The organism is Ketobacter sp. GenoA1 (assembly GCF_003671475.1).
GTDB lineage: Bacteria > Pseudomonadota > Gammaproteobacteria > Pseudomonadales > Ketobacteraceae > Ketobacter.
This window is the reverse complement of record NZ_RCHM01000042.1, coordinates 403,701-634,386: the sequence shown is the minus strand read 5'-3', so window position 1 is coordinate 634,386 and position 230,686 is coordinate 403,701. Positions and strand designations below refer to the sequence as shown.

199 protein-coding genes, 5 tRNA genes and 1 pseudogene (2 of these 205 only partly in view) are annotated in these 230,686 nt (G+C 53.9%); 92 read left to right on the top strand and 113 right to left on the bottom strand.

Translation table 11 applies throughout. From position 1 onward, the window contains the following. Window positions 1-533, top strand: the 3' portion of a protein-coding gene (locus tag D9N13_RS16995; protein WP_290592491.1) for a DUF6962 family protein. Its footprint begins 226 nt before the window's first position; only the last 533 of its 759 coding nucleotides appear in the window; the start codon falls outside the window, past its left edge; the stop codon is at window positions 531-533. On the opposite strand, the gene pdxB is transcribed toward D9N13_RS16995, so the two are convergent. The 4 genes from pdxB to D9N13_RS16975 all read right to left on the bottom strand — a co-directional run bounded on the left by pdxB (window position 493) and on the right by D9N13_RS16975 (window position 3,802). Continuing rightward, window positions 493-1,665 carry a 4-phosphoerythronate dehydrogenase PdxB gene (gene pdxB, locus D9N13_RS16990; protein ID WP_290592489.1) on the bottom strand — a complete coding sequence of 391 codons (1,173 nt, stop codon included), beginning with the start codon at window positions 1,663-1,665 and terminating at the stop codon, window positions 493-495. The two genes, D9N13_RS16995 and pdxB, sit on opposite strands and share 41 nt — an antisense overlap. A gap of 3 nt (window positions 1,666-1,668) precedes the next feature. Then, the gene (locus D9N13_RS16985) at window positions 1,669-2,565 is read right to left on the bottom strand and encodes a fructosamine kinase family protein (RefSeq protein WP_290592487.1); all 897 of its coding nucleotides are present in this window, start codon (window positions 2,563-2,565) and stop codon (window positions 1,669-1,671) included. Next, window positions 2,558-3,448 carry a 5'-3' exonuclease H3TH domain-containing protein gene (locus D9N13_RS16980; protein ID WP_290592485.1) on the bottom strand — a complete coding sequence of 297 codons (891 nt, stop codon included), beginning with the start codon at window positions 3,446-3,448 and terminating at the stop codon, window positions 2,558-2,560. Before D9N13_RS16980 ends, D9N13_RS16985 begins: the two co-directional genes overlap by 8 nt. 66 nt (window positions 3,449-3,514) lie before the next feature. Beyond that, the gene (locus D9N13_RS16975; protein WP_290592483.1) at window positions 3,515-3,802 is read right to left on the bottom strand and encodes a hypothetical protein; all 288 of its coding nucleotides are present in this window, start codon (window positions 3,800-3,802) and stop codon (window positions 3,515-3,517) included. Here D9N13_RS16975 and D9N13_RS16970 point away from each other — a divergent pair. From D9N13_RS16970 to D9N13_RS16925, 10 genes are all read left to right on the top strand, one after another. After that, window positions 3,795-6,668 (top strand): tetratricopeptide repeat protein, encoded by a 2,874-nt coding sequence (locus D9N13_RS16970; protein WP_290592481.1) that lies wholly within the window; start codon window positions 3,795-3,797, stop codon window positions 6,666-6,668. The two genes, D9N13_RS16975 and D9N13_RS16970, sit on opposite strands and share 8 nt — an antisense overlap. Further along, window positions 6,655-7,485, top strand: a complete 831-nt coding sequence (locus D9N13_RS16965) for a tetratricopeptide repeat protein (RefSeq protein WP_290592479.1) — start codon at window positions 6,655-6,657, stop codon at window positions 7,483-7,485. The genes D9N13_RS16970 and D9N13_RS16965 overlap by 14 nt, the downstream gene beginning before the upstream one ends. A 41-nt stretch (window positions 7,486-7,526) precedes the next feature. Next, entirely contained in the window at window positions 7,527-7,781 is a 255-nt protein-coding gene (locus D9N13_RS16960; protein ID WP_290592477.1) for a hypothetical protein, read from the top strand. Between the two features lie 111 nt (window positions 7,782-7,892). Next, window positions 7,893-8,588, top strand: a complete 696-nt coding sequence (locus D9N13_RS16955) for a MotA/TolQ/ExbB proton channel family protein (RefSeq protein WP_290592475.1) — start codon at window positions 7,893-7,895, stop codon at window positions 8,586-8,588. A 49-nt stretch (window positions 8,589-8,637) separates the two neighbouring features. Beyond that, window positions 8,638-9,180 (top strand): ExbD/TolR family protein, encoded by a 543-nt coding sequence (locus D9N13_RS16950; protein ID WP_290592473.1) that lies wholly within the window; start codon window positions 8,638-8,640, stop codon window positions 9,178-9,180. Further along, window positions 9,177-9,686: an ExbD/TolR family protein gene (locus D9N13_RS16945; protein ID WP_290592471.1), complete on the top strand. Its 510-nt coding sequence runs from the start codon at window positions 9,177-9,179 to the stop codon at window positions 9,684-9,686. Before D9N13_RS16950 ends, D9N13_RS16945 begins: the two co-directional genes overlap by 4 nt. Continuing rightward, a complete protein-coding gene (locus D9N13_RS16940) occupies window positions 9,683-10,609 on the top strand; it encodes an AgmX/PglI C-terminal domain-containing protein (RefSeq protein WP_290592469.1) in 927 nt (308 codons plus the stop codon). Before D9N13_RS16945 ends, D9N13_RS16940 begins: the two co-directional genes overlap by 4 nt. A 27-nt stretch (window positions 10,610-10,636) precedes the next feature. Further along, on the top strand, window positions 10,637-11,137 hold the full coding sequence (locus D9N13_RS16935; protein WP_290592467.1) for a peroxiredoxin family protein: 501 nt from the start codon (window positions 10,637-10,639) through the stop codon (window positions 11,135-11,137). Window positions 11,138-11,165: 28 nt separating this feature from the next. Further along, window positions 11,166-11,921: a hypothetical protein gene (locus D9N13_RS16930; protein ID WP_290592466.1), complete on the top strand. Its 756-nt coding sequence runs from the start codon at window positions 11,166-11,168 to the stop codon at window positions 11,919-11,921. Between the two features lie 25 nt (window positions 11,922-11,946). Next, window positions 11,947-14,112 (top strand): tetratricopeptide repeat protein, encoded by a 2,166-nt coding sequence (locus D9N13_RS16925; RefSeq protein WP_290592464.1) that lies wholly within the window; start codon window positions 11,947-11,949, stop codon window positions 14,110-14,112. Between the two features lies 1 nt (window position 14,113). On the opposite strand, the gene D9N13_RS16920 is transcribed toward D9N13_RS16925, so the two are convergent. After that, window positions 14,114-14,794 (bottom strand): SOS response-associated peptidase, encoded by a 681-nt coding sequence (locus D9N13_RS16920; RefSeq protein WP_290592462.1) that lies wholly within the window; start codon window positions 14,792-14,794, stop codon window positions 14,114-14,116. Window positions 14,795-14,868: 74 nt separating this feature from the next. Here D9N13_RS16920 and D9N13_RS16915 point away from each other — a divergent pair, with 74 nt between their 5' ends. Genes D9N13_RS16915 through D9N13_RS16905 form a run of 3 tightly spaced genes read left to right on the top strand, consistent with a single transcriptional unit; the run spans window position 14,869 to window position 17,364 of the window. Next, complete coding sequence (locus D9N13_RS16915; RefSeq protein WP_290592460.1) at window positions 14,869-15,261, top strand: hypothetical protein; 393 nt, start codon at window positions 14,869-14,871, stop codon at window positions 15,259-15,261. Between the two features lie 8 nt (window positions 15,262-15,269). Then, complete coding sequence (locus D9N13_RS16910) at window positions 15,270-15,884, top strand: dUTP diphosphatase (RefSeq protein WP_290592458.1); 615 nt, start codon at window positions 15,270-15,272, stop codon at window positions 15,882-15,884. Window positions 15,885-15,915: 31 nt separating this feature from the next. Continuing rightward, window positions 15,916-17,364 carry a DUF4139 domain-containing protein gene (locus D9N13_RS16905; protein WP_290592456.1) on the top strand — a complete coding sequence of 483 codons (1,449 nt, stop codon included), beginning with the start codon at window positions 15,916-15,918 and terminating at the stop codon, window positions 17,362-17,364. A gap of 26 nt (window positions 17,365-17,390) precedes the next feature. Here D9N13_RS16905 and ftsH read toward each other — a convergent pair whose 3' ends face one another. The 7 genes from ftsH to cobO form a co-directional block, all read right to left on the bottom strand. Next, a complete protein-coding gene (gene ftsH, locus D9N13_RS16900; RefSeq protein ID WP_290592454.1) occupies window positions 17,391-19,271 on the bottom strand; it encodes an ATP-dependent zinc metalloprotease FtsH in 1,881 nt (626 codons plus the stop codon). Window positions 19,272-19,347: 76 nt separating this feature from the next. Beyond that, window positions 19,348-21,780, bottom strand: coding sequence for a putative bifunctional diguanylate cyclase/phosphodiesterase (locus D9N13_RS16895; RefSeq protein WP_290592452.1), 2,433 nt, complete (start codon window positions 21,778-21,780; stop codon window positions 19,348-19,350). Between the two features lie 72 nt (window positions 21,781-21,852). Further along, a complete protein-coding gene (locus D9N13_RS16890; RefSeq protein WP_290592450.1) occupies window positions 21,853-22,827 on the bottom strand; it encodes an FAD:protein FMN transferase in 975 nt (324 codons plus the stop codon). 19 nt (window positions 22,828-22,846) lie between these two features. Then, complete coding sequence (locus D9N13_RS16885) at window positions 22,847-23,539, bottom strand: SDR family oxidoreductase (RefSeq protein ID WP_290592448.1); 693 nt, start codon at window positions 23,537-23,539, stop codon at window positions 22,847-22,849. Between the two features lie 53 nt (window positions 23,540-23,592). Continuing rightward, window positions 23,593-24,099: a transcription elongation factor GreB gene (gene greB / locus D9N13_RS16880; RefSeq protein WP_290592446.1), complete on the bottom strand. Its 507-nt coding sequence runs from the start codon at window positions 24,097-24,099 to the stop codon at window positions 23,593-23,595. Window positions 24,100-24,118: 19 nt separating this feature from the next. After that, window positions 24,119-24,568, bottom strand: coding sequence for a hypothetical protein (locus D9N13_RS16875; protein ID WP_290592444.1), 450 nt, complete (start codon window positions 24,566-24,568; stop codon window positions 24,119-24,121). Between the two features lie 89 nt (window positions 24,569-24,657). Further along, a complete protein-coding gene (gene cobO / locus D9N13_RS16870; protein WP_290592442.1) occupies window positions 24,658-25,248 on the bottom strand; it encodes a cob(I)yrinic acid a,c-diamide adenosyltransferase in 591 nt (196 codons plus the stop codon). Between the two features lie 305 nt (window positions 25,249-25,553). Here cobO and cfa point away from each other — a divergent pair, with 305 nt between their 5' ends. Next, on the top strand, window positions 25,554-26,714 hold the full coding sequence (gene cfa / locus D9N13_RS16865) for a cyclopropane fatty acyl phospholipid synthase (protein WP_290592440.1): 1,161 nt from the start codon (window positions 25,554-25,556) through the stop codon (window positions 26,712-26,714). Window positions 26,715-26,819: 105 nt separating this feature from the next. Next, window positions 26,820-27,170, top strand: coding sequence for a c-type cytochrome (locus D9N13_RS16860; RefSeq protein WP_290592438.1), 351 nt, complete (start codon window positions 26,820-26,822; stop codon window positions 27,168-27,170). Between the two features lie 15 nt (window positions 27,171-27,185). Here the strand turns inward: D9N13_RS16860 and D9N13_RS16855 are convergent, their stop codons facing one another. Beyond that, window positions 27,186-27,722: an elongation factor P hydroxylase gene (locus D9N13_RS16855; protein ID WP_290592436.1), complete on the bottom strand. Its 537-nt coding sequence runs from the start codon at window positions 27,720-27,722 to the stop codon at window positions 27,186-27,188. 123 nt (window positions 27,723-27,845) lie between these two features. Here D9N13_RS16855 and D9N13_RS16850 point away from each other — a divergent pair, with 123 nt between their 5' ends. Together D9N13_RS16850 and D9N13_RS16845 are read left to right on the top strand one after the other, a co-directional pair. Continuing rightward, window positions 27,846-29,213, top strand: a complete 1,368-nt coding sequence (locus tag D9N13_RS16850) for an MATE family efflux transporter (RefSeq protein ID WP_290592435.1) — start codon at window positions 27,846-27,848, stop codon at window positions 29,211-29,213. A 140-nt stretch (window positions 29,214-29,353) separates the two neighbouring features. Next, window positions 29,354-30,043, top strand: a complete 690-nt coding sequence (locus D9N13_RS16845; protein ID WP_290592433.1) for a hypothetical protein — start codon at window positions 29,354-29,356, stop codon at window positions 30,041-30,043. A 31-nt stretch (window positions 30,044-30,074) separates the two neighbouring features. Here D9N13_RS16845 and D9N13_RS16840 read toward each other — a convergent pair whose 3' ends face one another. The 3 genes from D9N13_RS16840 to D9N13_RS16830 all read right to left on the bottom strand — a co-directional run bounded on the left by D9N13_RS16840 (window position 30,075) and on the right by D9N13_RS16830 (window position 35,905). Beyond that, a complete protein-coding gene (locus D9N13_RS16840; RefSeq protein WP_290592432.1) occupies window positions 30,075-34,274 on the bottom strand; it encodes a DUF2341 domain-containing protein in 4,200 nt (1,399 codons plus the stop codon). Between the two features lie 92 nt (window positions 34,275-34,366). Further along, window positions 34,367-34,606, bottom strand: coding sequence for a sulfurtransferase TusA (gene tusA, locus D9N13_RS16835; protein WP_290592431.1), 240 nt, complete (start codon window positions 34,604-34,606; stop codon window positions 34,367-34,369). A gap of 39 nt (window positions 34,607-34,645) precedes the next feature. Continuing rightward, window positions 34,646-35,905 (bottom strand): MFS transporter, encoded by a 1,260-nt coding sequence (locus D9N13_RS16830; RefSeq protein WP_290592429.1) that lies wholly within the window; start codon window positions 35,903-35,905, stop codon window positions 34,646-34,648. A 126-nt stretch (window positions 35,906-36,031) separates the two neighbouring features. On the opposite strand from D9N13_RS16830, the gene D9N13_RS16825 reads away from it, so the two are divergent. Then, a complete protein-coding gene (locus D9N13_RS16825) occupies window positions 36,032-36,352 on the top strand; it encodes an antibiotic biosynthesis monooxygenase family protein (protein WP_290592427.1) in 321 nt (106 codons plus the stop codon). Window positions 36,353-36,369: 17 nt separating this feature from the next. Here the strand turns inward: D9N13_RS16825 and rlmM are convergent, their stop codons facing one another. The 5 genes from rlmM to D9N13_RS16800 all read right to left on the bottom strand — a co-directional run bounded on the left by rlmM (window position 36,370) and on the right by D9N13_RS16800 (window position 40,826). Next, the gene (rlmM, locus tag D9N13_RS16820) at window positions 36,370-37,443 is read right to left on the bottom strand and encodes a 23S rRNA (cytidine(2498)-2'-O)-methyltransferase RlmM (RefSeq protein ID WP_290592425.1); all 1,074 of its coding nucleotides are present in this window, start codon (window positions 37,441-37,443) and stop codon (window positions 36,370-36,372) included. Window positions 37,444-37,544: 101 nt separating this feature from the next. Continuing rightward, window positions 37,545-38,390 carry a MaoC/PaaZ C-terminal domain-containing protein gene (locus D9N13_RS16815; protein WP_290592423.1) on the bottom strand — a complete coding sequence of 282 codons (846 nt, stop codon included), beginning with the start codon at window positions 38,388-38,390 and terminating at the stop codon, window positions 37,545-37,547. Window positions 38,391-38,482: 92 nt separating this feature from the next. Further along, window positions 38,483-38,875 (bottom strand): SCP2 sterol-binding domain-containing protein, encoded by a 393-nt coding sequence (locus D9N13_RS16810; RefSeq protein WP_290592421.1) that lies wholly within the window; start codon window positions 38,873-38,875, stop codon window positions 38,483-38,485. A gap of 226 nt (window positions 38,876-39,101) precedes the next feature. Next, window positions 39,102-40,415 carry an ammonium transporter gene (locus tag D9N13_RS16805; RefSeq protein ID WP_290592419.1) on the bottom strand — a complete coding sequence of 438 codons (1,314 nt, stop codon included), beginning with the start codon at window positions 40,413-40,415 and terminating at the stop codon, window positions 39,102-39,104. Window positions 40,416-40,487: 72 nt separating this feature from the next. Beyond that, complete coding sequence (locus D9N13_RS16800; RefSeq protein ID WP_290592417.1) at window positions 40,488-40,826, bottom strand: P-II family nitrogen regulator; 339 nt, start codon at window positions 40,824-40,826, stop codon at window positions 40,488-40,490. Window positions 40,827-41,228: 402 nt separating this feature from the next. Between D9N13_RS16800 and ccoN the strand changes: the two genes are divergently transcribed. The 12 genes from ccoN (at window position 41,229) to D9N13_RS16740 (ending at window position 53,599) form a co-directional block, all read left to right on the top strand. After that, the gene (ccoN, locus tag D9N13_RS16795; protein WP_290592415.1) at window positions 41,229-42,656 is read left to right on the top strand and encodes a cytochrome-c oxidase, cbb3-type subunit I; all 1,428 of its coding nucleotides are present in this window, start codon (window positions 41,229-41,231) and stop codon (window positions 42,654-42,656) included. Window positions 42,657-42,668: 12 nt separating this feature from the next. Then, complete coding sequence (gene ccoO / locus D9N13_RS16790) at window positions 42,669-43,283, top strand: cytochrome-c oxidase, cbb3-type subunit II (protein WP_290592413.1); 615 nt, start codon at window positions 42,669-42,671, stop codon at window positions 43,281-43,283. Window positions 43,284-43,289: 6 nt separating this feature from the next. Continuing rightward, complete coding sequence (locus tag D9N13_RS16785; RefSeq protein ID WP_290592411.1) at window positions 43,290-43,490, top strand: cbb3-type cytochrome oxidase subunit 3; 201 nt, start codon at window positions 43,290-43,292, stop codon at window positions 43,488-43,490. Next, window positions 43,487-44,386, top strand: coding sequence for a cytochrome-c oxidase, cbb3-type subunit III (gene ccoP / locus D9N13_RS16780; RefSeq protein WP_290592410.1), 900 nt, complete (start codon window positions 43,487-43,489; stop codon window positions 44,384-44,386). Before D9N13_RS16785 ends, ccoP begins: the two co-directional genes overlap by 4 nt. An 80-nt stretch (window positions 44,387-44,466) precedes the next feature. After that, window positions 44,467-45,870, top strand: a complete 1,404-nt coding sequence (gene ccoG, locus D9N13_RS16775) for a cytochrome c oxidase accessory protein CcoG (RefSeq protein WP_290592408.1) — start codon at window positions 44,467-44,469, stop codon at window positions 45,868-45,870. Between the two features lie 14 nt (window positions 45,871-45,884). Beyond that, window positions 45,885-46,391 carry a FixH family protein gene (locus D9N13_RS16770; RefSeq protein ID WP_290592406.1) on the top strand — a complete coding sequence of 169 codons (507 nt, stop codon included), beginning with the start codon at window positions 45,885-45,887 and terminating at the stop codon, window positions 46,389-46,391. Next, a complete protein-coding gene (locus D9N13_RS16765; protein WP_290592404.1) occupies window positions 46,391-48,826 on the top strand; it encodes a heavy metal translocating P-type ATPase in 2,436 nt (811 codons plus the stop codon). The genes D9N13_RS16770 and D9N13_RS16765 overlap by 1 nt, the downstream gene beginning before the upstream one ends. After that, window positions 48,826-49,011, top strand: coding sequence for a cbb3-type cytochrome oxidase assembly protein CcoS (gene ccoS / locus D9N13_RS16760; protein WP_317622518.1), 186 nt, complete (start codon window positions 48,826-48,828; stop codon window positions 49,009-49,011). Before D9N13_RS16765 ends, ccoS begins: the two co-directional genes overlap by 1 nt. Window position 49,012: 1 nt before the next feature. Continuing rightward, a complete protein-coding gene (locus tag D9N13_RS16755) occupies window positions 49,013-49,696 on the top strand; it encodes a sulfite exporter TauE/SafE family protein (protein WP_290592402.1) in 684 nt (227 codons plus the stop codon). A 31-nt stretch (window positions 49,697-49,727) separates the two neighbouring features. Beyond that, window positions 49,728-50,912 carry a phospholipase D-like domain-containing protein gene (locus D9N13_RS16750; protein WP_290592400.1) on the top strand — a complete coding sequence of 395 codons (1,185 nt, stop codon included), beginning with the start codon at window positions 49,728-49,730 and terminating at the stop codon, window positions 50,910-50,912. A gap of 17 nt (window positions 50,913-50,929) precedes the next feature. Continuing rightward, window positions 50,930-52,921 carry a monovalent cation:proton antiporter family protein gene (locus D9N13_RS16745; RefSeq protein WP_290592398.1) on the top strand — a complete coding sequence of 664 codons (1,992 nt, stop codon included), beginning with the start codon at window positions 50,930-50,932 and terminating at the stop codon, window positions 52,919-52,921. A 183-nt stretch (window positions 52,922-53,104) separates the two neighbouring features. Beyond that, complete coding sequence (locus D9N13_RS16740; protein WP_290592396.1) at window positions 53,105-53,599, top strand: hypothetical protein; 495 nt, start codon at window positions 53,105-53,107, stop codon at window positions 53,597-53,599. Between the two features lie 3 nt (window positions 53,600-53,602). Here the strand turns inward: D9N13_RS16740 and D9N13_RS16735 are convergent, their stop codons facing one another. The 7 genes from D9N13_RS16735 to D9N13_RS16705 form a co-directional block, all read right to left on the bottom strand. Continuing rightward, window positions 53,603-54,391, bottom strand: coding sequence for an NAD-dependent protein deacylase (locus D9N13_RS16735; protein ID WP_290592394.1), 789 nt, complete (start codon window positions 54,389-54,391; stop codon window positions 53,603-53,605). Between the two features lie 12 nt (window positions 54,392-54,403). Continuing rightward, on the bottom strand, window positions 54,404-55,621 hold the full coding sequence (locus D9N13_RS16730) for a GGDEF domain-containing protein (RefSeq protein WP_290592392.1): 1,218 nt from the start codon (window positions 55,619-55,621) through the stop codon (window positions 54,404-54,406). Window positions 55,622-55,729: 108 nt separating this feature from the next. Beyond that, window positions 55,730-57,016 carry a diguanylate cyclase gene (locus D9N13_RS16725; RefSeq protein ID WP_290592390.1) on the bottom strand — a complete coding sequence of 429 codons (1,287 nt, stop codon included), beginning with the start codon at window positions 57,014-57,016 and terminating at the stop codon, window positions 55,730-55,732. A 135-nt stretch (window positions 57,017-57,151) separates the two neighbouring features. Beyond that, window positions 57,152-58,027, bottom strand: coding sequence for a tetratricopeptide repeat protein (locus tag D9N13_RS16720; RefSeq protein ID WP_290592388.1), 876 nt, complete (start codon window positions 58,025-58,027; stop codon window positions 57,152-57,154). Between the two features lie 94 nt (window positions 58,028-58,121). After that, window positions 58,122-58,571 carry a tetratricopeptide repeat protein gene (locus D9N13_RS16715; RefSeq protein ID WP_290592386.1) on the bottom strand — a complete coding sequence of 150 codons (450 nt, stop codon included), beginning with the start codon at window positions 58,569-58,571 and terminating at the stop codon, window positions 58,122-58,124. 412 nt (window positions 58,572-58,983) lie between these two features. Next, window positions 58,984-60,336 carry an O-antigen ligase family protein gene (locus tag D9N13_RS16710; RefSeq protein ID WP_290592384.1) on the bottom strand — a complete coding sequence of 451 codons (1,353 nt, stop codon included), beginning with the start codon at window positions 60,334-60,336 and terminating at the stop codon, window positions 58,984-58,986. Window positions 60,337-60,446: 110 nt separating this feature from the next. Next, complete coding sequence (locus D9N13_RS16705; protein ID WP_290592382.1) at window positions 60,447-60,899, bottom strand: phasin family protein; 453 nt, start codon at window positions 60,897-60,899, stop codon at window positions 60,447-60,449. Window positions 60,900-61,134: 235 nt separating this feature from the next. Between D9N13_RS16705 and mfd the strand changes: the two genes are divergently transcribed. After that, a complete protein-coding gene (gene mfd, locus D9N13_RS16700; protein ID WP_290592380.1) occupies window positions 61,135-64,605 on the top strand; it encodes a transcription-repair coupling factor in 3,471 nt (1,156 codons plus the stop codon). 30 nt (window positions 64,606-64,635) lie between these two features. Then, a complete protein-coding gene (locus tag D9N13_RS16695; RefSeq protein WP_290592378.1) occupies window positions 64,636-65,505 on the top strand; it encodes a CsiV family protein in 870 nt (289 codons plus the stop codon). Window positions 65,506-65,514: 9 nt separating this feature from the next. On the opposite strand, the gene D9N13_RS16690 is transcribed toward D9N13_RS16695, so the two are convergent. The 7 genes from D9N13_RS16690 to D9N13_RS16660 all read right to left on the bottom strand — a co-directional run bounded on the left by D9N13_RS16690 (window position 65,515) and on the right by D9N13_RS16660 (window position 71,486). Beyond that, entirely contained in the window at window positions 65,515-66,243 is a 729-nt protein-coding gene (locus D9N13_RS16690) for an S-methyl-5'-thioinosine phosphorylase (protein ID WP_317622517.1), read from the bottom strand. A 28-nt stretch (window positions 66,244-66,271) separates the two neighbouring features. Beyond that, window positions 66,272-66,829, bottom strand: coding sequence for a hypoxanthine-guanine phosphoribosyltransferase (locus D9N13_RS16685; RefSeq protein WP_290592376.1), 558 nt, complete (start codon window positions 66,827-66,829; stop codon window positions 66,272-66,274). Continuing rightward, a complete protein-coding gene (locus D9N13_RS16680) occupies window positions 66,826-67,935 on the bottom strand; it encodes a mechanosensitive ion channel family protein (RefSeq protein ID WP_290592374.1) in 1,110 nt (369 codons plus the stop codon). Before D9N13_RS16680 ends, D9N13_RS16685 begins: the two co-directional genes overlap by 4 nt. A 2-nt stretch (window positions 67,936-67,937) precedes the next feature. Continuing rightward, window positions 67,938-68,948: a beta-N-acetylhexosaminidase gene (gene nagZ / locus D9N13_RS16675; protein WP_290592372.1), complete on the bottom strand. Its 1,011-nt coding sequence runs from the start codon at window positions 68,946-68,948 to the stop codon at window positions 67,938-67,940. A gap of 68 nt (window positions 68,949-69,016) precedes the next feature. After that, window positions 69,017-69,502, bottom strand: a complete 486-nt coding sequence (locus D9N13_RS16670) for a L,D-transpeptidase (RefSeq protein ID WP_317622516.1) — start codon at window positions 69,500-69,502, stop codon at window positions 69,017-69,019. Next, on the bottom strand, window positions 69,489-70,154 hold the full coding sequence (locus D9N13_RS16665; protein ID WP_290592370.1) for a TetR/AcrR family transcriptional regulator: 666 nt from the start codon (window positions 70,152-70,154) through the stop codon (window positions 69,489-69,491). Before D9N13_RS16665 ends, D9N13_RS16670 begins: the two co-directional genes overlap by 14 nt. Before the next feature lie 102 nt (window positions 70,155-70,256). Then, the gene (locus D9N13_RS16660) at window positions 70,257-71,486 is read right to left on the bottom strand and encodes a hypothetical protein (protein WP_290592368.1); all 1,230 of its coding nucleotides are present in this window, start codon (window positions 71,484-71,486) and stop codon (window positions 70,257-70,259) included. Between the two features lie 330 nt (window positions 71,487-71,816). Between D9N13_RS16660 and D9N13_RS16655 the strand changes: the two genes are divergently transcribed. Both D9N13_RS16655 and lexA read left to right on the top strand, forming a co-directional pair. Next, window positions 71,817-72,146: a DUF6763 family protein gene (locus D9N13_RS16655; protein ID WP_290592366.1), complete on the top strand. Its 330-nt coding sequence runs from the start codon at window positions 71,817-71,819 to the stop codon at window positions 72,144-72,146. A 175-nt stretch (window positions 72,147-72,321) separates the two neighbouring features. After that, window positions 72,322-72,933: a transcriptional repressor LexA gene (gene lexA, locus D9N13_RS16650; protein WP_290592364.1), complete on the top strand. Its 612-nt coding sequence runs from the start codon at window positions 72,322-72,324 to the stop codon at window positions 72,931-72,933. A gap of 7 nt (window positions 72,934-72,940) precedes the next feature. Here lexA and D9N13_RS16645 read toward each other — a convergent pair whose 3' ends face one another. Together D9N13_RS16645 and D9N13_RS16640 are read right to left on the bottom strand one after the other, a co-directional pair. Further along, window positions 72,941-73,216 carry a hypothetical protein gene (locus tag D9N13_RS16645; protein ID WP_290592362.1) on the bottom strand — a complete coding sequence of 92 codons (276 nt, stop codon included), beginning with the start codon at window positions 73,214-73,216 and terminating at the stop codon, window positions 72,941-72,943. 166 nt (window positions 73,217-73,382) lie between these two features. Further along, the gene (locus tag D9N13_RS16640; RefSeq protein ID WP_290592360.1) at window positions 73,383-73,898 is read right to left on the bottom strand and encodes a DUF6586 family protein; all 516 of its coding nucleotides are present in this window, start codon (window positions 73,896-73,898) and stop codon (window positions 73,383-73,385) included. A 162-nt stretch (window positions 73,899-74,060) separates the two neighbouring features. Between D9N13_RS16640 and D9N13_RS16635 the strand changes: the two genes are divergently transcribed. After that, the gene (locus tag D9N13_RS16635; RefSeq protein ID WP_290592358.1) at window positions 74,061-76,079 is read left to right on the top strand and encodes a methyl-accepting chemotaxis protein; all 2,019 of its coding nucleotides are present in this window, start codon (window positions 74,061-74,063) and stop codon (window positions 76,077-76,079) included. A gap of 18 nt (window positions 76,080-76,097) precedes the next feature. On the opposite strand, the gene D9N13_RS16630 is transcribed toward D9N13_RS16635, so the two are convergent. From D9N13_RS16630 to topA, 3 genes and pseudogenes are all read right to left on the bottom strand, one after another. Beyond that, window positions 76,098-77,261, bottom strand: coding sequence for a hypothetical protein (locus D9N13_RS16630; protein WP_290592356.1), 1,164 nt, complete (start codon window positions 77,259-77,261; stop codon window positions 76,098-76,100). Window positions 77,262-77,345: 84 nt separating this feature from the next. Continuing rightward, entirely contained in the window at window positions 77,346-78,425 is a 1,080-nt protein-coding gene (locus tag D9N13_RS16625; RefSeq protein ID WP_290592354.1) for a matrixin family metalloprotease, read from the bottom strand. A 444-nt stretch (window positions 78,426-78,869) separates the two neighbouring features. Next, window positions 78,870-81,509, bottom strand: a pseudogene (topA, locus tag D9N13_RS16620) (type I DNA topoisomerase); the annotation flags it as partial. A gap of 314 nt (window positions 81,510-81,823) precedes the next feature. Here topA and D9N13_RS16615 point away from each other — a divergent pair. Further along, window positions 81,824-82,552, top strand: coding sequence for a hypothetical protein (locus D9N13_RS16615; protein ID WP_290592351.1), 729 nt, complete (start codon window positions 81,824-81,826; stop codon window positions 82,550-82,552). Here the strand turns inward: D9N13_RS16615 and D9N13_RS16610 are convergent. After that, on the bottom strand, window positions 82,498-83,535 hold the full coding sequence (locus D9N13_RS16610) for an AraC family transcriptional regulator (protein ID WP_290592349.1): 1,038 nt from the start codon (window positions 83,533-83,535) through the stop codon (window positions 82,498-82,500). The genes D9N13_RS16615 and D9N13_RS16610 overlap by 55 nt on opposite strands. Before the next feature lie 139 nt (window positions 83,536-83,674). Here D9N13_RS16610 and D9N13_RS16605 point away from each other — a divergent pair, with 139 nt between their 5' ends. Beyond that, window positions 83,675-84,574 carry a sterol desaturase family protein gene (locus D9N13_RS16605; protein ID WP_290592347.1) on the top strand — a complete coding sequence of 300 codons (900 nt, stop codon included), beginning with the start codon at window positions 83,675-83,677 and terminating at the stop codon, window positions 84,572-84,574. Here the strand turns inward: D9N13_RS16605 and D9N13_RS16600 are convergent. After that, entirely contained in the window at window positions 84,552-85,049 is a 498-nt protein-coding gene (locus D9N13_RS16600) for a hypothetical protein (protein WP_290592345.1), read from the bottom strand. The genes D9N13_RS16605 and D9N13_RS16600 overlap by 23 nt on opposite strands. A 107-nt stretch (window positions 85,050-85,156) precedes the next feature. On the opposite strand from D9N13_RS16600, the gene D9N13_RS16595 reads away from it, so the two are divergent. Beyond that, entirely contained in the window at window positions 85,157-85,600 is a 444-nt protein-coding gene (locus D9N13_RS16595) for a universal stress protein (protein WP_290592343.1), read from the top strand. On the opposite strand, the gene D9N13_RS16590 is transcribed toward D9N13_RS16595, so the two are convergent. Continuing rightward, window positions 85,592-86,311 (bottom strand): DUF6901 family protein, encoded by a 720-nt coding sequence (locus D9N13_RS16590; protein WP_290592341.1) that lies wholly within the window; start codon window positions 86,309-86,311, stop codon window positions 85,592-85,594. The genes D9N13_RS16595 and D9N13_RS16590 overlap by 9 nt on opposite strands. 213 nt (window positions 86,312-86,524) lie before the next feature. Here D9N13_RS16590 and D9N13_RS16585 point away from each other — a divergent pair, with 213 nt between their 5' ends. Next, window positions 86,525-87,127 (top strand): hypothetical protein, encoded by a 603-nt coding sequence (locus D9N13_RS16585; RefSeq protein WP_290592339.1) that lies wholly within the window; start codon window positions 86,525-86,527, stop codon window positions 87,125-87,127. A 51-nt stretch (window positions 87,128-87,178) separates the two neighbouring features. Here the strand turns inward: D9N13_RS16585 and D9N13_RS16580 are convergent, their stop codons facing one another. Continuing rightward, a complete protein-coding gene (locus D9N13_RS16580) occupies window positions 87,179-87,973 on the bottom strand; it encodes an MOSC domain-containing protein (protein WP_290592337.1) in 795 nt (264 codons plus the stop codon). Between the two features lie 113 nt (window positions 87,974-88,086). Between D9N13_RS16580 and D9N13_RS16575 the strand changes: the two genes are divergently transcribed. Further along, a complete protein-coding gene (locus D9N13_RS16575; protein ID WP_290592335.1) occupies window positions 88,087-88,299 on the top strand; it encodes a hypothetical protein in 213 nt (70 codons plus the stop codon). Window positions 88,300-88,352: 53 nt separating this feature from the next. Here D9N13_RS16575 and D9N13_RS16570 read toward each other — a convergent pair whose 3' ends face one another. From D9N13_RS16570 to D9N13_RS16560, 3 genes are all read right to left on the bottom strand, one after another. After that, complete coding sequence (locus D9N13_RS16570; protein ID WP_290592333.1) at window positions 88,353-90,083, bottom strand: hypothetical protein; 1,731 nt, start codon at window positions 90,081-90,083, stop codon at window positions 88,353-88,355. 23 nt (window positions 90,084-90,106) lie between these two features. Then, window positions 90,107-91,267 (bottom strand): acyltransferase family protein, encoded by a 1,161-nt coding sequence (locus tag D9N13_RS16565; RefSeq protein WP_290592331.1) that lies wholly within the window; start codon window positions 91,265-91,267, stop codon window positions 90,107-90,109. Window positions 91,268-91,464: 197 nt separating this feature from the next. Beyond that, entirely contained in the window at window positions 91,465-92,865 is a 1,401-nt protein-coding gene (locus D9N13_RS16560) for an MBL fold metallo-hydrolase RNA specificity domain-containing protein (RefSeq protein WP_290592329.1), read from the bottom strand. Between the two features lie 137 nt (window positions 92,866-93,002). Here D9N13_RS16560 and imuA point away from each other — a divergent pair, with 137 nt between their 5' ends. From imuA to D9N13_RS16540, 4 genes are all read left to right on the top strand, one after another. Further along, the gene (gene imuA, locus D9N13_RS16555) at window positions 93,003-93,776 is read left to right on the top strand and encodes a translesion DNA synthesis-associated protein ImuA (RefSeq protein ID WP_290592327.1); all 774 of its coding nucleotides are present in this window, start codon (window positions 93,003-93,005) and stop codon (window positions 93,774-93,776) included. A gap of 1 nt (window position 93,777) precedes the next feature. Further along, a complete protein-coding gene (locus D9N13_RS16550) occupies window positions 93,778-95,214 on the top strand; it encodes a Y-family DNA polymerase (protein ID WP_290592326.1) in 1,437 nt (478 codons plus the stop codon). Between the two features lie 107 nt (window positions 95,215-95,321). Beyond that, window positions 95,322-96,662 (top strand): acyltransferase family protein, encoded by a 1,341-nt coding sequence (locus tag D9N13_RS16545; protein WP_290592324.1) that lies wholly within the window; start codon window positions 95,322-95,324, stop codon window positions 96,660-96,662. Window positions 96,663-96,739: 77 nt separating this feature from the next. Beyond that, complete coding sequence (locus D9N13_RS16540) at window positions 96,740-99,832, top strand: error-prone DNA polymerase (RefSeq protein WP_290592322.1); 3,093 nt, start codon at window positions 96,740-96,742, stop codon at window positions 99,830-99,832. 14 nt (window positions 99,833-99,846) lie between these two features. Here the strand turns inward: D9N13_RS16540 and thpR are convergent, their stop codons facing one another. After that, on the bottom strand, window positions 99,847-100,437 hold the full coding sequence (gene thpR, locus D9N13_RS16535; protein ID WP_290592320.1) for an RNA 2',3'-cyclic phosphodiesterase: 591 nt from the start codon (window positions 100,435-100,437) through the stop codon (window positions 99,847-99,849). Window positions 100,438-100,531: 94 nt separating this feature from the next. After that, window positions 100,532-101,212 carry an OmpW/AlkL family protein gene (locus D9N13_RS16530; protein WP_290592318.1) on the bottom strand — a complete coding sequence of 227 codons (681 nt, stop codon included), beginning with the start codon at window positions 101,210-101,212 and terminating at the stop codon, window positions 100,532-100,534. A gap of 134 nt (window positions 101,213-101,346) precedes the next feature. Here D9N13_RS16530 and D9N13_RS16525 point away from each other — a divergent pair, with 134 nt between their 5' ends. Continuing rightward, the gene (locus tag D9N13_RS16525; RefSeq protein WP_290592316.1) at window positions 101,347-101,802 is read left to right on the top strand and encodes a DUF1499 domain-containing protein; all 456 of its coding nucleotides are present in this window, start codon (window positions 101,347-101,349) and stop codon (window positions 101,800-101,802) included. Between the two features lie 29 nt (window positions 101,803-101,831). Here the strand turns inward: D9N13_RS16525 and D9N13_RS16520 are convergent, their stop codons facing one another. Then, window positions 101,832-102,779 (bottom strand): chemotaxis protein CheV, encoded by a 948-nt coding sequence (locus D9N13_RS16520; protein ID WP_290592314.1) that lies wholly within the window; start codon window positions 102,777-102,779, stop codon window positions 101,832-101,834. A gap of 167 nt (window positions 102,780-102,946) precedes the next feature. Between D9N13_RS16520 and D9N13_RS16515 the strand changes: the two genes are divergently transcribed. Beyond that, window positions 102,947-104,164 (top strand): EAL and HDOD domain-containing protein, encoded by a 1,218-nt coding sequence (locus tag D9N13_RS16515; RefSeq protein ID WP_290592312.1) that lies wholly within the window; start codon window positions 102,947-102,949, stop codon window positions 104,162-104,164. Window positions 104,165-104,200: 36 nt separating this feature from the next. Beyond that, window positions 104,201-104,995: a TatD family hydrolase gene (locus tag D9N13_RS16510; protein WP_290592310.1), complete on the top strand. Its 795-nt coding sequence runs from the start codon at window positions 104,201-104,203 to the stop codon at window positions 104,993-104,995. 32 nt (window positions 104,996-105,027) lie between these two features. On the opposite strand, the gene D9N13_RS16505 is transcribed toward D9N13_RS16510, so the two are convergent. The 3 genes from D9N13_RS16505 to D9N13_RS16495 form a co-directional block, all read right to left on the bottom strand. Continuing rightward, window positions 105,028-105,270, bottom strand: a complete 243-nt coding sequence (locus D9N13_RS16505; protein WP_290592308.1) for a glutaredoxin family protein — start codon at window positions 105,268-105,270, stop codon at window positions 105,028-105,030. 4 nt (window positions 105,271-105,274) lie between these two features. Then, window positions 105,275-109,360: a hypothetical protein gene (locus tag D9N13_RS16500; RefSeq protein WP_290592306.1), complete on the bottom strand. Its 4,086-nt coding sequence runs from the start codon at window positions 109,358-109,360 to the stop codon at window positions 105,275-105,277. Window positions 109,361-109,482: 122 nt separating this feature from the next. After that, a complete protein-coding gene (locus tag D9N13_RS16495) occupies window positions 109,483-110,676 on the bottom strand; it encodes a DUF5610 domain-containing protein (protein ID WP_290592304.1) in 1,194 nt (397 codons plus the stop codon). A gap of 213 nt (window positions 110,677-110,889) precedes the next feature. Between D9N13_RS16495 and D9N13_RS16490 the strand changes: the two genes are divergently transcribed. Continuing rightward, window positions 110,890-112,152, top strand: coding sequence for a hypothetical protein (locus tag D9N13_RS16490; RefSeq protein ID WP_290592303.1), 1,263 nt, complete (start codon window positions 110,890-110,892; stop codon window positions 112,150-112,152). Here D9N13_RS16490 and D9N13_RS16485 read toward each other — a convergent pair. Beyond that, window positions 112,147-113,763: a hypothetical protein gene (locus tag D9N13_RS16485; protein ID WP_290592301.1), complete on the bottom strand. Its 1,617-nt coding sequence runs from the start codon at window positions 113,761-113,763 to the stop codon at window positions 112,147-112,149. The genes D9N13_RS16490 and D9N13_RS16485 overlap by 6 nt on opposite strands. 67 nt (window positions 113,764-113,830) lie before the next feature. Then, entirely contained in the window at window positions 113,831-115,993 is a 2,163-nt protein-coding gene (rlmKL, locus tag D9N13_RS16480) for a bifunctional 23S rRNA (guanine(2069)-N(7))-methyltransferase RlmK/23S rRNA (guanine(2445)-N(2))-methyltransferase RlmL (RefSeq protein ID WP_290592299.1), read from the bottom strand. Window positions 115,994-116,271: 278 nt separating this feature from the next. On the opposite strand from rlmKL, the gene rmf reads away from it, so the two are divergent. Then, window positions 116,272-116,475, top strand: a complete 204-nt coding sequence (gene rmf, locus D9N13_RS16475) for a ribosome modulation factor (protein ID WP_290592297.1) — start codon at window positions 116,272-116,274, stop codon at window positions 116,473-116,475. A gap of 174 nt (window positions 116,476-116,649) precedes the next feature. Here the strand turns inward: rmf and D9N13_RS16470 are convergent, their stop codons facing one another. The 3 genes from D9N13_RS16470 to D9N13_RS16460 all read right to left on the bottom strand — a co-directional run bounded on the left by D9N13_RS16470 (window position 116,650) and on the right by D9N13_RS16460 (window position 122,785). After that, window positions 116,650-117,666: a quinone-dependent dihydroorotate dehydrogenase gene (locus D9N13_RS16470; RefSeq protein ID WP_290592295.1), complete on the bottom strand. Its 1,017-nt coding sequence runs from the start codon at window positions 117,664-117,666 to the stop codon at window positions 116,650-116,652. A gap of 63 nt (window positions 117,667-117,729) precedes the next feature. Further along, window positions 117,730-117,948, bottom strand: a complete 219-nt coding sequence (locus D9N13_RS16465) for a DUF2835 domain-containing protein (protein WP_290592293.1) — start codon at window positions 117,946-117,948, stop codon at window positions 117,730-117,732. Then, window positions 117,932-122,785 (bottom strand): NAD-glutamate dehydrogenase, encoded by a 4,854-nt coding sequence (locus D9N13_RS16460; RefSeq protein ID WP_290592291.1) that lies wholly within the window; start codon window positions 122,783-122,785, stop codon window positions 117,932-117,934. The genes D9N13_RS16465 and D9N13_RS16460 overlap by 17 nt, the downstream gene beginning before the upstream one ends. Before the next feature lie 314 nt (window positions 122,786-123,099). Between D9N13_RS16460 and D9N13_RS16455 the strand changes: the two genes are divergently transcribed. The 7 genes from D9N13_RS16455 to D9N13_RS16425 all read left to right on the top strand — a co-directional run bounded on the left by D9N13_RS16455 (window position 123,100) and on the right by D9N13_RS16425 (window position 130,719). Beyond that, entirely contained in the window at window positions 123,100-124,074 is a 975-nt protein-coding gene (locus D9N13_RS16455) for an AAA family ATPase (protein ID WP_290592289.1), read from the top strand. Window positions 124,075-124,082: 8 nt separating this feature from the next. Further along, window positions 124,083-125,066, top strand: a complete 984-nt coding sequence (locus D9N13_RS16450) for a DUF58 domain-containing protein (protein ID WP_290592287.1) — start codon at window positions 124,083-124,085, stop codon at window positions 125,064-125,066. After that, on the top strand, window positions 125,063-125,533 hold the full coding sequence (locus D9N13_RS16445) for a DUF4381 domain-containing protein (protein ID WP_290592285.1): 471 nt from the start codon (window positions 125,063-125,065) through the stop codon (window positions 125,531-125,533). The genes D9N13_RS16450 and D9N13_RS16445 overlap by 4 nt, the downstream gene beginning before the upstream one ends. Continuing rightward, window positions 125,530-126,591, top strand: a complete 1,062-nt coding sequence (locus D9N13_RS16440; protein WP_290592283.1) for a vWA domain-containing protein — start codon at window positions 125,530-125,532, stop codon at window positions 126,589-126,591. Before D9N13_RS16445 ends, D9N13_RS16440 begins: the two co-directional genes overlap by 4 nt. Further along, window positions 126,588-128,441: a VWA domain-containing protein gene (locus D9N13_RS16435; protein ID WP_290592281.1), complete on the top strand. Its 1,854-nt coding sequence runs from the start codon at window positions 126,588-126,590 to the stop codon at window positions 128,439-128,441. Before D9N13_RS16440 ends, D9N13_RS16435 begins: the two co-directional genes overlap by 4 nt. Then, window positions 128,435-130,144 carry a BatD family protein gene (locus D9N13_RS16430; RefSeq protein WP_290592279.1) on the top strand — a complete coding sequence of 570 codons (1,710 nt, stop codon included), beginning with the start codon at window positions 128,435-128,437 and terminating at the stop codon, window positions 130,142-130,144. Before D9N13_RS16435 ends, D9N13_RS16430 begins: the two co-directional genes overlap by 7 nt. Before the next feature lie 131 nt (window positions 130,145-130,275). Then, the gene (locus D9N13_RS16425) at window positions 130,276-130,719 is read left to right on the top strand and encodes a copper resistance protein CopD (protein ID WP_290592277.1); all 444 of its coding nucleotides are present in this window, start codon (window positions 130,276-130,278) and stop codon (window positions 130,717-130,719) included. An 89-nt stretch (window positions 130,720-130,808) separates the two neighbouring features. Here D9N13_RS16425 and D9N13_RS16420 read toward each other — a convergent pair whose 3' ends face one another. From D9N13_RS16420 to pepN, 4 genes are all read right to left on the bottom strand, one after another. Further along, window positions 130,809-133,130 (bottom strand): efflux RND transporter permease subunit, encoded by a 2,322-nt coding sequence (locus tag D9N13_RS16420; RefSeq protein ID WP_290592275.1) that lies wholly within the window; start codon window positions 133,128-133,130, stop codon window positions 130,809-130,811. A 32-nt stretch (window positions 133,131-133,162) separates the two neighbouring features. After that, the gene (locus D9N13_RS16415; RefSeq protein ID WP_290592273.1) at window positions 133,163-134,197 is read right to left on the bottom strand and encodes a WD40/YVTN/BNR-like repeat-containing protein; all 1,035 of its coding nucleotides are present in this window, start codon (window positions 134,195-134,197) and stop codon (window positions 133,163-133,165) included. Window positions 134,198-134,336: 139 nt separating this feature from the next. Continuing rightward, a complete protein-coding gene (locus tag D9N13_RS16410; RefSeq protein WP_290592271.1) occupies window positions 134,337-135,701 on the bottom strand; it encodes a DUF1329 domain-containing protein in 1,365 nt (454 codons plus the stop codon). Between the two features lie 301 nt (window positions 135,702-136,002). Continuing rightward, on the bottom strand, window positions 136,003-138,657 hold the full coding sequence (gene pepN, locus D9N13_RS16405) for an aminopeptidase N (RefSeq protein ID WP_290592269.1): 2,655 nt from the start codon (window positions 138,655-138,657) through the stop codon (window positions 136,003-136,005). Between the two features lie 114 nt (window positions 138,658-138,771). Here pepN and D9N13_RS16400 point away from each other — a divergent pair, with 114 nt between their 5' ends. Beyond that, window positions 138,772-139,218: a DUF6231 family protein gene (locus tag D9N13_RS16400; RefSeq protein ID WP_290592267.1), complete on the top strand. Its 447-nt coding sequence runs from the start codon at window positions 138,772-138,774 to the stop codon at window positions 139,216-139,218. A gap of 50 nt (window positions 139,219-139,268) precedes the next feature. Here the strand turns inward: D9N13_RS16400 and D9N13_RS16395 are convergent, their stop codons facing one another. The 6 genes from D9N13_RS16395 to D9N13_RS16370 all read right to left on the bottom strand — a co-directional run bounded on the left by D9N13_RS16395 (window position 139,269) and on the right by D9N13_RS16370 (window position 145,730). Further along, the gene (locus D9N13_RS16395; protein ID WP_290592265.1) at window positions 139,269-139,532 is read right to left on the bottom strand and encodes a YeaC family protein; all 264 of its coding nucleotides are present in this window, start codon (window positions 139,530-139,532) and stop codon (window positions 139,269-139,271) included. A gap of 73 nt (window positions 139,533-139,605) precedes the next feature. Continuing rightward, window positions 139,606-141,267 carry an EAL domain-containing protein gene (locus tag D9N13_RS16390; RefSeq protein WP_290592263.1) on the bottom strand — a complete coding sequence of 554 codons (1,662 nt, stop codon included), beginning with the start codon at window positions 141,265-141,267 and terminating at the stop codon, window positions 139,606-139,608. A 102-nt stretch (window positions 141,268-141,369) separates the two neighbouring features. Continuing rightward, window positions 141,370-142,332 (bottom strand): metallophosphoesterase, encoded by a 963-nt coding sequence (locus D9N13_RS16385; protein ID WP_317622530.1) that lies wholly within the window; start codon window positions 142,330-142,332, stop codon window positions 141,370-141,372. Then, window positions 142,332-143,219, bottom strand: coding sequence for an NAD(+) kinase (locus D9N13_RS16380; RefSeq protein ID WP_290592259.1), 888 nt, complete (start codon window positions 143,217-143,219; stop codon window positions 142,332-142,334). Before D9N13_RS16380 ends, D9N13_RS16385 begins: the two co-directional genes overlap by 1 nt. A 30-nt stretch (window positions 143,220-143,249) precedes the next feature. Continuing rightward, window positions 143,250-144,197: a 1-aminocyclopropane-1-carboxylate deaminase/D-cysteine desulfhydrase gene (locus tag D9N13_RS16375; RefSeq protein ID WP_290592257.1), complete on the bottom strand. Its 948-nt coding sequence runs from the start codon at window positions 144,195-144,197 to the stop codon at window positions 143,250-143,252. A 90-nt stretch (window positions 144,198-144,287) separates the two neighbouring features. Further along, entirely contained in the window at window positions 144,288-145,730 is a 1,443-nt protein-coding gene (locus D9N13_RS16370) for a hypothetical protein (RefSeq protein WP_290592255.1), read from the bottom strand. A 268-nt stretch (window positions 145,731-145,998) separates the two neighbouring features. Between D9N13_RS16370 and D9N13_RS16365 the strand changes: the two genes are divergently transcribed. Beyond that, window positions 145,999-147,024: an AraC family transcriptional regulator gene (locus D9N13_RS16365; protein ID WP_290592253.1), complete on the top strand. Its 1,026-nt coding sequence runs from the start codon at window positions 145,999-146,001 to the stop codon at window positions 147,022-147,024. 342 nt (window positions 147,025-147,366) lie between these two features. Here the strand turns inward: D9N13_RS16365 and D9N13_RS16360 are convergent. The 5 genes from D9N13_RS16360 to D9N13_RS16340 form a co-directional block, all read right to left on the bottom strand. Continuing rightward, window positions 147,367-147,443 (bottom strand) — tRNA-Asp (locus tag D9N13_RS16360). Between the two features lie 5 nt (window positions 147,444-147,448). Next, window positions 147,449-147,524: transfer RNA gene (locus tag D9N13_RS16355), tRNA-Val, on the bottom strand. A gap of 138 nt (window positions 147,525-147,662) precedes the next feature. Continuing rightward, entirely contained in the window at window positions 147,663-147,857 is a 195-nt protein-coding gene (locus tag D9N13_RS16350; protein ID WP_290592251.1) for a hypothetical protein, read from the bottom strand. 84 nt (window positions 147,858-147,941) lie between these two features. Next, window positions 147,942-148,625 (bottom strand): TetR/AcrR family transcriptional regulator, encoded by a 684-nt coding sequence (locus D9N13_RS16345; protein ID WP_290592249.1) that lies wholly within the window; start codon window positions 148,623-148,625, stop codon window positions 147,942-147,944. A 305-nt stretch (window positions 148,626-148,930) separates the two neighbouring features. Continuing rightward, window positions 148,931-149,533: a TetR/AcrR family transcriptional regulator gene (locus D9N13_RS16340; RefSeq protein WP_290592247.1), complete on the bottom strand. Its 603-nt coding sequence runs from the start codon at window positions 149,531-149,533 to the stop codon at window positions 148,931-148,933. Between the two features lie 181 nt (window positions 149,534-149,714). On the opposite strand from D9N13_RS16340, the gene D9N13_RS16335 reads away from it, so the two are divergent. From D9N13_RS16335 to D9N13_RS16295, 9 genes are all read left to right on the top strand, one after another. Beyond that, window positions 149,715-151,514 carry an acyclic terpene utilization AtuA family protein gene (locus D9N13_RS16335; RefSeq protein WP_290592245.1) on the top strand — a complete coding sequence of 600 codons (1,800 nt, stop codon included), beginning with the start codon at window positions 149,715-149,717 and terminating at the stop codon, window positions 151,512-151,514. A 4-nt stretch (window positions 151,515-151,518) separates the two neighbouring features. After that, complete coding sequence (locus tag D9N13_RS16330; protein WP_290592244.1) at window positions 151,519-152,397, top strand: SDR family oxidoreductase; 879 nt, start codon at window positions 151,519-151,521, stop codon at window positions 152,395-152,397. A 2-nt stretch (window positions 152,398-152,399) separates the two neighbouring features. Beyond that, window positions 152,400-154,016, top strand: a complete 1,617-nt coding sequence (locus D9N13_RS16325; RefSeq protein ID WP_290592242.1) for an acyl-CoA carboxylase subunit beta — start codon at window positions 152,400-152,402, stop codon at window positions 154,014-154,016. A gap of 80 nt (window positions 154,017-154,096) precedes the next feature. Beyond that, a complete protein-coding gene (locus D9N13_RS16320) occupies window positions 154,097-155,263 on the top strand; it encodes an acyl-CoA dehydrogenase family protein (protein ID WP_290592240.1) in 1,167 nt (388 codons plus the stop codon). Continuing rightward, the gene (locus D9N13_RS16315) at window positions 155,260-156,066 is read left to right on the top strand and encodes an enoyl-CoA hydratase/isomerase family protein (protein WP_290592238.1); all 807 of its coding nucleotides are present in this window, start codon (window positions 155,260-155,262) and stop codon (window positions 156,064-156,066) included. The genes D9N13_RS16320 and D9N13_RS16315 overlap by 4 nt, the downstream gene beginning before the upstream one ends. A 20-nt stretch (window positions 156,067-156,086) precedes the next feature. Next, window positions 156,087-158,051 carry an acetyl/propionyl/methylcrotonyl-CoA carboxylase subunit alpha gene (locus D9N13_RS16310; RefSeq protein WP_290592236.1) on the top strand — a complete coding sequence of 655 codons (1,965 nt, stop codon included), beginning with the start codon at window positions 156,087-156,089 and terminating at the stop codon, window positions 158,049-158,051. Window positions 158,052-158,347: 296 nt separating this feature from the next. Next, the gene (locus tag D9N13_RS16305) at window positions 158,348-160,186 is read left to right on the top strand and encodes a long-chain-acyl-CoA synthetase (RefSeq protein WP_290592234.1); all 1,839 of its coding nucleotides are present in this window, start codon (window positions 158,348-158,350) and stop codon (window positions 160,184-160,186) included. A 114-nt stretch (window positions 160,187-160,300) separates the two neighbouring features. Further along, window positions 160,301-160,705, top strand: a complete 405-nt coding sequence (locus D9N13_RS16300; RefSeq protein WP_317622515.1) for an antitoxin Xre-like helix-turn-helix domain-containing protein — start codon at window positions 160,301-160,303, stop codon at window positions 160,703-160,705. A gap of 117 nt (window positions 160,706-160,822) precedes the next feature. Then, window positions 160,823-161,800 (top strand): NAD(P)H-dependent flavin oxidoreductase, encoded by a 978-nt coding sequence (locus D9N13_RS16295; protein ID WP_290592230.1) that lies wholly within the window; start codon window positions 160,823-160,825, stop codon window positions 161,798-161,800. Between the two features lie 68 nt (window positions 161,801-161,868). Here D9N13_RS16295 and D9N13_RS16290 read toward each other — a convergent pair whose 3' ends face one another. Then, window positions 161,869-162,561: a hypothetical protein gene (locus D9N13_RS16290; protein ID WP_290592228.1), complete on the bottom strand. Its 693-nt coding sequence runs from the start codon at window positions 162,559-162,561 to the stop codon at window positions 161,869-161,871. 208 nt (window positions 162,562-162,769) lie between these two features. Between D9N13_RS16290 and D9N13_RS16285 the strand changes: the two genes are divergently transcribed. From D9N13_RS16285 to D9N13_RS16275, 3 genes are all read left to right on the top strand, one after another. Continuing rightward, window positions 162,770-164,104 (top strand): serine hydrolase domain-containing protein, encoded by a 1,335-nt coding sequence (locus D9N13_RS16285; RefSeq protein ID WP_290592226.1) that lies wholly within the window; start codon window positions 162,770-162,772, stop codon window positions 164,102-164,104. A gap of 206 nt (window positions 164,105-164,310) precedes the next feature. Continuing rightward, window positions 164,311-164,736 (top strand): hypothetical protein, encoded by a 426-nt coding sequence (locus D9N13_RS16280; protein ID WP_290592224.1) that lies wholly within the window; start codon window positions 164,311-164,313, stop codon window positions 164,734-164,736. 188 nt (window positions 164,737-164,924) lie between these two features. Next, on the top strand, window positions 164,925-166,112 hold the full coding sequence (locus D9N13_RS16275; protein WP_290592222.1) for a fatty acid desaturase: 1,188 nt from the start codon (window positions 164,925-164,927) through the stop codon (window positions 166,110-166,112). 72 nt (window positions 166,113-166,184) lie between these two features. Here the strand turns inward: D9N13_RS16275 and D9N13_RS16270 are convergent, their stop codons facing one another. Next, window positions 166,185-167,372 (bottom strand): acetyl-CoA C-acyltransferase, encoded by a 1,188-nt coding sequence (locus D9N13_RS16270; protein WP_290592220.1) that lies wholly within the window; start codon window positions 167,370-167,372, stop codon window positions 166,185-166,187. Between the two features lie 178 nt (window positions 167,373-167,550). Here D9N13_RS16270 and D9N13_RS16265 point away from each other — a divergent pair, with 178 nt between their 5' ends. Beyond that, entirely contained in the window at window positions 167,551-168,084 is a 534-nt protein-coding gene (locus tag D9N13_RS16265) for a lipocalin family protein (RefSeq protein ID WP_290592218.1), read from the top strand. 178 nt (window positions 168,085-168,262) lie between these two features. Here D9N13_RS16265 and D9N13_RS16260 read toward each other — a convergent pair. The 13 genes from D9N13_RS16260 to D9N13_RS16200 all read right to left on the bottom strand — a co-directional run bounded on the left by D9N13_RS16260 (window position 168,263) and on the right by D9N13_RS16200 (window position 180,012). Beyond that, window positions 168,263-168,339, bottom strand: a tRNA-Pro gene (locus D9N13_RS16260). Window positions 168,340-168,445: 106 nt separating this feature from the next. Next, window positions 168,446-168,805, bottom strand: coding sequence for a MerR family transcriptional regulator (locus tag D9N13_RS16255; protein WP_290592216.1), 360 nt, complete (start codon window positions 168,803-168,805; stop codon window positions 168,446-168,448). Then, complete coding sequence (gene ihfA / locus D9N13_RS16250) at window positions 168,783-169,088, bottom strand: integration host factor subunit alpha (RefSeq protein ID WP_101892866.1); 306 nt, start codon at window positions 169,086-169,088, stop codon at window positions 168,783-168,785. The genes D9N13_RS16255 and ihfA overlap by 23 nt, the downstream gene beginning before the upstream one ends. A gap of 2 nt (window positions 169,089-169,090) precedes the next feature. Next, window positions 169,091-171,469, bottom strand: coding sequence for a phenylalanine--tRNA ligase subunit beta (gene pheT / locus D9N13_RS16245; protein WP_290592214.1), 2,379 nt, complete (start codon window positions 171,467-171,469; stop codon window positions 169,091-169,093). 51 nt (window positions 171,470-171,520) lie between these two features. Then, the gene (pheS, locus tag D9N13_RS16240; RefSeq protein ID WP_290592212.1) at window positions 171,521-172,537 is read right to left on the bottom strand and encodes a phenylalanine--tRNA ligase subunit alpha; all 1,017 of its coding nucleotides are present in this window, start codon (window positions 172,535-172,537) and stop codon (window positions 171,521-171,523) included. Between the two features lie 107 nt (window positions 172,538-172,644). After that, window positions 172,645-173,004, bottom strand: a complete 360-nt coding sequence (gene rplT, locus D9N13_RS16235; protein ID WP_290592195.1) for a 50S ribosomal protein L20 — start codon at window positions 173,002-173,004, stop codon at window positions 172,645-172,647. Window positions 173,005-173,034: 30 nt separating this feature from the next. Continuing rightward, entirely contained in the window at window positions 173,035-173,229 is a 195-nt protein-coding gene (gene rpmI, locus D9N13_RS16230) for a 50S ribosomal protein L35 (RefSeq protein WP_290592193.1), read from the bottom strand. A 58-nt stretch (window positions 173,230-173,287) separates the two neighbouring features. Then, window positions 173,288-173,833, bottom strand: a complete 546-nt coding sequence (gene infC, locus D9N13_RS16225; RefSeq protein ID WP_290593105.1) for a translation initiation factor IF-3 — start codon at window positions 173,831-173,833, stop codon at window positions 173,288-173,290. Between the two features lie 182 nt (window positions 173,834-174,015). Next, window positions 174,016-174,092, bottom strand: a tRNA-Val gene (locus tag D9N13_RS16220). A 63-nt stretch (window positions 174,093-174,155) separates the two neighbouring features. Beyond that, window positions 174,156-175,163: an NAD-dependent epimerase gene (locus tag D9N13_RS16215; RefSeq protein WP_290592191.1), complete on the bottom strand. Its 1,008-nt coding sequence runs from the start codon at window positions 175,161-175,163 to the stop codon at window positions 174,156-174,158. A gap of 12 nt (window positions 175,164-175,175) precedes the next feature. Continuing rightward, entirely contained in the window at window positions 175,176-177,188 is a 2,013-nt protein-coding gene (gene uvrB, locus D9N13_RS16210; protein WP_290592189.1) for an excinuclease ABC subunit UvrB, read from the bottom strand. Between the two features lie 2 nt (window positions 177,189-177,190). Further along, window positions 177,191-178,606 (bottom strand): mannose-1-phosphate guanylyltransferase/mannose-6-phosphate isomerase, encoded by a 1,416-nt coding sequence (locus D9N13_RS16205; protein ID WP_290592187.1) that lies wholly within the window; start codon window positions 178,604-178,606, stop codon window positions 177,191-177,193. A gap of 128 nt (window positions 178,607-178,734) precedes the next feature. After that, window positions 178,735-180,012: an aminotransferase class I/II-fold pyridoxal phosphate-dependent enzyme gene (locus tag D9N13_RS16200; RefSeq protein WP_290592185.1), complete on the bottom strand. Its 1,278-nt coding sequence runs from the start codon at window positions 180,010-180,012 to the stop codon at window positions 178,735-178,737. 243 nt (window positions 180,013-180,255) lie between these two features. On the opposite strand from D9N13_RS16200, the gene D9N13_RS16195 reads away from it, so the two are divergent. Continuing rightward, window positions 180,256-180,331 (top strand) — tRNA-Asn (locus D9N13_RS16195). Between the two features lie 219 nt (window positions 180,332-180,550). Then, a complete protein-coding gene (locus D9N13_RS16190) occupies window positions 180,551-181,048 on the top strand; it encodes an acyl-CoA thioesterase (protein ID WP_290592183.1) in 498 nt (165 codons plus the stop codon). On the opposite strand, the gene D9N13_RS16185 is transcribed toward D9N13_RS16190, so the two are convergent. The 6 genes from D9N13_RS16185 to ihfB all read right to left on the bottom strand — a co-directional run bounded on the left by D9N13_RS16185 (window position 181,049) and on the right by ihfB (window position 184,757). After that, the gene (locus tag D9N13_RS16185; protein WP_290592181.1) at window positions 181,049-181,705 is read right to left on the bottom strand and encodes a phospholipid-binding protein MlaC; all 657 of its coding nucleotides are present in this window, start codon (window positions 181,703-181,705) and stop codon (window positions 181,049-181,051) included. Between the two features lie 72 nt (window positions 181,706-181,777). After that, a complete protein-coding gene (locus D9N13_RS16180) occupies window positions 181,778-182,071 on the bottom strand; it encodes a ComEA family DNA-binding protein (RefSeq protein WP_290592179.1) in 294 nt (97 codons plus the stop codon). A 59-nt stretch (window positions 182,072-182,130) separates the two neighbouring features. Continuing rightward, window positions 182,131-182,826, bottom strand: coding sequence for an orotidine-5'-phosphate decarboxylase (pyrF, locus tag D9N13_RS16175; protein ID WP_290592177.1), 696 nt, complete (start codon window positions 182,824-182,826; stop codon window positions 182,131-182,133). 40 nt (window positions 182,827-182,866) lie between these two features. Next, on the bottom strand, window positions 182,867-184,039 hold the full coding sequence (lapB, locus tag D9N13_RS16170; RefSeq protein ID WP_290592175.1) for a lipopolysaccharide assembly protein LapB: 1,173 nt from the start codon (window positions 184,037-184,039) through the stop codon (window positions 182,867-182,869). Window position 184,040: 1 nt separating this feature from the next. After that, window positions 184,041-184,352: a hypothetical protein gene (locus D9N13_RS16165; RefSeq protein ID WP_290592173.1), complete on the bottom strand. Its 312-nt coding sequence runs from the start codon at window positions 184,350-184,352 to the stop codon at window positions 184,041-184,043. Window positions 184,353-184,451: 99 nt separating this feature from the next. Continuing rightward, the gene (ihfB, locus tag D9N13_RS16160; protein ID WP_290593103.1) at window positions 184,452-184,757 is read right to left on the bottom strand and encodes an integration host factor subunit beta; all 306 of its coding nucleotides are present in this window, start codon (window positions 184,755-184,757) and stop codon (window positions 184,452-184,454) included. Between the two features lie 369 nt (window positions 184,758-185,126). Between ihfB and D9N13_RS16155 the strand changes: the two genes are divergently transcribed. Together D9N13_RS16155 and D9N13_RS16150 are read left to right on the top strand one after the other, a co-directional pair. Further along, complete coding sequence (locus D9N13_RS16155) at window positions 185,127-186,572, top strand: rhomboid family intramembrane serine protease (RefSeq protein ID WP_290592171.1); 1,446 nt, start codon at window positions 185,127-185,129, stop codon at window positions 186,570-186,572. 164 nt (window positions 186,573-186,736) lie between these two features. Beyond that, on the top strand, window positions 186,737-187,987 hold the full coding sequence (locus D9N13_RS16150) for an acyl-CoA dehydrogenase family protein (protein WP_290592169.1): 1,251 nt from the start codon (window positions 186,737-186,739) through the stop codon (window positions 187,985-187,987). 35 nt (window positions 187,988-188,022) lie between these two features. On the opposite strand, the gene D9N13_RS16145 is transcribed toward D9N13_RS16150, so the two are convergent. Beyond that, entirely contained in the window at window positions 188,023-188,628 is a 606-nt protein-coding gene (locus tag D9N13_RS16145; RefSeq protein WP_290592167.1) for an arylesterase, read from the bottom strand. Window positions 188,629-188,728: 100 nt separating this feature from the next. On the opposite strand from D9N13_RS16145, the gene D9N13_RS16140 reads away from it, so the two are divergent. The 6 genes from D9N13_RS16140 (at window position 188,729) to D9N13_RS16115 (ending at window position 197,088) form a co-directional block, all read left to right on the top strand. Then, the gene (locus D9N13_RS16140; protein ID WP_411268187.1) at window positions 188,729-189,406 is read left to right on the top strand and encodes an ABC transporter ATP-binding protein; all 678 of its coding nucleotides are present in this window, start codon (window positions 188,729-188,731) and stop codon (window positions 189,404-189,406) included. Beyond that, window positions 189,403-191,889: an ABC transporter permease gene (locus D9N13_RS16135; RefSeq protein WP_290592164.1), complete on the top strand. Its 2,487-nt coding sequence runs from the start codon at window positions 189,403-189,405 to the stop codon at window positions 191,887-191,889. Before D9N13_RS16140 ends, D9N13_RS16135 begins: the two co-directional genes overlap by 4 nt. Window positions 191,890-191,895: 6 nt before the next feature. Next, the gene (locus D9N13_RS16130) at window positions 191,896-193,800 is read left to right on the top strand and encodes an ATP-binding cassette domain-containing protein (RefSeq protein ID WP_290592162.1); all 1,905 of its coding nucleotides are present in this window, start codon (window positions 191,896-191,898) and stop codon (window positions 193,798-193,800) included. 139 nt (window positions 193,801-193,939) lie between these two features. Then, window positions 193,940-195,076, top strand: coding sequence for a methyl-accepting chemotaxis protein (locus D9N13_RS16125; RefSeq protein ID WP_290592160.1), 1,137 nt, complete (start codon window positions 193,940-193,942; stop codon window positions 195,074-195,076). A gap of 20 nt (window positions 195,077-195,096) precedes the next feature. Further along, window positions 195,097-195,393 (top strand): STAS domain-containing protein, encoded by a 297-nt coding sequence (locus D9N13_RS16120; RefSeq protein WP_290592158.1) that lies wholly within the window; start codon window positions 195,097-195,099, stop codon window positions 195,391-195,393. A 24-nt stretch (window positions 195,394-195,417) separates the two neighbouring features. Next, a complete protein-coding gene (locus D9N13_RS16115) occupies window positions 195,418-197,088 on the top strand; it encodes a fused response regulator/phosphatase (RefSeq protein WP_290592156.1) in 1,671 nt (556 codons plus the stop codon). Window positions 197,089-197,098: 10 nt separating this feature from the next. On the opposite strand, the gene D9N13_RS16110 is transcribed toward D9N13_RS16115, so the two are convergent. Further along, entirely contained in the window at window positions 197,099-198,103 is a 1,005-nt protein-coding gene (locus D9N13_RS16110) for an AraC family transcriptional regulator (RefSeq protein ID WP_290592154.1), read from the bottom strand. Between the two features lie 334 nt (window positions 198,104-198,437). On the opposite strand from D9N13_RS16110, the gene D9N13_RS16105 reads away from it, so the two are divergent. Continuing rightward, window positions 198,438-199,574, top strand: a complete 1,137-nt coding sequence (locus D9N13_RS16105; protein WP_290592152.1) for an acyl-CoA dehydrogenase family protein — start codon at window positions 198,438-198,440, stop codon at window positions 199,572-199,574. Between the two features lie 199 nt (window positions 199,575-199,773). Continuing rightward, on the top strand, window positions 199,774-200,676 hold the full coding sequence (locus D9N13_RS16100; protein ID WP_290592150.1) for an SDR family oxidoreductase: 903 nt from the start codon (window positions 199,774-199,776) through the stop codon (window positions 200,674-200,676). Between the two features lie 58 nt (window positions 200,677-200,734). Here D9N13_RS16100 and D9N13_RS16095 read toward each other — a convergent pair whose 3' ends face one another. Further along, the gene (locus D9N13_RS16095; protein ID WP_290592148.1) at window positions 200,735-201,520 is read right to left on the bottom strand and encodes a thioesterase family protein; all 786 of its coding nucleotides are present in this window, start codon (window positions 201,518-201,520) and stop codon (window positions 200,735-200,737) included. 15 nt (window positions 201,521-201,535) lie between these two features. Continuing rightward, window positions 201,536-201,922: a SirB2 family protein gene (locus D9N13_RS16090; protein WP_290592146.1), complete on the bottom strand. Its 387-nt coding sequence runs from the start codon at window positions 201,920-201,922 to the stop codon at window positions 201,536-201,538. A 39-nt stretch (window positions 201,923-201,961) separates the two neighbouring features. On the opposite strand from D9N13_RS16090, the gene D9N13_RS16085 reads away from it, so the two are divergent. Beyond that, on the top strand, window positions 201,962-202,993 hold the full coding sequence (locus D9N13_RS16085) for a DUF2804 domain-containing protein (RefSeq protein WP_290592143.1): 1,032 nt from the start codon (window positions 201,962-201,964) through the stop codon (window positions 202,991-202,993). 75 nt (window positions 202,994-203,068) lie between these two features. Here D9N13_RS16085 and D9N13_RS16080 read toward each other — a convergent pair whose 3' ends face one another. From D9N13_RS16080 to D9N13_RS16060, 5 genes are all read right to left on the bottom strand, one after another. Beyond that, window positions 203,069-203,494 (bottom strand): phosphate ABC transporter substrate-binding protein, encoded by a 426-nt coding sequence (locus D9N13_RS16080; protein ID WP_290592141.1) that lies wholly within the window; start codon window positions 203,492-203,494, stop codon window positions 203,069-203,071. A gap of 20 nt (window positions 203,495-203,514) precedes the next feature. Beyond that, window positions 203,515-205,005: a hypothetical protein gene (locus D9N13_RS16075; protein ID WP_290592139.1), complete on the bottom strand. Its 1,491-nt coding sequence runs from the start codon at window positions 205,003-205,005 to the stop codon at window positions 203,515-203,517. A 493-nt stretch (window positions 205,006-205,498) separates the two neighbouring features. Further along, window positions 205,499-205,789 carry a DUF503 domain-containing protein gene (locus tag D9N13_RS16070; protein ID WP_290592137.1) on the bottom strand — a complete coding sequence of 97 codons (291 nt, stop codon included), beginning with the start codon at window positions 205,787-205,789 and terminating at the stop codon, window positions 205,499-205,501. 13 nt (window positions 205,790-205,802) lie between these two features. Continuing rightward, window positions 205,803-206,354, bottom strand: coding sequence for a histidine phosphatase family protein (locus D9N13_RS16065; RefSeq protein ID WP_290592135.1), 552 nt, complete (start codon window positions 206,352-206,354; stop codon window positions 205,803-205,805). Window positions 206,355-206,407: 53 nt separating this feature from the next. Continuing rightward, the gene (locus D9N13_RS16060) at window positions 206,408-208,030 is read right to left on the bottom strand and encodes an OmpP1/FadL family transporter (protein ID WP_290592133.1); all 1,623 of its coding nucleotides are present in this window, start codon (window positions 208,028-208,030) and stop codon (window positions 206,408-206,410) included. Between the two features lie 419 nt (window positions 208,031-208,449). Here D9N13_RS16060 and D9N13_RS16055 point away from each other — a divergent pair, with 419 nt between their 5' ends. The 3 genes from D9N13_RS16055 to D9N13_RS16045 are packed head-to-tail and all read left to right on the top strand — an operon-like array spanning window position 208,450 to window position 213,437. Then, the gene (locus tag D9N13_RS16055; RefSeq protein WP_290592131.1) at window positions 208,450-210,576 is read left to right on the top strand and encodes a carboxy terminal-processing peptidase; all 2,127 of its coding nucleotides are present in this window, start codon (window positions 208,450-208,452) and stop codon (window positions 210,574-210,576) included. Then, on the top strand, window positions 210,576-210,986 hold the full coding sequence (locus D9N13_RS16050; protein WP_290592129.1) for an HIT domain-containing protein: 411 nt from the start codon (window positions 210,576-210,578) through the stop codon (window positions 210,984-210,986). Before D9N13_RS16055 ends, D9N13_RS16050 begins: the two co-directional genes overlap by 1 nt. 42 nt (window positions 210,987-211,028) lie before the next feature. Continuing rightward, window positions 211,029-213,437 (top strand): hybrid sensor histidine kinase/response regulator, encoded by a 2,409-nt coding sequence (locus D9N13_RS16045; RefSeq protein ID WP_290592127.1) that lies wholly within the window; start codon window positions 211,029-211,031, stop codon window positions 213,435-213,437. 34 nt (window positions 213,438-213,471) lie between these two features. Here D9N13_RS16045 and D9N13_RS16040 read toward each other — a convergent pair whose 3' ends face one another. Further along, on the bottom strand, window positions 213,472-213,786 hold the full coding sequence (locus D9N13_RS16040; RefSeq protein WP_290592125.1) for a YqcC family protein: 315 nt from the start codon (window positions 213,784-213,786) through the stop codon (window positions 213,472-213,474). A gap of 86 nt (window positions 213,787-213,872) precedes the next feature. On the opposite strand from D9N13_RS16040, the gene D9N13_RS16035 reads away from it, so the two are divergent. Further along, on the top strand, window positions 213,873-215,204 hold the full coding sequence (locus D9N13_RS16035; protein WP_290592123.1) for a TolC family outer membrane protein: 1,332 nt from the start codon (window positions 213,873-213,875) through the stop codon (window positions 215,202-215,204). A 78-nt stretch (window positions 215,205-215,282) separates the two neighbouring features. Here the strand turns inward: D9N13_RS16035 and D9N13_RS16030 are convergent, their stop codons facing one another. From D9N13_RS16030 to mtnA, 9 genes are all read right to left on the bottom strand, one after another. Continuing rightward, the gene (locus D9N13_RS16030) at window positions 215,283-216,128 is read right to left on the bottom strand and encodes an SDR family NAD(P)-dependent oxidoreductase (RefSeq protein WP_290592121.1); all 846 of its coding nucleotides are present in this window, start codon (window positions 216,126-216,128) and stop codon (window positions 215,283-215,285) included. A 177-nt stretch (window positions 216,129-216,305) separates the two neighbouring features. Next, window positions 216,306-217,988 (bottom strand): 30S ribosomal protein S1, encoded by a 1,683-nt coding sequence (gene rpsA / locus D9N13_RS16025; protein ID WP_290592119.1) that lies wholly within the window; start codon window positions 217,986-217,988, stop codon window positions 216,306-216,308. A 248-nt stretch (window positions 217,989-218,236) separates the two neighbouring features. Then, a complete protein-coding gene (cmk, locus tag D9N13_RS16020) occupies window positions 218,237-218,935 on the bottom strand; it encodes a (d)CMP kinase (protein WP_290592117.1) in 699 nt (232 codons plus the stop codon). Beyond that, window positions 218,928-221,174: a bifunctional prephenate dehydrogenase/3-phosphoshikimate 1-carboxyvinyltransferase gene (locus tag D9N13_RS16015; RefSeq protein ID WP_290592115.1), complete on the bottom strand. Its 2,247-nt coding sequence runs from the start codon at window positions 221,172-221,174 to the stop codon at window positions 218,928-218,930. Before D9N13_RS16015 ends, cmk begins: the two co-directional genes overlap by 8 nt. Next, entirely contained in the window at window positions 221,171-222,277 is a 1,107-nt protein-coding gene (gene hisC, locus D9N13_RS16010) for a histidinol-phosphate transaminase (protein WP_290592113.1), read from the bottom strand. Before hisC ends, D9N13_RS16015 begins: the two co-directional genes overlap by 4 nt. Window position 222,278: 1 nt before the next feature. Further along, window positions 222,279-223,379: a prephenate dehydratase gene (gene pheA, locus D9N13_RS16005; protein WP_290592111.1), complete on the bottom strand. Its 1,101-nt coding sequence runs from the start codon at window positions 223,377-223,379 to the stop codon at window positions 222,279-222,281. Window positions 223,380-223,388: 9 nt separating this feature from the next. Continuing rightward, the gene (gene serC / locus D9N13_RS16000) at window positions 223,389-224,477 is read right to left on the bottom strand and encodes a 3-phosphoserine/phosphohydroxythreonine transaminase (protein WP_411268177.1); all 1,089 of its coding nucleotides are present in this window, start codon (window positions 224,475-224,477) and stop codon (window positions 223,389-223,391) included. Next, on the bottom strand, window positions 224,477-227,119 hold the full coding sequence (gyrA, locus tag D9N13_RS15995; protein WP_290592109.1) for a DNA gyrase subunit A: 2,643 nt from the start codon (window positions 227,117-227,119) through the stop codon (window positions 224,477-224,479). Before gyrA ends, serC begins: the two co-directional genes overlap by 1 nt. 215 nt (window positions 227,120-227,334) lie before the next feature. Then, complete coding sequence (gene mtnA, locus D9N13_RS15990; RefSeq protein WP_290592107.1) at window positions 227,335-228,411, bottom strand: S-methyl-5-thioribose-1-phosphate isomerase; 1,077 nt, start codon at window positions 228,409-228,411, stop codon at window positions 227,335-227,337. Between the two features lie 194 nt (window positions 228,412-228,605). On the opposite strand from mtnA, the gene D9N13_RS15985 reads away from it, so the two are divergent. The 3 genes in view from D9N13_RS15985 to D9N13_RS15975 are tightly spaced (at most 10 nt apart) and all read left to right on the top strand, a layout consistent with a single transcriptional unit that may run on beyond the window. Next, the gene (locus D9N13_RS15985; RefSeq protein ID WP_290592105.1) at window positions 228,606-229,943 is read left to right on the top strand and encodes a TRZ/ATZ family hydrolase; all 1,338 of its coding nucleotides are present in this window, start codon (window positions 228,606-228,608) and stop codon (window positions 229,941-229,943) included. Beyond that, complete coding sequence (ubiG, locus tag D9N13_RS15980; protein WP_290592103.1) at window positions 229,936-230,634, top strand: bifunctional 2-polyprenyl-6-hydroxyphenol methylase/3-demethylubiquinol 3-O-methyltransferase UbiG; 699 nt, start codon at window positions 229,936-229,938, stop codon at window positions 230,632-230,634. Before D9N13_RS15985 ends, ubiG begins: the two co-directional genes overlap by 8 nt. A 10-nt stretch (window positions 230,635-230,644) precedes the next feature. Continuing rightward, on the top strand, window positions 230,645-230,686 hold the 5' end (the start) of the coding sequence (locus D9N13_RS15975; protein WP_290592101.1) for an HAD family hydrolase. The gene runs 633 nt beyond the window's last position; only the first 42 of its 675 coding nucleotides appear in the window; it begins with the start codon at window positions 230,645-230,647; its stop codon lies off the right edge, out of view.

Genomic DNA, 230,686 nt, shown 5'->3' with positions numbered 1-230,686 from the left:
CGTTCCATAACGTCTACCTGCGGGTCTGGCTGGCAACGTTTTTCGCCATTGGCCTTACCGAATACTATTTCATGCGTATCTTTCTGCACCCGCTGGCAGACCGCTATGGTTTTCAGTGGCTGAAAGGGTGTCTGGTGGTTTCGTTGATATTATTCAGTGCCGCGTCACTGCTGATCAGTCAATACTCCCTGGTGGTGATGTTTCACCTGCTCACCCATTTACTGGTGATCGGGTTTTCACTGTATCTCATTTTGGTGCAGGGGCTGCGGTTGTTCTGGCTTCTGATCGGCCTGGTGACGCTGAACCTGGCAGCGGGGGCAATCTGGTCTTTGATGGCGCTGGGCAGCATTTCCACGGGGCCGTTGCACTACAACGACTGGTATCATCTGATTATTCTGCTGTTCCTGGTGCTGCTGCATCAGGTGCTCACCCGGGGGCGGCTGGTTGACACCCTGCATGCGCTATCCCCACCACGGCAACAACCGCATGCGCTCAAGGCACAATCTTCAGGCCCAGTGCCCGCAGGCGATTAATCTCCTGCTCTGCCAATACGGATTCCAGATGCGCCCGCCCCCTCAGCGTGACCGTATTGAACTCGCGCCGCACCCGATACTGCCTGCGCAAGGCGTCAAAACCCTGGGCCCGACGTTCTCTGGGTAAGCGCAGGCTGGTGCGGAGCCCCACATCATCTTCATGAATATTGTATATACGGGTAATCAACTCCCGGGCCGTGGCGGGATTGTACGTTTGCTCCCCTTGCAGGTCCAATAGCAGATTCAACTTGGGATCGATCAGATCAGCCTCCTGTATCGAGACCTCACACCCCAGATGCCGGCACAGTGCCTGGTAAATCATCCAGGTTCCCCGCACCTTGCCATCAAAGCTGTAACCGGCAATGTGGGGTGTTGCGATATCCACTTTACTGGCCAGCTCAATGTTGACAAAGGGCTCGCCTTCCCACACATCCAGTACGGCCGCCAGGTCATAGCGCTCATCCAGCACCCGTGCCAACGCCATATTATCCAGCACCGGGCCACGGGAGGTGTTGATCAGCACCGCACCCGGCACCATGCTGCGCAGGCGGTGCTCATCCGCCAGGTGATGGGTGGCGTGCCTGCCTTCCTGCGTATAGGGTACGTGCAACGACACAATATCCGCCTGCCAGGCTTCATCGGCACTGACAAACTGCGCGCTGGCAGGATGCTGCCCGGATTCCTGTTGCGGGGGGTCGCACAACAACACCCTGAGACCCAACTGTTCAGACACCGCCTGCAGGCGGGAACCCACATTACCGGCACCAATAATACCGATGGAGCGGTTGGCCAGGGTGAAGTCGCGGGCGGACTCCAACTCCAACAAAGCCGCCATCACATAGTCCACCACCGACTGGGCGTTGCATCCCGGTGCACTGCTGAACGCAATCTTCTCCTGCTGCAGATATCCCTGATCGATATGGTCAACACCAATGGTGGCGGTACCAACAAACCGCACCCGGGAACCCGCCAGGAGCGCTTCCGTCACTTTGGTAATGGAGCGCACAATCAACGCATCGGCGTGCTTTACCAGATCAGCATCCGGATCGCGCCCCGGCACCTTGATCACGGTTCCCAGGCTGCCGAAGCAGGCTTCGGCCATGGGAATATTTTCATCCACCAGAATTTTCATGCTTCAACTTAACTCACGCAGCAGTGCTGCCAGTGTATGCTCAACCTGCCCCAAATAACCAACGCCAAATAGGTTAAAGTGATTCAGCCAATGGTAGAGGTCATACAGATTGCGGCGTAAAGAATGCCCATCGCGCAGAGGTAAAACAGTATGGTATGCCTCATAAAACGCCGCTCCGGGCGCGCCAAACATGCGGCTCATGGCCAGGTCCGTTTCCGCATCACCATAATAGACCGCCGGATCAAACAAAGTGGGGGTGCCGGATGGGTCCACCGCCATATTGCCACTCCATAGATCCCCGTGCAGTAAAACAGCTGGCGGCTGATACCAACCCAGTGTGTGAGGAAGCAAGCCCAGCAGGCGATCCAGATCCTGCAGCAGTGCCCGCCGCATGCCTTTGGCCTGTGCCAGCTTGCGCTGGGGTAACAAGCGCCGCTCTGCATAAAACACCCACCAGTCCGTGTGCCAGCCGTTGATCTGGTGACTGCGCCCAATGTAATTATTATGCTCCAGGCCGTACGCCTTACCCTGCATGCTGTGCAACTGCGCCAACGCCTCGCCAAAGCGAGCCTCATGCCGGGCTTTGATGGCCGCCAGCGCTATAAACTCCATGGCCAACACCGAGCAGTGCTGCAAGCGCGCCGCCCCCAATACCGCCGGTACGCGTATGGCGGGGCATTGATCCAGCAACTGCAAACCCAGGGCTTCTTTCTCATACATGTCCAGTTGGCCAACGGGCCCCACTTTGACAAACACAGAATCCAATTGCTGACTGTAAATTTCGTAGGTTTCGTTGATGCAACCGGCGCCGGAGGGGCGCGCCTGCGCAGTACGGTAATCGGTGCCGAGCAGGTCGCTCAGCCAGTCAAGCAATTCATTCAGAATCCGCGTATCAAGCATAATGTCGCTTCACCAGGTTGTGGAATGCCGCCCCCAGCCCCTGGGCATCCAGATACGCCAGTAGGGTATCCGGACTGGCAGCATTGAATCTCAGATTATTCAGCGGCAGCGCGTGAGGTGGCGGATGCAGCCGAATCAACTCCCTGAACAGGAAGGCATCTTCCTCGGTATCAAGTAAGGCTGTGTACAACCGATTTGCGCCGCGCACATTCATTTCCCTGACGGCTTCCAGGTTGGCATACAGGTTTTCCAGATCATGAAAGTGCTGCACCAGAGCTCTGGCTGATTTATCACCCACCCCGGGCACGCCGGGGATATTGTCCGCACTGTCCCCCGTCAGCGCCAGCAGGTCCGCAATCTGCTCAGGGCGAACCTGCCAATGGGCCTGCAGCCCCGGGTGGTCTCGCTGGATATCCGCAGACCAATCCCACCACAGATCGCCCGGGGTGATCAACTGCGCAAGATCCTTATCCCGGGTCAATACAATAGACCTGAGCCCCGACAATCTGGCGGTTTGCGCCCCCAATGCCAGCCAATCATCGGCCTCATAGACCTCATCGCCCACACAATGAACACCGATTAATTGTGTCAGGGCCCGGCACAAATGCAGTTGCCGGGCCAGATCATCATCCGGCAGTGCACGATTGGCCTTATAGGGTTGATAAAGGGTATGACGAAAGCCACTGAACAAGCTTTCATCAAAGGCAGCCAGCATATACACGGGGTTTAACGCCTGCAGCTGAGCCAACAGAGTCTTCAGATACCCATAGACCGCATTCACCGGCCGCCCATGGGCATCCTGAAATCGATCCGGAATGCCAAACCACGCCTGGAAGATATAGATGCTTGAATCCAGCAGATAAACCGTGTCAGATTGTCTCAAAGTTGCTATATTCCCATCTATAACTATCTGAAAAGCGTACGATTGCACTATACAGCAGATCACACATCAGATCACCGACAAGCCAAATGGGCTAAACCCCGCCAGTGCTTTGAGGTTTTTGGATAACGGGCGCACAAAATTTACAATCCACGCCTGGGCTTTTTTGCCAGTTGATCTAAAACCGGCGACAATCAAAGCTATTAATCCTTTGGCCCACCGGAATTTACGCTTCGTTGAGACAAGAATAAGAAGTGCCAGGTTGTTACGAGTGAGTAAATCTATCAGACAGTCAAAACCAAGTTGGGTGACCTCTACTCTTGCCGCCTGTTCCATCGCCGGTGCGCTGATGCTCACGGCCTGTGCGCCTTCCAGCCAACGCTCAGCCTCTGCGGAAGGCCGTGACCTGACTCTGGCAGACCTCAAACACCGCGACATCAGCGTCCTGCCCCAAGAGCTTGAACCCATCCAGGCGGAACGGGTACTGCAGACCTACGAACAAGCCGTTGCCCTGTTCTCCACCCAGCAAGAGCGGGCCCTGGCCATGCGGCGCATGGCCGATCTCACCATGGTGGCCACAGAAGATCAGATGATCGAGTCTTTGGAAGAATCACCCCTGGTGGACTCCGCTGAGTTGGCGGCAGAGGGCGATGTCCTGCAGTACGGAAAAGCAGTGGCGATCTACGAGGCACTGATCCTGGGGGCGCCCGATGGCACCGACCTGTCAGAGGAATACTATCTGCTGGCCAAGGCCTATGACCTGAGCGGGGAACAGGAAAAAGCACTGACTACGCTCAACACCCTGGTGGCCAAATACCCCGATGGCGAGTTTACCTACGAAGCTCAGTTCCGCCGCGGCGAGCACCTGTTCCTGCTGGGGGAATATCAGCCCGCTGCCGCCGCCTACGCCTATGTGCTGAAGGCCGGACCGCAGCGGGAATTTTATGAGCACTCCCTCTACAAGCACGGCTGGAGCTTGTACAAGCTGGGTGATTACGATTTGGCGGTACAGGATTTTGTGACGCTGTTGGACGGGTACATGCCCACTCCGCCCCCGAAAACAGAAGAGGAACGGAAAGCAGAACGACGTGAGCGCACCATCACCAAAATTGAGGCCATCCCCCTGCCGGAAGTGTCCAAGACCCAGCAGAAAACCCTCGACGACACACTGCGTGTACTCAGCATGTCCTTCTCCAACCTCGAGGGCGCACAGAGCGTCTCGGAGTACTTCCGTAACAATGGTTCCCGGGTCTACGAATTCAAGGTTTACGCCGCGCTGGCGGAACTCTACCTGTATCAGGAGCGCTATAAGGATGCGGCGGATACCTACGCCATGTTCTCACAGAAAAATCCGCTGCACCCAATGGCGCCTTCCATGTCCTCCAAGGTCATCGACACTTACCAGAAAGGCGGTTTTCCCAGCCTGGTGTTGCCCTATAAAGAAAAGTTTGTCGATCAATACGGGGTTTACAGTGCATTCTGGGCGCGGGCAACACCGGAAGCCAGAGCCCAATACAGCAACGAGTTGAAGCAACACCTGATCGAGCTGGCCCAGCACTACCATGCCGCTGCACAAAAAACCAAATTGCCCAAGGATTATGGCGTCGCGGCCCGATGGTATCGGGAATTCCTGGCCACCTTCCCCAATGACGAAAGCGCCCCCACCATGAACATGCTGTTGGGTGAAACCCTGTTTGCCGCCAAGGATTTCCGTCCGGCCATCGAGGAATTCGAGCGCACCGCATACGACTACCCACCCCATCCGGATGCCGAAAAAGCCGCCTACTTTGGCTTGCTGGCCCATCAGGAATATCTCAACACATTAGCCAAGGATGACCCTACCCGCCGAGGCTGGGTGGCCAAGCGCGCCAGCAGCTCCCTGCGTTTCGCAAAAACGTACCCGGCCAATGAGCACACCCCACGGATTTTGGATAACGTCATCGAAGATCAACTGCTGTTGGGTGACGTGGAGGGTGCCATTGTCACCGCGCAGCTGATCATTGAGCTGGTGCCACCGGCACCCCAGGCATTACGGGAAAAAGCCTGGATCACCTATGCCAACGGCATGTTCGACAAACAGGCCTGGGTCAAGGCCGAAGAAGCCATTACCAAGGTCTTGGAGTTCGAATCCCTGCAAGCGCAGCAGCGCGCCAAATTCAGGGAAAACCTCGCCACCAGTATCTACAAGCAGGGTGAAATCCTGGAACAGAATGGCCGCCTGGCAGAAGCCGCCGGTGAATACCTGCGGGTGGCTGCTGTGGTACCCAATGCCTCGGTGCGTGCCAACGCGGATTACGATGCGGCCAACCTCCTGTTGAAACTGGAGGAATACGATAAGGCCATCGCGGTACTGGAATCTTTCCGCCAGCGTTTCCCCAGCCACAGCCTCACCGCCTCCATTCCGGCCAAGCTCAGTTTTGCCTACGAAAAAACCGGCAACCTTGCCATGGCCGCAGGCGAGCTGCTCACCATCGCCCTGCTCAACCAGGACAGCAACCCGGAATTGGCACGGGAAGCCCTGCTGCAAGCTGCAGAGATGCGCGAGAAAACCGGCGATACCGACGGAGCCATCGAACTGTACAAAAAGTTTGTCTGGGATTACGAGCGCCCGGTTGGCCCCCGCATGGAAGCCCAGTACAAACTGGTGAATCTGTATGAACAAGCCGGAGACAGCAATAAACGTTATTTCTGGCTGAATAAACTGGTGGAAACCCACTCCGCTGCAGGCTCGGAGCAAACAGACCGTACCCTGTATCTTGCCGCCTATGGATCATACCACAGTGCCGATGCCCTGTTCGCCGATTTTCGCAGTATTCGGTTGACACAGCCGCTGAAAAGCAGCCTGCGCAAGAAGAAGGCCGCCATGCAAAAAGCCAGCGCAGCCTATACCCGCACCGTCCAATTCGGGGTCATTGATTTCACCACGGCCGCCAATTATAAGCTGGGGGAAGTCTATCGCCTGTTTGCCCGCAGCATCATGGACAGCGAACGCCCCCGCGGCTTGGACGAACTGGCCCTGGAAGAATATGAAATCCTGCTGGAAGACCAGGCCATTCCCCTTGAAGATAAGGCCATTGCCATTTTCCAGACCAACACCGAACGTACCCTTAACGGCGTGTGGGATGAATGGGTGCAGAAGAGCTACCAATCCCTGAGTAAACTGTCCCCCGGGCGCTACAACAAAACCGAACTCACTGAGGAGTATGTTGATGACATCTATTAAATCATCCATCTGCTCTATGATGCTGATTCCACTGCTGGCGCTTGCCACGGGATGCTCCATGCTCTCTTCCGGTGATGACAGCCAGCTGGAAGCCGGCGATTTTGAGATGCCGGATTCGGTAACCATTGACCTGACCGGAGAAGTTCCGGCCGAAAAGTCCGATGCGGCAACCGTACCCGAGCAAGCCAGTGCACAAACCAGCGACGAGGAGACACAACCGGATCAACCCGAATCCGCCGCACCCGTCATTCAGGATGCCGACTCCGCCGCTGTGTTGGCACGGCTCAATCAACCCGGCCAGGAGCCTTTGACCCGTGATCCGGAACAGGTACAGCAGGCGGAACTGGCCCGTTCGGATTTCAACCGGGCGGTGGCTGAGCTGCGCAAAGGCAATCTGGATACCGCGCAGGCTCGATTCCGGGATCTGGCAACGCAGTATCCGGCCCTATCAGGCCCGATTGTGAACCAGGCCATTGTTTTGAGAAAAAAGGGCAATATCCAGGAAGCCTATGATCTGCTTCAGAAATCAATCCTGCAGCATGGCAAAAACCCTCGCCTTCTCAATGAGTTGGGCGTACTTAGCCGGCAGCTTGGCAAGTTCAGGCAAGCCCAGGTGAGTTATGAATCTGCGATTCGAATCGACGAAAATTATGCACCAGCCCACTATAATTTAGCGGTACTGGCGGATTTGTATTTGCATGATCCCGTATTGGCCCTAAAAGAATTCGAAACCTATCAGACGTTGCTTCCCGAACCGGATAAAAAAGTCAACGGCTGGATCATTGAATTACAACGACGAGCTGCAAGGACACAATGAACATTAGGCCGACGCTTTTTTTCATTTTAATACTGGGTACTGTGTTGTTAAGCAGAGCCACATGGGCATTGGATGAAGGCACCACCATCATTGGCACCAAAGAAGCACCCAACGTGCTCAACGTGGTGCCCTGGCAAAACCGCGAATTGTCGGTTGACCCCTGGCAATCCAAGCCCAGCCTCGATTCTCAGTTGCTGAACGATTCATTGAAACCGGTGGACCAGGACGAGTTGCGCAGACAGGTGGATTATTTTAACCTGCTTCAGCATTCTGATCCCCAAGCGGTTGATCAATAAGGATTTATGGTACCAAACCAATAACAATACGAAAGCCTGACCCTTAGACTCGTAGCAACGATTCAAATCAACGAACAGATAAACCAATATTTGGTAACGCAGGAGACCAAAATGTCTGACACAATGAATGCGGCTGAACAAAGCGCAGGACTGATCACCACCACCGCACAGTTCTTTCAGGAAGGCGGCCCCTTTATGTACATCATACTGGCGGTGTTCCTGGTGGGATTGGCCATCACGCTTGAGCGCTTCATTTATTTGAATCTGACTCAAACCCGCAACCAGATGGTGTGGAAAAAGCTGTTCCCGCTGCTGACCCAGGGCAAGTTCAAGTCCGCCATGGAAGAGGCCAAAAACTCCGGCAGTGCAGTGGCCAAAATCCTGGTATACGGCTTGTCCAGAAGCGCCTATGCCACCCGCCACGACGAAGTGGAGATGGCCATGGAAGAAGGCCTGATGGAAGCCATTCCACATCTGGAGCGCCGCACCAACTACATTGCCACCTTTGCCAATATCGCTACCCTACTGGGTCTGTTGGGTACCATCATGGGTCTGATTAACGCTTTTACCGCAGTTGCCAGCGCGGATCCCTCGCAAAAGGCAGACCTTTTATCGGCCAGTATTTCGGTAGCCATGAACACCACCGCATTTGGTTTGATGGCAGCCATCCCGTTACTGTTGGCGTTCACTTATCTGCAGAATAAAACCAACCAGCTCATCGACAGCATGGAAATGGCTTCCGTAAAATTCCTCAACGTATTCCGTCAGGCCCAAAGCCAAAAGGCACAGAGCAACGGACAGGGTTAATGTCAGTTACCGACATTGATCAAACGAATACGATTGAGCAGGAGCCGATATGAGTAGACGCTCGCGTCGAAGACACACAGCAGACGCTGAAATCAACATAACCGCCTTCATGAATTTGATGGTGGTGTTGGTGCCGTTTCTTCTGATTACCGCTGTGTTTTCGCAGATCTCTATCCTGGAGCTGAATTTGCCTGCCACCACCCCGGCCGCGCAACAGCAGCAGGAAGACAAAAAGCCGATCGTGCTGGAAGTGCTGATATACAACAATCGATTGGAAGTGGTCGACCGTCAGACAGGGCCGCTGAAAATCATCCCCAATACAGCCGGCAAGCACGATTTCAACACCCTGGTGAAAACCCTGAAGGCGGTGAAAACCCGCTTTCCGGACATCACTGAAATAACCCTGTTGCTGGAACCCAGTACTCCCTACGAAGTACTGGTCACCACCATGGACAAAGTGCGGGTAACCAAGCAAGTGGTTGGCACCGATGTACAAAACGCTGAATTGTTCCCTGACATCGCCATCGGTGATGCACCACCGGATCAACAGAAATCCTCCTCCACCGGTGTGACCAAAGGAGGTGCTGCGTGAAATTATCCCATCGTGCAAAACGCATGGACCGGCGCCATAAGCGCCAGTTTCTGCCCAGCGTCAACTTGGTGTCACTGATGGATATTTTCACCATTCTGGTGTTCTTCCTGCTGGTGAATTCATCCAACACCACCCAGCTGCCGAATCAGAAATCCATTAAGCTGCCGGAGTCCATCGCCGAGCAGTTACCCCGTGAAACATTGACCATTATGGTGAATGACCGCACGATTCTGGTGAACGGCCGGATTGTGGAAGAGGTTCCAACCATCATGTCATTGCCCAGCGACAACATACCTGCCCTGCAGAAAGAGTTGCGCTACCAGGCCAGCAAGGCCCCGGCACTGATGGTGAACGAGCTGGGCGTGGCAGAACGGAACGTCACCATCATGGGTGACAAGGAAATTCCCTACGCCCTGCTGCGCAAAATCATGATGACCTGCAGCAGTAACGAGTATTCAAGGATTTCACTGGCTGTCCTCAAGAAAACGGAGGACAAGAAATCATGAAACCGCTGTATTACTCAACGCCGAGCCTGCCATGGGATCGAGCCGCGGAAGAGGAGAAACTCTTTCGCAAGCTGTTCGTGGTTTTTGCGGTGGTGTTTGTCATTCTGCTGTTGGTTTTGCCCAGCATTCCCGTGCCGGAAAAACAACGGGATCAGGTGGAAAAAATCCCGCCTCGTCTGGCGAAGCTGGTGATGGAAAAGCAAAAGCCGCCACCGCCTCCGCCACCTCCCAAAGAGGAAAAGAAAGAGGAAGAGAAAAAAGAGGAACCCAAGGAAGAGCCCAAGAAAGAAGAGCCTAAAAAAGAGGAAAAACCCAAACCTACCGCCAAAGAGCAGGCTAAGGCCGCCATTGCGGTATTCGACGATCTGAGTGATCTGCGGGACAGCAACGATCTGGCGGACCTGAAGACAGAACAAAAAGCGGTGTCTTCAGTGGGGGCTCAGGAGCAAAAAACCCAACGCAATCTGGTGGGTTCCATGGCCCTGGGCAGCAGTGGCGGTGTCAGCACATCGAAAGCCTCTTCCGGCGGGGGTGGCTCCGGCTCACTGGCGGGAGTACAAAGCACGCAGGTGGAAAGCCAGATCGCTGACCCTGCCGCCGAAAAAGAAACACGCCGCGGTGCCGATGGCAAGGCGCGCCGATCCACCGAAGACATCCAGTTGGTATTCGATAAATACAAAGGCTCGATCTACTCGCTGTATCGCCGCGCCTTGCGTAAGAACCCGGCTCTGGAAGGCACCGTGGTACTGAGTATGGTTATCCAGCCTGATGGCACCGTAACCAAATGTGAAGTGGTCAGCAGTGAATTGAACGATGCCGACCTGGAACGCAAGATCGTATTGAAAGTGAAGCGCATCAACTTCGGTGCGATGGATGTGGGCGTTTGGCAGGACACCTACCCAATCTCCTTTATTCCATCGTAACCAACCGTGAGAAACAAGATGCAGAGCATGTGGCGAAGGGTACAGTATGGAGTGATCGGGCTGGCGTTGCTGGCAAGTCCGGCGGTGTTTGCCAAAAAGCCGCCGGTGGGTGACGATGCGCCGGACTTCACGCTACACAGCGACGGCCCATTCAATCTGCGCCTGTCGGAACAAAGGGGCTACATTGTCGCTGTGGTGTTCTGGGCAAGTTGGTGCCGTTCCTGCCCGGTGCAATTACAGGCACTGGAGCAACTGCAACAGAAATACCGGGATTTCGGTGTAAAAGTCTGGGCCGTTACCCTGGATAAAAAACGCAGCGACGCTGAACATTATCGGGAGCACAAAGGCCTGGATCTGACCATGCTTTTTGATGACCGGTTTGTGGTCAGTGAGCGCTACGACATTAACGATCTGCCCTCCTCTTTTATTGTGGACCGGGATGGCGTAATTCGGCATCTGCAGGATGGCTTTGAGCCTGGTGATGTCAACAAATTCGATACCATCCTGCAAACACTGGTATCTGAATAGGCGAATCCAAACGAGTGAAGTGAAGCAAATGAACGCGATCAATCACAAACTGGCCCGATTCTTTACCGCCCTCATGCTCATATCGCTGTGCGGTATGGCCTGGGCGGCTGAAACCGACGAAACCATCGACCTGGATTTAGGGGAAGATCTGGAGTTCATCGAGATCGATGAAATTCTGGATGAAGATGAAAATGCCCCTGCCGAAACGGTGAGCGCCAAACCAAAAGCGGAAATGACCGCACCGGAAGAAGAGAGCGAGTTCGTTGATCTGAACCAGATCCTCTATGGATCGGAAAGCCCGGATGCCGCAGCCGAAGGTACTGTTGCCAAAAAAGATCCGGCAACCATGCAGCAGGAAATGCAACAGCTGAAAGAGAAAATTCTGCAGGTAAACCGGGATCTTTTCATTCTGGAAGAAGACCTGCTGTTTCCCAGCAGTACCCAGGTCAATGTCTTTGTATCGTTCGACGCATTGGAATACTTCCAATTGGACGGGGTAACGCTGAAGTTAAACGACCGCCCCATCAGCAATCACCTTTATACCGAACGGGAACTGAAAGCCATGAACCGTGGCGCGGTACAACGCCTGTTTACCGGTAACCTTCCCGTGGGCGAACACGAGCTGGTGGCAGTGGTCACCGGCGTGGGCCCGGAAGGCCGCGATTACAAGCGTGCAGTCAGCATGGCATTTGAGAAGAGCAGTGGCACAAAGTACATTGAGCTGAAAATTGAAGGTGATGATCTTCGTAAACAACCCGGCTTCCGCTTGAAGCAGTGGGAGTGATGGCAACGGCCACCAGGATTTGATTTTGAAACCGAAACGTCATCACGACAACATCTCATTAACACCCAATGCGGTTATTCGCTTTTGCAAAGTGGGTATGCTGGCGGCTGCCATCGGCGTACTGGCGCCCAGCCCTGCCCTTGCCCTGGATCTCGATCCCTTTGACTGGTTTGGATCTGAAGAAACCACTGACCCAGCCGTCCCCGAACAACCCAGGGAGCCGCTGCCCATTGATCAGCCCCACGCCATTGAAGACCTGGCCTACGGTGATTTGTTGTTTGAGTTCTATCAGGAGCATTACTTTTCGGCCATCACCAAGATACTGGTAGCGAAGGAACGGGGCCAGTTTGCAGGCAACAGCGAGCATGCGGAACTGGTATTGGGTGCGCTCTACGTTTCCTATGGCCTGCTGGATCAAGGGGAAGCCATATTCCGCTCTCTGCTGGATACTTATACCTCGGTTGAAGGTGCCGACGAATCCTGGTACCAACTGGCTCGCATCTACTACAAACGGGGTGATCCACAGCACGCATTAGACATCCTCACCTCCAGCATTAACGAGCCACTGGAAAGCCGTGCCACCGAACATGTGTTACTGCAGATCCTATGTCATATCCGCCTGGGGCAAGTGGATCAAGCCCAGTCCCTGAGTCAATACCTGCGAGAAGACCAGGCACAAAGCCTCTTTGTCCGCTTCAATATGGCATCGGCTCTGGCGCAGTTGGGGGATATGGAACAAGCGGCAACCTATTATTCCGATGTACTCAACAGGAGCCGCCCGCAAACAGAGCTGGATAAAACCCTCACCGATCAGGCAGCGCTTGCATTGGGCATTCACTATCTGCGTGCCAACCAGTTACAACAGGCACAACAGGTGCTGCACCGGGTGCGGCTCTACGGGCCGGTGGCAAATCGAGCCTTGCTGGCCTTGGGCTGGACCCATTTTCATTCCGATCGAAAACTGGATGCACTGACCCCCTGGATGGAATTGAACGAGCGCCCCCTGACTGATCCATCCGTACAGGAAAGTATTCTCAATGTGCCCTTTGTATTTGAAGAGTTGGGAGCGTTGCAGGATGCACTGGACGGCTATAAATCCGCCTATAAGATTTTCAGGAATCAACGCCGCCGCCTCGACACCATCAAGCAGGAGATTCAGCAGCCAGACTGGATCGAGCGCATCAGCCCTGTGGACATTTCCGGTCACGATGCAATGGGTAAGCTGCCTGAGTTCAAATTGCCGGTGGAAGATAAGGTAACACAGCACCTGTACCGCTACTTTGCCAGTAATGAGTTCCACCGCCTGTATCGGGATTATCGCGAGTTACAGCGACTGTACATGGTGCTTCGTCACTGGGAAAAGCAGTTCCCCAGTTTTAACGAGATGATCAATACACACGTGGAGCGGCTCAATGAGTTGGCCCCAAAAGCTGAAAAAGCCATTGATAACTCGAAGAATTTTTACGCGTATTCCCGGGTAAAGCTGGACGAATTCGAAACCAGGCTCAACCAGATCATTGCCAACAATGACCTGACGGGCCTGGCCAATGTATCGCAACTGATCCAAAAAGAACGGCTTGATGCCATCGAAGCGGCACTGGTGGACCTGAATGATCCCGATCTGTATTTCGAAGAGTGGGAAAAACTCAAACTGTTAAAGGGCCTGCTACTCTGGGATCTTAACGCCACCGCGATTGAAAAGCGCTGGGAGGCAACCAAAGAGCAGGTGGCAATGAACAATATGCTGCTGGAGCTTGAGCGACGTATCAGAGCACTGATGGCGGCACGGGACACCCGTTTAAATCGTTTCTACGGTTTCGAATCCCGCATCATCGCGCTGCGGCAGACAGTCACCGAGCTGGAACAGGAAACCGCCAGACAACTGCGTCAGCAGCGGCGGCAGATGCAAACAGTGGCTATCGGTATCATCGAACAACAACAAAAACAGTTGGATACCATGCGCGCAAAATCATTGCTTGCCATTGCCCGATTACAGGATCTTGGCTACATGCAAGAGCGTGACCGCAAACGTGAGCGCGAACAGAGCATTATGCTGGAGCTGGGCAAGGAACCTGCCGCAGATGCGTCTGAACAAAGTGCTACTGATGGTGATGGCGTAATACCGCTTGAAGAAAAAGCCCCGGCGCAGAACCTCAGTGACGTCATCAAACGCATATTCTCAGACGACTAGATCAACACCCGGGAATGACTACCGGATCCCCCTCTTCCTCCAGAACAGCGGCGGTTTTATCCCGGCCACTGTTCACCCGTGGTGAAATAGGCACGGCTTGCAAATCCGCTGACAACCCCTGCGCCATAATCTGCTGTAAGCGCGCTTTAGACGTCTCAGGATTCATCCACTCCCGGGCTTCATCCAGAGACAACATTACCGGCATCCGGTGATGTAACCAATCCATGGCGGGAGCGGCCGCAGTGGTAACCATGGCGCAACTTTCAATGTAGTGCTCAGACTTCTCCCATTGATCCCAGATGGCCGCAAACATAAGCACCCCGTGTTGAGGCCGAATCAGATAAGGCTGTTTACCCTGCCCCAGCTTTCGCCATTCAATAAAGGAGGACGCCGGCATAATGCCACGCTTGTGACGAAACGGGCCGCGAAACGCCTTACTGGTATCCAGGGTTTCACTGCGGGCGTTAAACATGGAAAACCGCGACGTGATTTCCGGTGCCCATGCGGGGGTCAACCACCAGCGCATCTCATGGATGGCCAGCCCTTGATCAGTCTTCATGATCACCGGTACAGCCTCGGTAGGTGCGATATTAATTCGCGTGGGAAAATTGAAATCGAAACCAAGGGTACGAAGCAAATCCCGCATAGCTTGATCGTCGATAATATTAAAACGGCCACACATATATTTGGCCTCACGCGTTGTGAGTTAAATAGAGACAGGCTAGCATAGGGCAGAACACTCTGACGATACCGATTATGTCCGATCATAAATCCAAACACCCGCTGTTCCTGATCATCGCCTATCTGGCCATTGCCGGAGGTCTGAGCGTTCTCCTGATGAGTCTCTATCTGTTGACCTCTACCATCGAAAAACAGCGCTGGCCGGTTACGGACATCACCCCGGCACAGTCCGGGCTTTTCTATCAGGTTGGTGAAAAACGTTATGTCATCCAAAAGGCCGACTTGCGCCGGAACCATGCCATCAACAAGGTTTACTATAACCCTGATCGCCCTGAACAATACCTGACTGCGTTACCCAGTTACTGGTGGCATCTCTATCTGTGCATGGCGGGGCTGATCGTACTTTACGCTGGATTACACCTGCTACGGGAGCGCGAACGCAACGTACAGTCATTGGGTTTTGAATAGGAGTTTTTATGAAACACGCTTTTATCAGTATGCTTGAACTGCAAAACAGGATGAACAGCAAAGTACACCCTCAGTGGCAACAACAGGGATACGAATGGTATCGCGCCATCTGGACTGAATGCGCCGAGTTGATGGATCACCACGGTTGGAAGTGGTGGAAAAAGCAAACACCGGATACCCATCAAATTCAGTTGGAAATCGTTGATATCTGGCATTTCGGTATGAGCATTTTACTGACCTCCGGTGATAGCGTAGAGAGCATTGCGGAGACTATGGAAGCCCAGTGGCAAAGCGCAAACAGCACCCAGGACTTCTTGGTGGCGGTTGAAGAACTGGCCCGGAACACATTGACCACCCAACACTTTTCCATTCCCCTGTTCTGTCAACTAATGGAACTGAGTGATTTTAGCCTGGTCCAACTCTACCATCAGTATGTGGGCAAGAATGTGTTGAACTTCTTTCGCCAGGATCACGGCTATAAAGAAGGCACCTATCACAAACAGTGGCATGGCAAAGAAGACAACGAACATCTGGCAGAAATCCTGAACACTGTAAGCGATCAAACTACCGATCTGCAGGATACGGTATATAAGGAACTGCAGGCCCGCTATCCAAAAGCGTAAAACCAACAAAAAAGCCTGAGTGGGAGCAACCATGGATATAAAACTGACACCCATTAGCGCAGCGTCCATTGTGTGTGCCATTGCAGTACAAGCTGCGCACAGCGCACCGCCCCACACTTCGGCACCCTCTTTGACCCTCTATAACGACAACTTTGCCGTGGTGAGAGACACTCTGCAGTTGACCCTGAAACCCGGCATCAATCAGGTCCGCTATCAGGAAATCACCACACAGTTGGAGCCGGATTCCGTAATCTTTCGCCCACTGGAGAAAAAAGATCAGCTGTTCGTACTGGAGCAGAACTATCACTCGCTGCCGGTGAATGAAAGTTTGCTGTTGCAGCATTATGAGGGTGAAGTCATCGATTTCGAAGTCACTCGCAACAACCAGACTGAAATCCTATCGGGAAAAATAATCCGCAGTGGCACCTCCAGCGGTGTACCTGTTATTGAAATAGATGGTAAAACACGTTTTGGGCTCCCCGGCACGCCCCTGTTTCCGGCCCTGAAAGACGATACCCTGCTGAAACCGGCACTGAATCTGCAATTGGATTCCGCCACGTCCGGCAAGATATCAGCAGAACTGGCCTATCTTACCGGCGGACTGAGCTGGAAAGCAGACTACAATCTGGTGGCCCGGGAGAGCAGCGATCAACTGGATTTAAGCGCCTGGGTTACTATCAACAATGATTCCGGCAAGAACTTCGATAATGCCAAAGTTAAACTGATGGCAGGTGATTTCAACAAGATAGCACCGCAGGAAGCACAACTGGCTCAGGTCAGAATGATGGCTGCCGCCAGAGTCAAAACCCAAATCACTGAAAAGGACTTTGATGACTACCATCTCTACAGCATCGACCGCCCCGTAAACCTGGATAACGGTGAAAGCAAACAGGTCGAATTTATTCGCGCAAGCGGAATCAAATCTGAAACCCGCTACCTGTATAACGGGGCTCAGATTGATGCCCGTTACCCTGCCAATATGGAACACATTCGGAATGATCCGAATTACGGGGTAAAGAGCAACACCAAAGTCTGGATTTATCGCCAATTCAGCAACAGCAAAGACAACGGCTTGGGGGTTTCCCTACCCAAAGGCAGGGTTCGCTTTTATCAACAGGATCAAGACAAACAACTGGAATTCCTTGGTGAAAATAACATTGACCACACAGCACAGGGCGCGCTGGTGTCACTCTATACCGGCAACGCATTTGATATCAGCGGTGAGCGGACCCGGTTGAACTACGAGCTTCACACACGGGAAAACAGGGCTCAGGAATCCTTCGAAATCACAGTCAAGAACCGCAAAAAACAAGCCGTTACCGTAACCGTGATTGAACCGCTGTACCGCTGGACCAACTGGGAAATCGTGGATCACTCAGAGCCATTCACGAAAACCGACAGCCAAACCATAGAATTCAACCTGAAACTCAAACCCGAGCAGGAAGACACCCTCACCTATACCGTTAACTACAGCTGGTAAGTAGAACCTGGCAAGTGGAAGCTGCACTAATCCACTTTGATCAACTGCCGAATCTCTTCCGCAGAAACGGTTTCATTAGCCATTAGAGCCTCGGCCAGGGCATCCAGATCACGGCGCTTGTCCCGCAGAATTTGTAGCGTGCGTTCTTCACTTTTCTTAATCAATGACTCTACCTCCAGATCGATGGTATGGGCGGTGACATCGCTGAAATCTTTGGAAGTGGCCATCTCCATGCCCAAAAAGGGATGCTCTTCGTGCTGTGGGAAATGTACCGGGCCGAGTTTTTCACTCATACCCCACTGCGTCACCATCCGGCGTGCCAGTAAAGTACATTGTTTGAGGTCATCGGCTGCACCGGAGCTCACGTTTCCGAATACGACACGCTCCGAACAACGCCCCCCCAGTAACACACACAAACGGTCTTCAAGCACTTCCTGCGTGTAGTTAACCCTATCTTCAACCGGCATCGTTTCGGTGACACCCAAGGCGCGCCCCCTGGGTATGATCGTCACTTTACTGACCGGATCCGCGTAAGTCAGAAACATGGATAACAGGGCATGCCCCGACTCATGGTAAGCGATACGTTTTTTATCATCGCCATTCAAAATATCCTGACGCTCGGTGCCCAGCAGGATTTTATCGTGGGCATGCTCGAAATCACTTTGCTCAATGAGCGATTTGTTTTCCCGCGCCGCATGCAGTGCCGCTTCATTAACCAGGTTTTCAATATCCGCTCCGGAGAAGCCAATGGTACGTGCAGAGAGCTGCTCCAGATCCACATCATCACTCAGCGGCTTACGCCGCGTGCGTACCTGCAATATCTGCAAGCGGGCTTTTTTCTGTGGCAACTCCAGGGTGATTTTTCTATCAAACCGACCCGGGCGCATGAGCGCCGGATCCAGTACATCGGGCCGGTTTGTGGCTGCGAGCACCACTACAGGCTCATCACTGGCAAAACCATCCATTTCCGCCAGTATCTGATTGAGCGTCTGCTCACGCTCGTCATTGCCGCCCCCCACTCCGCTTCCGCGCACCCGCCCTACTGAGTCGATTTCATCAACAAAAATAAGTGCCGGTGCTTTCTCCCGTGCCTGCTGGAACATGCTGCGTACCCGACCGGCACCCACCCCCACAAACATCTCAACAAACTCAGAGCCGCTGATGCTGAAAAACGGCACACCCGCTTCGGCGGCCGTTGCCTTCGCCAGCAATGTCTTACCCGTGCCGGGAGGCCCCATCATCAATATGCCTTTGGGCAATTTAGCGTCCAGTTTTCGAAATTTGTCCGGGTTACGCAGAAACTCGATAACTTCCCGCAAATCCTGTTTAGCCCCCTCTAAACCAGCCACTTCATCAAAATTGATTTCACTGGTCTCCGGCGTTTCATACAGCCTGGCATGAGAGCGGGAAAAACCGAACAGGCCGGCACCGCCCCCCATGCGATTTTGCAGGGCACGATTACTGTAGGCAAAAAATCCAAAAATCAGAATCCACGGCAGCAGGCTGATCAACACCGTGGCCCAGGTTGGCAGCTCTTCGCTCTTGGCCTTCAGTTCTACGTTTCTGCTTTCAATCAGTTCCAGCAGCGACTCATCCCGTATATCCGGCATATAGGTTTTAAAATCAAAACCATTGACCTTGTCACTATTCCGATAACGGCCATTGATCTGCTGCCCGCGCATGGTAATTGAGGCGAGTTCATCGTTCATCAGCTGTTGCTTGAACTGGGTGTAGGGAATTTCTTTGGGGCCGGTTTCACTCTGTGCCGAGAAGGTGTAATACAGTGCAAACAATAAGAGTGTAAAAAAAAGCGGCCGCCAGTCAAAGAGCGGATGGCCTTGTTGTACCTGCGGTGAATCGCTTTGATCTTGAGTCTGATCAGATTCCGGTTTGGTTGGCTTCTTCATGCGCGACTGCCCCTGCCATAGACCACAAAAACGCCATAATATCACAGCTGCAGCCCCCGGGCGGAAGGCAAATCATCTATTCAGAGACACAGGCTACCAGGTCAAGCAACGCCGTTTCCGACAGCGCCCGGCTCATGTAGTAACCCTGCACCTCATCACAACCGTTCTCACTGAGTATCTGGTATTGTTCCCAGGTTTCCACCCCTTCTGCTATCACCCCAAGATTCAGGCTTTTGGCGATGGCGATCACGGTTTGGGCCAATTGCAGCGTATCCTCGTTGTCGACGATATCTTCTATGAAAACCCGGTCGATCTTAAGCGTACTGATGGGGAACTTGCGCAGATAGTTCAAAGAGGAGTATCCGGTACCGAAATCGTCCACAGCGATTCTTATATTGGCACGCTGCAACTGTTCCAGCATCTGCAAACTGTGCTCAACGTCTTCCATGATCGCGCTTTCGGTGATTTCCAGTTCCAGATGGGCCGGGTTCACCCCATAGCGCTGCACCTGAAACAGAGCCCATTCGGCAAAATCATCCCGTTTAAACTGATTGGCGGACACGTTCACGCCCACTCGGCCAAACTGCACGCCCTGCTTCTGCCACTGACTGATCTTTTCGCAGGTTTGCTGAAAGACCCATTCGCCCAGGGGGATAATCAGGTCCGTTTGCTCAGCCAAATCAATAAATTCCAGGGGGCGTACGGTCCCAAACACCGGATGGTCCCAGCGCAATAACACCTCTATCCCGGTCATTACACCATTGAGAACGGAATACTGGGGCTGAAAGAACAGGTCGAACTCTTCCCGCACCAGGGCCTTGCGCATGGCGTTTTCCATAATCAGCCGGTCCATGGCCCGTTTGTTCATGTCATCATCGTAGAACTGATAGTTGTTTTTACCCGCTCGCTTGGCCGCGTACATAGCGGTATCAGCGCTGCGCAGCAGTATCTCGGCACTCTGACCGTGATGAGGAAAAAGGCTGATACCAATACTGCACGAGGAATACACTTCACGACCATCTATCAAAAACGGTGCAAAAAACTGTGCCAACACCCGCGACGCCATCTTGATAGCACATTGTTCCGCTTCCTCCTGCGGCAGGTTGCGTAATACCAGGGCAAACTCATCCCCTCCCATGCGGGCTACGGTATCCCCCTCTCCCAGGCAATACATCAGGCGCCGGGCCACCGATTTGAGGAGTTGATCTCCGGCACTGTGACCCAATGAGTCGTTTACCGGCTTAAAGCGGTCCATATCAAGAAACAACACTGCCAGTTTGGTACCGTTTTCTTCTGAGTCCGCCACCGCATCCTGCAGGCGCTCATTGAACAAGCGCCGGTTCGCCACGCCGGTAAGGGAATCATAGTGCGCCAACCGGTAAATCCGCATTTCATCGCGTTTTTTATCGGCAATATCCATCAGCATGCCCACGTAATTCTGAACTTCATGCCGAAAGTTATGGGTTTGACTGAAACTGAGAATAGCCGGCCGAACTTCACCGCTTTGACGTACAAAGTCGCACTCTCCCCGCCATTTGTTATTACGCTGCAAGCTATGACGAATACTGCGAAAGAACGCCGGGCCGTAGCGGCCACGCCAGATATGACTGCAATGCAGCCCCAGCAGTTCTCTTGGTGAGAAGCCCGTTAACTCATACAGAGCCGGGTTGGCCCGCAGGATAAAGCCGCTGCGATCCGTAATAAAAAAGCCTTCTGAAACCGCATCAAAGGTTGCCGCAAACAATTGGCGTTCACTTTCCAGCAGTTCCCGACTGGGAAAGAACTCAGCAATACCCAATGTTCCGATGACGCAACCGAACTCATCAAACAGCAGCGAAAATTGAATGGTGGCCGAGACGGCATTGCCATCCAGGCTGCGCAAGGTCTGGCGCACCACCCGGGTTTCAGGTTTCGGGCTGACAAACAGATCCTGGCATATGGAATCCAGAAAACCACCGGTTTCTTCGGTCAGAAAACTCAATTGCCCGGTTGCCAGCAATGTCGCAATATCAAAACCCAGGGTGCGACAATCACCACTGACTTTGGTCAACCTGAGATCCTGATCGGTCATCCACACCAGGCGGGAAGACAGGGATGAGTCACTGGCGACAAAGGCGGCGGGATTTTGCACCCGTGTTATCATTCCGCACAGAAATTCCTGATTGGCGGCCTCGCCGCCGTAAAGCAATGTATTTTCCAGGAAACCAAAGCGCCAGTATCCGTTTTCATCCCGAAACCGAAACAGGTGCCCCTCGGCGGACTCGTTGGCTTTAACCATCGCATCGACAAGATCTTCCTTGATATTTTTTAGCTGGAGAATGGAGGTGGATGGGCTGTTGAGGTAGGCCTGGTAAAGATCCGCTTCACTGGATTCCTGGGTCAACACAAAGTGCGGCGAGGCCATGTTGGAACAGAGAACACGCTGTTGCAGTTGATCAGCAACAAAAACGTAATTGGGTGTATGTATGCCCGCATCAGCAGGATCGTGCAGCATCAGTGACGAATTCATAGCAAGCCACGGGTCCGCTCTTATTGTTATTTTTTATAAGCTAATGCAATCCGTTATACCATGTCCTCATCATCAATGCATCGTTGGATCCACTAAATCGGTTGAGTAACGGACCTTTCCTGTCCTATCTATCAGTATCGCAGAGACGCCTGCCAAAGAATTGACTAATTTCAGGCCTTTCTGTGGGCCAAGTACGAACAATGTGGTTGACAATGCGTCCGCGTCCACCGAATGTTCGGCCAACACCGTCACGCTGAGTAACTCACGGGCCGAATCCCCTTTGGCGGGATCAATGATGTGATGGAAACGAACGCCACCTTCTTCAAAAAAGCGTTCATAATCCCCGGACGTTGATATAGCCGAATCCGACAACGGCAGCGTAATGACGTGCTCCTCCCCCCTGGGGTGCTTGATGCCCAGCATCCAGGGGCGGCCGCGGTGGTCGCCAATCAAACGACTGTCGCCCCCGGCAGTGACGATGGCGTGCTCCACACCGGCTGCCAGTAATCCGGACACCGCCTGATCCACCGCATACCCCTTGGCAATTCCCCCCAAATCGATGCGCATTCCGGGCTTACCGAATTCGAGCGTGCGTGTCATGGGATCCAGTTTCAGACTGCGGTAACCGATGAGTGCCGCTGCTGTTGCCTGCTCCTGCTGGCCCGGCCGCCGGCGATTACGATAATCAAACTGATGGCCGACCGAGGCAAAGGTGATATCGAACGCACCTCCGCTGAGGTCACTGTAGTGGTTGGCTTTCTGCACCAGGTCAAACAGCTCCTGACTGACTTGCACCGGTGCCGTGGCGGCATCACGGTTCACCCGGGCCAGCTCGGAGCTTGTCTTGTAGGGGCTCATCAATTGATTGATGCGCTCCATCTCGTCCATTACACCCTGCATCAGCAACGCCGCCTTTGCCGGGTCATCGTGCCATAACTCAACAAAAACCCGTGTGCCCATAATGGGCTCATCGCGCTTATACCATTCACTGAACCCACACTGGGGCCAGATCCAAATCAGCGATACAATGAAAAAGCTGACCCACATCCCCCTTCCCGGGGCACGCTTACCAAGGAACAAGGGTTCCGTCATAGGCAATAAAATCACCACTTTGCTTGGTTTGCAGACCTTCGATCACTTTGCGCATGCCGTTCACCGAGATGGTTACATCAATCAGGGCATTGGGGCCGCCCATATCGGTCAGCACCCAACCAGGATGTAACGCCACTACTTTGATCTGCTCTTCGGCCAAATCGATGGCCAGGGACTTGGTGGCGGCATTTAACGCTGCTTTGGAGCTGCGATACACGTAGCTGCCACCGGATGTGTTATCCCCCATCGATCCCATTTTACTGCTGAGCATGGCGACGGTGGCGCTGCCGGCATTCCCCAGATTGGAACGCAGCAGGGCCACCATCTTGACAGGGCCAATGCAATTGACATGAAACACCTTGCTCCAGTCCGCTTCGTCGAGCTTACCCAGGGGATTATTGGCACCGTAGTAGCCGGCATTATTGATCAGCAGGTGAATTACACGATCACCCACCGCGTCCGACACAGCCGCCCGTGAATTTGCATCGGTCACATCAAGGGGATACAGACTGAGGTGTTCCCCGTATTCTTTTTTCAGTGCCTGCAAGCCTTCTGAATCCTCAGGATTCCGTGCTGTTGCGATTACCCGGTTGCCCGCGGCCAGATATTGTCGGCTGAACTCCAGGCCTAATCCCCGATTGGCGCCCGTAATAAATACCGTTTTCATGGCCCTGCTCCTTGTAGAAAGCCGTTAATGGAAGTCTTTAAATTAGCACGCTATCAAAACGGATCATAGCTCACCCGAGACACTTCAAAACAGGTTTCGCCTTTGGGTCTGGACACAATGACCTCGTCACCTTCCTGCTTCTTTAACAACGCTTTTGCCATGGGTGAATCCACACTGATCCAACCGCGATCAATATCGATTTCATCGGCGCCCACCAGCCGATACACCTCGATACCCCCGGCATCCAGATCCTCCAACTCTACCCAGGCGCCAAAAAAGATCCGCGATTGATCCGCCGGCTTTTTGTCGACGGCTTTCACCACTTCCAGGCGTTTCACAAGATACCGAATGCGGCGATCGATTTCACGGAGTTGCTTTTTGCGATAGATATACTCTGCGTTCTCGGAACGATCCCCTTCTGCGGCGGCCTCCGCCAGCGCCTTGGTCACTTCCGGTCGCTGCGTGTCACTGAGATGACGCAACTCATTCATCAGCCGATCGCGGCCTTGTGGCGTAATGTAGGGAGCGGCAGGTTGGCTGGGGGGGCGGTATCGGCTCATCAGTATCTTATATCCCCGCTCAGGAGCGACTGATCAAATCAGGGTTATCAGACAGTTGTTTCACCATTTTGTATTCCGCGCTCAGCACCTGCATGGCAGCGCTGTCAGCCCGGGGCTCCACCCCCACAACATGGTTGAGTAAAAAATCGAATGACAGATACCCCCCCTCTTCCGGACGGCAATGGGGGAACAACTGGATCAGGCCATTAAAATAGTCCCTGGGTGCCAGCACCTGTATTTGCAGGCAACCATCCTTGGGATGGATGCTGCCCAGAGATCGGGTTGCCAGCCGTGATACCTCGCGAATACTCACCACCGCCTGGGTTTCAGAAAATGAAGATGACCTGGCACCCCCGTTACACTTCAGCTGGTAGCGCATGCTTGCCTTACCGGTTTCGGGGTCGACATCAAGGGTCTGTGACAGCTTGAAGGTACTCACAATCATCTGGATCTGAGCGTCATAATGCATGGAATTGACTCACTGCGTTTCATTCTTATTGTTGTAGACAGTCAACTTTACCATGTTTTTATCCGCTGATTCGAGGCCTGATCAGGCTCTTAAAATTCGATGCCCAGCTGCGCTTTTACCCCCAGCCGGAAAGCGTGCCGCTCATCCTGCACGGAACTGATGGTATCGGCGATATCCTGCAAAGGCGTTGCCATGGTGCGTCCGGTTATGATCACGTTCTGATGTGGGGGGCGCTGTTGTAACGCGGCAACCACCGGCTCAACATCCAGATACTGGTATTTGAACATGTAACTCATCTCATCGAAGATCAGCAGATCGTAATCCGGGTTGCTCAGGTAGGGTTTTGCCGTTTCCCAGGCGCGCTCAGCGGCAGCGATATCCTGTTCCTTGTTCTGCGTTTCCCAGGTAAACCCATCACCCATCACATGCCAATCCACCATGGGATGATCCCGAAAAAACTTGTACTCACCGGTCTCGTTACGACCTTTCAGAAACTGGACCACGGCACAACGCTTACCGTGCCCCAGGGAACGGGCCAGGGTACCAAAGGCGGAACTGCTTTTGCCCTTGCCGTTACCCTTCATCAAAATCAGTATGCCGCGCTCTTCGGTTGCCTTAGCAATTTTGGCATCCATCACCGCTTTCTTCGCCGCCATTTTTTGTTGGTGTTTATCTGTCATGTTACGTCGTGTCCCGGTCATTGATCAGCGAGCAACGTTACCACAAGCTGGACCAAAATGCCTGATGGCAATGCCTGATAATAATGCATACAACTGCAATCACGCACATTCACCGTGCACGGGCTATTCCATTGCAACCTATAGCTTTGAGCAATCAACTTCATAAATATTATTTACTTAGAAACTGCATGTTTTTTTCATAGGATTCAATCTGGCTTGAATTCTGCTTGTCTTTAACAACTGTTTCAGGAGCACCTGCTCAAACTGGAATTCGAATTGAACCCTCAACATTCAAGGAGAATCCTATGACTGCTGCTGCAAGTGGCTATGAATCACTGAAAGCTGACCCAACCAAGCATCAACAATGGCTGAGCCAACTGCTGGCCGACGCCGGCATTACCATCAATGGTTCCAAGCCATGGGACCCCCAAATACATCACCCCCACACCTACCAACGTATTCTCGCGGGAGGCAGTGTTGCCATTGGGGAAAGCTACATGGACGGCTGGTGGGATTGCGAAAGACTGGATGAACTGATCAGCCGGATCATCAGTGCGGAGGTGGACACAACACTGGTGGGCAAGTGGCAACTGCTCAAGCACTGGTTACTGGCACGGCTGGTCAACCTGCAGACGCGGAAACGAGCCTATGTGGTCGGCGAACAACATTATGATGTGGGCAATGACCTGTACCAAGCCATGCTCGACCCCACCATGAGTTATTCCTGCGGCTACTGGCAAAATGCCCACGACCTTAACAGCGCACAGGCAGCTAAACTGGAGCTGGTCTGCCGCAAACTGGATCTGCAGCCCGGCGAAACCGTATTGGACATCGGCTGCGGTTGGGGCGGTTTCAGCCAGTGGGCCGCCCGCCACCATCATGTCAGGGTCACCGGAATCACCATCTCAAAAGAACAGCAGGCGCTGGCTCAGCAGCGCTGCCGTTCCCTGCCCGTTGACATTGCACTGATGGACTATCGTGACCTGTCCGGCTGTTACCAGAAACTGGTTTCCATCGGCATGTTCGAGCACGTTGGCCATAAAAATTACGCTGCCTACATGCAGCACGCCCATCGCCTGATGCAAGATGACGGCATTTTCGTGCTGCACACCATCGGCAATGACCTGTCCCACCTGGGTACTGACCCCTGGATTCACAAATACATCTTCCCCAACGGCGAACTGCCCTCGCTGGCGCAAATCAGCGCTGCTGCCGAGCGGTATTTCGTGATCGAAGACGTACACAATTTCGGGCCCGATTACGATAAAACCCTGATGGCCTGGCAACACAATTTTGAATCTGCCTGGCCACAATTGAAGGCACACTACGATGAACGATTCTTTCGCATGTGGAACTACTATCTGAAGAGTTGTGCCGGCGGGTTTCGCAGCCGATCACTGCAACTGTATCAACTGGTGCTGCGCAAACGCCTGAAGCCACTGGCCAGGTACTGCCCGGTGCGGTGACCGATCAATTCCCGCCTGTAGCCATTCATATGCCCAAGGAGTTTATCAGGTACAAATGGAACAGTGTTTGCTTGAATATGTCATCATTCCAACGTGAGCCTATCCATGAACTACCTGACACCAGCGCGCGCATTCCTGATTGTACTCGGCCTGTCACTGGCGGGTTGCTCAGAACCAGAGGAACCCACCCCCACCCTTGCTCCGGAGCTGGCGGCGGGCAAAGCGGTTGTCGACAAAACCTGCATTGCCTGTCACGGGCAGGGCCTGAATGGCGCGCCTATCCTGGGTAACAAAAAGTTGTGGGGAAAGCGATTACCGCAGGGTGAAGACGTTCTGGTAAGCCATGCCATTAACGGCTTTGCCATGGAGATGATGCCACCGAAAGGGGGCAATCCGGATTTGACCGACACCGAGGTACGCAACGCCGTGCGTTACATGATGAGCCTTGTGCAATAAACAGAACACAAGGGCTCAGAGTTGCTGTGGATCGTAATGCTCAGCGGACAGGGTTTCCTCCCGCTGGTAGAACCGGCACAGTGCAAGCCGCAAGCGCTCGGCCCGTGGCCACAGGCCATGTTGGACATAGCTCAATACCTGGCTGTAAACAGCCTGCTTAAAAGCCGAGCTATCGCTGGGCTCACCATCGAGATTGTCAACACTGACCCTGAACTGCACACCGGCGGCCTGGGATAAGATCCACTCCAGCGCCTGGGGCTTGACTTCCACTTGCTCAAACAGACTCTGCTGCTGTACCGTGCGGCCATCCGGTTCGTACCAATAACCAAAATCCACCTGCTGACGACGGGCCTCTCCCGCAATCAACCAGTGGGCGCTTTCATGCAATGCACTGCGATAGAAGCCATGGGCAAAATGCAGTTCATGATGTGTTCGTCCGTCCCCGGCCGGCAAGTACACCGGTTCTTCCCCGCCCCGCACCAGCCGGGTGTTGTACTGTTCCAGAAAACACTGGTTGAACAGCAGAATAATGTCATCAATTCTATGTTCCAAGTTGTCGGCCCTACTTCATGTTCCTGACAATATTTTGCTCGAAAACAAGCCATTACCGCAGCGTCCAACATGATAAACTAGCCGCCCATCAAATACACTCCAGTGGATTTTTCTGATTGGATCATGACCGTCTGTGCTAAACCGTTCCGGCAGGAATGCCGCCGCATTCTGTTGTTGGCCATGCCCATTGTCGTCGCTCAGTTTGCCCAAACCGCCAATGGCTTTGTGGATACCGTGATGGCCGGACGGGTCAGCCCTGATGACCTGGCCGCCGTTGCAGTGGGCTCGGCCATCTGGGTACCGGTGTTCCTGTTCCTGGTGGGTGTGATGCAGGGGCTGACCCCCTTTGTATCCCAGTACCGCGGGCAACGCAGCCACCAGGCCATTGGCGGCCTGGTGCAACAGGGCCTGTGGCTGGCGCTGCCGCTGGGTGGGCTGGGCTTTCTGCTGCTGCGCAATATGGAACCGGTATTGTCTCTGATGGAAGTGGACAATGCCATCCGCCCCATGATTATCGCCTATTTGCAGGGACTGTCCTGGGGGTTTCCGGCCATCACCCTGTTCCTTGCTCTGCGCTCCCTCACCGAAGGCATGTCCTTCACTACGCCGGTGATGGTGGTCAGCCTCATCGGTCTGGCCGTCAACGTGCCGGTTAACTACGTATTGATCTATGGCAAACTGGGCTTTCCGGCCATGGGGGGTGTGGGATGCGGCTGGGCCACCAGTATCGTGATGTGGCTGATGCTGGTGTTGATGGTGCAATACTGCGTTATCTTCGACCGTAAACAGGAAACCGGGCTGTTCCGGCGTTTTGCCTGGCCGGATAGTGTCGTACTTAAATCCATACTGAAACTAGGTCTACCCATTGGCCTGTCAATTTTCATTGAGGTAAGCCTGTTCTGTGTCATCGCACTGTTCATTGCGGCCATCGGCGCCCAGGTGGTCGCCAGCCACCAGATTGCCCTGAACGTGGCGTCCATGCTGTTTATGATCCCCCTTAGCCTGTCACTGGCGCTTACCGTGCGGGTGGGAACCAACCTGGGCATGTCCAACGCTGAGGGCGTGCAACGCTCCATCCTCTCCGGTTTGGCGATCATTCTGGTGATCGCCGTGGTCAACAGCAGCGTGATGATTCTGTTCCGCACCCAGGTTGCCGGTATTTACACCGATGATGCGGTGGTCATCGAGATGGCAGCAGGGCTACTGCTGTTTGCTGCCCTGTTTCAGATCTCCGACTGCCTCCAGGTCAGCGCCAATGGGGTATTAAGGGGCATGAAAGACACCGCCTGGCCCATGCTGATGACCATACTGGCCTATTGGTGCCTGGGCCTGCCGGTGGGGTATATCCTGGGGCTCACCGACTGGGTGGTGCCGGCCATGGGTGCCAGGGGCTTCTGGATTGGCCTGGTGGCCGGCCTCACCGCGGCGGCCATCATGCTGAGCCTGAGGGTGATCTGGCGCTTCAGGCGCGCCCTGCCCATGCCCGCCTAATCGCCTAAGACACATAGCAAAAACTGGCATTTTGCATGCAAGTGTACTTAGATATAGAGTAGAAGTGAGTCTATTACGACCCGGGCTGCGCATAACCATGATTCACGGTATACCCGGCTCAGGTCCGCGAGGGTAGTCGTATGAAGCCACAGGCATCGGATAATCGTTCCAATGTGATCGATCTTTTCTCCGGGCGCCCCGTTGATGAAGTGGTTGACCGCATCGTGCGCATTGCGCCGGAGCTGGACGGATTGGAGATGCTCTACACCAATGACACCTCCCCCAACCGCCTGTACTCATTGAAAGTGGTATGCTGGGCCCTACGGGAATCCGGCGAGGTGGTGGGCCTGGTACCCTGGCTCAATCAGGTTGTGCCCTGCACCGAAATCAACGACCCCCTTAACGGCCGCTGGGAAGGTTACCGCGACCCCGGCACCAACGACATCTTCTACACCCCCCCAAAACACAAAGTCAAAGAGCTGGAACTGGCGGAAGCGTTCTATCACGTTGAGCAGATCCGGGATGGGGAAATTCTGCAGGAAATCCCCGACGGTATCGGTACCCATGCCGTGCTGACGGACAACGGCTTCCGCTCTTTTGTGCTGATCGAGGTGCTGAGTTGGCGATTGATGGCCGACGGTGCGGTACACGCCATGCTGGTGGACGAGGACAAAGTGAAATCCACACCGGTTCTGCCCGGTGACCCTTGCCTCTATTCCGCCCAGGAGCAAGCGGAGTTCAAGTACTTCTTTCAGCATCGCATTGCCAACAAGATCAAGGAGCAGGATCCGGAGGCACTGGCCGCGATTTCAATGCTGATCGAAAACTGAGTATTACTCTGGTACTGGTATTACTGGGGTATTACTGGGGTACCACCAGTGAACTGTCCCCCAGTTGATTCTGGTAGGTCAGACGAATTCGATCGGCACTCCAGTAACGACGGGCGATCCTGGATTCGTCCAGGGTCAGCGTATAATTGGTCCCATGCCCGCCCAGTATCAGATCGCCATCGGAAGTAAGGCTGTAGCGGCTGCTGTCGGTGTCCCGCAGTGAGCCATTGATATAAATACTGGAACCCACCAGTGGATCGTAGGTTGCCACCACGTGCTCCATACAGTCCCCCAGATAGAGTCCGATCAGGGATCCCCCAGACGCAACCCCATCGGAACCGTTTCGGCCAACGGTGAACGAGGCCCGATCCACTCGACTGCCCACAATCACAATAATACTGGCCACATAATGGGCGCTGTTGAGTTCCCAGTAACCTGTTGCATCATCCCCGCGCCCCAGCATGCTGAGAGCAAAACGGCCCAGTAAGGAGGTGTTGCAGGTATTGCTGGTGTACCAGGCTTCCACACTGAAGGCACCCCCATCTATGGCCAGTGAATCAGCGTAAGGAACCCGGTAGGCTTCGTCGCCGAGGAATCTGGCCCCGCGCCCCACAAAGGATTCAGTGCGGCCCACGCCGCCTTCATCAATGCCGTCATTTCCAAAGGGTGAGGAATCCCGGGCCAACCCCGATTCAGCGAAGTGCCAGACCCCGGCGTAATCATTCCACAGGCTGGCTGGATCCTGCCCATCCACCACACTGCCGTCCACTGCATCGTCATAAAGCAGGGTAATGAAGTTCTGGTTGCTGTTGCCCTTCACCAGCGGCACCAGCACCCATACCAATGCCTGCTTGTTAACCTGGTCCCAGCGTTCAATCTCGTAAGGCAAACGGGTGGTACCATCGCTGTCCACAAAGCGGATGTCCGCTGCGCCGGGCTGCACGGCATCGATAATCGCCGCATCGCTGATGCGCAACAGCAACGGGAAGTTCACCACATCACCGGGCACATCGGCTCCGCTCCCGGTGGTATCTAGATAGAATCGTTGGCTGGAAAGCAGGCGCTCTACCCCCGGCTGACTGATGCTGGACTGCACCCACAGCTCGGCCTCCCCATCGGCGTACCGGGTATATTCAATGCCCTCCCGTGTGGCGCTTTCCAGCACTGTCCAATTGTCCTCGGCACTGCTTTCAAAGCGATCAGAAGACCCGCCCACCACACGCAACGTATTGGTATCCGGGGACAACCCCAGGACCCTGGAACGATCGACGCGCAGCAGGTTATTGCTGTCGCCGAGATCCACCACCTCAATACTGTGCAGGCGCTCCGGCGGCAAACCGGTTAAATCCAGCGTCATGGAGGAACCGGTTAACGCCAGTGTGTCTTCGCCGCCGCCGCCACGGACACGGAAAAAGTCAGTATCATTGATTTCGATGCGGTCATCCCCGGCCCCCGCCGAATAGGCGTCCGCGCCCCCCATTCCATTCAACGTTTCACTGACCGAGCTGCCTACGATATTGTCCGCACCACCCTGGCCGATGCGGAACACCACATCCCCCAACCAATCATTGCCCCACCATACCGCGCCGAGCCCGGCAGCGGCGGCCGTTCCCGGTGCCCCCAAAATAACATCACTGAAGCCATCACCGTTGTGATCGGCGGACGCCACCGATTGCCCCAAACGATCACCATCGTCTGAGCCGCGCAAGGCAATGCCGTCGGATGCCAGAAAATCCGTCAGGCTCCAATCCGCAATCACATCGTCATCGCTGCCCAATATCACCCAGGCACGACCCGGGCGCTGCCCGGCGTAGACGCCGTTGAACGCCCCCACCACAATATCATCCAGGCCGTCGGCATTGACATCACCGGCGCCGGACAGCGCATGGCCCACATAACCATCCAGATCCATACCACCGACCGAGAACCCCAAGGTAGCCGGCAACAGGGCAATATCGTTGCTGGCGGCCCAGGTTTTACCACCGAACAGCACGTGCACAGCCCCGGCATTGAATGCCCCTGCCTGGGTCAGTCCTGGCTGGCCGATGTACAGATCCGCAATACCGTCGCCATTGAATTCCCCGCTGCCCAGCGCGGCGCCAAACCAGGACAGGGCAGCACTGGAGAACCAGGTGCTGCCGATATTCGCGGCCATGGCTGCAAGGTTGATATCGGCAGGGTTCGCCTGCGCCCGCCCATAGATGACGAACACGGCACCCCCCTCGGGAGCCCCCGCATCCGCTGCGATTGCCGACACCGCCAGATCGCCCAGGCCATCCGCGTTCAGATCCCCGGCCATCAGCACCGCCTGCCCTAAGCGCCAACCCGGCTGATTGGTGGTGACAGCAAAACCGTCCGCCCCCAGCAATCCGGTATCCACATCACTGCGGTTGGCTCCGGTTCGGCCCAACACCACATACACCCGACCACTGTTGCCGCCCGCCATGTCACTGGACGGATGCCCCAGCACCAGATCGTCAACCCCATCACCGTTGTAGTCGCCATGTCCACTGAGCAAGGCATTATTAGCCGGTAACGCCGAGCTGGGGGGGGCATGGTCACCCAGGCGCTGACCCACTTCGCGACCCAGAATCCGGAATCCCAACGCGGGGCTCCATTCGGCAAGGTCAAGATCCTCCAACGCGGCACCCCCCCAGATGACGTACACCACTCCAGCGTCTGACGCCCCGCCATCGGCGCCCGGAGCGGCCAGCATCATATCGGCGTAACCATCGCCGTTCATATCACCGGCGGCCGCTAAAGTGGTGCCAAGGCCGTCCGCCAATGCGGCGCCATCAATAATGATGCCATCCGCGGCATTCCAGTTGGCAACAGAAAGGCTGGATCGATCCAGACCCGGCCTTCCCCACACCACGTAAACCCTGCCCCGGGCGCCATCCAGATCGGGAACCCCCACGCCAAAGTCGTCCAACCCATCTCCGTTCACGTCCCCCAGGCCGGATACCGCCGCCCCAAGCCGGCTTTGCTCGCCCCTGAACAGGAAACCCAGGTTGGGCTGGAGAGTAGCAACGTCCACCGGCGGGAACAAGGGCGGCTCTGTGGTAAAGGCCCACTGCTGAGCCCCACTAATGGCCAGCGACGGATTACCCGCCAGATCCTGGAATGCGCCAGCCGTGACCTCAACGGTATAGCGGGTGGCAAAATCCAGCTCAGCCGTGAGCGGAACCGTTACCTGTAACTGCCCACCCGGATCCAGCTCGAGGGTATCCACCCCGACGCTCTCCACCACCAGGCCCTCACTCTCGCTGCGCACCAGAATCTGGCCTGCCCCGGCAAAAACCGGCTCACTGTAGAGTATCCGCAAAACCGGATTAAGCGCTACACCGCTGCTGTCAGGGCCCGGCAAAAGCTGGGTCTGAGCCGGGGCAGTGGTATCCACCAGCAGATTAAAAGGCTCCGACAGCGCACTGCTCAAACCCGCCTCCATACTGACCGCAGCAAGCGCAAACAGGCCGTCGCTCAATGTCACCGGGGCAGAGGCGAGGTCAAACTGCCAGTTCCCCGACGCATCAGACTGGGTTTCCCCCAGCAGAGCGCCATCGAGATACACCTGAATACTCACGCCGGCCTCCGCTGTGCCGGTCACCATCTGCTCTGTGATGGCGGTGACCCCGTCACCGTCCACTCCAGTGTCGTTGCTGATGGCACTGATCAGCGGCCGGTCCGGCGGCGTAGGGTCGTAGGTAAAGTAAAACGGCGCCGCCGATTCAAGGGTTTCACCAGCGGTGGTGGTAGCCCGAACATCCAGCCGGTATGACCCGGGAATCAGAGTAATCGGACGAAAATCCAGATTCCACTGGCCCGCGGCATTGGCCAGCACCGAACCGGATGCGGCACCATTGATGTACAACAAAATGGAATCATAGGGATTTGACTGGCCGAGAAAACGCACAGTGCCATCGATGATGCGGCCCGGGCCGACACGGCCAGCGTCCGTCTCGATATAAAGAACCTCTGGCAGGACAACGGCAACGGTTTCGTCTTCCGGCTGCTGGGGGCCATCTCCGGTTTCAGGGTCCGGTTCAGGTTCCTCACTGGGCTGGTTTTCTTCATCCGGCTCCTGCTCGGGAACTTCGTTGCTGTCCTGGGACGCACGCTCGGATTCATCGCTGTCGGATTTTGATGAACCCGAGCCACCACAACCACCGACCACCAACAATGTCGCCAGCACGGATGCCAGCAGAAATTTGAAAAACCCTGGCTTTTGCATAGAACGTGGGCTTCCAGCCACTTTATAATGTTGTTGTTTTGTATCCCACTGAGCTTACCAAAGAAGCGCTTAATACATTTATAAAATTTACTTCAATCCGGCTTCTTGCGGATTCGAAACACAAAGTTACCTTCACGCTCTTCCGCCAGCATCAATTCGTGGCCAAGAAACTGGCAGAATTTGGGAATATCACGCTGGGTAGACGGATCCGTAGCGATGACTTCCAATACTTCACCGGCGTTCATATCACGCACTTTACTGTGCAGCATCATCACCGGCTCCGGGCACATCAGCCCGCACGCATCAAAGTGGTGATCCACGGAATCGGTCATCGCTTACCCTCTTTATGTCTTACTGTGCTGCAGGATGTCTTACTGTGCTGCAGGCACCTGGTGCCAGCTCATGCGCTGAATTCCGGGCACCCGTTGCAGCCAGACCAGAACCGGTATCAATGCCAACACACCCAGAACAAACGCGGTGATAAAGTGTACCTCATATCCCAGCGCGGATGCACTGAAGCCACTGGCGCTGTGCAGAAGCCCGGCTACCACCACCTGCACACTGGCCTGCAGGGTGTAATCGGTGCCCGCCAGGGGGCGCCGACAGGCATCCATCATCAAAGTGAACAGCGCTGCGGCAGACATGCCGCCAAACCAATGCTCCAATGCCATTACCCAGGTTACCGCCGCAACCTCGCCGCCATAACGGGCCAACCACCAGAAACCCAGCAAGGTGGTGGCATGCAAGCCGCCGAACAGCAGCAAAGATCGAATACGCCCCATGCGCGGCACCAGCCAGCCCCCCAGTAACGCCCCGGCAATTCCGGCGGCCATGCCCACTGCACCGCTGATCCAGCCCACCTGCCCCAGAGTGTACCCCAGGTCAATCAGCAACGGCTTGGACATGGCCGAACCAAAGGAATCCCCCGCCTTGTAGAAAACCAGCACCAGCACCCAGGCCCACATATTGGGTTGACGAACAAACTGCAGGGCCAGCACAAACACATTACGCGGCCTTTCATGCTCCCCCGTGCGATCTGATTGTGCTGATTCAGTAAAGAACCACACCGGGATGCTGACCAGCAAGATCATCGACGCCAGAGCGACAAACGTCGCCAGCCACCCCAATCGCTCCAACAGGATCAATATGACGGCACCACCAAACAACATGCCCACGCGATACCCGGCCACCTGTACCCCATTGGCGGGGCCACGCTCCTTGGGAGTCAGACTCGACACCGCCAGACCGTCGGTGGCAATATCCTGGGTGGCAGCCACAAGATTGGACAAAAACAGGATGGCCAGCAGGGCGTAGAAACCATTGCCCGCCAGTGTTTGCGGATCCAAAAAACCCAGCAGCAGCAAACAGGCCATAAACCCGAACTGCATGGGGATGATCCAGCTTTTGCGCCGGCCGAAACGCTCGCTTCCATAATGATCCACCAGCGGCGCCCAGAGAAACTTCAGCGCCCAGGGCACGGCCACCAACGACACCAGGCCGATTTTCTCCAGGCTCACGTCATAACTGCGCAGCAGGGCCGGAAGCGCCTGGCTCAAAAAACCCAAAGGCAACCCCTGGGAAAAATACAGGCAACTCAATAATCCCAGACGATAGGTAAGCGAAGCTCCCATCAATAATCTCTCTTGCCATTCAACAGTGGCACCATAATACCTGACATAATGGCTTGGTCATTGAAAATTCGGGGGAAGGGATTACCATTGGACTCCGATATGAAGTGGCATTAACCGAGGAACAGAATGATAAAGGTACTGATTGAGCGGACCATCGCAGAAGGTCTGGAAGGCAACTATGAGCAGACGATCGTTGAGCTACTGACCCATGCAGAGCGATCACCGGGGTACCTGGGCGGAGAATCCTATCTGGACGCCAAACGCCCCAACCATTATGTGGTGATCTCCATGTGGGAAAGCGTCAATGCCTGGCAATTGTGGTTCGGTTCCTCGGCCCGCATGGAAATGCAGAACAAAATTGGTGTCTTTCTTAAAGAACCGGAGCGCTTCACCATTCTGGAGCCCTGTATCTATCAGTCCGCCAAAGGATTACAGAATTCAGCCTGATCCGAATCCGACACCCATCAATCACCACCGCTATGCGGAGCAGCAAACACTGTGATTTCTTCGCGATCATGGTACAGCTGCTTCGCCTGCAACCTGTAGGAACTGCCCGCCTCGTCCAGCACCACCTGCATTTTTTCCAGGATCTGCTGCACTTCCAACCAGCGTCGCTTCATGGGTAATTTCAGATTGAAGATGGCATAGCGAGTCCAGCCCCTGGCCAGCCAGCGCTCCATTAACTGCGCCACTCTGGCGGGCTTTTCCACCATATCGCACACCAGCCAGTCAACCGGCCGTTGCGGCTTATAGGCAAAGGCATCCTCGCGCAAATGAGTTACCTGGCCACTCTCCATCAAAGCCTGATCCATCGGCCCGTTATCGATGGCCACCACCTGCATGCCACGTTGCACCAGTTGCCAGGTCCAACCACCCGGCGCTGCGCCCAGATCCACCGCTTTCTGGAACGGCTTTAACAGGGTGGCGCGCCGGAATTCCGGAATCAGTTGCAACCAGGCTTCTTCCAGCTTGAGGGTGGACCGGCTCGGCGCAGCAGCGGGTTGCCGCAAGCGGGGAAAACCCAACGGCCAGGGCGAACCATTAGCAACAGGTGTGTAACCCACCCAGGCTTCACGGCCGGAAAGAAAAAACACATGCCCGAACCAAGCGGCGTCGGGCTGCAGCATCGCCGCCACTGAACGGGCAAGCGGACGCTCCAGTTTCCGGGTCAGTTTTGACAGGCCCTTGCCCGCATTGGTGTCCGGAAAGGTCATCCAGACATGACGAAAAGGCAGCCCTGATAAACTCTGCCCCCCCGATAGACTCTGGACAAGAGGCCCCACACGATCATCAACCGGCAGCGCCGGGAAATGCTCAATGACCAGCAACCATTGCCGGGCAAACACCACATCCGCAAACGACAACTTGTTCAGCAACGCCCTGCCCGCAGCCGGCTCATGGCCTTCGAACACCACAAACCCGTCACCGGCCCTGGCACGTACAAACCCGAATACACCACAGGCACTGGCCTTATCCTGGATCTCTGCCGCCAGATCAGACTCAAATCCGGGGCGGCACATTAAAAGCACCTGCTGCATGGGCCTCTCTACTTTACGGCTTTGCTCAACCGACCTGGTTTTCGCTGCCGCATTCTACCTGACCGGGTACACCGATCCCAGCCCCGAACCCCAACCTCTGTTCAGTTGGGGTTATAGGTGACCAGACCCTGGTTCAGCACCACATTACCGCGTCCGGTTTCCACCTGCAGCAGGGCCCGCCCCGGCTCAAGCTCCCACAACCTGGTAATAATGGCATCCCCCATGTACACCTGATCGGAGAAGCGCGCACTCAGGCTGAGCAAACGCGCCGGGTCGCCGCCACACAACGCCGACAATGCCGCTCTGCCGGCAAATCCGTAGGTGCACAGGCCGTGCAGAAACGGACTTTCAAAACCACCAAACCTGGCGAAATTGGGATCAATGTGAATGGGGTTGCGATCCCCCGTGAGCCGGTACAATGCCGCCTGCTCTTCGCGGGTCACATCCTGCACCACGTGATCCGGTTCACGGTGGGGCGGGGTCAGGGGATCCCTGCTGGGGCCACGCTCTCCCCCGAAGCCACCGGCTCCCCGGATAAACAGAGTCGCATGAGTCGTAAACAACGGCCCTTCGTGATCCGATACCGAGCACTCCACGCCAACCACAGCAGCCTTGCCTTTGTCCCAGACTTCCACAACTTTACCCACCGCGGTGGCCTTTCCGGACGCCGGTATCGTGCGGTGCAATTCGATTTTCTGCTCACCGTGCAACAACATGGCCAGATTGAACTGCAGGTTACTCATTACCGCACCCATTACCTTCAAACCTGGTATGACAGCGAAAGTAGGCAACACCTTCGGGCCACGGGCTTCATATATAAAATCCAGCTCTGTTTCGGGTTTACAACCCACCGCCAGGGCATACAGCATCACATCCTGCTCTGACCAGCCGAGGCTGATGGGGTCCGTGGTCAGCCCCACAATCTGGGGTGTGATTGGTTGTGCCATGACTTGTCCCTCTGGTTATTATTGTTCACATAAAAAAACCCGCTCTGGGCTGGCCAGAGCGGGTTTTTTCAAATACTGATGTGCAACACACCTTAAGGTGCGGTCACTTCCAGGATTTGCTTTTGCAGGTTTTTCTGATCTTCTGAAGGCTGCACAGTCTGCATTGCCATCAGCTTGCTCATGTCACCTTCGATCTTGATCTGGCCAGACATGAAGCCCTGCATACCCGCAGACTGATCATTGTCGATGAACAGGCGGTGCGCCAGGTCAACGGGCAATGTCATTTTGGTGGGCGCGCTTTCGTGGTGACCTTTCTCGAGCATGCCGGCGTTCAGGCTGATGTCGACATCACCAAAATCAGTACCGGAAACCGTAATATTGATTACCAGATCATGCATTGCTGCCGGTACTTCCAGGTCGCCAGCGGCTTCTTTCAATTCAGCAACTTTTGCGAACCACTCTTCAGACAGGAACTTGAGACTCATTCAATCTTCTCCTATGAATTTTTATTCTTGCTATCAGGGTGCCCCCGAAAGCTTTTATACGCTGATCAATCAAACGACTGTTCGAGACGTTGTCCGCTAACTTATAAAATCCCCACCCCAAAGACAATAGCCTTTTACACCAGGGGCCGGACTTTTTTGGTCAATAACAAACGGACGCCCCGTTTCAGGTCGCCCGTTTATTGATCTATGTAATCATTTCAAGCACTTAGCGAATGTCGTAACCGCGCTCTTCATGCAACACGATATCCAGACCTTCTGTCTCTTCATCCGCCGTGACACGCAGCCCCAGCAGAGCATCCACCAACTTGAGGATAATCCAGCTCACCACGGCCGTGTAGCCCAGGGTGGCCACAATACCGATAACCTGAACCTTCAACTGCTCTGCAATAGAGCCGTTGTCGCCGCCAAAGCCCAGGCCGCTGAAGACACCCAGGTCCGTGGCACAGAACACCCCAACCAACAGAGTACCCAGCATTCCCCCCACCCCGTGCACCGGAAACACATCCAGGGAATCATCGATCTTCAGCCGCTGCTTGATAAACAAGGTGGCAAAAAAGCAGATCACCCCGGCACAAGTACCGATCACCAGGGCAGCAGCGGGCCCTACGGAGCCGGAAGCCGGGGTGATGGTACCAAGGCCCGCCACCATACCGGTCACAATACCCAGCACCGAAGGCTTGCCATGTTTTACCCATTCACAGGTCATCCAGGCCAGGGACCCGGCCGCCGCGGATATATGGGTCACCAGCAACGCCATGGCGGCACTGCCGTCCGCAGCCAGCGCACTGCCGGCATTAAAGCCAAACCAGCCCACCCACAGCATACCGGCTCCGGTAACCGTCATGGTCATGTTGTTTGGCATCATCACGGTGGTGGGAAACCCGTTTCGATTACCGATCACCAGTGCGGCCACCAGGGCCGCAACCGCGGCTGTGATATGCACCACGGCACCACCGGCAAAATCCAGGAACCCCATTTCGGCCAACCAGCCACCGCCCCACACCCAGTGGCATACGGGGGCATAGACCAGTAACAGCCAGGCAGAACTGAACAGCAACATGGAGGAGAATTTCATACGTTCAGCAAATGCACCCACAATCAACGCCGGCGTGATCACCGCAAACGTCATTTGGAATGCCGCAAACAGCACCGCTGGTATATCCCCGTTCATGCTGTCCACACTCATATCGGCAAACAGCACGTTACCAAAATCGCCGATAAAGCTGCCCTGCTCTTCCAATGAGCCAAAAGCAATGGTGTAACCCACCACGAACCAGAGAATCGACATCAGACAGGTGAGCGTGAAACATTGCATCAGCACGGACAACACGTTCTTGGACCGCACCAACCCTGCATAAAACAAGGAAAGCCCGGGGATGGTCATAAACAGGACCAGTGCAGTGGCAGTCAGAATCCACGCAGTATTGGCGCCATTGAGATCAGCGGCGAATGACAAAGACGGAACAACAAGAAACGGCAAAGCGAGCAAAACCCGCTGCAGGTTGCTTTTACCTGACATTGAATGATACCCCTTGAAGGTAGAATTACGAATTGGCCTTTTAATATGTTGCGCTTGGGAGCGCGCAGTACTCTACAGGGCGGATTCCCCCTGCTCTCCGGTACGGATACGAATAACCTGCTCCAGTTCAGATACGAAGATCTTGCCATCCCCGATCTTGGTGGTATTCGCCGCTTTGGTGATGGCCTCGGTGACCACCTCCACCAGATTATCGTTCACTGCCAACTGCAGCTTGAATTTGGGCACAAAATCGATCACGTATTCTGCGCCCCGGTATAACTCCGTATGGCCCTTCTGTCGGCCAAATCCTTTCACTTCTTCCAGCGTCATCCCGCTGATTCCGAGATCAGTTAACGCTTCACGTACATCATCGAGCTTAAAAGGCTTGATGATTGCCGTAATCATTTTCATAATTGCCGCCCCAAATTTCTGTGGCTTAAGGAACATAGATTGGTTTTTTTAAACTGGTTTTTGTTCTATTCTGGTGCCAGCGCACCACAAAAGAGCATGCAGATTTTGGGCCATTTGATCTTATCTAACGATTTCAATAGCTTAGGTAAAATCAAGAACAAGCTCTCACGAAAATCGCACTCATTGCGCGCATCAATAAAAAGCAATGCACCTTTTTGGTTCATTTGGATGTAGTACGAAAGGGGTATGGCCGGTATCTACCTTAGTTGACTTGTATCAACAACATACAGGTGATCGCTCCTATAATGCAGGCTGCCATTTTAATAATGGTTGTTCTGCCTCTCGTGAGAGAAACCGTAGTAACCGTGTGTGTTCAATCACTCAACACAGGAATGACACTCAATGAGTAATAGTCAAGCTGCAACGCCGCAATACGATTATGGTGTCGTTAAGCAATTTTCGGTCATGACCGTTGTCTGGGGCATCGTGGGGATGGCTGTCGGCGTATTTATCGCTGCCCAGCTGGCCTTTCCGGCTCTGAACTTTGATCTACCCTGGCTGACGTACAGCCGTCTGCGCCCACTGCATACCAATGCGGTTATTTTCGCATTCGGTGGCTGCGCCCTGATGGCCACGTCTTTCTATGTAGTTCAACGTACCTGCCAAACCGCACTGTTCGCACCGGCACTGGCCAAGTTTGTCTTCTGGGGATGGCAACTTGTGATCTTGCTGGCAGCCGTTACCCTGCCGCTGGGTATTTCCTCTGCGAAGGAATATGCGGAGCTGGAATGGCCCATCGATATCCTGATCGCAGTGGTTTGGGTCGCATACGCGGTGGTGTTCTTCGGCACGGTTGCCAAACGGACCACCTCCCACATCTATGTGGCAAACTGGTTCTACGGTGCATTCATTATCACGGTTGCCCTCCTGCACATTGTCAACAGCCTGGCCATTCCGGTAACTCTAACCAAGTCTTACTCAGTTTATGCCGGTGCCATGGATGCCATGGTGCAATGGTGGTATGGCCATAATGCAGTGGGCTTTTTCCTCACTGCGGGCTTTCTGGGCATGATGTATTACTTTGTGCCCAAGCAGGCGGGGCGTCCGGTTTACTCCTACCGGCTGTCCATCGTGCATTTCTGGGCTCTGATTTCTATCTACATGTGGGCCGGCCCCCACCATCTGCATTACACCGCGCTGCCGGACTGGGCCCAATCCATCGGCATGGTGTTCTCTCTGGTTCTGCTTGCACCATCCTGGGGCGGCATGATCAATGGCATCATGACCCTTTCTGGTGCATGGGAGAAGCTGCGGGATGACCCGGTGATTCGTTTTCTGATCGTGGCACTGTCCTTTTACGGTATGTCCACGTTCGAAGGCCCCATGATGTCCATCAAGACTGTGAACGCGTTGTCCCACTATACGGACTGGACCATCGGTCACGTTCACTCTGGGGCGCTGGGCTGGGTTGCCATGATCTCCATTGGTTCCATTTACGCGCTGATCCCCTGGCTGTATGGCAAAAAAGAAATGCACAGCGTTGGGCTGGTCAACACACATTTCTGGTTGGCGACCATCGGCACAGTGCTGTATATCGCCTCCATGTGGGTAGCGGGTATCTCCCAGGGCCTGATGTGGCGCGCAGTGAACGACGACGGCACATTAACCTATACCTTCGTTGAATCACTGAAAGCCACCTACCCCTACTATGTGGTTCGAATGATCGGCGGCCTGGTGTTCCTGTCAGGGATGTTCCTGATGGCCTACAACGTCTTCAAGACCATGAGTTCCCCTGCCGCTTCTGGCAACACTGCTGCACAGCCGGCTTAAGGAGTAAAGAAGATGGCTAAGACACACGAAATAGTAGAAAAGAATGTAGGCCTGATGATTATCCTGACCCTGGTGGCGGTGAGTTTCGGTGGTCTGGTGGAAATCGTGCCCCTGTTCTTTCAAAAGCAGACCACGCAACCCATCGAGGGCTTGAAACCCTGGACGGCACTGCAACTGGAAGGCCGTGATATTTATATTCGCGAAGGCTGCAACACCTGCCACTCCCAGATGGTGCGTCCGTTCCGTGCTGAAACCGAGCGCTACGGCCATTACAGTGTGGCCGGTGAGCACGTCTACGAGCACCCGTTCTTGTGGGGCTCCAAGCGTACCGGCCCTGACCTGGCCAGGGTTGGTGAACGCTACAGCGATCAGTGGCACTACGATCACCTGATGAACCCCCGTGATGTGGTGCCCGAATCCAACATGCCCGGTTTCCCCTGGCTGGATGAGAACATCATCAGCGGTGAAACCACTGCCGCCAAAATGGAAGCATTGCGCACGGTTGGTGTTCCTTACACCGATGCCGACATTGCCGGTGCAAAGGCCGCAGTGGAAGGCAAGAAGGAAATAGATGCGCTGATCGCGTACTTACAGGGATTGGGAACCTTCCTCAAAGTGAAGAGGTAACCCAGTATGGATATCAATACTTGGCGTGGCATCGCAACGGTATTGGCTTTTGTCGCTTTCATTGGTGTGTGCTGGTGGACATTCAGCGCACGCCGCAAGAAAGGTTTTGACGACGCAGCCAATTTGCCGTTCGCAGACGAAGCCAATCACGAGAATACCCTGAAGTACAACCCTAAGCACGAAAAAGGGCATGGAGATAAAGAATGACTGGTACTGACTTTACGCAAGGCTGGGTGAATGGTTGGATCATAACCATCGTCCTGATCAATCTGCTGGGCTGCCTTTGGTTACTCTGGTGGACGCGCAAGCGCCCCGAAGACACCATCAAAGAAGGCGAATCCCTGGGCCACTCTTTTGATGGCATCGAAGAACTGAACAACCCCCTGCCCCACTGGTGGTTGAACCTGTTCTATTTCACCATCGCATTCGCGTTCATTTACCTGACGTTATACCCCGGTTGGGGTGACGCCAAGGGCATTCTGGGCTGGACCTCGGTGGGTCAATGGGAAACGGAAGTGGAAAAAGCCGAAAACCGCTATGACCGCCTGTTCGAGGAGTATGCCCAGGTTCCCGTGGAACAACTGGCCGGCAACGAGGAAGTGGTTAAAACCGGGCAGCGCCTGTTTGGCAACAACTGCGCGATTTGTCATGGCTCTGATGCCCGCGGCAACGTCGGCTATCCCAACCTTGCCGATGACGACTGGCTGTACGGTGGCAGTGCCGCCAAAATCGTGGAAACGTTGACCAACGGCCGCAGCGGCATGATGCCACCACTGGGCGCTGCCTTGGGCGAAGACGGCACCAAGAATGTGGCAGCCTATGTGTTGAGCCTGAGTGGTCGCAGTGGTGCCGGTGACGCCGCTGCCGGTAAGGAAAAGTTTGCAATGATGTGCGCTGCCTGCCACGGCCCGGACGGTAAAGGCAATCAGATGCTGGGTGCCCCTAACCTGACGGACGATGTCTGGCTGTACGGCGGCAATGAAGCCACCATCATTGAGACCATCAACGCTGGGCGCCAGGGCAAGATGCCTTCCTTCAAGGATCAACTGAGCCCGGAGAAAATTCACGTTCTTGCCGCTTATGTGTATAGCTTAAGCAACTGATTTTACCTACAATCCGGAGCGCGTAAGCCAAGGCTGCGCGCTCCACTCTCATCCGCATGATGTAGCCAGCAGGTGATACGATGTCGAATCCCGCAAAGATCGCTGTAAAACAGGCCGACCAGGAAGGTATGGACCTTTACAAGAAACGGGAAAAGATTTATCAACGCCACCCTTCAGGCTTCTTTCAAAACCTTCGCATTATTACCATCTGGATCACACTGGGCGTATATTTTCTTGGCCCCTGGCTCACCTGGGATGGCCGCCAGGCGGTGTTGTTCGACCTGCCTGAGCGCAAGTTTTATATTTTCTGGTTTACGTTCTGGCCGCAGGATTTTCTCTACCTGTCATGGCTCTTGATTATTGCCGCCTTTGCCCTGTTCTTCTTTACGGTGCTGGCTGGCCGGGTATGGTGCGGTTATACCTGCCCGCAGACCGTCTGGACCACCTTTTTCATGTGGATTGAATTCATCACCGAAGGTGATCGCAACAAGCGCATGAAACAGGATGCGCAACCCATGTCCATGAACAAGTTCAGCAAGAAATTCCTCAAGCACGGCCTGTGGCTTACTTTATCGTTCTGGACAGCGGTTACCTTCGTGGGTTATTTCGCCCCCATACGGGAACTGTTCATCGACCTGTACCACATGAATGTCTCCGGCTGGGCCGCCTGGTGGATGCTGTTCTTTACCCTGGCCACCTATTTGAATGCCGGCTGGATGCGGGAGCAAGTGTGCATGTACATGTGCCCCTATGCCCGCTTCCAAAGCGTTATGTTTGATCGTGACACCCTGGTGGTTACCTATGATGTCGGCCGTGGCGAGCCCCGCGGCTCACGTAAAAAATCCGTTGCCCGTGATCAGACAGAATTGGGGGACTGCATCAATTGCCAGCTCTGCGTTCAGGTTTGCCCCACCGGGATCGATATTCGCAACGGCCTGCAATACGAATGTATCAGCTGTGCCGCCTGCATTGATGCCTGTGATTCAGTGATGGAGCAGATGAACTATCCTAAAGGCCTGATACGCTACTCCACTGAAAATGCAGTGGAAGGCAAACCCAGTAAAATTCTGCGTCCACGACTGATCGGCTACGCCACTGTACTGGGTATGATGGTGTTGCTGTTCCTTACGGCGGTGTTCTCGCGGGTGCCGCTGGAACTGGATATCATCCGCGATCGCAATGCTCTCTATCGCGAGACCTGGGAAGGTACCATTGAAAACACCTACACACTCAAGATCATGAACAAAACGCAGCAATTCCAGGAGTACGACATTGTGGTGAGCGGGCTGGATAACGTTATCCCCCATATCCCGGAAACCGTAAAGACCCTGCCCGGAGAATTACTGACTCTGGCCGTCACCCTGGAAATGAAACCGGAAGACATCAAGGAACGAAACTCCACGGTCTATTTCAAAGTAATATCAGTAGACGACCCATCCCAGCAGGTGGTTGAGGAAAGTCGTTTCCTGAGCCCCCGTCAATAACCGTGGTAACCGCAATGACACAGACAGACTCCAAACCCTGGCATCGACAATTCTGGCCCTGGTTTCTGATCGCAATTCCAGCCAGTTCAGTGGTGATGGGCGTGGTCATGATTAACCTGGCCATCAGTGGCCGGGACAGCTTGGTACGTGAAGACTGGTACAAGGATGGCATGGCCATAAACCAGCGCCTGGACAAACAGCTGAAGGCGAGAGAACTGGGAATCAAAGCGCAACTGACCCTGGACAAACACTCCGGTGACCTGTTTCTCGATACGGAGAATCTGGATATCAGCCAGGAAAATGAACTGTCACTGCAATTGATTCACCCCACACTGGAAGCCAAGGACCGCACGCTGAAGCTGTATCTAGCACCCAACAACCGTTTCTACAGCAAACTGGATTTCACCCCAGAGGGCCTGTACTACATTGTGCTGACTACACCTTCAAGATTGTGGGAAATTGAAAGCAGCATCAACTTCAATAACGAGGTCAGTGGGCAGGCATTGACGCCCAACAGCTGATGACGGACGCAGCAACCTGTTATCACTGTGGCCTGCCCATTGCCCAGGGTGACCACTACTCTGTCACCATTTTACAGCAGCCCCGTGCCATGTGTTGCCCGGGCTGTCAGTCGGTGGCCCAAACCATTGTCGACATCGGCATGGAATCCTACTATCAGCACCGACAGCAATGCGACCCGGGCAACTCCCCCGCCACAGAACTGGTACCGGGTTTTCTGGAGGGTCTGAACAGCTGGGACGATCAGGTGCTGCAGCAAAGCTTCGTCCATGAGCTGCCGCAAGGCAGTAAAGAAATCACCCTGCTGATCTCTGGTATCACCTGCGCCGCCTGCGTCTGGCTGATCGAAAAGCAGGTCAACCACCTGGCCGGTGTGGTGCGCTGCAATGTGAACATGGGCAGCCACCTCGCCGTTGTGCAGTGGAACCCGGAACAGACTACTCTGAGTGCCATTATCAAAGCCATTGCACGGGTCGGTTACAAAGCCGAACCCTATACGCCACTGCAACAGGAACAAAACATAAAGCAGGAGAACAAACAGGCCCTGATGCGCATCGGCGTTGCGGGCTTGGGGGCCATGCAGGTCATGACCTATGCCGTCAGCCTGTATATGGGAGCATTTGAAGGCATCGAGCCGGCCCACGAACAGTTCCTGCGCTGGGTCAGCGCCCTGGTCACCACACCGGTCTTCTTCTACTCCGGCATGCCCTTCCTGAGTGGCGCACTGAGAAGCCTGCGCAATGCGCACCTGTCCATGGATGTGCCGGTGGCGGTGGCGCTGTGCTTTGCCTATTTTTCCAGTGTCTGGGCCACACTGAGTCAGGGGCCGGAAGTCTATTTTGACTCGGTCTGCATGTTCGTGTTCTTCCTTCTGGTGGGCCGTTATCTGGAAATGCGCGCCCGGCACCGCTCCCAAAGCACGTCCATCCGCCTCTCCCACTCCCAAATGCAAACGGCACGATTACTGGATCAGGAACAACACACCAGGCTGATTCCTGCCGACCAACTGAAACCGGGCGATATTGTGCTGGTAAAAGCCGGTGAAGTTATTCCCGGTGACGGTCGCATCCTTGCCGGGGATTCGGCCGTCAACGAAGCCATGCTCACCGGGGAGCAGTTGCCCCTGAGCAAGACCCGCGACGATGGGGTGACCGGTGGCACGCTCAATGTGGAACAGCCGCTCACCATCGAGATCAGCACTCACCCCAAAGACAGCACCCTGTCCACGCTCAGGCGCCTGCTGGAACGGGCGGAAGCGGAAAAACCCCCCACCTTTGTACTGGCGGATACCATCGCCTCCCGCTTCGTATTCGCGGTATTGCTCACCTCCGTTTGCGTCTATACCTACTGGTGGTTCAACGCACCGCAGGATGCCTTCTGGATCATGCTCTCGGTATTGGTGGTGACCTGCCCCTGTGCATTGTCACTGGCCACCCCCACCGCCATCACTGCCGCCACCGCTCGCCTGTCACAAATGGGCTTTCTTGCCACCCGCGCCCACACCATCGAAGGCATGCGCCGGGTAACCGATGTGGTGTTCGATAAAACCGGCACCCTGACCATGGGAGAGTTCGTGCTGGCACAAACCATTCCATTGGCGAACCTGAACGCTGAACAGGTCTGCGCCATGGCATCGGCGCTGGAATCGGTCTCGGAACACCCCATCGCGCGGGCCTTTCATGGCCTGCCTGCCGCTGCCGGCATTGCGCATCAGCGCATCGTCGCCAACCAGGGCCTGGAGGGTAAACAGGGCAATCACACCATGCGCATTGGTAAACCGCAATTTGCGGTACCGGATCAAATACCCCCGCCCTGCCCCGGCCAGTCCGGGCAATGGATTCTGCTGAGCCGTGATGGGGAAGCACTGGCCTGGTTTCGTATTGAAGACCAACTGCGGCCGGATGCCGAGCGCCTGCTGCAGCGCCTGCAAAACAACGGTTTGCGCTGCCATATTCTGAGTGGTGACAGCAGCGGCCACGCGGAGGCGGTTGCCCGCCAGTTACAGGTAAGCTCGGTGGTGAGTAATGCTGCCCCACAGGCCAAGCTCGATTTTATCCGCCGCCTGCAGCAATCCGGTGCCTGCGTGCTGATGCTGGGCGATGGCCTCAACGATGCGCCGGTACTGGCCGGGGCCGATGTCTCCATTGCCGTGGCCGGCTCCACAGATCTGGCCAAGCTGGCTGCAGATGGTATTCTGTTGGGCAACAGCCTGTGGCCACTCACCGACGTTCTTCAGTTGGTGAACAAAACCTACCGTATCATTCGCCAGAACCTGGGGTGGGCCATACTGTATAATCTGACCGCCCTGCCCCTGGCAGCTGCGGGGTACATCCCGCCCTGGGCCAGCGCGTTGGGCATGTCCGCAAGCTCATTGCTGGTAGTGGTCAACGCATTGCGGTTGAATTCAAACACACGGCAACAGGGAGGGCCCCATTAATGGACATCATCTATCTGTTGATCCCATTGGCACTGGTGTTGTTGGTGGTGGCAGTCTTTGCCTTCTTCTGGGCCGTGCGCAACGATCAGTTCGACGATCTGGACCGGGAAGCCAGCCGCATCCTGTTCGAGGAAGACACCCGAATACCAACCACCAAGAAACCTTCCGACGGAGAACAAAACTGAAGTGGCATTCAGTCATGATCTGATTGCTGCCTTCGCCGTAGGGTTTATGGGCAGCTTACACTGTATCGGAATGTGCGGCGGCATCAGCAGCGCGCTCACCACCGCGATTGTCCCCGGACAATCCCGTACCTTCAAACAGCAGTTCGGCTATCAATTGCTGTTCAGCGTGGGCAGAATCAGCGCGTACTCCACCGCCGGCGCCGCCATTGGACTGGCTGGCGCCACGCTTTATGACCAGATCCCCAGCCATGGCCCTTCTTACCTGAGAATGCTCGCCGGCATCATGATGATTCTGCTGGGACTCTACATCAGCGGCTGGTGGAAAATCCTCAATCAACTGGAACGTATCGGCGTCCGCGTGTGGAAGCACATCGCCCCCATCACCCGCACCTTCATTCCGGTGGACCGCCCCCATAAGGCCGTGGCACTGGGCTTTCTCTGGGGTTGGCTGCCCTGTGGGCTGGTCTATAGCGCCCTCACCTGGTCCCTGGGCTCCGGTGGTGCCGAGCGCGGCGCGCTGTTGATGCTCTATTTTGGCCTGGGCACCTTACCCGCCATGCTGAGCGTTGGCACCTTCAGCCAGATACTGACCGATTTTGCCCGCAATGCGGGCACTCGAATGTTCGCTGCCCTGATGTTAATGGGGTTCGGTGTCTGGACCATCGTTTCCCAGATGAGTCATTGATTTGTCTGCCGTTTACCGCTAGTTTCGGGCTATGAATCTGGCCTCTACCGATAGCTTTACATCCATACTGCCCTGGCGCACCGATAACCATTACCAGCTGTTGGTGGATGGAGATCAATTCTATCCCCGCATTATTGATGCATTGAGCAATGCCCGCAGCGCCATTGACATCGAAATGTACCTGTTTGAGTCCGGGGCCATGGCGGATCGTTTTATCGATGCCCTGATTGCCGCAAAAGAGCGTGGCGTTTATGTTCGCGTGCTGTTGGACCACATAGGCTCCCATAACCTGCGCCACAATGACCGGGAAAGATTAAGGTCAGCGGGCGCGGACCTGCGCTTCTTCAATCGGGTCAAACGCAGTAAGCGCCTGCGCAATTTCTCCCGGGATCATCGCAAGATCGTGCTGGTGGATTGCCAGGTGGCCTTCACCGGGGGCGCCGGTGTAACAGATGACTTTTCCGCTGAGCATCGCGGTCACCGGGCCTGGCATGATGCCATGGTGGAAATCCGGGGCCAGTTGGTGCATGACTGGCAACTGCTGTTTGAACGCAGCTGGCAACACTATGATTCCATCCACGATGAAGAATTGCGCGCCAAGTTGCGCCTCACCTTTCATAGCGACAACAGTGCACCACTTATGAATCGGACGCTGCCCCAGGGCCGGGTGGTGGCGAGCCGGGGGCTGGGTAACAAGCCCATCATCGGCTCCCTGATCAGCGAAGTGAACAAATCCAGTAGCCGTGCCTGGCTGTGTACCGCGTATTTCTATCCCTCACGTAAACTGGTCAAAGCCCTGCGCAAGGCCGCACAACGGGGCGTGGACGTGCGCATCATTCTACCTGGCGACAACACCGACCACCCCAGCGTACGTTACGCCGGGCGTACCTGGTACCGGATACTTCTGGAATACGGAGTACGCATATTCGAGTACCAGCCGCGCTTTCTGCACTTGAAAGCGGCAGTGGTGGATGACTGGCTCACGGTGGGCTCCTGTAATTTCGACCGCTGGAATCTACACTGGAACCTGGAGGCCAATCTGGAAGCACTGGATCCGGGCCTCAATGAAACCATTCAGCAATTGCTGGAAAAGGATCTGGAATCCTGCACGGAAATTGCTTTATCCCGCTGGAAAGCCCGCAGCTGGCATGAAAAAATCAGGGAACGATTCTGGAAGTGGGTTGCCATGTTTCTGGCCCGCCTGCCCAATGACTGAAGGCCTGAGGAAAACGCGTGGAACACACTAGCATCATCAATCAACTGATTATTATCCTGGCCGCATCCGTGGCCGCCGCTGCGCTGTTTAATCGCCTTAAGGTTCCCACCATCATTTGTTATTTGCTGGTGGGCGTCATCCTGGGCCCCAAAGAGCTGGGGCTGGTGAGCGACGTCAGTCAATTTCAGATCATTGCGGAATTTGGCGTGGCGTTCCTGCTGTTTACACTGGGCCTGGAATTTTCGCTGCCCCACCTGATTGCACTGCGCAGAGTGGTTTTTGGCATGGGCACGCTGCAGGTGCTCATTTGCATTGCCCTGTTCGGCGGTCTTATCTATCTGTCACGGGTAATCTATGAAATCACCGTAACCGGCACCCTCATTGCCGCCTCCGCTATTGCGCTTTCCTCCACTGCCATCGTCAGCAAAGAGCTTTCCATGCGCAATGAAATCGCCACCGCCCACGGCCACATTGCAATCGGTATCCTGCTGTTTCAGGATATTGCGGCCATTATTATTCTGGTGTTGATCTCCGTTGGTGGCGATGCCGGTGGTGAAGAGATGCTGCAATCACTGGCCTTTGCCGGTGCCAAAGCAGTGGGCTTTTTCATTGCGGTAGTCGCCATCGGCAAGTGGATCTTGCCCCCCCTGTTCACAGAAATCAGTAAAACACGCTCCGAGGAACTCTTTGTCTTAACGGTACTGGTGGTGGCGTTGCTGGCGGCAGCGGCCGCCCACGCCTTGGGCCTGGCCATGGCGCTGGGAGCCTTTATGGCAGGTATGATGCTGGGGGAAAGTCACTTCAGACATCAAATTGAGGCTGAGATTCGGCCCTTTCGGGACGTATTACTGGGGATATTCTTTGTCAGCATCGGACTGATCATAGACGTGGACCTCATCACCAGTTACTGGCCCAGAATACTCTTCTTCAGTATTTGCCTGATCGTATTCAAAACCGGATTGATCGCCCTGCTATGCCGGGTATTTGGTCATTCCGGCAATGTATCCATTCGCACCGGCCTGGTACTGAGCCAGGGTGGGGAATTTGGTTTTGCCCTGTTGGCGCTCGCGGTAAAAGGCAGCCTGGTTCCGCACGATGTCGCCTCATTCTTTTTATCGATTATTGTGATCAGCATGGCGGCGACCCCGTTTCTGGTTTCCAACAGTGAAAAAATTGCCAATCGCCTGCTGGTTCGAAAACAGCTGAAAACCCAGGCCCGCGAAAATGAACCGGAACCCACTGAGCCACCGGAGATGAATCACCACGTCATACTCTGTGGTTACGGTCGGGTGGGCCAAACCATATCGCGCTTTCTGCAACAGGAAAATATTCCCTACATCGCCGTGGACGACGACCCGGTTCGCGTGCAACGTGCACGTGCCGCCGGCGACCACGTACACTATGGGAGTGCCAAAAAGATTAAAGTATTGCAGCACCTTGGGCTGATGAAAGCCAATCTGGTGGTGATCAGTTTTGACGACCACAGCTCAGCAAAACAAATGATTCATGACATCCGACAATTACGGGATTCAGTTCCCATACTGGTGCGCACTAGAGACGATGCCCACCTTGTGGAATTGCAGGATGCAGGCGCAACGGAAGTCATTCCGGAAACACTGGAAGCCAGCCTCATGCTGGTCAGTCACGTTATGGTGGCCCTGGGCCTGTCAGGACGCAAGGTATTTCAATCCATCGAAAACGTACGTAAAGAGCGTTACAAAATGCTGCATGGATTTGTCGTCGGTCAACATGGTGCCTATGGCATGTCCTCTTATCAGGGGCACCTGCAACCCATTTATATTCCGTCCACCTGTTATGCGGCAAATAAAACCGTGGGCGAGCTGAATCTGGAATCAAAGGGTGCCAGCCTGCACACCATTCGCCGCGGCAACGACACCGTGATGAATCCCAGTGATGACACTCAACTGCTGGCGGAAGACGTAGTGGTGGTAACCGGGGAGCGGGCTGCCATCGAAGCGGCGGAAGCCTACCTGCTGAGTGGTAATTAGTTTGGCATACAACTTCAAACGCTAAAAACACATAACGTTAGACGAAAATATTTTTTGCTTTCCTGTTAAATAGTTAGGATATTGAACTAACCTGAAGTTTAGGGATTACCTGTTAAGCGAATGAATTTTTTGCTGCAGGATACCCAACCAAAAGCAGTGATGAGTGAACACCGGGTATAGTGAATGGGAATTAACCCTCAGGATTTTCGTCTGTACGTCGTTCGGCCCACCCTTAAAAAGCTGGGCAAATGGTCTCCCTCCCTTGAAAACCTCCTCTTAGGATCCGCAGCACTGGCCTCTCAACTGGGCATGGAGCTGAAATGTGATATTGGTGTCGGGGTTTATAAAATTCGCGCCGAACTCCATCATCGGGTTTGGGATGAGTTCTTGGCCTTTGACGCCGACCTGGCAAGCAAGGTCAGGGGGTTTGCATCGCAAAGAGAATTTCTGGCAAACCCTGACATGGAACTCGCCATTAATCTTGCCTATGCCACCGCAATTGCCTGGGGGGTTTATGCACTTAATCATGCCGACATCCCTGAAGACGCAAACAATACCGAAGCGCTGGCAAAATGCTGGCATCAGCATTTCCGAACCCAGGACCATCTGAAGCCCGAGCATTTCGTTGCCGGATTCCGATCCCTGCAGCCGGATAAAAAGGTCATCGTTGCCGCCTGAAGCCTAACGGCTCGCATCATCCTGCGGCAATGGGTAACCCAAGGCTTGCCATATGCCCTGCATGGCGTCTAAAGCCCGCATGGGCAACTGGTAATGCACGAAACCCGAAACCTCAGTGAAGCCCGGATTAATCTCCACAACCTTGGCATTCCACTGCCTGGCTTCAAACACCGGCTGGGCGATGTAGGGAAACACACTGCTGGTGCCGATACTGAACACCAGATCGAACCCACGCACCATTTCCCGATGCAATTCCGCCACCGCCTGTTCCGGTAACATTTCACCAAACAAAACCACGTTGGGTCGCATCACGTTGTGACAACGGGGGCAAATCGGCACCGACTCAATATGCCGGTAATCGGGTACTGCCATTTCAAAGTGGCACTTGGCACACAACAGCTCACCCACCTTGCCATGAATTTCAATCAACTGCCGGCTACCGGCTGCACGATGAAAACCATCGATATTCTGGGTCAGCACCCAGCTCTGCGGCTTGATCTGTTCCAGTAGAGCAATCAGGCGGTGCGCCAGATTGTAACCGGCACCACGGCAAGCCCGCTCCACCTGTAGCAGGTACTTCCAGGTTAACTCCGGCTGCTGCCTGAGCATGTCTCCGGACAGGGCAACCTCAATTGGAATGCCTTCTTCAGTGTGGACGTCGTCATACAATCCGCCGATTCCACGATAGGTCGGCAAGCCGGAGTCCGCAGAGATACCCGCTCCGGTGATAAACAGGATGCGCTCTGCGTCGTGGATCAAGGTTGCAATTTCAGAAAAGATTTGGGGGGTCATGCCGCTGACACTCTAGAATCCACCTGCCCGGTTTTGTTGATTGCGTGCCTCACAGCTCAAGGCGTTATTGTCCAGCGGTACCAGGTGCCTGAACATACGATCCAACAAGCCACGGGGATCTCGATCACTATCAGGTTCTATCGTGACCCGGCCCCAAGACAAATAAACGTTTTCCCGAGTGGTGGGGAAGCGGTCCAATACCGTCAGTTGTGACAGGTTTTCGCGCATGCTCTCCAACTGCTTGTTGACCATCTGTTCCGTACCCGTAAGCATAATGACAAAGCGGCCACCGCTGATTCTGCAAGCCGCATCGTGCTTGTCCAACAGCAGCACACGTATTTTTCTGGCCACTTCCCGCAACAGGTCGTCGCCGCACTCTGTACCACGTTGCTCGTTGAAATAGGCAAAACGTTCAACGTGAATGGCCACCAAAATAAACCACTGGGCGTTCTGCGTGGACAGGCTCCAATAGGATAACAGCCTGTCTTCAAACGCCATGCGATTGCACAACCGGGTGACGCGATCCAGACTGGCCTCCACATTAATGCGGTCGTTCAGAGCCCGTAGTTGTGACTTCTCATATTCGATCAATTCTGACTTCAAAAAGCTTTCCCGGGACAGCTTTTCGGTTTTGATGGATACCAGCACCGAGATTAGGGTTCCGCTAAGCATGAAAAACAGTATGTGGGCCGATTCTTCCAGACTCATGGTGTCCAGGTAGACTGCCCCCCCCACCATCAGCAGTAACAGCAACCCCAATGTATTGGTGAAATTCAGGGGCAAGCGGACGAAGGTGAAAACCACCACTTCAACAAAGAAAACATTGCAGTAATACATCATCTTGATCGGTTGGCTGATTTCCTGGGCAATCAACAGCAACGTCCCCGACACCATCACGGTGTTCACCGCTACCACCCAGTACTTCCAGGTTAAGCGTCGCGACTTGCGGGCATAAAGATAAGTACCAAGCAGCAGGGCAATGGCAAGGCCACGTACGATCAGAGTGCCCACCCCGAGATGAATCCCGGTACTCCACTCCACAACATAGCTGGTTGCCAGCAGCAACACTGCCAGCAACGACGAAATCCGAATGGCGTCGCAGTACCAGTCCTTCTGCACTTCCTGATAGCGCTGCTCAAGCTCTCGGGGAAATCCCATTTCCAGAAACGAGCCGGATTTTAAACTCGTCAGTTGTTCAGTTGCATCTGTGTATCGTTTATTGTTATCCACGTCCCTGACCGCGCAATAATAAATCCATAAAATTGGAGTCTACCGCGTCGATCATAGGCATGCCAGAAAAGTTCCAACCCGGCCACAAAGTGCACAAAATGAGTTTGATTAGGCCCCTATTCGGTCACTGGCACTGCCATCGGAAAGCTCAGGGCGATACACCTGGATGCGGTTTCGGCCGGCTTTCTTCGCCAGATACAGGGCTTCGTCGGCACGCCCCACCAAATCACCGGCAACGTGCCCCCCAGTGGGCACCATGGCGGCCACGCCCACACTGATGGTAACGTATTCATTGGCGGGCGACATGGGGTGGGGTAAACGCAAATCCCGGACACTCTGGCACACCACCCGTGCGATATTGGCCGCCTCCTCCACATCAAGTGCCGGTAACACCACCGCAAACTCCTCACCACCATAACGAGCCACCAGATCCCCGGGGCGCCGCACCACCTGCTGCATGCATTGCGCCACCTGCTTGATGCATAAATCACCTTGCTGATGGCCAAAGCTGTCGTTGTAGGATTTGAAGAAATCAATGTCGCACATTAGCATCGCCAGGTTGTAACCACGCCGACGGGCTCGACGCCACTCTTCATCCAGCACCTGGTCGAACGAGCGACGATTGGAAATGCTGGTCAGCGCATCCACTTCCGCCAGATCCCTGAGCCTGGAGTTGAGTTTTTTCAATTGTTGGTTCTTACGATGGATGAGCAGCTTTTGTAGAAACTCCCGCCGACTGGAACGGTCAGTTGAATACTGCGCCAACAGACACAAACCCAGGGCTCCGCAACTGAGAAACAGATAATAAAGCAGGAATGAGTTGCTGCGGCCGAACGGCATCAGGATGAGCACATAGCTGATCACAAACAGCAGCGCACTGCCCAGGGCCGGCCAGAAACGCATTTTACCAATGGTGATCCCTGCCATAATGATGGCCAACTCGCTGATCAGGTACAGTCCCTTATGTTCATCAGGAACCACCCGGGCCATGGTCAGGGTGGTGACCGACAGCCAAAACAACCCCAACACAACCAGCTTATCCAGATGGGCATCCAGCTTACGGGAGTGCACCAGAATCCAGATGGCGATCAGGCCGGGCATGCCCATGGCATAGCGGATCTTATAGACGGGCTCCACCAGAACACCCAGCATCACCCAGTCGAAAATACCGTACAGGCAGTACAGCGCGATCAGTATATTAACCAGTTGGCGAATATAGCGGCGATCACGTAAGCCGCAGTAACGGCGATAGCGGCCTTCCAATGCACCGGCAAATCGCAGACGCATACGATTAAGATAGAAATGCCCATCCAGCTCAGAACGAATCAATGCAACCTTCGAGTCTTGAGTTTCCCCGGCCGAACGATTGGGCAACTGCGGTGGTGCTTTATTCACAAACTAACCTGCACTTTGCGAGCTTCATCCCTACATTCTAACAGCAATGCAAAAGGGTTGAGGTAAATGCAAAAACAAAAGTGCCCTCACGCAGGAGGGCACCGGTAATTCAGAACGGGAAAGCAGGCTACTGACCTAATGCAAGCAGGCAAAAAGGCGGCGACGATAGCGCGCCACGGCAGGGTCCCCTGCCATCAGCTCAATCAGTTTCAGGATTGCCAGGCGGGCACCGTCCTCTTTGAAGGATCGATCTTTCTGTACAATCTCCAGCAGTAGCTCCATGGCAGCGTCCGTTTCCCCGGCCAGCACACAGGTTGCCGCCATATAGTAGCGGGCCTCCAAATCATTGCTGTCCTGAGCCACCCGGTACTGCAGGGATTCTGCGCTCTCGAAACCGGCCAGCTCCTGCAGAAAGAACAACCTCGCCAATGCCGGCCCCTTGAGTGTTTCATCGCTGATGTTGTCCAGTACGGCCTGGGCATCATCCAAACGATCCACATCCATCAGCACTTCCGCCATCAACGTCTGGTATTTAATCTCCTGAGGTTGCTCCTGCATGGCAGCCTGCAGTGCGTCAATGGCCTGGTCATGGGCGCCCATGGCGCGAGCCCGCTGAATCTGTGCAAACAGATCGGTTGCCTCGTCCGCTGGGGTCTCGTCTACATCCTGCGGTTCACCCAGAAACGGTTCCAGCAGCTTTCGAATTTCCGATTCCGGCTGGGCACCATTCAGCTCACCCGCCAATTGGCCCTGAACAATCAACTTGAGGGCAGGAATACTGCGCACGCCGAGTTGCTGGGCCAGCATCTGATTACTCTCAGTATCCACCCTGGCCAGTATGAATTGACCGGCGTATTCATCGGCAATCTTCTCAAGCAGCGGGGCCAGGGTCTTACAGGGCTCACACCATTCTGCCCAGAAGTCCAGAAGCACCGGAATACGTGCAGACATCTGCACAACATCGTTAATGTTCTGTGGATTTACGTCGACGATATAATTTGCTTCAGACATGCTGATCCCAATTCACATAATGCTGATGTTCTATTGGGATAGGAGAGTAACCGCACAACTTATGAGAGTCAAAGAATCTATGGGCTACCGGTTACTAGGCCAGGGTGGGATGTTCTTCGGTTTCATCGTTCAATGCAGTCTGGCACTGTTGCAGAACTTCTGCTGCCTGCTCATGGCCCCGGTCAACCGCCAAAGCCAACCAATGAGTGGCGGCCTTGTTATCCTGATGGGTCAAACCACCATCGTAGTAGGCTTTGCCCAATTGATATTGGGCTTCCGCGTCCCCGGCTTTTGCCGCCATGCGGATGTATTCCAAACCGCTGCGCTTTACCGCTCGCCCCACGCCGCAGTTATACAGCAGGCTGCCAAGCTGAGACATGGCGGAACGATGCCCGTGGTCAGCAGAATACTGCAACATTTTCAGAGAAAACCGGGATGGGTAGGCGCGCCCCCGCTGGCACTGTATGTCGATAATTCGATTCGCTGCACGAAAAGAAAAACGGGCCATGACGCCACATTCATTGTTAATACTATCTGCAATCATTTCCCCAACCACTGATCAATTCAAACACAGAAACCAACAGTAACTATGAGAGTCGAGCCCCAAGCCCGGATTAACAATGGGCGCATAGGCTACTCCCATTATCCGCTTTTGCCAACACAGAATTCGATTTTCGAAACATTCATTTAATAGCATTAAAAACTATCCACAAAATCTGTGGACAACTCTGTGGATGTTTTGGTGACAACAGCCCAAGAATGCCATGGATGCTGCGCTTAAGACATATTGGTTACTTTTTAATCAAGTTATTTCTATATAGATATCAATAACTTAAGATCGAGACGGCTTAATATCAAAGATTTAGACCGGTTTCCTAAAAAGAGCCTGAGCTATATAAAACCTGTTAACAACGTGCCAGTCTGATGTCAATATCCACAGCGAAAAAGCGGGGGATTTAGCGATTTTCCTGGGCTGATTGCGGTGTCTGTGCCGTGGCAACCAACGGATCATTCGCCCCATAGCGCCCCCGCACCACGTACACGTTATAGGCGCAACACGCAAACAACACCATCCAGTAAAACACCTCTGCCCGGGACCGGTTCAAAAAGGTCATTGCCACCAGGAACGCGATAAACGCCCCCTCCATGGCAATTAACTTGAAATACAGGTCAATATTCCCGGTTGACAACACCTGCTTACGGCATTGTTTCAATACACCGAAGACACTGATTACCATCATGATCATGAAGAACAGCCCCGGGTACCCCACCTCAGTCAAAGCCTCAAACCAGCTGGAGTGCACTGCCCGGTTGCGGCTGCCTCCGGAATTCACCTCCAGAGGAATGTAGTCCGGTGCATGTAATGTAAATCCATTGGCCCCTGCGCCAAACGGATAATCCTTTGCCATCTCCATCGCTGCCAGCCAGAAAAACACCCGGGTGGCGCCGGTCTCTTCCTCTTCCGTTACCTCTTGGGTTTTGATGGTCATAAAACGTTGAATCGTGCTTTCATCCACCAGAAAAGGCAACGCCAGCAAGCCCATAAAGATCAGGCCGATGGCAGACGCCCGCTGATTCTTCTGTCGGTGTTTGGAAAAAATTGCGTGCATAAAGAAATAGGCTGCACCGCAGATGACCGCCAAAAAGCTGCCACGGCTGTTGATCAATACAATGGCATTGGCAACAAACGCCGCCCCCACCAGCACGAAAAAACGGACACTCTTTTTCGTGTGTTGCCAAAAATAATACACAGCCAGGATCAGGGTGGGCGCCAACGCCGCGGCCACATCATTGGTATCAGGGGAATCCACGGTACCGACCCCCTCCACACGATCACCGGAGTTTCGACCCACCTGGTAAACCATAAAGCTAAGGTAGGTGGCTCCCGCCATGTAAGCATACAGGATGCGATCCAGTTTCTTGTCGCTATCAACCACCTTATAGGCTATCGAGATGATAATGATGAGCTTGAAAAGGTTGGTGAAGGCAAAATCGTGGGCATCCGGCAGATCGGCGTAGTACTTAGCCAAGAAAAAACTGAACAGGAACAGCAAAGCCCATTTGTAGGGGGGTGCTGCAAACAGGCGATTTAGATTGTGATCCTTGAACTTTTTGATATAGACAAAAAGCAATAAAACAACCGTAAAGAACGAGTAACTCAGGTTGGGGACCAAATAGCTCCACCAGCGCTCCAGAGGGTTCATGAAGTAAACCATCTGATAGAGCATAAACGCCCACACCGGTTGACTTAACAGCGCTAGCGCAAACCCCCCAATGTAGCAGAATACAAAGACAAGAAAATTTAACATCTATTTAACATCTGTTCGTCCAGTGCAGGCTCTACCGAACTATAAGCCAATACCGGCGCACTGCAACCACGCCCCCTGCATCAGCTTTGTGATTATTCTTTTATTCAGACTCAACTTTTGGTGGATTTCGCCGCGCTGGAACGACGTTTTGAGGCTGCCTGTTCAATTTTCTGTAACTGCGCCTCAAGCTCTCCAATGCGTTGGGTAAGGCTGTCAACATCGGCCCGGGTCGGAATATTCAACCGATGCAGCGCTTTGGAGACCCGAATATCAAACGCTTTCTCTACCTTTTCCCAGGATCCCGTCGCCCGGGCCCGAACCGTTTCCACTTTCTCTTTGGCCGCAGTCAGCGGCTTGTCGACGATGGAACGGGTCTTGGCCTCCAGCTTTTCTCCATCCTGCACCAGTGCCTCAAACAGCTTGCCGCCCTCTTCTTCGGCCTTTGAGTACGCCCCTAATCCGGCTAGCCAGATTTGATTTGCCGATTCTTTCACCCGATCCGCCATCTGTTCGGCTATTTGACCTACCTGTTTTTCCTGACCTGATGCTTTCTTATCACCCATGATGTTCTCTCTTGCTGTGTTTCTGACATGGACAGTCAACTGCCCATGTGGAGCGGGCCTGCGGTTCCGAGTTTTGCAGACCGGTAACCTTACAACACTACCAGACCTCATTAGAATATTCATTCTAGGAATGCGGGCCGGCCCATATCCCCCTGTTAAGCCCCTGCTTCACCCACCGGCAAAAGCATGTACAATGCGTCCTTGTTTTTGCCACCCATCATTTTGTACAAAATCCATGGCGATTGATTTTCTTGATAATTTTCCTTCCAAACCCGGTGATCAGCGGGTCTGGGCCAACCTGACGGGCAGCGGCCAGGCGTGGGCTCTGGCACAGGCTGCCAAGCAACATCAGGGTCTGCTCCTGGTGATCACCGCAGGCACCCAAAGCGCACTGCAGCTGGAGCTTGAGATCCCGTTCTACGCCCATGCGGACACTGAAATTCTGACCTTCCCGGATTGGGAAACCCTGCCTTACGACAGCTTTTCCCCCCACCAGGACATCATTTCCCAGCGCCTTGCCACGCTCAACAAGTTGCCCACCGTGGACCGGGGTGTGCTGGTGGTTCCCGTATCAACCCTCATGCACCGGCTTGCGCCGCCGTCCTTTTTGGCCGGCCAAACCTTGCTATTGGATGTGGGCCAGACATTCAAACTGGATCAGGTACGCAAGCAGCTGGAACAGGCCGGTTACCGTGCTGTGGACACCGTGCTGGAGCATGGTGAATACGCTGTTCGGGGTGCCATCATGGATCTGTTTCCAATGGGCAGCCAGGTTCCCTATCGCATTGAGCTGTTCGATGATGAAATTGATACCCTGCGCTCATTTGATCCTGAAACGCAACGCTCCATCGAAAAGGTACAACAGGTCCGCCTGTTGCCGGCGAAAGAATTCCCGCTCTCCGATACGGCTATCCGGCAGTTTAAAGACCGTTTCAAGCAACGTTTCGACGCTGACCCCCGCAGTTGCGCCGTGTACCAGGATATCAGTGACGGCATCGCCAGCGCCGGCATAGAATACTATCTGCCGTTGTTTTTTGACGAAACCGCCACTCTGTTTGACTTTCTGCCGGACAATACGCTGCTGGTGACCGCAGAGCATCTGCAGGAAAGCGCCGATCACTTCTGGGCCGACTGCAATAACCGATACGAAGAGCTGCGCTACGACCGCCAGCGTCCGTTGCTGCCACCCCCCAGCCTGTTCCTGGCCAGCGACGAACTGAACCGATCACTGAAACAGTTTCCCCGCATCAACCTGCGCGGCGGTGGGTCAGACGGCAAAGATCACCACAGCGAACTGCCGTTGCAAACACCGCCCCCCTTACCCATCAACGCCAAGGCCGGTAACCCGCTGCTGCAGGTGGAGACTTACTGCAGCAACGCAGCCCACGAGCAGAGACGAGTGTTATTCGTTGCAGAGTCCGCCGGCCGCCGGGATACGTTGCTGGATCTGTTAAAACGGATTCACATAATCCCGCAAGCGGTTGATGGCTGGACCTCATTCCTCAGTGCTGCCGATGCTGACGTGATGATCACCGTGGCGCCGCTGAGCGAAGGCCTGGTACTCGACACGCCCAATGTCAGCGTCATCACCGAATCCCAACTGTTCGGCAGTCGCGTTATGCAGCGGCGGCGGCGCAAACGGGGCGATGACAATGCCGAAAACGTCATTCGCAACCTGACAGAACTCAACACCAACGATCCTGTGGTGCATATCGACCACGGAGTGGGCCGCTACAAAGGCCTGCAAACCCTGGAATTCGATGGCCAAAATCAGGAATTTCTCACCCTGGAGTACGCTAACGAAGCCAAGCTGTACGTGCCGGTTTCCTCGCTGCATCTGATCAGCCGTTACTCCGGTGCCAGCGATGCCCTGGCGCCGTTACACCGGCTGGGCACGGATCAGTGGAACAAGGAAAAACGCAAAGCCGCCGAGCAAATTCACGATACGGCAGCGGAACTACTCAATATCTATGCCCGACGCGCCGCCAAGCCCGGCCACGCCTTTACCGTTAATCGCCACGATTACGAGGCCTTCTGCGAAGGCTTTCCGTTTGAGGAAACTCCGGATCAGCAGGCCGCCATCGACGCGGTGATTGCCGATATGACCTCTGACCGACCTACCGATCGCCTGGTGTGCGGCGATGTGGGATTCGGTAAAACGGAAGTGGCCATGCGGGCGGCGTTCGTCGCGGTACAGGCCGGCAAGCAGGTTGCGATTCTGGTGCCCACCACGCTGCTGGCCCAACAGCACTTTGAGACCTTCAAGGACCGCTTTTCCGATTGGCCGGTGGAATTGGAGGTCCTGTCGCGCTTTCGTAGCGGCAAAGAGCAAACCAAGGCCTTAAAGCAAATCGCCGATGGCAAGATTGATGTGGTGGTGGGCACCCATAAATTGCTCCAGGAAAGCGTGGTCTTCAACAACCTGGGGCTGATCATCGTGGATGAAGAACACCGCTTCGGTGTGCGCCATAAAGAGCGGCTGAAGGAAATGCGCGCTGATGTGGACATGCTCACCCTGACCGCCACCCCCATTCCACGAACACTGAATATGGCGATGTCCGGTGTACGGGATATGTCGATCATCGCCACGCCACCGGCCAAGCGTCTTTCCATCAAAACCTTTGTGCGGGAAGACAACAAGCCGGTGATCAAGGAGGCCATCCTGCGGGAATTGCTGCGCGGCGGGCAGGTGTATTTCCTTCACAACGAAGTCAAATCCATTGAGCGCCGCGCCGAAGAAATCCAGCAGCTGGTGCCGGAAGCCCGTATCATCGTGGCCCACGGTCAAATGCGTGAGCGGGAACTTGAACAGGTCATGACGGACTTCTACCATAAGCGCTACAACGTGCTGATGTGTACCACCATCATTGAAACCGGGATCGACATTCCCTCCGCCAATACCATCATCATTGATCGTGCTGACAAGTTCGGCCTGGCCCAACTGCATCAATTGCGGGGCCGCGTGGGGCGCTCCCACCACCAGGCATACGCCTACCTGCTTACCCCCAACCCGAAAGCCATTACCAGCGATGCCCGCAAACGCCTGGATGCCATTGCCCAAGCCCATGACCTGGGCGCCGGCTTTACCCTGGCCAGCCATGATCTGGAGATCCGCGGTGCAGGCGAACTACTGGGTGAAGAGCAAAGCGGTAACATGAACAGCATCGGCTTTTCCCTGTACATGGAGCTTCTGGAAGAGGCCGTCCAGTCCATCAAGGAAGGTAAAACACCGAACCTGGATAAACCATTCAAACAGGGTTCTGAAATCAATCTGCGGATCCCCGCATTGATTACCGAAGATTACCTCAGGGATGTGCACCTGCGCCTGATCACCTACAAGCGCATTGCCAATGCCAAAGACGACGATCAGCTGGATGAATTACGGGTAGAACTGGTGGACCGCTTCGGTTCCCTGCCGGAGTCCACCAAAAACCTGTTCCGGCTCACCAAAATCAAATTGCAGGCCCAGGCCATGGGTTTGAGTAAAATCGACGCAGGTCCCAATGGCGGCAGGGTGGAATTTGGAGTCGACACCAAGGTGCACCCTCTCACCATTGTGAAAATGGTTCAAATTCAGCCCCAGTTCTATAAACTGGATGGCGCCGATAAGCTAAAATTCGCTATTGAAACCGACACTGCCGAGCAGCGCCTGGATATGATCGAGGAGCTGCTGGACAAACTCAGAGTCAATCCGGAACGCAAGTAACCGCTCAAAGACTGTCTGGCCTGAAACCCTATGACCGTAAAAACTGAACATTCGCTCTACCACATCCATACCAGATTGCTGCTGCCGGCCCTGCTCATTACCGTGCTGGCCGGCGTGGTACAGCCTGCCACTGCGCAAACCCCGGCCCAACAGGACACCACACCCTGGTATCAGGTGGCCCTGGTTATTTTCAAACACAAGAACAGCCCCATGGGGAATGAAACCTGGCCCACACCCAGCAGCCTGGCGCTTTCCTTTCCAAAGGGCATCCTGTCCCTGGAGCCCCCATCCGAAACCGGAGGCGACTGGGTCGCCTTCCGCGCAGGGGCACCCGAGGATGAAGAATTTAAGCAAGCCCTGCGCAGCATCACGTTAAGCTCGAACTATGAGATCATGGTAAAAGCCAGCTGGAATCAACCGGCGCTGGACAACGAGCAGGCGCTTCCCGTGCTGATTCAGGCAGGCAACGAATTCGGTGGTTACCACGAGCTGGAAGGCAGCATCACGCTGGTGGTATCGCGCTATCTGCATTTCAAGGCGGATTTATGGCTTTCCGAATACATCCAGAAAGTGGAAATGATTGCCCCGTGGTGGGAAAGCTCCAATGCCATAAGCCACCACCTCGACGGCTCGGATTCACTGTCTGACACAGGAGAGGAACTGGCCTACCAGGAAATTGACTTCGGCGCTCAAACCTACTCTGAAACCGTTACCCGCTATGAGCCGGTGCGCACCGTGATTCTGAACGAATCACGGCGTATGCGCAGCGGGGAAATGCACTACCTGGACAATCCGATGTTTGGCGTTCTGGTAAAAGTGACCCCCTACAAACCGGTCACTGAAGAGGAAGGATTGCCGGACAGCCCGCTGCAGGATGCCAGCCCGGTCAGCCTGCGCTGATCCCCTGGCTCAGCTTAGAAGCTGAGCCAGAATGGCGCGCACATTTCCCATGCCATTCTTGATGGCCAACTCAATATCGTCCATGGTGATGATACCCTCACTGCGGCCAGCGGCCATGTTCACCACCAGCGACAGGCACGCATACTCCAATTCCGCCTCGCGGGCCAGGGATGCCTCCGGCATGCCGGTCATGCCCACGATATCGCAGCCATCCCGCTCCAGGCGATCCACCTCCGCCGCCGTCTCCAAACGGGGCCCCTGGGTGGCGCCATAAACACCACCATCGTGCACCGCAAGCCCTAGCTCTGCGGCCGCCGTCAGTAACGACTGGCGCAGCGGTTCACTGTAAGGATAAGAGAAGTCCACATGCAGTACGTTTCCCTGGTCGGCAAAAGTAAATTCCCTGCCCCAGGTGTAATCAATAATCTGATCCGGAATTACGAGGCTTTCAGCACCCATTTGCGGATTGATACCACCGACTGCGTTCACCGCAATAATTTTCTCCACACCGACCTGTTTTAACGCCTGAATATTGGCACGGTAGTTTACCTGATGGGGCGGCACCGTGTGACCCTTGCCATGGCGCGCCAGAAACACCACCGGCTGCTGACCGAAACGCCCAAACTCAAGCGCAGCCGAAGGCACACCATATTCTGTTTCAAGCGTGCGGGTATCCGTTAGCTCCAGGCCTTGCAATTCAGTGAGCCCGGTGCCCCCCACTATTGCGATCAGCCCCATACTGCATTCCTTCTGAAATAAGTGCCCATTACAACCCCTTCACCGCGTATATGCCATCTGCATTGCGCAAATAACCCTTGTAATCCATACCATAACCAAACACAAAACGATCCGGCACGTCCAGGCAGGTATAGTGGGCTTTGAAGTCTGGATCGTATTTTCGATCGTGTTTCTTGTCCACCAATACTGCGCATTGTACCGTGGCCGCTTTCTGACTGCGGCAGCTTTCCATGATCTTGTACAGGGTTTGCCCTTCATCAAGAATGTCATCCACCACCAGCACATGCCGTCCTTCCAGCGGATGCTGAGGCAACACCTTCCAAAGCAGCTCATTGCCGGAGGTTTCCATGCCGTAGCGGGTGACATGGATATAATCCATTTCCAGAGCAAAGCGCAATCGCATCAGCAGGCGCGCGCCAAACATCAGACCACCCTTCATCACCACCAACACCAGTGGGTTCTTATGCGCCAGGTCCGCTTCTATTTGCTGACTGACTGTCTCAATGGCCCGCTCTATCTGATGCTCTGTCCAGATACAATCGGCTTCCCGCCAGATCTTATCGACTTCCTCTACCGTAACGCTCATGCAGGTTCCTCGCTGGTGCTATGGCTGTCCTGGGCAACCCCTTCAATAATGTGCAATGTCTGGGTGGGGAACGCAAATTCGGCACCGTGCTGCCGCACGATCTCTGCGACTTTAAACAACACATCCTGTTTCACTTCATGGTACTTCACCCAATTTGTGGTATTGGTCATGCAATAGATAAAGAAGTCCAATGAGGATGCACCATATTGGTTAAAGTTAACGATCAGGGTTTGATTATGATCGATCTCCGGGTGTTCGGCGAGCATGCTCTTCACCGAGGCAACGATGGCCGGCAGCTGTGCCACATCATCATAACGTACCCCCATGGTTTCATAGATGCGACGATGAGTCATACGCGACGGATTTTCCAAGGCAATGCTGGTGAAGGTGGCATTCGGCACATACAGGGGCCGCTTGTCGAAAGTACGAATAACGGTTAGGCGCCAACCAATGTGTTCTATCGTGCCTTCGATATTACGGTCAGGCGAGCGTACCCAATCCCCCACCGAAAATGGCCGATCCAGGTACACCATCAACCCACCGAAGAAGTTGGCCAGCAGGTCCTTGGCGGCAAAGCCCACCGCGATGCCACCGATGCCGCCAAACGCCAACACCCCGGAAATGGAAATGCCCATGGACTGGGCGATGACCAGGCCACCGGTAATAAACACCGACAAACGCAGAAGCTTGGCCAACGCCGTCACCGTGGTTTCGTCCATGGGCTCCTGGGTATAGCCCGGTGTTTTCAGCAGTTCTTCACCCCGGGTAATCATACGAATCAAAAACCACAACACCACGCTGATGATCAGCACCAGAAACACCGGGCGCACCACGGTGACGACGGATGGCTCCATCATGGGTTCCATGATCTCGGCCACCACGCGGGCGCCAAGCACCAGGATAAAAGCCCGCGAGGGCTTGCGAACCGCCCACAGCAAAGCGTCATCCCACAGGTTGCGGGTTTTCTCAAACTGCTTTTCCAATCGATCGTAAAACTTTTTCGCCAAATAATTGGCCAATAGGGTGACAAACACCACAAAGAACACTTGCATGATCCAGTCCTGATTTCCATTCAGCTGCTGCCACCACTGCCGTACTGTTTCCACTACTATTCTCCTGACTGTTCTGAAAAGTGTTGGATGGACCGTCTTACCGACAGGTATCGAGGCTCCTCCACAAGTGAATCCCACTCCACTGCCTTGCGGGCACGCATGGCTGCCAAACGTTGCTGATCGGCCCGGTAGCCTGCATGGGCAAGCCAGTCCAGCACTTCATCCGCCGCGTCCGGTTGATTGCAGACCAGCACCATGTCGCAGCCTGCCTGCAACGCGGCCTGTGCACGCTGCGCAAAACCACCGGCCACCGCAGCCCCTTCCATCGTGAGATCATCACTGAAAATAACACCGTCAAACTGCAGTTGTTGCCGTAAGACGGACTGTAACCAAAATGCCGAGAACCCGGCCGGGTGCGCATCAACATTGGTATAGACCACATGGGCCGGCATCACCGCATCCAGCACAGAGGCCAAGGCTTTGAAGGGTTGCATATCAGAATTGCCGATGTCATCCAGCGCCCGCTCATCCACAGGCATCGCCACATGGGAATCCGCCTCCGCCCAGCCGTGGCCGGGGAAGTGTTTCCCCGTAGCGGCCATACCAGCCTCGTGCATGCCCTCGATATACGCGCCTGCCAATTGCGTTACCACCTGTGGCTCATGATGCAGGGAACGATCACCAATAACGTTGCTGCGCCCCACTTCCACATCCAGCACCGGCGCAAAGGAAATATCCAGCCCCAGGGCCAACATCTCCGATGCCATCAACCAGCCCCAATCCCGGGCCTGGTGCAGCGCGGCCTCGACATCCCGTTCAAAACGCTGCCCCAGTTCAGCCAAAGGCGGCAACCGGGTAACCCCCTGCCGGATTCGCTGCACCCGACCGCCTTCCTGGTCTATCGCCAGAATCAATTCCGGCCGCTGCTCACGCACCGCCGCCAGTAACGCTCGCACCTGCGCCACCGATTCAATATTACGGGAAAAAAGAATCACCCCACCGGTGGCAGGATGTTGCAGTCGACGGATGTCCGCTCTGGAAAGTTCCGTGCCTTCCAGGTCCAACATGAGTGGCCCCATCACCATAGCGCTTGTTCACTCCTGAGATTGTGTTTCCCGGCCTTTTTATCGTGATATTAAGGCAGAATGGTTACTCGGGTACCGGAACCGACACAATCAAACAATGCCATCACATCCTGATTGCGCATTCGAATGCAGCCGTGAGAGAGGGGCACACCCATGGGCTCGGTATCCGGCGTGCCATGAATATAAATGTATCTGCGCTGGGAATCCACGTCACCCCCGCGATTAATGCCCTTTTCCTCGCCGCAAAGCCACAGGATGCGGGTCAGAATCCAGTCTCGATCGGGATGGCGCGCCGCCAGCTCCGCTGAATGAATTTCCCCGGTCTGGCGGCGACCGACAAACACGGCCCCCATGGGTGCACCGGCGCCGATGCAGGCGCGAATCCGGTGCTTGCCCAAAGGCGTCTGGTTGGAACCGGACTGATTTCCAGCGCCGTTTTTGGCGGTGGAAACCGGCCATTGCCTGATACAGGCGCCCCCCTGCCACACCGCCAGCGTTTGCTCGCTGATGGAGATCCGGATCTCAGGTGCCATCATGACCGACTGCAGCAGCGACATCGTGGGATGCGTTGCGCAGCCCGGCCGCCATAAAGCTGGTGAGATTGCTGACAATAAAATCCACCGAACCACGATGACCGGTGTCATTCACCGCCATGGCCCGCAGGGCATCAAAGTTGGACATGGTGAAAATAGCCGTACCGAGGGCAAAGTGTGTATGCCAGAACAACTCCTGATCGGTCGCACCCGGCAAGGCGGGTTTCAGCAAACGCGCATAGCGCTGGAACGCCTCACCATAACGATCGGCGATGAAGTTACGCACATGGGCCTGGGACTGGGTATACGCCAGACCCAGCAGGCGCATGAATGCCGTGGCCCGATTGGTATTGCGCCCATGCACATCGTAAATGGAGCTGGACAGCACCTTGAGTAAGGATTCCACGTTAATCGACTCCGGATTCTGCTCCAACACGCCAAGGCGCTGATCGATTTCTGCCACCAGGGGTTCCAGAAAGCGCTCGAATACCGCCTGTATCAGGGCTTTTTTTGAGCCGAAGTGATAATTCACCGCTGCCAGATTAACGCCGGCGGTACTGGTGATGGTACGCAGGGAGGTTTCAGCGAATCCACGTTCTGCAAACAACGCCTCCGCTGCATCCAGAATTCGCTCTACCGTTTCTTTTTGTGCCATAAATGAGGGTTCCTGACAGGGAGCCGATCACTGCATCGGTTCACCGTAAACAATCGTTTGAAACTTACGTTTGCCAGCGCCCCCTGTCAAGAATCGGATACATCAAAAATAGCGGATCAGCTCTATCTGAATAAGATCGTTACGGCTGGTTTGTGCCAGTTTATACAGTGGATCAAACGATCCGGTGGCCAGATCCGCCAAGGTGGGTGGTGGATCACTGTGGAAAAACAGGGCATCCACATTGATGGTCCAAACGTCACCCAGACGGCGGCTGGCCTCGATACTGAGTACCCGTTCGCTGGTTTTGTGATCATAAATGACGCCACCCAACACTTCCGTTGAGGCCACGTCGTTCCTTGCCCAGCGCAACCCCAAAGCAATGTCATTTTCCAGATAATAGGAATCAGGACTGTCCTCCCCCCGCTCGTCGTAATTGTATTCAGAGACAATACCCAGATCCGATACCCCGCCAAACAGGCCTTCCAGGGTGTACTCAAACCCAAACACGCTGGCGAAATACCGGCCCCCGGCCATCCCGCTGCGGCTCAATGCCTCCATTTTCAGCAACCAGGCATCGTAGTTGTACTGCACCTCCAGCCCAAACTGGTCAATCACCCGATAATAAGGCACCAGCTCCCCGGCGGCATCCACCCGCCTGAACTCTGGATCCCGTGCAGTACCACCGAAATAGGAAAAAGCCAGTTCCCAGGCTTCGATGGACATGGCCCAACGGGCGGCAAAATCCAGGCGCTTGTGCTCTGCCCCGGATTCATAATCCGCCTCCTCATTGGAGATCACCAACGGCCCCCGCGGCCAACCATTCTCCCCGGGGAAGGTGCGCTCACGGAATCCGGCCAGGGCGTAGAGATCCAGAATCCCCCAATCAGACACCAATGACAGGTTGATCATGGGCTGACCCAGTTTGGCTTCACCGTCGGTACGCTCCACCAGATCAGACTGGTTAACGATGTCCACCAGATGCTGAAATTCCGTCACGCCCCAGAATACCGTACGTACGCCACTGCGCAGCTCCCAGCCATCGCCCACATGAATCCAGGCAAAATCCTGAATATCGCCGTGAGTACGCTCATCATCGGCTTCCGACCAGCGATAGAAGACGTCCAATTCAAACAGATCATTGCCGTCGTTCCAGTCGTGAAAATATTCCGCGCGGACGCTAGCGGATACTGCATCATCACCCACGCCATAGGGTGGATCCTGGGGCAGGTAGCGGTATTCACCCCCTACTTCAACATCCCACTCTCCTCCCACGGCAGGCGCCCCCGACATCACGCTGATCAGCAATACCGAAAGTTTGCATGCGAACCTCATCTACTCACTCCCAACTCAACAAAAAGTCATTTTGTGACGAAGCGTCACGATATCGTTTTTTCATCGGCTACGTCAACCGGCCAGGCTAGCCCCAGGCGGGTTAGATTTTTATGCACCTTCAACCATAGCCGTTATTGCAGCCGTCTATAAAAATAGCAGCAGATTCCCATTGGTGATTGCTAAGGCGCTGTTTTTGATTGGTATCTGCAACGCTGCCCTCGATGCCCCGGGCAACCTGACCGGCATCCGCCCTAAGCATTTTCGTGTCGAACCGGCAGTGTGCGCCATACTAGCCACAAAGAGTGCAAGCTGGCTGAACAGGAGGCCATTATGTTGTTGCGAATTCAACCTGAAGTGGGCACATGGTATGAAAATACCGAACAGGAAACCCTGTTTGAGGTGGTGACTCTGGATGAAGAAGAAGGCACGCTGGCGATTCAGTACTTTGATGGTGAACTGGAAGAAATGGACATTGAAACCTTCTGGCAGCTGAGACTGCGCACCGTGGATCAGCCGGAAGACTGGGGTGGCCCCTATGAAGTGGACCAGGAAGATCGTGACGATCATGACTACAGTCAGCTGGCTGCCGCCGAGTCCGACCAGTACTTGCCCTTCGACGATTTTGAGAGCAAAGGCGTTCGCATCTACGACGATTACTAGGACGGCTGACAGCAAGCATCCTTCACCTTCACTCCACCTCGCCGACCGGAGCCGCAAGGCTCCCTCTTCTCAATCTGCTTGTTTTAACGGGTTTTTCTGTTTCAATTTTCAACTATGCTGTATATAATCACAGCACCTGTATAAAATAACAGTACGCAACCTGACGAGCAACACCATGGAAAAGCTGACCAAGCGCCAATCTGAAATTCTCGCCCTGATCAAAACCTATATCGAAGAAAGCGGCATGCCCCCTACCCGCATGGAAATTGCCGGCACATTTGGTTTTCGTTCCCCCAATGCCGCTGAAGAGCACCTGCGCACACTGGCCCGTAAGGGGTACATAGAAATGCTTCCCGGTGCATCCCGCGGTATTCGTTTGATCGGCCAGGATGACGACGCAGAACCCGGCTTACCGATCATCGGTCAGGTGGCCGCAGGGCAACCGGTTCTAGCCCAGGAAAATGTGCTGGGGCGCTGCGACGTGAACCCGGATTTTTTCAAACCGCGGGCAGATTATTTCCTTCGGGTTAAAGGCCTGAGCATGATGGATGCCGGTATTCTGGAAGGTGATTTACTGGCGGTTCACAAAACGGCGGATGCGCAGCGCGGCCAGGTGGTGGTTGCCCGCATCGGGGATGAAGTCACTGTTAAACGATTCGATCGAAAGCGCAATAAAATCATTCTGTTACCTGAGAATCAGGATTTCGAACCCATTGAGGTGGACAGTCGTAGTGATGATTTTGCGATTGAGGGCTTAGCAGTGGGTGTGATTAGAGACGGGATCTGATCCGGGTTTAATGTAAAACACCGGATACATCTTCGAATTCATCGGCGGCTGAAGAGGAATCCGTATGTTCTTCATGAGCTTCCAACACATGTCCATATACTTCACCCACGGCCTGCACACCCGCACTCACCATTGCCTTGCCGATATCCAGGGAATATTCAGACAGCAACACGCGAACCTCATCGGAAAACTTGATTTCCACCAAGGGTGAACCCACGCCGTCGGCACGACGTAAAACAATTTCACCTGAATCAAGTTCAACAATTTCTAAAAGAGAGGACATTCATTAAACCTTTAGCGTGGAAGTGTTTGAAGCAAATGAAAAAAACACTGCTTTTAGCAAATTACTCGGTAAAAAACAGCGAAAAATGCTATCCAATGGCGAGTGATACTAACATGTGTGACATTACCGCCACAAATAAATCACCCCGGCACTTGATATATAATTACTACCATTCAGACAGCAATTGCCTGATTTCTTCTATCAGGCTGGAAAGATTCTCATACCAATCATGCAGTTGCGTGAAGTCATCCGTTTCACTCACTACACGAACTTCTATGGCATTTAAATTCATCGTTTCCTTGGCCTGAGTGGTGGCATCGGGATCCACGGCATTGATGCGCTCCCACATCTTCATCATGGCCTGCAACCAGCTTCCGGATGTGGACTCAAGTTCATATACCCGCTCCAGCTCTGTAACGACTTTACCATTGGCACGGGCCTGCAGCAGCAGTTCCTGCAGCGATTGTGTCGCCACGTAGGACTCATCGTAGGTATTGGCCACTTCCCAGATAAACGCGCGGTAGGCTCCCACCAGATGGAACAAGCAGGACTGTCGATGCGCCATCAACAACGCTTTGCGATTCAATATGGACTCATCATTTTCTGTATTTTCAATGGCTTCCAGATAAAAGCGCGCAAAATACCGTTTTTGATTTGATTGACTAAGCTTATGTTTGGCCATGGAAACTGCTGACTCCTGTTAACTGGGCATATTTTACTAAGGAGCGAGGTAAACCACTAGCGGGATAAACCCCATTCTTTAACTATACTTGCTATAAAACGGGCACATCTTCTTAGTGTGCTGATTTAATAGCAGTTTTGAAGTTTTGTGGATAACAAGATAATGAAAATACTGTGGCTGGCCACCTTCATCATGAACCGGTTGACCTACAACTATAAGTTCATGTTAATCAGCATTCTCTTTATTTGTCCCATATTGTTACTCAGTACCCAGCTGTGGAATCAGATGGAAAGGGATCTGCAGATCACCGCCACTGAAGTCAAAGGGGTCAATGCGATCAATGAGTTGAACACACTCTCCGCAAAAGCAGCGGAACTGCGCGATGTCATGATGGCTTACAATTATGACCGCTCGGAACAAACCGCAAGCAAGATCTATCGATTGCGCAATGAGACCACTCAACTGTTGGATGTTTTCACCCAGCGTTATCAGGGCTCAAACCTGATCAAGCCCACCTTCCTGGAACGTCTGGCACAGGCAAAAAAACAAGCATTCAATGAGGATCTCGGTGCCCAGATTATGCTACGGGAGTACATGACCTCCTACGGCAGCCTGGTGAATGAAATTGACGCCATCGTATTTGAAATTGCAAAAGCCAGCGGCCTGGCCAACGACACCGATCCGAAGCTGGCAACCGAAATGGGAATCTATTTTGAAACGGTTCGCCCCCTGCTGACCCAGCTGGGCAAATTGCGTGGTTATGGCAACAACACGCTCAACACCCCTTATCTGGACAGCGCCACCTTCACCGAGGTGGACGCCAGCTTTTTCAATACTCAAACCCTGTTTGGCGAATTTAAAGAAACCATAGAGAAAATCCGTTCACAGAATAGCGAAAGTCCACTTCTGTCTGAAGCGCCCTTATTTATCGATGCCGTCGACAAATTACTGTTCCAGTTCAACGATCAAGTGGTGGAAGCCATTTCTGAACGGCAAACCTGGCAACAATACAATGCTATTGCCAGCAAGCTTATTGCTTCCAGTCAAGAATTCGAGAATGGCATCTTAAAGCGCGCGCTTGATGTGGTTCAATCCCGACTGGATGACAAGGAATTCAATCGCGTCATCATGCTCAGCAGCTTGCTGGCCTTACTGTGTGTCATAACCTATTTATACCTGGGGCTGTACGTCACACTGAGTAGCAGCATAAAAAACATGGTAAGCAATACCCGCAAAGTTGCGGATGGCGACATGACTGTCGAGGTGGAGAATAATACCCGGGATGAATTTGCAACCCTGATCGGCAACTTCAACGGCATGGTGAAGCAAATGAATCAGCTCATCAAAGCCTCCAGGGAAAGCAGCGACACGGTCACCAGCCATGCCCAACACGTGAAAGCACTGGCCGACACCAACACCGATATCGTGCGCCTGCAGACAGAAGAAACCAGCAAAATAAGTCATGCCATGGAAGAAATGTCCGCTGCGGCTGAAGAAGTGGCACGGGAAACGGAATTTACCGCCGGCGCAGCTCAGGATGCTGATGAAAGTGCCAGAGAAGGCCAGCAACTGGTGGTCGATGCCGTTAAAAGCTTTCAATCTCTGACGGGGAATATTCATGGTTCCATGCAGGTGGTAGAGCGCTTGGCCGAGCAAAGTAGAGGGGTAACGGATATCCTGTCGGTTATCAAAAGCATTGCCGAACAAACCAATCTACTGGCCCTCAATGCCGCCATCGAAGCAGCCCGAGCCGGTGAGCAAGGGCGCGGTTTCGCTGTGGTAGCCGACGAAGTGCGCTCTCTGGCACAACGCAGCCATGAAGCCACCGTGGAAATCGATGATGTGCTAGGCAAAATCCAGTCCGGTGTTCAGGAGGCGGTCACATCCATGCAGGTTAGTGTGGATGTCACCGAACATTCCGTCAGTACCGCCAATAACCTCACTGAAAAACTGGAAGAGATACTGCATGGCGTAAGCGCCATCAACTCCAGAACACAATCCATCTCAGCAACGACACTGCAGCAGACTGAATCGGTGAATCACGTGCTGTCGAGCATCCAGGCCATCAACGCCAGAGCCAAGGAAGCCGCCTCCGCCACCGAGAATTCCCAGCACTCCTCGGAAGAAATGCTGGTTTCACTGCATGAGTTGGTGGAAAAGTTGTCCCGTTTCAAGGTTTAGGATTAATCCATCCTGGGATCAGCGCAGGCGTTTGCGGTACCAGAAAACACCACCACCCAAGAGTAACAGGATGACCATCACTACACCCCAGGTATAACCGGATCCACTGGCCTGCACACCGTTGTTTTGCAATGATGCCGATGCCGGCTGCCCCGTACCTTCTGCATGAGCGGCCGCAATAAGACCAGAGTCCATCTCACCGGCAAAGAAGTCGGGATGCAACTGCTGCATTTTCTTATTCAACGCCTGCAGCTCTTCCTGGCGCGCCGGATCCATTGCTTCCCTATCCATCTCGGCCAACATGGCCGCTTCCATTTCTCGCTCAAGGCGCTCATCCTCAGGCATAGATTCCAACTCTTCGCCCCCCTGCTCCGGTGGTTGCCCGGCCGCAACACCCTCCCGTTCATAGGTTTCATCTACAAATGGCTGATCCGGATCGGAGCTTTCAAACGGAGCCAGATTGGCAAGCTGGTCCGGGGTATGATTCATTTGAATTTTTTCATCCACTGTCTGGGCAAAACCGGCTGGATCAGTGCTGGTGGCGTCAGGAAAAGTGTCTGTAACATTGGATATTTCCCCGATGCCCACCTCGCTCACTTCGCGGGTTTCAATGGTGACATTTTCAGATAATTGATTGGTGGTCAGTGCTTCATCTTCTATCTTTTCACCGGTAATGATCTGGCCATTGGCATCCAGGTAGATGCGCTGCCCTACCTCATTCACCACCATACCACCCAGGTATCGATAACGGCCCTGGGCGCACTGAACCAGAGGGCATGGATAGCGATTGTTGCCGGTGACCATTAACAGATCATGATCACCCACATCGAACAGCGGTTGACCCGGAATCAGCAGCACTTGACCGTTCTCGCTCTCTCCACCCATAAAGCGCAGGGTAACGGTATCGCTCTGATAGTTGCCTTTCAGAATTCGATTAATGTTATAGGTAACAAAGCGATAAGGTACTGCGGGATCAGACTCGTTCTCACGCTCGGCAAAACGGGTTTGCACATCCACCACCACCCCTTCAAACACCAATTGCGCCGCCACCACTTTTTCATCAACCGTACTGGCGTTTACAGTAGTGGAAAGCAATACGACGGCTGCGCTCGTCAACAAAAACTTAAACGTGGAAAACGGTAAAATACTGCGCACTAAATTCAATACGATATTCGGTTTCATGGTACGTTCCTGTCCTATAGCAATAACAACAAATCCATTAAAAAGAGAGTGCCGGCAATGGGCTGACACTCTCTTCAACGTCACTTAGTTCACACGAATGGAGATGTAAGTTCGGTTATTGGTTTCTGTTACTTCAGATAACGTACTGTCTTCATCGATGATAACCCCTAACCAATAGGTCTGGCCGGACACCAGATCAGCAGGTATGGTCACCGGTGCCTGGAAGGTAAAGACGGTATTGCGACCCAGGCCCATGCCGTTACGTCCACCAATACGGCGATCTCCGGTAGAGATATAATCATTGGTGGAAATAAAGTAGCCTACTTCCGTAGTCTGGTAGCTCTCACCGTTATTCTCATAACTGAACTCCACCAGATATTGCTGGCCTTTATTCACGTTATAACGGGGCTCACCATTCACGGTGGAGCTGCTGACCCAGCCGCCGCCACTGGTGCGGATGCGGGTACGGTCATGAGTACTGTACTCACCGCTGGCACCGGTTCGTCGCCATTGACTGACACCCAGATCCTGTACATTACCCGGATTGCCTCCATACAGGGCCACTGCACCGCTGGAAGCATCCTCACCAAAGTAGGCGCGAGCCGTGCTGCCATTGGCATGAATGTGATCCCAATCCTGCCCCATGACACTGTAAGTATTGGCAGTATGGCTAAGGCCAACACCATGCCCCAGTTCATGGATAGCGGTGGTACGGAAAGGTCGGCTGCCACCGCCATATGGCCACAGCACAGATTTGCTGTTGGAAGTGGTGTAGGCAACGGTATTGTCAAAGCGGATGTCCACTTCGGTGAAGCGACCGGTATTACAGTTCATCCACCAGTTGGCAATGGCCGGAGCACCAAACCCGTTAGACCACCAAATTTCGTTCTGGCCGTTATTGAAGCCAACACTGGTATCACCGTACACAATGCCGTAGTCGAAAGCAGAGGGGTTCTGATTTACCAGGCTGATACTGTTGCCCAATGCGGAGCGCCAGCTGCTACCGGATGGAAATCCGATGTCACTTGCACGCATGGTGGCACTGGTTCCAGACCAACGAATGTTATTTCCGTTACAGGTAATCAGAGTGTAAGCCTCTGCCGCACCGCTTACTGCAAAAGCCAAAGCGGCAGCACCACCGCAGATTGTTTTATTGAATTTCACTTTACAGTCTCCCTGTTGTGTAAAGGTTCCGGAACTGAATCCATTTCAGATTACCGGAGTCAAACAATTGAAATGCACAGCATCAGCAGCAAAAAACCCCAATTGCACCGGGCTGCTTATTTGCTGTAGTGAGCGTTGGGCTCATAAAAACGAGAGTCTTACTCTCGATGCAGGGACATAGTAACGGCAGGTTCCGAAAAAGACGGTGTACTTTGGCAGGGTCGTTAAGTTGATTATGGGGTGTTAAAAATGTGACGGGATAAACATTTCAAATACCAATGGAAGGCGCGGTAAAGCCCGGCACAGTGCCGGGCTTACTATGGTTCACTTGCTGTGGTTCGCTTACTTCTTCTTGGCTGACGATTTTTTAGCTGTTGCTTTTTTGGCCGTGGTCTTTTTGGCCGTACTCTTCTTTTTGGCTCCGCTTGTTTTAGCCGCTGTTTTCTTGGCAGCAGACGGTTTCTTCTCCACCCATTTGCTGCCGTCGTAGGTAGCGGACCATCCGGTGGCCTTGCCCTCGGCGTTTTCCGTCATCACGTACTGCGATTTGGTTTTGCGGCTGTAACGGATAATGGCTTTATTGCCCGCACCGTCTGTTTCCGGTGCCTGCAACAGGAAGTGGTATTTCGGATCCAGTTTATCCGCCACCGATTTGACTTCCTCCACCAGTGGCGCCCGGGTCTCCCGGTGTTTGGGGAACTGGCTGGCCGCCAGGAACAGTCCGGAGGCGCCGTCGCGCAACAGGAAATGATCATCGGATTTTTCACAGGCCAGGTGCGGCATGGGAATCGGGTCGGCCTTGGGCGGCGCCACTTCACCGTTGCGCAGCAGTTTGCGGGTGTTCTTGCAGTCTGCGTTGGTACAACCGAAGTATTTACCGAAGCGTCCGGTTTTCAACTGCATGTCGGAACCGCATTTGTCGCACTCCACGATGGGGCCGTCATAGCCTTTGATTTTGAAATTACCCTGCTCGATTTCGTAACCCTCGCAATCCGGGCTGTTACCGCAGATGTGCAGTTTACGTTTCTCATCGATCAGGTAATTTTCCATGGCGGTGCCGCATTTGGGACAACGGCGTTTTTCACGCAGGGCTTTGGCTTCGCTTTCGTCATCATCGGCATTGATGGTTTCCGAACCATGGATCAGGTTCAGGGTTTCCTTGCAACGCTCCTTGGGCGGCAGCGCATAACCGGTGCAGCCCAGGAAAACACCGGTACTGCCGGTGCGGATGGCCATGGGACGGGAACAGGCCGGGCACTCAATATCGGTCTCCACCGGTGGATTGGTGCGCATTCCACCGTCTTCGCTTTCGGCTTTTTCCAGCTTCTTGCTGAAGTCGGCGTAGAACCCGTCCAGAACCTGCTTCCATTCCAGCTTGCCCTCGGCAATCTCATCCAGCTGCTCCTCCATTTTGGCGGTGAAGCTGTAGTCCATCAGATTGTCAAAGTTTTCATTGAGGCGGTCGGTAACAATATCGCCCATCTTCTCGGCGTAGAAGCGTCGATTCTCCAGCTTCACATACCCGCGATCCTGAATCGTGGAAATAATGGAAGCGTAAGTGGAGGGGCGGCCAATGCCCTGCTTTTCCAGCTCTTTCACCAGGCTGGCTTCTGAATAACGGGCCGGCGGCTTGGTGAAATGCTGGCTGGGATCCAGTTTTTTCAGATTCAGGATTTCACCAATGGCCACATCCGGCAATTCAATGTCCTCTTCGGATTTTTTGGTGCCGGGCATTTTCACCGCCAAATGGCCATCAAATTTCAGAATCCGGCCTTTGGTGCGTAATTCAAAATTTTCGGCTTTCACCGTCAGATTGGTGCTCAGGTATTCGGCCGGCGGCATCTGGCAGGCCACGAAACGCTTCCAAATCAGGTCATAGAGGCGCTGTGCGTCCGTCTCCAGGCCGGACACATCATTAGCCAGCACACTTACGTCTGTAGGGCGAATGGCCTCGTGGGCCTCCTGTGCGCCTTCCTTGCTGGCGTATGAGAGAGGTTTTTCCGGTACGTAGCGGGTGCCGAAGTTGCCCTCTATGTAATCCCGCACATTGGCCACCGCCTCTGTACTGAGGTTGGTGGAATCGGTACGCATATAAGTGATGTAACCCGCTTCGTATAAACGTTGGGCCATCATCATGGTCTTTTTAACACTGAAACCCAGGCGGGTACTGGCTCCCTGCTGCAGGGTTGAGGTAGTGAACGGCGCCGCCGGACGGGACTTGGTGGGTTTGTCCTCTCGGCCGGCCACGGTGTAGGCCGCATTCTGCAATACCGCCAGGGCCTGATCGGTCTGCTCTTTATTAACCGGGCGGAAATTCTGGCCATTCTGCCTGGCCACCTGCAGCCGCAGTGCATCCTGTTTGGCGGTGGTGGTATCCGCATACACTTCCCAGTATTCCTCTGGAATGAAGGCACGGATTTCACGCTCACGCTCCACCACCAGTTTCACCGCAACCGACTGCACCCGGCCGGCAGACAAGCCGCGGGCGATTTTGGCCCACAACAATGGCGACACCATATAGCCGACAACACGATCGAGGAAACGCCGGGCCTGCTGTGCGTTCACCCGATTACCGTTTACGGTTCCCGGTTCCCGGAACGCCTCCTGAATGGCACTTTTGGTAATTTCATTAAACACCACGCGCTTGTAGCGATCCTCGTCGCCCCCGATCACTTCACGCAAGTGCCAGGCAATGGCTTCCCCTTCCCTGTCCAAATCCGTCGCGAGGTAAATGGTGTCGGCCTGTTCCGCCAGTTTCTGTAATTCGTTCACCACCTTCTGTTTGTCCGGCAGCACCTGATAGTTGGCTTCCCAGCCATGCTCCGGATCCACCCCCATGCGCCCGATCAAGGCACTGCGGGCTTTTTCCTTTTTATAGCGGGCCTTCTCTTCCGGTGCCATTTTACGGGTTAACGCTGCCTGCTTGGCACGCTCAGCCGGGTCTACCGTGGATTTTCCACTGCCGCTGGTGGGTAAGTCACGCACATGGCCCACGCTGGATTTCACCACGAAATCCTTGCCCAGGTACTTATTGATGGTTTTCGCCTTGGCCGGCGACTCCACGATTACCAGTGACTTTCCCATAGACTAGATTCCAACCTTACTGGCTAAAAAGAATTCAATTAGTATTTCAATCTTCAACGAAAGGGCGACATATATAAGAGGTGTCAGCCCTTGGGTCAAGGGAGCGTATCGCCACCTTGACTAATTTGTTTTTAGGATGGATTGTTGCTTTTTTCCAAATCTGGACCAAAACTTTTCCAACAGCAAGGTAGCAACCTCCTATTTTTCAATAACTTAGAAAACTGTCACAATTCAGTAATCTGCGCATTTAAGATACTGATGCGGCCTGTGGCCCGCCAAAAAATATTCAATCAAGTTGATCTGGAAACCATGCAATGGGACTGACCCGACCACAATTCAAGATCATCACGCTGTTTGCCCTGTTGACCCTGGGCGGTGTTTTCCCCGTTCAAGCGGATGAGAACGCCCTGCACAGAGCCCAGTTCGGGAGCCAATCCACCCTGCTGGCGGTGATCATCGATTTTGAGCGCTATCGCAATGGACTGGGTGATCGCCATCTCCACCAGCAGCTCGACACCCACCTGACCCGGTTCAGACAGCACTTTGAAACACTGAGTTCACTCCAGCCCAACCTTGCAGAGGCCCGGCGGGCAGCATTGAAACAACAATGGCAACGGGTGGCACGGCGCCTGGGTGCCTGGCTGGTGACCATTGAACAAGGGGGGTTCATAGACCAGGAAATCACTTACCAGTACCAGGAAGAGATGACCGCATTCTGGGATCAGCTCAGCACTCAAACCAGCTCCAGTGATCTGATCACGCCCTCTGAAGAGACCATTCTGCTATTGCAGCACAGCAATTTACGCTACCTCAATGCCCACTGGAAACTGGCACCCTATGCCCACCACCACCTTACAGAACTGGTTGCGCTGCTGGACCGGCAGGTTCAGATCCTGCAGCCGCGCACCACCGATTTACAACGCAAGTGGGCGCTGCTCAAACGGGCTCTGCTGCAGGAAGATCGCAGCATGGGCTTCATCGTCAACCGTTACAGCGGGGATTTGATTGAGCTGCTTGAGCCACCGCTGACCACTGATTTTTGATACTGCAGCGGCGTCGTGCCACTCCAATGACGAAAAGCACGGCTAAAGGCACTTTGCTCGGAATAGCCCAGTAACAGTGCTATCTCCGCCAGGGTTAAGTGCCGTTCTGCCAGATATTGCCGAGCCAATTGATAGCGAATGGCCTTCAGCAGCTCTTTGAACACCAGCCCCCGTTCCTGTAAGCGACGATGCAAGGTGCGCCGTGACATGGCCAGGGACCTGGCCACGGTTTCCAGCGTGGGCTCACCGCCCTGCACCGATTTCACCATGGCCTGTTGCAGGCGATCAAAGAAATCCACCTGCTGCGGCAATACCGATAGCAGCGTTTGCGCCTGTTGCTCCAGCAGCTGTTTGAGGGCCGGATCGCTGTTGGTCACCGACAATCGCAGATAATCCACCGGAAAATGCAATTCCAACTGCGGCTGGTCAAAGGCAATGGGGCACTGAACAAACTGCTGATACTCTTGCGTGGACAGCGGTGCTGCGCAGACAAAGTTAATCCGCGTAGGCTGCAGATCCGGCTGCCCGGTCATGGCTCTGAGATTGGCGATCATGCCCATCACCAACACTTCATCCGACAATTGGGTCGACGGCCCATACTGATTACTCCAGCACAGGCAGGCCTGATCGTGGCGTATTTCAAGGCGCGCGGTGTCACCATCATGCAGCAGGCGCTGATAACGCTGGAACCGCTGCAGGGCCTCAGCCACCGTATCGCAGGACAGGGTCAGATAACCCAGCACCCCCACATAGGCCGGTTTGATGGACTGCCCCAGCTCCATCCCCACCAGATGGCCGGGCAGGTGCTGCTGCAACTGCTCCAGTAAACGCCACCATTGCTGAAAACGCATGCGGCTGGCGGGCTGAAACTGCTTCAGCTCCCGTTCCAGCTCCGCTATTTGTAACTGATTGGCCGCCAGGTAATCCAACAACAGCGCGGCAAGATCGCCGCTTACATTCATATCCGCCAGTAAGGTAGGCACAACTCAGGTGTTCCTCGCACATTCGTAGTCATCACAACAGGCTGGCGGGAATTGTCAAAAATTAGGCCTGTCGGGTCAATCCCCAATGGATGAACGGCACTATAGTGAGCAGCATAACGACCACCCACTGGAAGCTTTTATGTCTGACGTTTTACACGCTGTTTTCTTTGTCTTGGCCTTTGGCGCTGTCTTCATTGCTGTCATTCTGCTGGAGGCAGGCTACATTCGCTGGCGAGGTCGCAGCGGGGTATATCACCTGCGGGAAACCCTGGCCAACCTGGGCACCGGGTTCTCGTACAAAATCGTCGATGGCATTGCCATTGCCCTGTTCATTCAGGCCTTTTACAGCTGGGTGTATCAGTTTGGGCTGCAGTGGAACCCTGCTCTCTCGGTTGGGAGCGTGCTGGTGCTGATTGTGCTGGTGGATTTTTGCTTTTATGTGCAGCATTACCTGATGCACAAAACACGCTGGTTCTGGGCCAGTCACGTTACTCACCATTCATCCGAACACATGAATTTTTCCACCGCGCTGCGGCAGAATTTCACCCATGCGTTCAACGGCGCCTGGATTTTGTGGTGGATTCCGGCCGCCTTGGTGGGTTTTGACAAGGATTGGGTATTGCTGGCCATTGAAGGCAATCTGGTCTATCAGTTTTTCCTGCATACCGAGCAGGTAAAACGGCTGGGCTGGCTGGAGACGTTTCTCAACACCCCATCCCATCACCGGGTTCATCATGGCCGCAATCCGGCGCAGATCGATACCAATTTCGGTGGCATTTTGATTATCTGGGACAAACTGCTGGGTACCTTCCGTGATGAGCGGGATGCGGGGCCCATTGTCTATGGCGTTACCCGGATGCCCGAGAAGCCCTACAACCCGGTGTACCTGCAATTGCATGAATGGGCCAGCCTATGGCGGGACCTGCGCACCTACCGGGACTGGCGCATACTGGTGAAACCACCGGAATGGGTGCGCCAACAATACCCGGATACCACATTCGAGCCGCAACAGCCCCCTAAACCGCCAGTAAGCGCTTGAGATCGTCCAGCAACTGCGTCACCTCGGCCTCATCGCCCCGCTCGTTCCAGACAATGGCGGCGCTGCGGGGCCCCAGCTCCAGCGCCAGAAAATCTTCCGTCTGCTGCTGCTGCCATTGTTCAATCAGTGCCTGCACCGCCGGTGGCGCGGTCAGGGTCACATCCGATGATTCCCACACCAGGGTGCCGTCCCGGGTTTTACGTTGCAGCCATTCTCCTTTCACCGATGGCCCGGTCTGGTCTTCCCTGGCCACCAACTGATAGCGGTACCAGCGATGGCCATCAATATGGGGATTGCGCTGCAGCTGAGCGTTGAACTTGGTATCCCGGGTCAGTGAAATGGGGCTGATGACCACATGCTCCGCCAACGCGCGCTGACGGATGCGGGCCAAACGCCGCTCCCGGGCCGAGGGCCGCAACATGAATACGGGCCCCAGAATAAATAACATCGCCAGCCCAATTATCAGGTAAACCATAAAACTGTATCCAACCTTTGACCAAAAACAACGCTTGAAATAAAAGTGCCGTGCATTATCTAATACATTCAGTGATTCACAAACCCCAACCGCACAAGGATCATCCCATGGGCCAATACAACCACATACTGCTGGCAGCCGATTTTAATGAAGAATCGGCAATCGTTGAGCAGCGCGCCGCAGCACTGCAGGCCACCTTTGCCGCCACCCTGAGCATTGTTCACGTACTGGAACCCATATCCATTGCCTACGGTGGAGAGTTTCCGGTGGACCTGGGGGATCTGCACAAGGAGCTGGAAAAACAGGCCATGAGCCAGCTGCGTGATTTGGGGCAACGCCTCAACGTGCCGGAAGAGCGTCAATACATGGAAGTGGGCATCACTGAGAAAGAGATTCTGCGGGTCGCTGAAGACCGGGCGGTAGACCTGATCGTAATGGGCAGCCACGGCCGTCATGGCCTGGCGCTGTTGTTGGGCTCAACCGCCAACGCCGTGCTGCATCATGCCAATATTGATGTGCTGGCGGTGCGGGTGAACAAGGATTCAAAATAAGCGGGCTTCACCGGTTGTTACTTCGATGGCGGGCGATTCTTCTGCGTCCGTCATCAGCGGTTTCACTTTCTGCAATTGCGACTCCAGGGAATAACTCACACTGGAGGACATATCCAGGAAACTGAGCAAGGCTTTCAGGTTCGAATCCCCTTCACAGGCCTCTTTCACCCGCCCCCAAAAGGCCTCATTCAAGGTCTGCAGCTCCTGGTTCAGGCTGATCAGGCCCTGCAATTCCCAATCCGGGCGTTGACCTGCCCGGTAGTTGAAATACTGTTTCAACAGATAAAGCGCGGTTGAGCGGATGATAAAGTCATCCTGGGACGCAAATGGCAGGTGATTGCGGGCGTTGGGCTTCAATTGCGTCAGGATCGGACAGGCGCTGGTGGCCATGATCAGCCCCATCAGAGAACGCAGGCCTTCCTCCAGCGCCGTTTCTTTTGCGTACTCACGCTCCGGAGTAACAACCCTGATCTTGGCCGTTTTTTGAGCAGGAAGGCGCTGAAAATCCGTGACCACCGCCGCCAGATCTACCGCTGCCGGGCAATATTGGCAGTCCTTTACCGTCAACGGGCAGTTGGGGCATTGGTTATGCTTGAGTTTTGCCCACTCCGGTACCTCCTGCCGCTGGGCGCTGAAATCAAATGAACGATCCACATCCACTTCATAGTGCAGCGAATTGCCTTCGATATCAAAACGATACTGAATTTTCATGGTCGGTTTCCCCTGGCCTGCATTCTAACAGTGTAGACGCGCCCACCCAGTATTCCAAAATACACTAGGTCAGCCTAACCACTTGATTGTAAACCTGGTGCCAAAATTCATGGGCGGCCGTTTTCCACTGCCAGATTTTCTGGGCTATGCTGACTACTTAGATAGAAATCATTCAGAAGCGATGTTTTTCACGCCACTGCAGGAGCGATCAGCGTGTCATTCGGATCTCAGTTGTCTAACCCTGGTTCCAGCTCAGTGAACCCTGACCTGGATTGGAGCCAAATCAAAGAAACCATTTCCATGCTGTGCCTGGCCATGGCTCAGATTGAGACGACCCTCACCGACAGCTCAAAATCGGTGGATGAGCTGTCGTCCACCTTTACCGGCATGGCACAGGATGCCAAAAAGGTGATGTCCCTGTGCGAACACGCAGACAGTTCCGAAAAATGGGAAACCCAGCGCAATGACATCATGAGCGCATCCCAGCAAATGCACCAGCAGATGCAGAGAGCCATTGTCGCCTTCCAATTTTATGACCGGCTCACCCAGAAGCTGCATCACGTGAACGAGAGCCTGACTCACCTGGGTGACCTCATCAGTGACACCACCCGCCTCTACAATCCGTCCGAATGGAGCCGCATTCAGCAGGAGATCCGCTCCAATTACACCATGGAATGCGAGCGCCTGATGTTCGACCATATTATGCAAGGCGCCACCATCCGTGAAGCACTGGAATTGTACCGTCACCAGTTTGAACAGACTGAATCCCTCACTGGCCCGGATGATGATTCCGAAGACGATATTGAGCTGTTCTGATTAATTAGCCGGCTTGATTGATTCATTTTGACGGTTTATTCCTGAATCACGTCACGCCAACACCTCTACCGGATCATCCACCCGAATCGTCCCCGCCGATCGTGGCACCATATTCTGGCCGAAGAACACCTCGCCATCCCTGGCACGGTACTGCTTCAGGGTGCGGAATACCTCCGGTTGCCGACTGGCATCGGCAGGGTTGATGGTGGGGATGGCGCAACGGGAACAGGGCTTCACCACGTCAAACACCATAGAACCCACCCGCAGCACCCGCCACTGATCCTCTGCCCAGGGGGCCCCACCGGTGACCACCACATTGGGGCGAAACCGTTCCATACCAATGTTCAGGCTCATGTGACTGTTCAGTTCATCCAGGGAGGATTGTTGTGTCAGTAACAGAGGATAGCCATCGGCAAAACTGACCGTATGACCAGGCCCGGCGTAATGCTCGTCCACCGGACGCCGGCAGTGGTCATCCATAAAAACCAGGCGGCAATCCCGGCCCAGCACCCGGCTCAACCAAACATTAATGGCCTCACTGCCCAACCGCGCCTCACACTGATCGCGCCAGACCTGCACCCTGATAAGCGGGCTTTCAACAAAATCCACCACCTCAAAAACCATCGGCTCACCCTGGGCTGCGGTTAAGGTCACACGGCCCTGATCCAGGCTGACCCGAATCAACGCCATGGCCGGCAACTGCCGCTGAGTGAGAAACTTTCCCGCCTCATCCACCACCATCCAGCGCCGATCCCAACGCAAACCAAATCGGTCAATGGCGCTTACCGCCACCGGCAACCCGCCCAACGACTTTACCGGGTGAATGTACAAACTGGCCACGTGCATGTTGAATGTTCCATCCCATCATCAGGTTGAGATCGAAAAAGACTAACCTATACTGTGCTAATAACCCATGGATTATATCTGATTTTCATAGTGTTTTTAGCTGGGGGGAAACCATGCGAATACTAACCGGACTGATATGCATTGCCGCTCTGAGTGCCTGCGGCGATTCCAAATTTGCGGATATGCCGCAGTCTGAATTACAGGAGCGTTATTCCCAATGTGAGAACGCGTCCAGCCTTTCCCCCGGCGGGGCCATTACCTGCGACAATATTCGTCGGGAGTGTGAACGCCGTGCCGAGGACAAAGGCCGCAAAGTCTGCTATTAACCACAGGCCCCTGTTCTCGGGCTGCTGTCTGACTGCGCCTCACCGCCGCTTCTTTACCGGGCAGCAGATTCATACAGTACCAACGCTTCGCCTTCCCCCGGCAACGCTGTGCGCTCAAAGCCGTCCGGGGTCCAATAGATGATTACAACATCGTCCATATGCTGACTATCCAGCGTTAACTCAAGGTGCAGAGGGTGGCCGTCTTCATCCAGTTGCTTGATCTCCAGGCGCATCCCGTCCGTCGTCACCACCTGCCCTACCGTTAACGGATCCCGGGACAGATCGCGCACCGACTGTTCAAATTCATTGATCATGCCCTTCTCAGACAGAATCTGTAATCGGTTCTGACCAACACGCTGAACAGTAAATTGCATGGCATCAGAGGACATCAACCACAATCGCTCCGGTAGTGTTGCTTGGTGGGCAAACCGCATGGGGGATGTGGCCAGCGCAATGGGCATATTCAGACCAAATAACAACACACGATCCTGCTCACTCTCGATGGGCATGCGCTGCGTCACGTGTAACGCCATCAGTCTGGTCCAGATCCAGGGACTGTAACTGAAAATCGGCATCAACAGCGGTGAAATCACCAGGTGGATCGCAAACAGGATATAGGCACCCACGCGAACAAAGCGCGACGTCACCAGATTCGATAACACCGCTTCAAACAACAGGCCCAACAAGCCGGAGGCACCGATCCCCACCATCAGTAAATTGCGGTCCGCCGGAATGGAGGCACTGATGGGGGCCGCCGCGAACAGGCAACCCAGAGCCCAGAAACGTGCCATGGGCGATTGCATGAGAATGGGCAACACAATGAGAGATACCAGCGCCAGGCACAACAGGGCCACAATGGAAAACACCAGCATGCCATCGGGATTGAAGCCAAACACATCCGCCGGCACCAGGCCGAATTGAGCGAACAACAATACCGGAATGCGCTCCCCCAGCTTGCTGGCGAAAATCAGCGGCGATTCCAGGGGATCGATGTAATTGGTATCGGAATGATTGGCTCCGAAATGACCCACCTTATACAAGACCCACCAGCTTACGCTGACCAGCACATAGGGCCATAACGCCAATAAGGCTCGCCTGGGACCGGCTTTATCCACCATCAGGGCATAGGCACCCAGGTACCCGCAGGTGCTGATGCCGATCTCACCACTGAACAAACTGCACAGCAACCAAAACAGGCTCAATACCAGGGCCTTGCCGCCGCCGGATTGCCGCCAATCCAGATAGGCCAGCAAACACAGCACACCAAACAACGCGGCCATAATGGCATTACGATTGGCGATCCAGCTCAGTGTCAGGCCGTGGCTGCTATCCCACATGAACAACGCCAATCCGGCAATGGCCGCCAGCGGCTGCATGCCGGTTCGGCAATACAATCGGTACAGTCCGGCTCCCAACCCCAGATACCAAACCAGACTGTGTACGTGCATCAATAACGCTACATCACGCCACAAGGCATGATCCAGCCAATGGCTCAACTCTGCCAGTGGCCGCCAGAACTGGTAACGGAAACCTTCATAGGTCCACCAGGGAATCACCCCCAGATCCATCAACACCTGCGTGCGGTGAGGGGTCGCATCCACCCAGGAGAACAAACCGAATAATGACCAATCCCGCGCTTTGGGAATATCAATATCAGGGTGCAGCAAGGCATAGTGAATGTAATCGTCACCCAACCAACCGGAAAATAATGCAGGCAGTGTGAGCACCACGGTGAGAACCAATACCCAATGTGGTTTTTCTCTCAGTTTATTTAAATACTGCATGACAGAGCTCACTTACGCGGACACTACCCGGCTTGTTCTGACTCTCTATATTTGACTGCGCGATGGATAAATGGAAAGTAAAAACGGCGTTTTTTTCCATTCAATAACCAGCCAATCCCCGTGGAACGCACAAAAACCTGATACGTGATCAAACTAATCGCAAAGGTTATCAACAATACCAACCCAAACTTGAGGCTGTGATGAACGGACCAGTGATCGATCCACATCGGCACTGCCACCGTAATGGGTAAGTGCACTAAATACACCCAATAGGAGGCCTCCGACAAATACCGGGCCCTCGCACTGAAATGATCACACAGGCGTTTGTAGACAGCCAGGATAAACCAACACACCAGCGCATAATACAGGCCGAGAAACAAGGCGCCATACCAAACAAATGCCTGAGGATCTTCCGGATTCCGTGCTGCGGTAATACTCACAATGATCACAAACACGATCAGCGAGAGAATAGTGAATAACAGTAAACGCCCCCAATGGGCAATGCTGTTAAAAAACGCCTCGCGCATGTGATAGGCAACCATCCCCGTGCCGAAAAACAACGCATACTGGACAAAAGCCGGATTCAGAATATCCAAACCCACCGGTGCTTCCAGCATATAGCTGCCGTTGATCACATGCACCAGTGCCAGCACCAAACCCAGCGCCCACGGCAACATTTTGGCGTTTTTTGCATATTGCTCTGCAGTAAAAAACCGGTTTAACAGCCATTGCAGGGGAATGGCCGCCAACACATAAAAATACAAATAGTATAAAAACCACAGATGGTAGAGCCGTATGCTGTGGTCAAACTCGACGTCAATTCCCCGCAGCGCCATCAGCTCGGCACCATGGCTATACAGGTGGTTACAGTAAATAATTATGGGGCCGGCAAACACCAGCAAAGGCAACAGAACCCGTTGGGTTCGGTTCTTCAAGAAGCCCGTATTGCCCCGCTTGCTGATCAACATCGCCGCAAACAACCCGGCCACCAGAAAGAACACCTGCATACGAAAACTGTGAATCACATTAATGATCACCGAATACAGTACATGAACGTCGACGGACTTATAGGGCCATAACTCCCCGGCAGGAAAATTGTTGTAGCTCCCTGCTGCGTGTAACACGATTCCCAAAAGCATCATATGGGAACGCACTTGGTCAAGGAAGTGTATTCTCCGATCCATGGTAAAAACCTACATCCACATCTTTATGTGCGTTAACTGGTTGATATTATTGTAATAACAAACAGACGATCTGAATTAATTGTACGGCCAGTTGCTGTAGCAGCATACTGGCCGCGTATTATGACGTTTACTCCAGCTCTAATACAACTACTGCACCAACCCCATATCTGACGCCTGATTTCACTGCAGACAGAACCTCAAAAAACAATACTGGTGCCCTCGGCCGGCACTTCGGCCGAAATACCCAACTTATCGAGTAATTTCTGCTGCAATACCTGCAATGCCTCGGCCTCGCCATGCACCAGATAAAAACGGGTAGGCTGCTTGAAGTTGGCGGCCCACTCCAACAGCTGCGACTGTCCGGCATGGGCTGAAAAACCACCCAGGGTATGCACTTTCGCGCGCACATAAAAATCGGAGCCAAACATTTTTACGTGTTTTTCCCCTTCCACAATTTGCCGCCCCAATGTGCCCCGGGCCTGAAAACCGGGAAACACAATATGACATTCATTACGCCAGATATTGTGTTTCAGGTGATGACGAATTCGACCACCATTACACATCCCACTGCCGGCAATAATGATGACGCCATCCTTGATGCGGTTGATGGCCATGGAATCCTCGGTACTTTCCGTCAGTGTCAGCATGGGCAGGTAGGACTTGGGATCATCCCCCAGCTTGACGGATATCTTCTTCAGATCCTCCGGGTCCAGCAGGTCCATATATTCTGTATACAAACGGGTTACTTCGATACCCATGGGGCTATCCAGAAAGATGCGCTGTTGGGGGACTTTACCCTGCTTGTATAACACCCCAAGATGAAACAGCATCTCCTGGGTGCGGCCCACGGCAAATGAAGGAATCAACACATTGCCCTTGTCCTGGCTGGCCTGCTGCAACGCCTCGCCCAATTCCTCCAGTGTATTGTCCATGGTACGGTGATCCCGATCGCCATAGGTGCCTTCCATCAGCACCACGTCGGCGTCCGTCACGATTTCCGGATCTTTCATTAACACCGCATCGGGATTACCCAGATCCCCGGAAAACACCAGTTTCTTGTGGCGGCCTTTTTCTTCCAGCTGCAGCTCCACAATGGCAGAACCGATAATGTGGGCGGCATCCCGAAAGTAAAGTTTGACATGGCCGTTGACGCTGCGGGTTTCGTGGTAGGGAACCCCTTTGCAATGCTCCAGCACATGCAGCACATCGTCCATATCATACCAGGGCTCGATTTCGGGCTTGCCGGCCCGCTTGCGACGCCGGTTCTCCCATTCCACATCCCGCAAATGCAAACCGGCGGCGTCTTCCAGCATAATGGCCAACAGATTGCGGGTGGCTTCGGTACAATATACCGGCCCCTTGTAGCCTTCCTTGAACAGCCTCGGCAACAGGCCACTGTGATCCAGGTGACCGTGGGACAAAATCACCGCATCCAGCTGTCGCGGGTTAAAGGGAAACGGCTCCCCATTACGACGCTCTGCCTGTCTGCCGCCCTGATGCATGCCGCAATCCAGCAGGATGCGCAGCCCCTCGGTTTCGATCAGGTGGCAGGAGCCAGTGACTTCCTGGGCAGCGCCCCAAAAGGTAAGTTTTGCCATGATTCATTCCTTCTGTTTTCGCCCAAGATAGCACAACCTGCTCATTTACATCGTGTTTTACATCATGGTTTAAAAGCCCTTGCCGCCCCCGAAATACTGTATATAATTACAGTATCGCAACCTGTATGAGAGCCGCAATGTCCGCTGCCAAGCCACAGCTAAACACCATCCTGCATCATCCGGCCATCTGGCGGGCGGCGGATGGCATGCGCAGCAAACAGTGCCGACAACAGGATTTTGCAACCGTTGCCACAGGCTACCATGCACTGGATCAGGTACTGCCGGAAGGCGGTTTGCCCGTTACCGGCGTTACCGAAATCCTGTGCCCCCACTGGGGTTGTGGCGAAGTAGAACTGGTCTCCTCAGCACTGGCCTCACTCAGCCAGCAAGCACGCTGGCTGGTGTGGGTCAACCCTCCCTGGATGCCCTATGCACCGGCACTCATGCAACAGGGAATAGCACTGGAAAACACGCTGGTTGTACACAGCCAGCAAGACAAAGACACGCTCTGGGCCATGGAACAGTGTCTGTCTTCGGGTGCCTGCAGCGCCGTACAGGGCTGGCCCCGCAACCCCACGCCACAACACATTCGGCGCCTGCAACTGGCCGCCCAGAAAGGCAACAGCCTGTGCCTGTTGATGCGGCCCCAGGCACAGATGCAGCAACCCTCCCCGGCACCACTGCGCCTGGAGATGGGCCCTCTGCAGCAAGAGCTCCAGGTACGGGTGGTAAAATGCCGTGGCCACTGGGGATCACCCTGGTTGCGCCTGGCCCGCCCCGGCCTTCATTCATCCACCACACTGCATGGCAACGCCCCGGCCGCTGCACACAAGCCGGCCGCCACACTGCCCACCCGTCCGGTCGGGGCCTGCACAACGGGTTTCTATTCCGCACCCCATTCCGGAGGCTGAGATGCTCTGGGCCTGTCTGCATTTTCCCGCACTGGCGCTGAACCTGGTGGAACAAGGAGCCCCTGCCGCACAACCACTGGTGGTGGAAATTACCCGCAAACAGCGCCGACTGGTGCTGTACGCCAATCAGCCTGCGCTACAATCAGGCATTGTGCCCGGCATGACCATTCCCACAGCACAAGGCCTGGTGCGGGATCTGCAATGCCAGCCCTATTCTCCCGACGGCGAACAACAGGCACTGCAACAACTGGGGCACTGGGCCTATGAATTCACCCCCCACATCCGCCCCCATGGGCAGAACAATTTACTGCTGGAGGTCAGTCACAGCCTGAAACTGTTCAATGGGCAACAGGCTCTGGCACAACAGCTTCTGCAACAGTTGCCTGCGGGATTCACGCCCTTCAGTCTGGCCTTTGCCGACACGGATATGGCAGCACTGCTGTTTGCCCAGGCTCACGAAAGCAGTAATCGGGCGCTTTTTTTTTCACTGCAGGATGTGCATGACTACGATGTACAGTGGCTGGATATCGCCACCGCGCAAAAGGAATTGCTGTACAGTATGGGGATCAGAACCGTAGGCCAGCTGCTGGCCTTGCCCCGCGATACCCTGGGCAAACGTTTTGGTGACGCTTTCACCCATTACCTTAATCTGCTCACCGGTGAACGCAAAAGCCCCCTGCCCCACTGGAACCTGCCGCCACAGTTCCAGACTGAGCTGGACTTTGTGCAGGAACTGGATAATGCCCAGCATCTGCTATTCCCCATCCGCCACCTCTTGAGCCGCCTGGAACATTATCTGTATGCCCGGCAGTCTGCCGTCAGCCGTTTTCTGTTTTCCCTACTGTTACGTAGCCGCCAGACACAATCATGGCCCATTGAACTGGCCACCCCCATGCACCGTTTGGCCGATATTCTGCCTCTGGTTCAACTTAAACTGGAAACATTACAACTGGCAGCACCCGTGCTGACGCTGCGGCTCAGGGCAGATCAATTCCATGGGCTGCATGTTCAGCAGCGAGATCTGTTTCGCCCCCAGCAGCCGGATCACATTAGCCGCTACCAATTGGTGGATCGACTGCAGACACGGCTGGGAAAACAACAGGTACACAGCCTGGGCATGGTGTCGGATCACCGCCCGGAGCACTGTTGGTACTCGGCGACACCGGGGCAGGGCCAGGCACTTCAGCATCCCTCGGAGCAGCGTCCATTCTGGCTTTTGCAGCATCCACAAAAACTGCGCAGCAAAAAGGGATTACCGGTTTACCACGTTCCGTTGCAACTGCTGAAGGGGCCGGAGCGCATTGACACCGGCTGGTGGGATAATACTCCGGTAAACCGGGATTATTACATTGCGCAACAGGGTAATGGCCAACACCTGTGGGTATACCGGGATCGGGATAACCAGGACTGGTTTCTGCACGGACTCTTCTCGTTATAACCATGGAATGGCCGTAAGCCGGATTGCAATTTGCAACAGTACTTCACTTGGCCTGATTTTGCTGATGCAGTAATCTGCCGGAAGCACGCGACAAAAAGAACAAAAAGATGAACAAAAAAACAACCGATGCAGCCATGACCATTCCCGGTTTATGGTCAGTAAAACGCAATTTCAAGGCCCTGACCGACGACAGCTCTGACACCTTTTATCTGATTAATGGCCTGCGATTTTTCGGCATGGTCTGGATACTGCTGGCTCACACCATCTTTGTGTACAGCCTGTACAACGGCAAAGAGGTTTTCTTTCAGTCGCTGGAGGATGCCCCCTTCTATCTGTGGTGGATCTGGAATGCCGACAAGGGCGTTGACCTGTTCTTTGTGGTCAGTGGTTTTCTGATCAGCCTGATGCTGCTGAAGGAGCAAAACAAAACCGGTGATATTCAGTTAAAACGGTTTTATTTGCGCCGCTACCTGAGGCTTACACCACTGTATGCCGTGATTGCCATTATCTTTTGGGTAAGCGGTGCCCGTAATCACGAATGGATCTGGGCCAACCTGCTTTACGTCAACAATTTTCTGCATCCGGACAACATGGCCCTGCAGTGGACCTGGACGCTGGCGGTGGAAGAACAGTTCTACCTTTTATTGCCTTTGATTCTGATTTTCATTGCCAAATCGCCCCAGCGGTCGTTTATGAAAACCATGCTGGGCCTGCTGGTGTTGTCACTGCTGATCCGGGCGGGTGTGCTGTATTACTACCAGGAACTGTGGAACGGTCATTACCGGGATATGCTATCCGATAAAACCGTCTCCATGATTTTCTATGGCAAGCTGTACGACAACCTGGCCACCCGCTTTGGTCCGCTGATCGTGGGAGTGATCGCCGGTTATGGTTACTGCTTCCATCAACAGGCCATTCGCCACTGGGCCTGCGCCACACCTTATCGTCCGCTACTGCTGAACCTTCTGAGTATGGGCACCATTGTGTTTTTTATGCACTTTCCCATCATGGAATCCCGCTTCAGCGAACCCGGTAACGGGTTACGCCTCTACCTGATCTGCAATCGCACGTTATTCAGCATCGCTTTTGCCTGGTTTTTGATGTCTGCCTTTCTGCAATTGAGCCACGCACGGCTCTTTTCCTGGTTTTATTCCCTCAGAATCTGGCACCCGTTGGGGCAGCTGACCTATTCCATTTATCTGTTGCACCTGATCGTCATTCTGCTGGTGGTACACCCGCTCAACCAATATGTCCACACCCTGGAATTATCGCCAGCCCAAGCCATGCTCACCACCGTCAGCCTGGGGGCCTTTCTGTCTCTGATTGTGACCATCATTCTCGGCGTGCTGTGCTGGCTGCTCATTGAAAAACCGTTCCTCAATATGCGGGAACTGATGGCTGTCAATCGCGGTGCCACCAAACCCACCCCCATGGAATCCAGGGCCTGATGCGGGCAACATAAAGCCAAAGACATAGACCCACTCCATGCATGGCACTATACTGTATATTTTTACAGTATAGTGCCATGTTGTATTCCGAACTCCACTGTTTTACCAATTTCAGTTTTCTTAAAGGCGCCTCTCACCCGGAAGAGATGGTGCAGCAGGCCGCCGCGCTGGGGTACCAGGCACTGGCCATTACCGACGAGTGTTCCGTGGCCGGGGTGGTCCGCGCCCATGTGGAAGCCCGCCGGCACAATATCAAACTGATCATCGGCACAGATGTCATCACAGAAGAGCAACTGCACCTGGTTATTCTGGCCCCCACCCGCCGCGCCTATGGTCAGCTTTGCACCCTGATCAGCCGGGCCCGCAACCGCAGAGAGAAAGGCCAATACCAGCTGCGGGTCAACGACCTGCATCCTGCCACCAGTGAATGCCTGTTTATCTGGCTGCCCAGCCTCGGACAATGCCGGCAGCCGGATGACCACTGCCAGCAGCTGCTGACCCATTGCGGCCAACGCCTGTGGATCGGGCTGGAGAATAACCTGAGACAATCCGATCCCGAACTGAGCCGGCAACGGCAATGGCTGGCACAACAACTGGCATGCCCGGTGGTGGCCTGTGGCAACGTTCACTGCCACCTGCCGGAACGGCAGCCACTACAGGATGTACTTACCGCCATTCGCCTCAACACCCACGTCCACAGCGCCGGCTTTCAACTGCATGCCAACCGGGAAACCAGCCTGCGCCCCCTGCCTGTCATTGAGCGCCTGTATCCGGCCGCAGCCATCCATGAAACCCAGAACATTGCAGGGCAATGTCATTTCTCACTGGATGAACTGCGCTACGAATACCCCCGGGAGGTCGTACCGCCGGGACACAGTGCTCAATCCTGGCTGCGTCAACTGGTGGAAACCGGTATCAAGGAACGCTGGCACGATGGGGTTCAGCCCTCCGTTCGGGCTCAGATCGAACAGGAACTGGAGCTGATTCACGAGTTGAATTACGAATACTATTTTCTCACGGTATACGACATCGTCCAGTTTGCCCGCAGCCAGAAAATACTGTGCCAGGGGCGCGGCTCAGCGGCCAATTCCGCCGTGTGCTTCTGCCTGTTCATTACCGAAGTGGATCCCGCCAAAAGCAATCTGCTGTTCGAACGCTTTATTTCCAGGGAACGCCATGAGCCGCCGGATATTGATGTGGATTTCGAGCACGAAAGGCGCGAGGAAGTGATCCAGTTCATCTATCGCAAATACGGCCGGCAACGGGCTGCACTGACCGCCACCGTCATCAGCTACCGTATCAAAAGTGCTATTCGTGACGTGGGCAAGGCCATCGGTTTCGATCAGACACTGCTGGATCAACTGGCCAAGTCCATTGCCTGGTGGGATAAACAGGATCAGCTGCCCCAGCGCCTACAGGAACTGGGTATCGACATCCACAATCCCCGTATCCAGCGTTTCAAAGAGTTAGTGGACACCCTGTTGGGCTTCCCCCGCCACCTGTCCCAGCATGTGGGGGGCTTTATTATTTCCGCCGGGCCTTTGGATCAACTGGTGCCCATTGAAAATGCCGCCATGGCAGAGCGCACGGTGGTGCAATGGGATAAGGACGACATCGAGGCCCTGGGCCTGATGAAAGTGGATGTGCTGGCCCTGGGCATGTTGACGGCCATCCGCAAAAGCTTTGACCTGATCCAACAGCTGCGTGGCCAGCAGTGGACCCTGGCCACCCTGCCGGCGGAAGACCCTGCAACCTATGATCTGCTGCAGCAGGGGGACAGCGTGGGGGTTTTTCAGGTGGAATCCCGTGCCCAGATGGCCATGCTGCCACGGCTGAAACCGGCCTGCTTTTATGATCTGGTGATCGAGGTGGCCATCGTTCGCCCCGGCCCCATTCAGGGGGATATGGTGCATCCTTACCTGCGCCGCCGGCAGGGCCTGGAAACCGTGAGCTATGTCAGCCCGGACGTAAAACAGGTGCTGGAACGCACCTTGGGAGTGCCTATTTTTCAGGAACAGGTGATTGAGCTGGCGATGGTGGCGGCCGGTTTCAGCGCCGGAGAAGCCGACCAATTACGCCGTGCCATGGCGGCCTGGAAGCGCAAAGGGCAACTGCAGCAATACGAGGAAAAACTGGCGCAGGGTTTGTTGCACCGGGGATATTCCATCAACTTCGCCCAACGCATCATTTCCCAGATCCGGGGCTTTGGTGAATACGGGTTTCCCGAATCCCATGCCGCCAGCTTCGCTTTGCTGGTGTACGCCTCAGCCTGGCTGAAATGCCATGAGCCCGCGGCCTTCTGCTGCGCCCTGCTCAACAGTCAGCCCATGGGATTTTATTCACCATCACAGCTGGTGCAGGATGTAAAACGCCATCAGGTGGAAGTACGCCCGGTGGATGTCCAATGCAGTCTGTGGGAGCATCATCTCGAAACCGATTCACTGCACCGGCATCCCACACGGCAACCGGCTATCCGCCTGGGATTGCGGCTGGTAAAAAACCTGTCCCGCAATGCCGCAGACACACTGCTGACGCAACGGCAGGACAGGCCGTTCCAGTCCATGGCCGACCTGCAACAACGCTGCCACCTGAGCAAACGGGATATGGATGCGCTGGCCCATGCCAATGCCTTTATTGCCCTGACCCCACACCGTTTTCAGGCACGTTGGGAAGCCCAGGGCCTGCAACAGGAAACCCCCTTGCTGCAACAACAGCACCAGCAGGAAACAGCGGTGACGTTACCTGCCCCCAGCGAAGCCGAAAACCTGAACCAGGATTATCACAGCCTGGGGTTGACCCTGGGCCGCCATCCCATGGCGTTACTGCGCAATCACCCTGCGCTGAAAGGCTACAAACGCCATCAGGATCTGTATGCGTTGGGCCACAAACGGTTTGTACGCATCGCCGGGCTGGTGACCGGACGCCAACGGCCGGGCACCGCCACCGGCGTGGTATTTATCACCCTAGAAGACGAAACCGGCAACAGCAACATTGTGGTGTGGCGTGATCTGGTGGAACGCAATCGGTCCGCGGTCGTGCACTCCCGCATGCTGAAGATCAAGGGCGTGGTTGAGCGGGAAGGCAGTGTCATACATGTGATTGCCGGCCAGATTGAGGATTGCAGTCATTTGCTGGGAGAGCTGGAAACCCGCTCCCGGGATTTTCACTGATCGCCCTCCCCCATTCAGATCAGCGCTACCTCCCACACAGGCTCATACTCAGATCCGGAAGGCAGAAGGCGACTTCGATACAAAACCAACGACGACACCGGCATGTTTATCGCCACAGGCTGGAACAAGGGCCGCCTGCTCCCTCCCCGGCCCAGTCGGCCGTCCAGTCGGCCGTCCAGTCGGCCTAAGGTAACATGCGGCCGATAAGGGCGTTTTTCCACCGCCAAGCCTTGCCTAGCCAGCACTGCATGCACACTCGACAGCAGACCCTTTAACGCCGCAGTACACTCCAACTCCAATGCAACAATTCGGGATTTGGCATCCGGGAATCCACTTACCGCCACACTTTCCAGAACAAACGCCGGCACGGCCGCAAGCGCAGATTGCAGGGGGGCCTGCAGGCACAATACGGTTTCCGGTGATTGATCACCAAGGAACGCCAACGTCATATGCCGGTTCGACGCCGCCACCCAACGCACCGAGCCTTCTGCATAAAAAGGCTTGAGCCGGGTAACCGCTGAATCCAGCAGGGCACTACTCTGTGCCGCCAGAGGCACCGCCAAAAAACAGCGGATGAGATCATCACCTGTGATGTCTGTTTTCATGCTTCCATTGTGAACAACGAATCAGAAAACACAACGAAAAAAGCCCCCCGTCACGAGGGGCTAAACCTAGAGAGTAAAGAGATCAAGAATCGGCTTAGAATTTGTAACCCACACCCACCATGTAAACCAGCGGGTCAATATCGACATCGGTGGTAACCTTGGCACCGGAATCCAGCTTGATAGTGGCTTCGGTATCGATATCAATGGTCCAGATGGCGGCGTTCAGCACCAGGTTATCCGACAACTCATAGTCACACCCCAACTCAAACGCCAAACCGAACGAGTCATCCAGCTTGACACTGCCGTCGTCCACATTGGCCTTGAATTCAGATGTCAGTTCTTCATCGAAAAAGATGGTGTAATTGAGGCCCACACCCACATAGGGCTGGAACTTGGCCGCGCTGTCCATGGGAAAATACTGCACACTCACCGTTGGTGGCAGGTGCTTCAGGTCAATGGCATCAAACTCATCACCCAACCCTTTGGCGCTGACCGTGTGAGAAAACGGCGTTGCCGCCAACACTTCCACACCCACATCATCGCTCAGCATGTAGGTAAAGGTGATGCCCAGCTGGGTGTTATCATCCACATCAACCGACGTGCCCGCCACTTCGCTACCGTTAATAGCAAGAGGCGAACTGCTGGCATCAGGATCCACCATGGCAATGCCGCCGCGTAAAACCATATCGCCCTGTTCATACGCCAGCGCAGAACCCGACACCAAGGCCACACCCAAGGCCAAAACAGATACTGAAGCTTGTAATTTAGCAGCCATACTATTCCTCAACTTTTCTATGTTAAAACAAGAATCTAGAAATTTAGGTTGGGTGTAGTCTAGGGTCTGCAAAAGATGCAATAATGATCTGAATCAACATACGTGGACGCACAAAACAATAAGGACTGCACAAAATGACACAGATCAATTTTTCACGGATAACTGCCGGCTTTGTTTTAACTGCCGGCCTTTTTATGGGTGGTTGCGGATCCAATCCTGTAGCGAAAGGGGTTAACGGGAACCAGCTTGCCGACTGCCCCAGCAGCCCGAACTGCATTTCGTCAACAGCACAAAGTGAAGATAAGTTTTACCCCCACCTGACCTATCAGGGCACAACCGAGCAGGCCAAACACAAGCTTATGGAAGTACTGAATGCCTATCCCGGAGCCGAGATAGCCAACAACGGCGATCACTACATCCATGCGCAATTCACAACGGCCATCATGCGTTTTACTGACGATGCGGAGTTTTTGATATTGGAAGATGGGATTCAGGTGCGCTCCGCGTCCAGGGTGGGCTACAGCGATCTGGGCAAAAACCGCAAGCGCATGGATGAAATCAGGGAATCATTCGAGCCCTGCTGCGAATAACCGCAGGTGGCTTGCCAGCATGGCCGTATCTACGCGCCCCGTGGGTACTGCTTGAGGTACGCCTTGAGGCGATCCTGCACCGTTAGTGCTAACTTGTCGGGTTCAAACTTGGAGAGAAAGCCATTGCAGCCCACTTTCTCCACCATGGCCTGATTGAAGTTACCGCTAAGTGAAGTGTGGAGAACCACAAACATATCCTTCAAACGGGGATCATCGCGAATTTCCCGGGTCAAGCGATAGCCGTCCATCTCCGGCATTTCCGCATCGGTAATGACCATGGCCAGCTTCTGGTTGACATCAATCCCCTGATCAGCCCATTTCTTCAGCATTCTCAACGCCATGGCACCATCACTGGCGGAAATCAGAGTAAGCCCCAGTTGCTGTACTGTCTCCCGCACCTGCGCCAACCCAACCGGTGAATCATCCACCGCCAGAATCTCAACCCCCTGCACCTGGCTCACCAGATCCTGATCCAGCACCTCCTGGTTCACCCGTGTGTTATAGGGGGAGACTTCCTGCAATACCTTTTCAACATCAATAATTTCCACCAGTTTGCCATTCAACTTGGTGATGGCTGTAAGGTAATGGGCCCGCCCGGCTCCCTTAGGCGGTGGCATGATGTCTTCCCAGTTCATATTGACGATGCGGTCCACTGATTTCACCAGAAAGGCCTGCACCGTCATGTTGTATTCAGAAATAATTATATTGCAGTGCTGGCGATCCTCGATCGGACCCAAACCAATGGCGGCACCCAGATCAATCACGGGAATGGTTCTGCCCCGGGTATGGGTTACCCCCACAATATGCGGATGACTCTGTGGCAGACTGGTTAATTTGGGCAAGGTCTGCACTTCCTGAATCTTGAAAACATTCAGCGCAAACAAACTGCCGCGTTGCAAACGGAATAACAGCAACTCCAGGCGGTTCTCCCCCACTAACTGCGTCCGCTGATCCACTGAATCCAGTATTCCGGCCATGTTCAACCCACATCTCGACGATAAGTACTTGTTTCAGTGTAGACCAGCCCGGAACAGGGCTCTTATGACCATTTGCTATAAACAGAGAAATCCCGCCTCGCCTCAAACACCTCGTCTAAACTCAATGGGAACGCTTCATCACCCGCTGTTTACCCGTTGGAGTTTGAATGGAATCACACCACATTCTGCTGGCTCGCCAACCCATTTTTGACCGGGATCTAAACCTTTTCGCCTACGAACTTCTGTTCCGCCCTCCCCACCCCTCTGAATGGGTCTGGGATGGAGACCTGGCGACATCACAGCTGGTCATCAATGCCTTTACCGAAATCGGCATCGACAAGGTATGCGATAACAAAACTGCGTTCATCAACTTCACCCAAAAATGGTTACTGTCACCACCCCCATTTGATGCCCGTCACGTCACCGTTGAAATACTGGAAGACGTGGAGCCGGATCAGGATGTGATTGACGGGGTTAGAGCACTGCTAAAAGCCGGCTTTAGCATCGCTCTGGACGACTTTGAATTTGACGAAAAATGGCAGCCCCTGCTGCAGATGGCCCAGATTGTGAAAATCGATGTGCTGGCCCATACCAGCAGCGCACTGGCACAACTGGTGCAACAACTTAAGCCCTACCAAGTTAAGCTGCTGGCAGAAAAAGTGGAAAGCCACGAGGTACTGGAGCACTGCAAGGCACTGGGCTTTGAATACTTCCAGGGCTATTTTCTCTCCCGTCCCCAAAACGTGCACGGGGAACCCATGCCCGCCAACAAAATTGTCGTTATGCGGTTGTTGGCGGAACTGCAGAATCCGGATGCCTCGGTGACCAATCTGGAAGACATCATCACCAGTGATATCAGCCTCAGCACCAAAATCCTGCGTATCTGCAATACCGCCCAGTACGCCACTCAAAGTAAAATCGACAGCATACGGCGGGCTGTTGTATTGCTGGGTATGCAGACCTTGAAACAATGGTCCAGCCTGATTGCCTTGTCGCGCATGTCGGACAAACCCAGTGAATTGATCTGCCTGACCCTGAGCCGGGCCAAGATGATGGAACTGCTGGCCAAGGCCAGCGGTAAAAACAACCCGGAAACCTATTTTACCGTAGGGATGTTTTCATTTATCGACGCGTTCTTTGATCAACCCAAAGAGCAGCTCCTCAAGTCATTGCCTTTTGAAGAGGCGATCAATGCCGCCCTGTTACATTTTGCCGGTGATATCGGTACACTACTGCGCAACATCATTGCTCACGAGCGTGGCGATTGGAACGCAATTCAGTGGCCTGAGCTGGCGGCCTTAGGTATCGAAGAAAGTCTGTTTGAACAGGCCTATCTGGAAGCCCTACTGTGGACCACTGAGATCATGAAATCCCTGCTCGAATAGGCTTTGCCCAACCAACCAAGAACACGAAGATACCCCATGCCAGAACACCTGGTTGATATCGGCGTCAACCTCACTGACCGCGCCTTCCACAACGACCTGGATCAAGTTATTGCCCGCGCCCACGAGTCGGGGGTTGGAACCATGATTGTGACCGGCACCAATCTGAGCGAATCCCAACAGGCCATTGCATTATGCCAACGTCATGGTCCCGGCCTGTGGTGTACCGCCGGTGTGCATCCCCACCATGCCAAAGAGTGGACGGACCAGCACCGGCAAGCCATCACATCACTGGCCAGCGATCCTCACGTGGTCGCCATCGGGGAAACCGGCCTGGACTTCAATCGCAACTTTTCAGCTCCGGAACAACAGCGATTTGCTTTCGAGCAGCAACTGATCCTGGCCGGAGAAACCGGGTTACCTGTTTTTCTTCATGAACGGGATGCCCACCGGGAGCAATTACAGCTGTTAAAGCGTTATCGATCAACACTCAAGGGCGGGGTGATTCATTGCTTTACCGGCACTCGTGAGGAACTGGAAAACTATTTGGAGCTGGATCTGTATGTGGGCATCACCGGCTGGATCTGTGATGAGCGCCGGGGTTTACATTTACAGGAACTGATTCATCTTATTCCGGAAGATCGCTTGCTGCTGGAAACAGACTGCCCCTACCTGTTACCGCGCACCCTGCGCCCCAAACCCAAATCCCGCCGCAATGAACCGGCTTTTCTGGCGCATATCCATGAACAGATTGCCAACCTGCTGCAGGCCGACCCGACAAGCCTGGCCCGGAAAACCACGAGCAATGCCAAACGGCTGTTTGCACTGAGCTGATTTTCCGCCCGACACCCGTCACTGCGCTAGCTTTACTCCGGAAGAAAATCCACCAAGGCCTGCTGATCAAAGGGCCAATTCAGCTCAGTGTCATCCCGCATCCGGCGTATCACCGGAATGCGCGTGCCATAACGCTCTACCAGGGTATCGGAGTGGGCAATATCCACTTCCCTGACCTCGAAGTACTCCGGCGCCAGGGTAGCCTGGTAGATTTGGCGTGCCACATCGCACAGATGACAGCCTGCGGTGGTGTAGAACACCAGTTCTTCTTTCATCACTTCACTTGCCCTTCATACCCGGTTCCTGATCCGCGTTATCCAGCACCACACCGGAGCGCCAATAGCCACCGTCGGTAAACGCCATCCAGCCCCATTGCAGCCAACGCAGGATATGCACCACCAGCCACAAGGACCAGACCAGCATAAGCAACCGGTAAATCCAGATTGGTACGGACACAAACCAGGCGGATCGCAGCGCCCCGGTTCCACGATCCACAAACCAGTTCAGCGCATACTGACTGGATGCGTTCCCGGTAACACCCATGTCGGGGCTGCCGATCAGGCCCTTGGGCACCGCCGCCAGCAATGCTGCCAGCGTGGTCAGACTCAACAGCACGATCACCGCCTGCAGAGCATTGAACTGCACCCGGTTCAACTTTTTCACCCAGGGCTGCCGGCGCTGGTGCAGCAGGAAGAACCACGCCACCACCGGCACAATGGTTTCCACCCAGCCGGCACAGAGGCCCACCATCAACACAATCCAATGCCAGCTGCGCAAAGGCAGCCCCTGAAAGCGACCCAGTACAAACCCCACCAGCACCAAGACCAGCAGCACGCCCCAAAAGAGAATCGCCGGCCCCATGTCGGGCCCGCCCACAAACAACACCCAGCGATTACGCGGCACATTTACCCGCAATTGGTGGTTCACATAATCATCATTAATGTCCACCACCGGGGATGGATTCTGCCACAGAATACCTTGTGGCTGACGCCACTCAACGTCAATCCAATGCTGCCCTGGATTAAGCGGCACGATCAACAGCGGATTCTGTTCATCCACCGCGCGCAACTCTTCATTAACCTTAACCGACTTAACCCGCGCATCCTGAGGCAGCTCGATACGTTGCTCGCTGCCTTTGCTGGTCAATACATGCAGTCGCAGATTACCTCTGGATTCGCGCACCCCCGGTTCCCATACCTGCTTGACCTGATCAATGGTCTTGGTGGCGCCGGCCATCGCTTCCGGCCGGGTTATTTTCAACGTTAAGCCTTCCCCCGGATAGGGGTACCAGCGGGGCTGCCAACCAGCGCCGGACGTGCCCTCCTTGGCCGGTGCCAACCCTTCGTATTCCAGATGCCAGAGTGGTGACACCTCGACCTGCCATTGCTCTGCCCAGTGTGCCGTAGCTTCTGCCGACAGGGTCAGCATCGAGGTCTTTTCCAGGGATGAAAACCAGGTCAGCTGTTTCTCGCCGGGGCGCAATACAACCCTGGCACGGCCGGATTCCACTTCCACATCACGGCTGGTAACCGATTCACCGGCAATCAGGGGGATATCCAGATTGATGCCACCATCCAACGGAGCAACACGCTGTACCCGGGTTTCCATATACCAGTTGCGCCCCAGCCGCAGAGTACGCTGCACCGTCACAAAGGCAGCCATGGGATCGGGTGTAATCTGGGACGGTTCACTGGACACCGCCTGACGGGCGCTGTCCACCGGGTGCAAATACAGTGTATTGGACAGCAATCTTCCGTTATCGAGGCCCTGTACAATAAAATCCTGACTGTTCACTTCAATATTGTGGGGCTGAACCCCAAAGGTCAGCTGAAAGGCCTTCAGTGACTCCAGATTACCGCTGACGGACACCCGGTGATCACCGGCAGGCACGAACACCAGCATGCGCCCGCTTTGATCCCCGGACCAGGTGGCGCTGTGGGGTTCACCATTCAACAACACACTGTCCACACGCCATTGTTTTTGGCTGTCCGGTAGCGTCCAGTACACCGCTTGCTGGGCATTAAGAGTGAAATGAGCGGTCACCCGGGTAGCCTCCGACACCAGCACCGTGCGCACAATGGACAAGCAGGCGGGCGTACAATCCTGCCGCTGCAGTTGATATTGGGCCAGCTCCCGCAGCAGATTCTGATCCGGAAATTCAGCATGGGCCTGGCGTGTTGTGGGCAGCAACAGCACCATCACCACCAGCGCCAGGGCACTGGATGATAGGGGAGCCCGCCACAGGGACCATTGCCACTGACCGGCCCGCCGGGAAAGCCCGAACAACGCCGCAATCACCAACACCGACAGCAGCACCCGCAGCCAGCACAATATGCGGTTTTCCATTGGAGCCAACAGCCACAAGGTAATGGTTTCCCCCGCTGTTACCGGGCCCGCCCAATGCAGAATGGTTCGCTCCCATTGCCAATTCGGCTGCCCCGGCCCGGTCTGTGCCGCCAGATTGGGATCCCGTTGTTCCAGGCGTTCACGCGGCGCAACCGCTGGCAGGACGGCAGCGGGTTCCGCTACGCTGCGTGCCAGGTTCTCCATTTTGTCCATGCCACTGGCCATGTCATCCTGTTGGGAAAACGGCAGACTGTGCTCGGCAACGGGCCCGGATCCCATTTGATTCCAGGGTTGCGCCAATTGAGGATACAGCCCCAAACGGGCTTGCTGCACCATAAAGCTCAACAGCCACAGCACCAGTAACAAGGCGCTGGCGGTGCCATACAGGGTAAACAGTTTTTTCAGGCGCCCCGTTGGCAACACAAACAACAACGCCATCACAGCAATAACGTTCAACAACAGATAAAGAAACAACGTGGCTTCAGGGTAGATCAACAACAACGAAGCCCCGGTAATCACGCCCGACCAGAGGCCACGCAGTTTGAGCATCGCCGCTACCGTGATCAGAACGATGAACACATCCCATACGTTCCAGCTGTCCACCCAGGTATTGGTGGAGCGCTCCATTCCCGCTGCCATCAACACCCGCCAACCGGGTGGAATATGCAAGGTGGCACTGACCCGGTCCATATCGTGCAGCCAACCCACCGCCGGTAGCCGCTGTTTATGAGTACCCGGCTTTAACATAAGCCGGCTTAACGCCTGGGCCTGAAGATGATTCTGCCTCACCTCCACCCCCTGCACACCATCACTCACGGTGATCACCTGGGGATCACCGTTCAGGGTGAGGCTACCCAGTTGCTGGCCGGGGTCCACCTGCAAACGCCAACCACGATTCATACTGCCCTGAATATGATCCCGCGCCGTCAACCCTGTGCCATTGAAATCCAGCCACAGATCCCGGTTGATATTCAACTGATTGGGTGCAGGTTGGGGATCACCCCGCCTCAGCTCCATCAACGATATCACCTGGCCCTGACGCACATGATAGGCCGGCCACTGCTGCCAGCGCTGCGGCAAGGCGGTTTGTGACGGGTCCAGACCTTCAGCGCCTTCCACTCTCACCTGACGCAACGCCGGCCGGGCCTCAAATACCCAGATTTCCTCCTCCGGCCAGAAGCCCTCTTCACTGGTTTCAAAAAATACTTTCTCAACAGGACCATTGTGATGCGCCAGCAACTGAACCTGCCACTGTCCCGCACGCAATTGCATGCGCAGGCGTCCATCGCCGTCCACACGGGCGGGCAGCGGGCTGTGTATTGCACGCGGGGTGAAGGCATCAAACAGAATCTTACCCAGCACCACTTCCCGTGCTTTGCCCGCCACTTCAAGATCAACCCGGGTTTCCATAACAAAGGGGATCTCATCCACCAGGCGCCGATAAACACGCACCGTTAATTTATCCTCGGACGCCTGTTCGGCTTGCTCCGGCCGCGAAACCCGTGCGCTGAACCATAGCCTGCCTTCGGCGTCGATATTCGGAGGGATGAGGCGGTCGTCTATTTTCAGGCTGACCAGGGCAGCAGAAGGCGGCAGCAGGATGGATTCGGGAATCCGTTGCCAGGGGATAAAGCCGGCAATATTGTGCTTACCGGGCTCTAATTGAATGGCAGGCCTGCCGCCCTGGTCCAGCACCAGCCCACTGATGGCATTCACCAACACCGATTCCGGCCAATAGCCTTCGCCCCCCGGCAAGGGCACCTGCCCCCGCCGAAACAGCTGCCATTGCTGCTCAAAATGCAATCCGGTTGCCGTTACATTGAGATAAAGGGTAGCGGGCCAACGGCACTGGCGCTGATCAAAAGCGGCCGGGGAAAACGGGCAATCAATATCCGGATGATCTTTTAAGGCCCAATTCTGCCAGGGTTGCAATGGCTCCGGTAACGACGGTTGCGCCGGCGCGATCCCGGGACCCAATAGACAGAGACAGCCAAACCACAGCAGGCAACGCCACAGCATTTCATTACTCCCCGACAGTCCAATCACCAATAACAAGAGGGCCCTCACGGGCCCTTTGTTTCAGAATAAACAGCTTATACGAGTTGAGACAGGCAATGTTAAGGATTTTTTTGAACCGGTTCTCAGGCCAGCGCTTCGATAAACCGTTTGAAATCCGTGTCGTTGCCCTGCCCGGTATCGGATTCGGAATACAATCGGGAAACCAGTTCACGCAACAGATCGGGGGCTGCGAGGCGACCGGCGTCCAACCCGTCTGCCACCTTGCCGGCGGCCTCGACGCTGCGGGCAAATTGCCCCAGGCGTGGCAGTACATCCTCAAAGCCGTTGCCAGGCTGCGGCCGCGACAGGTTGTCGATGGCCACATAGGTTTCACGTACCGCCACCGTTTGGGATTGTTGCATGTCTACGCTGAATGCAGCCAGCTCTTCGCTGTCCATGCCCACGCTCATGGCCTGATCGAAGGCCTGCTGCACATCACCGCCATAGAAGGTCTCGGCAACGGCGTTCACCTGGCTGAACAGATCTTTAAGCGCGGTGATCTCACCTTCATCCAGCTCGCCCTGCACGGAAAATGAAAGGTTATCGTAACTGGCAAAGCCCGCTTGCAAACTCTGGGCATTCACCCCGTCTGCCTGCAATGTACTCTGATTGGCGTAACCGCTTTGCCCGGAGCTGACCAACAGTTTGATGGTATCGCCATCCTGGGTCACGACTTCCATCTCGAAACTGCGATCCCGTTGGAACGCCAGCTCTGAGCGCTGTACGCTGAGGCCTTCCACCGCTGCCACAGGCGTATCCAGTGCTTGCCCGAACAGCGATTCACCCAATGCCTCCAGGCCGTCGGCCAGACGGGTGACCGTGTCGTAGAAATTGTCTTTGACCTCACCCTGAAACAGCCCCTGGGCCTGAATAATGTCTTTGGCTTCACGCAAGCCCCGCTCGACACCACTCACTGCTTGTTGATACAGATCCTTGATTTTCGCCTCTGAGGCACCGTTGGCCCGCTCTGTTTCCAGACGATCACGCACAAAGCCCAATATGCGATCGGTCACCGCCTGGGGAGAAAAATCAGTCTCTGCCGGTGCCGCCGTGCCGGATTCCGCAGCCGCTGAGCCCCGCGTTGCCGTCACCTGAAGTTTTTCATAGGCCAGGGCCAACGTGCGCTCAATCTGCGCCACACTGCTGGGAGCTGAAGTGGAATTCGGCGATTTTACCTGCCCCGGGGCATGATACTGCCCCAAACCATGGCCCCGCCCGGGGAAACCCGTGTCAGAACCAAAGAAACTGTTTTTAAACAGGGGGTTAAAAGAATACATGGCTTCGACTCCCGAGCCAGCCAGGCTCAGTTCAACATACGTTCACGGGCACTGACAGCCAAAACAGCCCCTTCAATGGGTTATCGGCCGGGGATTACAAACCTTTAGCAGGAATTATCAGCACGATTTCAATACCTTAAGCTGCACCTCATTATGCAAGCTGTGAATTCATGGGCCATACTGAGTAGCAGAAAAATTGATATAGGTTAGGTAATGTCGACAGAATTATTGATTGGCCTGCAAGCGCTACTGGCCCTGATCACCGCCATTGTGATCCTGCTGCTGATAATCAAGCGCCAAAAGAAAACCATAAACCAGTTAAAAAATATTCTGACCGATGTTAAGGATGACATCAGCGGTGAGAATCTGACTGGGTATTTCCAGCGGGAAATAGACAACACAACCGCCCACTGTGCCCAGGAAACGGTGGCCTTACGGCCGGATCTGGCGCCAGAGGACATGGCCATTTCATTGCGTTATCTGGTGTTACAGGCGGAACTGGCATTAATACAGGATCACGTGGGTTCCACCAACACGCCGTGGCGGGAACAAATCAAAAACTACGTGCATCTGGCAGAAAAAATTACTGACCTGATTAAAGCAAGAGTGGACCACGCCACCAAATTGCTGAATGAATCGCACAATGATGAGCTCACCACCAAAGACGAAACCATACAGGCACTGGAAACAGAAAAACAACAGCACCTGCAGCAACTGAATAACCTGAAACCCTTCATAAGCTGCCTGGAAACAGCGGCAACCAGCGAACTACACCGCAGCGAACTCGAATTACAATTACACAAAGCTCTCTTGGGGGTCTGTGAAAACTTCCCCAACAGTGAAAACCTGCGGGAACTGGTGTATCTGATTCATGAGGCTTTCCATGAAACCTCCGGTAACACCGCCGGTCCGGATACCGAAGCAGCGGCAAACCCTTCTGCTAAAGGCAAACCTGCCTTTGCCCAGTCACAGAATATCGAAATTCTGAATAATATTATCGACCAGCAGTCCACGACCATAAAATCCCTGAAACAGCAAATCGCGGCTCTGGAGAATCAGCAGGAACGTGACACATTAAATGCAACGGTGGAAACCCTGGATTCTGTAATCCAACAAGGCAGTGACTGCATTGACTCTATAAAGCAGGAACTTCAGTTTGAGCCAAACAGCGCCGTTAGCGATGAAAAAGCCAACGCAGTCATCGAAAAATTCATCGAAGAAAGCGCGGAAATGGTGGAAAAAATTCATATGCTCAGCAACCAGAACAAACAGTTGATGCTGGAGAACGATGAAATGAGAAAGGCGCTGGAAGCCAGCACCGATACTGATCAACCATTGGTAGCAGGCTTGAAACTGAAACTGGAAAGCCAGAAAGAAGAACTGATTGCACTGCAGAAGAGTTTTCACGACCTGGAACAACGCTATCTCAGCCTTTATGAAGAGAAAAGCGGCAGCAACGCACCGCCCCTGCTATAGCTCCGGCTTGTTCTTTTTCAACAGGTTTTCGGCCACCCGGGATATATTCTTTTTAAAGGCCGGGTCCACCAGCTCATTCTGAACAAAAAGCTTACCCAGTGAATCCTCCAGCTTCTTAAGATCCATATTCAAACGAATACTCTTTTGATCGCCAGGGGGGATGCCGAGGTTCTTGCGCATCTCCTGCCCCAGCATATTAATAACCCGGCTCATCTTGTCTTTCTGCTTGTCCAGGTTGCTCTCAAAGGTGCGAAACACCTCATTACTGCGCACGATCAAAGCGTCCACCTGACTTTTCTGTTTTTGCACTGAAGTCTCCGCCAGGATCGAGCCGTATCTGGCCTGCACCCCACGCATCAAGGTCCCCAGATTGTCTTTCAAGCGGGCATAACGCTCCTCATCCGCTAACGGTGGGCTTTCAATCAAAATACAGCAACTTTCCTCAAACAACATCAGATGAGGGGCATCGACGGTTTTTCCGCTTGAAATCTTACTCTGCAACAGGGATTTCAGCGTCCCACTACCGGCCTCGGGGATGAAGGTATAAGCGTTGCCTTTCTGCATACCGACAATCGCTTTCAGCCCAAAGGTACTGACGGACTTAACCACTTCCGCAGCCAGCTGCTCGTGGGTTCGGCATTTAAAGCTGGTTAACATAAACAGAATGATGATGCCCAGATCCGAGTTCGCCATAAAGGCGTTGTAGGCCGCATCCGAAGTGGAGGCCAACTCCCGCTCCATGGACTCAATTTTAAGCAGAAGGTTTTCCTGATCCGCATCCAGTACCAGATCCCCCAACGGCTCCGCTTGCGCCATCGCCTCCAGACTCTGCACCGGTTGATATTCACGCTCACGGGCATCCAATGCCAGGCGTAATTGCTGATTCTGTTCTTCCAACGTTGAAATTTGTTTCTTGTAGGCAGTCACCCTGGCTTCTTTGTCGGCCAGCGCAGACTCCATCTCCGCCACTTGTTGCTGCGTTTTGTGCAGCTCTTTTTCTTGAACGTTATACTTTTTTTCCAAATCCTGAAGCTGCTTTTCCAGACCGGCAAGGATGTTTTTTTCAATTACCGCCTTGCTATCCTGCAGCGAGTGCTTGGGCCGGCCTTTAGCCAACGGTGGCGCCAGCTGGGCGCCGTTACCCCCATCGCCGTCATCCGCTGCCAACATGGACAATGCTTCCTGTTTGAGCCTTTTGTCCAAATCAAAAAAGAATGAGCGGAATCGGTCGGAATTACCCAGCCGATCCTTATAGACCTGCATCAACGTATCCGGTCGTAATTCACGGGCTTCAATATCCAGCGTCTGAACAAATTTTTCGTGAGTAAGATAGGCCAGAACAACCGGTTGCAGACGGGCTCTCATCACCCGCCAAAATCGATCATTGGCGGCATCAAAGGGCAGGCAGGATTGTTCTGCCTCAAGAAACAACACACGTAACACCGCCACCTGTTGATCAATGCTGGCTTCCGGGTCCAACAACGCATTGTCCTCCAGGCCTAACATGTTCAGGCGGGCACGGCTGGATTGCAGCGCAATGGCAATGAATTCAGCGATGGTCTTCAATTCACCGGATGCGGACGTATCGAAACTATTCTTGTGCTTGGCCATTCACTCACCTGAACGCGCTACTTAACTTCAGATTAGCAAAGAATTCAGAGGATTATGGTAACGATAACTATTTGTGCCGGAATTCCCAACAATGGTGGATTGGCTTACCTCGGGCGAAATCCGGCGGCAGGCTTGCCTTGGTTATTTCACTCACACTGTAGCGCTCAATCAATTCAGGCTCCAACTCAAACCGATTGAAATTATTAGAGAAAATTAACAAACCGCCGGGCTCCAACCGCTTCATGGCCAGGTCCAGCAATTCCACCTGAGACTTTTGCACATCAAAGAAGCCCTGCATACGCTTGGAATTGGAAAAGGTGGGTGGGTCCACAAAAATCAGATCATACTGCTCCCGGCATTGTTTCAGCCACGCCATACAATCACTGCGCACCAACTGATGAAGACTTTCGCTGCATCCATTCAGATACAGATTGTTGCGGGCCCAGCCCAGGTAGGTTGCTGACATGTCCACGGAGGTAGTGCGCTTCGCCCCGCCAATGGCTGCGTGCACTGTGGCCGCAGCGGTATAGCAGAACAGATTCAAAAATCGCGCACCTTTCGATAGCTGCTGCAACCGCACCCGGGTGGGCCGGTGATCCAAGAACAGCCCAGTGTCCAGGTAATCATCCAAGTTCACCAGCAACAGCGCACCGGCTTCAGCAATGGGCAGCATACGTCGGGTTTCATTCAGTTTCTGATATTGCTGATTGCCTTTTTGTCGTTGCCGGCTTTTTACATGCAGTCGTGACTGGGAAACGCCAAACAACAACTTGAGACTGTCCAACGCATCCTGCAAACGCTGGGCTGCTTTCTCCGGGCTTACACTCTTGGGCGGCGCATACTCCTGCACATGCAAATGACCGTTGTACCAGTCGATGGCCAGATTGTATTCGGGAATATCCGCATCATACAGCCTGTAAGCCAGCACCTGCTCGCGCTCGATCCATTTTTGCAATCCTTTAACGTTCTTTTTTATGCGGTTGAGCAGGTCTTTCGCTGGCGCCTGATCAATCTGATCATGCTGCAGTTCAATGCGGGTCGGTACACACTGAAACGCGGCACGCCTCACCACATCGCCACTGCGAATTACACAGCGAATGGGCCCGTTGTAGACCCGTGCCGTTTGCGGGTTATCCAACTGCAAGGCATCGGCAAATTCGACATTGTTGGTGATGATGGCCGCACGCCAATGCTCGCAATTTTCCTGTATCCGCCGGGCAATTGCCCGGTATAAAAAAATCAGATCGGCATCCTTATCCAAGCGTTCGCCGTAGGGTGGATTACTGACAATCATGCCCGCTTGGTTATCTGGGTTTTGATGCAACGCAAACTGAGCCAGCTCTCTACGTTCCACGTGTATGGCCCCTTCCAAGCCGGCCGCCGCAATATTTTTCAGCGCGGATTGAATCGATTCATTGTCGGAATCATAGCCCTTGATCTGAAATGGAAAATCCTCGGAAGCATCCTGCTCCACCGCCTCGTTCACCGTTTCACGCCATAAAGATTCATCATGATACGCCCATTTTTCAAAGCCAAAACCTTTACGTATCAATCCCGGCGCCATGCCCGACTGCATCATTGCCGCCTCAATCAACAGCGTACCAGAGCCGCACATGGGATCCACCAAACGCGGATACGCCGCATCGGGCCAACCGGCACTCATCAACAAAGCAGCAGCCAGGGTTTCTTTCAACGGCGCCTCATTCTGGGCGACACGATAACCTCGTTTATGCAACGGATCACCGGAAAGATCCAACGCCACCTGCACCTGCTCACGACCAAAATGCACATGAATGCGTATATCGGGATTGCGGGTATCGACATTCGGCCGATCCCCCACGAACTGACGAAAATAATCCATGATGGCGTCTTTGGTGCGATAAGTGAGGAACTGTGTGTTGACATTAACCGAACCTTCTTTCGAAGTGGAAATGGCAATACTGTCGTGCAATGCAAAGTGTGTCTGCCAGTGAATCTGGCGCAGACGGTGGTACAGATCATCTTCGTTTTTGTAAGGGAATTCAGCGATGGGCAGGAGTACCCGGGAAGCAATTCTTGACCAGAGACAAATTTTATACACATTTTTCAGATCCGCAGGCCCTTCCACCGCCCCCCGAACCAATTGGTAGTCACTGCCTGCAATTGCTTGAATTTCTTGCAATAAAAACGGTTCCAGACCGCCTGCACAACTGATCACCAAGCGCGACAACTTCCAGTCAAATGTATCCATTAGGTTTAAACACCACCTGTAAGCCTATGAAATCTATCGGTTACCGCGTTCGCGGCCTAATTTATCAATTACTCATTTAAATCGTTCGTGTCTTTTTTATGACAATTTTTTTGTCGACATCATTCCTAAAGTTCGGTACTAATGTAAGTCCGGGCCGGAAAAAAAGCGCCCGCGCAGACTCTCACAATAACGTTCTAACAAGGAGCCTTTCTCTACGCTTAATCAACTACCATCTTAATCTCTCAACATCGCAAACAGGATAACGAGGTCGATTATTTATGAAGAGACAAAAACGCGATAGAGCCAGCAGAGCCTACATCAAAGGATATAATGCAGGTGTCGGCGGACGATCAAAAGATTCCTGCCCTTTTACAGAAGTTGTTGCACGACAGACATGGCTCACCGGCTGGCGCGAAGGGCGCACTGACCAATGGGAAGGCTATACCGGCGTATCCGGCATTCATAAAATTGCGAACCTCTGACCAATCTGCTCAACCTTCTACTTTAGATTGGAATAACAACCTGCGGGGTTAATCAGACAACCATTAATACCGATTTTTTAATAGAGTGTCTCCCGCACTCTGGCAGCAAAAGCTGCCGCCCTGAGGCCCCGTGCACGGGGCCTCGTTCATTTCAAACCCCGTTGTAATGAAAGGTCAACCACGCTGCCAGGCGTTTACACAATCGGCGATCAGCCGCGGGCCCTGATATATAAATCCACTGTAGATCTGCACCAGAGTGGCCCCGGCCTGTTGTTTGGCCAGTGCATGCTCAGCCTCAAGAATTCCACCGACGCCGATCACCGGCATCGCGCCACCCAACGCATCGCACAGCTGGCGCAACACCTCTGTCGATTTCTCAAACACCGGCGCGCCACTGAGCCCTCCCTGCTCATCACCGTGGGGCAAATGTTCAACCCCCACACGTGATAAGGTGGTGTTGGTGGCAATCACTCCATCAATCTGATGCTTCTTGAACTGTTCAGCGATTTGGGTAATTTCTTCCGGCTCCAGATCAGGGGCAATCTTCACCAGCAGTGGTACGGATTTGGCGTGTTGTTGCGCTAACCGCTGCTGGGCCTGTTTCATGCCACCCAGTAGCCCATCCAGGCTCTCGCCATATTGTAATGAACGCAGCCCCTGCGTATTGGGCGACGAAATATTAATGACCACATAATCGGCGTGTGGGTAAACCTTTTCCAGGCAAACAAGGTAATCACCGAGCGCATTTTCCACCGGGGTATCAAAGTTTTTACCAATATTGATGCCCAGCACACCATCGTAGCGGGCCCGCTTCACCCGGGCCACCAGGTGATCCACCCCTTTATTGTTGAATCCCATACGGTTGATGATCGCCCGCTGCTGCGGCAATCGAAACAACCGCGGTTTGGGGTTTCCCGGCTGCGGGCGCGGCGTTACCGTTCCCACTTCAATAAAGCCGAATCCCAGTGCCCCCAAGGCATCAATGTAATCGCCGTTCTTGTCCAGCCCCGCCGCCAGCCCAACCGGATTGCGGAAAGTGAGGCCAAATAATTTGACGGGAACTTCCGGCCTGGGTAACAGGCAACGGGTTATTCCCAACCGGTACCCCCAATCGATCGCGCTGAGGGATAAATGGTGGGACGTTTCCGTCGGCAGGGAAAACAGGATTTGTCTGGCTACTTTATAGAACATGGCGCGCACCGCTGAAAAAACCGGGGCGATTATACCAGCATGAGCATTGTTACTGGAGCTTTGTTAGCGGAGTTTTTCCACTCTCTGTAACTTGTTGTTGTCATCAAAATAGATGGCAAAACTGCCGCGAATACCATTGTGGGTAACATAGGGCTGCAGGCTTTGGGCCGGAAAGCTGACTTTGCGTCCATCCCGGCTGGTGGCCAAGATGGCTTTCGCTGTACCCTGATACCAACGCAGGTATTCATCGCGGGTAATCACAATATCAACAATTAGATGCACGATCCCCCTCACTGTGCAGTGTGGTTTGTGCCAGATCCATCAGTTCCCGCAAGGCAACGCCGTACATGGAGAACTCCTTCACATCCATACTGTGGAATTCACTGATCAACGCTTTCCAGCGGGAGATCATGGTCTCGTGGTGCTCCGCCCAGGCGGACACCCGCTCCTCCACAGTATGAGCCTCACTGGCCATTTGCAGCACGCCCACCGTGAGTGTGCGCTGTTGCCAGTCCAGATCGTCACGGTAGGCCTCACGAGCCAGCGCCTGCCAGTGGTTTTCGATATTCAGGGCGTTGATCTCCTCGTTGAACCAGTACAGGTCCAGGTGGGAACCCAGGGCAAAATACACTTCCGCCACTTCCGCCACCGGCTTGCGGGTGACCTCGGCGGCCTGAATGATACCCAACACCGGCAGCATGCTGTCAGCACCGGCAATAAAGGTCGCCAGAGTCGACGGCACCCCTTTTTCCACATAACGGTTGTGACGGCTTTCCCAAACTTCTCGGCGGGGCCCGCTGAGCACCGCGGGCAAGCTGTTCGCCACTGCCTGCACCCCATCACGGAAACGCTCGATGGCCTCACTGACATTCACACCGCAACGGTTATTACGCAAAAACCAGCGGGTGGCACGCCGCATCAAGCGGATCAGCATGCGCATCATTTCCAGTTGCTCACTGGCTTCTATCTTGTAATCCAACGCCTCGATCTGACGCCACCAGTTTTCCAGATCAAACACATCGCGGGAGGCGATAAACGCCCGGGCTATGTCTGGTACGCTGGCACCCGCGGCATCTTTCATTCGGTGCACGAAGGTGATACCCATAAAATCCACCATGCCGCTGGCCACCTGAGTGGCCACGATCTCGCGCCGCAGTTTGTGGGCATACAGGGGCTCGCTGTACTTTTCCACCAACACCCGGGGAAAGGCCCTTTCAATCTCGTGACAGATGTAGTCATCGTCAGGCAAAGTGGAGTGGGTCAACTCGTCTTTCAGTATGGCTTTGGTGTAGGACAATAGCGTGGACAGTTCCGGTCGCATCAAGCCCCTGCCATTGACAATGCGATCGTGCAGTTCCTCTTCCGAGGGAATGTACTCCAGTTCCCGATCCAGCTTGCCTTCAGCCACCAATGCCTGGATATAACGCTTGTATTCACCCATACGATAGATGGTTTCGCTGCGCGCCACACTCAAGGCCTGGGTCTGGCGGTAATTATTGTCCAAAACCAGCTGCGCCACCTCATCGGTCATCTGGGCCAACAGCTCATTGCGCTGCTTCAGGGTCATATCCCCGTTGTGCACAATGTCATTCAGCAAAATCTTGATGTTCACTTCATGGTCGGAGCAATCCACACCGCCGGCGTTGTCAATGAAATCCGTGTTGGACAAGCCGCCATTGAGGCCGTACTCAATACGCCCCAGCTGGGTTATACCCAGATTACCACCCTCTCCCAACACTTTGGCCCGCACATCACACCCGTTTACCCGCAGGGCATCGTTGGCTTTATCCCCCACATCCGAGTTTTGCTCCTGGGAGGATTTGATGTAGGTGCCGATGCCGCCGTTCCAGATCAGATCCACCGGTGCTTTCAGCAGGGCAGAAATCAAATCCGTAGGGGTCAGGGCATCTTCCTGAATATCAAAGCGGTCTTTCATCTGCTGGGTGATACGAATGGATTTGGCGGAGCGCGAGAACACTCCACCGCCGGCCGAAATCAGATCGCTGTTGTAGTCACTCCAGTTCGAGCGCGGCAGATCAAATAGCCGCTGACGCTCGGCAAAACTGCTCTCGGGATCGGGGTTGGGGTCAATGAAAATATGCAGATGATTAAAGGCGGCTACCATCTGCAACGCTTTGGAAAGCAGCAGTCCATTGCCGAACACATCACCGGACATATCGCCGATGCCAATCAGAGTCACCGGATTGGTTTGCACGTCCACACCCAGTTCACGGAAATGGCGCTGCACCGATACCCAGGCACCGCGGGCCGTGATGCCCATTTTTTTGTGGTCATAGCCTACCGAGCCACCGGAAGCGAAGGCATCCCCCAACCAGAATCCATATTCATCCGACAGGCCGTTGGCAATATCGGAAAAAGTGGCGGTGCCCTTATCCGCCGCCACCACCAGATAGGGATCATCTTCATCCTTGCGGATCACGCCCTCCGGAGCGACCACCTCACCATCCTGCAAATTATCGGTGATATCCAGTAAACCGCGAACAAAGGTTTTATAGCACTCGATCCCCTCCGCCATATAGGCGTCACGGTTACCGGATTTAGGCAGGCGCTTGGGATAAAAACCGCCTTTGGCACCTACCGGTACGATCACCGCATTTTTCACCTGCTGTGCCTTCACCAGCCCCAGCACCTCGGTGCGAAAATCCTCACGCCGGTCCGACCAACGCAACCCGCCACGGGCCACCTTGCCACCGCGCAGATGGACACCTTCCACCCGCGGTGAATAGACAAAAATCTCGAACATGGGCAGCGGCCGCGGAATGTCCGGTATGGTGTGGGGGGATAATTTAAGGGAAATATAGGGTTTGTAGCCACCCTGGGCGTTTTGCTGATAGAAGTTGGTGCGCAGGGTACCTGACATCATATCCAGGTAGCGGCGCAAAATACGATCCTCATCCAGGCTCGCCACCTGATCCAACTGTTCGATAATCTTGTCACGCAACTCGGTTTCAGCTGCATCGCTGGCCGGTTGGTTCAAGGCAAACCGCAGTTCAAAGAAGTCCACCAGCAGGCGGGTTACATGTGAGTGATTTACCAGGGCATCCTTGATATAGGTTTGACTGAAAGCAAATCCTGTCTGTTTAAAATAGCGGGCATAGGCGCGCAACATGGCCACCTCCCGCCAACTCAAGCCCACCGACAACACCAACCGATTGAAACTGTCGTCCTCTGCCAGCCCCTGCCAGGTGCTGAGAAACGCATCTTGAAACTTACCTTTTATTTTATCGATCTCAATGATGGCTTCGCCAAAATAACGTACGCTGAAATCGTATACCCAAATCGTGGCATCGTCTTTTTTCTGAATCCGGTAGGGGCGCCCGCCAAGAACGCGCAGACCTAGGTGCTCCAGCATCGGCAATACATCCGACAGCGGAATATTGCGATTGCGTCGAAACAGTTTAAAGCGCAGTGCTTTCGGATCATCTTCCAACGATCGGTAAAATGAAACATTCAACGGGTTGTCAGCAGAAAGCTGCTCGATGTGTTCTATATCGGACACGGCAGTACGGGTGGAAAACTCCTCCCGATAGCTAAGTGAGAAGGCGTCGGCATAGGCGGACTGCAGCATGCCGGCGCGGTCTTCCCCCACACTCTCAATCAGGGTTTCATAAAGCCGATCCGCCCAGCTACGGGCCAGCTCCACCAAACGCCCCTCCACTTCCTTCACGTCAAAATCCATTTTGCAGCCGGGTTTTACCTTCAGCACTATGTACAGCCGTGCCAGCGTGGACTCGGTAAAGTAGGTGTTGAATTCCATGTCTTCCACATCCACGTATTCATACAGAACACCTTGAAAGGCTTTACGCAATGCGGTGGAGTAGCCATCCCTGGGAGTATAGATAAGACAGGAAAGAAACCGCCCGAACTGACCCTTGCGGGCAAACAGGCGCAAACGGCGTCGCTCCTGAATGTGCAGGATACCCACTGCAGTTTTCAGCAGGGCTTCGGTTGAAGTCTGAAATAATTCCTCGCGGGGAAAGGTTTCCAGAATCTGCATCAAGCGCTTACCATCGTGACCATTAGGTTCCAGGCCGGAGCCGCTGATCACTTGGCGTAGCTTGTGGCCAATAATCGGAAAGTTACGGGGTGAGTTATTGAAAACCAGGGATGTGTAAAGACCAACCCAGCGGTACTCGCCCACCACCTTGCCACGCTCATCGCATTTGCGGATACCGATGAAATCCATGTACACAGGCCGATGCCAGCGTGAACGGGTACCGGATTTGCCAAACACAATGAGCTTGTCTTCATAGATTAGCGGGCCGCCGTTTTGTTCCAGCAAATCCAGGCTGTCACACACCTTGGCCACACCTAACGCCGAATCGGTAATGGCTTCAAAGTGGGTGCGCCCCTGCTTTTCCACCGCTTTGTATTCCTGCATGGCCAAAAAGGTAAAGTGATTCTGCACCAGCCAGGCCAGAAAACCTTTTACTTCCTGCAGAGAAGCCTCTCCCTGATTGTTTTCCAACTCATTAAGCTCATCGCGGATGGCAGAGGTGCGCTCCTGCATGACCTCGAAATCGCCCACAGCACACTGCAGTTCCCGCAGGGTACCCTGCAGGAGATTGGTGATGTCGCCTTCCAGGGCCGCATCCGGTTGCCGATCGATTTCGATATGAATCAGGGCCTCTTTCTCACCCTCGGCCTGCATGTCGAAATTCAGGGCTTCCAGCTCCCCCGAGCTTTGGCGTTTTACCCGAATCACGCTGTTCATCACCGAATGAATGGAAATTCCGCGCCTGACCACGTCCATCATCACGGTATCCACCAAAAAGGCACAATCCGGCGACAACACTTCCACTACGGTATGGGTACTTTGCCAGCCGTGGTCTTCATAGCGGGGATTAAAAACCCGTATTTTAGGTTGTCGGCCCGGCATGCTGCGCAGAAAATTCCACAGCCCCACTGTCATCCCATAGAGGTCGTCAACCCGCTTGCGCTGCAGCTCCTGCACCGGTGCGGCGGCATAGAAATGGCGCGCAAACTGCTGTACATGTTCCGTCTGGGACGAATGACTGCGATCAAAACGTTCCTGGACCATGTCAGACAGTCGTTCAATCAAGGATACGTAATCTTCGCCCAGCGATAGGTTAACCATATAGCCCCCTGGCCACTTTTCCATTAGATATCAGTCATATTAGTCTAGTAGTTACATCAGAACATGAACAAACAGTTGAAAGCCAGTCCAGGCTCACTGCGGCGCCGGAACTTTCTCCCTGTCCATGGATCACATACACAGCCTGGCTACGGCTAGCAATCGTCCTCCGGAATAGGCATAATCCGGGGGATAAGAACAAATAAGTCTGGAAAAAACAATATATTAGCGGACGTTGGTGTGGGGCCACCTGATTTAACACGAAATCACCCGGTTAGCCCCGGCACCACGCTCATACGCCTGGAGTATTTGGAATCATGTCGAATCGCGACGCCATTCTTGCGTTGAAAGAATCCTTGTGCGAGCAAATCATCGGGCAGGCCCATCTGGTGGACCGATTATTGATTGCCATTCTGGCGGATGGCCATCTGCTGGTGGAAGGCGCACCCGGTCTGGCCAAAACCAAAGCCATCAAGGCCCTGGCAACGGGACTGGAAGGCGACTTCCATCGCATTCAGTTCACACCGGACCTGCTGCCGGCGGATGTAACCGGGACGGAAATCTACAGGCCCCAGGACAGCAGCTTTGTGTTCCAACCCGGCCCCATATTCCACAACCTGGTGCTGGCAGACGAAATCAACCGAGCCCCGGCCAAAGTACAGTCCGCATTGCTCGAGGCCATGGCGGAACGGCAGATCAGCGTGGGCAAACTCACCCACCCCCTGCCCCCCCTGTTTCTGGTGATGGCTACCCAGAATCCCATCGAACAGGAAGGCACCTACCCACTGCCGGAAGCACAACTGGACCGTTTTCTGATGCACGTCACCATCGATTACCCCGATGCGGCATCGGAGAAAAAGATTCTGCAGCTGGCGCGAATGGAAGCCATGGACAAACAGCATCCGGAAGACAGCACGGCAGACCCTATCCACATTACGCAGCAGCAGATTTTTGCCGCCCGCGCCGAAGTCATCGAACTGCACATGATCCAGGACATTGAGGAGTACATCGTGCAATTCACCATGGCCACCCGCAACCCGCTGGCCTACGGCGATGATCTTTCCAGCTGGATTGAATACGGTGTCAGCCCGCGGGGCACTATTGCCCTGGATGCCTGCGCCAGGGCCCACGCCTGGCTCAATGACCGTGACTTTGTCACACCGGAGGACGTCCAGGCGGTGGCCCATGACACCCTGCGTCACCGCATCGGACTGACGTTTGAAGCGGAGGCCAAGGGTATTACCGCCGACCACATCATTGATGAGCTGATCGACCGCGTCTCTGCCCCCTGAGGTGCCCCATGGCTACACCCACAAACCTGGTGCGTGAACGAGACAATATAGCCAACTATCGTGGCGTCTATATATCCATGGACGAACTGGTGATGCTGCGCGGTGCCCAGGTTGAACTGGATCTGCGCGGCCGCAAGAAGGCCATGGCCTCCATGGCCGGACTGCACCGCTCCAGCTTCCGTGGCCGCGGCATCGATTTTGATGAGGTGCGCATCTATCAACCGGGCGACGATGTGCGCAATATCGATTGGCGGGTCACTGCCCGCACCGGCCGCGCCCACACCAAACTGTTCCGTGAAGAAAGGGAGCGCCCGGTCTACCTGGTGGTAGATCAACGCCAAGCCATGTTTTTCGGCAGCCAGAATGCCTTCAAATCGGTTGTGGCAGCCCGCACTGCCGCCTATTTTGCCTGGGCCGTTCGCAGCCACGGAGATCGCATTGGCGGCTTCCTGTTCAACGACGAAGAGGTACAAGAGGTGCGCCCCAAAGAAGGTAAACGGGGCATTCAGAATTTCTTTCGCATCCTGCTGCAGTTCAATCAAAGCCTGGATGCCGGGCAGGGCCTGCGCCGCTCTTCCCGCCAGCGCTTCATTAATGCCCTGCAGGGGCTCAATCACGTGGTACGCCCCGGCAGCCTGGTGGTGATCATCAGTGACTTTCTCAATTACGACGACATCACCCAGCAGCATATGAGCCTGTTGTGCGGTCACAACGATGTCATCGCCGTGCAGGTTGTGGATCCCATGGAGAAGCAGCTTCCCCCCTCCGGCGTCTACGGCTTTACCGACGGCCAGCGCAATGTACGACTGAACACCGGCCCCCACCAACTGCGCAAGGATTATGCGCTGCGCTTTGTTGAGCGTCAGAGTGAGCTGAAAGATCAGCTCACACGCATTGCCGTACCCCTCATCGAGATCAGCACCGCCGACAGTGTGGCCGAGCGGTTACGGGCAACCCTGGGCCTCAGAACCGCCAAGGGGGCTCGGGCATGAACCCCGCGGACCCCTTAAGCCAACTGCGGGATATTCACCTGCCGCCACCGGTGGGTTGGTGGCCGCCGGCCATGGGTTGGTGGCTGCTGGCGCTGCTGGTGTTATCGGCACTGATCGCCGGTGTTTACTGGTTATGGTGGCGCCATAAGCGGCTGGCCTATAAAAGGGAAGCCATTCAACACATGGAGAGCATTCGCGCTCGCTACCTCAGCTCCAGGGATGATCAACAGCTGTTGTCGGATTTGTCCACGCTCTTGAAGCGAACCGCCATCACCCGCTACGGTCGCGATGAAATCGCCGGTATGGCCGGGGAACAATGGCTGGCGTTTCTGGATCAAACCGGGCACACCAGTGAGTTTTCCGCAGGTTCCGGCCGCATACTGGTGGACCGGTTTGCCCCCAGCCCCAAGGTAGACAGCAGCGAATTGATTCAAGCCGTCGATCTCTGGTTGAAGAAACAGTCATGATAATTCTGAAGTGGATACCCTTATTACTGATACTGCCGTTACCCTGGATACTGCGGGCTGTGCTGCCGCGGGCCAGCAGTCATGACAGTGCCCTGCTGCGGGTGCCGTTTTTCAATAGCGTAAACGACATGGCGAACCGCCGAGACCGCAATCGCTCCGGCAGCAGCCGCAGCTTTCGGCTGCTGCTGATCCTGATCTGGGTATCACTGGTGATTGCCGCCGCCGGCCCGCAATACATCGGTGAACCGGTCAGTATAACCTCCAAGGCACGGGATCTGATGCTGGCCGTGGACGTATCCGAAAGCATGCGCGCCACCGACCTGCAACTGAAAGGCGAACGGGTGGATCGGCTCACTGTGGTGAAAAGCGTGCTCGACGAATTCATCGAGCGGCGCACCCAGGACCGCATGGGGCTGATTCTGTTCGGCAGCAATGCCTATCTGCAAACCCCGCTGACCTTCGATCGTAAAACCCTGAAGCAGCTGCTCAACGAATCCGCCATCGGCATTGCCGGCCAGAGTACAGCCATCGGCGACGCCATCGGACTGGCCCTCAAGCGCCTCCAGGATCGACCCACGGACAGCAAGGTACTGATCCTGCTCACAGACGGCCAGAACCGCGCCGGCGAAATCCAGCCCCTGCAAGCCGCCGAACTGGCCGCCCAGAAAGGCCTGAAAATCTACACCATTGGTGTGGGTGCCGAGTTTGTCATGTCCCCGGGGCTGCTGGGCACCGGCATTGGCGCACGGCGCCTGAACCCTTCTGCCGATCTGGATGAGAAAACCCTGACCGAGATTGCCAACATTACCGGTGGCCGATACTTCCGTGCCAAGAGCACCGAATCCCTCAAGCACATTTATGAAATGCTCGATGAGCTGGAACCGGTAGACGCCGACCCGGAGACGTTCCGCCCCATCAAGGCCCTGTTCCATTATCCACTGGGTTTGGCATTGCTGCTCAGTGTGGCCATTGCCCTCTACACCGTAATCCGCAACTACGGTGTGCACTGGCGGCTGTCGCGCCGGAGCCAACAGGAAAACGGAGTCGAACAACCATGACCGAATTCCTGCAGCAAATTGAACAATTCCGCTTTCTGCGGCCCTGGTGGCTGCTGGGCGTTATACCCGCCGTGATTCTGATCATGCTGTTGTGGAACCGTAAATCGTCCTATGGTGGCTGGCAGCGAGTCATATCACCGCATCTGCTGCCCCATCTGCTGGCCGGCAATGTGACACGCCAAAGCCGGGCGCCGTTGGTCATGCTGTTGATCTGCTGGCTACTGGCCGTGGTTGCCATGGCCGGCCCCACCTGGCAACAACTGCCCCAGGCAGTGCAGAAAAAAATCAACGCCCAGGTCATTGTGTTGGACCTTTCGCTTTCCATGTACGCCAAGGACCTCGCCCCCTCCCGCCTGGTCAGAGCGCGCCTGAAACTCAGCGACATTCTCAACCGCACCGATGAAGGTCTGACGGCATTGATCGTGTATTCGGCCACACCCCATGTGGTAACGCCACTGACCGACGACACCAACACCATTCTCAGCATGGTCAACAGCCTGAGCCCGGACATCATGCCGCAAAAGGGCAATAACCCCGTAGCGGCTATCGAAAAAGCAGTGGCCACCCTGCAACAGGCCGGACTCAATCGGGGCCGCATCCTGTTGATGACCGATGACCTGCCGGGGGATTTTGCCAACAAAGTGGAAGATCTCATCAGTTATCAAACGCCCCTGTCCATTATGGGCATCGGCACCCGCGATGGGGCTCCCATTGAACTGCCCGACGGCTCTTTCATTAAACAGGGCGACGGCAGCATCGTGATTCCGAAGCTGGATGTATCCCACTTGAAGCGGGTGGCCCGGCAGCTGGATGGCCGCTTCAGCACCATCAGTACCAGTGACGAAGACATCAATTATCTGCTGGCCGAGGGCCTGCTGCCCAACGAACAGGAGATCAAGGAGACCGGACGCGAATTCGATGTATGGGATGAAACCGGCCATTGGCTGGTGCTGCTGATCCTGCCATTTGCCGCCGCGGGCTACCGCAAAGGCTGGTTCGGTGCCGTCCTGATGCCGGCGCTGCTGGGTTGCGCCCTGTTAACCCACGCCCCCTCCAGCATGGCCTTTGGCTGGGACGATCTCTGGCAGACCGATGACCAACAGGGTCGCGCATTACTGCAATCCGGTAAACCGGAGCAGGCAGCAGAAACCTTTAATGATCCCCAATGGCAGGCAGCCAGTCAGTACAAAGCTGAAAACTACGCAGCCGCAGAACAGCTGTATGCCGGCGGAGACAGTGCCGAAAGCTTCTATAACCTGGGCAACAGTCAGGCCCGTCAACAGAAGCTGGATGAGGCCATTGCCTCCTACCAGAAAGCATTGCAGCTGAACCCGGAGCTGGAGGATGCACAGTTCAACCTCGACCTGGTAAAAAAGCTCAAGCAACAGCAGGAACAGCAACAGGGCGACGGCGAAAGTAACGACCAGAAGCAGGATCAGGATCAGGATCAGGAGAACAACAACCAGTCTGATGAGAATCAGGATTCCCAGTCTGATCAACAGGAACAGGAACAAGATCAGCAGCAGGATCAACAACAGCAACCAGAAGCTGAACAACAGGCTGATGAATCCGAACAGGAACAAGCCAAGCAGCAGAAACCCGAAGAGAACGACTCCGAGCAACCGGACCAGCCACAACCCACGGAACCTGAAAAACAAGAGTCAGAGCAGCAACAGGATGAAGCCCAGATGCTGCCACAACCCCAGTTGCAGGAAACAACGGAAGACCAGCAGGCGCTGGAACAGTGGCTGCGCCGTATTCCGGATGATCCCGGCGGCCTGCTGCGCCGCAAATTTGAATATGAATCTCAATTGAGGAAAAACTCATCCTCTGGAGACACCCAATGGTAAGAAGCATCCCTTTCCTCCTGGTACTGTTATTGTCCATCGTCAGTGCCCAGGCGCAGGCCATCAGCATTAATGCAAAGCTGAACACCACCAAGGTGACCGAGGGTGATACCGTCAAACTGACGATCACCATCGACCAGACCGCAGACGGCAAAGCACCGGACTTCAGTGTTCTGAACGAACACTTCGAGATCATCTCCACCTTCAAAGCGGAGCGCAGCAATATACTGAACGGCCGTTTTGTCTCCTTTACCAGTTGGATTCTTACCTTGCTACCCAAGCACACCGGCTATATTGCCGTTCCCCCTATCCGTTACGACAACGTCACCAGCAAGCCACTCAAACTGCACGTCACCAAACGCAGCAGCGCCAGCAACTCGGAACAGTACCTGTTTGTCGATGCCAAAATTGATAAGCAACAGGCCTACGTCCAGGAGCAGGTGATCCTCACCGTCCGTATTTTCAGTGGCAATATCGACATCTACGATCCATCCTATCAGCCACCCGCCATTGAAAATGCGGCAATGGAACAGCTGGGAGAGCAACGCAATTACAAAACCACGCTCAACGGCACACAGTATGATGTGTTTGAGTTCCGCTATGCGGTATTCCCCCAGAAAAGCGGCACCATTCAGATCCCCGGTGCCCGCCTGGAAGCCACAGTATTCCGTTCACGGTCACGCAATTACTACGATCCTCTCAACGGCAAACAAGTTCGCCGTTACTCCCCCAACCTGGAATTGGAAGTCAAGCCCAAGCCCGCAGAATACCCGGCTGACCAACCCTGGTTGCCCGCCCAGTCATTACAGCTCAGCGAATCCTGGTCGCCGGATGCCGGTAACGCCAATATCGGCGAACCCATTACCCGCACTGTGTCCATGCAGGCAGAAGGTGTGTTATCCACCATCTTGCCGGCGGTACCCACCAGTGACATCGAAGGTGTCAGGATTTACCCGGAGCAGGCAGAGAGCAACAGCAGCGTGGGTGAGCACGGTATTGTCAGCACCCGCACTGAAAGTCAGGCGCTGATTGCCACTCAGGCGGGCACCATTGAACTGCCAGCCATCGACGTCACTTGGTGGGACGTGGAGGAGCAGGCGGTGAAAGTGACCTCTCTGCCTGCCCGCACCATTCAGGTGACCGGTACCAACAGTCGACCGCAAACGGACAGCAGTGCCGCTCAGGCTCCCCCGTTAAGCTCAGCGGGGGAATCCCCTCCCCCGCCCTTGGGGCAAACCAGTATCAATCAAACCTGGCAATGGATTGCCGTGGCCTTCTTTTGCCTGTGGTTATTAACCCTTGCACTATTGATCTGGGCCCTGCTGTCACGCAGAGCCAACAGCCGAGCAACCGGGCAGGAAGACAATCAGGCATCACCGTTCAGTGCCGGCCAGTTACGCGAAGCCAACAAAGCGTTGCAAGCGGCCTGCAAAGCACAGGATGCCAAGGCGGCAAGGATTGCCGTGATTGAACTATTTCGTCAGCAATTCAGGGACAGCACCATCAGGAACCTGGATGATGTCGCCCAAAAAGCCGGTACGGATGCGCTGCCCGGCGCGCTTCGCGATCTTGAGGCTCACCTCTACAAAAATAAAAATGAGGCAAAATGGAATAGCGAAGCTTTGCTTAAAGCCACCCAGGAAGCACTGAGCAGGCCCGCCACCAAAGACCAGAAACAGGTATTGCAGCCACTGTATCCCAGCTGATTCATCCGCAAAACCCGGGCAAACATGGACCAGGATCAACATCAGGGGAAGTTAGCGGAAAAAGCGCTTGAAAGCGGGTCGTGAATTGGATTAATTACCTAAATACGATCGCAATTTGTTCCGAGACAACCATGTACGGATTACTTCTACTGCTTCATATTCTGGCGGCCACAATCTGGACAGGAGGGCACATCGTGCTTGCGGTGGTGATATTGCCCAAAGTACTGGCACAACGCTCCGCAGAGAAGCTTCTGGAATTCGAATCGGTGTATGAAAAAATCGGCATGCCCGCGCTGATTATTCAGGTGATAACCGGCCTTATGCTGGCCTACCGCATGCTGCCTGATGTTATGCAATGGATTAACTTTGCCAATCCGGTTGCCCACGCCATACTGGCCAAACTCAGCCTACTGGCATTAACCGTAGGGTTCGCCATTGATGCCAGGCTTCGTGTCATCCCCACGCTTTCAGAAAAAACCTTAACCACCATGGCCTGGCACATCATACCGGTTACGGTATTTTCGATTTTGTTTGTGGTTGTGGGTGTTTCATTTCGAACAGGTTGGCTGTACTGAACACAGAGGACATCAGCAAGCAATGCACAGCGCAAAAAAAAGCGAGCCCACCATGTGGACTCGCTTTTTTTAATGGCCGGCCTTGAGCGTTACGCTTTCTTCTTGATCTTGCCACGTATCAGGAAGTTGGCCAGGGCAGGCAATAACCAGATGGCGCCCACCATGTTCCACAAAAACATAAAGGTCAGCAACACACCCATGTTGGCCTGGAACTTAATGTCGGAGAAGATCCAGGTGCCGACACCAATCGCCAGGGTCAACCCCGTAAAGCAAACGGCTTTTCCCGTCACCTTCAGGGTTTCGAAATAGGCATCCTCAAGTTCCATACCATCTTCCATAAAGCCTTTTAAGCGCGAGTAAATGTAGATGCCGTAATCCACACCGATACCCACACCCAGGGCGATAACCGGTAACGTGGCCACCTTGACCCCGATGCCCAGGATAGTCATCAGCGCCTGGCACAGAATCGAGGTAAGTGCCAGCGGCACGATAATACAGATCACCGCCCGAATGGAACGGAACGTAATCAAACACAGAATGGAAACCACGCCGTATACCAGCACCTTCATCATATTCTGGGCATGTTCAATGGTTTCGTTGGTGGCAGCCTCTACCCCGGCATTACCCGACGCCAGTACAAACTCTGCCACATCCGGATCGTTCTCGGCGGCTGCAAATTCCTGCACCGCCGCCACCGCTCGATCCAGGGTTTCCGCTTTATGATCATCCAAAAATACAATCACGGGCGCCAGGCTGCAATCTGTGTTCACCAGGCCGCCGGGAACGGTTTGCACCGAATTATTGATGATATCCTGCACCCGGGTCAGCGCCGCCCACTTCCAGTTACCTTCATTAAATCCGGTGATAACGCGTTTGGATACCGTGACCACCGACAGCGCCGATTGCACACCGGGTACGTTTTCCATATGCCACATAAAGCGATCCATCTTCTGCATGGCGGCGGATTCGGTACAGGCGTATTCCGGGGTTTCCACCATCACCACCAGCACGTCCGCGCTCACGGAGTAGTGCTCGTTGACGTATTTGTCATCCAGGTTATAACGGGAATCGGGCCACAACTCCGGTGCCCCGGCATCCAGGTCACCGATTTTCAGATCCTTGCTGATGTACAAACCGGCCCCGGCCCCAATGGCTGCAATAATGACCGACACGGTTGCTGCTTTTGGCGTTGCAAAACGGGAGATCTTCGACCAGATCACATGTTTGGCATGCAACTTCTTATTCATCGCATTTACTGCCATGGGGCTGGCGCCCACATAAGACAGTAGCACGGGTATCATCAGCAGATTGGTAAAGATCAGCGCAAACACACCCAACGCCGCCGAGATTGCCAGATCCTGTATCACGTGAATCTCAATGGTCCACAATGTCATAAAGCCGATGGCATCGCTGATCAGTGCCAGCAAAGCGGGCACGTACAACGCCCGAAAGGTAAGCCGGGCCGCTTCCAACTTGAAATTAATACGGTGGGATTCCACCGCAAATTCATTGATCAATTGCACCCCGTGACTCACGCCAATGGCAAAAATCAGGAACGGCACCAGCATTGAGTAGGGATCAATACCTTTACCCAGCAGAGTCAAAATACCCACCTGCCAGATTACGGCAATGACTGAGCAAATAATCACGGTAAAGGTACTGCGAATGCACTTGGAGTCAATCAACAGCAGAACGAATGTAATACCTATTGCGATGATAAAGAACAACGCAACGCCGGTTGCCCCCTCAATCAGATCACCGATCTTCTTGGCAAAGCCGACAATACGGATATTGATATTATCACTCTGAAACTTCTGACGAATGTCCTGCTCGAGCGCTGCCGAAAACTTTTTGTAATCGAGTTTCTTGTTGGCGCCGGATTGATCCAGTAGCGGCACATACACGATGGAGGATTCAAAATCATCCGCCACCAGGCGCCCAACCTGTCCGGAACGCAGGACATTGGCCTGCACCTGTTCCAGTGATTCCGCAGAACCATCGTAGGTGGGAGGAATAATCTCCCCGCCCCGGAAGCCATCTTCGGTTACTTCCATCCAACGGACATTGGGTGTCCAAAGAGACTGAATTTTAGCTTTGTCCACCCCTTCAAAATAGAAAATCTCATCGGTAACCTGACGCAACACCTGCATAAACTCATCGGTAAAGATGTCACCGTTTTTTGCTTCCACCACAATCCGGATATCGTTACCCAGACTCAGCTCATCCTTGTGCTTTAACAGGTTCTGAATGAATTCGTGTTTCAAGGGCACCATTTTTTCGAATTCGGTGCTGAGTTTGACCTTGGATGCCTCAAAGGCAAAAAAAGCAGTGAGCACGGCAAAGGCCAACAAAAGAATCGGCCGTAATTTAAATATCGATTCTTCTAGAATGGTGCTGTTTTTAGTGGACATAATGTACCTTAACGTAAATCAGTATCTCGTAGTTACTTCATTGACGGTGCTGCAAGATCAACACCGCCCTGACCGACCATGATTAGTTTGCCGTTGGGCAGGGTTTCAACGGCAAGAATTGCCTCTCTGGATTTGGTGATCTGCATGGTGTAGTTGGCGCCGCCGTCTTTGCTGGTGAGAACCACCCCGGAATTACCCACCAGTATGGAACCTTTGTCACCCAGTAACACACCATCCATTACCCCATCCGTGCCTTTGCTTTTTGCCTTAAGCCAGGATTCACCACGATCGGAAGATTTGAATATATTGCCCTGTAGACCGAACACCAGAACATCATCCGGGTTCGGCCCGGTCAAGGCTCCGAAATAGGAACCCTGATAGGGGCTCTCCAGAGTCACCCAGGTTTCACCCCCATCATCGGAGCGAAACAGTACGCCTTTCTCACCGGCGATATAAACCGTACCCTGTTCATTGGCACTGATGGCATTCAAATGCCAGCCATCAAAATTCTCAATGCGGGAGGCCACATCCTGCCAGGTTTTGCCTCCATCAACCGTGCCCAGAAAGATGCCGTAGGCGCCCACTGCAAAGCCGGCCTTTTCGTCGCGAAACCAGACGTCCAACAACGGTGAACCGGCCTGGGGTAATTTTGCAAATTCCTCATCGGTCAACTGGTTCAACTCTTCATCCGTTCGAACACGATGTGGATTGGCATACTGCAGCGCCCAGTTGGAACCCCCATCAGCGGAATGCAGTATGATGCCCTCGTGCCCCACCGCCCAGATATTTTGGGCATCACCAAAATCAACGGCGGTCAGCAGATACTGTACCGGTACCTGAGCCTGGCTCCAGCTCTGCCCGTTATCAGCAGACACCAGAATGTGGCCGCGATCCCCCACTGCTATGACTTTGTCATTGAACACTTCCACATCGGTCAGCAGGGATTCCGTTGCTTTGTCTGATGGAATCGAAGCCCTCATATCGAGATGCTTTTCATAGTCGGCAGCCAGGGCCGAACCGGTACTGGCCCCCCACAACAACGCGGTGCCAACCAGTGTTCTAATCATCGAGTAACGCATCTTATTTCTAATCCACATATGAATATTTACTACCTGCAATTGAGCAACTGTCATTAAAGCATTTTCATTGACCACGATTCACACAAACCCTGATTGAGTGTCCAAATCAGATGGGTAAATTGGCCATTCAACGCCCCATACGTCGCAACGACTGTGGGCTGAAGTAACCTTCTGTTGGTGGGTCTTGCCCGAAACGGATGGCCATGCCATTGGAGTTATCCATGTAGGCGGCAAAGTAGCGGCCCGAGTCCAATTCATGATTGGCGGCCAGGGCCCCCCAGGTGACGGGCACATGGTAGTAGCCAACCAGATAGGATACATGCACTCGCCACAGTTCACCGCGCGCATCATACTGATCCGCCTGCACGATACTCCAACTGTCTTCATCAATGTAAAAGCGGCGCTTGCTGTACAGGTGACGCACGCCCGCTTTACTGGTTCCTTCGACAACCCACACCCGATGCAGCTCGTAACGGGTTAAATCCGGGTTGATATGGCCTTTCTGCAACAGCTTCTTGTCATCTTTGGTGGCGTTGCTCAAGCGAAAATTATTGTAGGGTATGTAGAGTTCCTGCTTACCGATGAATGCCCAGTCAAAGCGGTCCAGAGCACCGTTGAACATGTCCACTTCATCGGCGGTAATCAGGTTATCCGCACTGGGTACCGGCATATCATACTCAATGGACGGCGCCCGCCTTACCCGGCGGGTACCTGTGTTATAGACCCACGCGCTGCGCGGCTCTTTGATTCTGTCGATGGTTTCATGTACCAACACGCCACCGCCGGCCAAACGACTGGGCTTGCGGATAAAGGCCATGTAGTAGGAAAGTTTGTTGTCCAGATCCTGCCATTGCTTAGTGCGATCGTAATAAACGAAATACGCCTCCTGGGCCGTGGACACCAGCGAGTAGCTGCCATTGGGCTGCACAGGGGCTTCAGAAATATCGGCTTGGACATGAATCCCGCGCCACCGGGTCAGGTGATTCCATAGAATCCTGACCGCATCCACCTCACCCTGGGCATTCAAGGGCACCGGAAAGGGAACACCGCCCACGGCCTGCTCAATGCCATTACCTTCATTCACCAAACGGGCACTGCCATGATTGCGGGCAATGTTGTCATAAACCCACTGTGGTGCGGCGGCGGTACGATGGCTGGGATAGACCGGCAAGGCATAGGAATCGGGGTAACGCTCCAACAACGCACGCTGCCCCGGGGATAACTGGTCCCGGTACTGAGCCAGATTGGCGGCGTTGATGGTGAACAAGGGCTTTTCTTTCTCGAAAGGATTCTCAAGCTTATCTTGCAGCGCCGGCATTTGATCCGGCGTCAAGCCACCGGTCCACGGGGGGATGGTTCCGGCTTCATTGCCCTTCAGTTCGGCACCATAGGGGGTCAACTCCTTGCCCAACGCCGAGGTCTGGGCAACGGCCGGGATAGAGGCGAACAAACAGATTGAGGCCAACAACAGCCCACTTCTTCTCATCAACATTCCCACAATACCTCATGCCAGGCCAAGCCTGACAATCGATTCGCACTGTTCCAATAATGATCGCCAACACGGGCTTTCCTAAACGCTTCCCTTGTGCCACCGGGCGATAATAGACGTAGTTTTAATAATTTAAGTCGAAAAAATCGATATTGTCCTATTTTCGACGCATTTTTGACTCTGCGGCCATTGTAAATGCCGCCATAAAATAACCAATCACACTGATCAAAACAAATACTTATTCATCCTAAGAACAAGTAATCTTATGTTTATTACCCGAGGCGCTTAGCGCAGTATCCCGCGCCTACTGATTCAACGCTTTGGTAACCACTTCGTATACATCCGGTGAGAGTGGCTCGGCTTTAATGCGTTTCAATTGCTGCTTGATCAAATCCGCCCGGACATTGTCATAATTCGCCCAACGAGTCAGTATGGTGGCCATCCTCGATGCAACCTGGGGATTGAGTTTATTCAGGGTAATGATCTGATCCGCCAAAAAGCTGTAACCGGAACCATCCACCTTGTGAAAATTCACCGGGTTGTTATTGCAGAAGGCACCGATCAACGCACGAATCTTATTGGGATTGGTCATCTCAAAGGCCTCATGCTGCATCAGGGCCTTGACGTTTTCCAGCGTGTCGTTTTGTGGCGAGCTGGCCTGCACCATAAACCACTGATCCACCACCAACGATTCCTGCTGCCATTGCCCGTAGAAATCAGCAATCACCAGTGTTTTCTCCGCGCGGTCGGAATGGGCCAAGGCACGAAATGCGGCCAGTTGATCCGTCATGTTACTGGCCTGATGATATTGCTGCTGGCATAAATTGGTTGCCTCGTCATCAGCCAACGACATCAGATAACCCAGGCAAACGTTACGCAGGCTGCGCCGGGCCACGGCGTTCACTTCATAATGATACTCTGTGTCCACCGGACAACGGCTGATGACCTGCTGCAATTCATTCTTCAGGCCCTGCGCCAGCATGCGCTTCAGCGCTTCCCGGGCGTGGTGAATGGCATCCACCTGCACCGGCTTGGGCAGGAGTTCGGCCAGAAATTGCTCGGTGGGCAACTCCAACATCTTGGCCACCATGGCCTGATCAAGGGATTCATCTGTCAGCAGGATCCGAAAAGCATCCAACAGTTGCTGATCCACTGCCAGTTCACTGCCCTTGCCATAGGCTGCCATCAAATCTGTTAATACCAGTACGGTAAGGCGCTGCGCTGCATTCCAGCGATTGAAACCATCACTGTCATGGGACATTAAGAACGCCAGCTCACGACGGGACTGGTCAAAGGTCAGTTTCACCGGGGCAGAAAATCCGCATAACAGGGATGCCACCGGTTGGTCATGGATTCCGGTAAACACGAAGGTCTGCTTTTCCTGTGTCAGTTTCAGCACCGGATTATCCTCATCGAGGCGGCTACCATCGGCTAACTGCAATGGCAAATCCTTGCCATCCGCGCCCAGTAATCCAATGCCCACCGGTATCAACAAGGGGTGTTTATCCGGCTGACCGGGTGTGGGCGGAGTGTGTTGTTCCAGTGTTATTGAGAACTGCTGGTTGCCGGCATCGTATTCCGTGCTGGCCGTAAGATGGGGCGTACCCGCCTGGGAATACCAGAGCCGGAACTGCGTCAGGTCAACGCCGTTGGCATCTTCCATTGCCTGCACAAAATCATCACAGGTTACCGCCTGCCCGTCGTGACGTTCGAAATACAGGTCCGAGCCTTTGCGGAAGCCATCGCTGCCCAACAGGCGATGCATCATGCGCACCACTTCCGCGCCCTTTTCATACACCGTCATGGTGTAAAAATTGTTGATCTCGATGTAACTGTCAGGTCGGATCGGATGGGCCATGGGGCCGGAATCTTCTGCAAACTGCAGGGTCTTCAGCATGTTCACATCATCGATGCGATTTACCGTGGCAGACCCCATGTCAGCCGAGAACTGCTGATCGCGGAACACGGTAAAACCTTCTTTCAGACTCAGCTGAAACCAGTCGCGGCAGGTAACCCGATTACCGGACCAGTTGTGAAAGTATTCATGGGCAATCACGCTTTCCACTCGCTGAAACCCCATATCAGTGGTGGTTTTCGCACTGGCCAGGACACAGGATGTGTTGAAAATATTAAGCCCCTTGTTCTCCATCGCCCCCATATTAAAGTGGGAAACGGCCACGATCATGTAAATATCAAGATCGTATTCCCGTCCGTACACTTGTTCGTCCCAGGCCATGGCACGCTTGAGGGAGTCCATGGCGTGCGCGCACTTATCCAGATCCTGCGGCTCCACAAAGAGCTGCAACGCCACTTCACGGCCACTGCAGGTAGTGAAGGAATCTTCCACCATGGATAAGTCACCGGCCACCAGTGCAAACAGGTAGCAAGGTTTCTTGAACGGATCTTCCCAGATAACATAGTGACGCCCCTGCGCCAGATCACCCTGCTCAACCGGATTGCCATTGGACAGCAACACGGGATACGCCTGTTTATCCGCTTCTACCCGCGTGGTGAAACGTGCCATCACATCCGGTCGATCCAGATAGTAGGTAATTTTGCGGAAGCCTTCCGCTTCACATTGGGTGCAGTACATCCCTTTGGACACATAGAGGCCTTCCAGGGAGGTATTGGCTTTGGGATTGATGCGCGTCATCGTCAACAGAGTGAAACGCTCCGGACACCCGGTAATACTGAGTGTTTCTTCTTCAATTTGATATCGTTCCCGCGCCAGGGCCTCGCCATCCAGTTGAATTGCCAGCAATTCGAGATCCGCACCCAACAGTTCCAGTGGCTGCGAGCGGGCATCCGGTACATCAGGATTGGCCCGCACCGCCATATGACTGACCACGTCCGTGTATTCATCATAAATGCGCACGTCCAGGTGAATGGTGTCGATCAGATAATTGGGGGCTTTGTAATCAGATAGGCGAATGGTTTTGGGGGCGTTGTTTTCTTTCATGATGACGGGACCCGAAGCTGACAGCAACGGCCGTGCGGCCGCTGCTTGTGAAATGTTGGTTTGTTCTGCAGTATGTATGACTGCAATGAATTTAACAACTTAGCGGAGAATGGCATGGCGCTTCCAGCACCACTGACAGCATTGATCAAAACTCATCAGCTTGCCAACGTATTATGCGTTGGTTATACGCCCGATGAAAGTGTCAGCCAAGCCAGTTCAATCACTCAGGTTTCCACAGACAATCTGATGGAAAATTCGTTCCTGAAACGGGTGGATCTGGTGGCACTGAGCCAGTCCGCCCTCGATCTGGACGATGCATCCCGCAATGCGGTCATTGCAAAATGCCGCGATCAACTGGCGCAAAAAGTCTTGCTGGAACTGACCCTGGATGACCGGGGTATGACTGAAACCGAATGCCTGGCACTGGGCTTTGTGCGTTGCGCCCTCACTGAACGGAACCGTTACTATCTGTTCGACCTGAAAACCTACAAACCCGTGCCGGACTGGCTCAACCCCAAATTCTGGGCCAACCCCCAGAACTGGGATCGCTACCGCTGGTAGCCCGGCGTCATGGCGCGACCGAAGGCAGCCATCAGGACAGCATTATGCTGCTATTGGAGAAACTTAACGGGTTGCTCGGGCGGGGCTGAATCATCGCACATCTCCCCCTCATCTTTGCTACCGCGGTCGATGTAACCTACCCGCTCCTGGACGGCCAGATTCTTTTCGCCATAGGCGATGATGGCCTGCATCACATGTTCTTTCTGCTCGGGCGTCAGGCGGTTGCCGTCTGCCCACTTGCCGAGTTCCAGGGCCCGTAGCAGGGATTGATAGGTTTCAGGGGTGATCGAGTCAATCAGCGCATCGAAGTTCATCACTACAAATCCATCACTGTCTGCAATCTGTTAATCAAAAGGAGGCCTATTGTAACACAGCCAATGACCGGAATTAGTGCTGCAACGCCACCGTCAAGGGTGCCGGCGCACCCAACGCAATCCCTTGATATTCAATGGGAAGTGAATTACCCAGGGTTTCCAGCTGGCCGTCTGTTTCGATGTTCTTCACAATCACCCGCATTCCCAGCCCCGTGGCAAACCGGGCAATCCCGTCGATAAAGGCAGACTCCCGGCTTTCCCAGGCCAGGCGCTCGGTAAATACAGACGACAACTTGATGGTATCCACCGGCAGGCGCTGCAGGTACATCAACGAATAACGGCTTAAGCCATAGTCGTCAATGCAGACCCGCAAACCCCGTTGCTTCAGCGTATTGATCAGGATCAGGGCCTGATCAAAATCATGGGTAATGGTGCTTTCCCGCACCTCGAATTCCAGCTGTCCCAGCAGCCGGCTGTCATCCGCAGACAGGGCGTTCAGGGCATTCATCAAGGCCGGTGAATAAAACTGTGCCGAACTCAGATTGATGGACACCACCAACTGAGCGCCATGCTCGTCGCGCAACTCCCGCAATGCGGACAAAGAATGACGCAACATCAAACTGGTTAACAAATCCAGCAGGCCGGCCTTCTCACACATGTTCACAAACTCGGCCGGTGCCACCATCCCCATCTCCGGATCCATCCAGCGCGCCAGCGCCTCATAGCCGGTGACCCGGTCCCGCTGCGGGGAAAAAACAGGTTGCACGAACACTTCCAAGGCATCGGTTTCGAAAGCCTCGCTGAGACGGGACACCACATCCAAGGAAGATTTCAGCTCGCTCTCTTCGGTCATCATGGTATCCAGTTCCGGTGTAGCCTGACGGTCCACTTTCTGCAGAAGTTCCGTGGTAATCAGGTTGGTTTTGGCCATCAGGTTATAGCAGTATTCCAGCGAGCTCAGAATCGCGTTGACCTGCACCGCCATGTCAGCAATCTCATCCCGCCCCTCGGTGGTGACACGCCCGCTGAAGTTGCCGGATTTCATGATGTGACGGGATTGCGAGAGCAGCACCTTGAGCCGCTTCCAAATTGGTCGGTAATACAGCGACCACACCAGCACACCGCACACCGTTGCACTCACCAGAATGGACAGCCACCAAATGTAGGGGGTGGAGGACAGGGTTTGCAACGGGCTCACCGACACATAAACCGGTTTACCCACCAGCGAAGGCAACATAACGGTTGCCGCGCCCAGACTGCCACCGGCATCGTTCATGGAAGTTGCGCTCAACCCCAACTGATAATCCAGCTCGTCAGACAGGCGCAACAACCAGTCATCCAGAAACACCGCTGCCACCGAGCGCACACTGCCCTGCTCCTGAATCACCATCAACATGACCTTATCCCGCCAGTAGGTAACACCGGCATCAGCCTGGCGGGGTACTTTCAGAAAGCCGATGATACTGGTCAGCAGGCTATCGACGTGCTCTTCCGGGCTCAGCGTGGTTTTGAATTGCAACAGATCCTGCTGGTCAAACACCAGGCGAACATCCACATCTGCGGGTAAGGTGCTGAACTCGATACCGGGGTTCTCTGCCAGCCATTGAAGGTGATTCTGTAAATCCGCGAGAATAACATCGAAGTTACGCTTCACCAGACGGGCTTCTTTGTCGGCGGGCGTCTGGGTCGCCAGATTATGTACCCAGGCACTGATCAGTACGCTGGCCAGCGTCATGAGAATCCAGAGTATGAATGCGGAAGTTTTCCCCTTCAGCTGCATAAGAGACCTGTAGAATTATCGTGGTAGGCAATCGCCCCTAATTGTAGTAGATAACCACTAACCCGCACTGTTCACCCACATAAAAGCATCGTTTTTCAAATCGGTTTCCGCCCCCATCCGGTAGGCAACCAATAAACCATTCTTTACCGCACTGTAATCCAGACAGGCCAGGTTACTGCGCAAGATGTGGGGTTGCCCTTTACACCAGTAATGACCGACAAAGAGCGGCTTTTGATCCGCGCCATACCTCAGCAGGCGACTGTGTTCCTGTTCTGTCAGAGGTTGATCCGCCAGATCATCCGGCAGACCGTCCGGTTGAAACACCACATCACCATAGGTTTTGGGGGCCTGACTCCAGAACTTGGTACGAAACCGACTGCGTCTGACACCATCGGATCCCAACAGCGTCTGCCCATTGGGCAATTCCATTTCCATGCCTTTAAGCAAACGCTCTACGATCCGGTTGGGTTCTGTGGCCGGCAACATACTCTGTGCCAGAAACGCCTGATCCTGCAACACTCGCCCATCATGCACCTGCGCCGCTTGTGCGATACGCATTGGATCCCAACAGGCATGCACCACCCGAAAGTATTTGAATTCCAGAAAAATCGGACACTGACGCAACCAGTGAATCAGGTCTTTCCATTCCTGTAAGTGAAAACGGTAATCTTCCAGACTGGTTTTCAAATGACCGCCAAGCCGCCGGTACAAGCGCTGCAGACGTGGAGTCACCGGCTCATGGCATAACGAGGAATAGGCCACTGCATTAAACTCATGATTGCCCAGCACCATATAGGCCTGATTCGCATCCACCATATGACGCACCAGCCGCATCGCCTGCCGAATACCCGGCCCCCGATCAATTATGTCACCCACAAACACCGCCTTGCGCCGCGGATGATGCCACACATCCTGGTGTTGGGAATAACCCAGGGCCTGCAACAACCGGATCAGGGCATGGGCACAACCATGCACATCGCCAATCACATCATAGCCTTCAAGGGCGGGATCATCCGGAATCAAAGCACCTCACTCCAGCCCAACTTGGAACGGCAGGCTTCATAAAAACTATGGGTTTTTGGATGCAACAGTTTCAGGGGATGGGAGCGCTTACGGATGTACAACCAATCTTCCGGCTCCACCATCAACCCACCCTGACCATCACAATTTAACAACGGCTTGAAATCGTTGGTGGGTGAAACAAATATTTTTATCTCACTATTGCCGTCAATAACAATCGGACGACTACTGAGGGTATGCGGAAACATCGGCACCAGGACAATCGCATCCAGCCGGGGATGCATAATGGGGCCGCCACCGGACAGCGCATACGCCGTGGAGCCGGTGGGAGTGGACATAATCAGGCCGTCTGAGCGCTGGCGATAAACGAAATCACCATCGACATATAACTCGAATTCCAGCATCTTCACTGAATTACCGGAATGGAACACAACATCATTGAGGGCCGAATTCTCCCCCATCATTTTGCCATCGCGGCGGATCTGCGCCTCCAGCAAAAAACGATGTTCCACCGTATACTCTCCCTGCAGGACCTCATCCATGCGCGCTTCGATTTCAGTTGGGTGAATATCCGTGAGAAACCCCAACCGCCCCCGGTTAACACCCAGTAAAGGCACCTTGTGTCGGGCCAGATCCCGTGCCGCCCCCAACAGGCAACCATCGCCTCCCACCACAATTACCAGATCACAGGTTTCGCCCAGGATTTTTCGATTGGCACGCTGATGGGCGCCGGCAGCAATATTGCTGGAGGTGGCGTCGTCCAGAATCACATTGATGTTGCGGCTATCGAGATAGGCAAGCAACGACATCAGTGTTTCCTCTACCTGAGGATTCACACCTGGCCGACCAATCAAGCCAACCGTTCGAAAGGGTTCGTTTTTCTGCATGCCACTACTCGCTGGGAATAAAAAATTAAGTCAGTGTGTGATGGGAAAGCCGCGCCGCCCCTGCAACCCGCCACTGTGTACAAACAAAACACGACTGCCACAGGGTATCATTGATTCGCTTATCAAGTCCTGTAAAGCCATCATTGCCTTACCGGTATAGATCGGGTCCAGCAACAAGCCTGTATTGTCTCCAAATCCGCGGATAAAACTCAACAGGTCCGGCGTCACTTTGCCGAAGCCACCAAAATGATGAGCCTGATCCAGGTACCAGCCGCCGGCGGGGAGCCCCCGCATTCGCCGGGCCATGTCCTGCTCCACCCAGGCACCTTTCAACGCCGAGACACCCACCAGTTTAACGGAATCCGGCAACGCCTGGCGCAAGCCGGCAAATGTGCAGCCGGTACCCACTGCCACCACAACATGGCTGTATTCACCGGCAACGGCATGGGCTTGCAGCAACATCGAAGCCGCGCCCAGCTGGCCCAGCTGGTTATCACCGCCTTCCGGGATCACCCAACGCAGATCGGCAGCCAGTTGCCGGGGCGCTTCGCGGTAATACCGAAACTGTTGCCGGCTGACAAATTCCAATTCCATACCCAGCGCCTGTGCTTCAGCCAGCATGGGATTGGCCGCTGTATCCAGCTCGTTGCCACGGACAATGCCGCAGGTTTTGAAACCCAGCAAACCACCCACATAGGCCAGGGCATGCAGGTGATTGGACCAGGCACCACCAAAAGACAACAGCTCACGACAACCATCACGCTGTGCCTGCAGCAGATTATATTTGAGTTTGAACCACTTGTTACCGGATACCACCGGATGCAGTTGGTCTGCACGCAACACATCCACCTGCACAGAGCAAGCTTCAAACAGCGCATAAGACAGGGTATCAATGTCCAGTGTTGCCAGTAATCCACTTGCCTGTAAACGGGGGTCAGCCGCCAGCGCCGTTTCAAAGCAGGCAACCTGTTGGCTCAAAGGGGTATCTGGGATGGGCATGAATTTCGGGGGTGACGGATCAGCAGCATGGGTCCGCCATTATAACAGACTGCCACAACGGCAGACAGATCAGCCGCGAAAGGTCACCACGTTGTCACCATAAGAGCGTGGTTTGTGCTTTTCACAACGGTCAGAGTCGCCCACTACAAACTGGCTGGGTACATCAACCCGCCCGATACGGCAGCCGCATTTCTTGTCGCTGGACAACGGCGCCTGGCACTCTGGCTTTTGATAGTGATCGAGCCAGGTACGATAGTGCTCTTCCGATACCAGGCATTTATTGGCCGCATAGGCAATGGGATTTTCCATATAGGAAGGCATGTCCGACAGCAGGATGGACACATGGCCCGCCCCGGGGTGGAAAGCAATAAAGCTAACCCCCAGTGCCTCCAGCCTTTCCAAAAACTTGTCTCCACCTTCATGCACCAGACGAATTTTATCCTTGCGCAAGTGGGTGAGTTCCTCCCGCAACTGCTTCGCCACATCATGACGATACATCAGCTCCATATTGCGCAATTCAATATCTTCCTTGAGCTTGGCGGTTTCTTCCTGAATTTTCTGTTTCATCTGTTCCTGATATTGTTTACGCAAGGCTTCCACTTCCGCCTTTTCCGTCTGCTGGGCCGCCTGCAACTCCAGTTGCCGGGTCCGCTTCATGGTTTCCAGCTGCTTGCGCTGCGCCTCATTCTGCTCCCGCAGGGCAATATTCTGCGCATGCAGTGATTCATGTTCATTACGCAAACGGGAGACTTCCTGGCGGGCCAATTCCAGTTCTTTTTCCAGTTTGAGCCGGGTACCCTGCAGTTCAAGTTCAGCCTCATTTTTGAGGGTTTGAATATGCAAACGCTGCTGTTTGATCAGGGCCGCGATTTTGTTGCGGTGCTCCTGTTCCAAGGCGGCAAGCTGACTTTCCGTCAGGCCGGAATCATCGCTATCCCAACCGGAATTAATGGTGTCGCCCCCCTGCCCCCACTGCTGCGGACGCGATGCCGGCGGCTGGCTTGGCGGCATTCCCCAGTTGGGCGGCGCTGCCTGGGGCGGTGCCTGCACCAACGGCGGCTCCGGCTCACTGCTGGTGGGCAGGCACAGCCGGTTCTCCGCGATGGCATCTCGCAAGCGCACAAACGTATTGGATTTAGGGGACATATCCGGATCCCAGAGGGATGAGGCATGCCAGGCCACGGAGCACTGGGATTTGCAGGCCAGCTTGATCGCCCCCGCGCCCATATCCGGGCCGCTGCCACCGGTATCCGCCAGGTGTCGCAACGGCAGATTCCAGGCACGATCAGCATAACCCTGCCGGTCGAACCCTACTTTGAACAGCACTGCGGCGGTCACTTTCAAACGCCCGTTTACCACCACAAACACGGCTTTCAGGGTGTCCCCGGCAAAATCATCCATGCCCACCACCCCATCCAGAATGGCTTCAAACTCGGAATAGGTCATCTCCTTGGAGACAGCTCCATCCTCGAAAAATACTACAGCCTCATTAGAGTATGCTGAATCTAGCATGGTCGGGGCCCAACGCGCCTGTTATTCAATCTGCTCGGTGTTCGATACTGGGAGCCAAAAACTTCACGGCCTAATACAATCAGTGTAGCCGTGTTTTCGGCCGCTTCCTCATTCTAGTGCAGGCCAGCCCCCCAGGCAGTGACTGCCAAAGCACCGTAAGTGTGAACACCTGCGCAAAAAACGTTCAAAGATCAAAACCACAAACACCAGCAATATGCATATATAATGCTCCCTTACATTAAGATGTTCTGATAAATCGAAGGTATTAATGAAAATCGGGGACACCACGGCACTGTACGTTAACCAACTGTTGCAGGTAGCCGAACAGGTCGGCGCCGACTGTGAACAGCTGCTGGCAGACGCCGACCTTAATCCAGCGCAACTGCTGGACGACGACAACCGAATCGATCTGACCTACCTGATGCGGCTGGGGCGGGGCGCCATTCGCCAGAGCGGCCGGCCGGATATCGGGCTGCTGCTGGGTCAGAACAGCCGTATCAGCAGTCTGGGGTATGTGGGCCTGGCGGCAATGACCGCCCCAACACTGGGTGAAGCCCTGGCCATTGTGCTGAAATACGAACATCTCAATAGCCAATGCTACCGCGGCACCAGTCAACTCCAGGCAGAAGGTGCCCAAACCGCCATGGTTTTTTACTCCATCGCGCCTTACAACGCTTACACCTGTTTTGTGGTGGACGGTGTACTGAGTGCCTGGGCGAAATTGCTGCAGCTGCTTTCAGGACAGTGCGGGTTGGTTCAAAAGGCAGAAATCGAATTTGATGCCCCCAATTATGTGGGCGATTACCAGCGGGCCTTTCAATGTGAGGTGCGTTTTGGGGCGCCTCGTAACGCCATTGTACTTAACTCCTCTGACCTTGAGATCCCTCTGCCGGAGGCCAACGGGCAACTGCATGCCAAGTTACTGCGTAAATGCGACCAATTGCTCAATCAGATTGCCTTGGCCGACAGCTACCGCAACAAGGTGCTGAAAGTACTGGGCACCATGCTCCATGGGCAAACGCCGTCCATCGATGAGGTTGCACTGACATTGGGCATGCCCAGTTGGACCCTGCGCCGCAAATTGAAAGAAGAGGATTCTGCCTACCAGTCGCTGGTGGATGAGATGCGGCGGGACGTGGCCATGAGTTACATGAAAAACACCGATCTCACATTCGGTGAAATTTCCTATCTATTGGGCTTCTCGACCCCCGGGGCTTTTCAGAGAGCGTTCAAACGCTGGTCGGGCCAAACCCCCGGCGAGTTTCGTAAATCACTGATTAAAAAACTAAAATGACGCCTTGAGATCACATCTCAAAGGCGTCATCCACTTCATCATCAAACTCGAACTCATCTGTATCCAGCAGTTCGTCCTGATAGTGTTCCATGGTTACTTCCTCCGTTTACTGAAACAGCATTGCTGCAATTCCCATTCAAGGATCGCGCCAGTTTTTCATGGGCCATTTTGAATGCAAACCAAGTAAACAGGATCAGAATGACAATTGTGTGAATGCAAACGAGTGCTGAAGAAACTTTAAAAACGGGGTACGGGAATAACTGACTGGTAGTGAGGAACAAACTTGACCGGAAGCTTCAAGATCAATGGTTTGCTCTCGGAAACAAACCATTGCTTGAAAGTTGGCGGAGCGGACGGGACTCGAACCCGCGACCCCCGGCGTGACAGGCCGGTATTCTAACCAACTGAACTACCGCTCCGGATTTGGTGGGTGGTACAGGGATCGAACCTGTGACCCTCGCCTTGTAAGGGCGATGCTCTCCCAGCTGAGCTAACCACCCGAGAAGTGGGCGCCATTTTACGAAATTCCCGGATGCTGTCAAACGTTAATTCGAAAAAAACTGAAATAAATTCGCCATGTAAGTGTCTACTTCGCTGTTTCCGCACATTTTCTGTGCAAGAGAGCTAACTTATTCATTTTATTTATTTTTTAACTCCTGCTGCTGGATAAATTGCTGCGCTTCTGAAAAGGAAAAGCTACCTGACACCTGTTCACCACTGGGCTTCACCACCAGATAATGGCGAACGTCCAGCTGCAATGTAACAGGGTTGATTTCGCCCTCCTCCAGGATCACATACCCGGTACTCCCATAGGGATGACCATTGCCAATCATATCTGCTGCTCCAATCTCAAACCGTGGCCAATAAAAAAGCCGCCCAAAGGCAGCTTTTTATCAGACTCGCCTGGCAGCCGGCAATCAAACTGCGGCAATTTCAGACTGCGCTGTGGATTCTTTCAATACGGCGTTCACTGCCACTTCAACCACCGCATCGGAATGCGCCAGAATCTGTTCAGGACAGCTGGCATCAACGCCATACAGGGCTTTGACCAGCGGTGCCATCGAGAAGAACTGACTGGCCGACGCTGTAAGTAACATAATCAGCTGCGGAAACGGTATGTCCTTCATCCAGCCTTCGGCAATACCCTTCTCATAAATCACATGGAACTGATTAAGCATGGGCTTGAGCCACTCATCAACCATCCATTGCAACCTGGGGGATTCCTGCACACCTTCACGCATGATGAATTGCCCATACTGAGGGTAGCGCGCCACAAAAGACACGTAGCTTCTGATCATTTCGATGAGATAACGTCGATCATCTTTCTGCGGTAAGGTTTTAACTTCAGCAGCAAATTCTTCGGAAAGACGGGAAAACAAGCGTGAGATTGTTGCCTTCCAAAGCGCTTCCTTGTTCTTGAAATGATAGTGGATAAGAGGTTGAGTGATTCCCGCAACTTTGGCGATCTGGGTGGTCGAAACCCCCTCGAATCCCCGCACTGCAAACAGCGATTCCGCTGCAGACAGTATTCGTTCTCGTGCGTCGGGCCCCCGTTCAACTGAAAAACCGCTATCGCCGGGTGTAACGTCCGGTGTGTTCATAGCCAACCACCTATTATTTTTTTTGTTTTATCGATTTTGGTCAGAGCTTTCCTGCCCCGTTGCGCAGCCAGGTGGCCACGTACGAAAGCCCTGCTTATATGAGCGACTTAATATATGCTCACTTCGAATACTATCAGTATTCAGAAAAGTGACTCGAGCCTAGTTTTGTAACTTTATTAAACCTATTGTGACGTAAAGCAACAGACTCACAAGCAGGCACAAAGCAGGCCCTATTAATTGGAATATCAGGCCAACTACCGGCATATTCCGCCAGGAAACCAGCGCCGGCAGAGGCCCTATCGGCTTTATCCCTCTTTTAGCGCCAGAAAAAGCGCTTGTTCGGCCATTTGCTGAATATCCATCTGACCCCCGGGTTTATACCAGTAGTGGGACCAACTGATGGCACCGGCCAGAAAACGCCGCAATATAAATACATCCCGCTTTGGATCCACCAGGCCGGCAGCCTGGCACTCGGCGAGGGTATCCAACCAGATTCGCTCATAGTGGGAACGCAGCTCCAGAATATAAGCCTGGCTTTCAGGCTTCAGACAACGCCACTCAAAAATCAGCACCGCCATGGCCTCCCCGGTATCGCCGTTAATGGAAACCAGTTCGGAGCGAATCAACGCCAGCAGTTTTTCACGGGGGTCGCTGGATTGCGCCATGTCCTCCCGCATGCGATCCGTATTGAAGTGAATAACCTCTTCCATCACACAGCGCAGAATCTCTTCCTTGGTTTTAAAGTGATGAAAAATACTGCCTGACTGAATACCCACTTCCTGCGCCAGGTCGCGCACCGTCGTGCGCTCAAACCCCTTGTTGCGGAACAAGTGGGCCGCCGCCGCCAGTAACCGGCCGCGTGGAGTATCATCCATACCATTGGGCAATTTTTCAGGGTTATTCATCATTCATCAAAACCTGTTTTTTCAAGCAGTTGCCTACTGTACTGTGAAGGAGTGCCTTTTACCCCAGCGCTTTACAAATTTCCAGAAAAAGAAACCTGACCTCTTTACAAACCAAGCGCTTGCTTGGTAGTGTAAACAACCCAACAAGAAACTCCAAGGATTACTGAGGGAGCCCTCTATCCCCATGGCAGACAAAATCGTAAAAATAGGCTGTGCCGCCGCCTTCTGGGGCGATACAGAAAGCGCCGCCGCCCAGTTGATTCGCCAGGCTGATCTGGATTATCTGGTGTTCGATTACTTGGCGGAGATCACCATGTCCATCATGGCGGGCATGCGCATGAAGGATAGCAGCGCCGGTTTCGCCACTGACTTTGTATCCACTATTATGGCCCCCCTGCTCCCGGAAATTGCCGCCAAAGGCACCAAAGTTGTCACCAACGCCGGGGGTGTCAATCCGCAAAGTTGCGCGACAGCGATTCGTGAACTGATCCAAAAATCCGGCTTGTCCTTAAGCGTTGCGGTGGTCCAGGGCGATGACCTCATGGCACAGGCAGCAGATTTCAAGAAGGCAGGGGTTACCGAAATGTTCACCGGAGCGCCAATGCCCTCCTATATGGTGAGCATGAATGCGTACCTCGGCGCCCCCGGCATTGTGGCCGCGCTGGAAGCGGGAGCGGATATTGTGATCACCGGTCGCGTGGTGGACAGTGCCTTGGTCCTGGCACCGTTGGTCTACGAGTTCGGCTGGCGCTGGAACGACTACGACAAGCTGGCACAGGGCAGTCTGGCCGGGCACATAATAGAATGTGGCGCACAATGCACCGGCGGTAATTTTACCGACTGGCAGCAGGTGCCCGATTACCACAACATGGGGTTTCCCATTGTAGAATGCCATGCCGACGGTCAGTTTGTGGTAACCAAACCGGACCATACCGGGGGGCTGGTATCACCGGCCACCGTGGCAGAACAACTGGTGTATGAAATCGGCAATCCCCATGCCTATTATCTGCCGGATGTGATTTGTGATTTTACAGCGGTTACCCTGCAGCAACAGGGCAAACACCGGGTGCGGGTCGCCGGAGCCAAAGGCCTTCAACCCACGGATCAGTACAAGGTGTCTGCAACCTATCCTGATGGCTTTCGAATCACCGCCACATTTATGCTGGCGGGCATCGACGCCGAGAAAAAAGCGCAGCGTGTCAGTGCAGCACTGCTGCAAAAAGCCGGCACCCTGTTCGCTGCACAAGGGCTGCAAGACTTCAGCAAAACCAACGTTGAAATACTGGGCACTGAAACCACCTATGGAGCCAATCGACGGGTCGGCAATCCACGGGAGGTCATCGTCAAAATCGCCGCCAATCATCCCGATAAAAAAGCCCTGGTCATGTTCTCTCGTGAAATAGCCCAGGCTGCCACCGGCATGGCTCCGGGCATCACCGGTATCGTCGGTGGTCGGCCCAAGGTTTCACCGGTAATTCGTTTGTTTTCCTGCCTGATTCCAAAAACCACGGTCAACGTCAAACTGGAAGATGAGAGCGGAATTCAAAACGTTTCCGTTGATACCACACCCCACGATTTCAATGAACCGGGCCCGGCTTGCGAAGCGCCCGCAATCGCTGCCACCCCTCAGACGGTGCCATTGGTAACACTGGCCTGGGCCCGCAGTGGGGACAAAGGCAATCACGCCAACATCGGGGTGATTGCGCGTAAAACTGAGTACCTTCCCTTTATCAAGGCCGCTCTCACTGAGGCTGCTGTCGGTCACTACATGCGCCACACATTCGACGACCAAGCCAGCGTCAAAGTCTGGGAATTGCCCGGAATATCAGCATTGAATTTTTTGCTGGAAAACAGTTTGGGTGGCGGGGGCATCTGTAGCCTGCGCATTGATCCTCAGGGCAAGGCCTACGCGCAACAGCTACTGGATTTTCCCGTGCCCGTGAGTCAGGAAATCATTCAATCACTTTCTAACAGCCAGGATTAGAATAATGGGATATCGATCTGTATTTCATGCAGAATTATTCAAGAATAAAACGATTATCGTCACCGGTGGTGGCAGCGGAATCGGGCGTTGTACAGCCCACGAAATTGCCTCGCTGGGGGCCCACGTCACGCTGGTGGGGCGCAAAGTTGAGAAGCTGGAAAAGGTTCAAAGGGAAATCATCGAGGATGGCGGCCGCTGTGATTTTCATGGCTGTGATATTCGTGATGAAGATGCAGTAAAAACCCTGGTGAGCCAGGTCGTTAAAGAGCATGGCGCTATCCATGGCCTGGTGAATAACGCAGGTGGCCAGTTTCCCTCCCCCTTGCTGGCAATCAGTAAGAAAGGCTGGGATGCGGTCATTGCCACCAATCTGACCGGGGGCTTTCTGATGGCACGGGAGGTGTTTAATCAGTCCATGTCGCAACAGGGTGGGTCCATCGTCAACATCGTCGCCGACATGTGGAACGGCATGCCCGGCATGGGCCATTCCGGTGCCGCCCGTGCGGGTATGGTCAACTTCACGCAAACCGCCGCCTACGAGTGGGGTGGCGCCGGAGTGCGGGTTAATGCAGTGGCCCCCGGCTGGATTATGTCCAGCGGCATGGAAACCTATCCGGACAGCTTCAAGAGCGTACTGAAAACCCTGCGTGCCGCGGTGCCCCTGGGCAGGATGGGCAATGAAGCAGAAGTCAGTTCAGCAATTTGCTATCTGCTCAGTGACGCAGCCTCCTTCATCAGTGGTACAACGCTGCGCATTGACGGCGCGGCTTCCCAGGGTAATGTGGCCATCATGCCCTTGCAGGCCCATGATAAGAGCAAGCCCTATGATGGCTTCCACCGGGAAATCATTCCCCCCCTGTTCAAAACCGACGAGACACCCTAACCATGCCGATTCTGGAAACCGAACTGAACGTCAACAGTGACGAATTCAAGGCCAACCAAATCCACATGCAAGGCTTGGTGAATGAATTTCGTGCCATTGAGGACACCATCAAAGCCACGGAAGAAAAGGCCCGACCCAAGTTCGAGAAGCGTGGCCAATTGCTGCCCCGAGAACGCATAGAGCACCTGTTGGATACCGGCTCCCCGTTTATGGAACTGATGTCCCTGGCGGGTTATCAAATGCATGATGATAAAGATGGCAGTACGGCAGGCGGCGGACTTATCGCGGGAATGGGTTACGTTGCCGGGGCACGCTGTCTGGTGGTGGCCAACAACAGTGCGATTAAAGGCGGTACCATTTCCCCTGCCGGCTTACATAAATCCCTGCGCCTGCATGCGATCGCAGCCCAGAATAAGCTGCCCATTGTCACGCTGTCGGAAAGCGGTGGAGCTAACCTGAATTATGCCGGTGAAATTTTTGTGGAAGGCGCACGCAGCTTCGCCAACCAGGCCCGGCTGTCCGCCGCGGGCATTCCGCAAATAACCGTGGTACACGGCAACGCTACCGCCGGGGGTGCTTACCAACCGGGATTATCAGATTACATAATAGCAGTACGTAATCGCACCAAAATGTTTCTGGCCGGCCCCCCCCTTCTCAAAGCCGCCACCGGCGAGATCGCCGATGATGAATCTTTGGGTGGCGCCGAGTTACACGCGTATACGGCGGGCACTGCTGAATACCTGGCAGAGAACGACGCGGACGGCATTCGCCTGGCACGGGAAGTGATGAAAAAAATTCCCTGGCAGGAGCAGCTACCGGTATTCCGGGAAAAGTCCTACAAACCACCCCGCTATGATGCGGAAGAACTGCTGGGGGTGGTGCCTCAGGACGCCAGGCGCCCTTACGACTGTCGCGAGATCATCATGCGCATCGCCGATGATTCTGACTTTCTTGATTTCAAAAACGAATACGATACACAAACGGTTTGCGGTTGGATTGAGATCAAGGGCCACACTCTGGGCGTGATCGGCAACAACGGCCCCATTACCACCGCCGGTGCCAGCAAAGCGGCGCAATTCATCCAGCTCTGTGACCAAAAACAGGTTGCCCTGCTGTTTCTGCATAACACCACCGGCTTTATGGTGGGCACTGAATCAGAACGTAACGGCATCATCAAGCATGGCTCCAAGATGATTCAGGCTGTAGCCAACGCCCGGGTCGCCAAATTCTCTGTGGTGGTGGGGGGTTCTTATGGTGCCGGCAATTACGCCATGTGCGGCCGCGGCCTGGATCCGCATTTCATTTTCGCCTGGCCCAACAACAAAACCGCGGTCATGGGTGGTGCCCAGGCCGGTAAGGTACTGCGCATTGTGGCAGAACAGAAGCAACGCAGCATGGGCCTGGAGCCGGATGAGAAAGTGCTGGATATGCTGGAGCAAACCACGGCCATCAATCTGGAAAAACAATCAACCGCTTTGTATGGCACAGCACACCTGTGGGATGACGGAATCATTGATCCGCGCCAGACCCGAAATGTTCTGGGCTTTGTTCTGGACACCCAGAGAGAGGCCAAGGCACGGCATTTACACAACAACAGCTTCGGCGTCGCTCGCCTGTAACCATCAGGTTGAGCTGAACATAACACAACATAACCATGTTGAATCGATATTAGTCTGAGATTGACTGTGAGGAACCCATTATGAAATTCACCCAGGAACATGAAGAATTGCGCCGTACCGTTCGCAATGTGGTGGAGAACGACATCAACCCCAACGTGGAAGAATGGGAGACAAAACCGCCGTTCCCAGCCCACCGGCTGTTCAAAAAACTGGGTGACCTGGGCTTATTGGGTATCAGCAAGCCGGAGCAGTACGGCGGCATGGGCCTGGATTACTCTTATAACCTGGTGGCGGCAGAAGAATTTGGCCGCGCCCACTGTGGTGGTGTGCCACTGGCCATCGGTGTACAAACCGATATGGCCACCCCTGCGTTGGCACGCTTCGGCAACGAGGAGCTCTGCAAAGAATATCTGGTTCCGGCAATAACAGGAGAGATGGTGGCGTCTATTGCCGTCAGTGAACCCGGTGCAGGTTCCGATGTGGCCAACATTAAAACCACAGCCAGCAAACAGGGCAACGATTACGTTATCAACGGATCAAAAATGTGGATCACCAACTCCACCCAGGCCGACTGGTATTGCCTGCTGGCCAACACCAGCGACGAAGCCAAACACAAAAACAAGTCGCTGATTCTGGTGCCCCGTGATGCCGCGGGCATTTCCCTGTCGCAACCGTTGAACAAACTGGGCATGCGTTCTTCCGACACAGCCCAGGTATTTTTTGACAACGTCAGGGTACCCCAGCGCAACCTCATCGGAATGGAAGGCCAGGGCTTCATGATTCAGATGATGCAGTTTCAGGAGGAGCGTATGTGGGGTGCGGCAAACGCCATCGGCGGCCTCGATTCCGTCATCAAGGCAACTATCGAGTACACCCGGGAGCGGGATGCCTTCGGACAGAAACTTATCGATAATCAGGTCATCCATTTCCGATTCGCTGAACTGCAAACCGAAGTGGAAGCACTGCGGGCACTGGTGTACAGCACTTGCGAACAATACATCAACGGCGGCAATCAGCAACACCTTCTGCAGCTTGCTTCCATGTGCAAATTGAAGGCCGGACGCCTGGCCCGGGAAGTCACCGACGGTTGTCTGCAGTACTGGGGCGGCATGGGCTACATGTGGGACAATCTGGTAGCCCGCTCCTACCGTGACAGCCGGCTGGCGTCCATCGGCGGAGGTGCGGATGAAGTCATGCTGGGCATCATCTGCAAAACCATGGAAATCTTTCCGGGCAAGACAGCATGAATTACGAAACCCTGAAGGTAGAACAGCGGGATATGGCCTTATTTATAACGCTGAACCGCCCCCAGGCACGCAATGCGATGAGCCTGCGCATGGTGGACGAGCTGAACCGGGTTTTCCAGCAGGCGGAGCAAACCCCTGCCATTCGCGCTATCGTCTTGCGCGGTTGCGAGGGCCACTTTTGTGCCGGTGGCGATATCAAGGATATGGCAAGTGCCCGGACACAGTCGGCAGCGCACGATGAGGGCGGCAAGGATCCTTTTTATCAACTCAACCGCGCGTTCGGCCATATGCTGACCCGGGTGAACCACGCACCGCAGGTGGTGATCACCGTGTTGGAAGGTGCCGTGCTGGGAGGTGGTTTCGGCCTCGCCTGTGTATCGGACATTGCCATCACCTCTGACCAGGCACAGTTTGGTTTGCCGGAAACGGGGCTTGGCGTTGTCCCCGCGCAGATTGCACCCTTTGTGGTCACTCGAATCGGCCTGACTCAGGCACGCCGTCTGGCGCTGCTGGGAGAACGGTTCAACGGTGAAGAAGCCGTGCGCCTTGGCATCGCCCATTACCTGTGCCGTGCCGACAACCAGATAGACGAAACCCTGAGTCAGGTGCTTGCGAAAATCAAACGGGCGGCACCACAGGCCAACCGGGTCACCAAGGCGCTTTTGCACCAGGTTGGCAGCATCGACATGGAGCCGTTACTGGACCAGGCCGCGCAGCAGTTTGCCGCCGCAGTCCACAGTGAAGAAGGTGCGGAAGGTACCCTGGCATTTGTGCAAAAACGCTTGCCCAACTGGGCCCAGTAATCGATTTGGAACCTGGTAATATGTCTGAATTCAACAAGATACTGATTGCCAATCGCGGCGAAATCGCGGTTCGGATTATACGTACCGCCAAAAACATGGGGTATTACACCGTTGCCGTTTACAGCGACGCAGACACCCATGCGCTGCATGTGCAACTGGCGGATGAAGCGGTTCACATCGGCCCTTCACCAGTGGGTGAGTCCTACCTTCGGATCGACAATATCATTGCTGCTGCCAAAGCCAGCGGCGCAGACGCCATTCATCCCGGCTATGGCTTTCTGTCTGAAAACAGCGACTTTGCGGCCGCCTGCGAAGAAAACGGTATTTGCTTTATCGGCCCGCCCGCACAGGCCATTTTGCTGATGGGCTCAAAGCGACAAGCCAAACTGGCGGTGGAAAAAGCCGGTGTTGCCACCGTGCCCGGCTACGATGGTGCCCAGCAGGACATCGCCACACTGGCCCGACACGCCGCGCAAATCGGCACACCGTTGATGATTAAGGCTTCTGCCGGAGGGGGCGGCCGCGGCATGAGACTGGTGGAAGATCTCAGCCAGGTTGAAGCCGACCTCAACTCCGCCCGCTCCGAAGCAGAGCACGCGTTCGGCAACGGCGAGCTGATTCTTGAACGGGCCGTTATCAACCCCCGCCACATCGAAATTCAGATATTTGCCGATCAACAGGGTGACTGCATTCATTTGGGAGAGCGGGACTGCTCGGTGCAACGCCGCCACCAGAAAGTGGTGGAAGAGGCCCCATCCCCCTTCGTATCCCCAGCGTTGCGCAAAGACATGGGGGCAGCCGCCGTGAAAGTGGCGCAGCTCTGCAACTATGTCGGTGCCGGTACTGTGGAGTTTCTGGTGGACGCCGAAGAAAACTTTTATTTTCTGGAGATGAACACCCGCCTGCAGGTGGAACACCCGGTTACCGAAATGATTACCCACCTGGACCTGGTGGAATGGCAGCTGCGGATTGCTGCGGGCGAGCCTCTGCCCTTGCAACAGGATCAGATCACACTGGATGGACACGCCATCGAAGTCCGGCTTTATGCCGAAGACGCCTATCAAAATTTCCTGCCGCAAACCGGCCGGGTCCATCTCTGGCACACTGAGCCGCAGCACGGGGTTCGCGTTGACAGCGGCGTGCAAAGCGGCACCCTGATCAGCCCATTTTACGATCCCATGCTGGCCAAGATCATCGCCCATGGCAAAGATCGCGCTACCGCCATTCGCAAACTGGACCGCGCCCTGGGCAACAGCGTAGTACTGGGTACCGAGACCAACAAGCCGTTCCTACGGCAGTTGATTACCCACAATCAATTCAAGTCCGGCCACGCCACGACCGGATTCATCGCTGAGCACCCGGCAGACTGGTTACCGGCCAACGCCCGCGACGAACAATCCGGTGCCTGCCTGGCCGCGGCATTATTGCACTCATGCGGTAATCACAGTGGGATCGATGGCACGACCCGAATCACACTGCGCGGGCGCCGGCAAAGTCACCTGATCCGGGTAGAAGGAGACCGGGTACTGACCGTCACCTGTGGTGATCGCTGCCAGCACATTGAGCTGCACCGCAACGGCCCGCGGGCAACCGTCCGGCTTCACAGCGTTGGTCAACCGGTGGTGAGCCGCATTGTTTATTACCATATTGATGATCAGACCCTCTATAAGACCCTGTATTTGGATAACGGCTTCACTGCGCAGCAGTTTGTCGACATCACCCACGCACCACCGGACAAAGCCGCCCATAAAGGCTCGGGCAAAGTCCTGGCGCCCATGGATGGCAACCTGATGACGATCCAGGTGCAGCCCGGTGACAAAGTCAAACAGGGTGACATTGTTGCCGTCGTAGAAGCCATGAAAATGGAGCATCCGCTGCGGGCCACAGTGAGCGGTCAGGTCGAGAAGGTAGTTGCCCAGCACGGCGACCAACTCAAGGCAAGGCAACTTATCCTGTTGATAACTGAGGAAAATAATCCTGAGTAGAGACAAAGGGCAGCGTTCTGGAAAGCGCGCTTTTCAAGCGGCCAGGAATGGCCACTTTTAGACTTCAAAGGCTTGAACCAAGCGGCCCATGAGGTTATCGTACGCCAACGCGAGCAATGTGTGGATAATAAGTCAAAAGCCCATCAAAAACGTCTTAGGGTGTCGTTTTTTCACCCAAACCTGTTGGGAGTCTCACCATGACCATCCACTGCTGTGCACACAGCCCATCGCATAGCCATGCGCTTGCGCCAATAAAACACTACAACCTTAATTAAGGATTGCCGACTGGGGGTAACATGACAAGCAGTACTACTGATGTGATTACCTGGGGCATGATGCTAAAAAAGGCTCCGTTCATTATGCGGAACCTGCCTCGGATAATCAAAGGACTAAAAATCGGTAATATCACAGATCCCGCACAGCCCTGTGGTCTAGGATGGACATTCGAACAGGCTGTCAAGCGCAACCCTCGTGGTACCGCCATACTCTACGAGAACACACGATTCAGCTACGACGAGTTCAACCAGTGGGGCAACCGCATTGCCCACTACCTGATGAGCCAGGGAATCAAGAAAGGCGATGTGGTTGGTATCTTCATAGAGAACCGCCCGGAGCTTCTGGCCGCGGTTCTGGGTGTATCCAAAATCGGCGCCGTCTGTGCCATGCTCAATACATCACAGACCGGCAAAGTGCTGATACACAGCTTCAATCTGGTTAACCCGAAAGCGGCCATCGTCGGCGGTGAACTGACGGATGCATTCGATGAAGTCCGCAGTGAGCTGAACGTTGAAGACGACAAGATCTTCTTCCTGGCGGATCAGGACACAACCAAAGATCCGGGTGTGGCACCAAAAGGCTATCAAAATCTCGCCACCGAATCGGCCAACAGCCCCACCCACAATCCTGACACCACCAATCGCATCTATTTCAATGATCCCTGCTTTTATATTTACACCTCCGGCACCACGGGGCTGCCCAAAGCCGGTATCTTCAAGCACGGCCGCTGGATGAAATCCTATGGTGGCTTCGGCATTATGGCCATGCGCCTGGGGCCGAAGGATGTGATGTACTCCACTTTACCCCTCTATCACGCCACGGGCCTGTGCGTGTGCTGGGGCTCCGCCATCGCCGGTGCATCCGGTTTTGCCATCCGGCGCAAGTTCAGTGCCTCCAACTTCTGGCGTGATGCACGTAAATACAATGCCACCGCCATCGGCTATGTGGGTGAACTGTGCCGCTACCTGCTGGATCAGCCTGCCCTGTCGGACGATGCCAATAACCCGGTGCGCAAAATGGTGGGCAACGGGTTGCGCCCCAACGTCTGGATGCCCTTCAAAAAGCGCTTTGGTGTTGAAGAGATCGTCGAACTGTACGCTGCCTCAGACGGTAATATCGGCTTCACCAACATTTTCAATTTCGACAATACCGTGGGCTTTTCACCCATGAGTTGGGCGCTGGTGGAATACGACAAGGAAAAAGAAGAACCGGTTCGTGGGCCTGATGGCTTCATGCGCAAGGTGCAGAAAGGCGGACAAGGCCTGTTGATCGCAGAGATCAACGACAAGGCCCCCCTGGATGGCTACACCGACCCGGAAAAAACCAAAAAAGTGGTGATGACCGATGTGTTCGAGAAAGGCGATCGCTGGTTTAATACCGGCGATATGCTGCGGGATATCGGCTTTGGCCATACCCAGTTTGTAGACCGACTCGGGGATACCTTCCGCTGGAAAGGCGAAAACGTATCCACCACTGAAGTGGAAAACATTGTATCCGGTTACCCACAGATCTCTGAAGCGGTTGTCTATGGTGTGGAGATTCCCAACACCAATGGCCGCGCCGGCATGGCATCCATCACCCCGGCGGTGCCCCTGGAAGAGCTGGACTTCAAGCACCTTTGCGGTTATTTAAAGGAGAACCTGCCAGCCTATGCCGTGCCCCTGTTCCTGCGTATCAAGGAGCAAATGGAAACCACGGGCACCTTCAAGTATCAGAAATCGCATTTGAAAGAGCAGGCGTTCGACCCATCGAAAACCAATGGTGAAGCGGTGTATGCCCTGCTACCCGGCAGCGATGAATACGTCGAAGTCAACGATGAGGTACTCTCCGGCATCAATAACGGTGACTATCGTTACTAACGCCATGGCACCCACAGAAAGTTGTACCTGAACAAAAAGGCCAGCCTCAGCGCTGGCCTTTTTGTTCAGGTTTGCTATAAAAAGTAAGGACACAAACGAACACAGACGGATACGATGTACAATCAGGATGATGTCACCGCACGCCGCGGTTTAGCCCAATTGGCGCTAAAAGGATTTTTCAATATGTCAGCCCGCTGGCAGCTCACCCGCCCCGAAGCCATGACGCTGCTGGGCCTGACCGCGACCTCCACCTACGCCAACTGGAAAAACGGCAAAACCGGTACCATCCCCCGGGACACGCTGGAGCGCATATCCTATCTGCTCCATATCGACGATACCTTACGCACCCAACTACCCACCGACACTGCCATAATTCAATATCTTAGGGAGCCACGCAGGGATAATGATCCCAAATCATCCTGTATGGATCGCATGCTGCAAGGCAATGTGATTGATATCTATATGGTCCAGCAGGAACTGAGCAAGCTTTGTGAACAGGCCAAAAAACAGGTGGTCTGATTGTCCTGATCAAACAAAATCATCACCCTGCCTAACTCCTACACACAATGCCATTGCATGAAGATCTCGAATTTGATGTAGTCCGTGCTCGAGATAAATCATTTGGAGTAACTCATCATGTTAAAAACCGCCGTCACCGAAATGCTCGGCATTGAACACCCTATTGTACAAGGTGGGATGATGCATGTTGGACGTGCAGAACTGGCATCCGCTGTATCCAATGCAGGCGGCTTAGGCATTTTGACTGCCCTCACCCAGCCCACTCCAGAAGACCTGAGCAAAGAGATCGCCCGCTGCCGTGAAATGACCGACAAGCCCTTCGGTGTCAACATCACCCTGCTGCCCACCATCAACCCGGTGCCCTATGATGAATACGCCCAGGCCGCTATCGAAGGTGGCATCAAGATCATTGAAACCGCGGGCCGCAGCCCGGAACCCTTTATGCCCGCATTCAAAGCGGCCGGGATCAAGGTCATACATAAGTGCACGTCCGTGCGTCATGCTTTGAAAGCAGAAAAGATCGGCTGTGACATGGTTTCAATCGATGGCTTCGAGTGTGCCGGCCACCCGGGCGAGGATGATATTCCGGGCCTGGTGTTAATTCCCTGTGCGGCCAACGTACTGAAAATCCCGATGATCGCATCCGGCGGTTTCGGTGATGGGCGGGGCCTGGCTGCCGCGCTGGCTTTGGGGGCAGACGGTATTAACATGGGCACCCGCTTTGTTGCCACTCAGGAAGCACCGGTTCATGAAAACGTAAAGCAGCGTATGGTCGAGGCCTCCGAACTGGACACCTCGCTGATTTTCCGAACCCTGCGTAATACCGCCCGAGTATTCAAAAACAGCATTGCCGAAAAAGTCGTGGAAATCGAAGCACTGCCGGGCGATACCGACTTCAAGGATCTGCAACCGCTGGTTGCCGGCGTAAAAGGCCGTGAGGTACTGGACAAGGGTGATCTCGAATACGGAATCTGGACCGCCGGCATGGTGGTGGGTCTGATCAAAGACATCCCCACCTGTGATGACCTGATCAAAACCATCATGGCTGATGCCGAGGAAATCATCTCTGCCCGCCTGGGAGGCATGGTCCGATAGGCCCAAATGACGGCATCAAAAAAAGGGCGCTTATATGCCCTTTTTTTGATGCCGTCAGTGTGAACCCGCTAAGCCGGATGCGGGTACAGGATAGACTCTGAGAACTCGAAAAAGCCCTGCATCTCCTTGTCACTCATAGACGGGATCACCTTACGAATAACCGTTTGCGCGGCACTGCGGATCGCGTCACTGGCAACAGAAGTGATCTTATTCATCACCATACCCATTTTCATCATACCCAGGGGCTTATCCATATAAGAATGCAGCGCCACTTCCACCAGCTCACACAGGGCATCGGAATAATCGCGGGCAACTGCATCAACCCCCTGTTCTTTCCCCTGTATAACCGCCTGATTCAGGCGGGACCGTAACTGAGGGCTGATTTCAACCGCCACATAGGTCGGGTAGCGGGAACTTTCTCGCAACGGTTTCAGTAATCCATTGATGTAATCGGCCATATGCTGCCGATCAGCCTTGGACATCTTTTTCACCACCTGCTTCAACGTCATGTGAATGGTTTTCTTGATTGCCGCAACACCGCCGGACACGATTTTCTGGCCCATATTATTGAGTTTCACCCGTTCAATGGGGCTAATAAAATACTGATCAAGGCACTCGTCAGTAAATTGATTCAGTAATGCCAGCAGTTTATCCGCCTGCTCCTTGTCAGAACCCGCTTGTAAAGAATCACGATAAGACTGGTTCATGGAAAACAGGGTTTCGGATGCACCAAAGCCAAGATACCAAGTGGTTTCACTCATAAAAAAATCTCCCTAATTTCTGGCCGCAATTAAACCAGATACCATCTTGAAACCACATGGCTTTAGAGACTTAATAACCAAAAATTTGAATCAATCCTCATTCATTTTGGCGACAAAAGCACCTAACTGCTCATGGCTCCGCTCATGTGTCAAATCCATCAGAAACTGCTATAACTACTCAATATAATAACAACAGGGACTCCACATTATGTTACAGGGTTACGTACATCCGGATTTTGGCCGGGTTGCAGACGTTCTGTCGCAACAGATTCCACGCAATCGGCCCGGTGGAGCCGCCCTGACGGTGTATCATAAAGGGCAGTGCGTAGTTGATATCTGGGGTGGCACCCGCAACCGGGATGGTGACCCCTGGCGCGCCGAAACCCTGGCCCTGTCGTTTTCCACCACCAAAGGGGTTGCCTCAACCCTACTGCACATTCTGGTGGATCAGGGGTATCTGAAATACGACGACCCCGTCAGCAAACACTGGCCCGAGTTCGGCCAGAAATCAAAACAGAACATCACCGTTCGACAGCTACTCTGTCACGAAGCCGGCCTGTATCACATTCGGGAAATGATTGATGATGCCGAACAGATGATGGACTGGAATTTTATGACCACCGCCATTGAACGGGCCCAGCCGATCCACGAGCCCGGTAGCACCAACGGCTACCATGCCCTCACCTATGGCTGGTTGATAGGTGAGCTGATTCAGCGAATCACCAACAAAACCTTCGCAGAAGTCCTGGATGAACTGATTGCCGCGCCGCTGCAACTGGACGGCCTTTACGTGGGGCTGCCGGATGCACAGATGCACCGCCGCGCAGAACTGGTACAAAGCATCGGCAAGAAGGGGGCAGCGGATCTGCGGACGGAACGCCGCAGTCAGAGGCTGATGCTAAAAGCAGTCACTGCTGGCTTGAAGATTGCCAACATAGACCTGGATAAAACCCTGTCGGCCCTGGTGCCCCGAGGTGCAACTCACCTGGACTTCAACAGCCAGGATTTTGTCAACGCCTGTGTTCCCGCCGCCAACGGCATGTTCACATCACGTTCCCTGGCAAAATTGTATGCGCTTTTGGCAAATGGTGGTGAGCTGGATGGTATCCAGCTGATATCCAAAGGCACCATGAACGAAATCACCCAAATCCAGAACCGCACCATGGGTGACGTCATTCCCGTTCCCATGCATTGGCGATTGGGGTTTCATCGGGTCTGGGCTTTCGGCAAAGCAACCTCTTTAAGCTTCGGCCATTTCGGTTTTGGCGGTTCCGGGGCCTGGGCCGACCCGGTGCGCAACCTGGCCATCGGCATGACCCTCAATAATGGTGTGGGTACGCCATTTGGAGACGCCCGCATCTTGCAGGTCACCGGTGCCGTCATCAAAGCGGCGGAACGTCGCTACCTGGTTCCCGACATCGAGCAGGTACAGGGAATCGGGCCGTTTTTCCCAAGAGATCGCCGTACCACCTATGGCACCGCCAAAAAGCTGGTTAATGGTGTATTACCCCGCCGCCGCAAGTCTGATGTGACCGCTATTTAACCGAATTTCGCACTAATTTGACGGCCCTATAAAGGTGCCGTTAAATTTGTGATGCAATTAGGGTTAACATTCTAATTTTTTTGTATAAGTTACGTGTCGCAGTGTTGTTGTTCTGAACCCTATGAAAGGACTTTCAGTTCAGATACCGACACTTGCGTCCAATATGAGGTCATTCAATCAGTCATCCTAATATGAGGGATTATAAAATGAGCGAGTTTTCTGATCGCGTTAAAACGCAACTGGAACAATTCAATGCATCTGTTGATCAAGTGATCAACGCCTATCGCGGTCTTTATGTGAAGATCAAGGAAGAAAGCAATAAACAGTTTGACGAGCTGGTAAAGACCGGTGAAGCACAATTGAAAGCTGAAGAATCCTTTTTGGAACAGCTTAAGAAAGACGTTACAGCCCCTTTTGACGACGTCAAGAGCAGCCTGGATCAACTGAAAAATGCTTCAGTTGGCCTGGTGATCAAAGCGCGCAACAGCGGCGAGAGCTACTTTGAAGAGCTGGTAGAGCTTGGCCATTCAAAGGTAGACGAAGTTTCCGAATCCGCTAAGGAAGTCAAAGCGGAAGTAAAGAAAAAGGTAAAAGCAGCAAAAAAGCCTGAAGCGGCCGAAGCTGACGAGTAATCGGCCACTTACATACTGTATTTACCCTACTTTAAGGCGGCATCATGCCGCCTTTTTTATGTAATATACCTACCAGTTGATTTAAGTTAGAATCACATCTCATATTTGGTGATCAATATACTTTTCGATCCACCGAAAGCTATACTGTCAACATTCATAACAAAACCCGTTCAGCGAGAAAGTAGTGCATGCCAGAGTCCAATAAGGCAATCAAAGAAAACCCTCCCATTAACTGGGCCCCCACCCTGATTTTTTCTCTCACGTTCCTGGTCGCCGTCACCGCCGTACCCGTGTACGGAATTATGGTGGGTTATGATGCCGTGGAGTGGACTGTATTTACCCTGATGCTGGCTTTCTGCGGCCTGTCAATCACGGGTGGCTACCACCGTCTCTGGTCGCATCGGGCCTATGATGCCAACCCCGTAGTGCGGGCATTTTTTGCCTTCTGGGGAGCCTGCGCCCTGCAGAACACCATTCTGATCTGGTGTTCTGGGCATCGTAAGCATCACCGCTATGTGGATGACGTAGACCACGACCCCTACTCCATTAACCGCGGCCTCTGGTTTGCTCATATTGGGTGGATGCTGCGCAACTATAAGAGTGGCGAAGTCGACCTCAATAACACCCAGGATTTACAGCGGGACAACATCGTAATGTTTCAGCATAAATATTACGTTCCGCTGGTGGTGCTCTCCAACGTTGGGGTGCCACTGCTGCTGGGTTACCTGAATGGAAATATTCTGGGAATGCTTCTGCTGGCCGGCGTTCTGCGGCTGGTGATCAGCCATCATGTGACCTTCTTTATCAACAGCCTGTGTCACGCCTGGGGCAAACAACCCTACACCAACACCAATACCGCCAAGGATAACTTCATGTTGGCATTGTTCACCTACGGTGAGGGCTATCATAATTTCCACCACTATTTTCAAACCGATTACCGCAACGGTGTACGCTGGTGGCAGTTTGATCCAACGAAATGGATGATCTCTTGCCTATCCTGGCTTGGCCTTGCCAGCAACCTGAAACGGGTACCCAGTTTCAAAATTCAGGAAGCCATGCTGCAGATGCAATTCGAAAAGGCCCGTAAGCAGCTGAGCCTGAGCCGCCTGCCCAAACCCAATGTAGAAGCACTGCGTCAAACGCTGGAAACAGAATACCAGCAGTTTATGGACACCATGGCAGAGTGGAAAGAATTGCGTGGCCAGTGGGTGCAGCAAAAACGCGATGCTTTTGAAGAAAAGAAGCAGGAACTGCAGGCAAAATGGCAACATGCCACCATTCGCACCCGCTTTAAAGAAATGGAATACATGCTGAAAATGCAGCGCAAACGAATTCAGGTGTTCAATCTGAATTTTGCAACCGTCAGTGCAGCCTGACATTACAGCAGAATAAAAAAGGCCGGGGATCACCGGCCTTTTTTATCATCAGCGCACTGCTTTGTTACACCATTAGGCCACCTCAAACAATCCGGCCGCACCCATGCCTCCACCAATGCACATGGTTACCACAACAAACTTGGCGCCACGACGCTTACCTTCTATTAAAGCATGTCCAACCATCCGCGCACCGGACATGCCATAGGGGTGACCAATAGAGATGGCGCCGCCGTTGACATTGTACAGCTCCGGATCAATACCCAGATAATCCCGGCAGTACAGGGTTTGCACCGCAAACGCCTCGTTCAGTTCCCATAGCCCTATGTCATTGATGCTCAAACCATGCTGCTTCAGCAACTTCGGAATAGCGTAAACGGGGCCGATTCCCATCTCTTCAGGGGCATTACCGGCAACGGCCATGCCGCGGTAAATACCAAGCGGTGCAATGCCACGCCGCTCGGCCAGCTTCGAATCCATCAACACACAGGCCGATGCACCATCGGATAATTGACTGGCGTTACCGGCCGTGATCACACCGCCTTCTACCACGGGCTTCAGTCCAGCCAGCGATTCATAAGTGGTACCGGGGCGATTACCTTCATCTTTGCTCAGCGTAACCTCTTCATAGGTTACTGCCTTTGTCTCTTTATCGAACACGGCTTTGGTGGCGGATACCGGCACTATTTCGTCATCGAATTTACCCGCGTCCTGAGCCGCTGCCGTTCGTTGCTGGGACAGCAACGCATACTGATCCTGCGCCTCACGGCTGACGTTGTATTTTCTGGCAACGTTTTCGGCAGTCAGCAGCATGGGCATGTAGGCATGTTCAGCTCTGGCAATCACATTGGGGTCTTCCTCGGCCTTGGCCCACTCAAAGTATTTGTTCTGTACCGCACTGATGTTCTCCTGACCCCCGGCGACGCAAACCGGCATGCCGTCCACCATAATTTGTTTGGCTGCAGTGGCAATGGCCATCAATCCAGAGGAGCACTGACGATCCATGGTTTGGGCTGACACAGACACGGGCAACCCCGCCGCCAAGGTTGCGGTGCGGGCGACATTGGTGCCCGCTGTGCCTGCCGTGAGCACGGCTCCGATCACAACATCCTCGATTTCGCCAGGCTCAACACCACTGCGCTCAACCGCATGCCGGATGGCATGGCCCATCATCGTGGGTGATTTAATATTGTTGAGCGCCCCGCGGTAGGCACGGCCGATGGGTGTACGGGCGGTTGAAACAATAACGGCTTCTTTATTCATGGGGTTGAATCCTCTTGACTGCGAAACGCACATTCTAATCAGTCACTCGCCAGCGTGTTGCCATATGTACCGCGCTGAAGTGGCCAAACCGGTGATTAAGCGGGTCTTCACGCCGCGTTCACAAGCACTAGGTTAGCCTCTATCCCCAACAAACACTAAATGAAATCGAGGCTAGATTATGTCCCTGCGCAACGTGAAAAACCTGGTAATACTCTCTATCGCCACTCTACTGGCCGGCTGCAATACAACAACGGTCCCCTACGTCGATATTGAACGTTATATGGGACTTTGGTATCAGATTTCCGCCTACGAAACCTCGTTCAATGCAGGGCTGGTGGGTGTTACAGCAGAATATACTCTACTGGCAGACGGCAGTGTTCAGGTTTACAACAAAGGCTTCAAAGAAACTCTAGGGGGCCCTATTGATGAAATTCTGGGCAACGCGGTGGTGGTGGACGAAGCAAGCAATGCGCGGTTGAAGGTCAGTTTCCCGGGTGTGCCCAATTTCCCCTGGGCAAACTATCTGATTGTGGTGCTGGATTCCGAGAACTATCAGTACGCCGTGGTAACAGATCCCCTGTGCTACACATTATTCGTGCTGAGCCGTACTCCTCAGCTACCTGCAGAAACCTATTCGATGATTCTTGGACAATTGCAGGATCAGGGTATAAACACCGATAAATTGTTGCTTACCCCACAGCCGGCATTCTAAGGCTGGGCATTCATCGATCTGAATTTTCACTGCAAGTGGGCATGTTTGAGACCGCAATTGGACTACGGCATAAAATAAGATTTTCAGAGTTGAGGAGCTGCCTTGCTTCACATGAAGATGAAAGAGGAGCTGAGGACAGGTCTGGATGATCGGCACCTAGATTGGCGGAGTAAGGGAATGGTCGGGACGGCAGGATTTGAACCTACGACCACCACACCCCCAGTGTGGTGCGCTACCAGACTGCGCTACGCCCCGATTCTCTGCTATTTCAAGGGGTTAGACTTGCGCCCCACCCCGGAGAGAGGACGCAAATAATACAGGATTCGAGGTAATTATCAAACTTTTTTTAACACTGTAGAGGTTAGTGATCCTTAAGAACCAATAACACTTCTTCAAGTTCTGTAATCATCTGCCGGATCAACTGAGAAGACTTGGTGACATCTTCCTGGGCGTCATCTCCGGTCAGCTTCAGGCGTGCCCCACCAATGGTGTAGCCCTGATCATAAAGCAAACTGCGAATTTGCCGGATCATGATCACATCCTGGCGCTGGTAATAACGACGATTACCCCGCCTTTTCACGGGTTTCAGTTGGGTAAATTCCTGTTCCCAGTAACGTAAAACGTGCGGTTTTACATCACAAAGTTCGCTCACTTCCCCAATGGTAAAATAGCGTTTTCCCGGTATCGCTGGCAGTTCGTTATTGTTGCTTGGTTCCAGCATAGGCTTCCACTCGTTGCTTCAACTTCTGGCCAGGGCGAAACGTCACCACGCGACGAGCGGAAATTGGAATCTCTTCACCGGTTTTCGGGTTCCTACCTGGCCTTTCACGCTTGTTGCGTAAATCAAAATTACCAAACCCGGAAAGTTTCACATGCTCGTTTGATTCAAGCGAGGATCGAATTTCTTCGAAAAACAGTTCCACCATTTCCTTGGCTTCCCGCTTGTTCAACCCAAGTTCTTCGAATAGCTTTTCAGCTAAGTCAGCCTTGGTTAACGCACCCATCCTTATTCCCTCAATGTGACATTGAACGTTTCTTTTAAGGACGTAACCACTTTCTCCGCCAGCGGATTAATGTCTTCGTCCTGTAAGGTCCGAGCCGAGTCCTGCAGGGTTATGCCAAAGGCGATACTCTTTTTACCCGCCTCCAGGTTGTCGCCCTGATAGACATCGAACAGCACGAGATCGGTCAATAAAGAACCGGCTGTTTCGCGCACATTTTTCAGTATAGCTGCTGCTGAAATCTTTTCATCAACTATTACTGCAAAATCGCGCCTAACTTCCGGATATTTCGACAATTCTTTGAACTGGGGCAAGCTTCTTTGACGAATCCGAGGCAAAACTAATTCAAATAGGAAGACTTTCTGACTGATGCCCAGCGTTTTCTGCAGCCCCGGATGAAGAGCACCCACAAATCCCACATGGTCTTCTCCCCGCTTGATGACGGCGGTTTGCCCGGGGTGCAATGCGTCATGTTGGGCTGACTCAAAGTGGTAACAGTCTGTGCCACCACTGAGCGCCAGCAATGCTTCCACATCGCCTTTAATGTCATAAAAGTCAACGGGGCGGACTTTGCCAAACCAATCCTCTTGACCAATACCACCACTAATCAGCCCGGCTATGTGATCCACTTGATTCAAGCCGTCCCCCTGCTTGAGGAAAGTCAGGCCGGATTCAAACAGGCGCAGGCGATACTGCTGACGGTTGAGATTATGAGTGGCTGTTTTCAGCAGGCCGGCCCACAAGGTGGTGCGCATTTCTGACATATCAGCGGAAATGGGATTGGCCAAACTCACTGAAGCCTGATCCGGGGTCAGTAGCTCAATGAATTTTTTATCAACAAAACTATAGGTGATGACCTCTTGATAATCCCGGTCCACCAGGACCTGCTTAAGCTGGGACACGGACAGCATGGCTTCTTCACGCTTCGGCGCCAGGCCTTCCAGAATCGGTAGTGTGGTGGGCAGGTTATTGTAGCCATAGACCCGCCCCAACTCTTCTATGAGATCCACCTCAAGTCGGATATCAAAACGATAACTGGGGGGTACAATGTGCCAGCCAATGTTGGTGGATACTATATCCATTCCCAGCCGCCCGAGAATGTCCTCCACGTCGATATCCGGGATTTCACACCCCAAAATACGCTCGATGCGCTCTCGACGCAGCTCAATGGATGGCAAATGAGGCAATGCTTCCGTGCTTAATTCCTCGATCACCGGGCCCGCATCACCGCCGACGATTTCCAATAGCAAAGCGGTGGCACGCTCCATTGCATGTCGCTGCAACTCGAAATCCACTCCTCGTTCAAAACGATGGGACGAGTCAGTATGCAAACCATAGCGGCGGGCTTTACCGGCAATGGCAATGGGATCAAAGAACGCACTTTCGAGGAACAGGTCCACGGTATCGGGACTGACACCTGAAGCTTCTCCCCCCATCACACCGGCCATGGCCAGAGGGCCGGACTGATCAGCAATCAACAGTGTATCCTCGCTCAGTGTGAGCTCCTGACCGTCCAGCAGCGTCAGCGTTTCACCCGGTGTTGCCAAGCGCACGCAGATGCCCCCCTGAATCCGGTTCAGATCGAACGCGTGCATTGGCTGACCCAACTCGAGCAGCACATAATTAGTCACGTCCACCACAGGATCGATGGAGCGGATACCACTGCGGCGCAGTCGTTCCACCATCCACACCGGGGTTGGCCGGCCTAGATCCACTCCACGAATCACCCTGCCCACATAACGGGGGCACTGCGCCTTGGCTTCGATGTTAACCGGGAATCGATCTGATATGGTTTGCGCGACATCAGGACAGTGCACCTGGTTAACGGATTCCCGGTTCAGTACACCCACCTCACGGGCCAGGCCGGCGATACCCAGGCAGTCACCACGATTGGGCGTAAGATCCACTTCAATGGCCACATCATCCAGGGCCAGATACTCGCGAATGTTGACACCCACCGGTGCATCCAATGGCAATTCCATCAAACCATCGGATGACTCAGCCATGCCCAGCTCCTGCTCGGCGCAGAGCATGCCAAAAGACTCAACGCCCCGCAACTTAGCCTTTTTGATTTTAAAATCACCGGGCAGCACCGCACCGACCCGGGCACAGGGCACCTTGATACCCGGCCGCGCGTTAGCGGCACCGCACACAACCTGCAGCGGCTCACCTTCACCCACTTCCACGGTGCAAACCTGAAGCTTGCCGGCATCGGGATGCGGCTCCGCCCGAATGATTTCAGCCACAACCACCCCGCTGAACTCACCCGCAACGGCTTCCACGCTGTCCACTTCCAGACCGGCCATGGTGATCTGAGCAACCAATTCCTCTGTACCAAGGGCCGGGTTAACCCATTTACGAAGCCATTTCTCACTGAAGCGCATGTTCTATTCCCCTAAATTCTGTTTCGATATTCGCTATATGGCAGGCAAAAACTACTGAAATTGCCGCAGAAATTTCAGATCGTTCTCAAAGAACAAACGCAAGTCATTCACGCCATAACGCAGCATGGTGAGACGCTCCACTCCCATACCAAAAGCAAACCCGGTGTATTTCTCAGAGTCCACATTCACGTGCTCGAATACCTTTGGGTGCACCATGCCGCACCCCAGTATTTCCAGCCAACCGGTATGGCTGCAGACCCGGCACCCGCGGCCGTCACACATGACACACTGAATGTCCATTTCGGCGCTGGGTTCGGTAAAAGGAAAATAAGAGGGACGGAATCGCACATCCAGGTCTTTTTCAAAGAAATCGCGCAGAAACTCCGCCAGAATGCCTTTCAGGTCCGCAAACGTGATATCCGTATCCACCAACAGACCTTCCACCTGGTGGAACATTGGGGTGTGGGTCAAATCCGAATCACAACGATACACCCGCCCCGGACAGATAATGCGATAAGGCGCCTCAGTGCTTTCCATCGTGCGCACCTGTACCGGCGAGGTGTGGGTGCGCAGCAACGTACCGGCATCAAAATAGAAGGTATCGTGCATGGCCCGCGCCGGGTGATGACCGGGAATATTCAGAGCCTCAAAATTATGGAAATCGTCTTCGATCTCGGGGCCCTCTACCACCTGGAAACCCATGCTGGCAAAAAACGTTTCTATGCGCTGCAGGGTGCGGGTAACCGGATGCAAGCCACCCACGGCTCCATTGCGACCGGCAAGGGTCACGTCTATGGACTCACTGGCCAACTGCTGCTGCATGGCCTGATCCTGCAGAAACGCCTGACGGTCCTTGATCGCCTCCTGCACCTGCTCCTTCACCCTGTTGATGTCAGCACCCGCCGCCTTACGCTCTTCCGGCGCCAGCTTGCCCAGTGTTTTCAGTTGCCCCGTGATTTCGCCTTTCTTGCCCAGGTAATGAACCCTGACCTGATCCAGGCCGGCAACGGATTCGGCATTTGCCACTGCAGCCAATGCTTGTTGAAGAATACTTTGCAGGTTTTCCATGGTGATTCCGCTTTGAATTCGAAAAATAAAAAGGGGAAGAGCCTGAGCCCTTCCCCTATTCTATGCTTGATTTGTCACCAGAGTGTGACGGCGACAGATCGCGACGCTTAGTTGGAAAGACTGGCCTTAGCCTTCTCTGCCAACGCGGTAAAGGTCGCTTGGTCGTGCACAGCGATGTCGGCCAGAATCTTACGATCCACTTCGACAGATGCTTTTTTCAGACCATTGATGAAGCGGCTGTAGGACAGGCCGTTCATGCGGGCAGCTGCGTTGATACGGGTAATCCACAACTGACGGAACTGACGCTTACGCTGGCGACGGTCACGATACGCATATTGGCCGGCCTTGGTTACCGCTTGCTTGGCTACACGCAATACGCGCGAGCGGGCACCGTAATAACCTTTGGCCTGCTTCAGAATTTTCTTGTGACGGCGAGATGCGGTTACACCGCGTTTTACTCTTGGCATTGTTTAAACCTCCAAATTCCTAATCGGGCCTTACACGTAAGGCATCATACGTGCTACCAAAGCCACATCGGCCTTGTGCACCATGGATTTGGGTCGCAACTGACGAATTCGCTTGGAATTCTTTTTGGTCAGAATGTGACGCTTGAAGGCTTGTTTACGCTTGAAACCGTTGGCGGTTTTTTTAAAACGCTTGGCAGCCCCACGGTTTGTTTTCATCTTAGGCATTTTACGCTCCGCATTGTTTTCACAATGTTTTAAAGTTTAATAAGCAAACCGACATGGTTTACTTTTTCTTTTTCGGTGCAATCACCATATGCATCTGACGACCTTCCATCTTGGGCATCTGCTCAACAGCCCCCAGTTCGTCCAGGTCGGATTCGATGCGTTTCATCATCTCCATACCCAGCTCCTGGTGTGCCATCTCACGCCCGCGGAAACGCAGAGTGATTTTGGTTTTGTCACCATCTTCGAGGAACCGCTTCAGGTTGCGAAGTTTGACCTGGTAGTCCCCCTCTTCAGTTCCCGGGCGAATCTTGATTTCCTTCACCTGGGTCTGTTTCTGCTTTTTACGGGCTTCAGCTTGGCGTTTCTTCTCTTCGAAGATGTGCTTTCCGTAGTCCATGATCCGACACACGGGGGGTTCAGCATCGGGAGCGATTTCAACTAAATCCATCTCCGATTCTTCGGCTTTGCTGATGGCTTCTTCAATTGTGACTATGCCGATCTGCTCGCCGTCCCCACCGATCAACCGCACTTCCGGGCAGGTGATCTCATCATTGGTTCGGTTCTTTTTCGTCTGTACTACAGGGCGTCTGTTACGCTGCTTAATAGCTCTTCCTCCAAGCCCGTTAATAAAAAAACCAAGCTCCCTTTTTGAGTGTTCGGGGTTACTTGATTCCGCTTCAATTCGCGATAATGATCCCGCAGGATTTCTGTCCTTGAGATTCTATGACTGCTTTGGGAAATTCTCAAGCTACAGAACCACTTAGATTGAATGTTCTAAGTGAAAATTGGTAGGCACGATCGGATTCGAACCAACGACCCCCACCATGTCAAGGTGGTGCTCTAACCAACTGAGCTACGTGCCTATTATGTTCAGGCGCGCAAAAATAACACCGCGCCCTGGTAAGTGCAAGTCATGATTTCAAAAATCAGATCTGATAGAAGGCTCGATACCACTCCACGAAGCGTTTTACCCCCTCCTCAACTGCCATGTTGGGACGATAGTCCACATCCAACACAAGAGCATCCACATCGGCATAGGTATCCGGCACGTCACCAGGCTGCATCGGCAACAGATTCTTTTCTGCAGATTTACCCAAACAGTCTTCCAACACCTCGATGTAACGTAACAATTCCACTGGCCGATTGCTACCTATATTGTATAGGCGATACGGTGCCTGGCTGGTGGCGGCATCCGGCGCGGCACCATTCCAGTCCGGGTTGGGTTGGGCGACCTTATCCAGGCTGCGGAGCATGCCTTCGACGATATCATCTATATAAGTGAAATCCCGGCGATGATTCCCGTAATTGAACACATCAATGGGCCGGCCTTCCAAAATGGCTTTGGTGAATTTGAACAAGGCCATGTCAGGGCGTCCCCAGGGGCCGTACACAGTAAAGAAGCGCAAGCCTGTGGTCGGCAAACGGTAGAGGTGGCTATAGGTATGGGCCATCAATTCGTTGGCTTTTTTGGTGGCCGCATACAGGGACAGCGGATGGTCTACGTTGTCGTGTACTGAAAACGGCATCCGGGTGTTGGCCCCATACACCGAGCTGCTGGAGGCATACACCAAGTGTTCCACCTCCATCTGGCGGCAGGATTCCAGCAGGTTCATGAAACCAACCAGATTGGATTCCACGTAGGCATGCGGGTTCTCCAGTGAATACCGGACGCCAGCCTGCGCCGCCATATTAACCACTCGCTGGGGCTGTTCTTTCTTGAACAGGGCATCCAACACATCCCGCTCTTCCAACGCATTTCGATAGAATGTGAACCCGGCCCTATCCTCCAGCCTGGACAGGCGCGCCTCTTTCAAACTGACATCGTAATAATCGTTCATGTTGTCGAGCCCGACAACTTCATCACCACGATCCATAAGCCGGTGTGCCAGAGCGGCCCCAATAAAACCGGCAGCACCGGTGACCAATACTTTCATTCTACGAATTTCCTACTGTATAAACGCTTGGCTTTTGATCTGCTGCACTTCATCCCGCAGCCGGGCAGCCTCTTCAAACTCCAGGTTTTTAGCGGCTTCAAACATTTTATGTTCAAGCTCCTTGATCAAAGCACCCACCTGACGGGGCTCAAGGGCCGAAATATCCCGATTATAGCCTGATTTCTTGTCCGCTACTTTACGGCCGGATTTACGCCCTCCTCCGGGCGCCCGGGCACCTTCCATAATATCCTCGACGGACTTCTTTATTCCCATCGGAGTAATGCCATGGGCCTCATTATATGCAATTTGCTTGGCCCGGCGGCGCTCTGTTTCATCCATGGCCCGTTGCATGGAGTTGGTAACCTTGTCCGCATACAAAATGGCCTTGCCATTGAGGTTGCGGGCGGCACGACCAATGGTCTGGATCAGTGACCTATCGGAGCGCAGAAAACCCTCCTTATCGGCGTCCAGAATGGTGACCAGAGAAACCTCCGGCATGTCCAGGCCTTCTCGCAGCAGGTTGATGCCCACCAACACATCAAACTCACCCAGGCGCAGATCCCGTATGATTTCCACACGCTCAACGGTATCAATATCGGAATGCAGGTAACGCACCCGAACGCCGTGTTCCATCAGGTAATCCGTCAAATCCTCGGCCATGCGCTTGGTGAGGGTGGTCACCAGCACCCGCTCCTCTTTCGCCACCGTGGCATGAATCTGTGACAGTAGATCTTCCACTTGGGTAATGGCCGGGCGCACCTCAATAGCGGGATCCACCAGACCGGTGGGACGCACAATCTGCTCTACGATCGCCTGCTGATGCTCTGCCTCATAGGGGCCAGGTGTGGCGGAGACAAAAATAGTCTGGGGGCATAGGCCCTCCCACTCCTCAAACTTCAGCGGCCGGTTGTCCAAGGCAGAGGGAAGACGAAACCCGTACTGCACCAGGGTTTCTTTCCGCGAACGGTCACCACGATACATTCCGCCGATCTGAGGCACGGTAACATGGGATTCATCAATCACCACCAATGCGTTCTGCGGCAAGTATTCAAACAACGTCGGTGGTGGCTCACCAGGTGCCCGGCCCGACAGGAAGCGGGAATAATTTTCAATCCCGGTACAGTAGCCCAGTTCCTGCATCATTTCGATATCGAAACGGGTACGCTCACTCAGGCGCTGATGCTCCAGCAACTTGCCTTCTTCGGTAAAATGCTCGAGCCGATCGCGCAACTCCAGCTTGATGTTTTCAATGGCATCAAGCACAGTTTCTCGCGGTGTTACATAATGGGATTTCGGGTAAATTGTATAGCGGGGTAACTTCTGGAGCACTTCCCCGGTCAATGGATCAAACAACGACAGGTTTTCCACTTCGTCATCGAACAATTCTATACGCAACGCTTCACGCTCAGATTCCGCAGGAAACACATCAATCACTTCACCGCGAACCCGGTAGGTGGCACGATTAAACTCCAGATCATTACGGGTGTACTGCAGTTCGGCCAAGCGCCGCAGTATTTTACGTTGATCAATCCGGTCACCGCGGTCCAGGTGCAACACCATTTTCAGGTAACTGCCCGGGTCACCCAGACCATAAATGGAAGATACGGTTGCCACGATCAGTACATCTTCACGCTCCAGCAGCGCCTTGGTGGCAGACAGACGCATCTGCTCGATATGCTCATTGATGGATGAATCTTTCTCAATAAACGTATCCGATGCCGGTACGTAGGCTTCCGGCTGGTAATAATCGTAGTACGATACAAAATACTCCACCGCATTATTGGGAAAGAATTCCTTGAATTCTCCGTACAGCTGCGCTGCCAGCGTTTTGTTGTGAGCCATGACCAATGTGGGTCGTTGCACTTGCTCCACCACATTGGCAATGGTAAAGGTCTTCCCTGACCCGGTTACACCCAATAAGGTCTGGTGGGAATAGCCATCTTCCAAACCTTCCACCAGTTGGGTAATCGCCGTGGGCTGATCGCCGGCCGGCTGGTATTTGGAGTGTACCTTGAACTTGCGCACGCTTAGTCTTTTGTGCCCCTTCCGTATTGATCATTAAAACGAATGATATCGTCTTCACCCAAATAAGACCCGGTCTGGATCTCAATGATTTCGAGCGGGATCTTGCCGGGGTTTTCCAGATAGTGCACCTCGCCCAAGGGAATATACACGGATTGATTTTCTGTCAGCATGAGGGAATCTTCACCCCGCTGCACTTTGGCTGTGCCCTGTACCACCACCCAGTGCTCAGCCCGATGGTGATGCATCTGGGTGGAAAGCTTGGCGCCGGGTTTTACCGTAATACGCTTCACCTGATAGCGATCGCCGGCATCAACGGAATCGAAGCGCCCCCAGGGCCGGTGAACTTCACGATGAAATTCGTGCTCACTGCGGCCATCGGCTTCAATCAGCTTTACTATATCCTTAACTTTCTGCACCTGATTTATGTCTGCCACCAACACTGCATCGGTTGTTTCCACAATTACCAGGTCCTTCACACCCAAGCACGCCACCATTCGGTTACTGGCGTGCACCATGGTGTTTTCAGTATCCTGGGCGATCACGTCACCCACCAGCACGTTTCCGGTAGCGTCTTTATCCTGCACTTCCCAGAGCGACTGCCAGGAGCCCACATCAGACCATCCCGAGTCCAGGGGAATCACCACCGCCTTCTCGGTCTTTTCCATCACCGCGTAATCAATGGAATCTTCCGGGCACGCAACAAAGGCTTCCTCTCCCACCCGAATGAAATCAAGATCTTCAGATCTTGCATCCCAGGATGCTTTGGCTGCGTCATAAATAGCGGGGTTGTGTTGCTTTAACTCCTGCAGATAGACATCGGCGCGAAACGCAAACATACCGGAATTCCAATAGTAATCTCCGGATTCCAGATATTGCTCGGCCAACTCCACGCTGGGTTTTTCCACAAACGCATCAATACTCAGCCAGCCATCAGCAGAGGAATTATTCGCTTTAATATACCCGTAACCGGTTTCCGGCTTGGTGGGAACCACACCAAAGGTGACCAGATTACCTTTCACCGCAGCAGTGTTGGCCAACTCCAATACCTGCTGGAACGCTGCTTTATTCTCGATATGATGATCCGATGGCAATACCAGCACCACGGATTCGGGCGCCCTCTCCTGCGCGGCGAAGCACGCCAGGGCAATAGCCGGGGCAGTATTACGGCGGGCGGGCTCAAGAACGATTTCGGCCCCCTCTGCACCCAATGTCTGCACTTGATCGGCAAGCAGAAAACGTTGATCGTTGGCGGTGACAAAAATCGGGGCTTCCGTGGCCACACTCCCCGCCAGGCGCATTACCGTATCCTGAACCAACGAGTAACCGGAACACAGTGGTAAAAACTGCTTGGGGTACGCAGAACGAGAAAGAGGCCACAAACGGGACCCACTACCACCAGACAAAACTACGGGAATCATGTGTAGAAATCCTTATTCAACAAGCCAGGTTTTCCGACTATACCACAGCCCATCGGGAAAAAAGAAAAGCCCGGTATACCAGCGCGCCAGGCTTTTCTTTTAGAACCAAATTTGTGCAGTGGGCGAACCTACTGCCCTATTTTTTGCCTAATGGATGACAGTTTTACGCACACCACAAACACTTCCATGGTTTTATTGATATCCGCCAAAGAAGGGAAGCTGGGTGCCAGGCGAATGTTCTTGTCGTCCGGGTCATTACCGTAGGGGAAAGTGGCACCGGCCGGTGTCAGTTTTACGCCCACTTCCGACGCCAGACGAATGATATCCTTGGCAAGCCCGGGCCTGGCGTCGAAGGAAACAAAATAACCGCCATGAGGCACAGTCCAGGTACCAAGATCAGAATCAGCAAACCCTTCCTGCAAATGCTGCAGCACAGCGTCAAAGCGTGGCTTGAGCAGCTCCGCGTGCTTTTCCATGTGACTGAGCAGACCGTCGAAATCACCGAAAAACTTCACGTGACGTAACTGGTTTACTTTGTCCGGCCCGATGGTACACATACCCAAGTGCCGCTTGAAGAACTCGAGGTTCGCCGCAGAAGTACCCATAAAAGCCAGACCGGACCCGGCAAAAGTGACCTTCGATGTGGAACCGAATATCACCACAGAATCTTCAGTGCCGTGCTCGCGGGCCAACTCCATCAGATTGGCCAATTGCGGCGCATCAGGGCTCAAGGCGTGAACCGCGTAGGCGTTATCCCACATCACCCGAAAATTGGCTCCGGCTATTTTCCCCAGCCGGGCAATACGATCCACCACCTCATCGCTGTAAACAATGCCGGTAGGGTTGGAAAAGCGCGGCACACACCAGATACCTTTTATGGTCGGATCGGACTTTACCTTTTCCTCGACCTCATCCATCACAGGCCCATTGTCATCCATGGCCACCGGAATCATTTCAATACCCAGTTCTTCACAAATTCCAAAATGGCGGTCATAGCCGGGCACCGGGCATAGAAACTTCACCTTGCCCTCTTTTGACCAGGCGCTGTCTGCTCCCCGCACACCGAACAGGTGGGCGAACGCCACCATTTGAAACATCAAGGTTAAACTGGCATTACCGCCAATCAACGTTTCCGACGGTTTTACACCCAACACCTGTGAAAACAGGGCCTTGGCTTCCGCGATTCCGTCCAGGCCACCATAATTCCTGCAATCCGTGCCGTCTTCTGCTTTATAGGCACCGGATAAAATGCCATCCAGCCCATCAGACAGATCCAGTTGAGCCGCACTGGGCTTACCCCGCGTGAGATCCAAATTGAGTTTGGCTGCCTTGAATCCGGCATACTGGTTTTCCAGTTCAGCCAACTGCGCTTGAAGTTCCTGGGCGGATGCTTGGTCGATATACAAGGTGAACCCCCTACATACTGAAGTGAGACGCTACGACCCCGACACTATAGTGAGTTGCATTACTAATGCAATAGAGTGACGTTACCATCCCGGCAATTTCAGGCGGTAAAAAATCCCTCACGGACCCTGGCCATCAATCCCTTTGACAACAGGACTTTACCGGTAACTGCCTGATAGAAAAATGGAAAAAAGTGGTTGACCCATAAGAATCATGCCCTTAATATACGCGTCCTCAAGAGCTGATCCACAGTAGCTCAGTTGGTAGAGCAAGCGGCTGTTAACCGCTGGGTCGCAGGTTCGAGCCCTGCCTGTGGAGCCAATCCCGAAGAAAAAGGAGCCTAATGGCTCCTTTTTTGTTGCCGAGCTGGTTTCGCTTGTATTACTTCCCCCCCCCCCTCACCGCTCCAACACACGGCAAGAAACCCACGGCCCCATACCCCAATCTCAGCAATGACATTATTTTTCGCAGAGGCACCTGTGGTACCTTTACAGGGCACTTGAGAAAGCCCCCTGAACCTCAACACAGACACCCCTTTTCATGACTATAGACATACAACCCAAGCCCGTTTCAGCTTCTTCGGTCCAGCATCACGTATACAAGGTCTTCCCCAATGATCTGAATGCCCATTACACCGTGTTTGGCGGGTTGGTGATGTCGCTTTGTGACCGGGTGGCCCTGGTGGTTTCGGAGCGCCACAGCGGAAAAGTATGTGTTACCGCTTCAGTGGACTCTTTCCATTTCGTTGCCCCGGCAAAAGATGGCGACACACTGTTGATCAGCGCTGCTGTGAATCGCACCTGGTCCAGCTCAATGGAAATTGGTGTTCGAGTTGATGCAGAAAACTCATTCTCGGGGGAAAGCAAGCATATCGTGTCGGCTTACTTCACCTTCGTGGCCCTGGGCCCCGACAACAAGCCATGTGAAATAGCCGAAATAGAACCGCAATCTGAAGCTGAAATCAGACGCTATAACGGTGCCCAGGTGCGGCGGGATGCCCGCCTCAGAACCCGGGAAAACCTGAAAAACATGAAATAGTTACTGAGCCGATGAAACCGGTTCTTCAGAACTTTCCAATTGCGCGATCATGTACTCGATGCCGTTATTCTTAAAGTCCTCGGCGCTTGCGGTTTTGAAACTCTGCAATACGCTGACGCCTTCCACCACGATATCGTACACCTGCCAGTTTTTGGTTTTGCGATCCACATACAGCTTGTAACTGATGTTGTACTTTTCCCCGGTTTTCGCTTCGGTCACCACACTGCTCACCGCCGCACGATCACCTTTATCGTTCTGGCGTGAGCCGGTCACTTCAAGCAGGTACTTTTTTGACGGATCGTATTGTGACACCAGTGACAGGGATACCCGCTGACGGAAAGCCTCGGTGTAGCGCACCCGCTGTTCCGGGGTTATCTTGCGCCAGTTCTTGCCCAATATCTGCTTTGCCATGGTTTCGAAACTGACATAGGGTGCAAGTACCTCGTCGCCAATGGTAATCAGGTGCTTCTTGTCCGCCGCAATCTTTTCCTGGTCGTCGTTGAGTCGCTTATTGATCACTTCAAACAGCGAGCTGATCAGCTGATCAGGGGCAACGCTGCTGTTTGCATAAGCTGATGTCATACCCAACACCACAGCAATCATCATGCTCACCAGTGATCTGACCACTCCACTACCGGGGTAACTGACTGTATACACGGCTTTCTCCAATCCTGTTTAACCTGGAGGGGGAGTATAGAAAGTCACCCGCCTCAGTTAAAGGTAAATAAGTCACTCTACGCTGATTCGACCGGCATTCCGGCGCAAGGTTCCTTCACCCACCCCCTTCACACCGGTCAATTCCCGGGGGCTGGCGAAGGGGCCATGCTGATTTCGGAATGCAACGATGGCCGCCGCCTTTTTTGGCCCTATACCCACCAGAGCCCTGGATAAGGTTAGCTCATCCGCGGTATTGATGTTGATGGGAAGGGGGATAAAGTATTGGTTTTTATCTGCGCAGAACGCAGCACAGGGCAACAGCATTCCCAGCCCGCAAAGCAACACAAAGACTCGCACCATCCGCATGTTCTATCCCTGGATATTGTTCCTTTACCAGTTAGACACATACGGGTTAAAAAACCCGGTTACAGCAAGCTGGACAGCACATCCTGCAAGGCCTGCCTGGGATTCGGCGCCTGGGCAATGGGCCGTCCAATCACCATATAATCCACACCCGCCGCCACCGCCTGCGGCGGTGTCATAACCCGGCGCTGATCGCCGGTTTCACTCCCCTGCGGGCGGATACCGGGGGTCACCAGTTTAAAATCGCCCCCCAGTGCCGGCTTTAAAACCGGTGCCTCCTGGGCAGAACACACCACCCCATGCAACCCACAATCCTTCGCCAACGCAGCCAAACGCTGCACATGCTGTATGGGTTCCACATCCAGCCCCACTTCAACCAGGTCTGAACGCTCCATGCTGGTCAACACCGTCACCGCAATCAGCTGGGTGCCGGTGCCGGTTTGCGCTATCGCTTTAGCAGCAGCCTCCATCATGCGCCGGCCGCCGGACGCATGCACATTGACCATCCACACCCCCAGGTCCGCGGCCACAGAACAGGCTCGCGCCACCGTATTCGGGATGTCGTGAAACTTGAGATCGAGAAACACATCGAAGCCTTTCTCATGCAGTGCTTTCACCACGCCAGGGCCTTCCCGGGTGAACAGCTCTTTTCCCACCTTGACCCGGCATTTACCGGGATCAAGCTGATCCGCTACCTCCAGGGCCTGCTCACGATATTGAAAATCCAAAGCAACAATCACAGCGGATTGGCATGCCATTAGTCAGCTCCTGTTTTACATTATTGCCAAGCGGCCCGGGTTATTCGCCTTCCACCCCCTGGATAGGCCGGACCGACCCCCAGGTTTTACAGGTAGGGCATTTCCAGTGCAGCGTTTTGCCATCAAATCCGCAATCCGTGCAACGATAGATGGGTTTATCTTTAATAAGTTTCTGGGTAAACGCCTGCAGGATGGCGAGGTTTTCCTTTTCTTCACCGCCTGCCCGCTCCATCTGTAAACTGATCAGCCGGTCCAGCCCCTTGACTGAAGGGCGCTTTTTCAGATATTCCGACAACACATAGGTACCCGCCTGATCGCCTTCCAAACGGGCAACCAGGTTGGACAGTTCAATCACAATGGAGATGGCGGGCGACTTTTCCAGGCACTCAAACAGGTATTTGGACAGGTCATTCATGTTCCCCAGCTTTTCGTAATTCACCAGCAGCAGGGGCAAGGTATCAGGGACGAAGGCGGGATCCTGCTCCAGAACCCGGCGTAACGCCTTGACGGCTTCCTTGGGATTGTTGGCTTCGGTTTCCAGTTCAGCCAGAACCATGCTGGCGCGAACGCAATATTTGTCAACCTGCAGTGCTTTCTTTAGCTCACGCCGGGATTGCACATAATCCCCCATTTTAAGATTCTGTTCCGCCAGCTCGCAATGATAATGCGCCATCTTCACCTGCAAGGGTTTTCCCTTGTTGATGAGCTTCTCCGCCACCTCAATACAGGGTGCCCACTCCCGCTCCTGTTCGTAAATGGTCAGTAGGTACTCCAGCGCCCGAACCTGATTCAGGTTATCCTCTTCGGCAATTTCCTTGAGCAAACGCTCGGACCGGTCCAACACACCGGCATTTAAATAATCCCGCGCCAGCTCCAGCTTGACCGCCGCATGCTGTGCTTTCGTCAAATCCGAGCGCGCCAGCAAATCCTGGTGAATACGGATGGATCGATCGACCTCACCCCGGCGGCGATACAGGCTGCCCATTACGATATGGGTCTCGAATGTGTCGCCGTTCACATCCAACGTTTTTAACAGAAGATCAACGGCTTCATCCTGCTTTTCGTTTAATAACAGGTTCAAGCCATCATAATATTCCTTACCCACGCCACCGGCTGCTTCCACCGCAACACTTTTCTTGCGCTCGGTTTTACCCAGCAGCCAGCCAATGACAATGGCGACAAACAGTAGAATGCCGACGAACAAGTCCACCATATCAGGTGGTTTCCTTTATGGTTCGCTCACGTAGCTTTTTTAATTCTTTTTCCAGCTTGCTGCTCTGACGTCGGGCCGCAGCCACTTCGATGCCCAGTACGATACAGATCAATACACACAATCCGATTCCGACCAGCACTCCACCAAAGAAGAACGCCATACCAAAGCGGGCAACGCTCATCTCGATTGGCTCAGCAAAATAAATAAGATCAACCTGGATATCGTGGTCGTTCTGAATCTGGTACATACCCAACACCAAAGACACCAGCAGAATCACGATCACGATCAGAAAGGCTTTAACAATATTTCCCATGTTGTGCTCTTTTTAGCAGCGAAACGCACCCAAGGTGCGCAAAAAAAACGGCATGGGGGTAATCATGCCGTTTTTATCAGGGAATTCAAGCGAATACACCTACACCATTGGGCCTTCGGACTCTTCTTCACTGTTAACGCGATCCCGCAGTTCCTTACCCGGCTTGAAGTGGGGTACGTACTTTCCGGTAAGATCCACCGATTCACCGGTTTTGGGATTGCGCCCCAACCGGGGAGCCCGGTAGTGCAAAGAGAAACTGCCGAAACCCCTAATCTCGATTCTGCCTCCCGTGGCCAACGCCTGCGACATCTCTTCAAGCATGGTTTTCACCGCCAGCTCAACGTCCTTCTGGGACAGTTGGGATTGCTTTTGAGCAACCCGCTCAATCAGCTCTGACTTGGTCAACACGGAATTCCTTAGATTATCGTTTGTCCCGTTGTCTTCCATTTTCGCAGTACCTCCCGCAGTACTTGTTTCCCTGAAGCGCCAGTTGCGCAATACGTTTTCTGCACCTGATTACGAGACAGCAGGACAATGTAGCTTAACTCGTTGAGAAAACTGTATTTATTAATGTAACTCATGTTTTAAATATAGCAAACTCTGGTGCTTTGCAAGCTCATAATTTAGCCAAAGCCAAACTGACCGCATAGTCACACCCATATATGGTTAATTTACGTACAAGCATAGAACCATTCACTCTAAAAACCTGTTTTTCCTGATTTTTTCAAAGTTTGCTTTAATTAGAACAACAACTTTCCAGAAGGATTCCATGGCATGTTGATTATTCCGGCAGAAAGGGGCATTGACTGGCGGCGGGCACCGGTGGTCACGGGGGCATTGATCCTGATCTGTTGTGTGGTGTATTTCGCCTGGCAGTGGCATGACGACCAGCGCCTGTACAAGGCGGCGGAGTATTACATTGATCATGGCCTGCTGCAGCTTGAATACACGAACTACATCAGCCACCTGCACCAGAATCAACGGGATATCGAGGCGCTGGAGCTGGAGGCCGCCTGGGAAGAAGATGCAGCGCTGTACATCAGTTACTACATTCTCTCTGACCGGTCTTTTACTGTAGAAATGGACAAAACGGATGCGCGCTTCTGGGGTGCCGACGTGTACCAGCAATGGCGTACGGACCGTAGCGAAGTGAATGCCATGGTGGCGGATGTGAGCGCCTTTAAAATGGGCCTGATTCCCGCCGACAGCAGGCCAATAACCTATCTTACTTACCAATTCATGCACGGCAGCACACTGCACCTTATCGGCAACATGGTGATTCTGGCACTGACCGGAGTGGCTGTGGAAGCGGCCATTGGCTCCACTTATTTTCTATTGAGCTATTTGTTTTGTGGGGTCATCGCCGGGCTGTTCTTCGCCCTGTTCAACTGGGGCGGGCACCTGCCCCTGGTCGGTGCATCCGGATCCATTTCAGGGGTGATGGGCATGTACGCGGCACTTTACGGCCTGCGCAAAATCAAGTTCTTTTACAGTGTGATTTTTTACTTCGGCTACTTTACCGCCCCTGCCCTGGTCATGCTACCCATCTGGCTGGCCTGGGAGATCATCAACGCCATCTGGGGTGGCGCTGACGGTGTCGCCTATACCGCCCATGCGGGAGGCTTGTTGGCCGGAGGCCTGCTCATGCTGGCGGGAAGAAAGTACCTGATTCAGGTGGAGGAAACGTATCTGGATCAGGCGCCGGATGAAGATGAAGCCTACCGCAAAGCCCTGGATGATTTTCTCAAGCAGCTGGCGGCATTTAACTTCGATGCAGCGAACCGCAAACTGACCTCCCTGGAAGAGCACTACGGCGATAGAAACGCCGTACTGGAGCAGCGCTATCTGCTGGAAAAACTGAATCCGGAATCACCGGCATTCCATGAATGCGCTCACCGCTTGTTGGCACGCACCACGCAGGACACCGCCACCATGCACATGCTGCACGATGTCTACTGTGACTACCTGAAACAGAAAAATGCGCACAATCTGCCCGACGAGATACTGCTGAAGCTGATGCTGCAATTCTGCCAGATTGATGCCTGGGACACGGTTGAATCCATGATCAGGGAAGCACAACAAAGACGAATGCGCGATCCGATGCTGGTGAAAGTACTGCGGCTGCTGGCTCGCGGTGTCAGCGAGCAGGGTGAACACCATCAGGGCAATCAATTTCGCGATATGGCAGACAGTCTGGAGCAATCGCTGCAGCAAACATAGCCTTGGCGATGGCCAGTGATGTAACGCCATCGGCCATTGACCGGAATCCACCCCGAATCCGCACTTTTGGTCATGTCCGGGCAGGTCTGATTTGGTTAAGCTGAGAAAGCAATGACCACCAAGTCACCGCCATAAACAACAATAATCCCCAACAGGAGCCCCACATGATCGAATGGAGTGAACCCCAACGCATGCTGCGTACCGCGGTTCGACAATTTGTTGAACGGGAAATCGCCCCCAATCTGGATCAACTGGAACACGGTGACACCCCACCCTACGACACCCTGCGTAAATTTCTGAAAACGTTTGGCATCGATGCCATGGCCAAACAACGGTTTGAAAGCGAGCTGGCCAAAGATCGCGCCCAGCTGGCCGGCGAACCGCCCGCCCAGAAAGACGAGCAGGATCCGGCCACCGCCGAGATGATGCGGGGTGAAGAGACCGCCATGCGCATGATTCCCACCATCGAACTTTGCCGTTATTGCCCCGGCATGGTAACCGCCATGGGTGTCAGTATGGGGCTGACCGCCGGTACCATCATGTCCCGGGGCACCCCCGGGCAAAAAGAACGCTGGGCGCTGGATCTCCTCACCATGGATAAGATTGGTGCCTGGGCCATCACCGAGCCCAATTCCGGTTCTGATGCCTTCGGCAGTATGAAATCCACCTGTCGCCGCACCGAGGATGGCGGCTATGTACTGAACGGCAATAAAACCTTTATTACCAATGGCCCCTACGCCGACACCATTGTATTTATCTGCAAGCTGGATGAACCCGGTGTTGAGCCCCGTAACCGAAAAGTGTTGAGCTTCGTGCTGGACACCGGCATGAAGGGTTTAAGCCAGAGCAAACCTTTCCGGAAAATGGGCATTCATTCTTCCCCCACCGGTGAACTGTTTTTACAGGACGTTAAAGTCGGCAAGGATCGGCTGCTGGGTGAAAGTGAAGACGTTTCCTACCGCAGCGGGGTCAAGGATACCTTTTCAGCCGAGCGTTCCGGGGTTGCCGCCATGGCGCTGGGGATTACCGAACGTTGCCTGGAGCTGAGTGTGAAATACGCCAACGAACGGGTTCAATTCGGCAAACCCATCGGAGAATTCCAGCTGATCCAGGCCAAACTGGCAAAAATGGAGATTGCACGGATAAACCTGGAAAACCTGGTGTTTCGCTACATCGAGACCGTTGCCAAAGGGCGCAGTATGAGCCTGGCAGAAGCTTCCGCCATGAAACTGTATGCCGCGCAGACGGCGGTGGAAGTGGCCATGGAAGCGGTGCAGATTCACGGCGGAAACGGTTATATGGCGGAGTACCAGGTGGAACAACTGGCCCGTGACGCCAAGATCCTGCAGATATACGGTGGCACCGATGAGATCCAGATCACCCACATTGCCCGGGATTTGTTGTCGCGGGGGTAGTACCTCCCAAACTTCGCTGCAGATTGCTGGCCCTGCTATTGCGCGGGGCTTCTCTGCCTGTCCACAATCACCGGTTGCAGAAACGCCAAAACGTTATCCGCAATCAGTGGCTGCGCTTCCACATTGGGGTGAATACGATCTGCCTGCATCAACTTATCCTGCCCGCCTACCCCATCCAACAGAAACGGCAATAATGGCACATCGTTGCGTGCCGCAACAGTCACGAACACCTGCTCGAAGCGGGTGCGGTACTTGCTGCCGTAGTTGGGCGGAATTTTGATCCCCGCCAGCAGGGGTTGGGCACCCTGTTGTTTCACGGTGTCCACCATGGCTTGCAGATTCGCTTCCATGGCCGACAGTGACATGCCGCGCAAGCCATCATTGCCACCCAGCTCGATCAACACCCAGTCCGGGTTCTCACGCTGCAGCAACGGCTCAATGCGCGACCGGCCGCCAGATGTGGTATCACCGCTGATACTGGCATTCACCACCCGGATGGGTTCCTCGCGCGCTTGCAGGGATTGCCGCAAAAGATGCACCCACTCCTTACCCTGCGGGATACCGTAACCTGCGCTCAGGCTGTCTCCCACGATCAGCAATACCGGGCTTTGCTGCGCGCTTGAGGCCAGCGGCCAGGCCATCAGAGTTAGAATTAAACTAAATAGAGCAACGCACTGTCTTATCATTTGTTAGCATAACCCTTTGGCTTAATTTGCAGGGATTTCAAGACTTATGACCAGTATGCCGCAAAACGGCAACCCCGTCCTCCAGGCCAGCGCAGTCATCAAGACTGTCTCGATGCCGGACCAGGAACTCACCATTCTCTCAGGCATTGATCTCACCGTTATGGCGGCAGAATCCCTGGCCATTGTGGGGGAATCCGGGTCCGGAAAATCAACCTTACTTGGACTTCTGGCCGGCTTGGATGTTCCCTCAAGTGGTGCCATCAGCCTGATGGGCCAGGCGCTGAACAGCATGACCGAAGATCAGCGTGCCGCGGTGCGGGCAGCTCACGTGGGCTTTGTATTCCAATCCTTTCAGTTGCTGCCGAATCTGACTGCATTGGAAAACGTGATGTTGCCGCTGGAAATCGCAGACGAAAAAGCGGTGCCGGAGCGGGCGCGCAACATGTTGGCCAAAGTGGGGCTGGAGAAACGCTTGAATCATTATCCCAGCCAACTTTCCGGTGGTGAACAGCAACGGGTGGCACTGGCCCGGGCCTTTGTTACCGAACCGGATATCCTGTTTGCCGATGAGCCCACCGGGAACCTGGATACCCATACCGGGGAGGCCATTGCGGATCAGCTGTTTGAATTGAATGCCTCCCTGGACACCACCCTGATTCTGGTCACCCACGACATGCATCTGGCCCGACGTTGCGCGCGCACGGTCACCATGAATGCCGGACAGCTGCAATGAAATCCATCCGGCTTGGTTTAAGGTTACTGTTGCGGGATTGGCGCTCCGGCCACCTTTCCCTGCTGCTCACCGCCCTGTTTGTGGCCGTGACCACCCACAACACCATCGGCTTTCACAGCGAACGCATTGAAAACGCCATGACCATGCAGGCCTCCAACCTGATGGGGGGCGACCTGGTGGTGAAAAGCCCCACTCCGCTGCATGAGCTACCGGCGTTTCCAGACAGCGTACAAGGCGCACGGGCCATTGAATTTTCCAGTGTGGTAATGGCGGCCGATGCCATGCAGCTGGCGTCACTTAAGGCGGTTTCCAACCATTACCCCCTAAAGGCCAGCCTGAAAGTGGCCGATCAGCCCTTTGCACCGGACTATGAAACACGCACCGGCCCCGGCCCGGGAAAAGCCTGGGTAGAAGCCCGCCTGCTGAATATTCTGGGCATTCAGATTGGGGACTCAGTGGAGGTGGGCGACACTCAGTTGCAGGTGGAAAAAGTGCTCACCTTCGAACCGGACCGTGGCGGCAGCTTCTACGCCTTTGTGCCGCGCCTGATGTTGAATGAACAGGATCTGGCCCACGCCAATCTGATTCAACGCGGCAGCCGGGTGGAGTACTATTATCAGTTCGCCGGCCCGGAAGCGGCCATCGGCACGCTTCGATCCGGGCTCGAGCCCCTGTTAAAACCGGGGCAATCGATCCTTTCCATACACTCCCGCCAACGCACGGTCAGTGCCGCCTTGAACCGGGCTCAGGGCTATCTGCAACTGGCCAGTTTGATGGCGATCCTGCTGGCATCCGTTGCTCTGGCCATGGGTGCCCAGCATTTCAGCGAAACCCGTTATGATACGGCGGCTTTACTGCGTTGTTTCGGCCTGCAATCCCGCCAGATTCTGGCTGTATTCACCTGTCAGCTGGTTGCCCTGGCGCTCATCAGCGGTGTGTTGGGGGGCGCCCTGGGCTGGCTGCTGCACTTTTCACTGGTTGAATTATTGGCGGGCCTGTTACCTGATAACATTCCCCTGCCCTCGGCCAAACCCTTTTTCAGCGGCCTGGTATTGGCGCTACTGATTTTGCTGGGATTCAGCCTGCCGGCATTGGTGCAATTGCAACGCACGTCGCCACTGCGGGTGTTGCGCCGGGATCTGACCCCCACCCCACTGTCGAAAAACCTGCTCTACCTGGTTGTGCTGGTAATGATTGGCGCACTGATGTTCTGGTATACCCGGGACCCTGTGCTGATCGGCGCCATTGTGCTGGGTGGCCTCATCGCCTGGTTGATTACCTATGGCTTAACCGCTTTGTTCGCAGTGGCAATCCGCATACTGGGAAAACACAGCTCCCTGTCGCTGCAGGCGGGCTTGCGCAACCTGAGCCGACGCCGGCTCAGCACCCGGGTGCAACTGCTGGGATTCGGCCTCACCGGCATGGCCATGTTGATCATCCTGCTGGTGCGGGGCGAGCTGATTAACACCTGGCAGCAACAACTGCCGGAGCAGGCGCCCAATCATTTTGTGCTGAACGTGCTGCCCCAGGAGGCCGGTGCTTTTGCACAGCATCTGAAAGACAACAATATTCAGGCACAGCCCCTATACCCCATTGTGCGGGGCCGGCTCACTCACATTAACGGCGCCCCCATCAAGCGCGCGGTGACCAAGGAAAGTGGTGAAGAAGAGGAAGAAGCCCTCAACCGGGAATTGAATTTGAGCTGGTCGGAAGCGCTCCCCAGCGACAATCGCATTGTGGCCGGACAGTGGTGGGATCGGCTGCCCAACGACGATGAACGGCGCGTATCCATAGAACAACGCCTGGCCCAGCGCCTGGGTGTGACCTTGGGCGATGAGTTGCGCTTTTTTGTTGCCAGCCAAACCTTCAGTGCCCGGGTCGCCAGTATACGCACGGTGAAGTGGGAATCATTCCAACCCAATTTCTATCTGATGTTCAATCCCGGCGGTCTGGACAACCTGCCCACCACCTATCTCACCAGCTTCTATCTGGAAGCGGAACGCAAAGCCCTGCTGAAACCATTGGTTCAGCAGTTTCCGGCCATTACTTTGCTGGAGGTGGATGTCATTCTGAAGCAGGTGCGTACCATACTCAATCAGGTCAGCGCAGCGGTTGAGTTCATTCTGCTGTTCGTCCTGGCCGCCGGTCTGACAATCACCCTGGCCACCCTGATCACCACCATGCCCCAGCGCTACCGCGAAGGCGCCATCATGCGCACCCTCGGCGCCACCCGACGGCAACTGGTTATCCAGCAATGGGCAGAGTTTTTTGCCATCGGGGCCCTGTCCGGCCTGGTGGCCTGCTTTGGGGCCGAAATGGCGCGCTTGGGTATTTATCTCAAGCTGCTCTCACTGCCCTATACTCCCAACCCCTGGATCTGGATAATAGTGCCCCCGCTACTGGGGTTGTTGATCGGATTTGCCGGGCAGATCAGCAGTAAACGCATCCTCAAGCAAAGCCCGGCGGTTGCACTGAGAGAATAACATTCTATGTCCCTGCTTCGACTTCGAGACATTCACCTGGCCTTCGGTGGGCCGGAACTGTTGAGTGGCGCCAACCTCAAACTGGAAAAAGGCGAGCGGGTGTGCCTGGTGGGGCGCAATGGCACCGGTAAATCCACCCTGCTGAAAATCATCAGCGGCCAGATAAAACAGGATGACGGTCAAATTGAGATGTCACCGGGTACCCGCATCGCCTGGCTGGAGCAGGAAGTGCCCAAAGGCACCACCGGCAGTGTTTATGATGTGGTGGCGTCCGGCCTGGGTAAGGTGGGGCAACTGATCCAGCAATACCACCACATCACAGAAGAAATGGCCAATGGCAGCGAGAGCGCCTTCGACCGTCTGGAATCGGTGCAGAAAGCCCTGGAAGCCGAGGACGGCTGGGCCCTGCAGCAACGGGTGGAAACCACACTCTCCAAATTATCACTGGACGGCGAAGCGCCTTTTGAAGCCCAATCGGGTGGTGTCAAACGGCGGGTACTGCTGGCCCGGGCACTGGTGCAACAGCCGGATGTGCTGCTACTGGATGAGCCCACCAACCATCTGGATATTGAGTCCATATCCTGGCTGGAAGAATTCCTGCTGAGTTACAAGAACTGCGTGTTATTCATTACCCACGACCGCGCCTTCCTCAGCAAACTGGCCACCCGTATTGTGGATCTGGACCGAGGTCAGCTCACCAGCTGGCCCGGCAACTATCAAACCTACCTGCAACGCAAAGCGGAAGTACTGGAGGCCGAGGCCGCCGAGTGGGAGCGCTTTGACAAAAAACTGGCCCAGGAGGAAGTCTGGATTCGTCAGGGCATCAAAGCCCGCCGCACCCGTAATGAGGGCCGGGTCCGCGCACTGGAAGCCATGCGCAACGAGCGGGCTCAGCGTCGTGAACGCCAGGGCACCATGAACGCCACCATCCAACAGGCAGAAAGCAGCGGTAAGAAAGTCATCGAGGCCAAACACATCAGCGTCACCTTTGACGGCCGGTGCATCATCGACGATTTTTCCACCCTGGTGCTGCGGGGCGACCGAATCGGTATTGTCGGCCCCAACGGGGTAGGAAAATCCACCCTGATCAACACCCTACTGGGCAAGCTCAAGCCCGACACCGGTTCCGTGGAAATCGGCACCAATGTGGATATCGCCTACTTCGATCAATTGCGGGCGCAACTGGACGAAGAACTGAGCGTACGGGAAAACGTGGGCCAGGGCAGCGACACCGTGTGCATCAACGGCCAGAACAAACACATCATGGGTTACCTGCAGGATTTTCTGTTCAGCCCGGAGCGTGCCCACACCCCGGTGAAAGCACTGTCCGGTGGTGAGCGTAATCGACTGTTACTGGCCAAACTGTTTACCCAACCCAGCAATCTGCTGGTGCTGGACGAACCCACCAATGATCTGGACATCGAAACGCTGGAACTGCTGGAAGAACTGGTGGATCAGTATCAGGGCACCATCCTGCTGGTCAGCCATGACCGGGCTTTCCTCAATAACATCGTCACCAGCACCATTGCCTTCGAAGGAGGCGGCAAACTGGCAGAGTACGTGGGTGGGTACGATGACTGGCTGCGACAACGGCCTGCCACAGCAACCAAAGCCACGGCTGCGCAACAGCCCAAGCAGGAAAAGCCTGCCGCAGAGACCAAGGTTGGCCCCAAAACCGGCAAAAAGCTCAGCTATAAGGATCAGCGGGAGCTGGAAACACTTCCCCAGACCATCGAATCCCTGGAGCAGCAATTGGAAGCAGCCCATCAGGCCTTGGCGGACCCCAGCCTGTATCAGGAGTCAGCGGAGAAAATAGCTGAACTAAAACAACAGTCTGAGGAAATCGAACAGACGCTGGAAACGGCATTTGCGCGCTGGGAAACACTGGAGGCCCTGAAAAACAATCTCTAATTGCATAGGCGATAACTGGAAAAAAAGCCCAAGTGATCTAAACTGATTACAAAACAATCAGTTACCGTAATTTCACACTATTGCTTAAGCAGGTCGTCTCTTGGTCAAAGCTCAAATCATCCTGGTGATGCTAGGTACCATGGTTGCAGTCGGTGTCCTTGTCACTGAGAACTTTCTGGTGGAATGTGGATTAATCGGTTCACTGACCCTGGTTCTGGCCACATGGGCATGGCGGGCGCGGGTGCGGGAAAACGCCAAGCCCCCGGCCATCAACCACATAGCAATGGCCGATATCCCTGTAATCGACCGTGCAGTGCAGGACAACGAAGCAGCCTACGAAAACATCACCCGCAAAGTGCACTCCCTGGACAAAGCCATTCGTGACAGCAGCAGCACCCTGTCACAGAGCTTTTCCGGCCTTGCCGCCTCCTCAAACCAGACCAATCATTTGATCAATGACGTCATGAAATCTGTCACTGGCCGCAACAACAAGGCCAAGCATGATGATGAAGAAAACGTGACCGTGGAAAAGTTCGCCAAGGAAGTCAGTGAGATTCTGATGCAGTACGTCTCGCTGCTGATAGATGTCAGCGAGAAGAGTGTGCAGGCGGTGCATCATATCGGAGACATGGTCAGTGAGCTGGACCACATGTTCACCTTGCTTGCCGACATCAGAACCATTGCCGAGCAAACCAATCTCCTGGCCTTGAACGCGGCCATTGAAGCAGCCCGTGCCGGGGAAGCCGGCCGCGGTTTTGCCGTAGTGGCCGATGAGGTCAGGAAGCTATCCCAGGATACCAACCGCCTCAGTGAACAAATCCGCAACCGGGGTGAAGTCACGAAGTCAACGGTAACCATGGTGCGAGATATTGTCGGTGCCATCGCATCGCTTGACCTCAATGATGCCATCAATGCCAAAGGCCATGTGGACAATATGCTGCAGGGCCTGGAACAAACCAATCAACATATCTCGGACACCATGGATCGACTGAATGGACTGAATGTGGATGTCAATCACCATGTCAGCAGAGCGGTGCAATCCATGCAGTTTGAGGACATTATTACCCAGGTTATATCTGAAATCAGCCAGGATCTGGAACGCCTGGACCTGGTGAACCACCGCCTGGGCGAAGTTTGTAATATTGCTACAATAAAGGAACATCACATGGACCGTGTTTCTGAGCTGGAAAACATACTCGCAGTCAAGAAAAAACAGTCCATAATGCGTGATAATAGTACCTCTCACCCACCGGCGGGTGACATCGATTTATTCTAAACACGGCAAGGAGAAACCCAATGCCCGTTGAAAGTACATTATCCAGTGACGGAAAAACAGTTACCATTGGTATTAGCGGACGCTTTGATTTCGAGGTAGTGCAGGAATTCAGAGCCGCTTACGGTGATAAAAAAGACGTCAGTTTCATTATCGATATGCGTGCCACGGAGCATATGGACAGCTCAGCCCTCGGCATGCTGCTCAACATGAGAAAAAGTCTGGGAGACAGTGCCAAGATTGCCATCATCAACTGTCGCCCCCAGATCAAGAAAATCCTGACCATCTCCAGGTTCGACAAGAAATTTGATATCGAGTAATACCACCAAGGAACCGGTGCTGATATGAAAATTCTGGTGGTGGACGACACCGAAGCCAACCGCAAACTCCTGGCCTGGATGCTGGAAGATGATGGCCACGAGGTCATCGAAGCGGTGGACGGTCAGGAAGCCGTGAGTCTGTTCAAGGAGACCGAACCGGACCTGGTGCTAATGGATGTAATGATGCCTGTAATGGACGGTTTCGAGGCTACCCAGGCCATCAAGGAATATCTGGGCGGCACCCACGTTCCCATCATCTTTCTCACCGCCTTGTCGGATGACGCGTCTCTCACCAAGTGCCTCTCCATCGGCGGCGACGACTTTCTCAGCAAGCCGATTAACGAACAGGTGCTGCAGGCAAAAATCAAAGCCCATAGCCGCATCAAGGATCTGACCGAGCAACTGAAACACCAGAACAAGGAGCTGACTCGACTGCATCAGTTCACGGTGCGGGAGCATGAGATTGCCAAGAGTGTATTCGAAAACGCACTGGCCGCCAGCATTCTTGACAGTAAAAACACCCGCCACTACATCTCCCCCGCTGCCACGTTCAACGGTGATCTGCTGCTGGTATCCATCAGCCCATCCGGCGGCTTGTATGCACTGATGGCGGATTTCACTGGCCACGGATTGCCTGCCGCCATCGGCGCCTTGCCTGTGTCTCAAGCCTTTCTGGAAGCTGCTCAACAAGGTGCCTCTGTCAGCAGCATTGCCAGGGAAGTCAACAGCACCCTGGAAAAGTTCCTGCCTGATGACATGTTCGCCGCCGCCGCCATTGCGGAATTAAACGCCGACGGCAATCGACTCACGCTGTGGCTCGGGGGTATGCCCGATGCCATCCTCACGGATGCAGCCGGCAAGCTGAAACAATTGATCCAGTCCACGCACATGCCACTGGGCATCCTGGAAGATGATGAGTTTGAGCGGGAAGCCAACATCGTTGAGGTCAATCACGGTGACCGCCTGTTTCTTTACACCGACGGAATTCCGGAATCACTGAATCAACAACGGGAAATGTACGGTGAAAAACGCATGCTGCAGCACTTTGACGGCAGCTCCGCTGACCCACTCACCAGCCTGATCGAAGACGTTAACCGATTCACCGGTAACAAGGACCAGAATGATGATATCACCTTGTTGGAACTGGCTTGCAAACCGGTGGAAACCAGCGTCACCGGCGATGCATCGGTACTGACCCTGAACCATGCCCTGCCCTGGACGTTGCACATGAGCCTGCAGGCAGAGGAGCTCAGAAAAACCTCCTCACCCATATCACAAATCGTCGACATGATCGGATCGGCCCCCGGTATCGAGTCACACAAGGATTACCTGCACACCATTCTGGCGGAACTGTTCTCCAACGCATTAGAGCACGGTATTCTCGGCCTGTGTTCAGACCTGAAAAAGACCGAGGATGGTTATATGGAATATTACCGACAACGGGCGGAAAAGCTGAAACAGCTGGATAAAGGCACCCTGGATATCACGGTCAGCTTCCGCGCTGAAGGACGCAAAGGCTACCTCACCTTACGGCTGGATGACTCCGGTAAAGGCTTTGATATCGCCAATCGACATCATTCCGGTGAGGAAGATTCATTTGGCCGCGGCATTGATCTGATTGAAACCCTGTGCGACAACGTCACCTACAGCGAGGGCGGTACCCGGGTAGAAGCAGAATATACCATTCAAACCTGAGCCTTCGCGCTCAGCCCAGCAACTCATGGCGGTACGCTGACGGGGTTTTTCCCGTCCACTTTTTGAATGCGCGATGAAACGAACTCGCTTCCGAAAACCCCATCAACAAGGCTATTTCGTCGATGGTCAGCTCCGGTTTTGACAGATAGTAAATCGACGCATCCTTGCGGATGGTATCTTTGATTTCCTGATAGCTGGTGTTCTCATCCTTAAGCCGTCGACGCAAGGTTTGCGGGGTCATCGCCAATTTATCGCACACCACCGAAAAGTCCGGAAAGTTATTACCGAACTCCTTACTGATAATACTGCGGATCTGGGCATTGAGGCTGGCATTCTCAATATCCCCATCCATTAATTCTTCCAGCGAGGCTTTCAGGAACTTACTCAGAGACAACTGATTCTGCACCAGCGGCATGGCCATATAACGACTGTCCAGCACAATCTCACAGCGCGGCTGGCTGTAATGAACCTGACATGGAAACTGATTGGCAAATTCACCGTCATCAATGGAATCAAAGTCCAGATTGATGCGCTTGGGCACGATCTGCTGCCCGATCAGCCAACTTAAAAAACGTAAGGTCAGAAACACCACCGCTTCCATGATATGGGGCCGAAACAATACATCGCCACGGGACACAAACTGAATCAGCGCCTCATCATCGGAAGGGATCAATCTGCTGGTAATGGCATAATCGAACAGTTCGTAGAATTTCGCACCCCGGCGAATGGCCTTTTCCAGGGTCGCGCAATTAATCACGGCATGGGCCATCATACTGAAGGTGCCGGGCTTGGACACCCGACCTGAACCGAAGCCCATAAATTCGTCTTCGGTGTGACGCATCACCGTCAGCATCAGGTGAATAAACGTTTTCTTATCAATCCGCGCCTCAGGATTAGCAACATCGGCCGGCTCTATGCCGCACTCCTGCAGCAACAGCTCTGTACTGAAACCACTGCGCTTGGCGGCTTCAAGCAGTATCAACACCTGCTTTATGGGGATGGATCTCGAACTCACTGGAAAAGCCTTAAAAACGTTTATATTTCAATTATTTGGACAGGCTCGACAGGTTCACAACATTTCACTAAGATTTGAATATAAATCCATCGGAATGATGCGGCAAACAGCCAACAACTTTACTGGCTTCCCGTGGGAAGTTCCAGTGGCATGAGCAGGATACACAGGCTTGTCGTTTTAAGTCATGAAAAATGGCACATTACGTCATTGTTGCAATTACGCCCCCTATCAATAATTGTCGACTATACAGTCTGCTGTGCAACCAGTACAAGAACACCGAAAATACACGGAATTACCAATGGTTAGCGGTAATTTCATCTAACCGGAGATAACAATGAGTTTCGATAACAGATCCATTTTCGAGGAAGAGCACACGGTATTTCGGGATAATTTCCGCCGTTTCTGCGAAGAAGAAGTGAAACCCCATCAGGAAAAATGGATCGAACAGGGCATTGTTGACCGTGAAATCTGGGAAAAAGCCGGTGAGAGTGGTTTCCTTGCGCCCGCTGTAGATGAAGAATACGGTGGTTTGAGCCTAGATGACTTCCGTTACTCCCAAATCATGATTGAGGAGCTGGCCCGCATCGGCGAGAACGGGTTTGCCCTCAGCCTGCACAACGATGTCATCGCCCCTTATATCAGTGCTTACGGGTCCGAAGAACAGAAACAGCGCTGGTTACCGGGCATCTGCAGTGGCGAAACCATCCTCGCCATCGCCATGACCGAACCCGACACCGGCAGCGATTTACAGGCAATTAAATCCCGCCTGGAGGACAACGGTGACCACTACATTCTCAATGGCTCCAAAACCTACATCAGTAACGGCATCATCTCTGACCTGGTGATCGTTGCCGCCAAAGCCCCGGAAGGCGTTACCCTGGTGGCGGTACCGCGGGGCGCTGAAGGCTTTAACCGCGGTCGCAACCTGAAAAAAATGGGCATGAAATCCCAGGACACCGCCGAATTGTTTTTTGAAAACGTTGTGGTGCCCAAAACCGACGTACTGGGCCAACCCGGCCAGGGCTTTATCTATCTGATGCAGAAATTGGCTCAGGAACGCCTGGTTACGGCGGTCGGCGCCATCGGCGGCTCGGTTTTCGCCTTCAATGAGACGTTGAATTATGTGAAAGAGCGAACGGCGTTCGGCAAGCCCATCGGCAAATTCCAGAATACCCGCTTCCGCATGGCTGAACTGAAAACCGAAATCACCATCGGCCAGACGTTTGTCGACAGCCTGGTGATAAAGCTGAATGCAGGCACCATCACACCGGACGAAGCCAGCATGGCCAAATGGTGGTGTACGGATCTGCTGAACCGCGTGGTGGATCAAGGCGTTCAATTCCATGGCGGTGCTGGATACATGATGGAATACCCCATCGCCCGCGCCTATGTCGATGCCCGTATCACACCTATTTTCGCCGGCACCAACGAAATCATGAAAGAGATCATTGGCCGCAGCTTGGGATTGTAAACCGGCAAAGGACCACCGGAGGGAAGCTGACTTTCAATTGAAAGCCTGGTTTGAAAGCTTGGTTTGAAAGCTTGGTTTGAAAGCTCAGCCAATAATAAGGGCGGTCTATGAAACCGCCTTTTTTTAAGCGTATTGAATGGCACTAACGGGATAAAACACCCGTCTACAGCCCGATAACAAAAAACATCAGGAGCACACTATGACATCGGTACGATTCGACGAACGCGTCGTCCTTGTGACTGGCGCCGGTAACGGTTTGGGCAAAAGCCACGCCCTGGAATTTGCCCGTCGTGGCGCCAAAGTCGTGGTCAACGACCTGGGCGGCAGCGCTTTTGGTGATGGCGCCAGTAAGAACGCCGCCGACCAGGTGGTGGACGAGATTGTGGCCGCCGGCGGCGAAGCCGTTGCCAACTACGACTCGGTTACCGATGGTGAAAAAATCGTGCAATCGGCACTGGACAACTTCGGCCGCATCGATGTAGTCATCAACAATGCCGGCATCCTGCGGGACAAAAGCTTTGCCAAGATGACCGAAGATGATTGGGACCTGGTTTACCAGGTGCATGTTAAAGGTGCCTTCAAAGTCAGCCACGCCGCCTGGCCCCACATGCGCGAATCCGAGTATGGCCGCATGATCTTCACGGCATCCGCCGCGGGTATATACGGTAACTTTGGCCAGGCCAACTACAGCATGGCCAAACTGGGTTTGCACGGCCTGAGCCAGACCCTGGCCATGGAGGGTAAAAAATCCAATATCCTGGTGAACACCATTGCCCCCATTGCCGGTTCTCGCCTTACTGAAACCATCCTGCCCCCGGCACTGGTAGAACAGTTGAAACCGGAATTCGTCACGCCGCTGGTGGTAAAACTGTGCGACGAACACAGTCGGGAAAGTGGCGGCCTTTACGAAGTTGGCGCCGGTTGGATGGGCAAACTGCGCTGGGAACGCAGCAAAGGTGTCGGCTTCAACCTCGCCAACGGCATCAGCGCTGAAGACGTCAACCAACAGTGGGAAGCCATTGTCGGCTTCACCGATGCAGACCATCCCGCCAACGGTCAGGAAGCCATGATGGCCATGATGCAGAACCTGCAGAATCGCTAAATCGCGGCCGCTTCCGGCCCTGTCTCAACAGGGTCGGAGCGCCGCTGGCTATCAGCTTTTAAAGATTTCCACCCCGGTATTTGGCCAACTGGCGGCTAAGAGCCACCAATTCACCCCGCGAATCCCAGATTTCCCCATCTTCTTCCATCAAACCATTAATAAGATAACGGGTTTTGAACCGTGCAGTGAGCAAACCCGGTGCCGGCTTGGCTCGTACATGCACCGTCAGCTCCAGAGTCGGTACCCAGCCCACCGAGCCGAATTTTGAAAACGTCGTAGGTGGAACACAGTCAGCAAAAAACGGCAGTGCCATCACATCGGGCTCGGTTCCATCCCGCAGATACGCCATCAGTTCATGCTCCATGCGATCAACGGTTCTACCCCGCAGCCAATCCGCTGTCTTGGGGGAAAACAGCATCTCCACCCGCTCATGTATGGCCAAAAAGCGCGGTGAAGTGAGGCACTTCTCCCGCTCAATCGACGGCGGCTGATCCCCAACCCAGGTTACTCCGCTGGTTTCATCCAAATCACCGTAACTGGCCGTAAACCGCACCCGTTCCTTGCCTTCCTGCATAAACCTCAGGGCCGCGGTGGAAACCGTATTCCCCTGCCGAATCACATCAAGCTCCAGCTCCACCGGGCCCACCATCGCTTTTTCCACATAATGGCCGGTGATCGTCAACGGATCAGGATGTGACAGCCCAACGCGGAAAGCCCTGGCTGCAATGGACATCATATAGCCGCCGTTGGGTATGCCATTGACGCTCCAGCGCTCGGTCACATTGGCCCGCAAGTGGGTCTCGTCCAGGCGCTCAATCTCGGTATCTTGCCAAAACTCACTCATCGTGTTTCTTCAAATTCAAAAGTAAATCAAAAAGCCCATGGGATTATGCGTACGTGCCACTGACATGGTGAAAACAAAGGCTATCAACGCGGCGGCAAAGGCAATGGAGCGCACCGTTTTGGTTTTTCCACGTTTCAGTGCCACCATCCCCAAACCGATATAGGCTATCAGCGCCACCACCTTAACCGTCAACCAGCTTTGCGCTATGGGATACTGTTGCGACATCACGCAAAGCACAATGGCACACAGCAACAACAAAGTATCGTTTACATGGGGTAGAATTTTCACCCACTTTTTTTGCAGCATGCCGGAATCCATCAGCATCCAGCAACCCCTAACCAGAAAGAACAAGCCACTGATGACCGCAAACATCATGTGGCTGTGCTTAAATGCAATATACATACGTGCCCCCGAGTAAATAAAACCGTGATTTGATATGAGATGATGAAAGCCACATACGATAAGTTGATTACACCCAACGGGCAACCACAATATGGCCGTTTTAATCAGGCATTTACCGAAATCAATTATAAGGATTTCGATTACCGAACCACCATGGACAAACCGGCCAACGGATTGCAGCGTCATTTTCACTTCAACCAGTTCCATTTTATCGGCTTGCACAGCCAATCCTATACGCTGGCCTGTGCCATCGCCAATGTGCGCTACGTGGCCAATGCCTTTGTTTACCTTTACAACCATGAAACTGGCCAAATGCACCGCCACAGCTTTATACAGCCATTAGGGCTACGCTGTCAGCAGTCGAACAAACCCTTTTCCGGGCTCAGCCGATTCAGTAAAGGGTCGGCGCGATTCGAAATCCTGGGGCGCAACCAACCCAACCGCTATCATCTTGATATCAGTATTGGTAAAGACATCCGCGTCGACGCCACGCTGACACAAATGCCACAACAGCAACCTGTAACCCTGTGTACTCGCACCGGATATAACGGCTGGGCCTACACGCAAAAGCACACCAACCTGGCGACAGAAGGCTTTATCCAATGGCATAAAGACAGTATTGCGTTGGAAGCAACGGTATTTTCTGGCTCCAGTGACTGGAGCTGCGGATATATGCGCCGGGAAACCGCGTGGAACTGGGCCTGCCTATCCACCACCCTGCCCGATCAAACCCCACTGGGTTTGAATCTTGCCTGCGGGGTTAATGAAACCAGCTTTACAGAAAACACCTTGTGGCTGAACGGCGTCCCACAAGCATTGGGCAATGCGCAGTTCACCTTTAACCGCAGAAAACGCATGGAGCCCTGGCAGATCACCACCTCCGACCAACGGGTGGAACTGACCTTTGTGCCGGAAGCCTGTCACCACGAACAGATCAATGCCTACCTGATCGCCTCCAATTTCTCCCAGTTGCCTGGCAAGTATTATGGAACCGTCCGCGGCGAGGATGGCACAGCCTTTCGACTGGAGGGCATAAACGGCCTGGTAGAAGATCACTACGCCAAGTGGTAAACACCAGGGATGTGGCAGAGCCAATAAAAAACCGCGCCTTGTGAGCGCGGTTTTTTATTGCCCGGTGATTGACGCTTACTGTACAGTGAAAATCACTTTAACACCTTCGGCAATAGACGAGGAATCGATATAACCAACTGCGTCCTCCTCTTCCAGCACCGTTTCCAATACTTCGGCATCATCAAAGTATTGCTTGGGTGGCTTGCCTTTACCGGTAAAGATCAGGCGCGACCAATAGGCGTTTAATTGGGACGGGGTTTTATCCACGACTTTATCGTAGAACACCTCACGTACCTCATTGCCTTCAGAATGATCCACCGGCGTCACCGAGACACCACCAATTTCGTTACGCTTGCCGAGAAACACCTGCTGGATTTCTTCCGCGGTTGCGCTGTTAATGGGAGAGCTGGCATTTACAATTACCACTACCTCAGCTGATGCGAAGGTTGCGGCCATCATCAGGCCAGCCGTGCTCAATACTCGTGCGAGTTTTAATTTCATAGTCATTATCTGCTCCCCCCTTAAAATACGGCGTCGATTGAGAAGGAGTAGATAGCGGTATGATTACCCGCCGCGTCTATTTCTGTAGCATCCCGCTTGGCGAAGCGACCTGTACCCTGGAATTCCTGGGTTACAGGCACCCCAACAACCCCCCCCGCAGTAGGCAATGGAGTGTAATCACCTATAACCTCATAGCTACCAAAGTTCTCGTAGTGGGCCACCTCAATCTTGGCTTTTACCCGCGGACTAAGATCGTAGGTTAACCCCAACGTGTAGGATTGCTGTTGCTGAACCAGTGGCTGCATGCCACCTCGGAACTCAAGAACACTTGCGATTTCTGCTGAAAGATCCGCCGGAGTATTTGCTGTTACAAAATAGGCCTGCGCCGCCACCTCCGCTGCATAATCAGTAATGTCATCAATTTTCTCGTCGTGATAACTATCGGTATAGAACTTCGCATAAGTTAAATGCGGCATCCACTTACCAAACCTATAACCCACCGTGACGTAGCCACCGTCCCCAGCAGGCTGAGCCAGATCCTCAACCCGTAGGTTGGATATCTCAGCCATTACCAGCAACTTACCGTTATCGTACATACCGGCTGCAGACATATATTGAGTACGGGCATTGGTCAGGACGGTTTCACTGATGGGATCAGCTACACCAATGGTATTACCCAGGGCAATCACACCGGAAGTACCCGCCACTAATGAGGCCCCGGAACCACCCTCATCAAGGTTTTCAACATCCAGTGATCCGGTGTTGTAACCCACCCGGAAAGTGAAATCTTTCCATTCGGCAAACAACGCGGTACCCCACTGATTATTCAGTGAGAAATCGGCTTCCAACAAATCGCTCTCACCCGCGGTACTACCGGCATATGCCTGTAAGGTGAAGTTAATATCAGCGACGTTGAAATCGTACAATGCTGAAATACCGTCCGTGCTGCTTAAAGGAATGTTATACATTTCCAGCGGTGGTCGTACCCAAGGGTAGGCGTAGCCCACATCGAGGTATTCCGACAGCAGATAATATGGAATTCGGCTTCTGCCCACACGCAACGTCAAATCGTCGACTACTTCATATGACAGGTAGGCCCACTCGGCGTCCACGTTGTAGTCTTCCGTACCGCGGCTCACCAGCTGAACTGTGGCATCGATATCTTCAGAGACCTCAAACGTCATCTGGATACCCGCTTTCGTAATCGACGTGGAGTTGTAATCGTCTTCAATACCGTAAGTCTGCTCAACGATGCCATCGTCATCCAACACAGACGCGCCTCCAGAGAAGAACCCGTTTATTTTCAAACGGTCGGCGGCATCGGAAAGTCGGGAGCGGTTTTCTTTGACAGCGGCCCGAGTCCCTTTCAATCGGTTCTCCAGTCGCTTAATTTGCTTTTCTTGTTGCTCTAACCTCTTTTCCAGATCTGCGGTGGTAGCAGCAAGCACCGGCAAACTGGAGAAGCAAAGAGTTAATGGCAACAAGGCTAAGGACGTTTTCTTCTTAACCATTGTTGTTTCCTTTAGTTTTTAGACAAAAACAACCACCACATAAAAAAACAGGCAGCTAAAGTGGTGGCGACTCAGACCTCTGCTGTCTACTCCGAAGTCTAGGCGAAATAATGCCAACATCAAAAAAAAGTTCCCAAAAAACCGTCACAACCTGCTGATTTTTTGAAGAATTACTGACACCCGAACAAAATTCACTCAAAAAATGGCCGGAATTAGTCAGGACACCTTGCATTACCACCAAATCTGCTAAGATTAAATTTCGGGCAAAAAAATGCCCGCTTGGGAGGCGGGCTAAGGGAATGCCCGATGAGGTCCGGGCGAGAAAGTTCGCTAATTTCAACAACAGGTTTGGTCGGCACAACCAAAATTCTGTGATTTGGAGCCCCTATATATCAAGAGCTCCAACTTGGAATCAGATTATCAATTAATTTTAGAATAAACATACTAAAAGACTGTTAAAAACGCCCCTTCTCTCGGGGCGCTAGCATTTGCGTCAAAGCCACTGGCGACCAAGCCACTGAACCTCCGCGTCCACCGCTCCCAATACCAGGGTTTCCAGGGCATTAAGCTGCCTATCCAGCTGGGTTCGATTGTTTCCCACCATCACCAGCGCCAGCCCGGCACGCTGCCATTCATCCAACGCCCCGACTTCCGCAATGGAAACATTAAACTGGTTTCGAACCCGATCCCGCAACCGTTGCACAACCTGGCGCTTTTGCTTGAGGGAATGGCTGTAGGGAATATGCAGTTCAAATTCAGCGTAAAGAATATAAGCGGTTGGCATCGTGTATACGCAGCTACAGCACAGGGCTGGGAGACTGCCTCCCCGCATCCACAATGCACCACCGCCCGTTGCGCCACCCTAACGTGAGCACAGAGCAATGGCCAGGCTGATAAGCCACCAGCCTGGTGGAACCCTGCAAAAAGCCGAACACGGCATTCATCACCATAAAATGAGTGAACACTGCGGTGTTGTCCGGCAATTCCTGAAAGCGTGCAATGATTCTCTCACGCCAGGCAGACAGGGCCGAATCCATTTCCTGCCAGGAGCGATCGGCGCAACGCTTCAACCAGGCTACACGCTTTTCTACAGGAATGTTTACCGGTGTGGGAATTTCACGAAAAGCATCATCAACGCTGATCGAGAGGTTTCTGGCCAGGGCAAGGGGCTTGGCCGTCTGTTGCGCACGCAGCATCGGGCTGCTGTAGATATGGCTTACCGTTGCTGTGGAGAAAACACCAACCAATGATTTGGCCTGTTGGTAACCCCCATCACTGAGTTCAGGATCGGGATTGTCATCCCAGGAGGCCGCCGCCTCCCCGTGGCGAATCAGAAAAATCGTTTTCATTAGCCAAGACTACATCAGATTTTACCAGGACGCATCTGGACGCTTAAGCGGCCTTAAAACTGCCAGCTATAACTGGCCTCCAGCAGGATCGCGTCCACAGACGTTTCAATATCCATTCCCGCATAGGGGTTATACAGAATATTGCTGTACGGGTCATCGCTGTTGGAATTGGTACTGCTGCCGGCGGGGATATCCGCCTCCGCACGCATATAGCCCAAAGCAAAATCAAAGTGCTTACCCTGCTTCCAGTCAAAACCAAAGCCAATGGTATAAAGGTTGGCGTCGCCAAAGGGCAGTAACACACCCTGTTTATCATCAGGAATGGACGATGTGCGGGGCTCCCAACCAAACCGCAGGGTTAAACGGTCGCTGTACTGATGCTCTACCCCAAACGCCAGATTCCAGGTGCTCTCATAATGTCGGGGAATAATCAGAGTGTCGTCGGTGGCGTATTCCGGGGCCAGGGCGGCGGCAACTCCGTTGAATTCCTGCTTGGTGTCATACTCGATTTTAAGACCTTCCCAAACACCCCAATCGGTCCATTTGGCATCCATATTGAACTTCCACCGGGGCAGGATTTGCACACTGATGCCCGTGGAAAAATGCGCCGGGTACTTGAGGTTAACGGTGGCATCACCGGTCTGCTCTGCCAGGCCCACCGGCAGCCCCAATAAACTGGAAAGGGCACCAAGCTCATCATTAATCTTGCCGAATATTGCCTGCCAGTCCTCTGAATAAGTCATTCGATAGCTACCGGTCATGCGTTGCTTGGCTTCCATCTGATAGACAAAACCCCAGGTGAGCCAGGGCGTTGGCTCCCACAGCGCTCCAAACACTGCATTGACGGACAAAGGAGTTTCAACGTCCACCTCCAGTCCGACAGCGTATTCGTAGGGGCTCATGGTCTCCCCGCAAAAGGTGAACAGGCCCGACAGGCAGCCACCCTCGTCCAGATCGTCAAGCAGGTTATTTACCACTCCCAATGCCAGGTGGTTCACTCTGAGATCGGTATAAGCAGAAATGCCTGCATATGAGAAATGAATGCCCGCGCCAACGGACCATTCGTCATTGAGCTGGAAACCGATGGTGGGGGAAAAGTAGGTAATCCGAGTCAGGGCCATTTCCTTACCCATAAAGCGCCCCGGGTCATCATCGTCACGCAGGTAGCCTGCCGCCAGTGGCGCAAATGCCGCGGTTCCCAGAGTGTAATCCTTGCCTTCGGGGCGAAATGCCGCACCCCCGGTTGGCACAATGATAAAAGGCAGCGGCCACTCCTGCCTGCCATCCACAAATGGCACTTTCACCATGATGGTATCGGTTTCACTGTGGGAATTTTCAACCGGATCGGTTTCCCCAAGTGCCCAAATGTCAATTTGCTCCTGGGCCCTGGAGGAGTAACTGCCAAAATCGGCCTGCAGGTTAAAATGGGCAAAGGCCAGTTTGAACAGCCCCTCACGCCCATGCACCCTGGCCAAGCCTGCGGGGTTAAAATGAATGGAATCGATTCCGGGGGGATCCGCCGTAACAGCGTTACCCAGGGCCAGGGCCTTGGGATTGGAGATCGTCAAATTCTCAGACAATGCAGCAAAGGATACCTGAGAAGCAAGCAACAGGGCAGACGCAGACAGCTGCAAAGCCCTACATCCGAGCTGCCGACTGGCAGAATTTTTCAACATGGATTCCCTCTACTTCACCAGCAGGCTCAAACAGGAGCCTTCAAATTGTTGTTTTTATTAGCAATAAGCCATGTCTCAAGTACTCAGAATGGGTAATTTGAATACACACTACACTCAATCACCACCCCACCCTTGTGAGACATATTTCAGTGAATGTCTAGTCTATCCCCTGTCATGAACTTTTCAAGTTGTTTTTTGTATGCCCGATAACCACCCTGCTTTCCTTTAAGTTTCAATAAATTAGATACTTATCACGTTTGCGCTGAGGCACGGATGGCGGATTGGGTTACACTTATGAAACGTCGTGGATAGAACGCGCTTGATCTGTGTCCAATGTACGTAATATGGTTGGATGCGTACTACGCAAACCTGTTTTGTTTACTTTGCAGCCGTTAATAAAAGCTGATGTTGGTATTGTCATGACTCTAATAAAAACGCCCGCCCTCCGGTTCCTGTCTACCTCAGTATTCGCCATCGCGATCTGTATTCTGGGCAGCAGTGTGCAGGCCAGCCTTCCCCAGGCACAGGAAACCCTGAAACCCACACGGGCCCAGGCGATCACCTCAGTTCGGATTCTCGATGGTGTAAATCGCTATCACATGCGTAAACATGACCTGGACGACACGCTCTCCAGCGAGTTTCTTGATAACTATCTGCAGTCTTTGGATGGTGGCAAAGCTTACTTCATGGCAGCGGATATTGCTGACTTTGAGCGCTACCGCGCCCAGCTCGACGATGCCCTGCAACGCTCCAACCTGCAGCCGGCGTTTGAAATCTTCAATCGCTACCAAAAGCGCATCAGTGAACGCCTTGAGTACTCACTGGGCCTGATAGCGCAAGGCTTGGATGCTCTGGATTTCAGTAAGGATGAAACCCTGGAGCGGGATCCTGAAAAAAGTACCTGGGCAAAAGATGAAAATGCCCTCAACGATCTTTCCCGCCGGCGCCTGAAAGATACGGTCATCACCATGCGCCTGATGGGTAAAACCGATGAGGAAATCAAAGAAACTCTGGAGCGGCGTTACCGCAATCAATTGAATCGGGTAAAACAGGCCAACAGCGAAGACGCCTTCGAAATTTACATGAATGCGTTCACCCAGATTTACGATCCGCACACGCAGTATTTCTCACCCAAAGTGTCAGAAAACTTCGACATCAATATGAGCCTCCAACTGGAGGGTATTGGAGCGGTATTGCAAAGTGATGACGAGTACACCAAGGTCGTGAGCCTGGTAACCGGCGGCCCCGCCGAGAAAGGGCAGCAGTTGAAAGAAGCCGACCGTATCATCGGAGTTGGGCAAAGCCGCGCAGAGATTATTGATGTGGTCGGCTGGCGTCTGGATGAAGTGGTTCAACGAATTCGTGGCAAGAAAGACACCATGGTGTTTCTGGAAGTGATTCCAGGGGATTCAAAAAGTGAGTCAGACACCAAAGTGATCAGTATCAAGCGAGACACCGTAAATCTGGAAGATCGTGCCGCGCAATCGGAAATCATGGAAATCGAAACGCCTGACGGCAAGCAGAAGATCGGCATCATTAACGTGCCCACCTTTTATGCCAATCTGGAGTGCTTGAAGAATGCCGGAAGTCAATGCCGTTCCACCACGTTCGACGTGGCCCACCTGATCGAAGATCTAAAGAAACAACAGGTCGACGGGCTGGTGATTGATCTACGCAACAACGGCGGTGGCTCTCTGACTGAAGTCAACCAAATGCTTGGCCTGTTCATCAAAACTGGCCCAACGGTACAGATCAAATCGTTTAATGGCAGCATTGAAGTACTGGAAGATCATGATCCGGATGTTCTGTACGACGGACCTCTGGCCGTTATGGTTAACCGTCTGAGTGCTTCCGCGTCAGAGATTTTTGCCGGGGCCATACAGGATTACCAGCGTGGCATTATTGTTGGCGACCGCACCTTTGGCAAAGGCACCGTACAATCGCTGCAACCACTGAATTATGGTTCACGCGGGGATCGTCTTAAGGTCACTATGGCCAAATTCTATCGCGTGTCCGGCTTCAGCAATCAGCATGCGGGCATTGTTCCAGACATCGAATTTCCCAGCCTGATTGATCATGACGAAATCGGTGAAAGCTCCCTGCCACACGCCCTGCCTTCCGACCAGATACGCCCGGCACGCTATCATCGTGACCCCATGCTGGAAACCAACCTCACGTATTTGCGCACAGCCCACGAAGAGCGGGTAGACCACAATCCTGAGTTTCAGTACGTAAAAGATCAGATGGCAAGCATTGAAACTGCGCGCGCCAAAACAAAAGTAAGCCTCAACTGGAAAACCCGGCAGCAGGAGAAAAAAGAGTTGGAGCAGCGTCGGTTAACCATTGAAAACAAACGCCGTGAAGCACTGGGTGAAAAGCCATTTAAAACCTTTGAAGAACTGGAAGCCAGTCTGGAAGAAAAATCCGAGAGCGCCGCATCGCGTCACGGCCAGATCGACATTGACTATGAGTTAAAAGAGACTGGAAAAATATTGTCGGATTACATAGCCCTGCAATCTCCCCAAACCCGAATGGCGCAGCATTAATGGCATTTTCGCTTCACCCCCAGCTGGCCGCCGATACGTTTCAGGTTCGCGAAGAAGAAGATCTGCTGGTACTGCTGATGAATGATCGGCAGTACCCTTGGTTCATTGTTGTACCCAAAATAGATGGCGTACGCGAATGGCATGAGCTGCCCCAGGAAACACAAGTCAGACTGCATCTCTATTGTGTAGAACTGGGTAAGGCTATTGCAGAAGGCTTTGGCAGTACCAAGATCAATACGGCTGCTTTGGGTAATATGGTCAGCCAACTCCATGTTCATGTGATTGGCAGAAATCAGCAGGATTCTGCCTGGCCAAAGCCGGTATGGGGGTTATTTCCACCTGCTCCAATGAACAAGCAGGAAGCTCAATCCAGGTCAAACATCATCAACGATTATTTTAACCAGCACTGATCTAAGGATCGCATGCGCGCACTGGCTTCAATCCCATGCTCAATGAGCCACCTTGTACTAATAGTGGCGGCGTTGATGATGCCTGCATTGGCAGCAGCCACACCAGAAAGGGTTTTCATCAACGACTACAACAGTGTCAATGAACTCGGTTCCAGTCTGCAGATTCTGGAAGATCCGCAGGGTAACAAACGGGTCAGTAACTTTCTAAAAAACGAGAACGAAGACGACTGGTTCAACTCAGAAGAGACTGTACCCAATTTCGGCTACAGCCAGTCTATATTCTGGTTCAGAACCTCATTGGTCAACAAACACAGCCAACGTACGGAGTGGCTACTAAACGTTGATTACCCACTCATCGATTACCTTGATGTGTACATTGTACGCAATAAAGAGATTATTCAGGCCTACCATGTGGGTGACAAGCTGCCCCACGAACATCGCCCTATTGATCACCGCAACTTTCTTTTTCCATTAGCACTGCCCCCTACGGTACCAACTGAAATTTACATTCGGCTGGAAACACAGGGCTCCGTCAAAATGCCGCTTTATCTGTGGGAAGAAGCAGAGTTCATCAAATCCGATCAAAGCTTCATGCTCGGGCAAGGAGTTTTCATTGGTGGCATGCTGATCATGTTTTTCTACAACCTGTTTCTGTTTTTTATCGTACGCAACCCCTCCTATCTGTACTACGTCGCCTATTTGCTTTGCCAGATGTTTGCATTTTCCGCTTGGCGCGGCTTTGGTTACCAATACATCTGGCCCACATGGCCGATCTGGAACCAGATCTCCATCATGTTTTTTCTCGGTGGAACCATTACCTTCGCATTATTGTTTTCAATATTCTTTCTGGAAGTACGCAAACATACACCGACACTTTTTTATTTGATGTGCATCAGCACATTTGTCGGCTTTGGCATTATGGTGTCCAGTTTTGTAGGCAGCTATACCCTACTGCTGCAAGCATGCATGATCATGCTCATCATCACCGTTATTCTGAATCTGACCGCTGGTATTCTTGCCTGGAAAAAAGGCGTTCATGTCGCGCGATTCTATTCGTTTGCCTGGATCATTGTCGCCAGTGGCTTTACCATGTTTGCACTGAACTACACAGGCATAATCCCCAGCAATTTCGTTACTGAGAATGCCGCCCAGATCGGTGCCTCCATCGAAGTAGCTTTACTTTCAATGGCTTTCGGCAGTTATTTTACTGAAGAAAGAAAAGCAAAATCGAAAGCACAAAACCAATTATTGGAAAAAATGCGCGAAGCCTATAAGGCCCAGGCGGCCAGCGCAGCAAAAAGTGAATTCCTGGCGAAAATGAGTCACGAGATTCGTACTCCGATGAACGGCGTCATTGGTATTGCAGAGCTGCTCAAAGAAACCTCTCTGACCAAAGACCAAAAGCGTTACGTAGACACAATTTACAACTCCGGCAATGCCCTGCTCCACCTGATCAATGACATTCTTGATCTATCTAAAATTGAAGCCAAACGCATGGACTTGGAGCGCATCCCCTTCAACCCCCACGACCTGATCGCAGAATGCCTTTCAGTATTTCAAAGCAAAGAGCTATCCAGTAATTTGAGTTTCTACACTCGAGTCGCCAAGGACATTCCCCCTGTACTGATTGGTGATCCCACCCGCTTACGCCAGGTACTACTGAACCTTATGAGCAACGCGGTGAAATTCACCAAACACGGCAGTATTGGCATCATCGCCAATACAGAGAACCACTCAGACAATCGCGTCACCATTGGGTTTCAGGTAAAAGACACCGGCATCGGCATTTCCCGGGACGTGCAGAATAACCTGTTTACGCCGTTTACTCAGGCCGACAGCTCTACCACCCGCCGTTATGGGGGCACCGGCCTGGGTCTCTCCATTTGCAAAGAGCTGGTTCATATCATGAATGGTGATATCGGTGTAGACAGTGAAACCGGAAAAGGCTCAACATTCTGGTTTCACTGTCGCTTCGAGGTAGGAAAAAACTCTGATCTTCCACTGGATAACCAGCGCGTGCCGCGCGCTATGGAAACCACTTCCGCGCCAATGAATCTGAAACTTCTGGTGGCTGAGGATAATGAAGTCAATCGCGTAGTGGTGAAGGGGCTGGTTACCAAGCTTGGCATTGTGGCGGAATTTGCCACTAACGGCAAAGAGGCATTGGAATATTACCAAGACCATCACCATGAGCTGGATGTCGTATTGATGGATTGTGAAATGCCTGAAATGGATGGTTACGCAGCCACCCGTTGCATCAGGGAATTTGAAATGAATAACCGCCTGCCCAGAAAGCCGATCATTGCTGTTACTGCTCATGCAGTGGGGGAATCAAGAGAGCTTTGTTTACAGGCGGGAATGGATGAGTATATTACCAAGCCTATTCGCATAGATGCTTTACGGGAAAAAATCCAACAAACCATGACCGAAAACAAAGCAATGCTATCCTGAGGCTTTACTACACTGCAGGAGGCCGCAAACTCATTCAAAATTCCTGATCAAATTGCCGTAACAAACTTACGATAGCATCAGAGTTCAATTCCATCTTACTGAAACATTCTTCCGCCATTGGGGCAACATCACAATTTTGCGGCAACGGATGGCCACCTTCCAAAATCGCCCTGAATCTGGCAATAAACACCCATTGCAACCACTGGGCAAAATTCATGGTGTCGTAGCAAAACGGCACCTGGCTATCAAACGCCGAGGCAGGTGGGCTTTGTGGCTCCCAAAGGCCCATTTCACGCATTTCCGTTTCGAGATTAATCAGCAGCGCCAATAACAATGTTCGATCTGCCATAAAAAAACCTTCACTCGATTGAACCAGTGGACAATAATACACTCACATTTAAGCTATCCCAATGTAATCTGAAAACGGGGTTTTTCATGAAAACCAGTCAACTCAAGCAAGCGGTTATCTGTGGCGCTATGCTACTCGGCTCCACCATTGTCAGCGCTGAGGTTCTCACGCTGCAACGGACCTACGAACTTGCCCAACAAAACGATCCGCAATGGGCCGCTGCCAAAAACACCTATCAGGCCAACCAGCAGGTCATTGACCAGAATCGCTCCGGCTTATTACCTCAGATCAACCTCACTGTAAACTACCGTCAGAATGACGTGGAATACGAAGATCTGGGCGACGACGACTATGACAGCCACGGTTACTCGGCCAATCTACGTCAACCGTTATTTCGCCTTGATAATTGGCACACTTACAAAGTGGGAAAAGCCCTGGATAGCCAATATTCTGCTGAGTTTCAGAATACCACTGAAGTTTTTTACCTGCGTGTAGTCAGCCGTTACCTGGACGTACTGCGGGCCAATGCCAATCTGACTTACCGCAAAGCTGAACAGGAGGCCATCGCCCGGCAACTGGAGCAAAGCAAACAACGCTTTGAGGTCGGCCTGGTGGCGATTACCGATGTCCACGAAGCCCAAGCTGCCTACGATGTTGCCGTCAGTTCACGCATCAGCGCTGAAAGCGACCAATTCGTGGCGCTGCGCCTGCTGGAGACCATTACGGGTGCCACGGTGGAGAATGTAGTGGACATCCGTAAGGATCTTGCTGTTACCGTTCCTGAGCCTCTCGATGTGAACCTATGGATTGAGCGGGCTCTGGCGAACAATGCCAATCTTCAGGCAGCCATCTATGCGGCCGAAGCAGCTCAGCAAAACTACAAAAGCCAGCGCGGCAAACACGCCCCGACATTAGACCTGGTAGGCACCCACAACTATTCCAGCACCGATGCACAATCATTGGCAACAGGTGGCACCAGCCCGGATACCACCAGTAACATCATTGGCCTGGAACTGGAAATCCCACTCTACAGTGGTGGCGCCATCAGTGCCAGCCGCAGACAAAGCCAATACCAGTTTCTGGCTGCCCAGGATCTGGAACATCAGGCTCGTCGTGAGACAATACAGGATGTCACCAATTTTTATCAGTTAACGATTGCCAATGTGGCTGAAGTCACGGCGCGCAAACAAAGCACTAACTCCGCCAAAGTAGCACTGGAAGCTACCCAGGCTGGCTATGAGGCCGGAACCCGTACCATTGTGGATGTTCTTAACGTGCAACGTAATCTGTTCCAGAATGAGCGCGACTATACCAATGCCCGTTTTGATTACGTTTTGAATTCACTGCGATTGAAACGGGTTGCAGGTATGCTGACCGAAGAAGAGCTACTGACACTGGAACAATGGATGGAACGGTAATGCAACCTGGCACATTATAATCAGCATCAAAGAAGGGGCCTATCGGGCCCCTTCTTTTTTGTATTGAGAACAGCGGCTTCAGCTGTTGTGCTTTTCATAATTACGCTTGGCACCCCAAATAAGCAAATTCTGATAACCCGTGGGCAACAACCGCTGCACACTATCAATAACCCGTGCGTCTGTACCGATCAAAATTCGTGGTTTATCTTTTGTTACGCCGTCAATAATAACCTGTGCGGCCTGTTCCGGACTGGTGCGGGCTGCCTTATCAAACATTTTTGCCGCTTTGGATCGATCATTGGTTCCCACTTTACCCACTTCCCCAATGCGGCTGCTACGTACTATATTGGTTTTGATCCCGCCTGGATGAACACAAGAGACAGCAACATTCGCCCCTTCAATCGCCATTTCTTCTCTCAGTGACTCTGTGAATCCGCGCACCGCGAATTTAGCCGCATTATAGGCGCTCTGCGTTGGTACGCCGATCATGCCAAACACACTGGAGACATTGATTACGTGACCTTCTCCTGCCTGTTTCAGATAGGGTAGAAACGCCTTTGTACCGTACACAACACCCCAGAAATTAATATTCATCAGCCACTCAAAATTTTCGTAGCTCATGCTTTCCACCGTTTCACTCAGGGCGACACCGGCATTATTGAATATCAGATTCACTCGCCCGTGATCCGCCACCACCTTCTCAGCCCACGCGTACACAGCAGCCTGATCAGCTACATCCAGAGCACAAGCCGTACTTTTTACGGCAAACGACTGAAGCAACGTTGCGGTTTCCGCCAGCCCTGCCTCATTCTTATCGGATATGGCAACTTCACACCCCAATTGCGCCAGCTTCACGGCCAGCGCCCGGCCGATACCGGATCCCGCACCGGTAATCGCCGCTACTTTGCCTTGCAGTTGTTTCATCATCACTCCTAACTTAACCAAGCTTTGTGTAATTATTGGTATTGCACTCAATCATATACAAAATATTTACTGAAAAAACCAGTGGCCCCTGACTTATCCAGCCTTCAGTACGATAACATTCGCACAAAAAAAACGGCCGCCAAAGGCAGCCGTTTTTTTATCGGATAACGTTGACGCTTACTTGTCAGCGTTTTCCAACTGTTGCTTGATCAGATCACCGATCGTCTTCGGTGCAGCTTCCTGATTCTGGTTCTGATTCAGCGCTTTCATGGCTTCCTTCTCGTCAGCCACATCTTTCGCTTTCACAGATAGACTGATCGCACGGTTCTTACGATCAACGCTGATGATACGCGCTTCAACCTGATCACCTTCATTCAGGTGACTACGGGCATCTTCCACACGATCACGGCTCAGTTCAGACGCCTTCAGGGTGGCTTCCACACCATCGATCAGTTCAACAACCGCCGCTTTTGCATCTACCGACTTAACGGTACCGGTAACAATCGCGCCTTTGTCATTATCCTGGACATACATCGCAAAGGGATCTTGCTCCAATTGCTTGATGCCCAGAGAAATGCGCTCCCGCTCTGGGTCTACAGACAGGATAACGGTTTCAATCTCGTCACCTTTCTTGTATTCGCGAACCGCTTCTTCACCAGGCAGATCCCAGGAGATATCAGACAAATGCACCAGACCGTCAATACCACCATCCAGGCCGATGAAGATACCGAAATCGGTGATGGACTTGATCTTGCCGGAGATCTTGTCGTTCTTGTTGAAACGGGTACCGAACTCTTCCCAAGGATTAGGCTTGCACTGCTTGATACCCAGGGAGATACGACGACGCTCTTCATCAATATCCAGAACGATAACGTCAACTTCTTCGCCGATGGAAACGACTTTGGAAGGATGTACGTTCTTGTTGGTCCAATCCATTTCGGAAACGTGTACCAGACCTTCAACACCTTCCTGCAATTCAGCAAAGCAGCCGTAATCGGTCAGGTTGGTGACCTTGGCTTTTACGCGGCTGCCTTCCGGATAACGGTTGGTGATTTCAACCCAGGGATCAGAGCCCAACTGCTTGAGGCCCAGAGAAACACGATTGCGCTCGCGATCGAACTTCAATACTTTTACATTGATCTCGTCGCCCACTTCCACGATTTCGCTTGGATGCTTGATGCGCTTCCAGGCCATGTCGGTGATGTGCAACAGACCATCGATACCACCCAGATCCACGAACGCACCGTAGTCGGTGAGGTTCTTGACGATACCTTTGACTTCCATTCCCTCTTGCAGTTTTTCCAGCAGCGCTTCGCGCTCTGCACTGTTTTCTGCTTCCAGAACCGCACGACGGGATACCACCACGTTGTTGCGCTTGGCATCCAACTTGATGACTTTGAATTCGAGCTCTTTGCCTTCCAGGTGCAATGTGTCACGCACCGGACGAACATCAACCAAAGAACCGGGCAGGAAGGCACGGACGGATTCGATATCCACGGTGAAGCCGCCTTTGACCTTACCGTTAATGATACCTTTGACCACTTCGTCTGCTTCGAAGGCAGATTCCAGACGCTTCCAGGATTCAGCGCGTTTCGCCTTTTCACGGGACAGACGGGTTTCACCCCAACCATCTTCCAGCGATTCCAGAGCAACGTCGACTTCATCACCAACGTTGATCTCCAGCTGGCCAGCTTCACTCAGGAATTGATCCCGAGGAATCACACCTTCCGATTTCAGGCCGGCGTATACCGTCACCCAGTCGTCATCGATGGACACAATGGTGCCCTTAACGATGGACCCGGGGGTCATGTCCAGTTCTTTTAAACTTTCTTCAAATAGTTCGGCAAAGCTTTCGCTCATGTGTTTTACCTGTCATTGATAGCTAACCCTATTTGGATTGATAGGTGTTAGCCGATACCGCCATACGCTACCAGCACCGTACGGGTTGTTTTGCTTAGTTTTTCAGCACCAGCTGGCAAATACGGCCCTGAAAAACGCCAAAAAGCGAATGAAAACCACCCTGAGGTGAGTCCCCATACGCTTATTATTCTGCCCGGGTCTATGCCCGGATTTGACTTGCCTAACCCTTGATATTCAATACCTTAGGATTACTTCACAAGCCCCTTGTTTCTGGCATGATTCATTAACTCGGTGAACACCTCATCGATAGTCATGTCAGTACTGTCAATTACGATCGAGTCGTCCGCCGGCACCAGGGGCGCCACGGCACGATTCATATCCTGCTCATCGCGGGATTGTATCGCTGCTTGAAGGTCGGCTAAATTAGCACTCATGCCCTTGTCTTGCAACTGTTTGAAGCGTCTTTGGGCCCGTTCTTCCGCGCTCGCGGTGAGGAATATCTTCAATTCCGCATCCGGGAACACAACCGTGCCCATATCCCGTCCATCCGCCACCAGACCCGGGGCCTCCCGGAAATCATGCTGGCGCTGCAGCAACCCGGCGCGAACACTGGGCAGGGTGGCAACTTTGGATGCATCCCGCCCCACTTCTTCTGAACGGATATCCTTGGTTACCACATCGCCTTCCAGCACAATGCGCATGGGTTGATCGGGATCATCCACCAGAAACTGCACATCCATATTCTCGGCCAGGATCTGGAGGCTTTCTTCATTATCCAGTGACACCCCGTGATTAGCGGCCGCCAGTGCCACCAAACGATACAGGGCACCACTATCCAGCAAATGCCAACTGATTGATTTTGCGACTTTTTGTGCGATGGTTCCTTTACCGGAACCCCCCGGACCATCAATGGTGATAACCGGAGCGTTGGCTGGGCTGTTAAGCATGAGATTCTCCTACTTCTGCGACATCCAGCTTCATACCGACTTTCCGTGACAATTCAACGAAATTGGGGAAAGAAGTCGCCACATTAGCGCAATTATTTATGGTGATGTCGGCCTCGGCACGCAATGCGGCCACTGCAAACGACATGGCAATCCGATGATCCCCGTGGCTTTCCACAGTACCACCACCGAGCGGGCCGCCTTCGATCACAATGCCGTCTGCGGTTGCATCCGCCTTTACACCCAACGCTTGCAAACCATCGGCCATAACCTGAATGCGATCACTTTCCTTGACACGCAACTCCTCCGCACCGGTAAGCACCGTGGTGCCTTCTGCACAGGCAGCGGCAACAAACAAGGCCGGAAACTCGTCAATGGCCAGCGGCACCTGGTCTTCAGGAATGTGAATGCCTTTTAAAGGGGCATACTGCACCCGAATATCTGCAACCGGTTCACCACCCACTTCCCGTTCATTGTGCACCTCAATCTTGCCACCCATAGCCTTCAGGATATTGAGAACCCCGATTCGGGTTGGATTGATACCCACGTGCTCGAGGGTAAGATCGGACCCGGGCGTAATGCTGGCGGCGACCATGAAGAAGGTCGCAGACGAGATATCAGCTGGCACATCGATGGTGGTTGCGGTCAAACCACCACCACCGATCAACGTAATCTTGTTGCCGTCGCTGGTCACGGGGTATCCAAAGCCTCGCAGCATTCGCTCGGTGTGATCCCGGGTCGGCGCCGGTTCTGTCACGCTGACAGCGCCTTCTGCATACAAACCCGCCAACAAAATACAGGATTTCACCTGGGCGCTGGCCATGGGCATATCATAGTGGATCCCTTTCAAGGCCTGGCCGCCCTGAATCTTCAAGGGCGGTGTACCGTCCTCTTGCGACTCGATCGCGGCCCCCATCTGCGCCAGTGGCTTGGTCACCCGTCCCATGGGGCGCCGCGACAAGGACTCGTCACCAGTCAACTCCACGTCGAAGTTCTGTGCCGACAGCAACCCCGCCAAGAGACGCATGGAGGTACCACTGTTGCCCAGATACAACGGGCCGTGGGGTGGCAACAGGCCATGCATGCCAACCCCGTATATTTTCACGTGGCCATTATTCGGGCCTTCGATGGTCACGCCCAGATCCCGAAAGGCCTGCAACGTGGCGAGACTGTCTTCCCCTTCCAGAAAGCCAAAAACTTCCGTCACACCATCCGCCAGCGAGCCCATCATAATGGAACGATGGGAGATCGACTTGTCACCTGGAACCCGGATGCTCCCTTTCACTGCACCGCCCGCATGGGCCGTGAACACAATATTCTTTTCAGTCATAGTCTTACTGTACGCACGCTTTGCTAACATTTTGGTAAAGTGATCACGGGCCACTTTGGCTCGGGTCATAATACCCAATATGGCTTGAGAGTCTTCCTGCTCCACTGCGGTTTTGAACACCTCCAGCCCACGGCTGAAATGCCCGATTACGTCCAAAACTGACTGACGATTGGCAATGAAAATATCGTGCCACATCGTTGGATCACTGGATGCGATTCGGGTGAAGTCACGAAAACCGCCGGCAGCGTACCGGAATATCTCCTGATTTTCATCCTCTTTGGACAGCGTATCCACCAGTGAGAAGGCCAACAGATGGGGCAAATGACTGGTGGCGGCCAGTACTGCATCGTGCTGCGCCACGTCCATACACAGGACATCGGCCCCCATACCGCGCCAGGTATGCTGTACCAGATTGAGAGCTTCAGGATCGGTTTCGGGGGTGGGGGTAAGGATCACCTTATGATTCACGTACAGATCGGCCTTGGCCGCTTCAACCCCACTGCGTTCGGAACCGGCGATGGGGTGGCCAGGTACAAACCAGGGTGGCACTTTGCCGAACACAGCACGGGCCGCGGCCACCACGTTACCCTTTACGCTGCCTGCATCCGTTACCACGGTATTACCATCCAGGGCGGGAGCCATGGCTTTGAGCAGCGCTTCCGTGGCGCCGATGGGAGCGGCCAGCATCACCAGGTCCGCCCCCGCAACGGCGGCCTGAATATCCGGTTCCGCGCGATCGATCACCCCCAGGGCCAGACCTCTGTCCAACGTACTGCGCGAGCGACTGCAACCCACCACCTCATGACACAGACCGTGCGCTTTCAGGCCCATGGCAAAGGAGCCGCCAATCAGGCCCAGGCCCACGATCACCACGCGGTCCATGGGCCGTAGCAGCGTCGTATCCCTGGTCATTGCTCCAACACACGCTGCAGCGCTTCGATACAACGCTGGTTCTCTTGTGGCAGACCGATACTGATCCGCAAAGAATGGGGCATACCATAATTGGCCACCGGCCTGACGATGACCCCTTCACGTAATAACTTTTGGTAGATCTCGGCACCATCCACGGCAAAATGCACGGTGATAAAGTTCCCGGCGGAGGGAATAAAGTCCAGCCCCAGACGTTCAAATGCCTCGACAAATTGCGCCATACCCTGACGATTCACCAGCCGGCTGCGCTGCAGGTACTCTGCATCGTTCAGTGCCGCACAGGCGCCAGCGAGGGCAAAGGAATCCACATTAAATGGCTGGCGTACCCGATTGAGCAGGTTGGCGATTTGCGGATGAGAAACGCTGTACCCAACTCGTAGCGCCGCCAGGCCATAGGCTTTGGAAAAGGTGCGGGTCACAATCAAATTGGGATATTGGGGCAGGTAATCGAGGCCGTCCAATGCGTCCGTGGCGGTGTCCACATATTCAATATAGGCTTCATCCAGCACCACCAGCACCGACTCGGGCACGGCGCTGATAAACGCTTCCCATTCAGAGCGGCCAAAAGAAGTGCCGGTTGGATTATTGGGGTTGGCGATAAACACCACCTTGGTTTTGGCGGTAATCGCCGCCGCCATGGCCGGCAGATCATGGCCCCAATCCCGTGCCGGGGTGACAACTGCCGTGGCACCGCAGGCCTGGGTAGAGATGGGATACACAGCAAATGCGTACTGGGAAAAAACCGCTTCATCACCGGGCGAAAGAAAGGCGCGTGCGATCAGGTCCAATACATCGTTGGAGCCATTACCCAAGGTGATGGTGTCAGCACCGACGCCCAGCTTGGCGGACAGGGCCTGCTTAAGCAGGAAACCATTACCGTCGGGGTAACGGGTCAAATCGGCTTTCACCGCATCCAAAGCGCTCAGCACTTGCGCGCTGGGCCCCAGGGGATTCTCGTTGCTGGCCAGCTTGATAATATTGCGTATGCCCAGCTCACGCTCAAGCTCTGCGATGGGTTTACCGGGTACGTAAGGAGTCAACCCCTGCACGCCGGGAGTGGCTAATCCAACAAAATCACAGGACATATTAAAGCACCGCTTTGGGGTAGGAACCCAAACGTTTTACGTAAACAGCCATGTCTTCCACGCGTTTGAGTGCCCCTTTAATGGCATCTGTGTTCTCGTGGCCTTCAAAATCGATGAAGAACAGGTAAGCCCAGGTGCCATCACGGGAAGGCCGGGTTTCCACCCGGGTCAGCATAATGCCGGCTTCATGAAAGGGAGCCAGCAGTTCATACAGGGCACCGGGTTTGTTCTTCATGGATACAATGATCGATGTTTTATCCTCACCGGACGCCGGCACATGCTCACGCCCGACGATAAGAAAGCGGGTGCTGTTGTGCGGGTTATCCTCAATATTGGACGCCACTACCTTAAGGCCGTACATTTCGGCGGCCACCTCACCCGCTATGGCTGCCGCATTCCACTCACTCTGCATGCGGCGGGCGGCGTCGGCATTGCTGCTGACGGGTATGCGGTCAGCCGTTGGGTAATGGGCATCCAACCATTGGCGGCACTGGGCAAACGACTGCTGGTGGGAATAAATGCGGGTAATGGCATCCTCCCGGGTATTCTTTCCCAGCATCAGATGATGGTGAATACGCAGCTCCACTTCCCCGCAAATGGTCACGCTGGCATGAGTGAATGAATCCAGGGTGGTATTCACCACGCCTTCAGTGGAATTTTCAACAGGAACCACACCATAATGCGCGCTGCCGGATTCCACCTCACGAAACACTTCGTCGATGGTGGGCATGGGAACCGTTTTCACCGCATGGCCAAAATGTTTCTGGGCCGCCGCCTGGGTAAAGGTGCCTTCAGGACCCAGGTAGGCGATGTTCATGGGCTCTTCCAACGCCAGACAGGCCGACATGATTTCCCGAAACAACCGCGCCATGGATTCATTATCCAGCGGGCCGGTGTTGCGCTCCATCACCCGGCGCAACACCTGTGCTTCGCGCTCAGGCCGATAGAAAACCACCTTTTCGCCGTCACTCATATCCGCCTGCTTGACGTCAGCCACCTGTTGCGCACAACGGGCGCGCTGATTGATCAACGCCTGGATCTGCTGATCCAGTTGATCGATGGTGTTGCGTAAGGTATCCAGTGTGGGTTTGGAATCAGACATGCTACTGAATTAACCCCTTCGTTGCGCAAAGTCTTGCATGAATTCGATCAACGCATCCACCGCAGCCATGGGAACCGCATTGTACAGGCTGGCACGCATTCCTCCCACGGAACGATGGCCTTTCAGATTCAACAAACGCCGCTCTTCCGCCTGTTGCAGAAACTCCTTATCCAGGGCGGCATCCGCCAAGGTAAAGGGCACGTTCATTCTGGAACGGTTGTTGACCGCCACCGGATTTGAGTAGAAACCGCTGTTATCAATATAGTGATACAGTTTATCGGATTTCGCCTGATTCAACCTGGCCATGGCCTCCAGACCGCCCTGCTCCTTAAGCCACTGAAACACCAGCCCGGACAGATACCAGGCGTAGGTGGGCGGCGTATTGTACATGGAGCCCGCGTCTGCATGGGTTTTGTAATCCAGCATGGAAGGGGTTGCCGGTATGGCGTTGCCCAACAACGCTTCACGCACGATCACCACAGTAAGGCCCGCAGGCCCGATGTTCTTTTGCGCGCCGGCATAGATCAGGCCAAAGCGGCCTACATCCAGGGGCTGCGACAAAATACTGGAAGAAAAATCCGCCACCAGGGGCACATCCACTTCCGGTATGAAATCAAACTCAACACCACCAATGGTTTCATTGGGGCAATAATGCAGATAATCGGCGTCTTTACTCAACCGCCAACTGTCAAACGCGGGCACCGAACTGAAGTTGTCGCCTTGACTGGTTGCCACCACGTTCACATTACAATAATGGGCCGCCTCTTTGATGGCCTTGGTGGACCACTGCCCGGTATTCACATAATCCGCGGTGTGGTTATTGGATGTGAGATTCATGGGTGCCATTGCAAATTGCGTGTTGGCCCCACCCTGCAGGAACAACACCTTGTAACCATCCGGAACACAGAGCAGATCCCGCAAATCCTGCTCGGCCTTTTCCGCGATCGCCACCACCTCATCGGAGCGGTGACTCATCTCCATCACCGACAGGCCTCGGCCCTCATAATCAAGCATTTCGGCCTGCGCTTTCTGCAATACCGCTTCCGGTAGCGCCGCCGGGCCAGCACAAAAATTAAAGGCGCGCGTCATGGCAATCATCAATCCTCTTGTTCGGAATCGGTATCGGGGTCGGTATCAGAATCCGGTGCCGCAGGCGCAGCCGGATCTTGCTGGGCGAGTTCAGCCACCGCCTCAACGTCGATGGCGTCTTCCAGCTCCGCAATACGTTCCACGCCCACCAGATGTTCATCTTTCGCCAACCGAATCAGCATCACACCCTGGGTATCCCGGCCCTGTACTGAAACTTCAGCAACACGGGTGCGAACCAATGTGCCCTGATCCGATATCAGCATGATTTCATCGGTTTCAGAAACCTGCACGGCACCCAGCAACGCACCATTACGCTCGCTGCAACGCATGGCAATGATGCCCTTGCCACCGCGCCCTTTGGTTGGGAAATCCTCTACCGCGGTACGCTTGCCATAACCGTTGACACTGGCGGTCAAAACCTGATGACCGGCCTGCGGCACAATCAGTGAGATGAGATGGACGCCCTGCGGCAGATTAACACCACGTACACCACGGGCCGTGCGCCCCATGGCGCGGACGTTTTCTTCCTTGAAGCGCACCGCTTTACCTTCGGATGTAAACAGCATGATGTCCTGTTCACCGTCGGTGATGTCCACACCCACCAGACAATTCCCCTCATCCAGCTCGATGGCGATCAGGCCGGAACTGCGGGGCCGTGAAAACGCTTCCAGCTCCACTTTCTTGACGGTGCCGTTGCTGGTGGCCATGAAGACAAATTTACCGGACTCGTACTCACGCAGCGGCAATATAGCGGTAATCTTCTCATCATCGTTCAACGGTAACAGGTTGACGATGGGGCGCCCGCGGGACTGTCGCCCGGCCTGTGGAATCTGATACACCTTGAGCCAGTACACCTTACCCTGGTTGCTGAAACACAGAATGGTGTCGTGAGAGCTGGTGACCAACAGATGCTCGACATAATCTTCGTCTTTGACCGATGCTGCCGCTTTGCCGCGACCACCCCGCCGCTGTGCCTGGTAATTGACGATGGGCTGGGTCTTGGCATAACCGCCATGGGACAAAGTCACCACAACGGTTTCCTCAGGAATCAGATCTTCGTTGGTCAGATCCATGCGTGAGGCAACAATTTCAGTACGCCGCTCATCGGCATATTGCTGGCGAATCGCAACCAGTTCTTCCCGGATCACGGTCATCAACAGCTCTGGGTCTGCAAGAATGGCCATCAACTCGCGGATCAGATCCAGTTTTTCCTGATATTCCTTCAGCAGCTTATCGGTTTCCAAACCGGTAAGACGGTGCAGGCGCATATCGAGAATTTCTTTGGCCTGCACTGCCGACAGGTAGTACAAGCCGTCATCCCGCAAACCGAACCTGGTATCAATATCATCCGGGCGACAGGCATCCGGGCCACCGGCCCGTTCCAGCATCTCCAGCACATGACCAGGCTTCCAGCCCTGCCCCATGAGGCGCTCTTCCGCCTCGGCACGGCCGGGCGAGGATCTGATCAACTCGATAACGGGGTCAATATTGGCCAGTGCCACCGCCAGGCCTTCCAGCACATGGCCACGCTCACGGGCCTTACGCAAATCATAAACCGTACGCCGGGTCACCACTTCCCGCCGATGACGGATAAAGGCTTCTACGATGCCCTTCAGATTCAACAAGCGGGGCTGGCCATCGACCAACGCCACCATATTGATGCCGAACACCGTTTCCAGTTGCGTCTGCGAATACAGGTTATTGAGCAACACTTCGGCATTGTCACCGCGGCGCACCTCAATCACCACCCGGATACCATCCTTATCGGATTCGTCGCGGATCTCACTGATGCCTTCAATTCGTTTTTCCTTTACCAGCTCGGCGATCTTCTCAATCAGGCGGGCTTTGTTCACCTGATAGGGAATCTCCGTGACGATAATGGTTTCCTTGCCGTTCTTTTCGGTCTCAATGTGCGCACGGGCCCGCATGTACATCCGACCACGACCCGTGCGGTAGGCCTCAATGATGCCGGAGCGACCATTAATGATCCCGTGGGTAGGCAAATCCGGGCCCTGGATGTATTCCATCAGGCCATCCACATCGATGTCCGGATTATCAATGCAGGCCAGGGTCCCGTCGATCACTTCACCCAGATTGTGGGGCGGGATGTTGGTGGCCATCCCCACGGCAATACCGGATGAGCCATTCACCAGCAAATTGGGAACACGCGTGGGTAGAACCGAGGGCATCTGCTCATTGCCGTCATAGTTCGGCACAAAGTCGACGGTTTCCTTTTCCAGGTCCGCCAGCAGGTCATGGGCAATTTTGGACATGCGAACTTCGGTGTATCGCATGGCTGCGGCGTTATCGCCATCAATGGAACCAAAGTTACCCTGGCCATCCACCAGCATGTAACGCAGCGAAAACGGCTGAGCCATGCGCACGATGGTGTCGTATACGGCCGAATCACCATGGGGGTGATATTTACCGATAACGTCACCCACCACACGGGCGGACTTTTTATAGGGTTTGTTGTAGACGTTCCCCAACTCATGCATGGCGTACAGAACGCGACGATGCACGGGCTTCAATCCGTCTCGCACATCCGGCAGAGCACGCCCCACGATAACGCTCATGGCATAGTCAAGATAGGATTGCTTGAGTTCGTCTTCGATGTTGACCGGTAGGATTTCTTTGGCTAGTTCTGACATCGGGTTCCTGGTTTGCTGATGACGGCTGTGAGCGGGTGCTCGATTGACCTTTGGCTCACAGTGACCGGGGTTGATCTTTCGTCGTTTTTGTCATTGCCCCTGACGGCTTGCAAGGCCGATTTTAAAGCTCCAAATGATAGCACGAACCGCCCTGCGGGGGCTAAGGGCAAATGGCGGTTTTTGGTAGAATTATTGCGTTTTTGCAGTGGATTTCATCAGTGCAGGGACTGCTTTTCCATAAGGCGGGAAACACCGGCCAGATTAGGGCTTTCCACCACCCCCTTTTCGGTGACAATGGCATCGATCAGCTCCGCCGGGGTGACATCGAACACCGGGTTATAGACATCGATATTGTCCGGCGCCAGGCGATGGTTTTTGAACGCCACCAGCTCATCCGGACCACGCTCCTCAATGGGTATGTCCTCGCCGCTGGATAACATCATATCGAAGGTACTGGTGGGGGCTGCCACCATAAAGCGGACCCCATGGTGCTTGGCCAGCACCGCCAGATTATAGGTACCGATCTTATTGGCCACATCGCCATTGGCGGTGATCCGGTCGGCCCCCACAATCACCCAGCTGATCCGCCCCTGCCGCATCAGGGTAGCCCCCACCGTATCGGCCATCAGGGTCACCGGTATCTTGTCCTGGCTCAATTCCCAGGCCGTGAGACGGGATCCCTGCCACCAGGGCCGGGTTTCATCGGCAAAGACCCGATCAATCAACCCCTGCTGCCAGGCCGACCGGATTACCCCCAGGGCCGTACCATAGCCCCCGGTTGCCAGCGACCCGGTATTACAGTGGGTGATCACCCCCTTGACGGGCGTACTGTAACTGGCGATCACAGCACTGCCCAGTCGCCCCATGGCATGATTGGCGGCAACATCCAAGCGGTGGATCTTTTTGGCTTCCCGCAGCAGCTGCACAATGGGATCTTCATTATCCGCCAGCTTATCCAGGGCCAGGCGCATCTGATCCAGAGCCCAGAACAGGTTCACCGCGGTGGGCCTGGATTGGGCCAGAGCCTCAAGATCCTGTTCCAGTTGCTCCCGCCAGGTGTAGGCATCCTGATTGCGACGGTTGCGGGCGGCAAGCACCACCCCGTAGGCGGCAGTAATCCCTATGGCAGGCGCCCCACGCACCACCATGGCACGAATGGATTCCACCACAGCAGCAACTTCCTGATGCTCGAGCCAGACCTCCTGCACAGGCAACGCCCGCTGATCAAGCAGCCACAATGCATCGTCCCGCCATTCGATCGCGCTTACTGAGTTTTCCTGACCCGGTACCATTCGTTACCCTCCAACCTTGACGCTGCAAATTATACGGACATGCCCCTCCCAGAGCCAGAAACAGGTGTTTTGAAACGGATTTTTTCTGCTTGGCTTTTCACTCTGACAGCAAACAAGAGTACTATTGGCCGACGCCAAACCAGCATCAACCGTCAGACCGACACCGCGAAAGACACTCGGCAGGTAACCTTAATATGTCAGACAACAACATCGTTTCGACGCTGATCAACGCCCGTTGGGTGTTAACCATGGACCCCGGCCAACCGTTTCTGGAACACCAGAGTATTGCCATCGACAAAGGACGCATCGCTGCAATGGGCCCGCGCGACTCACTGCGCGTCGAAGCGGCGGAAACCATTGAGCTCCCGGAGCATGTTCTGATGCCAGGCCTGATCAACGCCCACGGCCACGCAGCCATGAGCCTGTTTCGCGGCCTCGCCGACGACCTGCCGTTGATGGACTGGTTGCAAAATCATATCTGGCCGGCAGAAGCACGCTGGGTGGATGAAGCCTTCACCCTGGAAGGGGCGCAACTGGCCATGGCGGAAATGATTCGCAGCGGCACCACCTGCTTCAGTGATATGTATTTCTACCCCAATGTGATGGCCAAAGCCGCCGCCAACGCCAACATGCGCTGCCAGCTGAGCTTTCCTATCCTGGACTTCCCTACCAACTGGGCCCAGAACGCCGATGAGTATCTACGCAAGGGCCTGCAGTTGCATGACGACTATCGCAACCATCCCCTGGTCAGAATTGCCTTTGGCCCCCATGCCCCCTATACGGTGTCCGATGAACCCTTGCAGAAAGTGAACACCATGGCGGTGGAAACCAACATGGCGATTCAGATTCATCTGCACGAAACCGCCTTTGAGGTGGACGAAGCGGTCAAAACCACCGGCAAACGCCCCCTTCAGCGCCTGCACGACATGGGCATGCTCACCCCTCAGTTGCAGGCCGTTCACATGACGCAACTCAGTGACGAGGAAATACAACTGCTGGCAGAGACCGGCACCCATGTCGTCCATTGCCCGGAATCCAACCTGAAACTGGCCAGCGGCTTTTGCCCGGTAGCCAAACTGCTGGCCGCCGGTGTCAACGTTGCTTTGGGTACCGACGGAGCAGCCAGCAACAACGATCTGGATATGTTTGGCGAAATGCGCACGGCGGCCCTGCTGGCCAAAGGGGTCGCGGGTGATCCCAGCGCCCTGCCTGCCCACCAGGCCCTGGAAATGGCCACCCTTAACGGCGCCAAGGCGTTGGGCATCGACCACCTTACCGGCAGCCTGGAAGTGGGCAAGGCCGCGGACATGATTGCCGTACACCTGGACGACGTCACCTGCCAGCCCCATTATCATGTGGAGTCACAATTGGTGTACGCCACCCCTTCGAGCCAGGTCACCGACAGCTGGATTGGCGGCAAGCAGGTTATGAAAAACCGCCAGCTCACCACCCTGGACCTGGATGACATCCTCTCCAAAGCCAAGCTCTGGAAAGCGCAAATTCAACTGGCCGATGAGCATCGAGATGAGTAACGTAGACCAAACCGAGATTGCCAAATTCGAATCCATTGCAGATAAGTGGTGGGACCCGGACGGGGAATTCAAACCCCTCCACGACATCAACCCGCTGCGGCTGAATTACATCAACGAACGCACCGCCCTGGCCGGTATGGCAGTATTGGATGTGGGTTGCGGCGGCGGCATCCTGAGCGAGGGATTGACCTATCGCGGTGCGCAGGTAACCGGCATTGATATGGGGGCAGCCAACCTGGATGTGGCCCAGGCCCATGCCGCGCAACATCAGCTCGATATTGACTACCGTCATATCAGCGTTGAAGACCTGGCCGCTGAAATGCCCAACCATTTCGATGTGGTCACCTGCATGGAAATGCTGGAACATGTGCCGGACCCCGGCGCCATCGTCCAAGCCTGCGCGGCCCTGACCAAACCGGGTGGCCATGTGTTTTTCTCAACCATCAACCGCAACCCCAAGGCCTATGTAATGGCCATTGTGGGGGCCGAATACGTAATGAAACTGGTGCCCAAAGGCACTCACGAATACCTGAAGTTCATCAAACCTTCGGAGTTGTCGGCCTGGTCGCGCCAAGCCGGGCTAAACGTCAGGAATGTGAGCGGCATGAGCGTAAATCCGCTCTCCATGCATTTCAAAATCACGAAGGATGTTGACGTCAACTACTTCGTACACTGCACGAAACCTGCCTGAAGTAGACAATATGCCGGTACCTAAACCCATTGCCGCCGTGCTGTTTGATCTG

Excerpts from the sequence above, each read along its gene's own strand:
- D9N13_RS16810 (WP_290592421.1), bottom strand. The coding sequence starts at position 38,875 with ATGAGTCTCAAGTTCCTGTCTGAAGAGTGGTTCGCAAAAGTTGCTGAA.
- D9N13_RS16970 (WP_290592481.1), top strand. The coding sequence starts at position 3,795 with ATGCTCACGGCCTGTGCGCCTTCCAGCCAACGCTCAGCCTCTGCGGAA.
- D9N13_RS16320 (WP_290592240.1), top strand. The coding sequence starts at position 154,097 with ATGAAATTCACCCAGGAACATGAAGAATTGCGCCGTACCGTTCGCAAT.
- D9N13_RS16165 (WP_290592173.1), bottom strand. The coding sequence starts at position 184,352 with ATGGGAAATATTGTTAAAGCCTTTCTGATCGTGATCGTGATTCTGCTG.
- D9N13_RS16350 (WP_290592251.1), bottom strand. The coding sequence starts at position 147,857 with ATGATTGGCAATGGTCATCCCTATGGGAGTACCGGGTATGTGATCCTG.
- lapB (WP_290592175.1), bottom strand. The coding sequence starts at position 184,039 with ATGGTGGACTTGTTCGTCGGCATTCTACTGTTTGTCGCCATTGTCATT.
- D9N13_RS16015 (WP_290592115.1), bottom strand. The coding sequence starts at position 221,174 with ATGACCAGGGATACGACGCTGCTACGGCCCATGGACCGCGTGGTGATC.
- cobO (WP_290592442.1), bottom strand. The coding sequence starts at position 25,248 with ATGACAGATAAACACCAACAAAAAATGGCGGCGAAGAAAGCGGTGATG.
- D9N13_RS16280 (WP_290592224.1), top strand. The coding sequence starts at position 164,311 with ATGAGCGAGTTTTCTGATCGCGTTAAAACGCAACTGGAACAATTCAAT.
- D9N13_RS16410 (WP_290592271.1), bottom strand. The coding sequence starts at position 135,701 with ATGTTGATGAGAAGAAGTGGGCTGTTGTTGGCCTCAATCTGTTTGTTC.
- D9N13_RS16695 (WP_290592378.1), top strand. The coding sequence starts at position 64,636 with ATGACCGTAAAAACTGAACATTCGCTCTACCACATCCATACCAGATTG.
- D9N13_RS16560 (WP_290592329.1), bottom strand. The coding sequence starts at position 92,865 with ATGGCAAAACTTACCTTTTGGGGCGCTGCCCAGGAAGTCACTGGCTCC.
- D9N13_RS16800 (WP_290592417.1), bottom strand. The coding sequence starts at position 40,826 with ATGAAAATGATTACGGCAATCATCAAGCCTTTTAAGCTCGATGATGTA.
- D9N13_RS16985 (WP_290592487.1), bottom strand. The coding sequence starts at position 2,565 with ATGCTTGATACGCGGATTCTGAATGAATTGCTTGACTGGCTGAGCGAC.
- D9N13_RS16205 (WP_290592187.1), bottom strand. The coding sequence starts at position 178,606 with ATGATTCCCGTAGTTTTGTCTGGTGGTAGTGGGTCCCGTTTGTGGCCT.
- D9N13_RS16955 (WP_290592475.1), top strand. The coding sequence starts at position 7,893 with ATGTCTGACACAATGAATGCGGCTGAACAAAGCGCAGGACTGATCACC.
- lexA (WP_290592364.1), top strand. The coding sequence starts at position 72,322 with ATGGAAAAGCTGACCAAGCGCCAATCTGAAATTCTCGCCCTGATCAAA.
- D9N13_RS16930 (WP_290592466.1), top strand. The coding sequence starts at position 11,166 with ATGAACGCGATCAATCACAAACTGGCCCGATTCTTTACCGCCCTCATG.
- D9N13_RS16440 (WP_290592283.1), top strand. The coding sequence starts at position 125,530 with ATGATAATTCTGAAGTGGATACCCTTATTACTGATACTGCCGTTACCC.
- D9N13_RS16490 (WP_290592303.1), top strand. The coding sequence starts at position 110,890 with ATGTCGACAGAATTATTGATTGGCCTGCAAGCGCTACTGGCCCTGATC.
- ccoN (WP_290592415.1), top strand. The coding sequence starts at position 41,229 with ATGAGTAATAGTCAAGCTGCAACGCCGCAATACGATTATGGTGTCGTT.
- D9N13_RS16135 (WP_290592164.1), top strand. The coding sequence starts at position 189,403 with ATGAAATCCATCCGGCTTGGTTTAAGGTTACTGTTGCGGGATTGGCGC.
- D9N13_RS16710 (WP_290592384.1), bottom strand. The coding sequence starts at position 60,336 with ATGTTAAATTTTCTTGTCTTTGTATTCTGCTACATTGGGGGGTTTGCG.
- D9N13_RS16885 (WP_290592448.1), bottom strand. The coding sequence starts at position 23,539 with ATGAAAACGGTATTTATTACGGGCGCCAATCGGGGATTAGGCCTGGAG.
- D9N13_RS16155 (WP_290592171.1), top strand. The coding sequence starts at position 185,127 with ATGTTGATTATTCCGGCAGAAAGGGGCATTGACTGGCGGCGGGCACCG.
- D9N13_RS16665 (WP_290592370.1), bottom strand. The coding sequence starts at position 70,154 with ATGGCACAAAAAGAAACGGTAGAGCGAATTCTGGATGCAGCGGAGGCG.
- D9N13_RS16295 (WP_290592230.1), top strand. The coding sequence starts at position 160,823 with ATGTTAAAAACCGCCGTCACCGAAATGCTCGGCATTGAACACCCTATT.
- D9N13_RS16515 (WP_290592312.1), top strand. The coding sequence starts at position 102,947 with ATGGAATCACACCACATTCTGCTGGCTCGCCAACCCATTTTTGACCGG.
- D9N13_RS16765 (WP_290592404.1), top strand. The coding sequence starts at position 46,391 with ATGACGGACGCAGCAACCTGTTATCACTGTGGCCTGCCCATTGCCCAG.
- gyrA (WP_290592109.1), bottom strand. The coding sequence starts at position 227,119 with ATGTCAGAACTAGCCAAAGAAATCCTACCGGTCAACATCGAAGACGAA.
- D9N13_RS16340 (WP_290592247.1), bottom strand. The coding sequence starts at position 149,533 with ATGATGAATAACCCTGAAAAATTGCCCAATGGTATGGATGATACTCCA.
- imuA (WP_290592327.1), top strand. The coding sequence starts at position 93,003 with ATGTCCGCTGCCAAGCCACAGCTAAACACCATCCTGCATCATCCGGCC.
- D9N13_RS16060 (WP_290592133.1), bottom strand. The coding sequence starts at position 208,030 with ATGTTGAAAAATTCTGCCAGTCGGCAGCTCGGATGTAGGGCTTTGCAG.
- D9N13_RS16030 (WP_290592121.1), bottom strand. The coding sequence starts at position 216,128 with ATGAAACAACTGCAAGGCAAAGTAGCGGCGATTACCGGTGCGGGATCC.
- D9N13_RS16635 (WP_290592358.1), top strand. The coding sequence starts at position 74,061 with ATGAAAATACTGTGGCTGGCCACCTTCATCATGAACCGGTTGACCTAC.
- D9N13_RS16265 (WP_290592218.1), top strand. The coding sequence starts at position 167,551 with ATGTCCCTGCGCAACGTGAAAAACCTGGTAATACTCTCTATCGCCACT.
- cfa (WP_290592440.1), top strand. The coding sequence starts at position 25,554 with ATGACTGCTGCTGCAAGTGGCTATGAATCACTGAAAGCTGACCCAACC.
- D9N13_RS16125 (WP_290592160.1), top strand. The coding sequence starts at position 193,940 with ATGGTTGCAGTCGGTGTCCTTGTCACTGAGAACTTTCTGGTGGAATGT.
- D9N13_RS16105 (WP_290592152.1), top strand. The coding sequence starts at position 198,438 with ATGAGTTTCGATAACAGATCCATTTTCGAGGAAGAGCACACGGTATTT.
- D9N13_RS16590 (WP_290592341.1), bottom strand. The coding sequence starts at position 86,311 with ATGAAAATTCAGTATCGTTTTGATATCGAAGGCAATTCGCTGCACTAT.
- rlmM (WP_290592425.1), bottom strand. The coding sequence starts at position 37,443 with ATGCAGCAGGTGCTTTTAATGTGCCGCCCCGGATTTGAGTCTGATCTG.
- D9N13_RS16325 (WP_290592242.1), top strand. The coding sequence starts at position 152,400 with ATGCCGATTCTGGAAACCGAACTGAACGTCAACAGTGACGAATTCAAG.
- hisC (WP_290592113.1), bottom strand. The coding sequence starts at position 222,277 with ATGTCCTGTGATTTTGTTGGATTAGCCACTCCCGGCGTGCAGGGGTTG.
- thpR (WP_290592320.1), bottom strand. The coding sequence starts at position 100,437 with ATGAAAACAGACATCACAGGTGATGATCTCATCCGCTGTTTTTTGGCG.
- ccoS (WP_317622518.1), top strand. The coding sequence starts at position 48,826 with ATGGACATCATCTATCTGTTGATCCCATTGGCACTGGTGTTGTTGGTG.
- D9N13_RS16070 (WP_290592137.1), bottom strand. The coding sequence starts at position 205,789 with ATGCCAACCGCTTATATTCTTTACGCTGAATTTGAACTGCATATTCCC.
- D9N13_RS16215 (WP_290592191.1), bottom strand. The coding sequence starts at position 175,163 with ATGAAAGTATTGGTCACCGGTGCTGCCGGTTTTATTGGGGCCGCTCTG.
- D9N13_RS16345 (WP_290592249.1), bottom strand. The coding sequence starts at position 148,625 with ATGAACACACCGGACGTTACACCCGGCGATAGCGGTTTTTCAGTTGAA.
- D9N13_RS16510 (WP_290592310.1), top strand. The coding sequence starts at position 104,201 with ATGCCAGAACACCTGGTTGATATCGGCGTCAACCTCACTGACCGCGCC.
- D9N13_RS16080 (WP_290592141.1), bottom strand. The coding sequence starts at position 203,494 with ATGAAATTAAAACTCGCACGAGTATTGAGCACGGCTGGCCTGATGATG.
- D9N13_RS16825 (WP_290592427.1), top strand. The coding sequence starts at position 36,032 with ATGATAAAGGTACTGATTGAGCGGACCATCGCAGAAGGTCTGGAAGGC.
- D9N13_RS16305 (WP_290592234.1), top strand. The coding sequence starts at position 158,348 with ATGACAAGCAGTACTACTGATGTGATTACCTGGGGCATGATGCTAAAA.
- D9N13_RS16845 (WP_290592433.1), top strand. The coding sequence starts at position 29,354 with ATGAAGCCACAGGCATCGGATAATCGTTCCAATGTGATCGATCTTTTC.
- D9N13_RS16425 (WP_290592277.1), top strand. The coding sequence starts at position 130,276 with ATGTACGGATTACTTCTACTGCTTCATATTCTGGCGGCCACAATCTGG.
- D9N13_RS16335 (WP_290592245.1), top strand. The coding sequence starts at position 149,715 with ATGGCAGACAAAATCGTAAAAATAGGCTGTGCCGCCGCCTTCTGGGGC.
- D9N13_RS16075 (WP_290592139.1), bottom strand. The coding sequence starts at position 205,005 with ATGGTTAAGAAGAAAACGTCCTTAGCCTTGTTGCCATTAACTCTTTGC.
- D9N13_RS16290 (WP_290592228.1), bottom strand. The coding sequence starts at position 162,561 with ATGAGTGAAACCACTTGGTATCTTGGCTTTGGTGCATCCGAAACCCTG.
- D9N13_RS16435 (WP_290592281.1), top strand. The coding sequence starts at position 126,588 with ATGACCGAATTCCTGCAGCAAATTGAACAATTCCGCTTTCTGCGGCCC.
- D9N13_RS16130 (WP_290592162.1), top strand. The coding sequence starts at position 191,896 with ATGTCCCTGCTTCGACTTCGAGACATTCACCTGGCCTTCGGTGGGCCG.
- nagZ (WP_290592372.1), bottom strand. The coding sequence starts at position 68,948 with ATGTTGGACCTGGAAGGCACGGAACTTTCCAGAGCGGACATCCGTCGA.
- D9N13_RS16685 (WP_290592376.1), bottom strand. The coding sequence starts at position 66,829 with ATGAGCGTTACGGTAGAGGAAGTCGATAAGATCTGGCGGGAAGCCGAT.
- ccoP (WP_290592410.1), top strand. The coding sequence starts at position 43,487 with ATGACTGGTACTGACTTTACGCAAGGCTGGGTGAATGGTTGGATCATA.
- rlmKL (WP_290592299.1), bottom strand. The coding sequence starts at position 115,993 with ATGGATACATTTGACTGGAAGTTGTCGCGCTTGGTGATCAGTTGTGCA.
- rpmI (WP_290592193.1), bottom strand. The coding sequence starts at position 173,229 with ATGCCTAAGATGAAAACAAACCGTGGGGCTGCCAAGCGTTTTAAAAAA.
- pepN (WP_290592269.1), bottom strand. The coding sequence starts at position 138,657 with ATGAAAGAAAACAACGCCCCCAAAACCATTCGCCTATCTGATTACAAA.
- D9N13_RS16840 (WP_290592432.1), bottom strand. The coding sequence starts at position 34,274 with ATGCAAAAGCCAGGGTTTTTCAAATTTCTGCTGGCATCCGTGCTGGCG.
- rpsA (WP_290592119.1), bottom strand. The coding sequence starts at position 217,988 with ATGAGCGAAAGCTTTGCCGAACTATTTGAAGAAAGTTTAAAAGAACTG.
- D9N13_RS16050 (WP_290592129.1), top strand. The coding sequence starts at position 210,576 with ATGGCATTTTCGCTTCACCCCCAGCTGGCCGCCGATACGTTTCAGGTT.
- D9N13_RS16690 (WP_317622517.1), bottom strand. The coding sequence starts at position 66,243 with ATGGGGCTGATCGCAATAGTGGGGGGCACCGGGCTCACTGAATTGCAA.
- D9N13_RS16940 (WP_290592469.1), top strand. The coding sequence starts at position 9,683 with ATGAAACCGCTGTATTACTCAACGCCGAGCCTGCCATGGGATCGAGCC.
- D9N13_RS16545 (WP_290592324.1), top strand. The coding sequence starts at position 95,322 with ATGAACAAAAAAACAACCGATGCAGCCATGACCATTCCCGGTTTATGG.
- D9N13_RS16390 (WP_290592263.1), bottom strand. The coding sequence starts at position 141,267 with ATGACGCTGGCCAGCGTACTGATCAGTGCCTGGGTACATAATCTGGCG.
- D9N13_RS16090 (WP_290592146.1), bottom strand. The coding sequence starts at position 201,922 with ATGTATATTGCATTTAAGCACAGCCACATGATGTTTGCGGTCATCAGT.
- D9N13_RS16655 (WP_290592366.1), top strand. The coding sequence starts at position 71,817 with ATGTTGTTGCGAATTCAACCTGAAGTGGGCACATGGTATGAAAATACC.
- D9N13_RS16910 (WP_290592458.1), top strand. The coding sequence starts at position 15,270 with ATGAAACACGCTTTTATCAGTATGCTTGAACTGCAAAACAGGATGAAC.
- D9N13_RS16570 (WP_290592333.1), bottom strand. The coding sequence starts at position 90,083 with ATGCAGTATTTAAATAAACTGAGAGAAAAACCACATTGGGTATTGGTT.
- D9N13_RS16085 (WP_290592143.1), top strand. The coding sequence starts at position 201,962 with ATGATGAAAGCCACATACGATAAGTTGATTACACCCAACGGGCAACCA.
- D9N13_RS16255 (WP_290592216.1), bottom strand. The coding sequence starts at position 168,805 with ATGCTGGAACCAAGCAACAATAACGAACTGCCAGCGATACCGGGAAAA.
- greB (WP_290592446.1), bottom strand. The coding sequence starts at position 24,099 with ATGAGCCGATACCGCCCCCCCAGCCAACCTGCCGCTCCCTACATTACG.
- D9N13_RS16905 (WP_290592456.1), top strand. The coding sequence starts at position 15,916 with ATGGATATAAAACTGACACCCATTAGCGCAGCGTCCATTGTGTGTGCC.
- ccoO (WP_290592413.1), top strand. The coding sequence starts at position 42,669 with ATGGCTAAGACACACGAAATAGTAGAAAAGAATGTAGGCCTGATGATT.
- rmf (WP_290592297.1), top strand. The coding sequence starts at position 116,272 with ATGAAGAGACAAAAACGCGATAGAGCCAGCAGAGCCTACATCAAAGGA.
- tusA (WP_290592431.1), bottom strand. The coding sequence starts at position 34,606 with ATGACCGATTCCGTGGATCACCACTTTGATGCGTGCGGGCTGATGTGC.
- D9N13_RS16785 (WP_290592411.1), top strand. The coding sequence starts at position 43,290 with ATGGATATCAATACTTGGCGTGGCATCGCAACGGTATTGGCTTTTGTC.
- D9N13_RS16615 (WP_290592351.1), top strand. The coding sequence starts at position 81,824 with ATGGGACTGACCCGACCACAATTCAAGATCATCACGCTGTTTGCCCTG.
- D9N13_RS16715 (WP_290592386.1), bottom strand. The coding sequence starts at position 58,571 with ATGATTGCAGATAGTATTAACAATGAATGTGGCGTCATGGCCCGTTTT.
- D9N13_RS16100 (WP_290592150.1), top strand. The coding sequence starts at position 199,774 with ATGACATCGGTACGATTCGACGAACGCGTCGTCCTTGTGACTGGCGCC.
- pheT (WP_290592214.1), bottom strand. The coding sequence starts at position 171,469 with ATGCGCTTCAGTGAGAAATGGCTTCGTAAATGGGTTAACCCGGCCCTT.
- D9N13_RS16395 (WP_290592265.1), bottom strand. The coding sequence starts at position 139,532 with ATGAACTTCGATGCGCTGATTGACTCGATCACCCCTGAAACCTATCAA.
- D9N13_RS16270 (WP_290592220.1), bottom strand. The coding sequence starts at position 167,372 with ATGAATAAAGAAGCCGTTATTGTTTCAACCGCCCGTACACCCATCGGC.
- D9N13_RS16935 (WP_290592467.1), top strand. The coding sequence starts at position 10,637 with ATGTGGCGAAGGGTACAGTATGGAGTGATCGGGCTGGCGTTGCTGGCA.
- D9N13_RS16720 (WP_290592388.1), bottom strand. The coding sequence starts at position 58,027 with ATGTCTGAAGCAAATTATATCGTCGACGTAAATCCACAGAACATTAAC.
- D9N13_RS16470 (WP_290592295.1), bottom strand. The coding sequence starts at position 117,666 with ATGTTCTATAAAGTAGCCAGACAAATCCTGTTTTCCCTGCCGACGGAA.
- D9N13_RS16045 (WP_290592127.1), top strand. The coding sequence starts at position 211,029 with ATGAGCCACCTTGTACTAATAGTGGCGGCGTTGATGATGCCTGCATTG.
- D9N13_RS16330 (WP_290592244.1), top strand. The coding sequence starts at position 151,519 with ATGGGATATCGATCTGTATTTCATGCAGAATTATTCAAGAATAAAACG.
- D9N13_RS16630 (WP_290592356.1), bottom strand. The coding sequence starts at position 77,261 with ATGAAACCGAATATCGTATTGAATTTAGTGCGCAGTATTTTACCGTTT.
- D9N13_RS16415 (WP_290592273.1), bottom strand. The coding sequence starts at position 134,197 with ATGATTAGAACACTGGTTGGCACCGCGTTGTTGTGGGGGGCCAGTACC.
- D9N13_RS16140 (WP_411268187.1), top strand. The coding sequence starts at position 188,729 with ATGCCGCAAAACGGCAACCCCGTCCTCCAGGCCAGCGCAGTCATCAAG.
- D9N13_RS16445 (WP_290592285.1), top strand. The coding sequence starts at position 125,063 with ATGAACCCCGCGGACCCCTTAAGCCAACTGCGGGATATTCACCTGCCG.
- D9N13_RS16180 (WP_290592179.1), bottom strand. The coding sequence starts at position 182,071 with ATGCGGATGGTGCGAGTCTTTGTGTTGCTTTGCGGGCTGGGAATGCTG.
- pyrF (WP_290592177.1), bottom strand. The coding sequence starts at position 182,826 with ATGGCATGCCAATCCGCTGTGATTGTTGCTTTGGATTTTCAATATCGT.
- D9N13_RS16055 (WP_290592131.1), top strand. The coding sequence starts at position 208,450 with ATGACTCTAATAAAAACGCCCGCCCTCCGGTTCCTGTCTACCTCAGTA.
- ihfA (WP_101892866.1), bottom strand. The coding sequence starts at position 169,088 with ATGGGTGCGTTAACCAAGGCTGACTTAGCTGAAAAGCTATTCGAAGAA.
- D9N13_RS16860 (WP_290592438.1), top strand. The coding sequence starts at position 26,820 with ATGAACTACCTGACACCAGCGCGCGCATTCCTGATTGTACTCGGCCTG.
- D9N13_RS16830 (WP_290592429.1), bottom strand. The coding sequence starts at position 35,905 with ATGGGAGCTTCGCTTACCTATCGTCTGGGATTATTGAGTTGCCTGTAT.
- D9N13_RS16505 (WP_290592308.1), bottom strand. The coding sequence starts at position 105,270 with ATGAAAGAAGAACTGGTGTTCTACACCACCGCAGGCTGTCATCTGTGC.
- D9N13_RS16500 (WP_290592306.1), bottom strand. The coding sequence starts at position 109,360 with ATGCTGTGGCGTTGCCTGCTGTGGTTTGGCTGTCTCTGTCTATTGGGT.
- D9N13_RS16150 (WP_290592169.1), top strand. The coding sequence starts at position 186,737 with ATGATCGAATGGAGTGAACCCCAACGCATGCTGCGTACCGCGGTTCGA.
- D9N13_RS16495 (WP_290592304.1), bottom strand. The coding sequence starts at position 110,676 with ATGTATTCTTTTAACCCCCTGTTTAAAAACAGTTTCTTTGGTTCTGAC.
- D9N13_RS16550 (WP_290592326.1), top strand. The coding sequence starts at position 93,778 with ATGCTCTGGGCCTGTCTGCATTTTCCCGCACTGGCGCTGAACCTGGTG.
- D9N13_RS16300 (WP_317622515.1), top strand. The coding sequence starts at position 160,301 with ATGTACAATCAGGATGATGTCACCGCACGCCGCGGTTTAGCCCAATTG.
- D9N13_RS16365 (WP_290592253.1), top strand. The coding sequence starts at position 145,999 with ATGAAAATCGGGGACACCACGGCACTGTACGTTAACCAACTGTTGCAG.
- D9N13_RS15985 (WP_290592105.1), top strand. The coding sequence starts at position 228,606 with ATGTCAGACAACAACATCGTTTCGACGCTGATCAACGCCCGTTGGGTG.
- D9N13_RS16400 (WP_290592267.1), top strand. The coding sequence starts at position 138,772 with ATGGCGCTTCCAGCACCACTGACAGCATTGATCAAAACTCATCAGCTT.
- D9N13_RS16115 (WP_290592156.1), top strand. The coding sequence starts at position 195,418 with ATGAAAATTCTGGTGGTGGACGACACCGAAGCCAACCGCAAACTCCTG.
- pheA (WP_290592111.1), bottom strand. The coding sequence starts at position 223,379 with ATGTCTGATTCCAAACCCACACTGGATACCTTACGCAACACCATCGAT.
- D9N13_RS16770 (WP_290592406.1), top strand. The coding sequence starts at position 45,885 with ATGACACAGACAGACTCCAAACCCTGGCATCGACAATTCTGGCCCTGG.
- D9N13_RS16040 (WP_290592125.1), bottom strand. The coding sequence starts at position 213,786 with ATGGCAGATCGAACATTGTTATTGGCGCTGCTGATTAATCTCGAAACG.
- ubiG (WP_290592103.1), top strand. The coding sequence starts at position 229,936 with ATGAGTAACGTAGACCAAACCGAGATTGCCAAATTCGAATCCATTGCA.
- cmk (WP_290592117.1), bottom strand. The coding sequence starts at position 218,935 with ATGCTTAACAGCCCAGCCAACGCTCCGGTTATCACCATTGATGGTCCG.
- D9N13_RS16310 (WP_290592236.1), top strand. The coding sequence starts at position 156,087 with ATGTCTGAATTCAACAAGATACTGATTGCCAATCGCGGCGAAATCGCG.
- D9N13_RS16920 (WP_290592462.1), bottom strand. The coding sequence starts at position 14,794 with ATGTGTGGCCGTTTTAATATTATCGACGATCAAGCTATGCGGGATTTG.
- D9N13_RS16660 (WP_290592368.1), bottom strand. The coding sequence starts at position 71,486 with ATGAGGTTCGCATGCAAACTTTCGGTATTGCTGATCAGCGTGATGTCG.
- D9N13_RS16750 (WP_290592400.1), top strand. The coding sequence starts at position 49,728 with ATGAATCTGGCCTCTACCGATAGCTTTACATCCATACTGCCCTGGCGC.
- pheS (WP_290592212.1), bottom strand. The coding sequence starts at position 172,537 with ATGGAAAACCTGCAAAGTATTCTTCAACAAGCATTGGCTGCAGTGGCA.
- D9N13_RS16095 (WP_290592148.1), bottom strand. The coding sequence starts at position 201,520 with ATGAGTGAGTTTTGGCAAGATACCGAGATTGAGCGCCTGGACGAGACC.
- D9N13_RS16285 (WP_290592226.1), top strand. The coding sequence starts at position 162,770 with ATGTTACAGGGTTACGTACATCCGGATTTTGGCCGGGTTGCAGACGTT.
- D9N13_RS16890 (WP_290592450.1), bottom strand. The coding sequence starts at position 22,827 with ATGTGGGTCAGCTTTTTCATTGTATCGCTGATTTGGATCTGGCCCCAG.
- D9N13_RS16640 (WP_290592360.1), bottom strand. The coding sequence starts at position 73,898 with ATGGCCAAACATAAGCTTAGTCAATCAAATCAAAAACGGTATTTTGCG.
- D9N13_RS16580 (WP_290592337.1), bottom strand. The coding sequence starts at position 87,973 with ATGCACGTGGCCAGTTTGTACATTCACCCGGTAAAGTCGTTGGGCGGG.
- serC (WP_411268177.1), bottom strand. The coding sequence starts at position 224,477 with ATGATTGCCATGACGCGCGCCTTTAATTTTTGTGCTGGCCCGGCGGCG.
- ftsH (WP_290592454.1), bottom strand. The coding sequence starts at position 19,271 with ATGAAGAAGCCAACCAAACCGGAATCTGATCAGACTCAAGATCAAAGC.
- D9N13_RS16460 (WP_290592291.1), bottom strand. The coding sequence starts at position 122,785 with ATGGTTAACCTATCGCTGGGCGAAGATTACGTATCCTTGATTGAACGA.
- D9N13_RS16735 (WP_290592394.1), bottom strand. The coding sequence starts at position 54,391 with ATGACCCCCCAAATCTTTTCTGAAATTGCAACCTTGATCCACGACGCA.
- D9N13_RS16950 (WP_290592473.1), top strand. The coding sequence starts at position 8,638 with ATGAGTAGACGCTCGCGTCGAAGACACACAGCAGACGCTGAAATCAAC.
- D9N13_RS16455 (WP_290592289.1), top strand. The coding sequence starts at position 123,100 with ATGTCGAATCGCGACGCCATTCTTGCGTTGAAAGAATCCTTGTGCGAG.
- mfd (WP_290592380.1), top strand. The coding sequence starts at position 61,135 with ATGGCGATTGATTTTCTTGATAATTTTCCTTCCAAACCCGGTGATCAG.
- mtnA (WP_290592107.1), bottom strand. The coding sequence starts at position 228,411 with ATGGTACCGGGTCAGGAAAACTCAGTAAGCGCGATCGAATGGCGGGAC.
- D9N13_RS16815 (WP_290592423.1), bottom strand. The coding sequence starts at position 38,390 with ATGGCACAACCAATCACACCCCAGATTGTGGGGCTGACCACGGACCCC.
- D9N13_RS16370 (WP_290592255.1), bottom strand. The coding sequence starts at position 145,730 with ATGCTAGATTCAGCATACTCTAATGAGGCTGTAGTATTTTTCGAGGAT.
- pdxB (WP_290592489.1), bottom strand. The coding sequence starts at position 1,665 with ATGAAAATTCTGGTGGATGAAAATATTCCCATGGCCGAAGCCTGCTTC.
- D9N13_RS16540 (WP_290592322.1), top strand. The coding sequence starts at position 96,740 with ATGTTGTATTCCGAACTCCACTGTTTTACCAATTTCAGTTTTCTTAAA.
- D9N13_RS16275 (WP_290592222.1), top strand. The coding sequence starts at position 164,925 with ATGCCAGAGTCCAATAAGGCAATCAAAGAAAACCCTCCCATTAACTGG.
- D9N13_RS16485 (WP_290592301.1), bottom strand. The coding sequence starts at position 113,763 with ATGGCCAAGCACAAGAATAGTTTCGATACGTCCGCATCCGGTGAATTG.
- D9N13_RS16605 (WP_290592347.1), top strand. The coding sequence starts at position 83,675 with ATGTCTGACGTTTTACACGCTGTTTTCTTTGTCTTGGCCTTTGGCGCT.
- rplT (WP_290592195.1), bottom strand. The coding sequence starts at position 173,004 with ATGCCAAGAGTAAAACGCGGTGTAACCGCATCTCGCCGTCACAAGAAA.
- D9N13_RS16875 (WP_290592444.1), bottom strand. The coding sequence starts at position 24,568 with ATGCATTATGACGCTCAGATCCAGATGATTGTGAGTACCTTCAAGCTG.
- D9N13_RS16065 (WP_290592135.1), bottom strand. The coding sequence starts at position 206,354 with ATGAAAACGATTTTTCTGATTCGCCACGGGGAGGCGGCGGCCTCCTGG.
- D9N13_RS16740 (WP_290592396.1), top strand. The coding sequence starts at position 53,105 with ATGGGAATTAACCCTCAGGATTTTCGTCTGTACGTCGTTCGGCCCACC.
- D9N13_RS16645 (WP_290592362.1), bottom strand. The coding sequence starts at position 73,216 with ATGTCCTCTCTTTTAGAAATTGTTGAACTTGATTCAGGTGAAATTGTT.
- D9N13_RS16035 (WP_290592123.1), top strand. The coding sequence starts at position 213,873 with ATGAAAACCAGTCAACTCAAGCAAGCGGTTATCTGTGGCGCTATGCTA.
- D9N13_RS16430 (WP_290592279.1), top strand. The coding sequence starts at position 128,435 with ATGGTAAGAAGCATCCCTTTCCTCCTGGTACTGTTATTGTCCATCGTC.
- D9N13_RS16850 (WP_290592435.1), top strand. The coding sequence starts at position 27,846 with ATGACCGTCTGTGCTAAACCGTTCCGGCAGGAATGCCGCCGCATTCTG.
- D9N13_RS16805 (WP_290592419.1), bottom strand. The coding sequence starts at position 40,415 with ATGTCAGGTAAAAGCAACCTGCAGCGGGTTTTGCTCGCTTTGCCGTTT.
- D9N13_RS16380 (WP_290592259.1), bottom strand. The coding sequence starts at position 143,219 with ATGCAGAAAAACGAACCCTTTCGAACGGTTGGCTTGATTGGTCGGCCA.
- D9N13_RS16600 (WP_290592345.1), bottom strand. The coding sequence starts at position 85,049 with ATGGTTTACCTGATAATTGGGCTGGCGATGTTATTTATTCTGGGGCCC.
- D9N13_RS16670 (WP_317622516.1), bottom strand. The coding sequence starts at position 69,502 with ATGATGGCACCTGAGATCCGGATCTCCATCAGCGAGCAAACGCTGGCG.
- D9N13_RS16705 (WP_290592382.1), bottom strand. The coding sequence starts at position 60,899 with ATGGGTGATAAGAAAGCATCAGGTCAGGAAAAACAGGTAGGTCAAATA.
- D9N13_RS16525 (WP_290592316.1), top strand. The coding sequence starts at position 101,347 with ATGACACAGATCAATTTTTCACGGATAACTGCCGGCTTTGTTTTAACT.
- D9N13_RS16315 (WP_290592238.1), top strand. The coding sequence starts at position 155,260 with ATGAATTACGAAACCCTGAAGGTAGAACAGCGGGATATGGCCTTATTT.
- D9N13_RS16530 (WP_290592318.1), bottom strand. The coding sequence starts at position 101,212 with ATGGCTGCTAAATTACAAGCTTCAGTATCTGTTTTGGCCTTGGGTGTG.
- D9N13_RS16145 (WP_290592167.1), bottom strand. The coding sequence starts at position 188,628 with ATGGCCTGGCCGCTGGCCTCAAGCGCGCAGCAAAGCCCGGTATTGCTG.
- D9N13_RS16420 (WP_290592275.1), bottom strand. The coding sequence starts at position 133,130 with ATGTCCACTAAAAACAGCACCATTCTAGAAGAATCGATATTTAAATTA.
- D9N13_RS16575 (WP_290592335.1), top strand. The coding sequence starts at position 88,087 with ATGCGAATACTAACCGGACTGATATGCATTGCCGCTCTGAGTGCCTGC.
- D9N13_RS16595 (WP_290592343.1), top strand. The coding sequence starts at position 85,157 with ATGGGCCAATACAACCACATACTGCTGGCAGCCGATTTTAATGAAGAA.
- ccoG (WP_290592408.1), top strand. The coding sequence starts at position 44,467 with ATGTCGAATCCCGCAAAGATCGCTGTAAAACAGGCCGACCAGGAAGGT.
- D9N13_RS16965 (WP_290592479.1), top strand. The coding sequence starts at position 6,655 with ATGACATCTATTAAATCATCCATCTGCTCTATGATGCTGATTCCACTG.
- D9N13_RS16450 (WP_290592287.1), top strand. The coding sequence starts at position 124,083 with ATGGCTACACCCACAAACCTGGTGCGTGAACGAGACAATATAGCCAAC.
- D9N13_RS16520 (WP_290592314.1), bottom strand. The coding sequence starts at position 102,779 with ATGGCCGGAATACTGGATTCAGTGGATCAGCGGACGCAGTTAGTGGGG.
- D9N13_RS16120 (WP_290592158.1), top strand. The coding sequence starts at position 195,097 with ATGCCCGTTGAAAGTACATTATCCAGTGACGGAAAAACAGTTACCATT.
- D9N13_RS16565 (WP_290592331.1), bottom strand. The coding sequence starts at position 91,267 with ATGGATCGGAGAATACACTTCCTTGACCAAGTGCGTTCCCATATGATG.
- D9N13_RS16190 (WP_290592183.1), top strand. The coding sequence starts at position 180,551 with ATGACTATAGACATACAACCCAAGCCCGTTTCAGCTTCTTCGGTCCAG.
- D9N13_RS16895 (WP_290592452.1), bottom strand. The coding sequence starts at position 21,780 with ATGAATTCGTCACTGATGCTGCACGATCCTGCTGATGCGGGCATACAT.
- D9N13_RS16915 (WP_290592460.1), top strand. The coding sequence starts at position 14,869 with ATGTCCGATCATAAATCCAAACACCCGCTGTTCCTGATCATCGCCTAT.